The 222,887-nt window shown below is 67.9% G+C and carries 212 protein-coding genes, 3 tRNA genes and 3 pseudogenes (2 of these 218 cut by a window edge); 105 read left to right on the top strand and 113 right to left on the bottom strand.

The window, feature by feature from the left end; genetic code table 11:
* The 4 genes from AC0IZS_RS12225 to hisN all read right to left on the bottom strand — a co-directional run.
* Positions 1-816, bottom strand: partial view of an ABC transporter ATP-binding protein gene (locus AC0IZS_RS12225; protein ID WP_471635858.1) — the 5' portion only. The gene continues 207 nt to the left of window position 1, outside the view; 816 of the gene's 1,023 nt are visible here — the first part of the coding sequence; it begins with the start codon at positions 814-816; the stop codon falls past the left edge of the window.
* An 8-nt stretch (positions 817-824) separates the two neighbouring features.
* A complete protein-coding gene (locus tag AC0IZS_RS12220; RefSeq protein ID WP_471635857.1) occupies positions 825-1,865 on the bottom strand; it encodes an ABC transporter substrate-binding protein in 1,041 nt (346 codons plus the stop codon).
* A 58-nt stretch (positions 1,866-1,923) separates the two neighbouring features.
* A complete protein-coding gene (locus AC0IZS_RS12215) occupies positions 1,924-2,850 on the bottom strand; it encodes a TauD/TfdA dioxygenase family protein (protein WP_471635856.1) in 927 nt (308 codons plus the stop codon).
* Between the two features lie 130 nt (positions 2,851-2,980).
* The gene (gene hisN, locus AC0IZS_RS12210; RefSeq protein WP_471635855.1) at positions 2,981-3,784 is read right to left on the bottom strand and encodes a histidinol-phosphatase; all 804 of its coding nucleotides are present in this window, start codon (positions 3,782-3,784) and stop codon (positions 2,981-2,983) included.
* A gap of 216 nt (positions 3,785-4,000) precedes the next feature.
* On the opposite strand from hisN, the gene AC0IZS_RS12205 reads away from it, so the two are divergent.
* The 11 genes and pseudogenes from AC0IZS_RS12205 (at position 4,001) to AC0IZS_RS12155 (ending at position 16,121) form a co-directional block, all read left to right on the top strand.
* Entirely contained in the window at positions 4,001-5,026 is a 1,026-nt protein-coding gene (locus tag AC0IZS_RS12205; protein WP_471635854.1) for an ABC transporter substrate-binding protein, read from the top strand.
* A 51-nt stretch (positions 5,027-5,077) separates the two neighbouring features.
* Positions 5,078-6,076 carry an ABC transporter ATP-binding protein gene (locus AC0IZS_RS12200; protein WP_471635853.1) on the top strand — a complete coding sequence of 333 codons (999 nt, stop codon included), beginning with the start codon at positions 5,078-5,080 and terminating at the stop codon, positions 6,074-6,076.
* Between the two features lie 20 nt (positions 6,077-6,096).
* On the top strand, positions 6,097-7,722 hold the full coding sequence (locus AC0IZS_RS12195; RefSeq protein ID WP_471635852.1) for an ABC transporter permease subunit: 1,626 nt from the start codon (positions 6,097-6,099) through the stop codon (positions 7,720-7,722).
* A 28-nt stretch (positions 7,723-7,750) separates the two neighbouring features.
* Entirely contained in the window at positions 7,751-8,527 is a 777-nt protein-coding gene (locus AC0IZS_RS12190) for a DeoR/GlpR family DNA-binding transcription regulator (protein ID WP_471635851.1), read from the top strand.
* Between the two features lie 23 nt (positions 8,528-8,550).
* Positions 8,551-9,951 (top strand): ethanolamine ammonia-lyase subunit EutB, encoded by a 1,401-nt coding sequence (locus tag AC0IZS_RS12185; RefSeq protein WP_471635850.1) that lies wholly within the window; start codon positions 8,551-8,553, stop codon positions 9,949-9,951.
* Positions 9,948-10,757 carry an ethanolamine ammonia-lyase subunit EutC gene (gene eutC, locus AC0IZS_RS12180; protein ID WP_471635849.1) on the top strand — a complete coding sequence of 270 codons (810 nt, stop codon included), beginning with the start codon at positions 9,948-9,950 and terminating at the stop codon, positions 10,755-10,757. Before AC0IZS_RS12185 ends, eutC begins: the two co-directional genes overlap by 4 nt.
* Positions 10,758-10,920: 163 nt before the next feature.
* Positions 10,921-11,880 carry a TauD/TfdA dioxygenase family protein gene (locus AC0IZS_RS12175; RefSeq protein WP_471635848.1) on the top strand — a complete coding sequence of 320 codons (960 nt, stop codon included), beginning with the start codon at positions 10,921-10,923 and terminating at the stop codon, positions 11,878-11,880.
* A gap of 18 nt (positions 11,881-11,898) precedes the next feature.
* Entirely contained in the window at positions 11,899-13,230 is a 1,332-nt protein-coding gene (locus AC0IZS_RS12170) for an ABC transporter substrate-binding protein (protein WP_471635847.1), read from the top strand.
* A gap of 10 nt (positions 13,231-13,240) precedes the next feature.
* Positions 13,241-14,156: pseudogene (locus AC0IZS_RS12165) on the top strand (carbohydrate ABC transporter permease).
* On the top strand, positions 14,143-15,042 hold the full coding sequence (locus AC0IZS_RS12160; protein WP_471635846.1) for a carbohydrate ABC transporter permease: 900 nt from the start codon (positions 14,143-14,145) through the stop codon (positions 15,040-15,042). The pseudogene AC0IZS_RS12165 and the gene AC0IZS_RS12160 overlap by 14 nt, the downstream one beginning before the upstream one ends.
* A gap of 5 nt (positions 15,043-15,047) precedes the next feature.
* A complete protein-coding gene (locus tag AC0IZS_RS12155) occupies positions 15,048-16,121 on the top strand; it encodes an ABC transporter ATP-binding protein (protein ID WP_471635845.1) in 1,074 nt (357 codons plus the stop codon).
* Between the two features lie 9 nt (positions 16,122-16,130).
* On the opposite strand, the gene AC0IZS_RS12150 is transcribed toward AC0IZS_RS12155, so the two are convergent.
* Positions 16,131-17,246: a class I SAM-dependent methyltransferase gene (locus AC0IZS_RS12150; protein ID WP_471635844.1), complete on the bottom strand. Its 1,116-nt coding sequence runs from the start codon at positions 17,244-17,246 to the stop codon at positions 16,131-16,133.
* 8 nt (positions 17,247-17,254) lie between these two features.
* On the opposite strand from AC0IZS_RS12150, the gene AC0IZS_RS12145 reads away from it, so the two are divergent.
* Both AC0IZS_RS12145 and AC0IZS_RS12140 read left to right on the top strand, forming a co-directional pair.
* Positions 17,255-18,043: an SDR family oxidoreductase gene (locus AC0IZS_RS12145; RefSeq protein ID WP_471635843.1), complete on the top strand. Its 789-nt coding sequence runs from the start codon at positions 17,255-17,257 to the stop codon at positions 18,041-18,043.
* A gap of 28 nt (positions 18,044-18,071) precedes the next feature.
* On the top strand, positions 18,072-18,449 hold the full coding sequence (locus AC0IZS_RS12140) for a dihydroneopterin aldolase (protein ID WP_471635842.1): 378 nt from the start codon (positions 18,072-18,074) through the stop codon (positions 18,447-18,449).
* 284 nt (positions 18,450-18,733) lie between these two features.
* Here AC0IZS_RS12140 and AC0IZS_RS12135 read toward each other — a convergent pair whose 3' ends face one another.
* The 18 genes from AC0IZS_RS12135 to AC0IZS_RS12050 form a co-directional block, all read right to left on the bottom strand.
* Entirely contained in the window at positions 18,734-19,684 is a 951-nt protein-coding gene (locus tag AC0IZS_RS12135; RefSeq protein WP_471635841.1) for an NAD-dependent epimerase/dehydratase family protein, read from the bottom strand.
* Positions 19,681-20,667, bottom strand: a complete 987-nt coding sequence (locus tag AC0IZS_RS12130) for a fumarylacetoacetate hydrolase family protein (RefSeq protein ID WP_471635840.1) — start codon at positions 20,665-20,667, stop codon at positions 19,681-19,683. Before AC0IZS_RS12130 ends, AC0IZS_RS12135 begins: the two co-directional genes overlap by 4 nt.
* Positions 20,668-20,686: 19 nt before the next feature.
* Positions 20,687-21,463, bottom strand: coding sequence for an SDR family NAD(P)-dependent oxidoreductase (locus AC0IZS_RS12125; protein ID WP_471635839.1), 777 nt, complete (start codon positions 21,461-21,463; stop codon positions 20,687-20,689).
* Between the two features lie 12 nt (positions 21,464-21,475).
* A complete protein-coding gene (locus AC0IZS_RS12120) occupies positions 21,476-22,462 on the bottom strand; it encodes a Bug family tripartite tricarboxylate transporter substrate binding protein (RefSeq protein WP_471635838.1) in 987 nt (328 codons plus the stop codon).
* 264 nt (positions 22,463-22,726) lie between these two features.
* Positions 22,727-23,671 (bottom strand): helix-turn-helix domain-containing protein, encoded by a 945-nt coding sequence (locus AC0IZS_RS12115; protein WP_471635837.1) that lies wholly within the window; start codon positions 23,669-23,671, stop codon positions 22,727-22,729.
* Between the two features lie 35 nt (positions 23,672-23,706).
* Complete coding sequence (locus AC0IZS_RS12110; protein ID WP_471635836.1) at positions 23,707-24,687, bottom strand: tripartite tricarboxylate transporter substrate binding protein; 981 nt, start codon at positions 24,685-24,687, stop codon at positions 23,707-23,709.
* A 49-nt stretch (positions 24,688-24,736) separates the two neighbouring features.
* Positions 24,737-25,315: a cupin domain-containing protein gene (locus tag AC0IZS_RS12105; protein WP_471635835.1), complete on the bottom strand. Its 579-nt coding sequence runs from the start codon at positions 25,313-25,315 to the stop codon at positions 24,737-24,739.
* A complete protein-coding gene (locus AC0IZS_RS12100; RefSeq protein WP_471635834.1) occupies positions 25,312-26,121 on the bottom strand; it encodes a cyclase family protein in 810 nt (269 codons plus the stop codon). Before AC0IZS_RS12100 ends, AC0IZS_RS12105 begins: the two co-directional genes overlap by 4 nt.
* Before the next feature lie 19 nt (positions 26,122-26,140).
* Entirely contained in the window at positions 26,141-27,157 is a 1,017-nt protein-coding gene (locus AC0IZS_RS12095) for a tripartite tricarboxylate transporter substrate binding protein (RefSeq protein ID WP_471635833.1), read from the bottom strand.
* The gene (locus AC0IZS_RS12090) at positions 27,154-28,314 is read right to left on the bottom strand and encodes an MFS transporter (protein WP_471635832.1); all 1,161 of its coding nucleotides are present in this window, start codon (positions 28,312-28,314) and stop codon (positions 27,154-27,156) included. The genes AC0IZS_RS12095 and AC0IZS_RS12090 overlap by 4 nt, the downstream gene beginning before the upstream one ends.
* 13 nt (positions 28,315-28,327) lie before the next feature.
* Entirely contained in the window at positions 28,328-29,458 is a 1,131-nt protein-coding gene (locus AC0IZS_RS12085) for an FAD-dependent oxidoreductase (protein ID WP_471635831.1), read from the bottom strand.
* Positions 29,455-29,805, bottom strand: a complete 351-nt coding sequence (locus tag AC0IZS_RS12080; RefSeq protein WP_471635830.1) for a Rieske (2Fe-2S) protein — start codon at positions 29,803-29,805, stop codon at positions 29,455-29,457. The genes AC0IZS_RS12085 and AC0IZS_RS12080 overlap by 4 nt, the downstream gene beginning before the upstream one ends.
* A 2-nt stretch (positions 29,806-29,807) precedes the next feature.
* Positions 29,808-30,755, bottom strand: a complete 948-nt coding sequence (locus AC0IZS_RS12075) for a VOC family protein (RefSeq protein WP_471635829.1) — start codon at positions 30,753-30,755, stop codon at positions 29,808-29,810.
* A 30-nt stretch (positions 30,756-30,785) separates the two neighbouring features.
* Positions 30,786-31,943 (bottom strand): alpha/beta hydrolase family protein, encoded by a 1,158-nt coding sequence (locus AC0IZS_RS12070; RefSeq protein ID WP_471635828.1) that lies wholly within the window; start codon positions 31,941-31,943, stop codon positions 30,786-30,788.
* 6 nt (positions 31,944-31,949) lie between these two features.
* The gene (locus tag AC0IZS_RS12065; RefSeq protein ID WP_471635827.1) at positions 31,950-34,340 is read right to left on the bottom strand and encodes an efflux RND transporter permease subunit; all 2,391 of its coding nucleotides are present in this window, start codon (positions 34,338-34,340) and stop codon (positions 31,950-31,952) included.
* Positions 34,337-35,422, bottom strand: coding sequence for a WD40/YVTN/BNR-like repeat-containing protein (locus AC0IZS_RS12060; RefSeq protein ID WP_471635826.1), 1,086 nt, complete (start codon positions 35,420-35,422; stop codon positions 34,337-34,339). The genes AC0IZS_RS12065 and AC0IZS_RS12060 overlap by 4 nt, the downstream gene beginning before the upstream one ends.
* A gap of 14 nt (positions 35,423-35,436) precedes the next feature.
* On the bottom strand, positions 35,437-36,786 hold the full coding sequence (locus AC0IZS_RS12055; RefSeq protein WP_471635825.1) for a DUF1329 domain-containing protein: 1,350 nt from the start codon (positions 36,784-36,786) through the stop codon (positions 35,437-35,439).
* A gap of 15 nt (positions 36,787-36,801) precedes the next feature.
* On the bottom strand, positions 36,802-38,466 hold the full coding sequence (locus tag AC0IZS_RS12050) for a DUF1302 domain-containing protein (protein ID WP_471635824.1): 1,665 nt from the start codon (positions 38,464-38,466) through the stop codon (positions 36,802-36,804).
* Between the two features lie 152 nt (positions 38,467-38,618).
* Between AC0IZS_RS12050 and AC0IZS_RS12045 the strand changes: the two genes are divergently transcribed.
* On the top strand, positions 38,619-39,527 hold the full coding sequence (locus AC0IZS_RS12045; RefSeq protein ID WP_471635823.1) for a LysR family transcriptional regulator: 909 nt from the start codon (positions 38,619-38,621) through the stop codon (positions 39,525-39,527).
* Positions 39,528-39,593: 66 nt separating this feature from the next.
* Here the strand turns inward: AC0IZS_RS12045 and AC0IZS_RS12040 are convergent, their stop codons facing one another.
* The 7 genes from AC0IZS_RS12040 to AC0IZS_RS12010 form a co-directional block, all read right to left on the bottom strand.
* Complete coding sequence (locus AC0IZS_RS12040; RefSeq protein WP_471635822.1) at positions 39,594-40,109, bottom strand: DUF1697 domain-containing protein; 516 nt, start codon at positions 40,107-40,109, stop codon at positions 39,594-39,596.
* A gap of 248 nt (positions 40,110-40,357) precedes the next feature.
* On the bottom strand, positions 40,358-40,966 hold the full coding sequence (locus AC0IZS_RS12035) for an HNH endonuclease (RefSeq protein ID WP_471635821.1): 609 nt from the start codon (positions 40,964-40,966) through the stop codon (positions 40,358-40,360).
* Between the two features lie 166 nt (positions 40,967-41,132).
* Positions 41,133-41,321, bottom strand: coding sequence for a short-chain dehydrogenase (locus tag AC0IZS_RS12030; protein WP_322593954.1), 189 nt, complete (start codon positions 41,319-41,321; stop codon positions 41,133-41,135).
* A gap of 63 nt (positions 41,322-41,384) precedes the next feature.
* A tRNA-Gln gene (locus AC0IZS_RS12025) sits at positions 41,385-41,455 on the bottom strand.
* 30 nt (positions 41,456-41,485) lie between these two features.
* A tRNA-Glu gene (locus AC0IZS_RS12020) sits at positions 41,486-41,560 on the bottom strand.
* Between the two features lie 27 nt (positions 41,561-41,587).
* A tRNA-Trp gene (locus AC0IZS_RS12015) sits at positions 41,588-41,663 on the bottom strand.
* Positions 41,664-42,112: 449 nt separating this feature from the next.
* Positions 42,113-42,355: a hypothetical protein gene (locus AC0IZS_RS12010; protein ID WP_471635820.1), complete on the bottom strand. Its 243-nt coding sequence runs from the start codon at positions 42,353-42,355 to the stop codon at positions 42,113-42,115.
* 141 nt (positions 42,356-42,496) lie between these two features.
* Between AC0IZS_RS12010 and AC0IZS_RS12005 the strand changes: the two genes are divergently transcribed.
* The 6 genes from AC0IZS_RS12005 to AC0IZS_RS11980 all read left to right on the top strand — a co-directional run bounded on the left by AC0IZS_RS12005 (position 42,497) and on the right by AC0IZS_RS11980 (position 48,391).
* Complete coding sequence (locus tag AC0IZS_RS12005; protein ID WP_471635819.1) at positions 42,497-42,919, top strand: hypothetical protein; 423 nt, start codon at positions 42,497-42,499, stop codon at positions 42,917-42,919.
* A 167-nt stretch (positions 42,920-43,086) separates the two neighbouring features.
* Positions 43,087-44,073: a tRNA 2-thiocytidine(32) synthetase TtcA gene (gene ttcA / locus AC0IZS_RS12000; protein WP_471635818.1), complete on the top strand. Its 987-nt coding sequence runs from the start codon at positions 43,087-43,089 to the stop codon at positions 44,071-44,073.
* 56 nt (positions 44,074-44,129) lie between these two features.
* A complete protein-coding gene (locus AC0IZS_RS11995; RefSeq protein WP_471635817.1) occupies positions 44,130-44,735 on the top strand; it encodes a DUF4136 domain-containing protein in 606 nt (201 codons plus the stop codon).
* 10 nt (positions 44,736-44,745) lie between these two features.
* A complete protein-coding gene (locus AC0IZS_RS11990) occupies positions 44,746-45,384 on the top strand; it encodes a histidine phosphatase family protein (protein WP_471635816.1) in 639 nt (212 codons plus the stop codon).
* Entirely contained in the window at positions 45,368-46,540 is a 1,173-nt protein-coding gene (locus AC0IZS_RS11985) for a DSD1 family PLP-dependent enzyme (protein WP_471635815.1), read from the top strand. Before AC0IZS_RS11990 ends, AC0IZS_RS11985 begins: the two co-directional genes overlap by 17 nt.
* 36 nt (positions 46,541-46,576) lie before the next feature.
* Complete coding sequence (locus AC0IZS_RS11980) at positions 46,577-48,391, top strand: lysoplasmalogenase family protein (protein WP_471635814.1); 1,815 nt, start codon at positions 46,577-46,579, stop codon at positions 48,389-48,391.
* Here AC0IZS_RS11980 and AC0IZS_RS11975 read toward each other — a convergent pair.
* Both AC0IZS_RS11975 and ruvB read right to left on the bottom strand, forming a co-directional pair.
* Positions 48,324-49,232 carry a hypothetical protein gene (locus tag AC0IZS_RS11975; protein ID WP_471635813.1) on the bottom strand — a complete coding sequence of 303 codons (909 nt, stop codon included), beginning with the start codon at positions 49,230-49,232 and terminating at the stop codon, positions 48,324-48,326. The two genes, AC0IZS_RS11980 and AC0IZS_RS11975, sit on opposite strands and share 68 nt — an antisense overlap.
* A gap of 19 nt (positions 49,233-49,251) precedes the next feature.
* Positions 49,252-50,313, bottom strand: a complete 1,062-nt coding sequence (gene ruvB, locus AC0IZS_RS11970) for a Holliday junction branch migration DNA helicase RuvB (RefSeq protein ID WP_471635812.1) — start codon at positions 50,311-50,313, stop codon at positions 49,252-49,254.
* 116 nt (positions 50,314-50,429) lie between these two features.
* Between ruvB and AC0IZS_RS11965 the strand changes: the two genes are divergently transcribed.
* The gene (locus AC0IZS_RS11965; protein ID WP_471635811.1) at positions 50,430-51,569 is read left to right on the top strand and encodes a carbonic anhydrase family protein; all 1,140 of its coding nucleotides are present in this window, start codon (positions 50,430-50,432) and stop codon (positions 51,567-51,569) included.
* 13 nt (positions 51,570-51,582) lie between these two features.
* Here AC0IZS_RS11965 and ruvA read toward each other — a convergent pair whose 3' ends face one another.
* Positions 51,583-52,158, bottom strand: a complete 576-nt coding sequence (gene ruvA, locus AC0IZS_RS11960) for a Holliday junction branch migration protein RuvA (protein WP_057266434.1) — start codon at positions 52,156-52,158, stop codon at positions 51,583-51,585.
* An 82-nt stretch (positions 52,159-52,240) separates the two neighbouring features.
* On the opposite strand from ruvA, the gene AC0IZS_RS11955 reads away from it, so the two are divergent.
* Positions 52,241-53,197 (top strand): PhoH family protein, encoded by a 957-nt coding sequence (locus tag AC0IZS_RS11955; protein WP_471635810.1) that lies wholly within the window; start codon positions 52,241-52,243, stop codon positions 53,195-53,197.
* 31 nt (positions 53,198-53,228) lie between these two features.
* The gene (ybeY, locus tag AC0IZS_RS11950) at positions 53,229-53,726 is read left to right on the top strand and encodes an rRNA maturation RNase YbeY (protein WP_471635809.1); all 498 of its coding nucleotides are present in this window, start codon (positions 53,229-53,231) and stop codon (positions 53,724-53,726) included.
* On the opposite strand, the gene AC0IZS_RS11945 is transcribed toward ybeY, so the two are convergent.
* On the bottom strand, positions 53,723-54,319 hold the full coding sequence (locus tag AC0IZS_RS11945; RefSeq protein WP_471635808.1) for a histidine phosphatase family protein: 597 nt from the start codon (positions 54,317-54,319) through the stop codon (positions 53,723-53,725). The two genes, ybeY and AC0IZS_RS11945, sit on opposite strands and share 4 nt — an antisense overlap.
* Positions 54,320-54,594: 275 nt before the next feature.
* Between AC0IZS_RS11945 and AC0IZS_RS11940 the strand changes: the two genes are divergently transcribed.
* From AC0IZS_RS11940 to AC0IZS_RS11915, 6 genes are all read left to right on the top strand, one after another.
* Positions 54,595-55,335, top strand: coding sequence for a sulfite exporter TauE/SafE family protein (locus AC0IZS_RS11940; RefSeq protein ID WP_471635807.1), 741 nt, complete (start codon positions 54,595-54,597; stop codon positions 55,333-55,335).
* Between the two features lie 89 nt (positions 55,336-55,424).
* Positions 55,425-56,300 (top strand): AEC family transporter, encoded by an 876-nt coding sequence (locus AC0IZS_RS11935; protein WP_471635806.1) that lies wholly within the window; start codon positions 55,425-55,427, stop codon positions 56,298-56,300.
* A gap of 150 nt (positions 56,301-56,450) precedes the next feature.
* Complete coding sequence (locus AC0IZS_RS11930; RefSeq protein WP_471635805.1) at positions 56,451-58,820, top strand: ATP-binding protein; 2,370 nt, start codon at positions 56,451-56,453, stop codon at positions 58,818-58,820.
* A complete protein-coding gene (locus AC0IZS_RS11925) occupies positions 58,817-59,533 on the top strand; it encodes a methyl-accepting chemotaxis protein (RefSeq protein WP_471635804.1) in 717 nt (238 codons plus the stop codon). The genes AC0IZS_RS11930 and AC0IZS_RS11925 overlap by 4 nt, the downstream gene beginning before the upstream one ends.
* A 10-nt stretch (positions 59,534-59,543) precedes the next feature.
* Positions 59,544-60,110 carry a hypothetical protein gene (locus AC0IZS_RS11920; RefSeq protein ID WP_471635803.1) on the top strand — a complete coding sequence of 189 codons (567 nt, stop codon included), beginning with the start codon at positions 59,544-59,546 and terminating at the stop codon, positions 60,108-60,110.
* A gap of 22 nt (positions 60,111-60,132) precedes the next feature.
* Entirely contained in the window at positions 60,133-60,501 is a 369-nt protein-coding gene (locus AC0IZS_RS11915) for a response regulator (RefSeq protein ID WP_471635802.1), read from the top strand.
* 6 nt (positions 60,502-60,507) lie between these two features.
* Here the strand turns inward: AC0IZS_RS11915 and dtd are convergent, their stop codons facing one another.
* Together dtd and AC0IZS_RS11905 are read right to left on the bottom strand one after the other, a co-directional pair.
* Positions 60,508-60,966, bottom strand: coding sequence for a D-aminoacyl-tRNA deacylase (dtd, locus tag AC0IZS_RS11910; protein WP_471635801.1), 459 nt, complete (start codon positions 60,964-60,966; stop codon positions 60,508-60,510).
* Positions 60,963-61,907 (bottom strand): cation diffusion facilitator family transporter, encoded by a 945-nt coding sequence (locus AC0IZS_RS11905; RefSeq protein WP_471635800.1) that lies wholly within the window; start codon positions 61,905-61,907, stop codon positions 60,963-60,965. The genes dtd and AC0IZS_RS11905 overlap by 4 nt, the downstream gene beginning before the upstream one ends.
* 46 nt (positions 61,908-61,953) lie before the next feature.
* Here AC0IZS_RS11905 and AC0IZS_RS11900 point away from each other — a divergent pair, with 46 nt between their 5' ends.
* The 4 genes from AC0IZS_RS11900 (at position 61,954) to AC0IZS_RS11885 (ending at position 65,501) form a co-directional block, all read left to right on the top strand.
* Positions 61,954-63,498: a sensor histidine kinase gene (locus AC0IZS_RS11900; protein WP_471635799.1), complete on the top strand. Its 1,545-nt coding sequence runs from the start codon at positions 61,954-61,956 to the stop codon at positions 63,496-63,498.
* On the top strand, positions 63,495-64,118 hold the full coding sequence (locus AC0IZS_RS11895) for a response regulator transcription factor (RefSeq protein WP_471635798.1): 624 nt from the start codon (positions 63,495-63,497) through the stop codon (positions 64,116-64,118). Before AC0IZS_RS11900 ends, AC0IZS_RS11895 begins: the two co-directional genes overlap by 4 nt.
* 142 nt (positions 64,119-64,260) lie before the next feature.
* Positions 64,261-64,752 carry a GlcG/HbpS family heme-binding protein gene (locus AC0IZS_RS11890; RefSeq protein ID WP_471635797.1) on the top strand — a complete coding sequence of 164 codons (492 nt, stop codon included), beginning with the start codon at positions 64,261-64,263 and terminating at the stop codon, positions 64,750-64,752.
* Positions 64,753-64,781: 29 nt separating this feature from the next.
* Positions 64,782-65,501: an ankyrin repeat domain-containing protein gene (locus AC0IZS_RS11885; RefSeq protein ID WP_471635796.1), complete on the top strand. Its 720-nt coding sequence runs from the start codon at positions 64,782-64,784 to the stop codon at positions 65,499-65,501.
* On the opposite strand, the gene dbpA is transcribed toward AC0IZS_RS11885, so the two are convergent.
* A complete protein-coding gene (gene dbpA, locus AC0IZS_RS11880) occupies positions 65,491-66,894 on the bottom strand; it encodes an ATP-dependent RNA helicase DbpA (protein ID WP_471635795.1) in 1,404 nt (467 codons plus the stop codon). The genes AC0IZS_RS11885 and dbpA overlap by 11 nt on opposite strands.
* A gap of 126 nt (positions 66,895-67,020) precedes the next feature.
* Here dbpA and AC0IZS_RS11875 point away from each other — a divergent pair, with 126 nt between their 5' ends.
* From AC0IZS_RS11875 to AC0IZS_RS11860, 4 genes are all read left to right on the top strand, one after another.
* A complete protein-coding gene (locus AC0IZS_RS11875; RefSeq protein WP_471635794.1) occupies positions 67,021-69,105 on the top strand; it encodes a putative bifunctional diguanylate cyclase/phosphodiesterase in 2,085 nt (694 codons plus the stop codon).
* 111 nt (positions 69,106-69,216) lie between these two features.
* The gene (locus tag AC0IZS_RS11870; protein WP_471635793.1) at positions 69,217-70,698 is read left to right on the top strand and encodes an AMP nucleosidase; all 1,482 of its coding nucleotides are present in this window, start codon (positions 69,217-69,219) and stop codon (positions 70,696-70,698) included.
* A gap of 34 nt (positions 70,699-70,732) precedes the next feature.
* A complete protein-coding gene (locus tag AC0IZS_RS11865; protein WP_471635792.1) occupies positions 70,733-71,866 on the top strand; it encodes a GGDEF domain-containing protein in 1,134 nt (377 codons plus the stop codon).
* Positions 71,867-72,065: 199 nt separating this feature from the next.
* Positions 72,066-73,007: an ATP-binding cassette domain-containing protein gene (locus AC0IZS_RS11860; protein WP_471635791.1), complete on the top strand. Its 942-nt coding sequence runs from the start codon at positions 72,066-72,068 to the stop codon at positions 73,005-73,007.
* 6 nt (positions 73,008-73,013) lie between these two features.
* Here the strand turns inward: AC0IZS_RS11860 and purT are convergent, their stop codons facing one another.
* The gene (gene purT / locus AC0IZS_RS11855) at positions 73,014-74,216 is read right to left on the bottom strand and encodes a formate-dependent phosphoribosylglycinamide formyltransferase (protein ID WP_471635790.1); all 1,203 of its coding nucleotides are present in this window, start codon (positions 74,214-74,216) and stop codon (positions 73,014-73,016) included.
* Between the two features lie 116 nt (positions 74,217-74,332).
* Here purT and AC0IZS_RS11850 point away from each other — a divergent pair, with 116 nt between their 5' ends.
* The 8 genes from AC0IZS_RS11850 to AC0IZS_RS11815 all read left to right on the top strand — a co-directional run bounded on the left by AC0IZS_RS11850 (position 74,333) and on the right by AC0IZS_RS11815 (position 82,397).
* Complete coding sequence (locus tag AC0IZS_RS11850) at positions 74,333-75,931, top strand: sigma-54 interaction domain-containing protein (RefSeq protein ID WP_471635789.1); 1,599 nt, start codon at positions 74,333-74,335, stop codon at positions 75,929-75,931.
* Between the two features lie 235 nt (positions 75,932-76,166).
* Positions 76,167-77,066, top strand: a complete 900-nt coding sequence (locus tag AC0IZS_RS11845) for a sulfurtransferase (protein WP_471635788.1) — start codon at positions 76,167-76,169, stop codon at positions 77,064-77,066.
* Between the two features lie 76 nt (positions 77,067-77,142).
* Positions 77,143-77,712 (top strand): OsmC family protein, encoded by a 570-nt coding sequence (locus AC0IZS_RS11840; RefSeq protein WP_057199931.1) that lies wholly within the window; start codon positions 77,143-77,145, stop codon positions 77,710-77,712.
* 56 nt (positions 77,713-77,768) lie between these two features.
* Entirely contained in the window at positions 77,769-78,923 is a 1,155-nt protein-coding gene (locus tag AC0IZS_RS11835; RefSeq protein WP_471635787.1) for an acyl-CoA dehydrogenase family protein, read from the top strand.
* The gene (locus tag AC0IZS_RS11830) at positions 78,920-80,200 is read left to right on the top strand and encodes an FAD-dependent oxidoreductase (RefSeq protein ID WP_471635786.1); all 1,281 of its coding nucleotides are present in this window, start codon (positions 78,920-78,922) and stop codon (positions 80,198-80,200) included. The genes AC0IZS_RS11835 and AC0IZS_RS11830 overlap by 4 nt, the downstream gene beginning before the upstream one ends.
* A gap of 140 nt (positions 80,201-80,340) precedes the next feature.
* On the top strand, positions 80,341-80,919 hold the full coding sequence (locus tag AC0IZS_RS11825) for a DUF3455 domain-containing protein (protein WP_471635785.1): 579 nt from the start codon (positions 80,341-80,343) through the stop codon (positions 80,917-80,919).
* Between the two features lie 159 nt (positions 80,920-81,078).
* Complete coding sequence (locus AC0IZS_RS11820; protein ID WP_471635784.1) at positions 81,079-81,645, top strand: sigma-70 family RNA polymerase sigma factor; 567 nt, start codon at positions 81,079-81,081, stop codon at positions 81,643-81,645.
* Positions 81,642-82,397 carry an anti-sigma factor gene (locus tag AC0IZS_RS11815; protein WP_471635783.1) on the top strand — a complete coding sequence of 252 codons (756 nt, stop codon included), beginning with the start codon at positions 81,642-81,644 and terminating at the stop codon, positions 82,395-82,397. The genes AC0IZS_RS11820 and AC0IZS_RS11815 overlap by 4 nt, the downstream gene beginning before the upstream one ends.
* A gap of 33 nt (positions 82,398-82,430) precedes the next feature.
* On the opposite strand, the gene cynS is transcribed toward AC0IZS_RS11815, so the two are convergent.
* The 6 genes from cynS to AC0IZS_RS11785 form a co-directional block, all read right to left on the bottom strand.
* Entirely contained in the window at positions 82,431-82,874 is a 444-nt protein-coding gene (gene cynS / locus AC0IZS_RS11810) for a cyanase (protein ID WP_057199926.1), read from the bottom strand.
* 104 nt (positions 82,875-82,978) lie between these two features.
* Entirely contained in the window at positions 82,979-83,845 is an 867-nt protein-coding gene (locus AC0IZS_RS11805; RefSeq protein ID WP_471635782.1) for an ABC transporter ATP-binding protein, read from the bottom strand.
* The gene (gene ntrB / locus AC0IZS_RS11800; protein WP_471635781.1) at positions 83,835-84,704 is read right to left on the bottom strand and encodes a nitrate ABC transporter permease; all 870 of its coding nucleotides are present in this window, start codon (positions 84,702-84,704) and stop codon (positions 83,835-83,837) included. The genes AC0IZS_RS11805 and ntrB overlap by 11 nt, the downstream gene beginning before the upstream one ends.
* Positions 84,705-84,874: 170 nt before the next feature.
* Entirely contained in the window at positions 84,875-86,278 is a 1,404-nt protein-coding gene (locus AC0IZS_RS11795) for a CmpA/NrtA family ABC transporter substrate-binding protein (protein ID WP_471635780.1), read from the bottom strand.
* Between the two features lie 146 nt (positions 86,279-86,424).
* Positions 86,425-87,111, bottom strand: coding sequence for a response regulator (locus AC0IZS_RS11790; protein ID WP_471635779.1), 687 nt, complete (start codon positions 87,109-87,111; stop codon positions 86,425-86,427).
* The gene (locus AC0IZS_RS11785; protein ID WP_471635778.1) at positions 87,108-88,322 is read right to left on the bottom strand and encodes a sensor histidine kinase; all 1,215 of its coding nucleotides are present in this window, start codon (positions 88,320-88,322) and stop codon (positions 87,108-87,110) included. The genes AC0IZS_RS11790 and AC0IZS_RS11785 overlap by 4 nt, the downstream gene beginning before the upstream one ends.
* 54 nt (positions 88,323-88,376) lie before the next feature.
* Between AC0IZS_RS11785 and AC0IZS_RS11780 the strand changes: the two genes are divergently transcribed.
* The gene (locus AC0IZS_RS11780; RefSeq protein WP_471635777.1) at positions 88,377-89,222 is read left to right on the top strand and encodes an ABC transporter permease; all 846 of its coding nucleotides are present in this window, start codon (positions 88,377-88,379) and stop codon (positions 89,220-89,222) included.
* Between the two features lie 18 nt (positions 89,223-89,240).
* Here the strand turns inward: AC0IZS_RS11780 and AC0IZS_RS11775 are convergent, their stop codons facing one another.
* From AC0IZS_RS11775 to AC0IZS_RS11765, 3 genes are all read right to left on the bottom strand, one after another.
* Entirely contained in the window at positions 89,241-89,573 is a 333-nt protein-coding gene (locus AC0IZS_RS11775) for an STAS domain-containing protein (protein WP_322593999.1), read from the bottom strand.
* A 94-nt stretch (positions 89,574-89,667) separates the two neighbouring features.
* Positions 89,668-90,735: an ABC transporter substrate-binding protein gene (locus AC0IZS_RS11770; protein ID WP_471635776.1), complete on the bottom strand. Its 1,068-nt coding sequence runs from the start codon at positions 90,733-90,735 to the stop codon at positions 89,668-89,670.
* Between the two features lie 20 nt (positions 90,736-90,755).
* Positions 90,756-93,374, bottom strand: coding sequence for an MFS transporter (locus AC0IZS_RS11765; RefSeq protein WP_471635775.1), 2,619 nt, complete (start codon positions 93,372-93,374; stop codon positions 90,756-90,758).
* A 104-nt stretch (positions 93,375-93,478) separates the two neighbouring features.
* Here AC0IZS_RS11765 and AC0IZS_RS11760 point away from each other — a divergent pair, with 104 nt between their 5' ends.
* Positions 93,479-94,249 (top strand): GNAT family N-acetyltransferase, encoded by a 771-nt coding sequence (locus AC0IZS_RS11760; protein WP_471639510.1) that lies wholly within the window; start codon positions 93,479-93,481, stop codon positions 94,247-94,249.
* Here the strand turns inward: AC0IZS_RS11760 and AC0IZS_RS11755 are convergent.
* Genes AC0IZS_RS11755 through AC0IZS_RS11745 form a run of 3 tightly spaced genes read right to left on the bottom strand, consistent with a single transcriptional unit; the run spans position 94,228 to position 99,061 of the window.
* Positions 94,228-96,312 (bottom strand): PP2C family protein-serine/threonine phosphatase, encoded by a 2,085-nt coding sequence (locus AC0IZS_RS11755; protein ID WP_471635774.1) that lies wholly within the window; start codon positions 96,310-96,312, stop codon positions 94,228-94,230. The genes AC0IZS_RS11760 and AC0IZS_RS11755 overlap by 22 nt on opposite strands.
* Positions 96,291-98,270 carry a hypothetical protein gene (locus AC0IZS_RS11750; RefSeq protein WP_471635773.1) on the bottom strand — a complete coding sequence of 660 codons (1,980 nt, stop codon included), beginning with the start codon at positions 98,268-98,270 and terminating at the stop codon, positions 96,291-96,293. Before AC0IZS_RS11750 ends, AC0IZS_RS11755 begins: the two co-directional genes overlap by 22 nt.
* Positions 98,267-99,061, bottom strand: a complete 795-nt coding sequence (locus tag AC0IZS_RS11745; RefSeq protein WP_471635772.1) for a hypothetical protein — start codon at positions 99,059-99,061, stop codon at positions 98,267-98,269. The genes AC0IZS_RS11750 and AC0IZS_RS11745 overlap by 4 nt, the downstream gene beginning before the upstream one ends.
* Positions 99,062-99,156: 95 nt before the next feature.
* Between AC0IZS_RS11745 and AC0IZS_RS11740 the strand changes: the two genes are divergently transcribed.
* On the top strand, positions 99,157-99,603 hold the full coding sequence (locus AC0IZS_RS11740) for an ATP-binding protein (protein WP_471635771.1): 447 nt from the start codon (positions 99,157-99,159) through the stop codon (positions 99,601-99,603).
* Between the two features lie 221 nt (positions 99,604-99,824).
* Complete coding sequence (locus AC0IZS_RS11735) at positions 99,825-100,580, top strand: diguanylate cyclase domain-containing protein (protein WP_471635770.1); 756 nt, start codon at positions 99,825-99,827, stop codon at positions 100,578-100,580.
* Between the two features lie 88 nt (positions 100,581-100,668).
* Here the strand turns inward: AC0IZS_RS11735 and AC0IZS_RS11730 are convergent, their stop codons facing one another.
* Both AC0IZS_RS11730 and AC0IZS_RS11725 read right to left on the bottom strand, forming a co-directional pair.
* Positions 100,669-101,424 (bottom strand): hemerythrin domain-containing protein, encoded by a 756-nt coding sequence (locus tag AC0IZS_RS11730; RefSeq protein ID WP_471635769.1) that lies wholly within the window; start codon positions 101,422-101,424, stop codon positions 100,669-100,671.
* A 178-nt stretch (positions 101,425-101,602) separates the two neighbouring features.
* Positions 101,603-103,192 carry a GMC family oxidoreductase gene (locus tag AC0IZS_RS11725; RefSeq protein ID WP_471639509.1) on the bottom strand — a complete coding sequence of 530 codons (1,590 nt, stop codon included), beginning with the start codon at positions 103,190-103,192 and terminating at the stop codon, positions 101,603-101,605.
* Between the two features lie 128 nt (positions 103,193-103,320).
* On the opposite strand from AC0IZS_RS11725, the gene AC0IZS_RS11720 reads away from it, so the two are divergent.
* From AC0IZS_RS11720 to AC0IZS_RS11685, 8 genes are all read left to right on the top strand, one after another.
* Positions 103,321-104,169: a 3-hydroxybutyryl-CoA dehydrogenase gene (locus tag AC0IZS_RS11720; protein WP_471635768.1), complete on the top strand. Its 849-nt coding sequence runs from the start codon at positions 103,321-103,323 to the stop codon at positions 104,167-104,169.
* 83 nt (positions 104,170-104,252) lie between these two features.
* Entirely contained in the window at positions 104,253-105,071 is an 819-nt protein-coding gene (locus tag AC0IZS_RS11715; RefSeq protein ID WP_471635767.1) for a crotonase/enoyl-CoA hydratase family protein, read from the top strand.
* 183 nt (positions 105,072-105,254) lie between these two features.
* Positions 105,255-105,722: a MarR family winged helix-turn-helix transcriptional regulator gene (locus AC0IZS_RS11710; protein ID WP_471635766.1), complete on the top strand. Its 468-nt coding sequence runs from the start codon at positions 105,255-105,257 to the stop codon at positions 105,720-105,722.
* A 66-nt stretch (positions 105,723-105,788) separates the two neighbouring features.
* Positions 105,789-106,205, top strand: coding sequence for an organic hydroperoxide resistance protein (locus tag AC0IZS_RS11705; RefSeq protein WP_471635765.1), 417 nt, complete (start codon positions 105,789-105,791; stop codon positions 106,203-106,205).
* Between the two features lie 3 nt (positions 106,206-106,208).
* A complete protein-coding gene (locus AC0IZS_RS11700; protein WP_471635764.1) occupies positions 106,209-106,589 on the top strand; it encodes a DUF1304 domain-containing protein in 381 nt (126 codons plus the stop codon).
* Between the two features lie 141 nt (positions 106,590-106,730).
* On the top strand, positions 106,731-107,816 hold the full coding sequence (locus AC0IZS_RS11695; RefSeq protein ID WP_471635763.1) for a DUF2855 family protein: 1,086 nt from the start codon (positions 106,731-106,733) through the stop codon (positions 107,814-107,816).
* 34 nt (positions 107,817-107,850) lie between these two features.
* On the top strand, positions 107,851-108,882 hold the full coding sequence (locus AC0IZS_RS11690; RefSeq protein WP_471635762.1) for a serine/threonine protein kinase: 1,032 nt from the start codon (positions 107,851-107,853) through the stop codon (positions 108,880-108,882).
* A 160-nt stretch (positions 108,883-109,042) separates the two neighbouring features.
* Complete coding sequence (locus AC0IZS_RS11685) at positions 109,043-109,348, top strand: hypothetical protein (RefSeq protein ID WP_322594016.1); 306 nt, start codon at positions 109,043-109,045, stop codon at positions 109,346-109,348.
* A gap of 67 nt (positions 109,349-109,415) precedes the next feature.
* Here AC0IZS_RS11685 and htpG read toward each other — a convergent pair whose 3' ends face one another.
* Entirely contained in the window at positions 109,416-111,392 is a 1,977-nt protein-coding gene (gene htpG / locus AC0IZS_RS11680) for a molecular chaperone HtpG (RefSeq protein ID WP_471635761.1), read from the bottom strand.
* 276 nt (positions 111,393-111,668) lie between these two features.
* Here htpG and aqpZ point away from each other — a divergent pair, with 276 nt between their 5' ends.
* Positions 111,669-112,364: an aquaporin Z gene (gene aqpZ, locus AC0IZS_RS11675; RefSeq protein WP_471635760.1), complete on the top strand. Its 696-nt coding sequence runs from the start codon at positions 111,669-111,671 to the stop codon at positions 112,362-112,364.
* A gap of 164 nt (positions 112,365-112,528) precedes the next feature.
* On the opposite strand, the gene AC0IZS_RS11670 is transcribed toward aqpZ, so the two are convergent.
* From AC0IZS_RS11670 to AC0IZS_RS11645, 6 genes are all read right to left on the bottom strand, one after another.
* A complete protein-coding gene (locus tag AC0IZS_RS11670; protein WP_471635759.1) occupies positions 112,529-113,464 on the bottom strand; it encodes an exopolyphosphatase in 936 nt (311 codons plus the stop codon).
* Positions 113,465-113,568: 104 nt separating this feature from the next.
* Positions 113,569-114,828: a lipase family alpha/beta hydrolase gene (locus AC0IZS_RS11665; protein ID WP_471635758.1), complete on the bottom strand. Its 1,260-nt coding sequence runs from the start codon at positions 114,826-114,828 to the stop codon at positions 113,569-113,571.
* 54 nt (positions 114,829-114,882) lie between these two features.
* On the bottom strand, positions 114,883-115,665 hold the full coding sequence (locus AC0IZS_RS11660) for a pseudouridine synthase (RefSeq protein ID WP_471639508.1): 783 nt from the start codon (positions 115,663-115,665) through the stop codon (positions 114,883-114,885).
* Between the two features lie 400 nt (positions 115,666-116,065).
* Positions 116,066-118,417, bottom strand: coding sequence for a putative bifunctional diguanylate cyclase/phosphodiesterase (locus AC0IZS_RS11655; protein WP_471635757.1), 2,352 nt, complete (start codon positions 118,415-118,417; stop codon positions 116,066-116,068).
* The gene (locus AC0IZS_RS11650; RefSeq protein WP_471635756.1) at positions 118,414-119,052 is read right to left on the bottom strand and encodes a methylamine utilization protein; all 639 of its coding nucleotides are present in this window, start codon (positions 119,050-119,052) and stop codon (positions 118,414-118,416) included. The genes AC0IZS_RS11655 and AC0IZS_RS11650 overlap by 4 nt, the downstream gene beginning before the upstream one ends.
* Entirely contained in the window at positions 119,049-119,948 is a 900-nt protein-coding gene (locus AC0IZS_RS11645) for a DUF4394 domain-containing protein (protein WP_471635755.1), read from the bottom strand. Before AC0IZS_RS11645 ends, AC0IZS_RS11650 begins: the two co-directional genes overlap by 4 nt.
* A gap of 390 nt (positions 119,949-120,338) precedes the next feature.
* On the opposite strand from AC0IZS_RS11645, the gene AC0IZS_RS11640 reads away from it, so the two are divergent.
* Entirely contained in the window at positions 120,339-122,027 is a 1,689-nt protein-coding gene (locus AC0IZS_RS11640; protein WP_471635754.1) for a methyl-accepting chemotaxis protein, read from the top strand.
* Here the strand turns inward: AC0IZS_RS11640 and AC0IZS_RS11635 are convergent.
* Positions 122,024-122,752, bottom strand: a complete 729-nt coding sequence (locus AC0IZS_RS11635) for a Crp/Fnr family transcriptional regulator (RefSeq protein WP_471635753.1) — start codon at positions 122,750-122,752, stop codon at positions 122,024-122,026. The two genes, AC0IZS_RS11640 and AC0IZS_RS11635, sit on opposite strands and share 4 nt — an antisense overlap.
* A 154-nt stretch (positions 122,753-122,906) precedes the next feature.
* Between AC0IZS_RS11635 and AC0IZS_RS11630 the strand changes: the two genes are divergently transcribed.
* A complete protein-coding gene (locus tag AC0IZS_RS11630; protein ID WP_471635752.1) occupies positions 122,907-124,073 on the top strand; it encodes an ABC transporter substrate-binding protein in 1,167 nt (388 codons plus the stop codon).
* A 12-nt stretch (positions 124,074-124,085) separates the two neighbouring features.
* Here AC0IZS_RS11630 and AC0IZS_RS11625 read toward each other — a convergent pair whose 3' ends face one another.
* Both AC0IZS_RS11625 and AC0IZS_RS11620 read right to left on the bottom strand, forming a co-directional pair.
* The gene (locus AC0IZS_RS11625) at positions 124,086-124,880 is read right to left on the bottom strand and encodes a general secretion pathway protein GspB (RefSeq protein ID WP_471635751.1); all 795 of its coding nucleotides are present in this window, start codon (positions 124,878-124,880) and stop codon (positions 124,086-124,088) included.
* A 5-nt stretch (positions 124,881-124,885) separates the two neighbouring features.
* Positions 124,886-126,649, bottom strand: coding sequence for an ExeA family protein (locus AC0IZS_RS11620; RefSeq protein WP_471635750.1), 1,764 nt, complete (start codon positions 126,647-126,649; stop codon positions 124,886-124,888).
* Between the two features lie 234 nt (positions 126,650-126,883).
* On the opposite strand from AC0IZS_RS11620, the gene AC0IZS_RS11615 reads away from it, so the two are divergent.
* The 9 genes from AC0IZS_RS11615 (at position 126,884) to AC0IZS_RS11575 (ending at position 138,459) form a co-directional block, all read left to right on the top strand.
* On the top strand, positions 126,884-128,830 hold the full coding sequence (locus AC0IZS_RS11615) for an AMP-dependent synthetase/ligase (RefSeq protein ID WP_471635749.1): 1,947 nt from the start codon (positions 126,884-126,886) through the stop codon (positions 128,828-128,830).
* Between the two features lie 121 nt (positions 128,831-128,951).
* Positions 128,952-129,737 carry an ABC transporter ATP-binding protein gene (locus AC0IZS_RS11610; protein WP_471639507.1) on the top strand — a complete coding sequence of 262 codons (786 nt, stop codon included), beginning with the start codon at positions 128,952-128,954 and terminating at the stop codon, positions 129,735-129,737.
* A gap of 21 nt (positions 129,738-129,758) precedes the next feature.
* On the top strand, positions 129,759-130,688 hold the full coding sequence (locus tag AC0IZS_RS11605) for a branched-chain amino acid ABC transporter permease (protein WP_471635748.1): 930 nt from the start codon (positions 129,759-129,761) through the stop codon (positions 130,686-130,688).
* A 151-nt stretch (positions 130,689-130,839) separates the two neighbouring features.
* Entirely contained in the window at positions 130,840-131,916 is a 1,077-nt protein-coding gene (locus AC0IZS_RS11600; RefSeq protein WP_471635747.1) for a branched-chain amino acid ABC transporter permease, read from the top strand.
* Positions 131,917-132,057: 141 nt separating this feature from the next.
* Positions 132,058-133,386 carry an ABC transporter substrate-binding protein gene (locus AC0IZS_RS11595; RefSeq protein ID WP_471635746.1) on the top strand — a complete coding sequence of 443 codons (1,329 nt, stop codon included), beginning with the start codon at positions 132,058-132,060 and terminating at the stop codon, positions 133,384-133,386.
* 139 nt (positions 133,387-133,525) lie between these two features.
* A complete protein-coding gene (locus AC0IZS_RS11590; RefSeq protein ID WP_057199886.1) occupies positions 133,526-134,338 on the top strand; it encodes an ABC transporter ATP-binding protein in 813 nt (270 codons plus the stop codon).
* 222 nt (positions 134,339-134,560) lie between these two features.
* Positions 134,561-135,808: a phenylacetate--CoA ligase family protein gene (locus AC0IZS_RS11585; protein WP_471635745.1), complete on the top strand. Its 1,248-nt coding sequence runs from the start codon at positions 134,561-134,563 to the stop codon at positions 135,806-135,808.
* A gap of 349 nt (positions 135,809-136,157) precedes the next feature.
* Positions 136,158-137,144 carry a tripartite tricarboxylate transporter substrate-binding protein gene (locus AC0IZS_RS11580; RefSeq protein WP_471635744.1) on the top strand — a complete coding sequence of 329 codons (987 nt, stop codon included), beginning with the start codon at positions 136,158-136,160 and terminating at the stop codon, positions 137,142-137,144.
* 298 nt (positions 137,145-137,442) lie between these two features.
* Positions 137,443-138,459, top strand: a complete 1,017-nt coding sequence (locus AC0IZS_RS11575; protein WP_471639506.1) for a Bug family tripartite tricarboxylate transporter substrate binding protein — start codon at positions 137,443-137,445, stop codon at positions 138,457-138,459.
* Positions 138,460-138,586: 127 nt separating this feature from the next.
* Here AC0IZS_RS11575 and AC0IZS_RS11570 read toward each other — a convergent pair whose 3' ends face one another.
* Both AC0IZS_RS11570 and AC0IZS_RS11565 read right to left on the bottom strand, forming a co-directional pair.
* Complete coding sequence (locus tag AC0IZS_RS11570) at positions 138,587-138,913, bottom strand: DUF1840 domain-containing protein (RefSeq protein WP_471635743.1); 327 nt, start codon at positions 138,911-138,913, stop codon at positions 138,587-138,589.
* 62 nt (positions 138,914-138,975) lie between these two features.
* Positions 138,976-140,244, bottom strand: coding sequence for a class I SAM-dependent methyltransferase (locus tag AC0IZS_RS11565; protein ID WP_471635742.1), 1,269 nt, complete (start codon positions 140,242-140,244; stop codon positions 138,976-138,978).
* A 124-nt stretch (positions 140,245-140,368) separates the two neighbouring features.
* Between AC0IZS_RS11565 and AC0IZS_RS11560 the strand changes: the two genes are divergently transcribed.
* From AC0IZS_RS11560 to AC0IZS_RS11535, 6 genes are read left to right on the top strand one after another with little or no spacing between them, the layout of a single operon-like run.
* Complete coding sequence (locus AC0IZS_RS11560; RefSeq protein WP_471635741.1) at positions 140,369-142,720, top strand: bifunctional salicylyl-CoA 5-hydroxylase/oxidoreductase; 2,352 nt, start codon at positions 140,369-140,371, stop codon at positions 142,718-142,720.
* Between the two features lie 4 nt (positions 142,721-142,724).
* The gene (locus tag AC0IZS_RS11555) at positions 142,725-143,216 is read left to right on the top strand and encodes a MarR family winged helix-turn-helix transcriptional regulator (protein ID WP_471635740.1); all 492 of its coding nucleotides are present in this window, start codon (positions 142,725-142,727) and stop codon (positions 143,214-143,216) included.
* Complete coding sequence (locus AC0IZS_RS11550) at positions 143,213-144,067, top strand: enoyl-CoA hydratase family protein (protein WP_471635739.1); 855 nt, start codon at positions 143,213-143,215, stop codon at positions 144,065-144,067. Before AC0IZS_RS11555 ends, AC0IZS_RS11550 begins: the two co-directional genes overlap by 4 nt.
* Positions 144,068-144,070: 3 nt before the next feature.
* On the top strand, positions 144,071-145,270 hold the full coding sequence (locus AC0IZS_RS11545) for an acyl-CoA dehydrogenase family protein (RefSeq protein WP_471635738.1): 1,200 nt from the start codon (positions 144,071-144,073) through the stop codon (positions 145,268-145,270).
* A gap of 28 nt (positions 145,271-145,298) precedes the next feature.
* Entirely contained in the window at positions 145,299-146,963 is a 1,665-nt protein-coding gene (locus tag AC0IZS_RS11540; RefSeq protein ID WP_471635737.1) for an AMP-binding protein, read from the top strand.
* Positions 146,960-147,358: a RidA family protein gene (locus AC0IZS_RS11535; RefSeq protein ID WP_471635736.1), complete on the top strand. Its 399-nt coding sequence runs from the start codon at positions 146,960-146,962 to the stop codon at positions 147,356-147,358. Before AC0IZS_RS11540 ends, AC0IZS_RS11535 begins: the two co-directional genes overlap by 4 nt.
* 78 nt (positions 147,359-147,436) lie before the next feature.
* Here AC0IZS_RS11535 and AC0IZS_RS11530 read toward each other — a convergent pair whose 3' ends face one another.
* The gene (locus tag AC0IZS_RS11530; protein WP_471635735.1) at positions 147,437-148,393 is read right to left on the bottom strand and encodes an EamA family transporter; all 957 of its coding nucleotides are present in this window, start codon (positions 148,391-148,393) and stop codon (positions 147,437-147,439) included.
* A gap of 70 nt (positions 148,394-148,463) precedes the next feature.
* On the opposite strand from AC0IZS_RS11530, the gene AC0IZS_RS11525 reads away from it, so the two are divergent.
* A complete protein-coding gene (locus AC0IZS_RS11525) occupies positions 148,464-148,952 on the top strand; it encodes an Lrp/AsnC family transcriptional regulator (protein ID WP_322594045.1) in 489 nt (162 codons plus the stop codon).
* Positions 148,953-149,096: 144 nt separating this feature from the next.
* Here AC0IZS_RS11525 and AC0IZS_RS11520 read toward each other — a convergent pair whose 3' ends face one another.
* Genes AC0IZS_RS11520 through AC0IZS_RS11495 form a run of 6 tightly spaced genes read right to left on the bottom strand, consistent with a single transcriptional unit; the run spans position 149,097 to position 155,628 of the window.
* On the bottom strand, positions 149,097-149,924 hold the full coding sequence (locus AC0IZS_RS11520) for an aspartate dehydrogenase (protein WP_471635734.1): 828 nt from the start codon (positions 149,922-149,924) through the stop codon (positions 149,097-149,099).
* The gene (locus AC0IZS_RS11515; protein ID WP_471635733.1) at positions 149,921-150,523 is read right to left on the bottom strand and encodes a 3-hydroxyanthranilate 3,4-dioxygenase; all 603 of its coding nucleotides are present in this window, start codon (positions 150,521-150,523) and stop codon (positions 149,921-149,923) included. The genes AC0IZS_RS11520 and AC0IZS_RS11515 overlap by 4 nt, the downstream gene beginning before the upstream one ends.
* Before the next feature lie 8 nt (positions 150,524-150,531).
* The gene (locus AC0IZS_RS11510; RefSeq protein ID WP_471635732.1) at positions 150,532-151,959 is read right to left on the bottom strand and encodes an FAD binding domain-containing protein; all 1,428 of its coding nucleotides are present in this window, start codon (positions 151,957-151,959) and stop codon (positions 150,532-150,534) included.
* Positions 151,956-152,447 carry a (2Fe-2S)-binding protein gene (locus tag AC0IZS_RS11505; RefSeq protein ID WP_471635731.1) on the bottom strand — a complete coding sequence of 164 codons (492 nt, stop codon included), beginning with the start codon at positions 152,445-152,447 and terminating at the stop codon, positions 151,956-151,958. The genes AC0IZS_RS11510 and AC0IZS_RS11505 overlap by 4 nt, the downstream gene beginning before the upstream one ends.
* Positions 152,448-152,472: 25 nt before the next feature.
* Entirely contained in the window at positions 152,473-153,453 is a 981-nt protein-coding gene (locus tag AC0IZS_RS11500; RefSeq protein WP_471635730.1) for a dihydrodipicolinate synthase family protein, read from the bottom strand.
* Positions 153,454-153,483: 30 nt separating this feature from the next.
* The gene (locus AC0IZS_RS11495) at positions 153,484-155,628 is read right to left on the bottom strand and encodes a xanthine dehydrogenase family protein molybdopterin-binding subunit (RefSeq protein ID WP_471635729.1); all 2,145 of its coding nucleotides are present in this window, start codon (positions 155,626-155,628) and stop codon (positions 153,484-153,486) included.
* 82 nt (positions 155,629-155,710) lie between these two features.
* Between AC0IZS_RS11495 and AC0IZS_RS11490 the strand changes: the two genes are divergently transcribed.
* The 4 genes from AC0IZS_RS11490 (at position 155,711) to AC0IZS_RS11475 (ending at position 159,345) form a co-directional block, all read left to right on the top strand.
* Positions 155,711-156,631, top strand: a complete 921-nt coding sequence (locus AC0IZS_RS11490; RefSeq protein WP_057199870.1) for a LysR family transcriptional regulator — start codon at positions 155,711-155,713, stop codon at positions 156,629-156,631.
* 111 nt (positions 156,632-156,742) lie between these two features.
* On the top strand, positions 156,743-157,771 hold the full coding sequence (locus tag AC0IZS_RS11485; protein WP_471635728.1) for a Bug family tripartite tricarboxylate transporter substrate binding protein: 1,029 nt from the start codon (positions 156,743-156,745) through the stop codon (positions 157,769-157,771).
* A 40-nt stretch (positions 157,772-157,811) separates the two neighbouring features.
* Entirely contained in the window at positions 157,812-158,678 is an 867-nt protein-coding gene (locus AC0IZS_RS11480) for a VOC family protein (RefSeq protein ID WP_471635727.1), read from the top strand.
* A gap of 133 nt (positions 158,679-158,811) precedes the next feature.
* Positions 158,812-159,345, top strand: a complete 534-nt coding sequence (locus AC0IZS_RS11475) for a hypothetical protein (protein WP_471635726.1) — start codon at positions 158,812-158,814, stop codon at positions 159,343-159,345.
* Positions 159,346-159,348: 3 nt separating this feature from the next.
* On the opposite strand, the gene AC0IZS_RS11470 is transcribed toward AC0IZS_RS11475, so the two are convergent.
* From AC0IZS_RS11470 to phnG, 12 genes are all read right to left on the bottom strand, one after another.
* Positions 159,349-159,909, bottom strand: a complete 561-nt coding sequence (locus tag AC0IZS_RS11470) for an HD domain-containing protein (RefSeq protein ID WP_471635725.1) — start codon at positions 159,907-159,909, stop codon at positions 159,349-159,351.
* 4 nt (positions 159,910-159,913) lie between these two features.
* Complete coding sequence (gene phnE, locus AC0IZS_RS11465; protein ID WP_471635724.1) at positions 159,914-160,720, bottom strand: phosphonate ABC transporter, permease protein PhnE; 807 nt, start codon at positions 160,718-160,720, stop codon at positions 159,914-159,916.
* A gap of 37 nt (positions 160,721-160,757) precedes the next feature.
* A complete protein-coding gene (gene phnD / locus AC0IZS_RS11460) occupies positions 160,758-161,705 on the bottom strand; it encodes a phosphonate ABC transporter substrate-binding protein (RefSeq protein WP_436219607.1) in 948 nt (315 codons plus the stop codon).
* 57 nt (positions 161,706-161,762) lie between these two features.
* Positions 161,763-162,626, bottom strand: a complete 864-nt coding sequence (gene phnC, locus AC0IZS_RS11455; RefSeq protein WP_471635723.1) for a phosphonate ABC transporter ATP-binding protein — start codon at positions 162,624-162,626, stop codon at positions 161,763-161,765.
* Between the two features lie 126 nt (positions 162,627-162,752).
* The gene (locus AC0IZS_RS11450) at positions 162,753-163,910 is read right to left on the bottom strand and encodes an alpha-D-ribose 1-methylphosphonate 5-triphosphate diphosphatase (protein ID WP_471635722.1); all 1,158 of its coding nucleotides are present in this window, start codon (positions 163,908-163,910) and stop codon (positions 162,753-162,755) included.
* Complete coding sequence (gene phnL / locus AC0IZS_RS11445) at positions 163,907-164,638, bottom strand: phosphonate C-P lyase system protein PhnL (RefSeq protein WP_428002690.1); 732 nt, start codon at positions 164,636-164,638, stop codon at positions 163,907-163,909. Before phnL ends, AC0IZS_RS11450 begins: the two co-directional genes overlap by 4 nt.
* Positions 164,635-165,426, bottom strand: coding sequence for a phosphonate C-P lyase system protein PhnK (gene phnK, locus AC0IZS_RS11440; RefSeq protein WP_471635721.1), 792 nt, complete (start codon positions 165,424-165,426; stop codon positions 164,635-164,637). The genes phnL and phnK overlap by 4 nt, the downstream gene beginning before the upstream one ends.
* A 1-nt stretch (position 165,427) precedes the next feature.
* Positions 165,428-165,886, bottom strand: coding sequence for a GNAT family N-acetyltransferase (locus AC0IZS_RS11435; RefSeq protein WP_471635720.1), 459 nt, complete (start codon positions 165,884-165,886; stop codon positions 165,428-165,430).
* Positions 165,883-166,800, bottom strand: coding sequence for an alpha-D-ribose 1-methylphosphonate 5-phosphate C-P-lyase PhnJ (locus AC0IZS_RS11430; protein ID WP_471635719.1), 918 nt, complete (start codon positions 166,798-166,800; stop codon positions 165,883-165,885). The genes AC0IZS_RS11435 and AC0IZS_RS11430 overlap by 4 nt, the downstream gene beginning before the upstream one ends.
* Positions 166,797-167,912, bottom strand: coding sequence for a carbon-phosphorus lyase complex subunit (locus AC0IZS_RS11425; protein ID WP_471635718.1), 1,116 nt, complete (start codon positions 167,910-167,912; stop codon positions 166,797-166,799). Before AC0IZS_RS11425 ends, AC0IZS_RS11430 begins: the two co-directional genes overlap by 4 nt.
* Before the next feature lie 5 nt (positions 167,913-167,917).
* Positions 167,918-168,556, bottom strand: coding sequence for a phosphonate C-P lyase system protein PhnH (phnH, locus tag AC0IZS_RS11420; RefSeq protein ID WP_471635717.1), 639 nt, complete (start codon positions 168,554-168,556; stop codon positions 167,918-167,920).
* Positions 168,553-169,074: a phosphonate C-P lyase system protein PhnG gene (gene phnG, locus AC0IZS_RS11415; RefSeq protein WP_471635716.1), complete on the bottom strand. Its 522-nt coding sequence runs from the start codon at positions 169,072-169,074 to the stop codon at positions 168,553-168,555. Before phnG ends, phnH begins: the two co-directional genes overlap by 4 nt.
* 75 nt (positions 169,075-169,149) lie before the next feature.
* On the opposite strand from phnG, the gene phnF reads away from it, so the two are divergent.
* Genes phnF through phnN form a run of 3 tightly spaced genes read left to right on the top strand, consistent with a single transcriptional unit; the run spans position 169,150 to position 171,231 of the window.
* Positions 169,150-169,920: a phosphonate metabolism transcriptional regulator PhnF gene (gene phnF, locus AC0IZS_RS11410; protein WP_471635715.1), complete on the top strand. Its 771-nt coding sequence runs from the start codon at positions 169,150-169,152 to the stop codon at positions 169,918-169,920.
* Positions 169,907-170,644 carry a DUF1045 domain-containing protein gene (locus tag AC0IZS_RS11405; protein ID WP_471635714.1) on the top strand — a complete coding sequence of 246 codons (738 nt, stop codon included), beginning with the start codon at positions 169,907-169,909 and terminating at the stop codon, positions 170,642-170,644. The genes phnF and AC0IZS_RS11405 overlap by 14 nt, the downstream gene beginning before the upstream one ends.
* Positions 170,641-171,231, top strand: a complete 591-nt coding sequence (phnN, locus tag AC0IZS_RS11400; RefSeq protein WP_471635713.1) for a phosphonate metabolism protein/1,5-bisphosphokinase (PRPP-forming) PhnN — start codon at positions 170,641-170,643, stop codon at positions 171,229-171,231. The genes AC0IZS_RS11405 and phnN overlap by 4 nt, the downstream gene beginning before the upstream one ends.
* Here phnN and AC0IZS_RS11395 read toward each other — a convergent pair.
* Positions 171,212-171,871, bottom strand: coding sequence for a DNA-3-methyladenine glycosylase I (locus AC0IZS_RS11395; RefSeq protein ID WP_471635712.1), 660 nt, complete (start codon positions 171,869-171,871; stop codon positions 171,212-171,214). The genes phnN and AC0IZS_RS11395 overlap by 20 nt on opposite strands.
* Positions 171,872-171,933: 62 nt before the next feature.
* Between AC0IZS_RS11395 and AC0IZS_RS11390 the strand changes: the two genes are divergently transcribed.
* Genes AC0IZS_RS11390 through AC0IZS_RS11380 form a run of 3 tightly spaced genes read left to right on the top strand, consistent with a single transcriptional unit; the run spans position 171,934 to position 174,137 of the window.
* Positions 171,934-173,064, top strand: coding sequence for an aminopeptidase (locus AC0IZS_RS11390; protein WP_471635711.1), 1,131 nt, complete (start codon positions 171,934-171,936; stop codon positions 173,062-173,064).
* The gene (locus tag AC0IZS_RS11385) at positions 173,057-173,452 is read left to right on the top strand and encodes a polyhydroxyalkanoic acid system family protein (RefSeq protein ID WP_471635710.1); all 396 of its coding nucleotides are present in this window, start codon (positions 173,057-173,059) and stop codon (positions 173,450-173,452) included. Before AC0IZS_RS11390 ends, AC0IZS_RS11385 begins: the two co-directional genes overlap by 8 nt.
* A gap of 7 nt (positions 173,453-173,459) precedes the next feature.
* Complete coding sequence (locus tag AC0IZS_RS11380; protein ID WP_471635709.1) at positions 173,460-174,137, top strand: nitroreductase; 678 nt, start codon at positions 173,460-173,462, stop codon at positions 174,135-174,137.
* A 111-nt stretch (positions 174,138-174,248) separates the two neighbouring features.
* On the opposite strand, the gene AC0IZS_RS11375 is transcribed toward AC0IZS_RS11380, so the two are convergent.
* Complete coding sequence (locus AC0IZS_RS11375) at positions 174,249-175,355, bottom strand: ornithine cyclodeaminase (RefSeq protein ID WP_471635708.1); 1,107 nt, start codon at positions 175,353-175,355, stop codon at positions 174,249-174,251.
* Between the two features lie 129 nt (positions 175,356-175,484).
* Here AC0IZS_RS11375 and AC0IZS_RS11370 point away from each other — a divergent pair, with 129 nt between their 5' ends.
* A complete protein-coding gene (locus AC0IZS_RS11370; protein WP_471635707.1) occupies positions 175,485-175,904 on the top strand; it encodes an Lrp/AsnC family transcriptional regulator in 420 nt (139 codons plus the stop codon).
* A gap of 17 nt (positions 175,905-175,921) precedes the next feature.
* On the opposite strand, the gene AC0IZS_RS11365 is transcribed toward AC0IZS_RS11370, so the two are convergent.
* Both AC0IZS_RS11365 and AC0IZS_RS11360 read right to left on the bottom strand, forming a co-directional pair.
* Complete coding sequence (locus tag AC0IZS_RS11365; RefSeq protein WP_057199848.1) at positions 175,922-176,653, bottom strand: IclR family transcriptional regulator; 732 nt, start codon at positions 176,651-176,653, stop codon at positions 175,922-175,924.
* 147 nt (positions 176,654-176,800) lie between these two features.
* A complete protein-coding gene (locus AC0IZS_RS11360) occupies positions 176,801-177,055 on the bottom strand; it encodes an acyl-CoA-binding protein (protein ID WP_471635706.1) in 255 nt (84 codons plus the stop codon).
* A 301-nt stretch (positions 177,056-177,356) separates the two neighbouring features.
* On the opposite strand from AC0IZS_RS11360, the gene AC0IZS_RS11355 reads away from it, so the two are divergent.
* Positions 177,357-178,850: a wax ester/triacylglycerol synthase family O-acyltransferase gene (locus AC0IZS_RS11355; protein ID WP_436220268.1), complete on the top strand. Its 1,494-nt coding sequence runs from the start codon at positions 177,357-177,359 to the stop codon at positions 178,848-178,850.
* A gap of 4 nt (positions 178,851-178,854) precedes the next feature.
* The gene (locus tag AC0IZS_RS11350) at positions 178,855-179,418 is read left to right on the top strand and encodes a DUF922 domain-containing Zn-dependent protease (protein WP_471635705.1); all 564 of its coding nucleotides are present in this window, start codon (positions 178,855-178,857) and stop codon (positions 179,416-179,418) included.
* Position 179,419: 1 nt separating this feature from the next.
* Here AC0IZS_RS11350 and AC0IZS_RS11345 read toward each other — a convergent pair whose 3' ends face one another.
* Positions 179,420-179,998, bottom strand: a complete 579-nt coding sequence (locus AC0IZS_RS11345; RefSeq protein WP_471635704.1) for a TetR/AcrR family transcriptional regulator — start codon at positions 179,996-179,998, stop codon at positions 179,420-179,422.
* A gap of 97 nt (positions 179,999-180,095) precedes the next feature.
* Between AC0IZS_RS11345 and AC0IZS_RS11340 the strand changes: the two genes are divergently transcribed.
* The gene (locus AC0IZS_RS11340; protein WP_471635703.1) at positions 180,096-180,563 is read left to right on the top strand and encodes a nuclear transport factor 2 family protein; all 468 of its coding nucleotides are present in this window, start codon (positions 180,096-180,098) and stop codon (positions 180,561-180,563) included.
* A gap of 1 nt (position 180,564) precedes the next feature.
* Here the strand turns inward: AC0IZS_RS11340 and AC0IZS_RS11335 are convergent, their stop codons facing one another.
* Both AC0IZS_RS11335 and AC0IZS_RS11330 read right to left on the bottom strand, forming a co-directional pair.
* Entirely contained in the window at positions 180,565-181,662 is a 1,098-nt protein-coding gene (locus tag AC0IZS_RS11335) for a M14 family metallopeptidase (RefSeq protein ID WP_471635702.1), read from the bottom strand.
* 100 nt (positions 181,663-181,762) lie between these two features.
* Entirely contained in the window at positions 181,763-182,971 is a 1,209-nt protein-coding gene (locus tag AC0IZS_RS11330) for a M20 aminoacylase family protein (RefSeq protein ID WP_471635701.1), read from the bottom strand.
* 79 nt (positions 182,972-183,050) lie between these two features.
* On the opposite strand from AC0IZS_RS11330, the gene argE reads away from it, so the two are divergent.
* Positions 183,051-184,208 (top strand): acetylornithine deacetylase, encoded by a 1,158-nt coding sequence (gene argE / locus AC0IZS_RS11325; RefSeq protein ID WP_471635700.1) that lies wholly within the window; start codon positions 183,051-183,053, stop codon positions 184,206-184,208.
* 13 nt (positions 184,209-184,221) lie between these two features.
* Here the strand turns inward: argE and AC0IZS_RS11320 are convergent, their stop codons facing one another.
* Positions 184,222-185,370, bottom strand: coding sequence for an ABC transporter substrate-binding protein (locus AC0IZS_RS11320; RefSeq protein WP_471635699.1), 1,149 nt, complete (start codon positions 185,368-185,370; stop codon positions 184,222-184,224).
* A 122-nt stretch (positions 185,371-185,492) separates the two neighbouring features.
* Here AC0IZS_RS11320 and AC0IZS_RS11315 point away from each other — a divergent pair, with 122 nt between their 5' ends.
* Entirely contained in the window at positions 185,493-187,580 is a 2,088-nt protein-coding gene (locus tag AC0IZS_RS11315) for a molybdopterin-containing oxidoreductase family protein (protein ID WP_471635698.1), read from the top strand.
* Positions 187,581-187,584: 4 nt separating this feature from the next.
* On the opposite strand, the gene AC0IZS_RS11310 is transcribed toward AC0IZS_RS11315, so the two are convergent.
* From AC0IZS_RS11310 to AC0IZS_RS11290, 5 genes are all read right to left on the bottom strand, one after another.
* On the bottom strand, positions 187,585-189,222 hold the full coding sequence (locus AC0IZS_RS11310; protein WP_471635697.1) for an MFS transporter: 1,638 nt from the start codon (positions 189,220-189,222) through the stop codon (positions 187,585-187,587).
* Positions 189,212-189,718 (bottom strand): DoxX family protein, encoded by a 507-nt coding sequence (locus tag AC0IZS_RS11305; RefSeq protein ID WP_471635696.1) that lies wholly within the window; start codon positions 189,716-189,718, stop codon positions 189,212-189,214. Before AC0IZS_RS11305 ends, AC0IZS_RS11310 begins: the two co-directional genes overlap by 11 nt.
* The gene (locus AC0IZS_RS11300; protein ID WP_471635695.1) at positions 189,621-191,510 is read right to left on the bottom strand and encodes an amidohydrolase; all 1,890 of its coding nucleotides are present in this window, start codon (positions 191,508-191,510) and stop codon (positions 189,621-189,623) included. Before AC0IZS_RS11300 ends, AC0IZS_RS11305 begins: the two co-directional genes overlap by 98 nt.
* A gap of 96 nt (positions 191,511-191,606) precedes the next feature.
* Positions 191,607-192,260, bottom strand: coding sequence for a hydrolase (locus tag AC0IZS_RS11295; protein ID WP_471635694.1), 654 nt, complete (start codon positions 192,258-192,260; stop codon positions 191,607-191,609).
* A 49-nt stretch (positions 192,261-192,309) separates the two neighbouring features.
* Complete coding sequence (locus AC0IZS_RS11290) at positions 192,310-193,035, bottom strand: pirin family protein (protein WP_471635693.1); 726 nt, start codon at positions 193,033-193,035, stop codon at positions 192,310-192,312.
* Positions 193,036-193,220: 185 nt separating this feature from the next.
* Between AC0IZS_RS11290 and AC0IZS_RS11285 the strand changes: the two genes are divergently transcribed.
* Complete coding sequence (locus AC0IZS_RS11285) at positions 193,221-194,123, top strand: LysR family transcriptional regulator (protein ID WP_471635692.1); 903 nt, start codon at positions 193,221-193,223, stop codon at positions 194,121-194,123.
* A 30-nt stretch (positions 194,124-194,153) separates the two neighbouring features.
* Here AC0IZS_RS11285 and AC0IZS_RS11280 read toward each other — a convergent pair whose 3' ends face one another.
* The 4 genes from AC0IZS_RS11280 to AC0IZS_RS11265 form a co-directional block, all read right to left on the bottom strand.
* Positions 194,154-194,837 (bottom strand): type 1 glutamine amidotransferase domain-containing protein, encoded by a 684-nt coding sequence (locus tag AC0IZS_RS11280; protein WP_471635691.1) that lies wholly within the window; start codon positions 194,835-194,837, stop codon positions 194,154-194,156.
* A gap of 42 nt (positions 194,838-194,879) precedes the next feature.
* Positions 194,880-196,043: an iron-containing alcohol dehydrogenase gene (locus AC0IZS_RS11275; protein WP_471635690.1), complete on the bottom strand. Its 1,164-nt coding sequence runs from the start codon at positions 196,041-196,043 to the stop codon at positions 194,880-194,882.
* 108 nt (positions 196,044-196,151) lie between these two features.
* Entirely contained in the window at positions 196,152-196,880 is a 729-nt protein-coding gene (locus tag AC0IZS_RS11270; protein ID WP_471635689.1) for a TetR/AcrR family transcriptional regulator, read from the bottom strand.
* An 84-nt stretch (positions 196,881-196,964) separates the two neighbouring features.
* A complete protein-coding gene (locus AC0IZS_RS11265) occupies positions 196,965-197,891 on the bottom strand; it encodes a LysR substrate-binding domain-containing protein (protein ID WP_471635688.1) in 927 nt (308 codons plus the stop codon).
* A gap of 102 nt (positions 197,892-197,993) precedes the next feature.
* On the opposite strand from AC0IZS_RS11265, the gene AC0IZS_RS11260 reads away from it, so the two are divergent.
* Positions 197,994-199,004, top strand: a complete 1,011-nt coding sequence (locus AC0IZS_RS11260) for a zinc-dependent alcohol dehydrogenase family protein (RefSeq protein WP_471635687.1) — start codon at positions 197,994-197,996, stop codon at positions 199,002-199,004.
* Positions 199,005-199,025: 21 nt separating this feature from the next.
* Here the strand turns inward: AC0IZS_RS11260 and AC0IZS_RS11255 are convergent, their stop codons facing one another.
* The 7 genes from AC0IZS_RS11255 to AC0IZS_RS11225 all read right to left on the bottom strand — a co-directional run bounded on the left by AC0IZS_RS11255 (position 199,026) and on the right by AC0IZS_RS11225 (position 204,332).
* The gene (locus AC0IZS_RS11255) at positions 199,026-199,547 is read right to left on the bottom strand and encodes a GNAT family N-acetyltransferase (protein ID WP_416208641.1); all 522 of its coding nucleotides are present in this window, start codon (positions 199,545-199,547) and stop codon (positions 199,026-199,028) included.
* The gene (locus AC0IZS_RS11250) at positions 199,544-200,170 is read right to left on the bottom strand and encodes a LysE family translocator (protein ID WP_322594093.1); all 627 of its coding nucleotides are present in this window, start codon (positions 200,168-200,170) and stop codon (positions 199,544-199,546) included. Before AC0IZS_RS11250 ends, AC0IZS_RS11255 begins: the two co-directional genes overlap by 4 nt.
* 98 nt (positions 200,171-200,268) lie before the next feature.
* Positions 200,269-200,724 (bottom strand): SRPBCC family protein, encoded by a 456-nt coding sequence (locus AC0IZS_RS11245; protein ID WP_471635686.1) that lies wholly within the window; start codon positions 200,722-200,724, stop codon positions 200,269-200,271.
* 95 nt (positions 200,725-200,819) lie between these two features.
* Positions 200,820-201,158 (bottom strand): DUF6176 family protein, encoded by a 339-nt coding sequence (locus AC0IZS_RS11240; RefSeq protein ID WP_057266531.1) that lies wholly within the window; start codon positions 201,156-201,158, stop codon positions 200,820-200,822.
* 103 nt (positions 201,159-201,261) lie between these two features.
* Complete coding sequence (locus AC0IZS_RS11235; RefSeq protein WP_471639505.1) at positions 201,262-202,239, bottom strand: Bug family tripartite tricarboxylate transporter substrate binding protein; 978 nt, start codon at positions 202,237-202,239, stop codon at positions 201,262-201,264.
* A gap of 54 nt (positions 202,240-202,293) precedes the next feature.
* Positions 202,294-203,325: a TraB/GumN family protein gene (locus AC0IZS_RS11230; RefSeq protein ID WP_471635685.1), complete on the bottom strand. Its 1,032-nt coding sequence runs from the start codon at positions 203,323-203,325 to the stop codon at positions 202,294-202,296.
* Positions 203,325-204,332, bottom strand: coding sequence for a fumarylacetoacetate hydrolase family protein (locus AC0IZS_RS11225; RefSeq protein ID WP_471635684.1), 1,008 nt, complete (start codon positions 204,330-204,332; stop codon positions 203,325-203,327). Before AC0IZS_RS11225 ends, AC0IZS_RS11230 begins: the two co-directional genes overlap by 1 nt.
* A gap of 118 nt (positions 204,333-204,450) precedes the next feature.
* Between AC0IZS_RS11225 and AC0IZS_RS11220 the strand changes: the two genes are divergently transcribed.
* From AC0IZS_RS11220 to AC0IZS_RS11210, 3 genes and pseudogenes are all read left to right on the top strand, one after another.
* Positions 204,451-205,233, top strand: a complete 783-nt coding sequence (locus AC0IZS_RS11220) for an IclR family transcriptional regulator (RefSeq protein ID WP_471635683.1) — start codon at positions 204,451-204,453, stop codon at positions 205,231-205,233.
* Positions 205,234-205,252: 19 nt separating this feature from the next.
* A pseudogene (locus AC0IZS_RS11215) lies at positions 205,253-206,400 on the top strand (DUF3108 domain-containing protein).
* A 224-nt stretch (positions 206,401-206,624) separates the two neighbouring features.
* Entirely contained in the window at positions 206,625-206,921 is a 297-nt protein-coding gene (locus AC0IZS_RS11210; RefSeq protein WP_007848772.1) for a BTH_I0359 family protein, read from the top strand.
* A gap of 27 nt (positions 206,922-206,948) precedes the next feature.
* On the opposite strand, the gene AC0IZS_RS11205 is transcribed toward AC0IZS_RS11210, so the two are convergent.
* Positions 206,949-208,016 (bottom strand): AbrB family transcriptional regulator, encoded by a 1,068-nt coding sequence (locus AC0IZS_RS11205; RefSeq protein WP_471635682.1) that lies wholly within the window; start codon positions 208,014-208,016, stop codon positions 206,949-206,951.
* Positions 208,017-208,128: 112 nt separating this feature from the next.
* Positions 208,129-209,634: a MocR-like pyridoxine biosynthesis transcription factor PdxR gene (pdxR, locus tag AC0IZS_RS11200; RefSeq protein ID WP_471635681.1), complete on the bottom strand. Its 1,506-nt coding sequence runs from the start codon at positions 209,632-209,634 to the stop codon at positions 208,129-208,131.
* A 108-nt stretch (positions 209,635-209,742) separates the two neighbouring features.
* On the opposite strand from pdxR, the pseudogene AC0IZS_RS11195 reads away from it, so the two are divergent.
* Positions 209,743-210,450 (top strand): annotated as a pseudogene (locus AC0IZS_RS11195) (GNAT family N-acetyltransferase); the annotation flags it as partial.
* Here the strand turns inward: AC0IZS_RS11195 and AC0IZS_RS11190 are convergent.
* The 3 genes from AC0IZS_RS11190 to AC0IZS_RS11180 are packed head-to-tail and all read right to left on the bottom strand — an operon-like array spanning position 210,431 to position 215,302.
* Complete coding sequence (locus tag AC0IZS_RS11190; protein WP_471639504.1) at positions 210,431-210,946, bottom strand: hemerythrin domain-containing protein; 516 nt, start codon at positions 210,944-210,946, stop codon at positions 210,431-210,433. The pseudogene AC0IZS_RS11195 and the gene AC0IZS_RS11190 sit on opposite strands and share 20 nt — an antisense overlap.
* Before the next feature lie 56 nt (positions 210,947-211,002).
* Positions 211,003-211,686, bottom strand: coding sequence for a nitroreductase family protein (locus AC0IZS_RS11185; protein WP_057199822.1), 684 nt, complete (start codon positions 211,684-211,686; stop codon positions 211,003-211,005).
* A 43-nt stretch (positions 211,687-211,729) separates the two neighbouring features.
* Positions 211,730-215,302, bottom strand: coding sequence for an LAGLIDADG family homing endonuclease (locus AC0IZS_RS11180; RefSeq protein ID WP_471635680.1), 3,573 nt, complete (start codon positions 215,300-215,302; stop codon positions 211,730-211,732).
* Positions 215,303-215,479: 177 nt separating this feature from the next.
* Here AC0IZS_RS11180 and AC0IZS_RS11175 point away from each other — a divergent pair, with 177 nt between their 5' ends.
* Complete coding sequence (locus AC0IZS_RS11175) at positions 215,480-216,331, top strand: ChaN family lipoprotein (protein WP_471635679.1); 852 nt, start codon at positions 215,480-215,482, stop codon at positions 216,329-216,331.
* 24 nt (positions 216,332-216,355) lie between these two features.
* Here the strand turns inward: AC0IZS_RS11175 and AC0IZS_RS11170 are convergent, their stop codons facing one another.
* A complete protein-coding gene (locus AC0IZS_RS11170; protein WP_471635678.1) occupies positions 216,356-218,341 on the bottom strand; it encodes a putative bifunctional diguanylate cyclase/phosphodiesterase in 1,986 nt (661 codons plus the stop codon).
* Positions 218,342-218,392: 51 nt separating this feature from the next.
* Between AC0IZS_RS11170 and purU the strand changes: the two genes are divergently transcribed.
* The 6 genes from purU to AC0IZS_RS11140 form a co-directional block, all read left to right on the top strand.
* Positions 218,393-219,244: a formyltetrahydrofolate deformylase gene (purU, locus tag AC0IZS_RS11165; RefSeq protein ID WP_471635677.1), complete on the top strand. Its 852-nt coding sequence runs from the start codon at positions 218,393-218,395 to the stop codon at positions 219,242-219,244.
* A 19-nt stretch (positions 219,245-219,263) separates the two neighbouring features.
* Entirely contained in the window at positions 219,264-220,169 is a 906-nt protein-coding gene (locus tag AC0IZS_RS11160) for a LysR substrate-binding domain-containing protein (RefSeq protein WP_471635676.1), read from the top strand.
* A gap of 2 nt (positions 220,170-220,171) precedes the next feature.
* Positions 220,172-220,693 (top strand): GNAT family N-acetyltransferase, encoded by a 522-nt coding sequence (locus tag AC0IZS_RS11155; RefSeq protein WP_471635675.1) that lies wholly within the window; start codon positions 220,172-220,174, stop codon positions 220,691-220,693.
* A 76-nt stretch (positions 220,694-220,769) separates the two neighbouring features.
* On the top strand, positions 220,770-222,293 hold the full coding sequence (locus tag AC0IZS_RS11150; RefSeq protein ID WP_471635674.1) for an FAD-linked oxidase C-terminal domain-containing protein: 1,524 nt from the start codon (positions 220,770-220,772) through the stop codon (positions 222,291-222,293).
* Positions 222,294-222,339: 46 nt separating this feature from the next.
* The gene (locus tag AC0IZS_RS11145; protein WP_471635673.1) at positions 222,340-222,714 is read left to right on the top strand and encodes a CidA/LrgA family protein; all 375 of its coding nucleotides are present in this window, start codon (positions 222,340-222,342) and stop codon (positions 222,712-222,714) included.
* Positions 222,711-222,887 carry the start of an LrgB family protein gene (locus AC0IZS_RS11140; RefSeq protein ID WP_471635672.1) on the top strand. 537 nt of this gene lie beyond the right edge of the window, so the window shows 177 of its 714 coding nt (coding positions 1-177); the start codon lies at positions 222,711-222,713; its stop codon lies beyond the right edge, outside the window. Before AC0IZS_RS11145 ends, AC0IZS_RS11140 begins: the two co-directional genes overlap by 4 nt.

Here is a 222,887-nt window from a genome sequence, read left to right as displayed (position 1 = left end):
CTGGTGGCTGTTGAGCTCGGCGCGCAGCCGCCCCGGATGCGGCGAGAGGATGGCGATGCGGTTGCCCACCACCAGCGCCTCTTCGATGGAATGGGTGACGAAGATCAGCGTGAAGCGAAACTCGTCCCACAGCGAAAGCAACTCCTCCTGCATGCGCCGGCGCGTGAGGGCGTCGAGCGCGGCAAAAGGCTCGTCCATCAGCAGCACCTGGGGCTGCATGGCCAGCGCGCGCGCAATGGCCACGCGCTGCTTCATGCCACCCGACAGCTGGTGCGGATGCACGTCGGCAAACTTTGTCAGCCCCACATTGTCGATGTAGAGCGCCGCGCGCTCGGCGGCTTCCCTGCGGCCCACGCTGCGTGAGGCCAGGAGCGGGAACATCACGTTGTCACGCACCGTCTTCCAGGGCGGCAACTGGTCGAACTCCTGGAACACCACCACCCGGTCGGGCCCGGGCCGCGTGACGGCGCGGCCGTTCAGCAGGATCTGCCCTTCGCTCGGTGCGATGAAACCGGCAATCGACTTGAGCAAGGTGGACTTGCCGCAGCCCGAGGCACCGAGCAGCACGAAGCGGTCGCCCGCATGCACGTCGAAGCCCACGCGGTGCGTGGCGCGCACCACGCGCTCGCGCGTGCGGTAGTCGATGCTCACGCCCTGCACCTGCAGCAGGGCGGCAGCATGATTGGCTGGCACCGCAGAAGTGTCACCACCAGCGGCTGGAGCACCCAGGGCCCGCGCCTCGTCGTCCTGCAGCGCCGCACGCTCGCTCTGCAGCGGCGGCGAGAAGGGGCCCATGCGGATGGTGTGCTCGCCCATGCCGAAGCTCAGTTGCCCGACGCCGTGAGGGCGTCTTCAAAGAAATAGTCCTTGAGCGCGGTCGGCTGGTTCTTGATGGCGCCCACGCGGTGCAGGAACTGGCCCATGCCCAACGTGTTCTCCGGGCGCACCTTGAACTGCACCTCGGGGTTCTGGATGATCTTGAGCAGCAGCGCGCGGTCGGTGTTGCCACCAGTCACCTTGAGGTAGATGTCGGCCGCTTTCTCGGGGTTGGCGGCGACGAACTTCGCGGCTTCGTCGAGTGCATCGACGAAGGCCTTGTAGGTCTTGGGGCTCTCGCTGCGGTATTTCTCGGTGGCATAGAGCACGGTGGCCGATGCCGGGCCGCCCAGCACGTCATACGAGTTGAGCACGATCTTCGCCTTGGGGTTGCCGGCCAGTTCCTGCTCCTGGAAGGGCGGGTTGCCGAAGTGGCCCGTGATCTCGGTGCCGCCCTTGATGATGGCCGCCGCCGCATCGGGGTGCGGCAGGGCCACCTGGTTCTTGTCCAGGCGGTTGAACTCCTTGTCGCCCCAGAGCTTGGCCGAGGCCATCTGCAGCACGCGCGACTGCACCGACACACCGACGGCCGGCAGCGCGATGCGGTCCTTGTCGGTGAAGTCCGCAATGGTCTTCACGGCCGGGTTGTTGCTCACCAGGTAGTACGGGAAGTTGCCCAGCGAGGCCACGCCCTTGACATTCTGGCGGCCCTTGGTACGGTCCCACAGCGTGAACAGCGGGCCCACGCCGGCACCGGCGATGTCGATGTTGCCTGACAGCAGCGCATCGTTGACGGCCGAGCCACCCGAGAGCTGCAAGAACTCGACCTTGATGTCCACACCCGCGGCCTTGCCGTGCTTTTCGATGAGCTTGTTCTCCTGCGCCACGTTGAGCAGCAGGTAGACGATGCCGAACTGCTGCGCAATGCGCAGCTGGCCCTCGGCCGCGTGGACGCTGGTGGTCAAGCCCAACCCTCCAGCCAGCAGCCCGGCAGTGGCCAGGGCGGCGATGGTTTTGCGCACGATGCGGCGGCGGGTGGTCTGGAACATGGTCAAGGAGTCCTGTGCGGTCAAGAAAAAGGAAGGGGGCAAAACTGAGAGGGGCCGATCAGAACGGGCGATCACCCTCGATCGTTGTCCGATACAGCTTGCGGCGCTCGGTATCTGGCGTCCCCGCAGCCAGGTGCGTGACGGAGCGGTTGTCCCAGAACACCAGGTCGTGCGGCTGCCACGGGTGGCGGTAGGTGAATTCGGGGCGCACACTGGCGGCGAACAGCTCGGCCAGCAGGGCCTGGCTCTCGTCTTCGGGCAGGCCGACGATGCGCGTGGTGAAATGCTCGCTCACGAACAGCGCCTTGCGGCCGGTTTCGGGATGCGTGCGCACCACGGGGTGGATGGAAGGCGCCACCTCGTCGATCTGCGCCTGGGTGAGCTTCGGGCGCCAGGGGCTGCGGGCGCGCAGTTCCTCGTACTTGGCCAGGTAGCTGTGCTCCGCCTGCAGCGGCGCGACACGTGCCTTGAGCGCCTCGGGCAGGGCATCGTAGGCGGCATGCTGGTCGGCGAACAAGGTGTCGCCGCCCTCGCCTGGCAGTTCCTGCGCGTGCAGCAGCGAGCCCAGGCTGGGTTTGTTCTTGTACGACAGGTCCGAATGCCAGTAGTGGCCCGCATCGCCCAGGCCGATGGGCTGGCCAGCGGCGTCCTTGATGTTGGAGACGATCAGGATTTCGGGATGGTCCGCAAGCTGGAAATTCTTGAGCACGTGGATCTGCAGCGGCCCGAACAGGCGGCTGAAATCGATGTGCTGGCGCGGCGTGATGCACTGGTCGCGGAACACCAGCACATGGTGGTCCAGGTGCGCGCGGTGGATGCGAGCGAAGTCCTCGCGGCCCAGCGGGCGCGACAGGTCCAGACCCAGCACCTCGGCGCCCAGCGGGCCAGCGGAGCCGGCCACGGTGCGGATCGCCAGACCTTGCGGCGGCGCATCGCCGGTGACGGCGGACGGGGGATGGGAAGCGGGTGACAGAACGGCCGACATGGGAACCTCGTGGGGAATCTGGGCATATGTGCCCCTGATGCCTTCACTCTAGGTCGCGCCGCTTATTCTGGGAACGAATGTTTTCTCAGTTATTAACAACCAAAACAGCTAAACAACTTGTCAGGCGGGCTCATACCCCTGACAGATGCTCCAGGGCCAGCGCATGGAGCGCCTGCGTCGCTGCGGCCACCACCCTGCCATCCGACTCCACGGTGAGCGCACGTCCCTGCCAGTCGGTGATGCAGCCACCCGCCCCCTCGACCAGGCACACCAGCGCGAGGTAGTCGTAGGGCTGCAGGCCGGCCTCGACCACCAAGTCCACATGCCCGGCCGCGAGTTGGGCGTACGCATAGCAGTCGCCCCCGAACCGCCGCAGCGCGCATGCACGGCTCAGCACATCGAAGCGGCGCCATTCGTCGGCCGCGAAGGCATCGGGCGAGGTGGTGTAGATGCGCGCCAGCGCCAGTGCCTGGCAGCTGCTTGCGCGCACCGTGTGGCCGTTGCATTGCGTGCCCTCACCGGCCACGCCCAGCCAGCGCTCGCCCAGCGCCGGCATGTCCATCAGGCCCAGCAGCGGCCGGCCCTGATGCAACAAGGCCACCAGCGTGCCCCACAGCGGGGAGCCGGTGATGAAGCTCTTGGTGCCGTCGATAGGGTCGATCACCCACAGATGGGGCGCCTCCAGCCGCTCGCGGCCATGCTCCTCGCCCAGGATGCCGTGGTCCGGGCACTGCGCGTTCAGCACGGCACGCATGGCGGCCTCGGTTTCGCGGTCGGCCACGGTCACAGGGCTTTCATCCGACTTGGTGAGCACATCCAGCGGCGTGCGGAAGTAGCGCATCGACGGGGCGCGCGCCGCATCTGCCATCGCCAGCGCGATGGGCACGAACGAGACTCCGCCGAGGACGGCAGGGGAAGGGGTGGTGCTGTTCATGGGAGTCGGCCGGTCAGGGCAATGGAGGTTGGACGGAGCCCATCGACGGACCTCCGCACGCAGCGCAAAGGATCCATCGGTTGGCATATTTAGTGCTTGTGTATTTTCGTGCAAAAACAATAATTAGCACAAGTGCAATAAAACGCACAAACATGGTGAGAGTCCTGCGGCTCTGCCGCCCCAACTTCTTGCAACGCACCGTTCTGGAGAAAATTCATGCTGACCCACTCCCCCGCTCTTTCGGCCTTGCGGTTTCTTGCGCTGTGCGGCGTGCTCGCTGGCGGCCTGCCCGCAGTGCATGCAGGCACCGTCACGGCCTACACGGCCCTTGAAGAGGACGAAATCAAGGAATACGTCGCTGCCGCCAGGAAGGACATGCCCGACGTGGACGTGAAGGTGCTGCGCCTGTCCACAGGCGACCTGGGTGCGCGCATCCTGGCCGAGGCCAGCAACCCGCAGCACGACGTGATCTGGGGCTGGGCACTGACCAACACATTGGACCCACGCATCACTGCGCTGCTGGAGCCCTACACCGCCAAAGGCAGTGACAAGCTCGCCGCCAAGGACAAGGCGGCCGACGGCAAGTGGTTCACCACCACCGGCTACATGGCCGCCTTTTGCGTGAACACCGAAGTGCTCAAGGCCAAGAACCTGCCCATGCCCCAGTCGTGGAAGGACCTGACCAACCCGGTCTACAAGGGCGAGGTGGTCATGCCCAACCCGGTGTCGTCGGGCACGGGCTACCTGCAGATCGCGGCGCTGCTGCAGTCCAAGGGCACGGATGAAGGCTGGAAGTTCCTCAAGGCGCTGGACGGCAACGTGGCCCAGTACATCAAGTCGGGCTCGCGCCCCTGCAAGGCCGCGCGGGCGGGCGAGTTCGCCATCGGCACCTCGCTGGCGTTCGCGGCCATGCAGTCGGTGGAAGAAGGCTTTCCGCTGAAGATGGTCATCCCGACCGACGGGGCGGGCTACGAGCTCGAGGCCTCGGGCCTCATGGCGGCCTCGAAGAACAAGGCCGACGCCAAGCGCTTTCTCGACTGGACGCTGTCGCCCAGTGCCGCAGCGCTGTACACCAAGTACAAGGAAATCGTGACCATCCCCGGCGCGCCCCAATCCAAGGCGGCCAAGGCAGCCGGCCTGCCGGCGGACCTGTCCAAGACCCTGTACCCGATGGATTTCGCCAAGTCTGCCAAGGACCGCGACACGATTCTCTCGACCTGGCAAAAGACCATCGGCCGCTGAACGCGCACCGTTTCGACGACCACCCCAGAACCAGAAGGCACGCGCACCACCATGTCCCTGCAGATCAACGACCTGCACAAGAGTTTCGAGGGCCAGGTGGCGCTCGAACGCATCACGCTCACTGTGGGCAGCGCCGAGTTCGTCTGCCTGCTGGGCCCCAGCGGCTGCGGCAAGACCACGCTGCTGCGCATCGTCGCCGGGCTGCTGCCGGCGGACGGTGGCGCCATCACGCTGGGTGGTCGCAACCTGGCCACGCTGCCAGCGCGCGAGCGCGGCTTTGGCATCGTGTTCCAGTCGTACTCCCTGTTCCCGCACATGACCGTGGCACAGAACGTGGGCTACGGCCTGGCCATCCGCAACACGCCTGCAGCAGCCACCCAGGCGCGGGTGGCCGAACTCCTGGACATGGTGGGCCTGGCCGACTTCGTCGGGCGCTACCCGGCGCAGCTGTCGGGTGGCCAGCAGCAGCGCGTGGCGATTGCGCGCGCGCTGGCGGTGAACCCCTTGCTGCTGCTGCTCGACGAGCCCCTGTCGGCGCTGGACGCACGCGTGCGCGCCGACCTGCGCCATGAGTTGCGCGAAGTGCAGCGGCGCCTGGGTATCCCGACCATCATGGTCACCCACGACCAGGAGGAAGCCATGGCCATGGCCGACCGCGTGGTCTGCATGCACCAGGGCCGCATCGAGCAGGCCGGTACGCCGCGCGAGCTGTACCTGCGCCCGCGCACCCGCTTCGTGGCCAATTTCATGGGGCACAGCAACCTGCTCACCCCAGCGCAGGCGCAGACACTGCAGCCAGCACTACCTGGCTCGGCACCCGATGGCATGGCCCTGCTGTGCGTGCGGCCCGAGCGCCTGCGCATCGAGGCGCGTGCCGACGCACCCGGGCGCGTGCTCGGCACCACCTTCCTGGGCAGCATCCAGCGCATACAGGTGCGCTGGCACGAACTCGACCTGCTGGTGGAAACCAGCAGCGCCCAGCCGCTTCAACCCGGCGATGCCGTGGCCCTGGGCCTGAACGCCGACGACTGTGCCTGGGTGCAGGCATGAGCAGCGCCGCCCTGCCCCCCATGAGTGCAGGCGAACGCTGGCTGCTGCGCGCCTGCCTGTGGCTGCCGCTGGCGGCGCTGGTGCTGTTCTTCGGCATTCCCATGCTGTCCATCGCCTGGCGCAGCGCCATGCAGGACAGCGGCGGCATCGGCTGGGGCAACTACGCCGCGCTGCTGGACACGCCGGGCGTGTGGCGCGCCCTGTCCAACAGCCTGCTGCTGGGTGCGGTGACCACGGCCGTCACCTTGCTGCTGGCCTTCGTGGTGGCCTACGGGATGGAGCGCACCTGCATGCCGGGGCGCAATTTCGTGGGCATGGCACTGGCCTTGCCCATGCTGGCCCCTTCGCTGGTGCTGGGCCTGGGGCTGATCTTCCTGCTCGGGCGCAACGGCATCGTGGGCAAGATGCTCGGTGTGCGGCCCGATATCTACGGCTTCTGGGGCCTGCTGATTGCCGACGTGCTGTACGCTCTGCCCCAGGCGGTGCTGATCGTGCGCACGGCCCTGCGCCAGGGCGACGCGCGCCAGTACGATGCCGCCGAGGTGCTGGGTGCCACGCCGTGGCGCCAGTTCCGCGACATCACGCTGCCGCAGGCGCGCTACGGCCTGCTGAGCGCAGCCTTCGTGGTCTTCACCATCACCATCACCGATTTCGGCAACGCCGTGGTGATCGGTGGCAACTTCCCCGTGCTGGCCACCGAGATCTACAACCAGGTCAGCGGGCAGATGAAGTTCGGCATGGGGGCGGTGGTGGGCCTGCTGCTGCTGGCGCCTGCGGCGCTGTCGATCTTCATCGAGCGCTTTGCGGCCCGGCGCGCCGGCGCCGGGGCCGAGTCGGCCCTGCCGGCCACACCCACACGCCGGGCAGGCCGCGACACCGCGTTCTTCTTTGCCAACCTGGTTATTGCCGGTTCCATCGTGGCCGTGGTGGCCACGGTGGTACTGGCCAGCTTCATCCGCCTGTGGCCCTACCGGCTGGACCTTTCGCTCAAGCACTACGACATCACCATTGCGGGCGGCTATGCGCCGCTGTGGACCTCGCTCTGGGTATCGGCCCTGGCCGCCATCATCGGCACCGCCCTGCTGTTCCTGCTGTGCTTTGGCATACGCCGCCTGCCGGGGCCTGCAGCACGCGCCGCCACGCTGCTCTCGGCCCTGCCGGTGGGCGTGCCAGGGCTGGTGCTGGGCCTGGCCTACGTATTCACCTTCAACGCGGGCGGCATGCCCTGGGGCCTCTTGTACGGCACGGCCATTCTGCTCGCGCTGTGCAATTACTATCACTACCACACGCAGGGCTTCGTGACCATGATGACCGGCATGCGCAACGTGCCCGCCACGCTGGAAGACGCCACCACCGTGCTGGGCGGCGGCACCTGGCGCGTGCTGCGCGATGTGGTGCTGCCGGCCCTCATGCCCACGCTGCTGGCGGTGCTGGTGTTCCTGTTCATGCGCTCCATGGTGACCCTGTCGGCCGTGATCTTCCTGATCACCCCGTCGCTGCCCATGGGGGCGGTCACGGTGATGCGGCTGGACGAGGCCGGCTTCACCTCGCAGGCAGCGGCGTTCTCGACCTGCATCATGGCAGTGGTGGGATCGCTGGCACTGGCACTGCACCTGCTGGCGCGCAAGCGCCGGCCCACCGCATGACGAACACACCCGACAGGACCTGAAGGACATGCTGCAGGAAGAACGATTCATACGCATCCGCACGCTGCTGTCGACGCTGTCGCGCGTGAGCACCGAGCGCATCGCGCAGGAGCTCGATGTATCGCGCGAGACCGTGCGCCGCGACATCGTCGAGCTGGAGGCCCAGGGCGTGCTGCGCCGCGTGCACGGCGGTGTCGTGGCCCCCGGCCCCGAGCCCGAGCCGCCGCTGTCGGTGCGCCAGGCCGTGCATGAGCGCGAGAAGCGCGCCATCGCCCGCGCCGCGCTGCAGCAGCTGCAGCCTGGGCAGACGCTGTTCCTGGATGCCGGCAGCACCACCACCATCCTGGCCGAGGAGCTGTCGGCCCTGTCCGGGATGACGGTGGTGACGAATGGGCTCAATGTGGCACTGCGGCTGGCCGGGGCCGATGCAGGACGGACGGCGCGCAACGAGGTGATCCTGCTGGGTGGGCGTACCGATCCCGGGGTGCAGGCCACCCATGGCGACACCACGGTGGCAGAGATCCACCGCTACCGCGCCGATGTGGCGCTGCTCTCGCCCGTGGGCATCCACGGCCAGCACGGCGCCACCAGCTTCGAGCACCGCGAGGCCGCAGTGGCGCGCGCCATGGCGGGGCAGGCGCAGCGCCTCATTGTGCTGGCCGACCACAGCAAGATCGGCCAGGCCAGCCGCGTGGTGTACGCCGGCCTGGCCGACATCGACACCATCATCACGGATGCGGGTGCGCGCGCCCTGCCCGCCCTGTCGGCCTTGCAGGCGGCGGGCAGCCACGTCATCATTGCCTGACCCCCAACCGCCCTTACTCGACCATGCACGCGCCGGCCCCCTACCACCACACCGTGAGCGGCACCCGCTGGCTGTTTGGCGACCTGCGCGAACTGATGGCCAAAGCCACGCCAGCGCGGTCCGGGGACGCATTGGCCGGCATCGCGGCCGGCTCGGCAGTGGAGCGCATGGCCGCGCGCATGTGCCTGGCCGACGTGCCGCTGGCGCGCTTCCTGAGCGAAGCACTGGTGCCCTATGAGAGCGACGAGGTCACCCGCCTCATCATCGACACGCACGACGCGGCGGCCTTTGCCCCCGTGGCCCACCTGACCGTGGGCGGGCTGCGCGACTGGCTGCTGGCGGCCGACAGCACGGCGCTTTCGGCCCTGGCACCGGGCCTTACCCCCGAAATGGCGGCCGCCGTGAGCAAGCTCATGCGCAACCAGGACCTGGTGGCCGTGGCGCGCAACTGCCGGGTGGTCACGCGCTTTCGCAACACCATCGGCCTGCCGGGCCACCTGGCCGTGCGCCTGCAGCCCAACCACCCGACCGACGACCTGCGCGGCATCGCGGCGTCGATGGTCGACGGCCTGCTCTACGGTGCGGGCGACGCGGTGATCGGCATCAACCCGGCCACGGACAGCATCGCCGCCCTCACCGGCCTGGTGCACATGCTGGACGAGGTCATCACCAAGTTGCAGATACCCACGCAATCGTGTGTGCTGACCCACGTGACCAACACCGTGCAGATGATCGAGCAGGGCGCGCCGGTGGACCTGGTGTTCCAGTCCATCGCCGGCACCGAGAAGGCCAACGCCGGCTTTGGCGTCCACCTGGCGCTGCTGCGAGAGGCGCGCGAGGCGGCCCTGTCCCTCAAGCGCGGCACGCTGGGCGACAACGTGATGTATTTCGAGACCGGCCAGGGCAGTGCCCTGTCGGCCAACGCCCACCACGGCGTGGACCAGCAGACCTGCGAGGCGCGGGCCTACGGCGTGGCACGCGCGTTCTCGCCCCTGCTCACCAACACGGTGGTAGGCTTCATCGGGCCGGAGTACCTGTACGACGGCAAGCAGATCATCCGCGCCGGGCTGGAAGACCATTTCTGCGGCAAGCTGCTGGGCGTGCCGCTGGGGTGCGACGTCTGCTACACCAACCATGCCGAGGCCGACTCGGACGACATGGACACGCTGATGACGCTGCTGGGCGTAGCGGGCCTGACCTTCATCATGGGCGTTCCCGGGGCCGACGACATCATGCTCAACTACCAGAGCACCTCGTTCCACGACGCGCTGTACCTGCGCGAGGTGCTGGGCCTCCAACGCGCGCCCGAGTTCGAGGCCTGGCTGCAGCGCATGCAGCTGGCCGACGGCGCGGGGCGGCTGCTGCCCGCCGCACAACAGCAGACCGCCATCGCGCAGCTGCGGCAGATCGGTATGCGGGCATGAGCGATTCAACGCCCTTCACCAGCCCGCCGCCCGACCCCTGGGGCGACCTGCGCGTCCATACTGCCGCGCGGCTGGCCTTGGGCCGCGCGGGCACGGCCATCCCCACGCGCGAACTGCTCGACTTCGGCCTGGCCCATGCCCAGGCGCGCGATGCCGTGCACCTGCCGCTCGACGCCGACGCGCTGGCGGTGCAGCTCACCGGGCTGGGCTGCACCACGCTGCGCGTGGCCAGCGCCGCGCCCGACCGCGCCACCTACCTGCTGCGCCCCGACCTGGGCCGGCGCCTGGGCGATGCCGATGCGCAGCGGCTGCGCGCTCAGGCAGACGGCGATGGGGCCAGTTGCGACCTGCTGCTGGTGGTGGCCGACGGCCTGTCGGCCCTGGCCACCGAGCGCAATGCCGTGCCGCTGGTGCAGGCCATCGTGGGCACGGCACCGCCGGGCTGGCGCATGGGCCCGGTGGTGATCGCCACCCAGGCGCGCGTGGCGCTGGGCGACGAGGTGGGAGCGCTGCTGGGGGCGCGCATGGTGGCGGTGCTGATCGGCGAACGCCCGGGCCTGAGCTCGCCCGACAGCCTGGGCATCTACCTCACCTGGCACCCGCAAACAGGCCGCAGCGATGCCGAGCGCAACTGCATCTCCAACGTGCGGCCCGAGGGCCTGGCACCGGCCGCTGCGGCGGCGCGCCTGTGGTGGCTGTGCGCCGAGGCGCGGCGCCTGGGGCTCACGGGCATCGGCCTCAAGGACCGCAGCGATGCGCTTACCTTGCAGGCCGGACCGACGGCGGGCACGCTGGCCACGGACTGAAGGCCCCCGCAGCGCAGGCATTGCGCTGAGCCTGCCGCTCCCTACTTTTTCTGCTTTCGATATTGCCGAATGTTCGGGTAGCTTGGATATCGGTTTTCATTGCTTCGCAGACACGGCCTGCATCCGCAGAATCCAGCGCTCCCCCCACAGCTGGAGCCTGCCCGTGAGCGAAACACCGTCCCAATCCAACATCGATACCTCCATTGGCGACCTGCGCATCCGCCGCGTGGCGGGCAGCCTGGGCGGTGAAGTCCTTGGCCTGAAGCTGTCGGGCGAGCTGGACGATGCGACCGTTGCCCATCTCACGGCCGCGCTGGTGCGCCACAAGGTGCTGTTCTTTCGCGGCCAGACGCACCTCACCGATGCCAGCCACCAGGCCTTCGGCGCCCGGCTGGGCAAGACCGTGGCCCACCCCACGGTGCCCTCGCCCACGGGCACCCGCATCTTCGAGCTCGACGCCTCCAAGGGTGGCGGGCGTGCCGACTCGTGGCACACCGACGTGACCTTTCTCGATGCCTTCCCCAAGTACGGCATCCTGCGCGGCGTGAAGATCCCGGCCTATGGTGGTGACACGGTATGGGCCAACACGGCCGCCGCCTATGCCCGCCTGCCCGACGACCTCAAGCGCCTGGCCGACGGCCTGTGGGCCGTGCACAGCAACGACTACGACTACGGCGCCGAGCGCGTGGTGGTCGAGGAGGAGCGCCTGAACCACCACCGCAAGGTCTTCGTGTCGGCGGTGTACGAGGCCGAGCACCCCGTGGTGCATGTGCATCCGGTGTCGGGCGAGCGCGCGCTGCTGCTGGGGCACTTCGTCAAGAAGATCGCAGGTTTTTCGAGCACCGAATCGGCGCGCATTTTCGAAATTTTGCAGAACCGCGTGGTCCGCCTGGAGAACACCGTGCGCTGGCAATGGCAGCAGGACGACGTGGCGATCTGGGACAACCGCGCCACGCAGCATTTCGCCATCAACGACTACGGCAACCAGGCACGCCTGGTGCGGCGGGTCACCGTGCACGGCGAGCCGGCCGTGGGCGTGGACGGCCGCAGGAGCCGCACCCGCACTCGTCCCGAAGCCACCAACGACGCGCAGATCGACAGCGTCATCACCACCACGGCCTGACGCCACGGAGCCATTGCCATGACCCAACGACGCCAACTGCTCCAGGCCGCATCGGCCCTGGGCGCCACCGCCCTGCTGCCCGGCTTCGCCCATGCCCAGAGCGGCGCCAGGAAGTTCCAGGGCCTGACCCTGAACGTCTCGACCTTCAGCGCCGCCTATCCCAAGCTGCTGCAGCAGTACCTGCCCGAGTTCGAGGCGCTCACGGGGGCCAAGGTGAACTTCGACGCGCCCTCGTTCCCGGTCTACAACCAGCGTGCCGACCTGGAGCTGTCCACCAAGGGCTCGGCCTACGACGTGGTCAACGTGACCTTCATCTACTCGAGCCGCTGGATCAACTCGGGCTGGCTCACGCCGCTCGACGACTTCATCAAGAACCCCAACCTCACGCTCGCCGACTGGGATGTGAACGACTTCCTGCCCGGTGCCCGTGCGCCCGAGACCGGCAAGGACGGCAAGCTCTACGGCATTCCATGGACGGCGGAGGCGCTGCTGTCTGCCTCGTCGCGCTTCGACCTCGTGCAACAGGCCGGCCTGGCCTACCCCGACACCACGGACGACCTGGTGAAGGTGCTGCGCGCCGTGAACAAGAAGGAGCGCGTGGCCGGCTTCGTCTCCGACAGCCACTACGGCTGGACCTTCGTGCCCTACCTGCACGCCTTTGGTGGCGACGTGTTCCGCAAGGCTCCCGACGACCTGTACCCCACGCTCGACACGCCCGAAGCGATTGCCGCAGCCGAGTACTACGCCAGCCTGCTGCGCGAGTTCGGGCCCGACGGTGCCATCACCTACACGCCCGACCAGGTGACCCAGGCGCTCAAGCTCGGCCGCGTGAACTTCACCGACGCCGGCCAGTTGCACCTGGCGCAACTGGGCGATGCAGCCACCAGCAAGACCATCAAGACGCTGAAGTTCGGCCAGGTGCCCAAGGGGCCTGCCGGCCGCTTCCCGGGCACGGCCGTGCATGGCCTGGGCATTCCGACGGGTTCGAAGAACAAGGAGGCCGCCTGGGCCTTCATCCAGTGGGCGCTGTCCAAGCAGACCACGCGCAAGGCGGTGGCGGCAGGCTACGGCTCACCGGCCCGCCGCTCGGACATCGACTCCAAGGAGTTTCGCGCCAAGCAGATCATCAACGGCAACGACCTGGCCCAGCTGGCACTGGACTCGATCGAGCTGGCCTCCAAGACCGGGCACATGAAGTACCGCACGGTGTCTGTCTACCCACAGGTGGACCAGCAGCTCAACAAGGCGATCGCGCTGATCGCCTCGGGCCAGACCAGCGCCAGACAGGCGCTGCAGCAGGCCCAGGCGCAGTCGATCACCGAGCTCAAGCGCGCAGGGCAGAACCTGTGACGGGCCAGCCGTGAGCACCCTGACCGCGCAAGCCGGCCTGGGCTGGGAGGCCGCGCGCCGGCGCGCCTTCCTTCTGGGGCCTGCTGCCCTCGCTGGCGGTGCTGCTGGTCATCACGCTGGTGCCCGCACTGGCGCTGCTGGTGGCCAGCTTCACGCCGCTGAGCCTGACGGATGCGGCAGCCACCTTCCACTTCAACGACCCGCTGGTCAACTACCGCCACCTGCTGGAGGACGAGCGCTTTTTGCGCTCCATCGCCACGCAGCTCAAGCTGTCGGTCTCCAGCGTGGCGCTGCAGCTGGCGGTGGGCCTGGGCCTGGCGCTGCTGCTGAACGGGCGCTCGAAGCTGCTGGGCGCCACGCGCACGGTGTTCCTGATCCCCATGGTGCTGCCGCCCATCGTGGTGGCGCTGATCTGGAAGATCATGTACACGCCCGACGTGAGCCCGCTGCACCGCGCACTCGACGCCGTGGGCCTGCCGGTGCGCTCGCTCATCGCCAACCCCGACACCGCCCTGTGGGCCATCTCCATCGCCGACACCTGGCAGTGGTTTCCATTCACCATGCTGATGGTGCTGGCCACCTTGCAGATGGTGCCCGATGACCCGCTGGAAGCCGCCAGCCTGGACGGCGCCAACCGCTGGCAGCTGTTCCGCTACATCGTCTTCCCCTACATCCGGCCGGTGCTGGTGGTATGCGGGCTGTTCCGGCTGATCGACAGCTTCAAGGCCTTTCCACTGATCTACGTGCTGACCGACGGAGGCCCCGGCACGGTGACCGAAGTGACCAACTACTACGGCTTCATCCAGGCCTTCAATTTCTCCTACTGGGGCTATGCCAGCGCCATCGCGATGGTGATGCTCGCAGGCGTGTTCGCGCTCAGCTGGCTGGTGGGCCGACTCGGATGGAACGACCATGACAAGCGCTGACGCCACCCTGCCCCTGCCGCTTCCGGCATCGCTCACGGCCCCCGCCGCTGCGCTGCCCGCTCCCACCACACAGCGCGCCGGCTGGCTGCGCCGCCATGCCCGGAGCCTGGTGGCCATCGCCTTGCTGCTGGTGGTGATGTTTCCCTTCCTGTGGCTGGTGCAGTTGGCCTTCAAGCCAAGTGCGGAGATCTTCGAGGACAGCCTGCTCTTCGTGCCCACGCTGGAAGGCTTTTGCAGCCTGCTGCAGGGCAACTTTCTCAAGTCGTTCTGGAACAGCCTGGCGGTGTCTACCCTGTCCACCGCGCTGTCGCTGCTGATCGGCGTGCCGGCGGCCTACGCGCTCACGCGCTGGCAGTTCAAGGGGCGGCGCCATGTGGCGCTGTGGATCCTGGTGACGCGCATGGCGCCGCCCATCGCCTTCACCATCCCCTTCTTCCTGGCCTACCGCTGGCTGGGCCTGCAGGACACGATTGCCGGCCTGGCCATCGTCTACCTCACGTTCAACCTGGCCATCGTGATCTGGCTCATGCAGACCTTCTTCGAGGCCGTGCCCACGGCCCTCGAAGAGGCGGCCTACATCGACGGCTGCGGCGTGTGGCAGGCCTTCTGGCGCATCACGTTGCCGCTGGCGTCGCCCGGGCTGGCGGCCACGGCCGTGCTGTGCTTCATCTTCTCGTGGAACGATTTCTTCTACGCCCTCATCCTCACGCGCACCAACGCCATCACCGCGCCCGTGGCCATCGTCAACTTCCTGCAGTACGAGGGCTGGGAGTGGACCAAGATCGCCGCCAGCGGCACGCTGGTGATGTTTCCGGTGGTGATCTTCACGGTGCTGGTGCGCACCTACCTCGTGCGCGGCCTCACGGCTGGCGGCGTGAAAGACTGACTGACATGGCCGCACTATCCCTCCACCAGATCGTCAAGCACTACGGCAGCACGCCGGTGATCCACGGCGTGGACATTGCCATCCAGGACGGCGAATTCGTCGCCCTGGTCGGCCCCTCGGGCTGCGGCAAGTCCACGCTGCTGCGCGCCATCGCGGGGCTCGAAGCCATCAGCGGCGGCGAGATCCGCCTGGGCGGACGCCTGGTCAACGACGTGGCGCCCAAGGACCGCAACATCGCCATGGTGTTCCAGAACTACGCGCTCTACCCGCACATGACGGTGGCGCAGAACCTGGGCTTCTCGCTCAAGCTGCAGGGCGAGGACAAGGCCCGGATCCAGCGGCGGGTGGATGAAGTGGCCGCCATCCTGGGCCTCGAAAAACTGCTGGGCCGCACACCACGCCAGCTCTCGGGCGGGCAGCGCCAGCGCGTGGCCATGGGCCGCGCCATCGTGCGCCAGCCCGATGCCTTTTTGTTCGACGAGCCGCTGTCCAACCTCGATGCCAAGCTGCGCGTGCAGGTGCGCACCGAGATCAAGGCCCTGCACCAGCGCCTGGGCACCACCACCGTGTACGTGACGCACGACCAGGTGGAGGCCATGACGCTGGCCGACCGCATCGTGGTGCTCAAGGACGGGGTGGTGGAGCAGGTAGGCGCGCCTTTGGAACTCTACGACCGGCCGGCCAATGCCTTCGTGGCGGGCTTCATCGGCTCGCCGGCGATGAACTTCATTCCCGGCCGGCTGCACCTGGACGGCGCGGCGCGCGTGGTGACCGACGATGGCCTGCACCTGCCGCTGGCCCAGGCCCCCCAGGGGCGCCACGGCGACAGCGTGCTCTACGGTGCGCGCCCCGAGCATTTCGCGCTGGAAGCCAGTGGCGACGGGCTTGCCGCCCAGGTCAGGGTGGTGGAGCCCACGGGTTCGGAAACCCAGGTCGCCGTGCGGCTCGCGGGTGGACACGACATCCTGGCGGCCTTTCGCGACCGCATCGATGTGCGACCGGGCGATGCGCTGTGGCTGCGGCCCGTGGCGGCACAGGCGCACCTGTTCGATGCCACAAGTGGTGCGCGCCTGAACTGAGCCGCCTTCTCAGAGACGGTGCGAACGGTCCCCTTGGGAAAAGCCCACGGGCTCCCAGGCCTCGCCAGCACCCAGGGCGATGACCTTGAACAGCTCGCCCATCTCGTGCTCCATGATGAGCTTGGCGGCGGTGGCGCGTTCCAGCGGCGGCAGCTCCACCATGCGCTGCGCCAGCCCGCAATTGATGAGGAAGTGCGCCTGCGTGGTGTAGCCAAGCACCTGCAGGCCGGCCTCCTGCGCGGCCAGTGCCATGGCAGTGAAGTTGACGTGGGCGGTGATGTCCTTGCGTCCCACCTCCACCAGCGGGTCGCTGTCGGACAGATGGCCCTGGTGGCACATCACGGTGCCCATGTGGCGTTGGGGGTGGTAGTACTCACTCTCGCCAAATCCGTAGTCCAGCAAAAAGGCCGCGCCGCGCTGCAGGCGGTCGGCCAGCATGCGGATGAAGCCCTCGCCCTGGGGGTGGATCTCGGTCAGGTAGTCCTGCGGGCCCTCCACCTCCACCGGTGGGCGCAGGTGGGTGGCCTGGTCGGCCCAGGTGAAAGCGCCTTCGTGCAGCGCCACGCCGCGCTCATGCCACACGCCCCCGTGTTGGCCTCCGTGGCGGGCCAGCAGCTTGACGGGCATGGCGTCGAGCACCTCGTTGCCCACCACCACGCCTTCGAAGCGCTCGGGCAGCGCATCGACCCACTGCACCTTGTGCGCGTGCGCTGCCAGCAGCGTCTGCTGGCGCGCGCGCAGGCTGCCCGACAGATCGACGATGGTGTAGCGCTGCACGCGGTTGCCCAGGGCATCGAGCAGCTGCAGCGCCAGCGCGCCCGAGCCGGCGCCGAACTCCCAGACATCGCTGGTGCCGGTGTGCTCGAAGGCCTCGCCCACCTGCACCGCCAGGGTCTGGCCGAACAGCGGCGTGAGCTCGGGCGCGGTCACGAAATCGCTGCCCGTTTCGGGCAGCAGGCCGAACTTGGCGGAGTCGTTGGCGTAATAGCCCAGGCCGGGCGTGTACAGGGCCAGGGCCATGAACTGGTCGAAGCCGATCCAGCCGCCAGCGGCGGCAATGGCATCGGCAATGTGCGCCGTGAGGGCGGTCGTTAAACTGTCGGGTGTTTTCTTCACGGCCCGCATTGTCCTCCATGCCCTCTTCTCCCCGTCCCCGTACCGTGCTCGTCACCGGCGCCGCCAGGCGCCTGGGCCGCAGCATTGCGCTGGCGCTGGCGGCCGGCGGCTGGCAGGTGGCCGTGCACTACCGCAGTTCGGAGCAGGATGCCATCGACACGGCAGCAGAGTGCGCACGCCTGTGCTCGGGCCAGAGCGCGCATTTCGACGGCGACTTCGATGACGAGGCCGCCGTGCGCGCCTTGGTGCCGCGCGTGGTGGAGCGCTTCGGCGCGCTCGATGCCGTGGTCAACAACGCCTCGCTGTTCGAGCACGACAACGCCGCCACGCTGGGCTTTGCCAGCCTGGAGAAGCACCTGCGCAGCAATGCCGGCGCCCCGGTGCTGCTGGCCCAGGCCCTGCACGAGCACCTGCAGGCCCGCACGGCAGCCGGCGAGGCCGATGCGCAGGGCGCGGTGGTCAATCTGCTCGACCAGAAGCTGTGGAACCAGAACCCCGACTTCATGAGCTACACGCTGTCCAAGGCGGCACTGGAAGCTGCCGGCACCATGCTGGCGCTGGCGCTGGCGCCGCGCGTGCGCGTGGTGGGCGTGGCCCCGGGCCTCACGCTCACGAGCCACATGCTCAGCGACGAGAAATTCGCCCAGCTGCACGCCCTGAGCCCGCTCGGCCGCTCTTCCACCCCCGAAGACGTGGCCGCCACCGTGCGCTTTGCGCTGGAGAACCGCTCCATCACCGGCACCACGCTGATGGTGGACGGCGGCCAGCACCTGATGAAATTCGAGCGCGACTTCTCGTTGATGTGAGCCCCCACCCGCTTACGCAGGAAACCCCATGACGACCACCCTTGCCACAGGCACCCAGATCCTCAAGCTCAGCGGTTTGCGCTTCGACGCCAACCTGGGCATCCTCTCGCACGAGAAGACCGCCCCCCAACCCATCCAGGTGGACGCCGAACTGAGCCTGGGCGCCCAGCCGCTGTCGCCGCGCGACGACGACATCCTGCATGTGCTGGACTACCGCAAGGTGCGCCAGATCATCATCGACGAGTGCCGCGCCGAGCATGTGAACCTGCTCGAAAGCCTGATTGGCAAGCTCGCCAACCGGCTCATGCAGCTGCCCGGCGTGCTGGGCGTGCGCGTGAAGATCGCCAAGCTGGAGATCTTCGACGACTGCGAAGTGGCAATCCGAATCGAGACCGGGCAGTGGTGAGGACCGTTGTCGAAAACAATGGAAGGTGAAGGTCGGCAATTGAAGCTGGAATCAGTCTCCATATAAATCAACGAGTTACAGTGCCTGCACAAACTATGTGAAATGGAATGCAAGGCACTGCCCAATTCCCCAAACTCCCCAGACGGCGGGTCGAGATCCGGACTTGGCAGCAGCGCCAGAAGCTGCGCCCCGGCCAGTTCGGCTGAGATTGTCAGGTTGATCGAGACTCCGAGAACTGGAAACTCATTCCTGCAGCGCAATACTGCAAGAATCGTCTGGTGCCGCTAACTGGAACTCATGGCACGTTGCACCAGACGTGACAGGTCTCCGTCGTGGCGGAGGCCGACTGCGTCGGCCAATGGCGTACGCAGTGGAGGCGAAGATCCAAAGAGGCGCTCAATCAGTGGATTGGGCTCGTACTGCACAAGATGCGCCACAGGGCGGTCCAACGCCTTTTCCAGGCCAGCCACAACCTGCTCAATGCTCAGACGAAGCACTGGCATCTGATAGCAACGTTGGGCACTCCACGTTGACGAATCCATCGCGGCGACATGCAGCAAGTTATCGACGCATGCCCCCACCGACATCCACCAGCAGGTTGCGACTGGTGAGACGGGAAGCTTGATGGGCTCGCCATTCGCGAGGCGCCAGAAGATCTGGCTCATGAAGGACGACATCAGCCCCTCGCCATCACCAGGTCGCGCCACGACGCCTGGCAGCCTGAGAGAGCAGCCATCCACCCACCCACGGCGGCTTGCGTCAGCAAGCAGGATCTCGCACGCCAGCTTGTGCGCACCATAGGTCAATGCCGGCGCCGGCGGTGCGTCCTCATCCATCGACTCAGGCAGCTGCTCGCCATATACCGCCACCGAGCTCGCGTAGACAAAACGCGGCGGCCGCGCCAGTGTTCTGCAGTTGTCGAGCAAAGCAAGCGTGGCGTCCAGGTTGACCTGGCGTCCGAGCTCAGGGTCTCGCTCGGCGGCGCCACCAGGTACGCTTGATAGGTGGAACATGACCTCCGGTGCTTCTCGAAGCGCTTCCAACCGCACAGCCTGTTCATGAACACTGCCGACAACACGCCGAACACGCGAGTCCGCTGCTGCCGTGCCTGGGAACGCAATATCGACCGCAGTGAGGCGAGAGACTGGTTGTCCCCCAAGCCCTTCATCCAACAGCCGGCGTATCAACACCTGCGCAATGAAGCCTTCGCTTCCAGTCACCAGAACGTGGCTCACCGGGAGAACTCCACGACCCGCTGATCGATCTCTCCGAATGGCCCTGCCGTGCCGTCTTCGAATCTGGCCACCATCTGCACCCGGTCGCCAAACTGCATGAAGCCGGTTTTCGCCTGCCCATGGTCAATCATCTCAATCACGCGCCGCTCTGCAATGCAGGCCGATCCCGCGCTTCTGTCGACGTTCGAAACGGTCCCCGACCCCACAATGGTTCCAGCGGACAGCCGTCGCGTGCGCGCGGCATGGGCGATGAGTTGACCAAAGCTGAAGTTCATCTCTCCACCGTGAGGCGCTCCAAAGCGCTCACCGTTCCATGCGACATGGAGACGCAACTGCACACGTCCATCGCGCCAGGCATCGCCCAGCTCATCCGGCGTGACGGCGATAGGGGCGAAGCTGCAGGAAGGCTTCGCTTGAAGAAACCCGAAGCCAGTGCGCATCTCGCGGGGACCGAGCGCGCGCAGGCTCCAATCGTTGATCTGCACGAGGAGCCGGATCGCTTGCTGGGCCTGCTCCGCAGTGGCTCCCATGCTGACGGGACCCACGATGACGCCGAACTCTCCCTCAAAGTCGACGCCATCCGCTTCGCTTGGGAGGGGCACATCCTGATGAGGTCCGAGGAAGTCGTCACTCGCTCCCTGGTACATGAGGGGAACAGTGTCTGAATCTGGAATGGGGGCGGTATTGAACGCACGCTCCATCAAGCGTCCATGGTTCAAGAACGCCGAGGCATCACACCACTGGGGAGACCGGGGCAGTGGGGCAGCGCACAGCGTGGGGTCGAAAGCAAACGCACTGGCGAGGTCTCCTGAATTGAGCTGCTCGTAAATGGCCTGCAGACGTGGTGAGCAACGGTCCCAGTTGCGCACTGCCTCGTGCAGATTCGCAGCCACCGCAGACGCGTCGGCAGCGTGCTGCAGGTCGCGCGAGACGACGATCAAACGCCCGTCTTCAGTGTCTGATTTGAAAGTTGCTAGTTTCATGATTGGTCGCCTTGGCTGTTCAATTTCCGTCGCTGATGGTTGTTCCACCGTCTACGACGAGGTTGTGTCCGGTGATGAAGCCGCCAGCCGCGCTGGCCAACATGACGGCCACGCCAGCGATCTCGTGCGGCTCCCCCACTCGGCGCAATGGGGTCAGCGACAGCCTGCGCTCTATAACCGCAGGGTTGTCGATGAATGAGGCCGACAGAGGCGTGCGAATCAAGCCTGGAGAGATGGAGTTCACGCGAACGCCGAGGGGGCCCCACTCCACGGCCAGATTGCGCGCCAGCTGTGCCAGCGCTGCCTTGGAGACTCCATACAGACCGATCTCTTTGTTCCCCCTCAAGCCTGCGATGCTCGACATCAAAATCACGCTGCTGCCGGGATGCAGGGCCATCTTGGGGACCAAAGCGGTCGTCAACTCCACGGATGCGCGAAGATTGAGATCGATGACGCGTTGCCAGTCTGCTGCGCAAGCCTGTCCGATCGGCCCTGCAGGGCCCTGCATCCCTGCGTTGCAGACCAGGACATCGACACGCCCATACAGGGCCAGTGCAGAGGTTGCGAGTGAAACGGCAGACTCGAACCTCGACAGATCGGCAGGTAAGTCGTGCGCTGTGCCGCCTGCGCGCCGAATGCGATCGGCCGTCTTGGCGCACAGCACCGGGTCCACATCGGACACAAGGACGGTTGCGCCATGCCCGCTCATCGCCTGAACGATGGCCAGGCCAAGACCACCGGTCGCGCCAGTGACCAGTACGACCTTCCCTTTGAGGTCGAACAGCGTCGAGTTCATTCGATCCGCCGCTTACTCAAGCACCACGCCCGCGCTTCGAATCACCGTTCCCCAGCGCTCAGTCTCCGTCTGGATGAAGCGCGCAAAATCAGCCGAACTTTGGGGAGCCGGGACCACCCCCAGATCGCCAAAGCGGCGCTTGATCTCGTCCGACTGCACCGCCTGCGCGACTGCGGCGTGCAGCGGCACCATGATCTCCGTCGGAGTACCCGCTCGAACCACGACGCCGGTCCAACCTGGGATGTTGAGCGCGGGATAACCAAGTTCCGACAGCGTCTGCACCTGGGGCAGCTTTTCCAAGCGCTTCTCGCTGCCAACCACTGCGAGGGCCCTGAGCTTGCCCTCCAGGACGTAGGGCATGCTGTTCGCCGTCACATCGAGCATCATGTCGATGTGGCCACCCATCAGGTCCTGCACGGCGGGCGCCGCCCCCTTGTAGGCCACGTGCTGGAACTTGCCCTTCGTCTCGCGCTTGAGCATCTCGACCCAAATGTGCGGCTGGCTCCCGATGCCGAAAGACCCGTACATCAGGCTCTTGTCGTCCTTGGCTGCCTTTGCAGCCTTGATAAGGTCGTCCAGCGTCTTGTAGGGGCTGTTGGCAGGCACGACCAGGATGAGCGAAGACGTGAGCAGGCGCGTCAGCGGCGCGAAGTCCTTGAGGGTATCGTAGCTGAGCTTCGGGTAGAGCGCCGCATTCATCGCAAACGGTCCGATGTCTCCGTAGAACAGAGTATGGCCATCTGCGGGTTGTTGCTTGACATAGGCCGCGGCAATCTGGGCACCAGCACCCGGGCGGTTGTCCACAATGACAGGCTGCTTCAGCGTCCCTGACACATGCTGAGTCAGCACCCGGGAAACCGCGTCGCCAAATCCGCCAGCAGGATAGGGAACGACCCAGGTGATCGCTTTGCGGGGAAATGTGGATGCAGGCTGCGCGAGCGCGTTGGTTGCAAATGGCAGTGCTACGGAAGACCGCAGAAGAGCACGTCGAGAAATCATGAATGTCCCCAAATGAAGTTCTTGTGCCGCCAGTCCGTCGCCCGTACATCGATGTCGGCCGAAAGTGGTGGCGCGCGAACCGGAGTATGGGAACTCCACCCTCTGAAACTGCCAAAATCTTGCGGGTTTTGTCTTAAACCTGCGGCTGCTTAGAGCGGATAACAAAACTCAGCGAAGCGGTGCTGGCTAGGCGCTGCGTCGCAGGCAGTACGAGTAGTACGACAAGACGCAGCAACGACGCCAGAAGAGTTTTGTTAGCCGCTCTTAATGGTCTCGGCGAAACTGCCCTGGGGTCGCGCCCCAGCGGCGCTTGAACGCCTGGGCAAAATGCGAGGCCGTAGAAAATCCGACCGCGGCGGCAATCTCCGCAACAGACTCCAGCGACTCGCTGAGCAACGTCTTCGCCCGATCCAGGCGGCGATTCAGCACGAACTGGTGAGGCGTCTCGCCGCTCGTCGCCTTGAAGCAGCGTGAGAAGTGAAAGACGCTCAGGCCAGTCGCTGCCGCCATGGCCTCCAACGGGACGGCTTCGTCCAATTGCGACTCCACAAGATCTGTGACCCGCTTCAGTTGCCGGGCCGAAAGGAGAGGGATCCGCCCTGTCTTCGGATCCGGCTCCCTGTAGTGCTCCAGGAGATGCACCGCGACGCTGGTAGCGATTCCTTCCGCAAACCGGGGCTGCATGGAACTGTTGTCGTCGAGCGAAAGCATCAGCATCTGTACCATCTGGCTCAGGAGCGAGTCCTTGGCCCCAAAGCAGCTGCGCAGTGTTGCGGGACGCCCTTCGCCCTCCTGTACGCGCTCAAGCCACAGAGGGGAGAGATCGAGATGGATATTGTCGCGGTCCAGCTCGGTGCGCCAGAAGCTTGGAGTGCGTTCGGGAAGCAGGACGATGTCGCCAGTGTTCCAGCGGCTGACATGTGTGGTGGACCCGTGGCGCTGCATGAGTCCGGTTGACGGACCGCGGCGCACGATGATGCAGTGCTTTCCCGCGGCAGGGATATACAGGTCGTCGTTGCCGGCGAGCTGGTGCCAAAGCGACATTCCATGCCAGGGGCGGCCCTTGCTGGAGCTACGAATCTGCTCCGATGGCACCGCATCCAGCGGCTCCTCCGTGTACGTGTGCTCCGCAACTCGCCACCGGCGCTCATCCAGTTCGACCACACCTGCCTGCGGGTGCATGCCACGATGCTTCATGTCGAACGTCATGGCTGCATTTTACGGTTCGCATCCACACACGAAACTCAGGGCTGATCGAGCTTCAAGCCTGCCGACTTGATGACCTGCGCGTAGCGCCCAATCTCAGAGGAAAGAAAACTGCCGAACTCCTGCGGACTCTGGGTCGGTGCCTCGGAACTTCCCAGCAGGGTGAGCTTCTCCATCATGTCCGGCTGCGCGAGCGCTGACACACAAGCCGCGTTCAGTTCCGCGACAGCGCTACTGGAAAGCGAAGACGGAGCGAGCAGGCCGAACCAGGCAGTGATTTGGAACCCACCCATCCCACGGGCTTCGGCAACGGTTGGCAATGTGGAGGGAAGTGCTGCTGAACGGCGGTCACCCGTCTGGGCCAAAAGTCGCACCCGTCCATCCTTCACCATGGGTGCCAGGGCCAATGCGCTGTTGAACATCATCTTGACCTGGCCGCCCGCCAGGTCGTTGAGGGCTGGCGCCGCCCCCTTGTAGGGCACGTGGAGAAGCTGGACTCCCGCCTTTTGCGAAAGCATCTCGCCAGCCAGGTGCAACACGTTGCCGATTCCGGCGGATGCATAGCTCAGAGTCCCGGGCTCACGTTTGGCAAGCTCGATCAGCTCGCCAAGATTTTTGACCGGCAGAGCCGAATGCACGGCCAGAACCAGCGGACCCGGGCTTGCGACCATGGCGACTGGCGCAAAGTCTCGCAAGCTGTCGTAAGGCAGCTTCGGGTAGAGACTTGCGTTGATGGCATGCGCGGCACTGGTCATCAGCAGCGTATGGCCATCGGTGCTGCGAACAACCGCTTCGGTAGCGATGATCCCGTTTGCACCAGGTTTTGCGTCAATGATGACCGGCTTGCCCAAGCTTGCGGTCAACTTGTCAGCCAGGAGGCGGGCGACCACGTCCGAGCTGCCCCCTGATGCGAAGGGCAACACGATGCGGACCGGCTTGGTTGGCCAAGCTGCGGAGGCCCATGCGGGGGATGCCAATGCCGCAAGCACCATGGAACGACGTATTGGGTTCGGCTTCATTTCTTGGTCTCCTGATGTACATCTGAGCGCTTGGCCCTGGCAGCTGTGCTCAACCTGCCTTCAAGGTCTTTTCAATGTCGCCGTCATACTCGCCAGCGATGAGCACAAAGAGCATCCGGCAGGTACGGCCCGAGCGGTTCGCCCAGGCGTGGTTGGTTCCTCTCTGAACGACCACGCTCCCCGCCCGCAGCTGCACCTCTCCTTCATCGAGAACGAGCGTGAGTTCGCCCTCCATCACCACTCCATAGTCCACAGATTCGGTACGGTGCATCAAGGGATGGGGCGAGTTGTGCTTCACCGTGCAAGCCTCGACGTCGCCGATCTGTTCAAACGCTTGCTGCATCCGCTCAGCGCCGCGCGTGAGGAATTCCTCGGTGTCAGGTGGGATGTCGACAAACCGGATGCGCGTGCCGCGCACCGGTGGGGGCAGGATCAGTGGCCCTGTGGTGGGATCGACGCCGTTGGAAATGCGTGCCGGCGTCTCGGAAGTGCTCCAGACCTCGTGGAAAACCGTGCCGGGAACGGCGTCGATTTCGACTACCTTGGATAGCGGACCACTGCTGCTGACGATGGCCTGGCCTTGCGAATTGTGGCCGGTGACCACGCGGTGAATTGCCGGCAGGGTCATGCCGACTCTCCATCGAAGATGGCGACGGCGCGTGTCCAGCCGGCGGACGCACCGCGGATCTTGTGCGGAAAGCAGCTGATCGTGAAGCCGGTGGCGGGAATCGATTCCAGGTTGTGCAGCTTTTCCAGGTGGCAGTAGCCAATGTCTCGGCCCGCCTTGTGCCCTTCCCAGATCAGCGCCTTGTTCCCTGTCTCGGCAATCTTGGCGGCCGTGTAAGAGAACGGGGCATCCCAGCTCCAGGCATCCGTGCCGGTCAAACGCACGCCGCGCTCCAGCAAATACATGGTTGCTTCGTAGCCCATCCCGCAGCCCGCGCCCAGGTAGTCCGGGTGCCCGTAGCGGCTTCCTGCGCGGGTGTTGACGACGACGATGTCCAGCGGCTGCAGCTCGTATTGAATCCGTTCGAGCTCAGCCTCCACGTCCGCAGCGGTGGCGACATAGCCATCCGGAAAGTGCCGAAAGTCCAGCTTCACGCCAGGCTGGAAGCACCACTCCAAAGGTACCTGGTCGATGGTGATCGAAGGTCTCGCCCCACCACCCAGCTTGGCGTCCTGAGTAGAGTGGAAGTGCCATGGCGCGTCCAGATGCGTGCCGTTGTGTGTCGTGAGCGTCACCCACTCGGCTGCCGCAGCCTCGCCATCGGGATAGTCCTCGGGAGTAGTTCCCGGGATCATCGCCATGAACTCCGGCAGCGTTTCTGCGTGCTTTTGATAGGTAATCTTGGGAGCGAGCGGTGGAGGATCGGACAGGACGTCGTTCTCCAGATAGATAGAGATGTCTACGAATCGGTGCTGAGGCTTTTTCATGGTTGGGCTGGGGGATTTTTCATTCGGGAACGACGCCTACAGCGCGAGCCAGCGCCTGGTGCTTCTGAACTTCTGCGTCGTAAAACTTGTCGAGTGCGGCCAGCGACAGCGGTGCTTGCGGGTCGGTTCCCTGGCTTCGCAGAAAGGCTTGCACTTCCTGATCGCGCATGGCGGCCTCGAAGGCCTGGTGTACACGCTGGAGTGCCGCGTCAGGCGTGGTGCGGGAGACCAGCAGCGCGCCCCAAGCCGTGTGGACAAACGACTGCAACGCTGGATCGAGCGTTTTCAACGGAGGGACTTTCGGCAGCAGCGCCGGCGACTGCTCCGCTGTGCTGCCGAAAGCACGCAGCTTGCCTGTGGTGATGAGATCGAGCGCCAATCCACCGAGCGGGAGGAACGAAAGGTCAATCTGCCCCCCGGCCAAATCCTGGACGGCAGGCGGAACACCGCGGTAGGGAATGTGGACGAGTTGCACGCCGCACATGCGAGCCCACTGCGCGCCCATCAGGTGAATCATGGACCCGGGTCCGATATGGCCGAAGGTCAGTGGCTTCCCGGTCTTGTCCGCCGAGCGTGCCAGCGCCAGGAGTTCTGAGTGCGTCTGTGCGGCTATGCCAGGTCGGCCAGCCAATACGTAGCTCGTGCGCCCCAGCAGGCCAACGGGTTTCATCTGCTCCGGCTTGTAGCGGACGCTGGCAAGTGTGGCCGGGGTCAGGATTGGCTCGGTCTGGGACACCATCACCGCGGTGAGGCCATCGGCGGGGGCATTCAGCATTTTCTGGACGCCGATCGATCCACCTGCGCCAGGCAAGTTCTCCACGATCACCGGCTGGCCCAGTGATTTCTGGAACTGCACCTGGAGCTTCCTGGCGAACACGTCGCTCGGGTTGCCGGCGGGCTGTGGAACGATGATCGTCACGTGGCGCCCATCCTGGGCGATGGCGAAGGGGGCCAGGCCCGTGCCCGCCAGCGAGACCAGCAGCGAGCGCCGGTTCATCGCCAGCCGTGGGGTGGGGTGTTCTTGTTGTTCGCTCATACCGTTGCTCCAATGAAACTCTTGGTTCCCGACGCTTTGGGGATCTTCGTGAAGGCGTAGATGGCCAGGGCATCGACGATCAGAGCAGCGATTCCGAGGCTTTCATAGCCAAACTGCTTGACCAGTGTTCCCCCGACGATGGGCCCCAGGGCCGCGCCGATCATGAGCATCGCCGGTGTTGCCGACAGCGCTCTGCCGCTGGGATCGAGTTGGGCGAGCGCACCGAAGGCGAATGTGTGCGTGAAGATCATCACCGCCGCAAAAACCGAAGCGGCTGCGGCATACGGCACGAAGCTCGTGCCGTTCACGATCACCAGCACCAGGAGTGCTTGCACAAGGGGACCGGCCAACAGGACGCTCCGGACAGACCAGCGTTTCTCCAGCCAGGCAGCAAGCGCCGCAGGAAGCAGGTTCACGAAGCCAAGGCCTATGAGCACCGCGGTGACGGCCTGCACCGTGAAGCCCCGGTCTGAGCCGACCCGCTCCAGGAAGCTGAACATCATCGACTGCACCAGACCCATGCAGGCGACACCTGCGGCGCCCCACCAGACGGCGCGCGGCAGCCGCGAGGTGGACGCCTTCTCCTGGGCGGCGAGCGTGCCCTTGTCTCTTTCAGGAAAGCCCCACAGCGCAAAGGCGGCACCAGCCGCCATCACCACAGCGAAGATCTGGAAGAGCGTTGCGCCACCGCGGGTCGCTACGAGGTGGGTCGTCGCCGCCATGAAGACGATCCCGAAGACTCCCAGTGCAATGCCGACCACAGCGAACAGCCGGTGCGGATTCGCACTGCTGGCGATCGTCCCGTGGGTCACGCTCAAGGCCGCACCAGCGGCCACACCAGCGACGATGTGCAGAACAGCGAGCAAGCCAAAGCCTGTGGTCGTCGACGCCACGGCGAACCCCAGGGCCGCCAACCCAAACCCGATCGATGCAACCCATCGCCCGACAAGCAGGTGGAAGATCGGGGCAAGGAAGAGGCTGGCGCCGACCGCGCCGGCAAGAAAGAGGGTTGCCAGCAGGCCGGCTTGCTGCGGATCAAATCGGTAAAAGGACATGAGTGTCCCCACCCAGATGGGCAGCGCGACCAGATCCACCATGCCGGCGCAGTGGCCCACCATCAGTGCGGCACGGCCTCGAAGAGAAACGGTTGTGACCATGGTGCGGACCTCCTCAAATCGGCTGGGCCAGCGCCATCAAGGACTCGCGCATGATGCGCGCGTGCTCATCCTTGTCCCCACCGGCAATCTCGATCTCACCCAATCGGGCCGAGTTTTCGACCACCATCCGGCAGCGCTCCCAGCGGCGGTTCTCGAAGGAAGACAGCGCGGCGTCGGCGTCCGTCGCGCGGCCCAGCTCTTCGGCCAGGACCAGCGCGTCTTCAATCCCGATGCAGGCGCCCGAGGCCAGATGCGGCGTGGTCGCATGCACCGTGTCACCGATCAGGACCACACGCCCCTTGAACCACGGCCGAGGCAGGAGAAGCCCTTCGAGCGGACGGTACACGATGTGGGAATCCGGACCGATCTGGGACTTGATGCGCTGCAGCACCGGCGCCTGAAAGTCATCGAGCAATCCCCGCAGATGCGCGGCAAACGTGGATGGTTCGACATGTTCATTCGCCGGCCTCGGCTCGGTGACGAAGAGGTACATCTCAGACTTCGACACGGGGTTCACTCCCGGTTTGATCCTTGGGCCCATCCACATGGTGGCTGTCTCGACCTCGGCCGGACGGGGCAATACCGCACGCCAGACAGCTTGGCCGCTGTACCTGGGCTTTGCAGAGTTCGGGAAGACCGCCTCGCGCACTGCGGAGTACAGGCCGTCCGCACCGATCACCAGGTCATAGCGTCGGCTCTGCCCATCCGTGAACTGGACTTCGGCCCCCTCGGCATCCTGGTGAATGTGGGTGAACGTGCAACCAAGCCGAATATCTGCGCCACAGGCGCGCGTGGCGTCGGCCAGGATCTTCGCCAGCACCGGACGCATGATGGCGCCGCCACCGGGAACATCGGGCCCCGCGATGCGCGGCGTGGGCAGATTCCCGATCTTGTCCCCCATGGGGCTGCAAAACTGGACTCCATCGGCGGCACTGCCTTGGGCAAGGAAGGCATCCAGTATCCCCAGCTGGCGGAATGCACGCAGCGTTGCACCCCCCAGGCTGATGCCCGCGCCGTAGCTGCGCCAACCGGGATCGATCTCGACCAGATCGACGGCGACGCCTTGCTTGCGAAGCTCGATGGCTGCCGCCATCCCGGAAAACCCGCCGCCAATGATCAGGACGCGGCGAAACAGTGAACTCATGAACTTGTCTCCTTGTAGTTGTGCAATCGAGCGTGGATCTCTCCATCGCGCTCGATATGGATCTCGATAGGTGTCAGCGCGTCACCCAGGCAGGGCCCCAGCGTGCATATGCCCGTCGAGATATCGAACTGCGCGCCATGGGCGGCGCAGACGATGCGATCTCCTGAGGCATTGAGGTATTCGTCCTTTCGCCAGGCCATCGGCGTCTGGTGGTGCGGGCAAGAATTGGCGTAGGCAAGTGGCTTTCCACCGCGCATCACGATGAATACGCTGTCCTGACCGTCACCGTATGGATCAAACCCACGCGACCCATTCGGGGGAAGGTCTCGGAGATGGCACAGCCTCACGATCAGCCCTTCGGCGCGCCAGCCCCCGGAGGAGGCCCCGAAGGCGCCCACTTCTCGCGGTGCTGGAACAGGAACAACTGCGATGCGTCGGCGCTCATGGGACCCTCCCGGGCCACCCAGGCCTCGTCGTGCAGATCCATGTCCGCGTCGTACTCGACGTGGCAGCCCAGCGGCGAATTGAAGTACCAGAACCAGTTGCTGCCGAAACGGTGGCGCCCGGGCCCCCAAAAGCTCTGGTAGCCCTTCTCGACGAAGCGGGTGCCGGCCAGCATGACCTCGGTAGGCCCGCCCATGTGGAACGTGAAGTGCTCGCACCCCTTCATGAAGGGCGGCGTCTGGATCATGAACAGCGTGTGGTGATCGCTGGTGCCTGCGGGCCGCAGAAAGGGTCCGACGCCGGTGAACCGGTCCGTGCACACGAATCCCAGCCGTGCGTAGAACGCCTCGGCCTTGACCGCATCGGGAACGAAGTAGACAACGTGAGAAAGGGATCTCGGCTTGGCCGCCATGTCCGCCGAAAGGCCCGGCACGTTCGCGCCACGCTGCGGCGCCGCACCGGGTGCGTTCACCGACTCGGCAGGCAAGGAGATCGGCTTGCGCACGGTCACCTGGAACGCGAGTGCGAACCCCATGTCGTCAACAGCGCGCACCACTCCGTCCGCGCGCCTGACTTGCCGGTCCTTCGCGAGCTCCGCCTCAATGGCATCCAGGCTCTGCTGGTCGGCTACGCCGTACACCGTTTCGCGCAGCATGCTGGCCGTACCCATGGCGGCGGGCAGCGATGGGTCATCTTTGGCGAGTACCACCACGGCAGTACCGTCGAGCGCCTCGAAGCGGCCCTGCTGCCCAGGCGAATCGCTGCGGGTCAGGCCATAGTCCGCCAGGTACTGCTCGCAGGCAGCGACGTCGTCCACTCCAAATACGAGTGCGTCGGGTCCGATGATGTTCATCTGTGTGTTTCCTGGATTTGTTGTTCGGGTTCAGGCGGTATGACCGCCCAGGGCTTGCGCCACCCAGTCGGCGATGTAGTGGCCTGCGTTGATGCTGTTGTCGAAGCTGCTGTGCTGCACGCCGCCCTCGCGCTCGGTGAAGACCTTGAGCTCACGCCTCGGGCTATTGACCAGCTGTTCGTAGGTGCGGTGCGCCCACTGCAGGGGAATCTGGGAGTCCTTTTCTCCATGCGTGACAAGGAACGGCACACGGATGCGGTCCAGCACACCGTCCAGATGCACCTGCTCGGCGATGCGCATGAAGTCATCCATGTCCTTGGCACCCCAGACCCAGCGCACGTGCTCCCAGTAGTGCGGCACGGGAAAGCTGCCTTCCTTGGCAAGGCGCTTCTTTTGCACATCGCGCCAGTCATGGTTGGCGCCCCACACCACGCCGCAGGCGAAGCGTGGTTCGAACGCCACCGCGCGCGGGCAGTAGTAGCCACCGAGCGACACGCCTTCAAGACCAATCCGCCTGGAGTCCACGTCAGGCTGCTGTTCAAGCCAGTCGACGATGCGGCTGGCCCAGTGCTCGCTGTCGAAGCGAGCGGTCAGGCCGTGAAGACGCAGTGCTTCTCCCGTGCCAGGCTGATCGACAATCAGCGAACTCACCCCACGGCGCGCCAACCAGCTCGGCAGCCCCACGCGGTATTTCATCTCCTTGGTGGAGTCGAGGCCATTGACCTGCACCAGGATCGGGGCCGGCCCGCTCACGCCATCGGCCCGCACATAGAGCGCGGACAGGTGCTTGCTCTCATAAGGGATCTCGACACGCACGCAGTTCTCGCGGCCCAGCTGCAGTCCTTTTGCAAACACCTCCAGGAAGCGGCCGTAGAGCGCCGTCCTGCCAGGTGCCCCATGGGCCTGCAAGCGCTCGGCGGTCAGGTAGTAGGTGGCTGCGCGGCTGTACTTCTCCCCTGCGGAAAGCGCACGGCCCGCGGCCTCATCCTCGGCCGCGAGTTCGCACAGCTTGTCGGCCATTCGCGCCCAGGTCTCACGGAACGCTGCTGTGCCTGCAGCGTCGGGAGCTTTGGCAGCCTCCTGCAGCGGAGCACACATCGCTTCGATCTCACCGATGCGTGCCCCCATCTCGATGGCCAGATTGACGGACAGGTTCCAGACGTAGTTGGTTGGAAAATACTTGAACATGGGGACCTATGCCGCTGCTGCGGCGGTAGCTGTGGAAGAACGGGAGGCTGTGGCGCGCTGCGCCGATGGCCTGAGGAGAAAATGCGCGAGAGCAGGGATCAGGACCAGCGCGCCGAGCATGTTGAGAAGGAACATGAACGCCAGCAGCAGACCCATGTCGGCCTGGAACTGGATGGGGCTGAAGACCCAGGTGAACACACCAGCGGCCAGGGTCACGCCCGTCAGCATGACAACCTTGCCGGTGAAGAGCAGGGCATGCTGGTAGGCGGCGGAGAGCGACTCCCCCATGCGCAGACGAGCCAGCGTGATGGAGAGGATGTACAGGGCGTAGTCGATGCCGATGCCCACGCCCAACGCGATCACGGGCAGGGTTGCCACCTTCACGCCGATACCCAGGATCACCATGAGCGCCTCTGCCAGAACCGAGGTCAACAGCAAGGGCAAGATGGCCACGACCACGGCGCGCCAGGACCTGAAGGTGATGAACGAGAGCACGATGACGGCGGCATAGACCAACCCCAGCATCTGCCACCAGGCCTTGGCGACCACGACGTTGGTGGCCGCTTCGATACCCGCCGAGCCGGCTGCCAGGAGGAACTTCGCATCCTTCGTATCGTTGGCCTGGGCAAACGACTCCACATGGGACACAACCCGTGACAAGGTCTCTGCCTTGTGGTCACGCAGGAACACATACAACGTCAGCAGGCTGCAGGTGTCGTTGTAGAGTCCACGCGGTGCACCGGCGGTTACGGTGTTGATCATGTCCTGGTTGGGCAGGAACTCATACCACTTTGGACTTCCCTCGTTCAACCCGGAGAGCACCCGGCGATTGAGCAATGCGAGGGTGTTCGTGCTCTCGACACCGTCAAGCTGCCTCAACTGCCACTCCAACGCATCGACGCGATTGAGGGTCTCGTAGTTGGCGCACTGGCCGGGAGGGGTGGTGACCATGACCGCCATCACGTCACTGGTTGCGCCATAGCTTTTCGCCATGAAGGCCACGTCCTGGTTGTAGCGGCTGTCCGAGCGCAACTCGGGCGCGCCCGCGCCGAGGTCGCCGATCTTCAGCTGGGTGCTCAGGGCAAAACCGCCCGCCCCAAGGGCAATGGCCGCAACCAATGCAGCTGTGGCTGCGCCGCGCCGTGTGAAGCGGTCCAGGGCGGACCACAGGGGATGCCTGGACGCGCCCTGCGCAATCGCTCGCTCATCCCGCAGGCTGCGCTCTGCCGCCTGGGCGCTCACCCCGGTGTAGGAGAGCATGATTGGCAGCAGGATCAGGTTGGTGAAGATCAGGGCGGCAACGCCAATGGACGCTGCAATGGCCAGCTCCCGTATCACCGTGATGTCGATGACGAGCAGCACCGCAAATCCCACGGCATCTGCCAGCAAAGCGGTGAGGCCGGCAAGGAACAGGCGCCGAAAGGTGAAGCGGGCCGCCACCAGCTGGTCCATGCCCCGCCCCACGTCCTGCATGATCCCGTTCATCTTCTGCGCGCCATGGCTCATGCCGATGGCGAACACCAGGAAGGGAACCAGGATGGAGTAGGGGTCGAGCGAATAGCCCAGCACCGGCAACAGTCCCAGCTGCCACACGACGGCGACCAGCGAGGCGGCAACCACCAGCCCCGTCGAGCGAAGGCAGCGTGTGTACCAGTACACCATTGCAGTGCAGATCGCCACCGCCAGCGCGAAGAACACCAGCACTGCCCGCACGCCTTCGATCAGGTCCCCCACCAGCTTGGCAAAGCCCGTGACGTGCAACTCCACGCCCTTGGCCTCGTACCTCGTCCGCAGGGCTTCAAGCCGCTGGGCCAAAGCGCCGTAATTCAGCGGCAGGCCGGCGCTGTCCTTGGTGAGCAACGGTACGAAAATGACCGTGGATCGGGCATCTGCGGCAACCAGTTGCCCGACCTCGCCGGAGCGGGCCACATTGAGTTGCAGCCGCTGAAGGCTCTGGGCACCTCCGTCATAGCCATCTGGGATCACGGGCCCCCCTTCCAGCCCGTCTTCGGTCACGCCGACCCAGCGGGTGTTCGGCGTCCAGAGGCTCTTCATCTGGTTGCGCGCCACGCCCGGCAGCAGAAACACTTCATCGCTCAACTGGCGCAGCGTGTCCAGGTAGGCCGCGTCGTAGATGGAGCCCCGGGGGTTGGCAACGGCAATGCGCACGGCATTCCCCAGGCCCGTCAGCTCAGCCTGGTGGGCGAGGTAGTTCTGGATGTAGGGGTGCGACGTCGGGATGGTCTTCTCGAAACTGGCGTTGAGCGCCAGGCGCGACACTTGCCAACCAAGAATGGCGGTGATCAGCGCGCACAGCACAACGACCACGGCGCGGTGGTTGAACAGCAGGCGTTCAAGAGATGAACCGCTGCGGGGATCGAATTCGGAGGTGTTCATGGATGCTGAGAGGCCTTGTCGGACGCGGCTTGCACCGTCGCGCCTCGCAGGGTCAAGGTAAGCAGGCGCCCATCGGGCAAGGGAAGCAAGGCGGTGACGGGACCGGCAGGCGGTCCGGGCCGCAGGCGCAGCGAATCACCGACGGCCTGCAGCGTCTGCCCGGATTGGGAGGCGAGCAGCAGAGAGCCGTCCAAGGCAAGCGCAGAGGCGGTGATCGATGCGCCGGTGGGCGCGTTGCCCCGCCCGTGCATCGCTTGCCAGCTGCTGCCTGCGTCGGCACTGCGCCAGACATTGCCGCGCAGCCCGCCCAGCCAGACGGCTCCGTCCTTGGGAAGTTCGGCCGTGAAGAAGGTGCCCGCATAGGGCGTCTCGATCCGGCGAAAGCTCGCACCACCATCACCGGAGAGCAGCACCAGGCCCTGCTCTCCGGCAATGACGACGGTAGTGCCTCTGGCACGCACTGCGTACAGGTGCATTGCCTGTGGGTTGTCGAGGAGACCGCTGAACGGCACCCATGTCGCTCCTCCATCGCTGGTAGCAAAGGCGAGGTTGTATGCGCCGACAGCCAAGCCGCGGCGATCATCGAAGAAGTGCAGGTCGAGAAACGGCTTGTCGGCTCCGTCAGCGACCAAGCGCTGAGCGTCCTTGATGGCCCTCTCGTTTCCGCGGGCCGTTGCCTGAGCGAGTACCAGCTTTGCGGCCTTCATGCCATCGAGCTGTCGCACCCAGGTATTGCCACCATCCCTGGTCGCAAGAATGGTGCCTCCGTGGCCGACTGCCCACCCTGTCTTCTCGTTGACGAATCGGACGGAGGTCAGCGTGACACTCACAGGTGACTTCGACTGCTTCCAGTTGGAACCACCATCTTCCGAGCAGAGGATGATTCCCCGCTCGCCCACCGCGACAACGCGCTGCCCCGCCAGCGCAGCGCCCAGAAGCACCGCGCGGTGCGGGTGGGCACTGGCCAGCGCGGGCCGATCGATGGCGGGCCCGACGGCCTGGGCCGATGCACCTGCCGCAACGGCTGCGCATGTCGATGTCGCCATCCCTGCCAGGATGGCCACTTGAACAAGATGGCGCATGGTTTCCCTGTCGCTCAGCGGACGCCTTCGCCAGCCATGGCGTCGGGGGTGAAGAAGGTGTCAGGGCGGCGCGGCACCACCTTGTAGTGCTGCGGGCGCTCGTTGACCACACCGCTGGCGTACCAGGTGCCGGCGACCAGGTCGTTGAATCCCCACTGCTGAGGGGGCGTGGTGGCCGGCAGGTCAGGCATCACCATGGGATGGGACCACAGGGTGCGCCACAGCTGGTCCTTCGCGTCCCAGCGGTCGCCGAGCACGGCAACCCAGGTGTCTTCATCCACGTAGTAGCGCGAGCGCGGCGCCTGGTGGCGTTGGCCCGGCTTGAGCTTGGCCTCGATGACCCACACCCGATGCAGCTCCCAGCGCACGTGGTCAGGGTTGAGGTGGCTCGCCAAAAGCAGATCGCTGTCCTTCTCAGGCACGTGCATCCCGTTGGCGTTGTAGGGGATGTACATCTCCTTCTTGCCGACGATGGTCCAGTCGAAGCGGTCGCTGCGACCGGACACCACATCGACTTCATCGAAATTGGCGATGCCGTTGGAAGCCGGTGTGGGGGTGTCACAGCACGCATTCGGCAGCTTGCGGACGCGGCGCTGGCCCGTGAGATAGACCCATGTGCCGGTCTTGTCCGGGTCCAGGTTCTGGCGACCCGTGATGGCCTCGCCAGCACGCACCGGCGGGCCGGAGTTGATCAGGCGGATCATCCAGTACTCGCCATTCGCCTTGTCGGCCGCGCCGTCCTTGCTGTAGTACGGCATCTGAAAGTCGCCCACGCCCTCGACTGCCATCACACGTTGGCCCGTGGCTGTGCCCATGTACCCGCGGAAGTTGGTCTGCCAGGCTTCCCCGCGCCAATGCAACTCATGGTTGGCGAGAATTTCCTTCGCAGTTTTGGGGATCGGGAACGGGATGCCGCCATGGGCGCCGCGCACGATCTCGCCTTCCAGGCGTGCCGTGGTGGCATTCTTCGCGGTGTTTTCGTAGACCCACTGCGGAGCCGCTGCGGTGCGCTGGGTCTTGTACACGTCGACGCGGAAGCTCTGCGGGTACTTCTTGAGCAGCGCTTGCGTGCCGTCGGTCAGTTTGTCGGCGTGCTGCGCCATGTTGGCGGCTGTGACGCTGAACAGCGGCTTTTCTCCCGCAAAGGGATTGTCACGGCGTCCGCCATTCTTGAAATTGGCCTGCGCGGTGGTGTACCCGCCGGTCCAGGCCGGAATGGTGCCGTCCTTGTTGCCCGCACGTTCGCCGCCCAAGGGGGTGAGTTCGGTCTTGAGCCGGGCGGCTTCCTCAGGGGTCACCGCAGCCATTGCGGTGAGGGTCGACAGGCACAGCAGGCTGCCGACAAATTGCATGGTCTTCTTCATACGATGGATTCCAGATCAGAAAGTGGTGCGCACCGAGAACGTCAGTGAGTTCCGGTCCTTCAGGGCTTGCTTGAACTGCGCGTTGTTCGCGGCATCCAGCGTCGGTGCTGCCTTGCCGAGGTAATGCACATAGTTCATTGCGAAGTTCCACGTACCGAGGTACACGCCGGACAAGCCGAAATTCACGTCCCCGCCCTTGTCCACACCGAAGCCCGGCCCCACTGCGGATGAGGCGCCAAAGGTGTAGCCCAGACCGACCGAGGGTGTGAGGTCAAGACCTGGGGCCACCTGCCGATAGCTGGGTGCGTAGACCATGCGCATGCCCACCGCAGACTTGTCCGCATTGGGATTGAGCATCTGCGCGTTGCGCGTGACCTTGGTGCGCTCGTTCCAGGCGATCTCACCCACGAACGACGCTTCACGCGAAATGAAGGACGGCCCGAGCGAGGCAATCCACGAGACCTGGGCGTGCGCACTCTCGCCCACTGCATAGCCGGGGTTGCTGCTGTTGTTCAGCCCCGCGTTCACGCCCACATTGGCCAGTGTCGACTGGCCCGAGCTGGCCAGGGGTGTGTTGTGGCGGACGGAGACTTCGCCCGCAAAGCTCCACTCGTCCAAAGTCTTTGCGAAACTGGCACCGTATGCGCGCACACCCTCGTGGTACATCCAGCGATAGATGCTGGCAGACAGCGCTGGCGGGAACCCCGTGAGCACGTTGTTGATGTTGCTGGGCGTGGTGGCGTGGTAGCGAATGGCGTAGAAGCCGAAGTCCGTGTCCAGCGCGGCAGAGCGCCAACGCACCTGCAGGCCGCCTTGCCCTGAGTCCTTGGCGTCGAGATCGGCCTGGCGGATGAAGGTGCCCGTGGGTCCCGCATTGATGCGCTCTGCACCGGGCCCCAGGGAGTCACTGGTGGACAGGTAGGCGCCCACAGGCATCAGGCGGGTCTTCTGCCACTCGTAGTTGGCATAGGCGCCGACCGCCAGATCGGACGACAGCTGCACTTGGCCAGAGATCTTCCCGGTGGGCCTGGCGACTTCCTTGAACTGCGAGTTGGGAACCGAGAGCAGTTTGATCAGGTCCAGAGGTGCCTGCCCCCCGGCGATGCCGTTGGCACCGAAGAAAAGGCTCTCGCCCCACAGCAGCGTGTGGCGGCCCAGGCGCACGGTTGCCGGGGTGCTGCCGAGCTCGAAGCGTCCATAGACGAATGCGTCCAGCACCTCGGCCTTGCGGCCCATGAGCTTGCGCGTCTCGGATGGGAAGGCATCTCGTGGGCTGTGGTTGGACGTGAAGCCCAGGTTGTCGGTGCGCCCGTTGTAGACCTCGTCATACCATGCCGCAGCGCTCACACGCGCACCGTAACTGGGGCCGGTGAGATCCAGTTCGCTGAGCAGGTCCAGTCGATTGGATACGACACCGCGCTTGAAATTGTTGTCACCGTCATCCTGGTTCGCCGTCACCGGGAGGGTATTGGCCAGGGAAGGGAGCGGCGATTTCATGCGACCGGCCAGGCTGTACTTGACGGTGTTGTCCCAGCGCAGCTTCCAGTCGGAGTTTCCGGTGTCAATCTCTATGGCCGATGCAGACTGCGCGCCAGCAAGCGCGACAAGCGCTGCTGCAATCCTGGTGTATCGGGGGCGTATGGACGTGGGTCGACCCGCCGGGTCAGCGCTGTTTCGCATGGCTTTGTCTCCGTTGATGTTCTGTTTTTCTGTCGCCAAGCTCGACGGCAAGTACGACAGGGATGAACTCTAGAGATTTGGCTTGTATTCCTGAAATGGATTCTTTAGATTCCAGGAATCCACGAGACCAATATCAATAGAAACCCTGAGACATGCGATTCAACAAACTGGACCTCAACCTGCTCGTTGCGCTTGATGCGTTGCTGGCCGAACGCAACATCAGCAGAGCGGGCGAGCGGGTGAACCTGAGCCAGCCTGCAATGAGCAACGCGCTTGCCAGACTGCGTGAATACTTTGGGGACGAACTGCTGGCCGCACAGGGGCGGCAGATGGTGCTCACCCCCCGCGCCGTCAGTCTCATCGATCCCGTGCGGGAGGTGCTGATGCGCATTGACAGCACGATCACCAACCCACCGGTCTTCGATCCAGCCAAGGCGACACGAACCTTCGTGTTGCTCCTCTCCGACTTCACCACAGCGGTTTTTATCCCTGCAATGTTGGAAGCGCTTTACAAGGAAGCCAGGGGAATCGGGATTGAGCTGCGGATGTTGAACGATCGACCTATCGAACAGCTCGAGCAGGGAGATGCCGACCTGCTCATCATCCCTGCCCAATATGTTTCTCCCGACCATCCCTCTGAGTCACTGTTCGAGGAGCAGTATCTCTGCGTGACCTGGTCGGGGAATAGCCGCATCCGGGAGGAGCTCACCTTCAACGACTACCTGGAATGCGGCCACGTGGTGGCGAACTATGCGACTGGACAGCAGCGCGCTGCGTTCGATAGCTGGTTTCTTGATCGCTTCGGCATCAAGCGCCATGTGGAGGTTTCAGCGCCGACCATGGCCGCCCTTCCACGCATGGTCGTTGGGACAGACAGAATCGCGACGGTCCACAAAAGGCTTGCGCTCCAGGCCGAGCAAATTCTTCCCATCCGGCTCTGGCAACCTCCTCTTGAGGTGCCCACGCTGGTTCAGAAGCTTCAGTGGCACCGACATCGGGATGCAGATCCTGCGCTATCGTGGGTGCGCCAACTGGCGCTTCGTGTCGGCAAGACAATCTGAAGGCTTCGGCCATGTCCACCTGATTGCGGCAGATTTTTTTCTTCAACGAATTTCTAACTCACGACACTAGGAAGCGGCGCACTTTCGCACGGTTTCAAGCGTTCTTGTCGTTATGGCTTTGCCGAATTCTTTCTCCAGCAGCGCCATGAACGCAGAGCCTTTCTCGTTTTCCACATAGGCCGAGAACACTTCTGTGCGGTCAAGCCCGAGGATGGAGCCTTGCGCGTGCTCTGTCGGAAGCACGATCTCGCCTTCGTAGGGCTTGCGAAGAAAGGTGACTACCGGTTTCGCATCAGGGGGAAGTACGAAATCCGCAAAGGGTTCTCGCCCGACAAGGCGTTGAAGGAATGAAGACGGGCGGACAATGGTTTGAAAAGTCCTTCCAAGATGGTCTTCCATTGCCGCTTCTGCGGCACTCTCCAGGATGGGAACGATGTCGGGCTTCGCCGAAAACGCCACGTTTCCGCTGGACAGGAGAGTCTTCACATCGCGAAAGCCTACAGCCTCGAAACAACGCTTGAGCTCTGGCATTTTGCAATTCATGGGGCTGACGCCCCTCAGGAAAGCGACATAACGTTCCACGATCACTCCAAGTGTGCGCTGACAAAAGTCTACTGCCGCGTGAGAGAGGCGTGTTCGGGACGGGTCACTCCGCAAGACAAGCCCGATAGATGCCCCAGCTGCTGCAGAACCTCACAGATATCGGTGCCCAACACACTGTCCTGTTGCCAGGCTTGATGGGTATCACACCCGAAGGCCGGGGATGAAAAAAAGGGCCGTGGTCACTGACCACGGCCCTTTCACCTCCGGCGGGACAAGCCCAGGCTATCTCAATGAAGCCTGGAGCCCTTGGGCAGCCTCTTGGCCAGCCACTCATGCACGTCCGCACGCACGTTGCGCCCGTCCAGCAGAAAGGACTCATAGCGGCTGGGCACGTAGGGCAGGTAAAGCAGGCGCATGCCGGCCTCCTCGGGCAGGCTGTCGGCCTTGTAGCCGTTGCACCCGGCGCAGGCCGCCACGAGATTGGTCCACGAAGTGGCACCGCCACGCGACTGCGGCACGATGTGCTCGCACTGCAGCAGCTCTTCGCCGAAGGCGCCGCCGCAGTAGGCGCAGGTATGGCGGTCACGGCGCAGCAGGCGGCGCTTGGTGAGCCCGGGCACCACGTCAAAGAGGTTGATCCGGGACACGCCGCGCAGGGCGATGATGGGCGCGATCTGCAGCACCGACTGCCGGCCCGTCGCCGCGTTGTGCCCACCACGCAATGTGGCCAGGGCTTCGAGGCCGGCATCCCAGGCGACGGCGCCGCTGGCGTAGTGCACGGCGGCTTGTTCCAGCGGCATCCAGGATTGGGGCGTGCCTTGCAGGTCCAGCTGCAGCACGCGGGGCGCGGGTGCCCGGGGCTTTCGGTAAAGGGTTTCGGGTTCGGTGCGGGGCATGGGGCGTCCTTTCTTGCTTGGCAATGGAGGGCGCAGCCGCCCAGCCAAGCGCACGCCCCGTTTCAACAACAGTCAGTCAATGGCAAAAGCGGGCATCCATCGGCAATCGATGGACGCCCTGGTGGATGCGGTGAGGCAGGCAGCGGGCGCACGAGCGCGCATGCCGCTACCACTCGCCGACCTCGCGCACGCGCTGGTCGAGGTCGAGGTGCTCGAGGCGGCGGGCGGCCGCCGCCGCACTGGCGCCACGCTGAGCGCGCGCACGCACGAGGGCCAGGCGTGCTACCCAGCCTGCGATGAGGCCGGGACGGCGCCGCTGCCGGGCGCCAAACGTGATCTGGATAGGGGTGGCCATGGTGGTCTCCTGGAAAGCGGTGTGGTGAATAGAAATGAGGGGGGTTGGTGGAGGGAAGAAGGGCAGACCGGGGAGGGATCGAACCTCCGAATGGCGGAATCAAAATCCGCTGCCTTACCACTTGGCGACCGGTCAACAAAAGGGAAAAGGGGGAAAAGGGAGGGAGCCGCAGACAGGAGTCGAACCTGCAATCCCTGGCACGAAGACCAGGCGCCCCAATCCGACAGGGCTGCTACGGCATGCCTGGCCATGGCCAGGAAAAAGATTGGCACGCGCGGAAGGAGTCGAACCCTCAACCGTCGGATTTGGAGGCCGGTGCTCTGCCAGTTGAGCTACACGCGTAGAAAGCGAAAAACGAAATATCGGGCACTCCTGCCGGAGCGCATCTCCATTTCGGTTGTGTCTTCACGCGACCGCGGTTTCGATGAAACCGCGCATGCACGTCGCTGCACTGGGTGATCAATCCCAGCACATCCCGCCGGGCCGCGCATGCGGCCGAATCTGGCGGTGAGAGCAAAGGCACACCCGAAATGGAGAGAGGCTTGGGAGTGCGTCGCACGCCGGCCTCTCTGCTTTCGATGGGCAGGCCAGCCATGACTCCGATGGAGCAGACCGCCTGCAGCAAACTGTTAAGGAACGGGATCCCCGGTGGGTCGATGCCCTTGGGGGCAGCGCTGGCGCTGCGAAAAGATGAAACGGTGGAAAGGAAAAGGAGCAGCAATGAAAAAGGCCCGGAACCACCTGGTTGCCGGGCCTCTTCTGGAGAGATCGGGAGGGAGAACGCTGTGGGGCTAATGCCCTGCGTTGCAACCTCCGCCCGGTGGTGGAGCGGTATCCTCGAAACCATTGCCCAGCCACTGCGGCTGGTTGCCATTGCCCTGCAAATACGCACTGGACTCCATGCGCTGCTGCGATGCCAGTCGTTTGGCCAGGGACGGCATGGACGTCGAATGCGCATGGAACGACGACGACCCGCGCACGGCCACGGCGCCCTGGCAGGGGCGGCGGAGGATGGCGGTGCGGGCGGCGTTCACGGTGGGCTTTCGGCGAAAAGGTGGTGGGTGATTGGCAGGTAAAGAGGACAGGGTGTCCTGATGGAGGTGAACTGTAAATAGTCTTTACTTGCCGGTCAACACCCTGCACAATCTTTTTTCTGCGTTTGTTGTTTTTTCTTTGTGACCCCGCCTCCCCTCACCGTCATCCGCCGCACCAATGTGCTGGCGCTGCACCGCCTGTTCCTCGAAAAAGAGATCGCTGCCGGCAAGCCGGCCAAGGGGCTGGACCAGGCCTTTGCCGCATCGCTCGAGATTTCCCCGAGCATGTGGAGCCAGATCAAGAGCTCCCGCCCCATCGGCGACACATTGGCGCGCCAGATCGAGCGCCATGCGCGCGTGGACAATGGCTGGCTCGACGCCGAGCACGCCACACAGCACCCCGACCCGGGGGAGGAGCGCTTCCTGGCGCTGGCACGCGAGGCCTGGCGCCGGGCCAACGCCAAGGGCAAGCGCGACCTGCGGCTGTGGCTTGCAGAGCGGGCCGCCCCCTTGCAACAAGGCGTTGCATCCCCTGGCGGCGAGGCCGCGGAAGCAGGAAAATAGCGCTTCAACCCGGACCTCGCCCGCACTGGAGAGCCCGCTCCAGCCCATGGGCGGGCAGTTTCACCGACAATTGGGGGCTATTTCCGTCTTTTTGCCCCCAGCGCGAGCGCACCCGATCCGGGCGCCCGACGGGCACCGCTTTCACCAGACCCCAGAGTCCCCCTTCCATGAGCGCAGTGATGAACCAACCCCAACGGGCCGGCTGGACCGCCGAGCCCCCCGAACTGGCAGACACCGGCGCCGATGCGGCCGCGGCTGCATCGGGCCCTGCGCGCCTGAAGATCGAACGCGAGGCCCACAAGCTCGAAAAGCGCCTGTGCCGCGAGGTCGGCAAGGCCATCGTCGACTTCAACATGATCGAAGAGGGCGACAAGGTCATGGTCTGCATGTCCGGCGGCAAGGACAGCTATGCCCTGCTGGACATCCTTCAAAAGCTCAAGGCGCGTGCCCCCATCCATTTCGACCTGGTGGCCGTGAACCTGGACCAGAAGCAGCCCGGCTTTCCCGAGCATGTGCTGCCCGAGTACCTGGCGAGCACGGGCGTGCCCTTCCACATCGAGAACGAAGACACCTACAGCATCGTCAAGCGCCTGATCCCCGAGGGCAAGACCACCTGCAGCCTGTGCAGCCGCCTGCGCCGGGGCATCCTGTACCGCGTGGCCGACGAGCTGGGCTGCACCAAGATCGCGCTGGGCCACCACCGCGACGACATTTTGCAGACCCTGCTGCTCAACATGTTCTTCGGCGGCAAGATGAAGAGCATGCCGCCGAAGCTGGTCAGCGACGATGGCCGCCACGTGGTGATCCGCCCCCTGGCCTACGTGACCGAGAAGGACACCACGCGCTGGGCCGCGCAGCGCAATTTCCCCATCATCCCGTGCAACCTGTGCGGCAGCCAGGAGAACCTGCAGCGCAAGCAGGTGGGCGAGATGCTGCGCGAGTGGGAGAAGAAATTCCCTGGTCGCGTGGAGAACATGTTCAACGCGCTGCAGAACGTGGTGCCCTCGCACCTGCTGGACGGCAGCCAGTACGACTTCAAGAACGCGCGCGCCACCGGCGTGGCCAGCGAAGACGGCGACAAGGCCTTCGACAAGGAAGAGTTTTCGGCGCCAGCCACCTCGTTACCAGGTGTACAGGTGGTGCAGCTGTCGTGAACCTCGGCGGCAGGAGCACACTCCAAGGTGGATTGACCCCATCCCCGGAGACAACCATGACCCGTCGCTGGATTTCAGCCTTGCTGCTTTGCGCCGCAGCGGCCACCCTGGCCGGCTGCAGCACCACCCGCGTGGTGGAAGGCCAGGTGCAGAGCTTTTCCACGCTGGCGGCCGTGCCCAGCCCGGCCACCTACCGCATCGACCGCCTGCCCTCGCAGCAGACCCCGGCATTCGACACCATCGCCGCGCTGGCCGAGCAGTCGCTTGCCCGCGCCGGCCTGCAGCGCGACGACGCCGCGCCCCAACTGCTGGTGCAGATCGGCGTGCAGGCGGGCACCGTGCCGCGCTATGACCCTTACTACGGCGCCCACGGCTTCTACGGCCCCTATCCCTGGGGCGGCTGGTATGGCCGCCGCGGCTGGGGCATGGGCGGCCTTTGGCGCATGGGCGAGCCCACCCCGCTGCACCGCCGCGCGGTCAGCGTGGTGATGCGCGACGCTGCCACGCAGGCCTCCGTCTACGAAACCTCGGCCGTGCATGAAGACGTGTGGGTGGCTGACCCCGCCGTGTTCGGCATCCTGTTCGATGCAGCGCTCACCGGCTTCCCCAAGCCGCCCGCCGGCCCGCGCCAAGTGCGCATTCCCTTCGCGCCCCCACCCTGATCCCACCTGAATGCAAGCCACCCGCATCATTGCCGTACGCCATGGCGAAACCGCCTGGAACGTCGACACCCGCATCCAGGGCCACCTGGACATTCCCCTGAACGAAACCGGCCAGTGGCAGGCGCAGCAACTGGCGCAAGCGCTGGCCGGCGAGCCCATCGACGCCATCTACGCCAGCGACCTGCAACGCGCCTATGCCACGGCCCAGGCCGTGGCCGATGCCACGGGCGCACCCATCACGCCCGAGACCGGCCTGCGCGAGCGCAGCTTTGGCCACTTCCAGGGCCGCACCTTCGCCGAGATCGAGGCCGAGATGCCCGAGGACGCGCGGCGCTGGCGCAAGCGGGACCCCGAGTACGTGCCCGAAGGCGGCGAATCGCTGGTCATGCTGCGCGAGCGCATTGAGCGCACGGTGTTCGCCCTGGCCGAAAAGCACCCCGGCGAGCAGGTGCTGATGGTGGCCCACGGCGGCGTGCTCGACGTGCTGTACCGCATGGCCACGCGCCAGGAAATCCAGGCGCCGCGAACCTGGCAGCTGTCCAACGCGGCCATCAACCGCCTGCTGTGGACACCCGACGGCCTCACGCTGGTCGGCTGGGCCGATACCCAACACCTGGACAATGCGGCCCGCGATGAAACCCTTACCTGAAGCCCTGCGCGCCAGCATCGGCGCGCGGGTGGACCTGATCGACACGCCCGCGCTGGTGGTGGACCTGGATGCCATGGAACGCAACATCCAGCGCATGGCCGAATTCGCCCGCAAGCACCGGGTGCGCTGGCGCCCCCATGCCAAGCTGCACAAGAGCGCCGAGCTGGCCCTGCTGATGCAGCAGGCCGGCGCCCAGGGCGTGTGCGTGCAGAAGGTGGCCGAGGCCGAGGCCCTGGCCGCCGGCGGCGTGACCGACATCTATATCAGCAACCAGGTCGTGGCCGGCCCCAAGCTGCTGCGCGTGGCGCGGCTGGCGGCCCAGTTGGCCGCGCGCGGCGGGCGACTGGCGCTGGCGGTGGACCACCCCGAAGGCATAGAACGCCTGGCCGAGGCCATGGCGCTGGCCGGCAGCGATGCCGGCATCGACGTGTTCGTGGAGATCGACGTGGGCCAGGGCCGCTGCGGCGTGCCCCCGGGCGAGGACGCGGTGCCGCTGGCCCAGGCCATCGCGCGCCACACCCAGCGCCTGCGCTTTGCCGGGCTGCAGGCCTACCACGGCCGCGCCCAGCACCTGACGGGCACGGCCGAGCGGCGCGAGACCATTGCCGGCGTGGTGCGAGCAGCGGCCTACACCCGCCACTGCATCGAAGCCGCAGGCATTCCGGTGCCCCTGATCACGGGTTCAGGCACGGGCACCCTGGTGCACGAAGCGGCCAGCGGCGTCTACGGCGAGCTGCAGGCTGGCTCCTTTCTGTTCATGGATGCCGACTACGCGCGCAACGAGCGCGAGCCGGCGCAACCCACGTTCGAGCACTCCCTGTTCATCAAGACGCAGGTGATCTCCGTGCGCGACACCCATGCGGTGTGCGATGCCGGCCACAAGAGCCATGCCATCGACTCAGGCCTGCCCCTGGTGGCCATGCTGCCGCCCGAGCGCGCGCTGCGCTACGGCAACGGCGGCGACGAGCACGGCCTGCTCTACACCGAGAGCCCCAAGGCCCGGCTGCCGGCCCTGGGCCGCATGCTGTGGCTCATTCCCGGCCACTGCGACCCCACGGTGAACCTGCACGACCACCTGATCGGCGTGCGCGGCGGGCTGGCCCTGGGCACGGTGGAGCGCATCATCAGGGTTGATGCCAGAGGCGCGCTGACCTGATTGGGGCAAGAATCGGCGAAACACTGCATTCGCCCCATGAGCCCCAGCCAGATCATCGTTCTTGCCACACCCGTCTTCTTTTTGCTGATCGCCATCGAACTGGCGGTGGGCTACAAGCGCCAGCGCGTCACCTACCGCATGGCCGATGCCATCAGCAGCATCAGCCTCGGGATGCTGAGCCAGACCAGCGCGGTGTTCACACGCCTCTTGCGAGTGGGCATCTACACCGCCGTGTTCGAGCACGTGGCGCTTTGGCGCAACGACGCCTTCTGGCTCAGCGTGCCGGGCTGGCTGCTGGCCCTGGTGTTCTACGACTTCTGCTACTACTGGCTGCACCGCATGGGCCACGAGTCGGCCGTGCTCTGGGCCGCGCATGCGGTACACCACCAGAGCCAGGACTACAACCTGTCGACCGCGCTGCGCCAGACCAGCTCGGGCGCACTGCTGGGCTGGGTGTTCTACGTGCCCATGGCGCTGGCCGGCGTGCCGCCGCTGGTGTTCGCCATCGTGGCGCTGGTGGACCTGCTCTACCAGTTCTGGGTACACACCGAGCAGGTCGGGCGCCTGGGCTGGTTCGACCGCTGGTTCTGCAGCCCCAGCAACCACCGCGTGCACCACGCGGTGAATGACGTCTACCTGGACAAGAACTACGGCGGCATCCTGATCCTCTGGGACCGGATGTTCGGCACCTTCAAGGACGAGGACGACCAGGAGAAATGCGTCTACGGCACGCGTGGCCTGCTCAACAGCTGGGACCCGCTGTGGGCCAATGCCCAGGTGTATGCGGGCCTGGCGCACGACAGCTGGCATGCGCGCAGCTGGGCCGACAAGCTGCGGGTCTGGATCAAGCCGCCGGGCTGGCGACCGGCCGACGTAGCCGAGCGCTTCCCCAAGCCCCCCTTCGACATCGCACGGATGCCGCTGTACCACCCGCCCATGTCGCGCACGCTGCAGTGGTTTGCGGGCGCGCAGTTCGCACTCATGCTGGCGGGCGTGGCGGCCTTTCTCTGGCAGGCCGACACGGCGCCGCTGGGGCACAACGCCATCTGGTTCACCACCCTGCTGGCCGCGCAGTGGGCCCTGGGTGCGGCGGTGCAAGGGCGCATCGGCATGGGCATGGCGCTGCTGGTCGAATCGGCAGCCCTTGCCACAGCGACCAGCGTGCTCGGTCTGCAGGAATGGCATTGGCTCTTCAAGCCGCTGACCATGGTGATCGCCATCGCCGTGGTCGCGGGGCATCTGCGCGCAGCTGCCCCGGGTGGTGGACTCGACAGGACCGAGGGCCGCTGGCTCATCGCCGCGCTGGCCGGATCGCTCGCGGGCGATGTGTTCCTGATGTTCGGCGGCTTCTTCATCCCCGGGCTGGTGAGCTTTCTGCTCGCCCACCTCTGCTACATCGTGCTGTTCCGCCAAGGTGTGCCCTGGTTTGCCCGGCGCGGTGCGCTGGTGGCCACGCTGGCCATCGGCGTGGGCATGTATGCCTTCCTGTGGCTGGGCGGGCTGCCGGCCGCTTTGCGCGGGCCGGTGGCGGCCTATGTGCTGGTGATCGCCCTCATGGCCGCCCAGGCCATCGGCCGTGCCGCCGTGCTGGGCGGGCGCGGCGCCTGGCTGGTGGCCATCGGCGCCGGGTTCTTCATGCTCAGCGATGCCACGCTGGCCACCAACCGCTTCGTGCAGCCCCTGCCGCTGGCGCAGTTGTGGGTGTTGGCGACCTACTACATCGCGCAGGTGCTGATCGTGGCGGGCATGCTGGACGGTGCCCGCAGCCAGCGCCGGGCACCCGTCACTGAGGAGGGGCCTGCGGCGAGCGCTGCCGTGCCGCCGACGGGATATGCAACGCCCCGGCCATGAGCACCGCGCCCAGGGCCAGCAGGAACCAGGCACTCAGCAATCCCAGGAAGGTATCGGCATTGCGCTGGCCCGGGTGGGACTGCAGGTTCAGCGCCGCCACCTCCTCGACCACCCCGGCGAGCCCCCGGCTTGCCACATAGTGGTAGGCCGCGCCGCCCAGCGCCCACAGGCCGATGAAAATCAGCGCCAGGGCCATGCAGGCCAGCCCTGCGCGCGGCCGCCGGCCCACGCAGAGGCACCATGCCGACAAGCCGCCCACCACCGCCGCCCCGCACAGCCACCACAGCTGCAGGTCATCGCGCGCCAGGGGCAGCACCCATTCCCATGCCCAGGGCAGCGGGGCCAACAGCCACTCGGATTGCGGCGCCAACCCGGGCCAGGCGCCCAGGGCGCCCCACATGCCCGGCGCGCTCAGCAGCCACAGCAGCAAGGTGATACCCGCCAACACGGCCGTAGCCGCGTAGGCCCGCAACCGCCAGCGTTGGCAACGCTCGGACGCCATGGCGGGCCAGTGGCGCCCCGCCAGGCAGGTGGCCCACGCCGCGGCCAGGCACCACACGCTGGCCGCGCCACACACGGCCACCCCGCCGGGCAGGTCCTCGAAGCCCTCGAACATGAACACGGTGAGCTGGCCATAGACCACCCCGCCCAATCCGTAGAGTAGCAGGGTGCCAACGACCAGGGCCAGGCCGCAGGAACCCATGAACCTGCGCCCGGGCGCGAGGGCCTCCCATTGGGCCCGCAGGGCCGGCGTCCAGTTCACCCCAGGGCCCCGGCGCACGGGCGCCGCCTTGGCGGCGCTCTCGCGCGGGTTCTTGCGGCGGCGGTTGGAGCGGGCCATGCGACAGCTCCCTTGTGCTTCAGGCTTCGAACAGGTCCTGCCCGCCGGTCTTGGGCGGGGTCACGCCCAGGTGCCGGTAGGCGGCCAGCGTGGCCACCCGGCCACGGGTGGTGCGCTGCAAAAAGCCCTGCTGGATCAGGTAGGGCTCGATCACGTCCTCGATGGTGCCCGCCTCCTCGCCGATGCTGGCGGCGATGTTGTCCAGACCCACGGGGCCGCCATCGAAGCGGTGGATCACGGCCTCCAGCAGCTTGCGGTCCATCACGTCGAAGCCCTGCGGGTCCACGTCGAGCATGGCCAGGGCGCGGTTGGCGATATCAAGGTTGATGCGGCCATCGCCCTTGACATCGGCATAGTCGCGCACCCGGCGCAGCAGGCGGTTGGCAATGCGCGGCGTGCCGCGCGAGCGGCGCGCGATCTCGAAGCCGCCGGCCTCGTCCATGGGCGCATTGAGCAGCCCCGCACTGCGCTGCACGATGCGCGCGAGCTCCTGCGCGGTGTAGAACTCCAGCCGCGCGACGATGCCAAAGCGGTCGCGCAGCGGGTTGGTGAGCATGCCGGCACGCGTGGTCGCCCCCACCAGGGTGAAGGGCTGCAGGTCGAGCTTGATGCTGCGCGCCGCCGGCCCCTCGCCGATCATGATGTCGATCTGGTAGTCCTCGAGCGCCGGGTACAGGATTTCCTCGACCACGGGCGAGAGGCGGTGGATCTCGTCGATGAAAAGGACGTCGTTCTTTTCCAGGTTGGTCAGCAGCGCGGCCAGGTCCTTGGGCTTTTCGAGCACGGGGCCGCTGGTCTGGCGCAGGTTCACCCCGAGCTCGGCCGCGATGATGTGGCTCAGCGTGGTCTTGCCCAGTCCGGGCGGGCCGAACAGCAGCACGTGGTCCAGCGCCTCGCCGCGCTTGCGCGCCGCGCCGATGAATATCTCCAACTGCTCACGTGCCTTGGCCTGGCCCACGTACTCCTGCAGCAGCTTGGGGCGCAGGGCGCGCTCGATGGCCTCCTCCTGCGGCGAGGCGGGCGCGGCGGACACCACGCGCTTGGGCGGTATGGGGGCGAAGTCGTCGGTCTGGATGGTCACGGTGGTTCTGTCCGGGGTCGAATACCCGCGCGGGCGGGCCGACTGGAACTATATAGCCCGGGCGCCCCCCCAGGGGGTAAAGTAAGTGGGTACTGTGCCGATACATGAAGCACACCATGAAAGAGATGATGCCTGCGCCCACCCGCCTGCCACGGCCGCTGCAATTGCTGGCCGCGCTGGCCGCCAGTGGCGCAGCCGCCCTGACTGCGACTGCCCAGACCACGGCCCCGCCCGCCCGGGCCGCCAGCGGCGCCATCCGCATCGAGAACCCGCAGGACAAGGCCACCCTGGCCACCCGGATCGACGAAGCCATCCAGCGCGCCAAGGACAAGAACGCCGCGCCGGCCAAACCCGGTGCGCGCAAGAACGCCGGCCCCATCCCCAGCGTGGAAGTGCGCGTGCCGCCCGACCGCCCGCGCAAGCCGGCCCCGGCCGAAGCACGCCCACCTGCACCACCCCGGTCGACCGTGCCGGACGCCGGTGCCAGCCGCCGCTACATCCAGTCGCGGGCCGCCGAACTGGCCGCCGCCGCACCGCCGGCACCCGCACTACCGCCAGCCGACCCGCGCACGGTGCGCTGGGACCACGCCAGCGGCGACAAGGGACCCGAGGCCTGGGGCGGCCTGCATCCGGATTTTTCGGCCTGCAGCCAGGGCACACGCCAGTCGCCCATCCACATCACCCCGCAGGACGTGGCGCTCGGCCCGGCCGACCCCTTGCCGTTCGGCAACCAGTTCTTCGGCGGCACGGTGTGGAACACGGGGCATGGCCTGGCGCTGGAGGTGGAAGGCACCAGCATCCTGCCCCTGCGCGGAGCGCCCTGGCGGCTCATGCGTCTGCAGTTCCGCCACCCGGCAGAGGAGCGCGTGCATCTGCAGAACTACCCCATGGCCACCGAGCTGGTGTACCAGGGCCCGAGCGGCCAGATGGCCGTGGTGAGCGTGCCCATGCAGTTGGGCAGCCCCAATGCCTTCATCACCCGCATCTGGACGCACATGCCGCTGGATGCCCAGGACCGAGTGCGCCTGCCGCAGCCGGTGCTTTCGGTGGGCGATCTGCTGCCGCAGGACCGGCGCTACTACCAGTACGCGGGCTCGCTGACCACACCTCCCTGCACCGAGGGCGTGCTGCGCATCGTGATGAAGACCCCGGTGAGCGTGGGGCTGGAACAGCTGCGCCTGCTGGCGCGCGTGTCGCCGCCCAATGCGCGGCCGGTACAGCCGACCAATGGGCGCCTGGTGCGCGAGGCCCGGTAGGGGCCCGTCGAACCTACCTGGCCAGCGACTTGAGCGCCAGCTTGATGCCGTCGCTCACGCCCACGTCGGCCGGCAGGGCCTTGAGGGCAGCGGCCGCTTCCTTGTCGTTGTAGCCCAGGGCCAGCAGGGCCTGCAGGATGTCGGCCTGCGCATCGCTGGTGGCGTGGCTGCGCGCGCCCCCCATGTCGGCGCCCAGCTTGCCCTTGAGTTCCAGCAGCAGGCGCTCGGCGGTCTTCTTGCCGATGCCGGGCACCTTGACCAGGCGCCCCGCCTCCTGCAGCGTGATGGCCTGGGCCAGGTCGCCCACGCCCATGCCGCTCAGGATGGACAGCGCCGTGCGCGGGCCCACGCCCGAGATCTTGATCAGCTCGCGAAAGGCCTGGCGCTCCTCGGCCGTGCCAAAGCCGTAGAGCAGCTGCGCATCCTCGCGCACGATGAACTGCGTGAGCAGGCTCACGCGCTCCCCCACGGAGGGCAGGTTGTAGAAGGTGCTCATGGGCACATTCACCTCGTAGCCCACCCCGTGGCAGTCCAAAAGCACCTCGGGGGGATTCTTCTCCAGCAGGGTGCCGGTCAATTTGCCTATCATTGATGTCCTTTGCCGTCGCTGGCGTGACAAGCAGCGCCGTCGCTCTTGCGTTCTTTTCCATTGCCTGACGGGAATTATCAGCGTGATCCTGCGCCACACCTTCACTCCCCACAACAACACCCGGCTCACGCACCTGTGCGGCCCGGCCGATGCGCACCTGCGCACCATCGAGGTGGCGCTGCAGGTGAGCATTGCGCACCGGCACGAACAGTTCAAGGTGGACGGCCCCAAGGCCAAGGCCACCCAGGCCATGGAGCTGCTGCAAGCGCTGTACGAGATGGCCGAGCGCCCGATCCCCGAGGACCACATCCAGCTCATGCTGGCGGGCGACAGCGAGCTGCTGGAGGCCCCGGACGACGCCATCGTGCTCAACACGCGCCGCCCCGACCTGCGCGGGCGCACGCCCACGCAGAACCTGTACCTGCAGAACATCGCCACGCACGACATCACCTTCGGCATCGGCCCGGCCGGCACCGGCAAGACCTACCTGGCCGTGGCCTGCGCGGTGGATGCCCTGGAGCGCAGCAACGTGCAGCGCATCGTGCTGACCCGCCCGGCGGTGGAGGCCGGCGAGCGCCTGGGCTTTCTGCCCGGCGACCTGGCGCAAAAGGTCGACCCCTACCTGCGCCCGCTGTACGACGCGCTCTACGAGCTGATGGGCAACGACAAGGTGCAAAAGGCCTTCGAGCGCAACGCCATCGAGATCGCGCCGCTGGCCTTCATGCGCGGGCGCACGCTGAACAACGCCTTCGTGATCCTGGACGAAGCCCAGAACACCACGCCTGAGCAGATGAAGATGTTCCTCACCCGCATCGGCTTCGGCGCACGCGCCGTGGTCACGGGCGACGTGAGCCAGATCGACCTGCCCAAGGGCGCGATGAGCGGCCTGGTCGATGCCGAGCGCGTGCTCAAGCGCGTCAAGGGCATCGCCGTCACCCACTTCACCAGCGCCGACGTGGTGCGCCACCCGCTGGTGGCGCGCATCGTGGACGCCTACGATGCCCCCCGCCGCGCCGCGGCTGCACGCACCCGCACGTGACCAGGCAGACACCAGAAGAAAAGCCCGCCCCATGCCTTTGAACCAACTTTCCCTGTCGCTGCAGTTTGGCCGCTTCGACGGCGCCGCCGCGCACCGCGCCGTGTTGCCGCGCCACAAGGTCACGCGCTGGATACGCCACGCCCTGGCCACCGACGCCGAGATCACCGTGCGCATCGTGGACGCTGAAGAAGGCCGCCAGCTCAACAACGACTACCGCCACAAGGACTACGCGACCAACGTGCTGACCTTCGACTACACGCAGGAGCCCCTCGTCACGGCCGACCTGGTGCTGTGTGCCCCGGTGATCGAACGCGAGGCGAAGGAGCAGAACAAGAGCCTGCAAGAGCACTACGCCCACATGCTGGTGCATGGCGCGCTGCACGCCCAGGGCTGGGACCACGAGACGAGCACGGCCGATGCCGACGAGATGGAGGCCTACGAGACAGCCATCCTGCAGGAGTTGGGCTTTGCCGACCCCTACGATGCCAAGCCCGTGCCAGCCACGCCCGCCAAGTCACGCAAACGTTAGGGAGCGGGCGCGACCCCATCGATGGGCAGCCACCACGACAGCGCCTGGGGCTGCGGTCCCCACTGCACAGTGAAGTAATTGCCACCGCCATTGGCGGGCTGGTCCCAGCGCCGCGAGATGGGCTGACCGGTGAGATGGCAGTACAGCAGGGTGCCCACCGCGCCGTGCGAAACGATGCCCAGCGCCCCGGCAGAGGTGTCAGCCTCGGCAATGGACGCCACGGCCGCCACGATGCGCGCCTGGGCATGCGCCGCGCGCTCCCACCCGCGCACCGATTGCCCCGGCCGGGCAAAGAAGGCGTCGGCCACGGCTTCGAACTCGGCCAGCGGCAGGTAGCCGGTGGAAGACCGGTCGTTCTCGCCGAGCGCAGCCACCTGCGTGGGCGCCAGGCCCCGGTGCGCCGCCAGTATCTGCGCACCATCGATGGCCTTTTGCTCGGCGCTGCAGTACACCGCCGAGATGCCTGGCACCCAGGGCTGTGCCAGGGCCGCAGCCATGCGCGCCCGCCCGCGCTCGGACAAGGGCCAGCCCGTGATCGGAACATGGGGGCTGATCACCACGTCGGGATGGCTGATGAAATGGATCGTGCGCATGGGCTCCCTGCGGGAATGGGTTGGACAGCGCGAGAACGACGGCCCGGCCATCGCTGTTTTTAACGCAAAACACCTTTTACCCGGCGCAGGCACTGCCCCGCGCCTGGGCAGTGCCATACCCAGGCCTGGCGCGCCCTGGCGGCCTGCTGTGCCCAGCCGGCAGGGCCCGCAACCGGCCGCAACGCAGGGCTCGGCGTCCGAAAAAGCAGGCGGCCCGCACCTAAGATGCGCGGCGCGCCGGCCCCAGACCGGCTTCTCCACCATGTGAAAGCCCCATGTTCGAAACCGCCCTGCTGCTCACCGCCGCCTTCGTGGCCGGCGCCCTCAATGCCGTTGCCGGGGGCGGCAGCTTCCTGACCCTGCCGGCCCTGGTGTTCACGGGCGTGCCCCCCGTGGTGGCCAATGCCACGGGCACCGTGGCATTGCTGCCGGGCTACCTGGCCGGGGCCTGGGGCTTTCGCGAAGACACGGCCCCACCGCCGGGCCTGTCGATGCGGCTGCTGGTGGCGCTGTCCCTGGCCGGCGGCGCGGCCGGCGCAGCCCTGCTGCTGGTGACGCCCGAGGCCACCTTCCGCCGTGTGGTGCCCTGGCTGCTGCTGGCCGCCACCGCGCTGTTCGCCTTCGGCCCCTGGCTGCGGCAGCGCCTGGCAGGTGGTGTGCCCTCCACCCCCAAGGCCGTCGCGGGCGTGCTGGCAGTGGCGGCTTACGGCGGTTACTTCAACGGCGGCCTGGGTATTCTTCTATTGGCGCTGTTCGGGCTGCTTGGGCAAACGAACCTGCATGCCATGAACGGGCTCAAGAACTGGGTCTCGGCCCTGCTCACGGCGATGGCCGTGGCCATCTATGCGGCCGGCGGCGTGGTCCTGTGGCCGCAGGCCCTGGTGATGATGCTGGCCGCCACGGCCGGGGGCTACGGCGGCGCGCGCGTGGCACGGCGCATTCCCGCGCAGTGGCTGCGCGGCGGCATCGTGGCCACGGGGCTGGTGATGGCAGCCTTGTTCTTCTGGCGGCAATGAACGGCGGCGCCTGAGGCCGAGGCACCCATCCCATCCGATGGGCGAGGCGGCTGGTGCCTTAAGCTCGGAGGGCTGCTTTCCACGTCCCCATGCTGCTGCGCATCCTCTCCATCCTGTTCCCCCTGTTCGCCATTGCAGCCCTGGGCTATGCCGTAGGGCGGCGCATGAAGCCCGACCTTTCGACCGCCAACCAGCTCAACCTGGCGGTGTTCGTGCCAGCCCTGGTGTTCGGTGCCATGGCGGGCAAGGACTTTCGGGCGCAAGACCACCTGGCATTGCTGCTGGCCACGCTGCTGCTGATCACGGGCACCGGGGTGGTGGGCTGGCTGGTGGCCCGTGCGCTGCGCATGGACCCCAAGACGCTGGTGCCGCCCATGATGTTCAACAACTGCGGCAACCTGGGCCTGCCGCTGGCGGTGCTGGCTTTCGGGCAGGAAGCGCTGGCCCCGGCCATCGCCATGTTCGTGGTGTCGAACGCGCTGCAGTTCTCCTTCGGCATCTGGCTGCTGGACCACCAGGCGCGGCTGCGCAGCGTGTGGACCTCGCCCTCCATCCTGGCCGCCATCGCGGGGCTGGCGGTGGGCATGGCAGGCGTGGACCTGTGGCCGCCGTTGCTCACGGCCATCCGCATGGTGGGCGATGTGTCGATTCCGCTGATGCTGTTCGCCCTGGGTGCGCGCCTGGCGGATTCGCACATCCAGTCCGTCGGCTTCGGTCTCTTCGGCGCGGTATTGCGCCCCGTGGCCGGCATGGCCATCGCCTGGGCCGTGGCCTGGGGCATGGGCCTGGCGCCGCGCGAGCAGGGCTTGCTGCTGGTGTTCGGCGCCCTGCCCCCGGCGGTGATCAATTTCATCCTGGCCGAGCGCTACGGGCAGGAGCCCGAGAAGGTGGCCTCGATGGTGCTGATCGGTAACCTCGGGGCGCTGGTGTTCCTGCCCATCGCGCTGGCGCTGACGCTGCAATAGCCGTAGCCAACCGCGCCACGAAAAACGAAGACCGCGCAGGCATGCACCGCCTTGCCCCTCGAAGGCCCGGGGGCACTGTCATGAAGGCGCCATGGACGTCGCCGACAGTTGAATCAAATTGTTACATTGGTTCAGCAGCCAGTCCCTCCCATGACCGTTCGCCTGCGCATCACCCTGCTCATCGCCCTCACCTTCCTGGCGCTGTGCGCCATCGGCGGCTTTGCGCTCTACCAGTCGTCCCGTGGTGCCCAGCAGGTCAAGGCCGTGACGGAGGGGGTCGTTCCCAGCACCATCCAGTCGGTGGAGATGATGGGACAGCTCAAGGACGTACACATCGCCACCATGGCCATGGTGGCGGCGCCCGACGGGGAGAGCGCCAAGACCACCTACGAGGCACTGAGCTCGCGCAAAAGCGAACTCAAGGCAGCCCTGGCTTCGCAGATGCGCCAGGCCGACAGCGATGCACAGCGCGGCCTGATCAAGGAGGCCGAGATGAGCCTGGAGAACTACTTCCAGGCCATCGACGACACGGCCCGATTCAAGCTGGCGGGCCAGCAGGAGGCCGCCGAGGCCACCATGGCCGCCACCGTGGACCAGTACCTGCGCGAGCAGGGCCAGATGATCGAGGCCGTGCAGGTGGAAAAGCGCCGCGGCAAGGACCAGGCCATTGCCTCGCTGAACGCCAACCTGACCCAGACCACGACGACCCTGAGCGCAATCACGCTCATCGCCGTGCTGGCCATGGGCGGCATCGGCCTGCTGCTGTACCGCCAGATCGTGCGCCCCATCGGCGAGATGGAGCGCAAGATGACCGAGATCGCCACCAGCCAGGACTTCTCGCACCGCGTGCCCGTGGCCCGCATGGACGAGATCGGGCGTTCGCTCACGGCCTTCAACCTGATGGTGGAAAAGATCCAGGAAAGCACCGAACTGGTGCGCCGCAAGACGGCCGACATCCAGGTCATGCTGCACACCATCCCGCAGGGCATCCTGACGCTGCAGGCCGGTGGGGTGGTCCACCCCGAGTACTCGGACCACCTGGCCAGCATCGTCGAGACCCGCGAGATTGCCGGGCGCAGCGTGGGCGACGTGCTGCTGAACCACACCGACCTGGGAGCCGACGCGCTGGCGCAGGCCACCACCGCCATCGACGCCTGCATCGGCGAAGACGCGATGAACTTCGAGTTCAATGCCCACCTGCTGCCCGGTGAGGTGAGCGCGAGGTTCGCGGACGGCAAGGCCAAGGTGCTGGACCTCACCTGGTCGCCCATCGCCTCGGCCGACGGCAGCATCGAGCGGCTGATGCTGTGCGTGCGCGACGTGACCGAACTGCGCGAGCTGGCACGCGCCGCCCAGGCGCAGAAGCAGGAGCTGGCGATGATCGGCGAAGTGCTTGCCGTGCAGCAGGAGAAATTCCACGACTTCGTGGACAGCGCGTCCTCCTTCGTGCTGCACAACCAGCGCCTGCTCGATGGTGCGGCCACCGATGCGGCGGCCCGCTCATCTGCCGTGGCGGAGCTGTTTCGCAACATGCACACCATCAAGGGCAATGCCCGGACCTACGGCCTGCTGCCACTGGCCGACGTGGCGCACGCGGCCGAGCAGCGCTACGACGCCCTGCGCCAGGACCTGTCCGGCTGGGACGGCGCAGCGCTGGATGCCGAACTGCAGGCGGTGCGTGCATCGCTGGAAAATTACGCGCACATCAACGACACCAAGCTGGGCCGCAAGGGCCCGGGGCGCCGCGGCAGCGTGGAAAAATACCTGATGGTGCCGCGCGAGCGCATCGACGAACTGCTGCACGCGGCGGGCAGTGCCCTGCACGGCAGCAGCGACCCGCATGCCATGCGCGCCCTGCTGGAACAGGTGCAGCATGCCCTGCAACTGCTGGGCACCCACACACTGCACGACGTGCTGGAAACGGTGGTGGCCTCATTGCCCGACCTGGCGCAGGAACTGGGCAAGCAGGCGCCCAAGGTCGTCATCGCCGATGGCGGCATCGTTCTGCGCACCCAGGTGACCGACGTGTTGCGCAACACCTTCATGCACCTGCTGCGCAATGCGCTCGACCACGGCATCGAAGCCCCGCCGGAACGCGCCATGCAAGGCAAGGCGGAGCAAGGCCGGATCGAGATCGCCCTGCGCCAGGCGGACGGTCATATCACGCTGCGGCTGTCCGATGACGGACGCGGCCTGAACCTGGACCGCATCCGCGCCAAAGCCATTGCCTCGGGCCTGGTGCAGGAAGACAGCACCCTCACTCCGGCCGAGACGGCGCAGCTGATCTTTGCGCCCGGCTTTTCCACGGCCAGCGAGGTGACCGCCATCTCGGGGCGCGGTGTGGGCATGGACGCGGTGAAGGCCTTCATCGAATCCGTGGGTGGCAGCATCGCGCTGGAGCTCCAGCTGGCCGATGGGCACGCAGGCCACGCACCGTTTCACACCGTGATCCACCTGCCCGCCCAGTACGGCGTGGCACGCCGCGCCCCGGCAGAACACGCCGAGAAGGAAGCGCAATGATGGAAGTGCTGCTTCTGCTCTGCGGCTGTGCGCTGGGCGCCATGGCCGGCTGGTGGCTGTGCGGCCGCACGCTGCGCAAGGCAGCCTTGCAGACCGAGGAGGACGTCGGCAAGGATGCGCAATGGGAGGTGGAAAGCGAGAACGCCCGGCTGCAGGCCCAGGTCGATCAGTTGCACGGCTCGCTGCAGCAGGCACAGGCGCGCATGCAGGACGCCATCGGGCAGTGGGAGCAGGAACAGCGCCTGATCGAGCACAGTGCCAGCCAGCAGGCGCAGGCCGTGGTGCAGGGTGCCATGGGCCACAGCCAGACGCTGGCCAAGGCACTGGCCGAGTTGCAGGGCATCAGCAAGACTTTCGAGCGCTGGCATGCCGACATGAGCAAGCTCGTGGCCCACAACAAGGACATGCACGAGAAGAACGACGAGTTCGCGCGTATCGTGCGCCAGATGGTGATCGTGGCGCTCAACGCGTCCATCGAGGCGGCCCGTGCGGGCGGAGCCGGGCGCGGCTTCGCCGTGGTGGCCAACGAGATGCGCACGCTGTCGGTGAACGCCGAGGCCCTGTCCAAGCACTACCGGGACAACCTCTACAAGAACGACCTGATCGCCACCACGACCTTCCAGGACATGCAGGCCGGCGGCAAGATGATCATCAATGCGTCCATGGGGCTCGCGCTGACCAACCGCAAGATCCAGGCCGCTCTGTCTGCCTGAGCCAGCCGCCATGACGTTGAGCCAACGCGCCAGGGACAGCCTGGACAGCATGATGGTCGCAGGCCTGCGCCAGAGCATGGGGCCGCCACAGTCGGAGATACAGGTCCGCACGGTGCCTGACGTGGCGCAGGAATCGCTGACCCACATGGCGGTGCTCTCGATCGCCTCCTACTCGTTTCGCATCATCGCGGCGCTGCACTTTGCGCACGATGCGCGCACGCGTGCATGGATCGCGGGCATGGTCGGGCAAGGCGAACAGGAGCTGGGCCCGCAGCCATTCATCGACGCCATCTGTGAGATCGGCAACATGTGCTGCGGCGCGATGAACCGCGAACTGGGCGCCTTCTACGACTGCCTGGGCCTCTCGACCCCGCAGATCCTGGACATCCGCAGCCTGCCGCACATGGCGCAGATCGGCACCGACCACCTGCAGCATTTCCGCATCGACCTGCCAAACGGCTTGTTGGGTGGCCTGCCGCTGCACGCGACCCTGTGTGCCCGCGCCTACACCCCCATGGACTTCCATTGGAAGGCCCCCGAGATCGAAGAGGTCGCGGGCGAACTGGAATTTTTCTGACCATTTCTGAAGGACTAGCACCATGGCCAACATCCTCGTCGTCGACGACTCCAGCACCGTGCGCAACGAAGTCGGCGGCTTCCTGGGCAAGAACGGCTTCGACATCGCCTTCGCGGTGGACGGCCGCGACGGCCTGACCCAACTGCAGCAGGACCCGCGCATCAAGCTCGTGGTCTGCGACGTGAACATGCCCCACATGGACGGCCTGACCATGGCCGAGAAGGTGCGCAGCGAACTCAGGAACACCGGGGTCAACATCGTGATGCTGACCACCGAGAACTCGCCCGCAATGAAGGAGCGCGGCAAGGCCGCCGGCATCCGCGGCTGGATCGTCAAGCCCTTCAACGGCCCGGCGGTGCTCGGCTCGTTCCAGAAGCTCGTCGGGGCCTGACCCTGCCTATGCGGCGGGCGCCGCAGGCGCGATGCGCAGCGGGATGGTGATCGGCCCGTCGTTGACGAGGTGTACCTGCATTTCGGTCGCGAAGCGGCCGGTGGCAACCACCGGGTGCAGGGCGCGCGCCTGCTGCACCACGTAGTCGAACAGGCGGCGGCCTTCGTCGGGGGCGGCCGCCTGGGTGAAGCTCGGGCGGTTGCCGCCGGTGGTGTCGGCGGCCAGCGTGAACTGGCTCACCAGCAGCAGGCCGCCCGACACGTCCTGAACGCTGCGGTTCATCTTGCCGGCATCGTCACCGAAGATGCGCAGCTTGAGCAGCTTGGCCAGCAATTTGTCGGCCTCGGCTTCGGTATCTGCGCGCTCGGCACACACCAGCACCAGCAGGCCGTGGCCGATGGCGCCCACGGTCTGGCCCTCCACGTCCACGCGTGCCTCGCGCACACGTTGAATCACACTGATCACGTCGTCACTTCCTTGGGTTCGGGTTCATGGAAAAGGGCTTCCACCTCGATGGGCAGCAGTTCGATGGTGGCACGCAGGCCGGGAACGGCCGACACCAGCGCCTGTTCCACCTGGCCGCGCAGCTGGGCCGCCTGGCCCAGCGTCCAGCTGCCGGGCACATGCAGGTGCAGGCCGACGAACTGGCGCTGGCCCGCGCGCCGCGTGGAGACATGGTCGAACCGCAGGGCGCCGGGCGCCTGGGCCGCCAAGAATTGCCGCAGCGTGGCATCGATGGCGGCCTGGACCTCCGGCTCCACGGCCTCGTCCATCAGACCCTGCGAAGACCGCCAGACCAGCGACACGCCCTCGCGCAGGATATTGAGCGCCACCGCGATGGCCGCCATAGCATCGAGCCAGAGCCAGCCCGTGAGCGCTGCGCCCGCGATGCCCACGAGCACGCCGGCCGAGGTCCAGACGTCCGTGAAGAGGTGCCGCGCATCGGCCTCCAGCGCGATCGACTGGTGTACGCGCGAGGAGCGCAGCATGAGCCAGGCCAACACCCCATTGAGCACCGAACTCGCCACCGAGAGCGCCAGGCCCCAGCCTACCTGCTCGATGGGTTGCGGCGCGAACAAGCGGTGCCCGGCCGCCCAGAGAATGCCCAGCGACACGCCGACGATGAGGATGCCCTCGAAGCCCGAGGAGAAATACTCGGCCTTGTGGTGGCCATAGGGGTGGTTGTCGTCCGCCGGCAGTTGGGCGATGGTGACCATGGCCAGCGCGAACACCGCACTGGCCAGATTGACGAAGGATTCCATCGCGTCCGACAACAGGCCGACCGAGCCGGTCACGTACCAGGCTGCCGTCTTGAGCACGATGGTGACCAGCGCCACGGCCACCGACGCCCACAGCAGGTTGCGTGGCGTGAACCAGGGATGCAGGGAAGGAGCGGGTGGGGACATGGCTGGCTGGATTACACCAGACCGTGCGCGTGCCAGAATCCGCCCCATGACCAAGGCATGGCGTCATCGCCTCGCAGGATTGCTGTTGTGGGCCCTCGTGGCGGCCGCCGGTGCCGGCTGGCTGGCGCATGCGCGCGTGGAACAGCTGCGCGCGGCCTTCGATACGGACGCGCGCATCGTGCACCGGCTGCTGAGCCAGCGCGTGGTGCAACACGACGCGGTGATGGCCACGCTGGCGCTGCTGCAGCCCCCGGTGCCGGGTGCGGTGGCCGACACGGCGGCCGCATCGACCCTGCCGCGCCTGCCGTCCGTCTACCCCCAGATCCTGGCGGTACTGCAGCGCCCGGCCGCTGGTGCCTGGCCTGCCGCGCAAAAAGCCGCGCTCGATGCCGCCGAGGCAACCTCGCGCCGGTCCGGGCGGGCCGAGATGGCCCTGGCGGACCTGGCTGCCGGCCGCTACCACCTGGTGCTGGCGGGCACCCCGGCCAGCTATGCGCTGCAAATCGATCTGGCAGCCACCGTGCCGCTGGAGGAATGGCCCATGAACCCGGTGACCAGCCCGGTGCGCGTGGCGCTGGAACGCGCCGGCCAGTCCTTCGTGGTGCAGCCCGGTCGCCGCCTGGACCGCACGGGCTGGCACTTCGGCGTACACAAGCTGCTGGCATCGCCGAGCCAGCCCCTGGACGTGGTGGCCGAGCGCACCGTGACGCCGGCCGAGCTGCCCTGGTGGGCCATGCTGGGCTGGTGCCTGCTCACGGCAGCCCTGTGGGCCGGCGCGCTGGCCTGGTGGCGCCAGCGCGTGGCGCGCCAGCGGGCCGAGGAGCTGCTGCGCCTGGGCCAGGTGGCCCGGCTCAATACCCTGGGCGAGTTGGCTGCCGGCATGGCGCACGAGCTCAACCAGCCCCTCACGGCCCTGCTGGCCAGCACCCAGGCGGCCAAGCGCCTGCTGGGCGAATCACCGCCCGACCTGGACACCGCCTTTGACGCCATGGGCCGCGCCGTGGAACAGGCACGCCGCGCATCGGCCGTCGTGGGCCGCTTGCGCCGCCTGGTGGAGCGCCCCGATCTGGCCGGACAGGCCCAGCCGCTCGCATTGCCCGCCGCCGTGCAGGACGTTTTGCACCTGGTGGAGCCAGAGCTGCGGCAGCGCAGCGTGGTCCTCGACCTGCAGGCCGAGCACGAACTGCCCACCGTACTGGCCGAGCCTGTGGCGCTGCAGCAGATCGTGCACAACCTGGTGATGAATGCCCTGCAGGCCATGGAGCAGGTGCCTGCCGCAGAGCGGCGGCTGGAGCTGCACCTGGCCCGGCAGGACACCGGCCAGGTGGCGCTGACAGTGCGCGACCATGGCCCGGGCATACCGACCGAGGCACGCGAGCGCCTGTTCGAGCCCTTCTACACCACGCGCGAAGGCGGTCTGGGCCTGGGGCTCACGCTGTGCGAAAGCCTGGCCCAGGCCATGGGTGCGCAGCTGTGGCTGGCACCCGCCGCAGGCCGGGGCGCGGCCTTCGTGCTGGTGCTGCCGGTGACGGCGCAGGCGCCCGCCGCAGCCCACCCGGCCGCCCCACTCCATACCCCCGTGCTTCCATGACCGACCACGCCACGCCCCTGTCCCCGCTGATCCACCTGGTGGACGACGATGCCGCCGTGCGCGAGGGCCTGTCCCTGCTGATCAGCACCGTGGGCCTGCGCGTGCAGGCCTGGGCCGACCCGCTGGCCTTCGCTGCGGGCTTCGACCGCGCCAGCATCGGCGCCATCGTGCTTGACGTGCGCATGCCGGGCACCAGCGGCCTGGCGCTGCTGGAGCAGTTGCTGGCGCAGGGCGTGGACCAGCCGGTGATCATGCTCACCGGCCACGGCACGGTGGACATGTGCCGCCGCGCCTTCAAGGCCGGCGCCGCCGAGTTCCTGGAAAAACCGGTGGACGACGAGGTGCTGCTCGAGGCGCTGCAGAACGCAGTGCGCCAACACGTGCGCTCGCGCGAGCGCCACCAGGCCGACCAGCAGGCGCGCGAGCGCCATGCCCAGCTCTCGGCGCGCGAGCGCGAAGTGCTGGGCCTGATCGTCGAGGGCTTGACCAACAAGGAGATCGGCCGCGCGCTCGAACTCTCGCCGCGCACGGTGGAGACCCACCGCGCCAACCTGTTCGCCAAGCTCGGCGCAGAGTCGCTGGCGCAGTTGATCCGGCGCTACGCGGCCCTTGTGGAATAGCCACCCGGACAACGGGACTGCGTAGTTCTACGGAGGCCCGCGCGTAGCCGCACGAATGGTGCCGGCGGCCTGCATTTTTTACAGTTCTCCCACGGCCCGACGACCTGCCAGGCCGGCCTTCCACACCACCGGAGAACACACCATGCAACGCCACTTCAAGACCGCCGCCATCGCCCTCGCCTTCATCGCCACCGCTGCCAGCGCCGAAGGCGTGCGCACCGAAAAGAACATCTCGCTGGACCTGGCCACGCAGATCGCCGCCCAGACCGTGGCCACCTGCACCGCCAACGGCTATGCCGTGACCGCCACCGTGGTGGACCGTGCCGGCACCGTGCGCGCCGTGTACCGCGCCGACAACGCCGGCCCGCACACCCTGGAAGCCAGCCGCCTGAAGGCCTACACCTCGGCCTCGGCCAAGAACACCACCCTGGCCATGATGGAAGGTGCGCAGAAGAACCCCGCAGCCGCCAACCTGGTCAATATCCCCGGCTATCTGCTGCTGGGCGGCGGCGTGCCGGTAAAGGTGGGCAACGAAGTGATCGGCGCCGTGGGCGTGGGCGGTGCTCCCGGCGGCCACCTGGACGAGCAGTGCGCCGTGGCCGGCATCGCCAAGGTGCAGGACCAGCTCAAGTAAGCCTCAGGCAACCGACGGAGAAAAAAGCCATGGCCCACCGCACCGCCCCTTCATTCGCGAGCACGGCGCGTGCGCTGTGCGCCATCGCCGCAACCCTGGCCTGCGCTGCGCTGCAGCCGGCCCAGGCCCAGGTGCCGCCCAGCCCGGCGGACATCGCCGCTTACCAGGGGGTGCATGCTGCGGCGGCCCAGGGTGACAGCGCCGCCCTGCAGCGCCTGCTGGCAGGAGCCGGTGCCGCCCAGGCCAATGCCCGCGACGCCCATGGCCGCACGCCCCTGCACGTGGCCACCTTTGCCCGCCAGCGCGAGGCCATCCGCGTGCTGGCCAAGGCCGGCGCCGGGCTGGACCTGCTGGAAAACGACCGCTACGACGCGGTGACGATCGCCGCAGTGGCGGACGACGAGGACACCCTGGCCCTGCTGCTCTCGCTGGGCGCCAGCGCCAAACAGGTGACCAGCCGCTACGACGGCACGGCCCTGATCGCCGCCGCCCACCTGGGCCACGACGGCGTGGTGCGCCAGCTGATCGCCGCCGGCGCCCCGCTGGACCATGTGAACAACCTGCACTGGACGGCTCTGATCGAATCCATCGTGCTGGGCAATGGCGGGGCACGCCACCAGGCCACGCTCAAGGCCCTCGTCAAGGCGGGCGCCAGCCAGTCGCTGACCGACCGGCAGGGCAACACGCCGCTGCAACTGGCACGCCAGCGCGGCTACGATGCCATGGCGCAGATGCTGGTCAGTCGGTAACCAGGCGGGCCTTCACGGACTTGCCTTTGACCTTGCCGCTGTTGAGGCGGTCGACCACCTGGCGGCCCACGGTGCGGTCCACCGCCACATAGGTGGAGAACTCGTTGACGTTGATCTTGCCGATCTGCTCGCGCGTGAAGCCCATCTCGCCGGTGAGCGCACCCAGCACGTCGCCGGCACGGATCTTTTCCTTGCGGCCCCCGATGATCTGGATGGTGGCCATGGGCGGCACCAGCGGCCCGTCGCCGGTGGGCGTGAGTTCGGCCAATGGGTAAAAACGCGATTCGCGGCCCTGCAGCTGCTCGATCTTGCCCACGCTGCCCATCTCGTCCATGCTGGACAGGTTGAGCGCCAGGCCCTCGGCGTCGCCCCGGCCGGTGCGGCCGATGCGGTGGATGTGCACTTCGGGGTCGGGTGTCACGTCCACGTTGACCACGGCCGCCAGGTTGGCGATGTCGAGGCCGCGCGCGGCCACGTCGGTGGCCACCAGCACCGAGCAGCTGCGGTTGGCGAACTGCACCAGCACCTGGTCGCGCTCGCGCTGCTCCAGCTCACCATACAGCGCCAGGGCGCTGAAGCCCTGGGCCTGCAGCACGGCCACGAGGTCGCGGCACTGCTGCTTGGTGTTGCAGAAGGCCAGCGACGATTCGGGCCGGAAGTGGTCGAGGATCTGCGATACGGCGTGCAGGCGCTCGGAGTTCTTCACCTCGTACCAGCGCTGCTCGATCTTGCCCTCGGCATGCTGGGCCTGCACGGTGATCTGCTCGGGCGACTTCATGAACTGCTGGCTCAGCTTGGCGATGCCCTCGGGGTAGGTGGCCGAGAACAGCAGGGTCTGGCGCTCCTTGGGGCACTGGCGCGCCACGGTGGCGATGTCGTCGAAGAAACCCATGTCCAGCATCCGGTCGGCCTCGTCGAGCACCAGGGTGTTGAGCGCCTCCAGCGACAGGTGCTGGCGCTCCAGGTGGTCCATCACGCGGCCGGGCGTGCCGACCACGATGTGGGCACCGTGTTCCAGGCTCACGGTCTGGCCGCGCAGCGGCACGCCGCCGCACAGGGTCACGACCTTGATGTTCTCCTCGGCCCGCGCCAGGCGGCGGATCTCGGTGGTCACCTGGTCGGCCAGCTCGCGCGTGGGACACAGCACCAGCGCCTGCACAGCAAAGCGGCGCGGGTTGAGGTTGGCCAGCAGGGCCAGGGCAAAGGCGGCCGTCTTGCCGCTGCCGGTGCTGGCCTGGGCGATCAGGTCCTTGCCCAGCAGGGCGGGTGGCAGGCTGGCGGCCTGGATGGGGGTCATCTGCGTGTAGCCCAACTGCTGCAGATTGGCCAGCGTGGCGGGGCCGAGGGCCAGCGCACTGAAATCGGTGGCGGCTTGGTTTTCTTTGGAGGTCATGGGGGGATTATCCGGGGCAGGCCGGAAAAGCCCTATTTGCCCTGCCATGTGCATAGGGAGAACTACCTTACGCCAGCGTCAGGTGAATCGGCTATAACGGAATACAGTGCAGGAACCGGGTGGTACATGCCAGAAACGATCAACGCATCCAGCACCGCCGAGCAGGGCCGCTCCAGCGACCTGCTGCTGCGCCTGATCGCGGACTCCGTGCCCGCGCTGATGGCCTATTTCGACCTGCCCGGCCTGCATTGCCTGTTTGCCAACCAGGGCTATGCGGCCTACAACGGCCATTCCACCGAATCCATCCTCGGCCTCACGGTGCAGCAGGCCATCGGCGACAAGGCCTGGCAGGCCATACAGCCCCACGTGGAGCGCTCCACCCGGGGCGAACACGTCAAGTACGCGCGCGAGCAGACCCTGCCCAATGGCGAAGTGCGCATGATCGAAGTGAATCTCATCCCGCACTTCGAAGGCGCGCAGAAGGACCGGCAACTGGGCTCCTTCGTGCTGATCACCGACATCACCGAGCGCTGGCGCGCCGAGCGCTCGGTGCGCGAGAGCGAAGAGCGCATGCGCAAGTTCACCGAAGCCACGGACGAGGCCATCGTATTCCACCGCGACGGCCTGATCTCCGACGGCAACGAGGCCTTGTACCGGCTCACCGGCTATGCGCTGCACGAGGTGGTGGGCCTGTCCATCTTCAACTTCATCAGCCCCGAATGGCGCGCCGTGGCGCTCGACTACACGCGCAGCGGCCGCGAAGACCCCTACGAAGTCACCATCCGCCACAAGGACGGCCATGCCATCCCGGTGGAGGTGGTGGGCAAGACCATGCCGTTCCACCATGCGGACTACCGCATCGTGGTGGTGCGCGACATCACGGCGCGCAAGCAGGCACAGGAGCGCGAGGCCTTCAACGCCCTGCACGACTCGCTCACGCAGTTGCCCAACCGCCGCCACCTGATGGACCAATTGGCCCAGGCGCTGGCCCGGCGACGCCAGGGCCAGGTGGCGGTGCTGTTCGTGAACCTCGACCATTTCAAGACCGTGAACGACTCGCTCGGCCACCACGCCGGCGACCAGTTGCTGCGCGAGGTGGCCGACCGGCTGCGCCACAGCGTCGGTGACGCCGACGTGGTGGCCCGCCTGGGCAGCGACGAGTTCGTGCTGGTGCTCACCAGCATCGAGACGCCTGAGGATGCAGCCCGGGTAGCCGACGCCGTGCTGCAGGCCATGCGCACCGTCTTCACGGTGGGCCACCTGCCGCTGACCATGTCGCCGTCCATCGGCATCAGCCTGTTTCCGGACGACGGGGCCACCGGCGATGCGCTGCTGCGCTGCGCCGACGCGGCCATGCAGCAGGCCAAGGACAGTGGCCGCGGCAACCGCCAGTTCTACCAACCCGGCATGGACCTGCGCGCCATGGAAGTGCTGCAGCAGGAGCGCCTGCTGCGCGAGGCCATTGCGGACAACGCCTTCGTGCTGCACTACCAGCCCCAGATCTGCCTCGCGGATGGCACGCTCCGGGGATTCGAGGCCCTGGTGCGCTGGCGCCACCCGGTGCGTGGCCTGGTGGGTCCCATCGATTTCATCGCCTTCGCCGAGTCGCGCGGGCTCATCACCCCGATTGGCCGCTGGGTGCTGCACGAGGCCTGCCGCCAGCTCAAGGCCTGGCAGGAAGAGGGCCTGGCCCTGGTGCCGGTGGCCGTCAACCTGTCGGCCCTGGAGTTCCGCCAGCGCGATGTGGCCGGCGAGATCGCCGCCGCCCTCACGGCCACGGGCCTGGCACCGCAGTACCTGGAGATCGAGCTGACCGAATCGGTGCTGATGCACCAGAACGGCCAGGTGCTCGATACGCTCAATGCTCTCAAGAAGCTGGGCGTGGGCATCTCCATCGATGATTTCGGCACAGGTTACTCGTCGCTGGCCTACCTCAAGCGCTACCCCATCGACAAGCTCAAGATCGACCGTTCCTTCGTCATGGACACACCGGGCAGCGCCGATGACGTGGCCATCGTCACGGCCATCGTGCAGATGGGCCGCAGCCTGCAGCTCAAGACCGTGGCCGAAGGGGTCGAGACCGCCGAGCAGATGGCCCTGCTGCGCAGTCTGGACTGCGACCTGGTCCAGGGACACCTGATCTCCGTGCCGCTGGACGCCCCGGCCATTCGCCAGTGGCTGCTGGACCAAGGCGCGCAAACTGCGGCCTGAACGCCACACCAGCCCCGGGAGAGGACACGATACGGCGGTTTCCCGTGAATTTCTGGTGCCGGGCAGGTAGCTGTCATCCCCACCACCCCGCCGCATGTGGACAATAGGGCCATGCCCCTGATCCCCGACTTCATCGCCCCCACCCGCCACACCGACCCTGCCGAGGCCCTGGCCCAGGTGCAGCGTATCTACCAGCAGCAGATCGGCCACCTGCGCGAGGCCATGCACCAGTTCGTGTCCGGCGAAACGCCGGGGGGGCATGTGCGCGCCTTCTACCCCTTCGTGCGCATCCACACCGCGACGGTGGCGCGGGCGGACACCAAGCTGGCCTATGGCTTCGTGGAGGGACCCGGCCGCTACGAGACGACGCTGACCCGCCCGGACCTGTTTGGCGACTACTATGCCGAGCAGTTCCGCCTGCTGCGCAAGAGCCACAACGTGGAACTGGAAGTGGGCACCAGCGCCCAGCCCATCCCGATCCACTTCTCGTTCGCCGAGCACGACCATATCGAAGGCACGCTGACGCAGGAACGCCGCATGCTGATGCGCGACGTGTTCGACCTGCCCGACCTGGCCGCCATGGACGACGGCATCGCCAACGGCACCTGGGCCCCGCGCCAGGGCGAAGCACAGCCGCTGTCGCTGTTCACCGCGCCGCGCGTGGACTACTCGCTGCATCGCCTGCGCCACTACACCGGCACGGCACCCGAGTGGTTCCAGAACTTCGTGCTGTTCACCAACTACCAGTTCTACATCGACGAGTTCGTGCGCCTGGGCCATGCCGAGATGGCCAAGCCCGACAGCGAGTACGTGGCTTTCATCGAGCCGGGCAACGTGATCACGCGCCGCACCGGCCTGCCGGCGGCCGAGGCCGACGCCCTGGGCGTGGCGCCGCCGCGCCTGCCGCAGATGCCCGCCTACCACCTGGTGCGCCAGGACCGCAGCGGCATCACCATGGTCAACATCGGTGTGGGCCCGGCCAATGCCAAGACCATCACCGACCACATCGCCGTGCTGCGCCCGCACGCCTGGATGATGCTGGGCCACTGCGCCGGCCTGCGCAACAGCCAGCAACTGGGCGACTATGTGCTGGCGCATGCCTACGTGCGCGAGGACCACGTGCTCGACGAGGAACTGCCGCTGTGGGTGCCCATCCCGGCGCTGGCCGAGATCCAGGTGGCGCTGGAGCAGGCCGTGGCCGACGTGACCCAGATCGCCGAAGCCGACCTCAAGCGCATCATGCGCACCGGCACCGTGGCCAGCACCGACAACCGCAACTGGGAGCTCTTGCCCGACAACATGCCCCAGCGCCGCTTCAGCCAGAGCCGTGCCGTGGCGCTGGACATGGAAAGCGCCACCATCGCGGCCAACGGTTTCCGCTTTCGCGTGCCCTACGGCACCCTGCTGTGCGTGAGCGACAAACCGCTGCATGGCGAGATCAAGCTGCCCGGCATGGCCAACCACTTCTACCGCGAGCGGGTGGACCAGCACCTGCGCATCGGCATGCGCGCCATCGAGATTCTGCGCGAGGGCGGCATCCACCGCCTGCACAGCCGCAAGCTGCGCAGCTTTGCCGAGGTCGCATTCCAGTAAAACCATCCCCTGCCGCAGGGCGGCGCCCCCAGCCATGCCACTGGACTTTCTGACACTGATGGCGGTGATGGCCGCCAACCTGTTCATGATCTCGGCCGCCCTGCCGCTGATCATGGGCCCCGGCGTGAGCCCCGCGGCCCGCTATGTGCAGGCCAGCATGCTGCTGCAGGCCACGGCCTGGGCGGCCATCATCGCGGCCGGGTCCTGGTGGGACCAGGCCCTGTCCACCCTGTCGGTGGCCTGCAATGCGCTGGCGCAGTGGATGCTGTACCGCGCCCTGGGCGAATGGCTGGGCGAGCGGCCCTTGAAGTCCCTGCTGCTGGTGCTGGTGGTGATCACCCCGCTGGGCTATACGCTCGCCTTTGGCGACTATGCCTGGCGCGTGGGCTGGGCCAACCTGCTGATGGCCGCCATCCTGCTCATCGTGGCACGCGCCACGCTCTACCCTGCACGCTATGCCGACCCGCGCTGGCGGCGCCTGCTGATGGCCTGCCTTGTCACCTCGGCGGCGTTCACCCTGGCGCGCGGCATGCTGGGCGCCTTCACCGACCAGTACCCGAGCTTTCGCACACCCCACCCCGTCAACCTGGCCGCCGCCGTGGCCACCAACGTGAGCCTGGTGCTGGGCACCGTGGCCCTGCTGGTGGCCTGGCGTGCCGAGGCCGAGCAGAAGCTGCGCGCCCTGGCGATGACCGACGGGCTCACCGGCGTGCTCAACCGGCGCGGATTCACCAAGCAGGCGGACAACATGCTCTCGCACGCCTGGCGCCACCACCTGCCACTCACGGCACTGGTGCTGGACCTGGACTACTTCAAGCAGATCAACGACACCCATGGCCACGAGACGGGTGACCGCGCCCTGAAACTCTTTGCCCGCCTGCTCGAGGAAACCTGCCGCACCGGCGACCTGGTCGGGCGGCTCGGGGGCGAGGAATTCGGCGTGCTGCTGCTGCACAACAGCGCGCCTGCAGGCATTGCCTTCGACCGCCGCCTGCGCACGCGCCTGCAGGACGCCAGCGCCGCCGAGTTGGGCTTTGCGCTCGACTACAGCGCCGGCATGGCCGTGCTGCTTCCTGCGGAAACGCGCCTGCCGGACCTGATGGCCCGGGCCGATGCCGCGCTCTACCTGGCCAAGGCCCAGGGCCGCGGCCGCATGGTCGAAGCCTGAGAGGCTGAGAGTCTTTCGTCCATGCCCGCCTTGCACGCCAAAACACCCCGGATCGTCGTTGCAAATGCTCGCCATAGCCCGAGCTATGGCTGTGCTTTGCGCCTAGATCCAGGGCGTTCTGGCGCGCCCCTCGGACACGGCCAAAAAACTCCCAGCCTCTGAGCGCACCCCGTATTCCGGTATCGCACACAATCGGTGCATGACGGATCTATTCGAAGTGCGCGATCTGCGCAAAAGCTATGGCGAGACCACCGTGGTCAACGATGTCTCGTTCGCCATCGCCCCCGGTGAATGCCTGGGTGTGATCGGCCCCAACGGCGCGGGCAAGACCACCACCATCCGCATGTGCCTGGGGCTGGCCAACCCCGACAGCGGCAGCGTGCGCTTTTACCCCAGCGCTGGTGCCGCGCCCCTGCACATGCCGCACGACGCCCTGGCCATCAAGGCGCAGATCGGCGTGGTGACGCAGTTCGACACGCTGGACCCGGACTTCACCTGCTACGAAAACCTGCGTGTGTTCGGCCGCTACTTCGGCATCAAGGGCCCGGCCATGGACGAGCGCGTGCCCAAACTGCTCGAATTCGCGGCCCTCACGCACAAGGCGAACGCCAAACCCGGTGAGTTGTCGGGCGGCATGAAGCGGCGCCTGAGCCTGGCGCGCGCCCTGGTCAACGACCCGCGCCTGCTGCTGCTGGACGAGCCCACCACGGGCCTCGACCCCCAGGCCCGCCACCTGATGTGGGAGCGCCTGCAGTTGCTGCTGCAGCAGGGCAAGTCCATTTTGCTGACCACCCACTTCATGGACGAGGCCGAGCGCCTGTGTTCGCGCCTGCTGGTGCTCGACCATGGCAAGAAGATCGCCGAGGGCCGCCCGCGCGAACTCATCGCCCAGCACCTGGAGCCCGACGTGGTGGAAGTCTTCGGCGTGGGCGCCGTGGCGCTGGCCGAAGATGCCGCGCTGCGCACCCTGGCGGCGCGCGTGGAAGTCAGCGGCGAAACGGTGTTCTTCTATACCCAGAACGCCCAGCCGCTGCTGCACGCGCTGGGCGCGCACACGCACCTGCGCACCCTGCACCGGCCTGCGAACCTGGAGGACCTGTTCCTCAAGCTCACGGGCCGGCAGATCCGCGAAGATGGTTGAAGACGGTCAGACCTTACGTGGTTTGACTTTGCTGGCGGCAAGCTTGGCGTTGTCGCGCGCGGTGTGCACGTCTGCCGCACGCGCCAGGGCCACACCCATGCGGCGCTTGGTGAAGCTCTCAGGCTTGCCGAAGAGGCGCAGGTCGGTGTCCGGCACGCGCAGGGCATCCTCCACGCCGTCGAAGACGATGCCCACGGCGTCCACCCCGCCGTAGATCACTGCGCTCGCGCCCGGGTTGCGCAGGCTCGTGTCCACGGGCAGGCCCAGGATGGCGCGGGCGTGCAGCTCGAACTCGCTCTGGTGCTGGGTACACAGGGTGACCAGGCCGGTGTCGTGCGGGCGCGGGCTCACTTCGCTGAACCAGACATCCTCGCCCTTGACGAACAGCTCCACGCCGAACAGGCCCTGGCCGCCCAGGTTGTCGGTCACGGCCTTGGCGATCTGGCGCGATTTTTCGAGCGCTGCCGGGTGCATGGGGTGGGGCTGCCAGCTTTCCACATAGTCGCCGCTGACCTGCACGTGGCCGATGGGGTCGCAGAAGTGGGTCTCGATCTGGCCATCGGCACCCACGGCGCGCACGGTGAGCTGGGTGATCTCGTAGTCGAAGTCGATGAAGCCCTCGACGATGACGCGGCCGTGGCTCACGCGACCGCCGGCCATGGCGTAGTCCCAGGCCTTTTTCACATCGTCGGGGCCGTCAATCTTGCTCTGGCCCTTGCCCGAGCTGCTCATCACCGGCTTGACGATGCAGGGGTAGCCGATACCGGCGTCGATGGCGGCCTGCAGCTCTTCGAGCGAATTGCAGAATTGGTAGGGGCTGGTGGGCAGGGCCAGGGTTTCGGCGGCCAGCACGCGGATGCCTTCGCGGTCCATGGTCAGGCGCGCGGCGCGGGCGGTGGGGATCACGCGCACGGTACCGGCGGCTTCCAGCTCTTCGAGCATGGGGGTGGCGATGGCCTCGATCTCGGGCACCACCAGGTGCGGGCGCTCGGCCTCGATCAGCGCCTTGAGCTGGGCCGGGTCGCTCATGGTGATGGTGCGGCGGTGGTGGGCTACCTGCTGGCCGGGGGCGTTCTCGTAGCGGTCGACGGCGATGGTCTCCACGCCCAGGCGCTGCAGCGCGATCAGCACCTCCTTGCCGAGTTCGCCCGAGCCCAGCAGCATGACTTTGGTGGCATGGGGGGACAGGGGGGTTCCGAAGGTGGTCATGGCGGTGCTTTCGACAGAAGGTAGAGGGGTTTTGCCGCCCGCAAGGCGGCCCGTGGGTGCCGACTTTAATGCACCCGAGGCCGCCCGCGTGGCGCAGAACTTGCAACACCCGGGGCATGACCGCCCCGCCCGCCTCTGGCCACCCGCGCACCCAGCCCGACTGGCATGCGCAGGAGCTGCTGCTGATGCGCGAGGTGATGCGCCTGATCGGCCGCAGTCTGGCACCCGGACTGGTGCTGCGCGAGATGCTGCACCTGATGAGCGAGCTGTTGGGCCTGAACCGCGGGCGCATCGTGCTGGTGGATGCAGCCGAGGCCGGTGCGGTGCGCACCGCGTCCATCCAGCACGCCTATGGCCTGACCCAGGCCGAGGTGCAGCGCGGTCGCTACGCCTGGGGCGAGGGCATCACCGGGCGGGTGCTGGCCACGGGGCAGCCGGCCATCGTGCAGGACATCGATGCCGAGCCGCTGTTCCTGGCGCGCGCGGTGCAGCGCAGCCACCTGCCGCCCGAGACGGTGGCCTTCATCGCCCTGCCCATCGAACTCAACCACGCGCCCATCGGGGTGTTGGCCTGCCACCGCATCCGCAGCCGCCAGCGCCACCTGAACGACGACCTGGCCGTGCTGCGCGTGCTGGCCACGCTGGTCGGCCAGTTGCTGCAGCTCGAAGCCCTGGTGGCCGAGCAGACGCGCCAGCTGGAAGCACGCAACGCCGTGCTGGCCAATGCGCTCAACACCAAGAGCGCGCGCTATGGGCTGATCGGCAACTCGCCGCCGCTGCTGCAGGCGCTGGGCGAGCTCGAACGCGTCTCGCAGACCCAGGCCACGGTGCTGCTACTGGGCGAGTCGGGCACGGGCAAGGAGCTGTTCGCGCGCGCCGTGCACCTGGCCAGCGGCCGGCGCGACCGGCCCTTCATCAAGGTCAACTGCTCGGCCATACCCGATGCGCTGTTCGAGTCGGAGCTGTTCGGTTACGAACGCGGCGCCTTCACGGGCGCCAGCACCGCGCGCGCGGGCTGGTTCGAGCAGGCCGACAGCGGCACCATTTTCCTCGACGAGATCGGCGAGCTGCCGCTGGCCATGCAATCGAAGCTGCTGCGCACCTTGCAGGAAGGCACGCTGGTGCGCCTGGGCGGGCAGCGCGAGGTGAAGGTCAACGTGCGCCTGGTGGCTGCCACCAACCGCGACCTGGCGCGCGAGGTGGAGGCCGGGCGCTTCCGCCAGGACCTGTACTACCGGCTCAACGTGATCCCGATCCGCCTGCCCTCGCTGGCCGAGCGGCGCGAGGACATCCGCGCGCTGGCGCTGCACTTCGTGAGCCGCGCCAACCAAGCCCACCAGCGCAACGTGAACCTGGCGCCCGATGCCCTGGCGCGCCTGGAAGCCCACCCCTGGCCCGGCAACATCCGCGAACTGGGCAACCTGATCGAGCGCCTGGTGCTGCTGGCCAACGACACGCTGGTGACCGATGCGGAGCTGGACCGCTTCCTTCCTGGCGCCATGGCCACCCAGGCGGCCCCCGTGGCAGCCCCCCCGGCGCAGGCGCCGGGTGAGGCGCCCTTGGTGCGCGACTACGCCCCTGCGCATTCCCACAGCGCCCACACCCTGCAGGCAGCGCTGGCCGAGCACCACGGCAACCAGTCGCGGGCGGCGCAAAGCCTGGGCCTCACTCTGCGCCAGTTCAGCTACCGCCTGCGCAAGGCGGGCCTGCGCTGAGCCTGGTGGCAGGCCCGCCACTGTGTCGACAATTTGTCGACACAGTGTTCAGGGCAGTCGCCAACAGCCCTTGCATTCGAGGCCATGAAGCCCATTTTTGCTATTCATTGAGTAGCATCCGGAATAGCATGGAAAGCGCTTTCATGGGATTTCACTCTGAATCGGCCACTCTGGCACACCTGTTGCGGTAAGGGAGGCAGGCCATCCTGCCCACCACCGCATCGAAAGGTTTTCCATGAGCACCGATTCCGACGCCGTCCTGATCTCGCCCACCCGGTTGCTGGCCCTGCAGGCCGCAGAGCCTGTCGTCCTGATCGACACCCGCGACGCCGACACCTATGCCCTGGGCCACATCCCGGGCGCGGTGAACCTGCGCGAGACCTTCACCTTCCTGGCCACCTCCAGCCCCGAAGGCCTACAGGAACTCAAGGACACCTTTGCCGCGCACCTGGGGGCCATCGGCCTGTCGGGCGCCGAGACGGCGGTGTTCTACGAAGACGCACTGAACAGCGGCTACGGCCAGTCCTGCCGCGGCTACTACCTGCTGACCTGGCTGGGCTACCCCCAGGTCAAGGTATTGAACGGCGGCTACTCGGCCTGGAAGGCGGCCGAGCTGCCGGTTTCCACCGAAGCTGTGGTGCCCACGCCCGCGATCTTCCCGACCAGCCTGGCCACCGCCGATGTGATGCTGACCAAGGACGACGTGGCCGAGGCCCTGGGCACCGACACCGTGCTGCTGGACGTGCGCGACGTGGACGAGTGGATCGGCGAAAGCTCCAGCCCCTACGGCAAGGATTTCGCACCCCGCAAGGGCCGCCTGCCAGGCGCCAAGTGGGTGGAGTGGTACCGCTTCATGAAGCCCTCAGCCCAGGGCCCGGTCTTCAAGTCGCCGGACGAGGTGCGAGCCGAATGCGCCACGGCCGGCATCGCCCCGAGCGACACGGTGTACCTGTACTGCTTCAAGGGCGCACGTGCGTCCAACACCTTCCTGGCGCTCAAGCAGGCCGGCTTTGCCGACGTGCGCATGTACTTCGGCTCGTGGAACGAGTGGTCGCGTGACGACAAGCTGCCCATCGAGAGCGGCTTGCCGCTGCTGCGCACGGCCAGGAAGCCCGCGCTGGCCCTGGCGGCCTGACCACCGGCCGGGGCACGCTGCCCCGCCCTCCCTTTCCGGTTCTTTTGTTTCTCTATCACTGCCTCCAAGGAAAACCATGTCCACCGACCTGCTGGAACCCACCGCCCCCGTCACCACCGTCCACACCGCGCTGCGTCCCATCGACCGCGATGGCCTGATGGCTTTTGCCGAGAAGGGCCGCAACAACCCCGCCAGCCGCGGCACCAACAAGGTCCACACGGTGATGGAGGGGCAGTACCGCTCACTGAGCACCGTGGGCCAGCACACGCCGGTGGTGGTCGACGAGCCGCTGCACCTGTTCGGCCAGGACACGGCGCCCGCCCCGGGCGAGATCGTGCTCTCGGGCCTGGGCGGCTGCCTGGCCGTGGGCATCACCGCCGTGGCCACCTGGAAGCAGGTCCAACTCAGCAAGATCGAGATCTTCATGGAGGGCGACATCGGCAACCCCGCCGCCTGGGGCGCCGGTGGCGCGCTGCAGAAGCTGCCACCCGAGATGGGCTTCCAGGCCATCCGCGTGAAGGTGCTGATCGAGGGCGACGCACCGCGCGAAGTGCTCGACGAGATCGTGCAGCACGCCAATTTCTACTCGCCCGTGGCCAACAGCATGCGCAACCCGATCCCGTTCGAGATCAGCCTGGCCGACTGAGCTGCCCGCCCGTTCCCGTCTTTGCCCTGCCGCGCACACCCAAGGACCCTGCCCCCATGAACCCCGCCGACCTCCCTCCCCAACTCCACCTGGAAGGCGCCCTGCAGGGCGACGCACTGATCGCCGCCGTTCGCGCCATCGCCCAGGGCCCGCTGGCCGCGCAGGCCGAGGCCATCGACCGTGTGGGCTACTACCCGCGCGCCGAGCTGCAGCAACTGGGCGCCGTGGGCGCGATGGCGGTGCATCTGGACAGCACGGCTGGCCCGGCGGACTATGGCCTGGCCATCCGCGCCATGGCCGAGGTCTCGCGCGTGTGCGGCGCCACCGGCTTCATGCTGTGGTGCCAGGCGGTGTGCGGGCTGTACCTGCAGCAATCGGGCAACCCCGCGCTGATGGGCGAGGTGCTGCAGCGCCATGCCAGCGGGGTCGGCCTGGGCGGCACCGCCCTGTCCAACCCCATGAAGAGCTACGCCCAGATCGAATCCCTGCTGCTCAAGGCCACGCCCGTGGAGGGCGGTTACCTCGTGAACGGCACCCTGCCCTGGGTGAGCAACCTGGGGCCCGACCACTACTGCGGCGCCGTGGCGGCCATCGCCCAGCCCGAAGGCAGCGCGCCACGCGAGCTGATGTTCTTGCTGCGCTGCGGTGCGCCAGGCGTGGAGATGCGCGAGTGCCCGAGCTTCTCGGGCATGGAGGGCACGGGCACCTATGCGCTGCGCCTCAAGGACCATTTCGTCGGTGCGGACCACACCCTGGCCGACCCGACACGGCCGACCATCGCGCGCATCCGCGCCGCCTTCGTCATGCTGCAGTGCGGCATGGCGGTGGGCATCACCCAGGGGGCCATCGACTCGATGTGGGCGGTGGAGGCACAGCTCGGCCATGTCAACCAGTTCCTCGAAGACCGGCCCGATACCCTGCAGGCCGAACTCGACGCGCTGACCGCGCGCGTGATGCGGCTGGCCGAGACGCCCTTCGACACCCGCACCGACTTCTTCATCGACGTGCTGGACGCCCGCGCCCACGGCGCCGAGCTGTGCCTGCGCGCTGCCCAGTCGGCCCTGATGCACCAGGGCGCGCGCGGCTACCTCATGAGCTCGGAGGTGCAGCGCCGCGTGCGCGAATCGCACTTCGTGGCCATCGTCACCCCGGCCATCAAGCACCTGCGCAAGGAAATCGCGCGCCTGTCCACCGAGGAGATGCCGGCATGAGCGCTGCCGCCACCACCCACTCCGCGCTGGCCGACGACCCCTGGCTCCAGTACATCTGCCACGCCTGCGGCTACCTCTACGACGAGGCACAAGGCGACCCCGACGGTGGCCTGCCGCCCGGTACGCGCTATGCCGATATCCCTGACGACTGGGCCTGTCCGCTGTGCGGCGTGACCAAGGGCGATTTCGAGCCCTACCTGGCGCCCAGCATGGAGGCATTGAAAGCCCAGGCACGCAGCGGCACGGCAGTTGTACCCACCCCCGAACGCAACGCCCGGCCTGGCGTTGTCATCGTGGGCGCCGGCCGTGCGGGCTGGCTGGTGGCCGAAGCCCTGCGCGCGCTGGACGCGCAGCGCCCCATCACAATGGTGACCGACTGCAGCGGCGACCTGTACGACAAGCCGCAGCTGTCCATCGCCATGGCCAAGCACCTGCCCACCGAACGCCTGGTGCGCGAGAGCGGCGCGGCCGCAGCGACGCGCCTGGGCGTACGCCTGCTGGCACACACGCATGCCGTGCGCATCGACACATCTGCCAACGGTGGCACGCTGCGCACCACGCGCGGCCCGCTGCGCTACCAGCACCTGGTACTGGCCCATGGCGCGCGCGCTGCCCTGCCCCCGGGGCTGCCGGCCGCGCTGTGCTGGCGCATCAACCACCTGCAGGCCTACCAGCGCCTGCGCGCGGCCCTGGGCCACACGCCACGCCGGGTGCTCATCGTGGGCGCCGGCCTCATCGGCTGCGAGCTGGCCAATGACCTGGCGCTGGGCGGCCACAGCATCACGCTGCTCGACACCGAGCCCCTGCCGCTGGCGCGCTGTGCCGGCGAAGCCCGCGCCAGCGAGCTGCTGGCGGCATGGGGCAAGTTGCCCATCGCGTTCGTCGGCGGCGTTGGCGTGGCCTCGCTCGACGCGCTGGCCGTTCCCAACCCCGAGGGCTCCCTGCAGCTGACCACCACCGACGGCCGGCAGTTCACGGCCGACCAGGTGATCGTGGCCGCCGGCCTGCAGACCCCGCCGCGCCTGGCGCAGAGTGCCGGCCTGGCTTGGGACGGCGGCATCGCCGTGACGCCGCAGCAGCTGCAGACCAGCGTGCAGGGCATCCACGCGCTGGGCGACTGCATCACCATCGGCGGGCAGGCCAGCCGCTTCATCGAGCCGATCGCGCGGCAGGCACGCACCATCGCTGCGGCAATTGCGGGGGCGGGCGATGTGCCGTATGAGCCCCGGCCAGCCTCCATCCGGGTCAAGACCAGCTCCTGGCCCATGAGCCTCTGATCGGCGAAACCCGGGCACGCAAAAATATTTCAACTATTTTGCTGCCGGCCTGCATCCAAAAGGCGTCTTCGTGGGTAGTACCTGCAGCAGCCCATTTTTTTGCTGCTGTCCATTCAACCCATTTGAAGAAGAGGAACGCCATGACGACCACCCAGCCAACGATCTCCCGCCTCATCCCCCTGGCCGGCACCATCGCCGCCGCAGCCCTGCTGACGGCCTGCGGCTCGATGATGGGCTCCAGCAGCGGGCCCATGTTCTCGCAGGACAGCCTGCCCGACACCGTGAAGGTGCCTGGCGGCAACAAGGTCGCCATGGAAACCGTGGGCGTGGGCGAGATCACCTACGAATGCCGCGACAAGGCCAACGCGCCTGGCCAGACCGAATGGTTCTTCGTGGGCCCCAAGGCCGTGCTCAATGACCGTGGCGGCAAGCAAGTGGGCACCTACTACGGTCCGCCCGCCACCTGGGAATCGAAGGACGGATCCAAGCTGACCGCCACACAGGTGGCAGTGGCCCCGGCCGGTGCCGGCAACATCCCCTACCAACTGGTCAAGGCCAACCCGGCCATGGGTTCGGGTGCCATGACGGGCGTGACCTACATCCAGCGCGTGGCCTTGAAGGGTGGCGCAGCCCCCGCTGCCGCCTGCAGCGCCGCCAACAAGGGCGAGCGCCAGATCGTGAAGTACCAGGCCGACTACATCTTCTGGAAGGCAGCGTAAGACACCGCCTGCCATTGCAGGCGTGTACGCATTCCCTTGCGGTACAGGGGATTGCGCGTGGATTCAGGAGCTTCTCGGCTACGATGCATTCACGCTCTGGGCCCGCGCGCTGCGCGGTGCCCAGCCACCGAACCGACCGTGCCAAGCCCCTCGCAACCTGTGCCTGACACCCCTGGCGATTTTGACTACGAAGCGGCCCTGGCCGGCTGCGCCGCCGGCGACCGCCAGGCCATGCGCCAGCTGTACGAGCACGAGGGCCCACGCATGCTGGGCGTGGCCCTGCGCATCGTGCGCCAGCGGGCACTGGCCGAGGACATCGTGCACGACGCCTGCGTGAACATCTGGAGCCGGGCCACGGGCTATGACGCAGCGCGCGGCAGTGCGCGCGGCTGGATCTACAGCGTGGTGCGCCACCTGGCGCTGAACGCCGTGCGCAACGCGCGCCGCCATGTCGACATCGACGAAGAAACCACCCACACCCTGGAGGCCGACATGTCCGTGCAGGCCTTCCATGACGCCGCCAGCAGCTTCGAGCTGAACACCAGCCTGGGCCGCCTGCAGCACTGCCTGGAGGCTCTGGAGCCGGCACAGCGCAACTGCGTGCTGCACGCCTATGTGGAAGGCTGCTCGCACGGCGAGATTGCCGAACGCCTGGGCGCGCCACTGGGCACCGTGAAGGCCTGGATACGGCGCAGCCTGACCTCGCTGCGGGATTGCATGGCATGAGCACGCCCTACCCCGAAGACCCGAACGACGACCTGCAGGTGCTGGCCGGCGAGTACGTGCTGGGCACCCTGCCCGCGGCCGAGCGCCTGGCCGTCTCGCAGCGCCTGGCCACCGAGCCTGCGCTGCAGCAGGCGGTGAACGACTGGGAGGAGCGGCTGCTGCCCCTGACCCAGCTGGCCGAGCCCGTGCCCCTGCCCCCCCACCTGGCTTCGCGCATCGAGGCATCCCTGCAAGGCATGCGCCAGCAGACCAGGGCGCAGGCTGCGCCCGTGGCAACAATGCCCCCGCGCAGCCGCTCCGGCGGCTGGTGGAACCACCTGGGTCTGTGGCGCGCCCTCGCCGGATCGGGCTTTGCCATGGCCGCCGTGCTGGCAGCGGTACTCGTCACCCGCACCGCGCCCGTGGCAGCGCCGCCGAAGTTCATGGTGGTGCTGGTGGCACCGCAGGACAAGGCGCCCGGCTGGGTGGTGCAGGCCAGCTCGCCACAGCAGATCAGCCTGATCCCGCTGGGCGTGGCCGAAGTGCCTGCCGACAAGGCGCTCGAGTTCTGGACCAAGGCCGACGACTGGAACGGCCCCGTCTCCCTGGGCCTGGTCAAACCCGGCCAGCCGCTGCAGGTACAACTCGACAAGCTGCCGCCACTGCAGCCCAACCAGCTCTTCGAGCTGACGCTGGAGCCGCCCACGGGCTCGCCCATCGGCAAGCCCACGGGCCCCATCCAGTTCATCGGTCGGGCGGTCAAGGTACTCTGACCTGGCCCCGTGCGCTGGCGCCCCGGGCCCGTCTCAATACTGCTTGTAAGGCAGGAACTTGCCCGAGAGGACCACATTCACCCGGTCGCCCTTGGGATCAGCCTCGCGCGTGATGTCCATGCTGAAGTCGATGGCGCTCATGATGCCGTCGCCGAACTCCTCGTGGATCAGCTCCTTGATGGTCGTGCCGTAGACGCTCACGATCTCGTACCAGCGGTAGATCAGCGGGTCGGTGGGCACGGGCGTGGGCAGCGAGCCCTTGTACGGCACGACCTGCAGCCACTTCTGCTCTTCGGCCGTGAGGCCGAAGATCTTGCCCAGCACCTTGGCCTGTTCGGGCGATGCGGTCATCTGGCCCAGGCACAGGGCGGTGGTCCATTCCTTGGACTGGCCGACCTTCTTGGCAATGGCGTCCCATTGCAGGCCTTTCGAGACTTTGGTGCTGATGATCTTTTCGGTGACGTCGTTGCGGTTCATGTTGGCTCCTTTGGGTTTGGACGTTGGAACAGGGGGCAAAATTCAGGGTGCAGATCTCCCCGGCCGCCCATGCAGGCGACCCGGCGGGGCGGTCTCTGGCGGGGTCAGTGGGCCTTGGCCCGGGTCACGAGAAAGTCCACGATGTGGTTGCGCAGCGCGTAGTAGCCGTCCAGGTGGTGCAGGCTGCTGCGCGTGCGTTCGCGCGGCAGGGGGTTCACCACCACCTCGGCGATGCCGCCCGGGTGGTAGCCCGCGGGCGACTCGTTGCCGTTGCTCATGAGCAGGATGCGGTCGGCCAGCAGGATGGCCTCGTCCACGTCGTGCGTGATCATGAACACCGTCTGCTGCGTCTGGCGCACGATGGCCATCAGCTCGTCCTGGATGGTGCCGCGCGTGAGCGCATCGAGCGCGCCGAAGGGCTCGTCGAGCAGCAGCATCTTGGGCTGGATGGAGAAGGCGCGCGCAATGCCCACGCGCTGCTTCATGCCGCCCGACAGCTGCGAGGGCTTCTTGTCGATGGCCGGCGACAGGCCCACCAGGGCGACGAACTTCTCCACATGCGCATCGACTTGGGGCCTCTTCCAGTCGGGCCAGCGCGACTTGACGGCGAAGGCGATGTTCTGGCGCACGGTGAGCCAGGGCATGAGTGCATGGCTCTGGAACACCACGCCCCGGTCCAGGCTGGGGCCGGCCACTTCGCGCCCGTCCATGATGACGGTGCCCGAGGTGGCGGTATCCAGGCCCGCCAGCACGTTCAGGATGGTGGTCTTGCCACAGCCCGAGTGGCCGATGATGCAGACGAACTCGCCCTTGTCGAGCGTGAACGACACGTCGGCGAACACCGGCTTGGCCGGCACGTAGGCCTTGCTCAGCCGGTCGATCTGGAGGAAGCCTTGGGTCACGGAAGAGGCCTTTCGTTGCGGTGCGTCAGGGGCGGATGCAGCGGGGCGCTGGGCGACGTCACTCCACATAGGTCACCACCTTCTGCAGTTGGCCGAAGGCCAGGTCGAGCAGCATGCCGACCACGCCGATCACCAGGATGGCGAAGATCACGTTGGTCAGCGACAGGTTGTTCCACTCGTTCCAGACGAAGTAGCCGATGCCCGTGCCGCCCACCAGCATCTCGGCGGCCACGATCACCAGCCAGGCGATGCCCATGCTGATGCGCATGCCCGTGAGGATGGTGGGCGCCGCTGCCGGCAGGATCACCAGGAAGGCCTTGCGCAGGGGGTTGACCTGCAGCGTGGCCGAGACGTTGAGCCACTCGCGCTTGACCGAGGCGACGCCGAAGGCCGTGTTCACCAGCATCGGCCAGACCGAGCAGATGAAGATCACGAAGATGCCCGAGATCGACGAATCCTTGATGGTGTAGAGCGCCAGCGGCATCCACGCCAGCGGGCTGATGGGCTTGAGCACCTGGATGAACGGGTCGAACGCGCGGCGCAGCAGCGGCGACATGCCGATGATGAAGCCCAGCGGTATCGCCACCAGGCAGGCCAGGCCGAAGCCCAGCGCCACGCGGCCCAGCGAGTGCGCGAGCTGGATGGCGATGCCCTTGTCGTTGGGCCCGTTGTCGTAAAACGGGTTGGACACATGGCCCCACACCGTGGTGCCCATCTCGCCGAGCGAGGGGAAGCCGCTGCTCTTGGTGCCGGCGCCCGGGTCCTTGCCCATCATCTTGGCGTACTCGATCTGTTCCGCCGTCATGCCCGCCGTGCTGTTGGCGGGGCCCGACGACGCCGTGGCCGCGTACCAGATGCCCAGAATGGCCAGGAAGATCAGCACGGACAACAGGCCCGCGCGCAGGTTGAGGTTCTTGGAACTTGCCATGTCAAATCTCCGTGCGCTGCACAAATCCACCAGCCCGCGAAACGGGCAGGGCCGAAGCCAGTGCCCCCGCGCAAGGGCCGCCCCGCCGCGCTGGGGGCGTCCCCCTCCCGCACTGCGCAGCAATGCGAGAGAGGGGTGAAGGCGCGAAGCGACTCAGGGGGTGCTTCATTTCATGTCACCTTGCGGATCGGGAAACTTTTCGCGTACTCGGCAGCCTTGGCGGCATCGAACTCGCGGCCCATGATCTTGAACTTGGGGTAGGCGCCATCGGGCACCTTCTGGTCCAGCGCCTTCATCTGCTTCTTGGCGTCGGTGATCAGGAAGACCTTCTCGGCGATCTGCTTGTAATCCACGTCGCCCTTGACGTAGCCCCAGCGCTGCATCTGCGTGAGCATCCACACGGCCATGCTCTGCCAGGGCATGGGGTCGAAGTCGGCGCGGTCGGGCACGTTCTGGATCTTGCCCAGGCCGTCGGCGAACTTGCCGGTGAGCACCTGGGTGAGCACCGCCTCGGGCTGGTTCAGGTAGGCCTGCGGCGCGATCACCTTGGCGATGAGCTCGCGGTTGGCCGGGTCGCGCGCCATGGCGGCAGAGGTGAGCACCGCGCGGTACAGCGCGGCGAAGGTGTTGGGGTTCTTCTGGATGAACTCGGTGCTGGTGCCGAAGGCGCAGCAGGGGTGGCCGTTCCACAGGTCCTTGGTGAGCAGGTGGATGAAGCCCACTTCCTCGAACACGGCGCGCTGGTTGAACGGATCGGGCCCCAGAAAGCCGTCGATGTTGCCCGCGCGCAGGTTGGCCACCATTTCGGCCGGAGGCACCACGCGCAACTGCACGTCGGTGTCGGGGTTCAGGCCGGCCTCGGCAAGGTAGTAGCGCAGCAGGAAGTTGTGCATGCTGTACTCGAACGGGATCGCGAACTTGAAGCCCTTCCAGTTCTTCGGGTCGCGGTTGTCCTTGTGCTTGAGGCTCATCGTGATGGCCTGGCCGTTCACGTTCTGGATGGTGGCCACGTTCATCGGCGTGGCGTTGGAGCCGAGGCCCATGGAGATCGCCAGCGGCATGGGCGACAGGAAGTGCGTGGCGTCGTACTCCTTGTTGATCATCTTGTCGCGGATCAGCGCCCAGCCTGCCGTCTTGGTGACTTCGACATTCAGGCCCTGCTTGCTGTAGAAGCCCAGCGGGTGGGCCATGATCAGCGGCGTGGCGCAGGTGATCGGGATGAAGCCGATCTTCAGGTTGGTCTTCTCCAGCGCGCCTTTTTCCTGTGCCATGGCCTGCATGCTGGCCACGGGCAGCACGCTGGCAATGGCCGCCATGGCCGTGCCCTTGCCCACCGCCTTGATGAAGCGCCGGCGCACCGCGTCCTGCGGGAACAGCGCCTTGACCAGGGTGGCTTCGATGAACTCGTTGCTGTAGGCCTCGAATTCGCTGGTCAGGCTGCGCTGGCGCAGGGTGGCGGCGGCAGCGTCGGCAGACACTTCGGCATGGTGGTCTGCGGCCGAATGGTCGCGGCCGCAGCTGCACTTGAGCATCAACGGGCGGTCGGCATCGAAAGGCGAGAAGAATTCGGACATGGCACACCTCGGAGAAGTTGGTGCCAGGCTCTACGCAAGGCACGGGCCAGTTGCCGCCCGTACCGGCCCGCCGTCGTGAATTCGTGGGTGCCGTGTCTACAGCGTGTAGGGGCAGCCCTACAAATCGGCCCGGCAGGGCCCGAAAATCACTCCGCAGGCGTGCCGCGCGCCAGCAGCGCGAGTTCCACGTCGTTGCGCGCGCCGGTTTTTTCGAGGATGCGGGCGCGGTAGGTGCTCACCGTATTGGGCGCGAGCTTGAGCTGTGCACCAATTTCGCCCACGCTCTGCCCCGCCGTGAGCAGGCGGAACACCTGGTGCTCCCGGTACGATAGCGCGTCCACCCCGGCTGGCATGCCCTGCTGGGCCGCCCGCACCACCCCGGTGCGCTCTACCGCGCCTGCCAGCGCCTGGGCCGTGGCCTCCGTGAGGTAGCGGCCACCGGCCGCCACCTTGCGCACGGCGGCCACCATGTCGTCGGGGTCGGCGCTCTTGTGCAGGTAGCCGGCCGCGCCCATCTGGATGCAGCGCACCGCGTACTGCCGCTCGGGGTAGGTGCTGAGCATCAGCACCGCCAGGGCCGGCCAGGCCTTGCGCAGGGCCTGCAGCACCTCCAGTCCGTCCATGCCCGGCATGGCGATGTCGAGCAGCACCAGGTCGATGCCGGCCGTGCCGCCGAGGGCTGCCACCTGGTCCAGTACCTCCTGGCCGTGCGTGGCCTCGGCCGCCACCACGATGTCGGGCAGGCCGTTGGCCGGGTCGCCCAGCACCTGCTTCAAGCCCTCGCGCACGATGCGGTGGTCGTCGCCAATGAGCACGCGCACCGGGGCGCTCATGGAGCCATCTCCAGCGGAATGCTCAGCTGCAGGCACGAGCCTTCGCCCGGCTCGCTGGTGATGTGCAACTGCCCGCCCAGCTGCCGCGCACGCTCGCGCATGCCCATGACGCCATAGGCCGTGGGCGCTTCGAGCGCCTGGCGCGTGGCGCCCACTCCGTTGTCCTGCACACGCAACTGCAATTGGTCGTCCTCAATGTCGATGCGGATGGCAATGGCGCTGGCCTGGGCATGCCGCCCGACGTTGCTCAGCATCTCCTGGAAGATGCGGAACACCGCGATGGCAGCCGGCTCGGGCAGGTGCAGCGCCTGGGACACCTCCATCTGCCAGCGCAGCTGCAATTCTGCCGACTGCACAAATTCCTGCGCCTGCCACTCCAGCGCCGCCCACAGGCCCTGGTGGTCCAGGATGCTCGGGCGCAGGTCGGTGATGATGCGACCCACGTTGTCCACCGCATTCTCGATCAGGCGGCTCATGTTCTGGCACTTGCAGCGCATCTGCTGGCGCATGTCGCCTGCGGCCTCGGGGGTGCGCTCGCCCTGCTCGCCCAGGCGCTTGTGCAGCCAGTTGACGTCCATCTTGAGGGCCACGAGCAGGCTGCCCAGCTCGTCATGCACCTCGCGCGCGATGCGCGTGCGCTCGTCCTCGCGCACCTGCTCGGAATAGGCCGAGAGTTCGCGCAATTGCCCCAGAGCCTGCGACAGCTCCTGTGTGCGCGCGGCCACCCGGCGCTCCAGCTCGTCGTTGGCGCGGGCCAGTTCGTCGTGGGCGCGCTGCAGCTCGCCGGCGGCACGCTTGCGCTCGGTGATGTCGACGAAGGTGATCACCGCGCCATGCACCCGGCCGTCCTCCATGATGGGGTGGCTCGAATACTCCACCGCGAAGGCCGAGCCATCGTGGCGCCAGAACACCTCGCTGTCCACCCGGCACGGCAGTCCGCTGCGAAAAGCGTTGAAGATCGGGCAGTCGCTGTCCGCGTAGGGGCTGCCGTCAGGGTGCGAGTGGTGGGTGAGCGCGTGCATGTTGCGCCCCATCACGTCGCCCGCAGCCAGGCCGAGCATGCGCGCGCCGGCCTGGTTGATGAACACGCAGTCGCCCGCCAGGTCGATGCCGAACACGCCCTCGCCCGTGGATTCGAGCAGCAGGCCCAGCCGCTCGCGCCACAGCGCATGGGCGGTGGGAGGCAGGTGCAGGACGTTGTTGGCGCTCATGCCCCGGGGCACAAGCAATGGGCATGCCCGGCCGATGCACAGCACAATAGGGGCATGCAAGCCGCCACCCCATCGACCCCGCTTCCACCACCCACGCCATCCGTGTGGATGCCTCCCTCGCTGTCCGCGCGCTGGTGGCCTGTGTTCCTGCGCAACCTGCTGGTCTGGCGCAAGCTGGCCATCCCCAGCCTGGTGGGCAACATCGCCGAGCCACTGATGTGGCTGGTGGCCTTCGGCTACGGCATGGGGGCCCTGGTGGGGCAGGTGAACGTGGCCGCGGAGGGTGGCATGACGAAGGTGCCCTATATCCTGTTCCTGGCCAGCGGCTCCATCTGCATGAGCGCCATGAATGCCGCGAGTTTCGAAGCGCTGTACTCCGCCTTCTCGCGCATGCATGTGCAAAAGACCTGGGACGGCATCATGAACGCGCCCGTGCGGCTCGACGACGTGGTGCTGGCCGAGATGCTCTGGGCGGCGTTCAAGGCGCTGTTCACCGTGACCGCCATCCTTGGGGTGATGCTGGCGCTGGGCATCAGCCACAGCCCCAAGCTGCTGGTGGCCTGGCCGGTGCTGCTGGGCGTGGGCATCATGTTCTCGAGCATTGCGCTGATCTTCAACGCGCTGGCCAAAGGCTACGACTTCTTCACCTATTATTTCACGCTGGTGCTCACGCCGATGATGTTCCTGTCAGGCGTGTTCTTCCCGCGCGAGCAGTTGCCCCCCATCGTGCGTGACATCTCGGACTGGCTGCCGCTGACCAATGCCGTGGAGCTGGTGCGCCCGCTGTTCATGGACCAGTGGCCCGCCCATCCCTGGCGCCATGGCCTGGTGCTGGTGGTGACCACGGTGGTGGCCTTCTGGGTGGCACTGGCGCTCACGCGCCAGCGCTTTCGCAGCTAGCTGGCAAGCACGAGCCTGTCAGACCTTGGCCAGGCCTTCGTCCAGCGTCTGGGTCACGGCGAACAGGGTCAGGAAGCCGCTCATGTCGAACACCTCGCGCACCATGTCGCTCAGGCCGACCAACACCAGCTTGCCCTTGCTGGCACGCAGCTTCTTGCCGGCGAGCAGCACCACGCGCAGGCCGGCGGAACTGATGTAGTCCAGCGCTGAGAGATCGAACACCACGCGCTGCGTGCCGGCTTCGAGCTGCTCGGTGACCACGCGCTCGAGTTCGGGCGAGCTGCTGCTGTCGAGGCGGCCGCGCGGGCGCAGGATCAAGATGTCGTCGCGGCGCTCCTGTTCGAGGTTCATGGGCGCAATCCTTTGAATCGTGGCTGGGAAAAGAAGTCCTGGAACTCAGGCTCGGCCCATTGTAGGGGCCGCACCGCGGCGCACGGCCGGCGCATCAGTTCGCGGCGGCCTGCTTGGGCACGTTGATCACCTCGGCCACATTCAGCAGCAGCATGGGCGGATACAGGTCCAGCGCCTGCACCGTGCGCATGTTGACCAGCAGCGAGAAGCGCTGCAGCGTCGAGGCCGCAATCGACTGGGGCGGCTTTTTCTCGACCAGGATCTGGCGCGCCATGGAGCCGGCGTAACGGCCGATGTTGGAGCCATTGGAAAACAGCCCGAACAGGCAGCCCGACTGGCGCACGATGCTCTCGGTCGCGCAGAAGGTCGGCAGCTTGTTCTGCAACGCGGCGGTGGTGACGGCATCGCGGTGCGTGAAGGCCAGGAAAGTGATGGGACCGACATAGAGGAAGTCGGCCTTGCGCTCGGCCAGGGTCTGGATCTGCGGGGCGATCTGCGCGGCGTCCGGGCCGCCCTGGGGCAGCAGCGGCAGGCTGGCCTCGATCACCTCGAAGTTCTGCGTGCGCGCCAGTTCCTTGAGCCGGTCGCGGATCAGGCCAGAGTTGGGCTCGGCCGGATTGTGCAGGTAGCCCAGGCGCGTGAACGGGCGGTAGGCACGGATGGCGTTGAGCTGCACCGGCAGCGGCGCCACGTGGCTCACACCCGTGACGTTGCGGCCGTGGTCGTCGAGCGTGCGCAGCAGGCCCGCGCCCACCGGGTCGGTCACTTCGGTGAAGACGATGGGCAGGTCGCGAATCGCATCGTCCTTGCCCGCCTGGTCATGCCGGCCCGCCAGGGCAAGGGTGGTGGGCGTGCCCCAGGCGTAGACCAGGTCGGGGCGCGCCGCACGCACCTTGGCGCGCAGCTCGGGAATGTCTTCGCTGCGGCCCGAGAAGCGGATGTTCACGTACTGCACGGGCACATCCTGGCGTTGCAGGTAGCCGGTGAAACCCGCCTCGATGTTCTGGTCGTCGCGCGGCAGCACCATGGCGACGGTGAAGCGCTTGGTCGCGGCTGCCACGCCAGCGGCCGCCGCGTTTGTGGCGCTCTGTGCAACAGCGGCAGAGGTGCCCAGCAGGGCACAGGTGGCCCCGGCGGCGATGAGGATGCGGCGCAGGTTCATCGAAGTTCTCCAGGAGGTCATCAGGCAGCCGTGGCGGCCTGGATACGGGGGTTGCGCAGGCCGGCGGCCAGGCTCAAGGTCGTCACCGACAGCAGCAGGCCCACGGCCACCACTGCTCCGGCATAACCGAAGGCGGTCACGGCGACCGCAGTGACAAAGGGCGCGACGATGCTGCCGCCGCGCTCGATCAGCCGGAACGCAGCCAGCGCCTGCTCGGGCGTGGCGGTCGCGCGGCTCGCATCCACGCCCTCGAAGGCCTCGGTCGTCAGCGCGATCTGCGGTGAGGACTGCAGCGCCTGGCCCAGGCCCAACAGCGCGCAGCAGGCGGCCATGCCCCAGACACCGCCCAATGCCGGCAGCGACAGGCAGGCCAGCACGCTGAACACGCCGCCCGCCACGATGAAGGGCTTGCGCTGCCCGAGCAGGTCCGACCAGTGCGCCACCAGCGAGGCGGAGAGCGCAAAGCACAGGAAATACAGCAGCAGCACCCGACCCGCAACCGCAGGCGGCTGCTGCAGCTCGTTCATGTACAGGGGCACCACCACGGAGAGAATCGTCACGGCTACCAGGCGGCCCGGCAGGGCCGCGCCCAGGATCACCCAGATGGCGCGCGGTTCACGCAGCACCGCCATGTAGCCGCGCCAGCCGCCGGAGGTGGCCAGGCCGCGCTGGGCTGCGGCGCTGCCTTCGGGCACGGGCAGCGACAGGCGCAAGGCGGCCAGCAGGGCGCCGACCATGCACAGCGCGCAGGCCAGGAAACCGATGCCGTCGCCGGCGCGCGCGGCGATCATGCCGCCGAAGGGTGGGCCGACGATGCCCGCCGCCACGATGGCCGCAGCCACTTCGGCAAGGCCCCGCGCGCGCTGTTGCGGCGGCGTGATGCGCACGATGGCTGTCTGCACCAGGATCAACGCCAGGCCGTAGGCCGCGCCACCCAGGGCGCGCAGGCCGATCAGGGTCCAGGCATCGGTCGCCCAGGCGGTGCCCGCCAGGGCCAGCGTGCCGGCCAGGGCCGCCAGCATCAGGCTCCAGCGCAGGTCGAAGCGCCGGGCCAGCGCCGGCCCGGCCGGCTGGGCCAGGGCCAGCGTGGCCATGAAGGCGGCGACGGGCAATCCGGCCACCATGGTGGGCGACAGCGCGGCATCGATGGGCCGCACCTCGCTGGCGAACACGGTAAAGAAGGGGCGCAGCAGCTCTTCGGACAGGGCCACCAGGAACACCGTCAGGCGCAGCAAGGTGAGCTGGGCACCGACCTGGGGCGCTTCGGCTGTGGCGCCGTCGCTGCGCGCTGCGCGAATCAGCTGTGCCCGGCATTCGTCCGCGTCGCGGTCGTGTGCCTGGGCGCTTTCCTGGTCGATGGCGTGCTTTTTTTGCCAGCGGCGCTGCAGCCCTTGCCACAACCGGGCCTGCACATACGCGGCCAGCGGGAACAGCAGCGAGCGGCGCCACAGGCCGCGCGCGAGTTCGCGCACCAGCACGGCGGCGATCACCAGGGCCAGCACCAGGTCGATCAGCATGCCCGCGAGCTGCCGGTCCACGAAGTCGACCGGGTAGCCAACGACCACCGCGCCGTCGCCGGCCTTGAGCGTGCGGCGCGGAAAATCGGACGCGCTGTCGCGGGCCTGCGAGGGCACGTCGCTGCCCCAGGTGGAATTTTGCGCCGGGCCGCCGGGTGGCTGCAGCGCCAGGTAGCTCAGCTCGGGCGCTTCGACCAACTGCTGCCGAAAGAGTTCGTCCACCCCGTTCATCGCGGTCCAGGGCACCCCGAGCGACAGCGCGCGGGCGACCTGGGCCGACAGCGCACGGCCCACGGCGTCGGCGTTCTCCTGGATCTGCGCCGTGACCGCCGGGCGCGCTGCCTCGCGCGCGATCCACAGCATCGCGGCGGGTGCCACCAGCACGCTGAAGACCACGGCCAGCCAGAGTTTCCGGGCGGAGTTGGGTGTGGCCTGTGCCCCGTTGCCATGGCCGATGCCGCGCATCGAGGTCATGACGCGCGTGCTCCAGCGCAGCAGCAGCCACCAGGTGATCACCAGGGCCAGCAGCATCAGCGGCAGGGCGCGCAGCACCATGTCGAGCGCGACGCCCCGGGCCTGGGCGCGCACCTCGGCCGGGTCGAGCGCGCCCCACAGGGTCGCGGCCGGCGCGCCGGTGGAATCGAAAATGGCCGCGCCTATCCACGCGTAACGGCCGGTATTGCGCACCACGGGGGCATGGCCCGGCCCGGCGTCGATGACGGCCTGTCTCCAGCGGGGCGCAATGGTGGAATGCAACGCGGCATCGCCCGAGCGCAGCACGGCCTCGCCGCGGTCGGTGTCGATGAAGACCCCGCGCAGCGGGCTGCCCGCTGCACCCAGGCGCGTGATCCGTTCGGGCAACACGGTCTGGTCGGCCACCGAGACACCGAAGCGCAGCCCGGACTCGGCCTCGTCGGCCACCTGGCGCAGCAGGCGCACGGTACGGTCCTGTTCGAGCTGGGTCAGCAGTTGCTCGGTCCGCCAGGCGATCAATACCAGGGACAGGCCAAACAGCACCAGCGCGAAGATCGACGCGAACATCAGCGATTCGCGCCGCAAGCGCCGCTGCAGTGCCGTTACATCGATTTCCGGGCCGGGCGTTGTGTTGATCGTGTCGGTCATGGAAGTGCCTCCTCGGTAAACCGGTTTTGTCGGATCTCTTGCAGCTGTTCTATAGTCGGGGAGTCGTTACGAACCCTTTCAACCCTTTCGACCCGTTGCGCGCAGTGTGCGCCATACCGTCCATCGTGCTCAGTCTTTTGCCCACCATCCCGCCCGTCCTGCTGCCCGAAGCAGCGCTGGGCCATGTGCCCCACGCGCACATCCGCCTGCTGGAGGCGCGGGACTTCGACGCATGGCTGGCTTTGCGCGAGACGGTGCTGGGCACGCTGCCCGATCCGGACTTCTACGTGCGCGAGGATGACGAGGAGGGCTTCTTCCAGGCCCACATGTACCCGGGCGGCGAAGCCATCGGCGTGTTCATGGACGACGCCCTGGTCGCCTACGCCATGATCGAACTGCCGGGCGAACAAGAGCCCCACAACCTGGGCCACGTGATCGGCCTGGACCCCGCGCAGCAGGGCATGGTGGCGCACCTGTCGAGCTGCATGGTACTGCCGCAGTGGCGCGGCCGCCAGCTGCAGCGCACCCTGCTGTCGGCGCGCCTGGGCCTGGCACAGGCCCACGGACGTCCCTTGTGCATGGCCATGGTATCCCTGCTCAACCACCGCAGCCGCCACAACATGCTGCGCCAGGGCTTGCGTGTCGTCTGGACCGGTCTGATCGATGGCCTGCAGCGCCACGTGGCCATGATCGACCTGGAGCAGGGCATGGACTTTGCGGCCGAGGGTGAGTTGTTGCTGCCCAGCCTGGACTACGAGGCACTGCGCGCCGCGGCGCTGGCCGGCTACGCCTGCGTGGGCGAGGTGCGCGCAGCCGACGGTGCGGTGTCGTTGCGCTATGCGCGCCATCTGGCTCACAACCGCCGCCCCCGGTAGGTCAGTGCCACCACGGTGATGTCGTCGGCCTGGGCGGCGCCGTTCTCGAAGCCGCGCACTGCGCGCACGATCTGGTCGGGAATCCGCGCCGTGACCACGCCCCGGGGGTCGCCGCCGATGGCGGCCATGGCGGCCAGCAGGGCGTCGTCCCCAAAGAGGGCATTCTCTGCATTCGTGGCCTCGGTCACGCCGTCGGTATAGAGCACCACGGTTTCCCCGGGTGCCAGCATGACCTCGCCCTCGATGTATTCCTGCCCTTCCATCACGGCCAGCGCCATGTTCCTGCCGCGCGGGAACAGCGCGGCGCCGTCGCCGGTCAGGCGCACCGGCGGGTTGTGGCCCGCATTCACGTACACCAGCCGCCCGGTGGGCAGGTGCAGCACGCTGTAGAACACGGTGACGAACATCATCTGGTCGTTCTCGGCGCACAGCTGGTCGTTGAGGGCCTTGATGGTGGCGCCGGGCTCGCGCAGGAACAGCGCGTTGCTCTTGAGCAGGGTGCGCGAGATCGCCATGAAGAACGCCGCCGGCACACCCTTGCCCGACACGTCGGCCACGACCACGGCCAGGTGCTCGTCGTCGATCGGGAAATAGTCGTAGAAGTCGCCCCCGATTTCCTTGGCGGCGATCATGGTGGCCGCGATGTCGACCTCGTCCACGTCGGGCGCCGAGCGCGGCAGGATGGACAGCTGCATCTGGCGCGCAATCTCCAGCTCCTGCTGCAGGCTGGCCAGGGTGGCCTGGGTCTGCACCGCCGCCTGCAGCTCGCGCAACAGCTTGAGCAGGCGGTTCTGCTGGTTGGTCACCAGGCCGGACATGCGGCCCAGAATACCGGCGAGCTCGGCCAGGTGGTTGGTCGGCGTGGTGCCGGCATCGGCCGCCGTGGGGCTGGCCTGCGCCTCGGAGCTCGAACCGAGCGCCACCAGGATCTCCTCACGCGAGGCCGGGTCCAGGCTGTCGGCCAGGGTGCGCAACTGGCCGCGGATCAGGCGTTCCTGCTGCTGCCGGGTCCGGATGCGTTCCTGGCGCAGGGTCTCAAGGTTGAGCAGTTCCGAGCGGATGGCCACCACGCCGCGTGCAATCTCTCCGGACTCGTCCTCGGCGTCTTCCTCGCCCTGGTCCAGCGAGGCGTCGGTGGCACCGCGCGCCAGCGCGTTGAGCACGCCGACCGAACGCGACAGCGGCTCCATCGCATGCCGCAGGTAGACCACGAGGCCTGCCGCCAGCAGGGCGGCGAACGCCAGTGCCGCAGCCAGCGTGGTGCGCGAGAACATCCGGTCGGCGTAGTGCGCGGCGCTCACGTCCTGCATCCAGACCAGGGCACCGACGATGCGCGCATCGGGGTTGCGCACGGGCTGGCTGACGATGCGCAGGGCGCGCGCCTGATCGTCCTGGCCTGCCAACTGCACGGTGACCGCCTGGTTGGAGCGCACGGGGATCGGGGTGTCGGTGGCAGCCAGCACGCCTGCGCGGGTACCCACGGATTCGGCGCCGCGCATGTTGGCCAGGAAGATGTCACCGCCCAGGTAGGTGGCCAGCTCGGACAGCTTGGGAGCGACGTCCTGGCCCACGGCCAGCGCGCCGCCGTCAAAGCCGCGCACCACCACCCACTGGTACTGGCGTACCGCCACCTGGCTGAGCCCGCGCACGGCGCCGCTCTGGCCACTGGCCGTAGCCACCCAGCGGACCTCGGCCATCGGCTGCGGATCGATGCCCGGCTCGGTCGTGGCCACCAAGGTGCCCTGGCGGTCGAAGACATCGATGCGCACACCCGGGGCACGCCGCGTCGCGGCCGCCAGCACAGCGTCGAGGCGGGCCGAGGCCCCCTGCGCCGCCAGGTCGCGCAGGGCAGCGTCCTGCAGCAGTTGTTGGGCCAGCACGTCCTGGCGGTCCAGGTTTTCGTTCTGCAGCTTGTCCCAGGCGATGCGCTGGTTCTGCAGCAGCACTTCGTCGTAGCGCTGCGACCAGCGCAAGTCGCTGAGCCAACCCATCGCGGCGAAGGCCGCGACCAGCAGGGCCATGGCGGCCAGCAGGATGGCGATCAGCCGGTGCCTAAGGTGCATGCTGGCCTCCGGCGCGATCCGCATTCGCGGCGGCGCGCAGGCCGTGCCCGCCGCAAGCCAGCAGCAGCAACACGGCCGCGAGCAATGGCCAGCCACCGTGCAGGTGGACGCCCAGGGCGCCGCTGGCACACACCGCGCCCGCACCCATCGCGGCCCATTGGGCCGTTGACAGCGTGGGAAGCCGGCACTCGTCCCCGGCCGTGCGCGCCAGGCAGCCCAGCGCGCCACCGGCCAGCAGGGCGGCTAGCGCCAGCACCGCATCCTGGAGGGCGCGGCCCACGGACAGCCCATCCGAGGCGATGGCCAAGGCCAGCAAGGTGACTGCGGTGGCCATGGCTGCCAACGCACCCGAGGACGGCATGCGCCTGCGCAGGAACAGCCCGGCAGCCATGCCCAGCCCCAGCATGGGTGCCCAGAAGGGCAGGCTGCCCCAGCGCATGCGCGGCCAGCGCCAGGCCCAGCAGCAGGCCGGCAGCGCCGGACCGGCCCAGCGCCCGAAGGCGGTCGGCGATGGGCCGGGCCGTCTCGATCAGGGGGTGGCCATGCGCACCCGTGCGGCTGCGCCACGGGCTGCGCGGTCCGTTCCAGCGCACCACAAAAAATCCAGCACATGCGGCCGGCAGCAGCAGCGCATAGGCGCCCTGCAGCAGGCCCAGGGCGTCCAGCGCCAGGCTGCCCAGCGCCGGGCCCAGCCAGACGGCGGTGATGGTCCAGGCGCTCCAGGTCGCGGCGCGCCAGCGTGGTCGGGCATAGGCGTATTCGGGCCGGGTGCGTGGCACCTGTTCGACGGCCTGGCAGGCGGCCAGCACGGCACCCACCACCAGGCCGTGCCACGCACCTGCCACCATGGCCAGGGGCCAGGGCCGGCTCGCCGGCAGGCCACCGGCGCAGGCCATGGCCGTGGCCAGCAGCGCGATGCAGGCGGGCAGCACCACGGTGGGCGCAGGCCAGCGCCGCCAGCGCGTCACGCACCAGGCCGCCGTGCCCGCCACGAAAAAGGCGGCCAGGCTGGCGGCAGGGGCCGGTGCCACCCCCTGCCATTGCCAGGGGGTTTCGCCTTGCAGGTGCAGGCTGCGCAGCCACAGGGTCTGCAGCGCCAGCGCGCTCAGGGCCACGAGCAGGGCGATCCAGAACGCCTGCGCCTCTGCGGCAACCACCCGCACCTGGGCGATACCGTGCTCGGCGAAGCGGTCGTCGGCCTCGGCCTTGGCCAGCAACTGGTCCAGGCGTTCGCGCCGCAGGTGCTGGGGTTCCGTCTGGCGCAGCGAGGCAATCAGGCGGCGCACGCGTACCAGTCCTTCGTGTACTCCGCGCACCGCGTGGCCGAGCTGCTGCACCCGCAGGTCGAACCCGCGCCGCTGCGGCAGTACCACGGCCTGGTCGTAGCGCCCCTGGGCAATGGCGCGGCGCGCACGCCAGGCGGCATGGTTGCGCAGCTCGATGCCCTGGGCCTGCGAAAAGCGCGCGGCCAGATAGGCCAGCAGGGCCAGCAGCCCAATGGCCGGCAGCAGCATGGCGGCCGTGGCGCGGGCGAAGGTGGCGGCGCCGCTGTCGCGCAAGGCCAGGCGCAGGATGGCGACGGGAGCGCCGCGGACCTGCACGGGCACCTCGGCCGTGGCACCGGTTTCGCCGGCGTCGCGCGTGGTCTGCCAGAGCACCTTGCCGTCGGGCAGCAGCAGCGCCAGGGCCTGGATGTCGGACTGCGACGCCATGCGCTGCTGGAACAGCGCCTCGACACCCACCAGGCTGCGCAACGGGATGCCGGATTCGACGGCGTGGGTGATGCGCAGGCTCAGCGACTGTGCCATCAGCTGCGAACGCGTGCGGTCGCTTGCGGCCCGCATGTCGCGCAGTTGGTCATAGGTGGAGATGGCCAGGATGCTGGCCGCCAGCAGCAACAGCAGCACGGCCGCGATGCCCAGGCGGGTGGCGGGTGCGAAAGGGCGGCGCGCGCTCATTCGGTGCGCTCGCTTTCGTCCAGGCGCACCAGGCATTCGTCCATGCGCTGGCGGACCTGGGCGCTGCGTGCCAGGGCCCGCGTCTGGGTGCGCTGGCACTCGGCGCGCAGCCTGGCGGACTGCGGCTGCAAGGCCCAGAGCGTGGCCAGCCAGCCCAGCAGGCCGGCGGTGGCCAGCACCAGCACCGCCATGGCGCCCAGCGTGAGTGTGTGCCCATCGGCCTGCCACACAGCCAGCCGAAAGCGCACGGGCTGGGTCGCATACGTGGCACTGATATGGCCTACGACCTCGCCGAAGGCGTTGTGCAGGGGCAGGCCCATGATGGCCTCTCCCGGGAGCGCTGCGCTCCAGACGCGGTCCTGGCGGGCACCGGCCTCGGCCGCGCGTGCCGCACGGGGCTGCAGCGCTTCGCCGATGGCGCCCCGGTCGGTGCTGAAGAGGGCGATGCCCGCGCGGTCCACCACGTCGATGGCGTACAGCTGGGTGTCACTGGCCAGGGCCCGCTCCAGCCGGGGCTGGATACCGCGGTGATCGGGCAGGTCAAAGCCCAGCGCCAGGTCGCCTTCGATGGCGTCCTGCAGTTCCACCAGCGTCAGCGACAGGCGCGAGCGCTGGATCTGCGCCTCTTCCTGCGCGCGCACGTCCAGCAGCAGGCTGGCGATCAATGCGATGCCGGCCAGCACGATGAGCAGCCACAGCCCGCCAAGCTCCCACAGCGCGGCGAGTGTGGGCCTGGTCGCCACGGCGGTGCCGGCAGCCTGGGGCGATGAGGGCGACGAAAGCGTTTGCATGGTCCGGCTCATGCCACAATGCTTTGGCGACCCACCGGACTGCGGCGCCGACAGCGCCCGCAGATGCAGCCCCAGGTTTCAGCGCGCAGACATCTATGAATCCACCGCTCGAATGGCAGCAGACCCTGAACGGCACCGTAGCCGAGCTTCCCGCTTTCTTCGAGCGGCTCGAGGCCTGGGCGGACGACAACGGGGTGCCGATGCCCCTGGCTTCGTCCTTCGGACTGATGCTCGACGAATTGCTGACCAACGTGGCCACGCATGGCTATGCGGGGCACGGCGGCCTGGTGGAGGTGCAGGTGCGCTTTGAAACGCCAGCCCGGCTGCAGGCCGTGTTGCGCGACCATGGGCGGGCATTCGATCCCACCCTCTTGGCGGCACCCGACGTGGAAGCCTCGCTCGATGATCGGGACATAGGTGGCCTGGGCGTGCATTTCGTGCAGAGGTTGGCAGATCGTTTCGAGTATCGGCGCGACGGTGAAGTCAACGAAGTCACGGTATCGCGCTGCCTGCCAGCCGCTCGGGCGGCGCAGTCGCGCTAGGCCTGTTGGTACTGTTTGGGGCTCGCGAAGGCCCTTACAGCAGGTTCCAAGATTGTTAACAAGTGTACAAGCGTATCATTGTGTCCGTTGCGCGGCTGTCGTTTGTGCGCCTCGCCTTGCGCTTTTTGTCTCGTCCGGAGACGCCGTTGTTGCCGTGATTTCCACGCTGGCAGGCGCCCTGGGGCAGCCACCAATGCCAGCCGCAACGAGGAGAACAACCTGTGACCCCTGCCGAGACCGACGACCCTTTCCTGCAACGCCTGTGCGACATCATGCAGCGCATCGCCCAGCAGGGTGACCTGCGCGCGATCGGCCCGCTCATGGACATGACGGGCGAGCGCCCCGAGGAGAGCGTGCAGGCCCGCCTGGCCGAGGCCTTCGCCCACATGGTGGTCAAGCTGGAGGCACGCGAGTTCGAGCTCGAATGCCGTATCTCCGACCTGGACCAGACCCGCCGCGAGCTGGAAGCCGCCAACCTGGACCCGCTGACCGGCCTGCCCAACCGCATGATCGCGCGCGACCGGCTGCGCCAGGCGCTGACCGACGCCAGTACGCGCCAGGGGCTGCTCACGGTGCTGTTCCTTGACCTGGACAAGTTCAAGCATGTCAACGACACCATGGGCCATGCTGCGGGCGACGAGCTGCTGTGCCTGGTGACGCAGCGCCTGCGCGGCTGCCTGCGCGAGGGCGACACCCTGGCACGCCTGGGCGGCGACGAGTTCCTGTGCGTCCTGCCCAGCGCCAGCGCCGACGATGCACAGGGCGTGGCCAACCGCATGGTGGCGGCGCTGACAGACCGCTTCCAGCTCGCCGTCGGCGGTGCGGACATCGGCACCAGCATCGGCCTGTCGCATTTCCCCGAGCATGGGCGTGGTGTGGACGAGCTGATCGCCCATGCCGACGCCGGCCTGTACGAGGCCAAGCGCAACGGCCGCAACCGCTGGTGCTATGCACCGGCCGAAGCCGCGGCGGCCTGACCATCGCCCTCCCCTGGCGCCGCAGCCCGGTGCCCGCGGTGACTGCAGTGACGCACTTCCGGGTCGCGCCGGGGCTTTCGAAGCGTGCTCAGTACGGCGGTGCGGTCTCGGCCGTCAGGCCCAGGCTGCGCATGAGCTTGATCCACTCGTAGGGCGTGAGGTGCGGCTTCACGCTGTCGAGCACGGCCTTGAAAACCGGCGCCGGGGCATGGGCGCGCATATCAGCCAGCATCGCGGTGCGCTCAGGCGGCGACATGAAGGGCACCAGCCAACGCAGGATGGCCATCATTTCCGTTTGCGGGATGGAGGCCACCAGCGCGTTGTGGATGCCGATGAGTTCTTCGTCGCTGTAATGGGCCCACAGCACGCTGTTGTGCCCGGTTTCCTCGGCGTGCATGTGCTCGTAGTTGTGGGCGATGAACAGCGCCAGTTGTCGGTACAGCGCATGCGCCGCCGCAGGACGCGCAGCCGTTGGACAGCCCAGCAGCTGCGTGACACCGGCGGCCAGCGCCGTGATGGCCTTTTCGTGCTCGCCATGTTCGCATTCCAGCACCCGCGCAGCGCCGGGCGCACGCGCCTCGATGGCGGTGTGCATGAAGTCGTTCTCATGCTGCAGGTGCGAACGGCACAGGTCCAGCAACTCCATCACGCGCTCGCAATGGGTGGCGAACTCCAGGTCGTCGGTGACGTCCATGCGGCCCAGGGCCAGCAGGGTGTCGGACATCAGGGCGCGCAGCGCCTTGTGGATGCCGGCATACATGTCGACGCGCGGCGCGCCGTTGGAGGCCGAAGGATCGGAATGGACCGAGATCAGGGCCGAAATTTCGCGGGGATCGATGTTCATCGCTGGGTTCTTCTTTCATGCTGCCCTTGCGGGCCGTTGCAACACCGTCTCTTGCGGTGTTCGGCCGGGTGCACCATGCACCCGCAGCCGATGAAAGAAGTCTAGGAAAGCGCGGCGTTTTCGCCTGTGAAGAATTTCCGCTTTCAGCGCCCCGGCGCCACCCGCCGCGTGACATTCCTCACGCTGCGGCGCGCAGCATGTCCACCGCCTTCTCGGCGATCATCACTGTGGGCGCATTGGTATTGCCGCTCACTATGCGCGGCATGATGGACGCATCCACCACGCGCAGACCCTGCAGGCCATGCACGCGCAGCTGCGCATCCACCACGTCGAGCGGGCCGGGGCCCATGCGGCAGGTGCCCACGGGGTGGTAGATGGTGTCGGCGTACTGGCGGATGAACTGCTCGATCTGCGCGGGGGTCTGCGCTGCCGCCGATGCGGGCAGCTCGCGCGCGCCGAAGCGCGCGAGCGCCGGCTGCGCCAGGATCTCGCGCAGGCGTTGAAAGCCCCGCACCATGCGCTGCATGTCGTCGGCATCTTCGAGAAAGCGCGGATCCACCAGCGGCAGTGCCATCGGGTCCTTGGTGGCCAGCGCCACCGAGCCCCGGCTGCGCGGTTGCAGCAGGCACACGTGGGCTGAATAGCCATGGCCCAGCACCGTCTTGCGACCATGGTCCACGAGCTTGCCGATCACGAAGTGCAGCTGCAGGTCGGGCGCGGCCTCCGCCGGGTCGCTCTTGATGAAGCCCCCGGCCTCGGCGAAGTTGGTGGTCAGCATGCCGGTGCGGCTGCGGCGCCACTCCAGCACGCCGAGCAACTGGCTCCACATGCCCGCGGGTGAAATGCCGAACAGGTCCTTGAGCTCTGGCGCATTGAAAACCTGCACCACGTCAGGGTGGTCGTGCAGGTGCTGGCCCACGCCCGGCAGGTCATGCAGCACCGGGATGCCATGCCGCTGCAGGTGCGCCCCCGGCCCCACACCCGAGAGCATGAGCAACTGCGGCGAGAGCAGCGCACCGGCGCTGAGCAGCACCTCGCGGCTGGCACGCACCTCGTGCAACGCCCCGCCCTGGCGGTACTCCACACCCACGGCGCGCTTGCCGTCGAACAGGATGCGCGTGGCGTGCGCGCCGGTAATCACCTGCAGGTTGCTGCGCGAGAGGTGGGGCGTGAGGTAGCCCTTGGCCGCGCTGTGGCGCTCGCCATTCTTGTGCGTCACCTGGTACATGCCCACGCCTTCCTGCGTGGCGCCGTTGAAGTCGTTGGTGTGCGGGTGGCCGGCCTGCACGCCGGCCTCGTTGAAGAACTGGCTGAACCGGTGGGGCGAGCGCAGGTCGGCCACGTTCAAGGGTCCGCCCTCCCCATGCCAGGCATCGGCACCGCGCTCGTTGTGCTCGGCCTTGAGAAAGTAGGGTTTGACGTCCTCCCAGCCCCAGCCGGGGTTGCCCTGTGCGGCCCAGTGATCGTAGTCGGCATGCTGGCCACGGATATAGACCATGGCGTTGATGGAGCTCGATCCGCCCAGCACCTTGCCGCGCGGCTGGTAGCCCTGGCGGCCGTTGAGCGCGGCCTGCGGCGTGGTGCTCTGGCCCCAGCCATTGAGTTCGAACTTGGCCATCACGGCCAGGCCCGCCGGGCAGTGGATGAGCACGCTCTTGTCGGCAGGCCCCGCTTCGAGCAGGCACACGCGCACGGCGGGGTCTTCGGTGAGCCGGCCGGCCAGCACGGAGCCGGCCGAGCCGCCCCCGATCACGATGTAGTCGAACAACATGTTTTTGTCTCCAGGCCATGCGCAGAGCCTTTGCCGCGCACGGACCCAATGGACCATAACCGAACGGGCGTGCGATTCGGCTTACCATGCTGCCCGTCTGTTTCACTTTGAAGAGAGCTCTCTATATGACGATTCAAACGGTTGGCATCATCGGCGCGGGCACCATGGGCAACGGCATTGCACAGGCCTGCGCGGTCTCGGGCATCGATGTGGTGATGGTGGACATCTCCGATGCTGCAGTGCAAAAGGGCCTGGCCACCGTGGCCGGCAGCCTGGACCGCCTGATCAAGAAGGACAAGATCACGGCAGCCGACAAGGATGCGGCGCTGGCGCGCATCAAGGTCTCCACCAGCTACGACGACCTCAAGGCGGCGCAGCTGGTAATCGAGGCCGCCACCGAGAACTATGAGCTCAAGCTCAAGATCTTGAAGCAGGTGGATGCGCTGGTCGCGCCGGAGGTGCTGATCGCGTCGAACACCTCGTCGATCTCCATCACCAAACTGGCTGCCGCCACCTCGCGTGCCGACCGCTTCATCGGCATGCATTTCTTCAACCCCGTGCCCATGATGGCGCTGGTGGAGATCATCCGTGGCCTGCAGACCAGCGACGCCACGCACGACGCCGTGAAGGCATTGGCGGAGGCCCTGGGCAAGAGCCCCATCACCGTGAAGAACGCGCCCGGCTTCGTGGTCAACCGCATCCTGGTGCCCATGATCAACGAGGCCTTCTTCGTGCTGGCCGAAGGCCTGGCCACGCCCGAGGACATCGATGCCGGCATGAAGCTCGGCTGCAACCAGCCCATCGGCCCGCTGGCGCTGGCCGACATGATCGGCCTGGACGTGTGCCTGGCCGTGATGGACGTCTACCTCGCCGAGTTCGGCGACAGCAAGTACCGCCCCTGCCCGCTGCTCAAGGAAATGGTGGCGGCCGGGCGCCTGGGCCGCAAGACCGGTCGAGGCGTATACACCTACTGACGCGGCCGTGCGCGCTGTCCCCCCGGGGACGGCGCGTCCATCGCGTTGGGTTTTCAATCATGGGCAAGGAGACATCCGCGCGCATGACCAGCATCACCCCCTCCACGCCCCCAGCCGAAGGCTGCATCGACACCCAGGTGCTCGGCCACGTGCTGCTGATCGGCATCAACCGGCCGGCCAAGCGCAATGGCTGGACGCCGCCCATGTTCCGCCAGTTGGCCGAGGCCTATACCCGGCTCGACGATGACCCGGACCTGCGCGTGGGTGTGCTGCATGCCTTTGGCGACCACTTCACCGCGGGGCTGGACCTGCCGGCGGTGAGCGCCTACATGCAGCGCGGCGAGAAGGCCATTCCCCAGGGCATGGTGGAACCGCACGACTACGGCCTGCCCGGCTACCGGCGCCGCACCAAGCCCATGGTGGTGGCGGTCAAGGGCATCTGCTTTACCGTGGGCATCGAGCTCATGCTGGGCGCCGACATCGTGGTTGCGGCGGACGACTGCCGCTTTGCGCAGATGGAAGTGCAGCGCGGCATCATGGCCACCGGCGGCGCCACGCTGCGCATGGCCGAGCGCGCCGGCACCGGCAACGCGCTGTTGCACCTCTTGACCGCCGACGAGTTCGGCAGCGCTGAGGCGCTGCGCCTGAACTTCGTACAGAAGGTGGTTCCAGCAGCTCAGCTGCTCGACGAGGCACTGGCCATTGCCCGGCGCATCGAGGCCCAGGCCCCGATGGCCGTGGTGGCCACCCGGCTCAACGTGCTCAAGGCCATCGAGCAGGGCCAGGCGGCCGCGGTGGCCGACTTCATCCCCGTGCAGCAGCAACTGGCCAACAGCGAGGATGCGGCGGAGGGCGTGCGCGCCTTCGTCGAGAAGCGCCCTGCCCGCTTCACGGGGCGCTGAAAACCGACCCGGCAATTTCCCTGTCACGCAGGGCTGCCACGATTGCCTTGCGCACGCAGGTGCGCCGTGCGTGAATAGCAGCTTCGGTTGAAACGGGCTGCACCCTGCGACAAGACCGACCCGGCAACAAAAGATTACACAATTCAATTGTGCACAATTCAATTCCACGGCACAATTCACCCCATGGCACGCAGCAACCCCTCCACCCACACCCCCAGCCCAGCCCTGCTGCGCCTGGACAACCAGGTGTGCTTCGCGCTGTATTCCGCCTCGCTGGCGATGACCAAGCTGTACAAGCCCCTGCTCGAAACCGTGGGCCTGACCTACCCCCAGTACCTGGTGATGCTGGTGCTGTGGGAGCAGGATGGCGTGACCGTCTCCGAACTGGGCGAGCGCCTGTTCCTCGACTCGGGCACGCTCACCCCCCTGCTCAAGCGCCTGGAGGCCTCGGGCCTGATCGCCCGCATCCGCGATGCCCAGGACGAGCGCCGCGTGCGCATCAGCCTCACGGCCCCGGGCCGGGCGCTGCGCGACAAGGCCGAGGCCATTCCGCCCTGCGTGCTCGAAAGCAGCCAGTGCACCCTGCCCGAGCTGACCGCCCTGACCGGGCAGCTCAAGACCTTCCGCGACCGGATCCAACCGCCGCGCTGAACCTTTTTTCGTTCCCACCCCGTCCGTATTCAGGACATTCATTCACCCACTGCAAAGGAAGACACCATGACGCAACTCGAAAAAGTCCTCTACACCGCCAAGGCCCACGTGACCGGTGGCCGTGACGGCGCCGCCAAGACCGACGACGGCCGGCTGGATGTCAAGCTGTCCTCGCCTGGCACGTCCGGCACCGGCACCAACCCCGAGCAGCTGTTCGCCTCGGGCTATGCCGCCTGCTTCATCGGCGCCATGAAGGCCGTCGGCGGCAAGATCGGCATCCCCGTGCCCCAGGACGTGTCCATCGACGCCGAAGTCGACCTGGGCCCGATCCCGAACGCCTACGGCATCGCTGCCCGCCTGAAGATCAGCCTGCCTGGCCTGGACCCCGCCACAGCCCAGAAGCTGGTGGACGCAGCCCACCAGGTCTGCCCCTACTCCAACGCCACGCGCGGCAACATCGACGTGACCATCACGCTGGCGTAAGCCATGGGCCGGTTGCTGCTTCCCCGGATCGCGGTGGCCCTGGTGGCCATCGAGCATGTGTACATCCTGGTGCTGGAGATGTTCTTCTGGAACAAGCCCCTGGGCCTGAAGACCTTCAACCTGACCCAGGAGCTGGCCGACGCTACCGTCACGCTGGCTGCCAACCAGGGCCTGTACAACGGGTTTCTAGCGGCAGGCCTGTTCTTTGGCCTCGTCACCAACAACCGGGTGTTCAAGATCTTCTTCCTGGCCTGCGTGATCGTGGCCGGGGTCTACGGCGGCGCCACCGCCGTGCCCAAGATCTTCTACACCCAGGCCCTGCCTGCGCTGATCGCCCTGGCGCTGGTGCTGACACTGGACAAACCCAAGGCCCGCAACGCCTGAGGCCCAGCACCAGGGCAACAGCCCCGAGTCAAGGCCCGCCGGCCCTGCCGGCGGGCCTTTTCCATGGTGCGGTGCAGCGGTGTGTCGCGCATGCGCCGAGGCCTGCTTGAACGCACCGGCGGATTCGATTAGCGTGCGGCCATGAGCACCACCACCCTCCTCGTACGCCAGGACGCCCTGGCCCACACCACCCTGCGCACCACCCAGGATGTTCCGCTGGCCGACGGCCAGGTGCGCGTGCGCGTCGAGCGCTTTGCGCTCACGGCCAACAACATCACCTATGCCGCGCTGGGCGGCATGCTCGACTACTGGCAGTTCTTTCCCTCCGACGAAACGGGCTGGGGCATTGTCCCCGTGTGGGGCTTCGGCACAGTACTGCAGTCCCTGCACGCAGGCGTGGCCGTGGGTGAGCGCCTCTATGGCTATTGGCCCATGTCCACCCATGCGGTGCTCGCACCGGCGCGGCTGACCCCGGCAGGCTTCTACGATGGCGCGCCCCACCGGGCCAAGCTCCATGCGGTGTACAACCAGTACGTGCGCACCAGCACCGACCCGTTCTACACGCCCGGCACCGAGGACATCCAGGCGCTGCTGCGCCCCCTGTTCATCACCTCGTGGCTGATCGACGATTTCATGGCCGACCAGCAGTTCTTCGGCGCCAGGCGCCTGCTGCTGTCCAGTGCCTCAAGCAAGACGGCCTATGGCACGGCCTTCCAGCTCGCGCAGCGGGAGGGTCTGGAGGTGATCGGCCTGACCTCGCCCGGCAACCTGGCCTTCTGCGAAAGCCTGGGCTGCTATGACCGGGTGGTGGCCTACGACGCGCTGGAGCAGATCGACGCGGCGACGCCCTGCATCTACATCGACTTTGCGGGCAGCATGGCCGTGCGCGAGGCCGTCCACCAGCGCTTTGCCGCACTGGCCTACAGCTGCGCCGTGGGCGCCAGCCATGTGAACGACCTGGGCGGTGCCGGCCAGTTGCCAGGTCCGCGCCCCACCATGTTCTTTGCCCCTGCGCAGATCAAGAAGCGCCGCGACGATTGGGGCGCGCAGGTGCTCAACGAGCGCCTGGTGGCCGCCTGGCAGGCCTTCTCCACGGCCGTGCAGGCGCCACCCACGCCCTGGCTGCAGGTGCAGCAGCACCAGGGGCCTGATGCCGTGCAAGCGCTTTTCACCGCCGTGCTGGCCGGTGGCGGCGACCCGCGCATGGGGCACATGGCCAGCCTTTGAGCGCAGGTGTTGGCGCCACGGGGGACAATGGGGCATGAACCGACTGCCCCCGACCGACACCGCCGCCGCCCCCAGCGCCTCCGATCTGCACCCCTACGCGCGCCTGACGCCGGACCAGGTGCTCGATGCACTGGCCAGCGTGGGCCTGTACGGAGATGGCCGGCTCATGGCCCTGTCGTCGTATGAGAACCGTGTCTACCAGGTTTCGCTCGAAGACGGCCAGCGCGTGGTGGCCAAGTTCTACCGCCCCGGCCGCTGGAGCGAGGCACAGATCCTCGAAGAGCACGCATTCGCCGCCGAACTCATGGCGGCGGAAGTACCGGCAGTGGGCCCGATGGAACTGAACGGCAGCACGCTGCATGCCCACGATGGCTTTGCCTTTTCCGTGAGCCCCTGGCGCGGCGGGCGTGGTCCCGAGCTCGACGATTTCGACGTGCTCGAATGGATCGGCCGCTTTCTCGCGCGCATCCACACCGTGGGCGCCGCCCAGCCCTTCGCGCACCGGCCGGCGCTGGACCTGCAGGGCTTTGGCACGGCATCGCGCGACTGGCTGCTGGGCCACGACATGATTCCGCTGGACATGCAATCGGCCTGGCGCGAGCAGTGCGACAAGGCGCTCGCGCTGGTCGCCGCCAGCGGCCTCAAGGATGCCAGGGCCATCCGCCTGCACGGCGACTGCCACCCCGGCAACATTCTCTGGACGCCGACCGATCTGCCCGGTGGTGGTCCGCACTTCGTGGACCTGGACGACGCACGCATGGGCCCGGCGGTGCAGGACCTGTGGATGCTGTTGTCCGGCGACCGGCGCCAGCGCACGCAGCAGCTCAGCGCCCTGATAGACGGCTACGAGCAGTTCCGCAGCTTCGACCGGCGCGAGCTGGCCCTGGTCGAGCCCCTGCGCACGCTGCGCCTGATCCACTACAGCGCCTGGCTGGCGCGGCGCTGGGAGGACCCGATCTTTCCGGCCACCTTCCCCTGGTTCGGCAGCAGTGACTACTGGCGCGGCCAGGTGGACATGCTGATCGAGCAGTGCGAGGCCATGGGCGAGGAGCCCCTGAGCGCCTGAAGAAGATTCCCACCGCCCGCCCTGGCGGGTGCAGATCCCGGCCCGCAAGCCGGCTCTGCCGCCTGTCCTGCGGAAGTCGAACGGCGCATCGGCGCTTGGGGTGCGGACAGGCCTCGTATATGCTTGAAGCCATCTTTGCTCTCGCACACTGGCCAGCACCATGAAAGACCTGTTCCGGAACCTTCTCTCGATCCGCCAGCAACGCAAGCCGGCCCCCGTGGGCAGCGTGCCCGCGGTGGGCGTCGCCATCATCCGCGGCGACGTCAAGATGACCGTCACCGAGCCCATCTCGCGCGACCTGTGGAGCTGGATGGTGCTGTCGGGCTGGCGCAATGTACCGGTCAAGAACGACCGCCGCCAGTACACCGAGCTGCCCGACGGCTTGCTCAAGCAGTTGATCGATGCAGCACCGACCGAGCGCGACGCCGTCCATGCGCGCATCATGGCCAAAGCGAAGGAGGAGTGACGACGCCGCTCGGAGGCGGTGCGTCAGACACTGGTGCAGCCGCCAGAGCGGCCGCACGCAGGGAGCATCAGGCCAGCAAGGCGTTCACGCGCTTGACGTAGGCCGCCGGGTCTGCAGGCAGGCCGCCCTCGGCCAGCAAGGCCTGGTCGAACAGGATGTGCGCCAGGTCATGGAAATGCACGCTGCCTTCGAGCTTCTTGACCAGGGCATGCTCAACATTCACCTCCAGCACGGGCTTGGACTCGGGTGCCTGCTGGCCGGCCTGCTTGAGCATGCGCGCCAGCTGGGTGCTCATGCCGTCGTCCTGGACCACCAGGCAGGCCGGTGAGTCGACCAGGCGCGTGGTCACGCGCACGTCCTCGGCCTTGTCCTTCAAGGCCTCCTTGAGCTTGGCCAGCAGGGGCTTGAAGGCCTCGGCAGCCTCTTCGGCGGCCTTCTTCTCGGCCTCGTCCTGCAGCGAACCCAGGTCCACGGCGCCCTTGGCCACACTTTGCAGCGGGGTGCCGTCGAATTCGTTCAGATAGTTCAGCGCCCACTCGTCCACGCGGTCGGTCATCAGCAGCACCTCGATGCCCTTCTTCTTGAAGACTTCGAGCTGCGGGCTGTTCTTGGCCGCGGCCAGGGTGTCGGCGGTGATGTAGTAGATCGCCTCCTGGCCTTCCTTCATGCGCGCCTTGTAGTCGACAAAGCTGACGCTCGCCGCGTCGCTGGTGGTGCTGGCAAAGCGCAGCAGCTTGGCCAGGCGCTCGCGGTTGCCGAAATCCTCGCCCAGGCCTTCCTTGAGGACCGAGCCGAATTCGGCGTAGAACGCGCTGTACTTGCCTTCCTTGGCCTGGTCATCGGCATCGACCACATCGGTCACGCCATCGGCACCGGTAGTCGCATCATGCCGGTTGTGCTTGGCCAGGTCTTCGAGCATGGACAGCACGCGCTTGGTCGAGCCTTCGCGGATGGCACGCACATCGCGGCTTTCCTGCAGCAGCTCACGGCTCACGTTGAGCGGCAGGTCGGCCGAGTCGATCACGCCCTTGACGAAGCGCAGGTAGGTAGGCATCAGCGCCTCGGCGTCGTCCATGATGAACACGCGCTTGACGTAGAGCTTCACGCCGGCCTTCTTGTCGCGGTTCCACAGGTCGAACGGCGCCTTGGCCGGGATGTACAGCAGCTGCGTGTACTCGGTGTTGCCTTCCACGCGGTTGTGCGCCCAGGTCAGCGGGGCCTCGTGGTCGTGGCTGATGGCCTTGTAGAACTCCTGGTACTGCTCTTCGCTGATGTCCTTCTTGGGGCGGGTCCACAGGGCACTGGCCTTGTTGATGGTTTCCCACTCGCCGGTCTTGGCCATGCCGCCGGGCTGGCGGCCACCGTTCTCGTCCGACGGGTTGATCAGCTCGCCGTCCTTCCACTCTTCCTTTTCCATCAGGATGGGCAGGCTGATGTGGTCGGAGTACTTGGCGATGACGGACTTGAGCTTCCAGGCGTTGAGGTACTCCTCGGCGTCCTCGCGCAGGTGCAGGATGATGCTGGTGCCGCGCGCAGCCCGCGCGATGGCCTCGACCTCGAAGTCGCCCGTGCCGCCGCTGGTCCAGCGCACGCCTTCTTCGGCAGGCACACCGGCGCGGCGCGACTCGACCGTGATCTTGTCGGCCACGATGAAACCGGAGTAGAAGCCCACGCCAAACTGGCCGATGAGCTGCGCATCAGCCTTCTGGTCGCCCGAGAGCTTGCCCATGAAGTCCTTGGTCCCGCTCTTGGCGATGGTGCCCAGGTGGTCGATGGCCTCCTGCGCCGTCATGCCGATGCCGTTGTCGGTGATGGTTAGCGTCTTGGCAGCCTGGTCGAAGGACACCCGCACTTCGAGGTTGGGCGCGTCTTCGTACAGGGCATTGTTGTTCAGGGCCTCGAAGCGCAGCTTGTCGCAGGCGTCCGAAGCGTTGGAGATGAGCTCGCGCAGGAAGATTTCCTGGTTGGAATACAGCGAGTGGGTGACCAGGTGCAGAAGCTGGGCCACTTCGGCCTGGAACGACAGGGTTTGTTTGTTGCTCATGGTGTCTTGGAGTTGCTTTCGTACAGTCTCTAGGAAGCGCCGTCGGCACGCCAGAGGCCAGCGTGCAAAGGACGTTCGCGGGTGCTCAGCTCGGGGCAGATCCGCCGATTTCAAGGTCGGCGCTGCGCGAATGCCCGCCGGCCAGCGCCGCCGCTGGCGAGCTTAGCGCGCATTGTTGACAATTGGCGAGGCGTTGGCGCTGGTAATGCCCATTTTGCCGCCATAAGATGCGCATCGTGCTGGGCGGGTGCCGCCAGCCGTGCCTTTGGAATCCCCATGCCCACCTCCCTGCAAAAATGGTCTGCCGAGTTCCTCGGCACTTTCTGGCTCACGTTTGGCGGCTGCGGCAGTGCCGTGCTGGCCGCCGCGTTCCCCCAACTGGGCATCGGCTTTCTGGGCGTCTCCCTGGCGTTCGGCCTCACGGTGCTGACCGGGGCCTACGCGCTCGGGCCCATCTCGGGCGGGCATTTCAACCCGGCGGTGTCGGTCGGCCTGGCCATCGGAGGCCGGTTCAAGGCGGCCGAACTGCCAGGCTACATCGCCGCGCAGGTGCTGGGCGCCATCGTGGCGGCAGGCGCGCTCTATCTGATCGCGACCGGCAAGCCGGGGGCCGACATCGGCGGATTTGCCACCAACGGCTATGGCGAACACTCCCCCGGCGGCTACGGCCTGATGGCCGCCGTGGTGACCGAAGTGGTGCTGACGGCCGTGTTCCTCATCGTGATCCTGGGCGCCACCTCGCGCCGGGCGGCCGAGGGCGTGGGCGGGCTGGCCATCGGCCTGTGCCTGACGCTGATCCACCTGATCTCGATCCCGGTGACCAACACCTCGGTGAATCCGGCGCGCAGCACCGGCCCGGCCTTGTTCGGTCCGGAGCATGCCATGTCCGAGTTGTGGGTCTTCTGGGCCGCCCCCATCGCCGGCGCGCTGCTGGGCGCAGCCCTGTACCGGGTCCTGTTCGGGGAAGATTGAGAGGCTGAGAATCTTTCGTCCATGCCCGCCTTGCACGCCAAAACACCCTGGCTCGTCGTTGCAAATGCTCGCCATAGCCCGAGCTATGGCTGTGCTTTGCGCCTAGGTCCAGGGCGTTGTGGCGCGCCTTTCGGTCACGGCCAAAAAACTCCCAGCCTCTGAACTCAGCTGTCGAGCGTGATGCGCTGTATCAGCGCCTGCAGGATGTTGTCGGCCTTGTCATTGGCCACCTGGCATGTGCCTGCGGCCGCATGGCCGCCACCGCCGAACTCCAGCATGAGGTTGCCCACGTGGGTCTGGCTGCTGCGGTCCAGGATGGATTTTCCGGTGGCCAGCACCGTGTTCTGCTTCTGCAGCCCCCACATCATGTGGATGGAGATGTTCGCCGTGGGGAACAGCGCGTAGATCATGAAGCGGTTGGTCGCCCAGATGGTCTCCTCGTCGCGCAGGTCCAGCACCACCAGGTTGCTGATCTTGATGGCGCAGCGCAGCAGTTGGTCCTTGGCCTTGGGCGCATGCTCGCGGTAGAGCGCCACGCGCTCCTGCACATCGGGCAGCGCCAGGATCTCTTCGATGGTGTGGTCGCGGCAGTATTGGATGAGGTCCATCATCAGCGCGTAGTTGCTGATGCGGAACTCGCGGAAACGGCCCAGGCCGGTGCGCGAATCCATGAGGTAGTTGAGCAGCACCCAGCCCTCGGGGTTCAGGATGTCCTCACGCGAATACTGGGCCGAGTCGGCCTGGTCCACCGCCGCCATCATCTCATCGGTGACACGCGGGAAGGCTGCCTTGCCGCCATAGTGGTTGTACACCACACGCGCCGCCGAGGGCGCATGCGCCTCGATGATGTGGTTGCTGTCGCGTCGCCCCGAGTTGCGCACGGTTTCCGATTCGTGGTGGTCGAACACCAGGTGTGCGCCAGGTACGTAGGGCAGGTTGGTGGTGATGTCCCGCTCGGTGATGGGTATCTTGCCGTCCTGCATGTCCTTGGGGTGTACGAAGGTGATGTCGTCGATCAGGTCCAGTTCGTTGAGCAGCACGGCACACACCAGGCCGTCAAAGTCGCTGCGGGTCACGAGGCGGTATTTTTTGTCGCTCACTGTGTTTCTCCTTGTTACATGCGGCGCGAATGGCACGATGGTAGCAATGCCCACGCCCCCATTGGCGTAGCGGTTCAAATAAAGGCGACAGCCGGCACCCCGGTTCAGCCCGCCGGTGCCAGCCAGCGCACCAATTGTCGGGCCACCCGGTCATCCCCCAGCAACTGCAGGTGCCCGGCACGGTGGACCACGCACTGCTGCGACCGCGCAAACGCCAGCCGTCTGGCAGGGTCATCATGCCAGCCCAGGGCGCTGTGCAGCGGCACCAGGCCATCACCGACCAGCCGTTCGGCCAACGGGCTGCGCTGGGCTGCCAGGGTGGCCGCCACGGTACAGCACAGCACGCCTGCGGGCAACGGCACGTGGGTGCGCATGTCCGGGCTTTTGCGAAAACGATCGCGCCCCTGCCAATCGGCGTCCAGCACATGGCCATGGCGCAGGTCGGTGATGCCGGCACTGCGCAGCCCGGTCAGCCGGGCAAAGGGGCGCGAGTACGGGGTGCTGCCCAGCAACCGGTCCACCCAATGGCCCGCACGCTCCAGCGGCGCACCGTGGTGTGGCGTGCCCAGGCACACCAGGTGCTGCAGCAAGCCACGCCAGGACAGCCCCGCCTGCTCGGCCTGCTGGCAGGCGCTGCGTGCTACCAGGCCCCCCATGCTGTGGCCCACGATGCTCAGCCGCGTGACCGCCACCGGCCAGGCGGCCACCAGGGCCTGCAGCTGTTGGGCAAGCTGCGCACCATTGGTGGATGTGTGCAGCCCCGTGTTGTAGCGCAGGTACACGGGCGTGCAGCCCAGCGCCTGCGCCAGGTGGGCGCCATGGTCATGGCCCTCGTGCTCCCACTGCAGGTCGTTCATGCACAGGCCATGCACCAGCACCAGGAGGTGGCCCGATGCCCTGCCCGAGGCCCCCAGGGCCACCGGGTCCAGTGGCCGGCCCTGCTGGTAAAAGCCCATGCAGGTGGCCAGCGGGTTGCCATCCTCCGCCAGGCGGTCACCCATCACGCCATTGAGCGCGGCCAGCACGGCCTGGCGTTCGCGCGGCACCTCCTGCGCCTCGCCGGGCACGCCCATGAATGGCTCCAGCCGCAGCAAGGCCGCCTGCAGCCCAGCATCCACCAGGCTGGTGATGCCCCGCACGCCGCCATAGACCATGCCGGTCAGGCCGCGCGTGCGGCCCGGCGTAGGGCCGCCCGGCAGGCCCATGGTGCCCAGCACCGATTGGTGCACCCCTTCGGCCACGCGGCTGATGCTGGCGGTGGCCTGGGTGGCCAGGCGGGCCACCCCCCGCAGGTCGGAAGGACGCAGCTGGCGCAGCGCCCTGGCAGGCCCGGTGCTGCGGGACGGCGGTGGCTTGGATGGCATGCGGCAGGCTCCTCGAAACGATGGGTGAGAATGGCGCACGCTCGCGTGCCAGCGTCAGAACTGCTCGTGCGGCAGGAGGTAGCGCCATTGCCCCACCGGCAGGTTGCCCAGCGTCACCCGGCCGATGCGGATGCGCTTGAGCCCCACCACCTTGAGGCCCACCTGCTCGCACATGCGGCGGATCTGGCGCTTCTTGCCTTCGATGAGGACGAAGCGCAGTTGCTCGGGGTTCTGCCATTCCACACGGGCCTGCTTCAAGGGCTGGCCATCGAGTTCCAGGCCATGGCACAGGCGTGCCAGTTGCGCGGGCGGAAACGCCGCCTGCACATCGAGTGCCACCTCGCCGTACTGCACGCGCACCAGGTACTCCTTGTCCACGCTGGAGTCCTCGCCGATCAGTTGGCGCGCCACGCGCCCATCCTGCGTGAGCACCAGCAGGCCCACGGAGTCGATGTCCAGCCGGCCGGCCGGCGCCAGGCCGCGCAGCTGCGGCGGCGAAAAGCGCATGCGGCCCGGGTCGTCACGCCAGTGGGTGCGGGGGTTGATCAGCGCCACGGCAGGCGTGTGACCATCCTCGGCCTGCCCGCTCACGTAGCCCATGGGTTTGTGCAGCAGGATGGTGACCTGCTGCTCCTGCTGGCCCTGGGCCCGCTTGTCCACTTCGATGCGATCGGCCGGCAGCACCTGCAGGCCCATGGGCGCCACCTCGCCGTTGACCTTGACCCAGCCGTGGGCGATCCAGTCGTCGGCCTCGCGGCGCGAGCACAGGCCGAGTTCGGCCATGCGTTTGTTCAGGCGCGAGGTGCCTGCTGCGGCCGCCGTGGTCTTGACCGGCACGGCCGGGCGGGCCGGCGCGGCGGCAGGGGATGGCCGGACACCACTGGCGCTGGCCGGCCCGCGCGGAGCCGGCGGCGGCGACGCGGACTCGGCGCGCCACACATTGCCGCGCGCCGACGGTGCCGCAGCGGCCGGGCGCGCCGATGGGCGTGCGTCGGGCCGTGCATTGCCGCGGGACGCAACGGGCGCCGGGCCGCGCGGCGTGGCCGATGCGGGTGAAGAAGAAACAGGGGGCGCGGCAGGCCGGCGCAGCACGGCGCGCCGGGGCGACTGGTCACCGGGCTCGTCGGCCGGGGCGGCAGGGGGACGGGAGGAAGGCATTGCCCGTATTTTCACCCCTGCGCAGCCATTTGGGCAGATGACCGCACAAAGCAGGCACCGAATGGCGGCCCGATGGCCCTCACGGGAGGGTGGCAGCGATCTGGCGCGACTGCCAGGCCAGGAAGTCCTCGGCACCCAGTGGGCGGCTGATGTGGTAGCCCTGCGCCTCGTCGCAGGACAGGGCGCGCAGCCGGTCGAGGATGGCCAGGGTCTCCACCCCTTCGGCCACCACCGTGAGGCCCAGGTTGTGGGCCAGGTCGATGGTGGAGCGCACGATCATCGCATCGTCCTCGCCGGCCTCCATGCCCATCACGAAGGACTTGTCGATCTTGAGCTCGTCCACCGGCAGGCGCTTGAGGTAGGCCAGCGATGAGTACCCGGTGCCAAAATCGTCGATGGAGAGCTTGAAGCCTTGTTCGGACAGGCGGTTGAGCATGGCCTCGGCACGCTGGGGATCGTCCATGATGGCGCTCTCGGTGATCTCCAGGCAGAAGGCACTCGCCTGTACCCCGTGGCGCACCAGGATGGCAGCCAGGCGCGTGTTGAGCTCCGGGTCCAGCAGGTCGCGCGTGGACAGGTTGACCGAGATGCGCAGCGGCATGTCCGCCGTGCGCGGATCGGCCAGCAGGCGCGCCACCTCCTCGAACATCCACAGCGTGAGCTGGCGCACGAAGCCCGTCTGCTCGGCAAACGGGATGAAGTCCATGGGCGGCACCAGTCCACGCTGGGGGTGCTGCCAGCGCACCAGCGCCTCGGCAGCCAGCCCCCCCTGCCCGTGCAGCGGCACCTTGGGCTGCAGGTACAGGCGCAACTCGTCGTGCTCCACGGCACGGCGCAGCTCGGTCAGCAGCGACAGGGTCTGGGTGCTGGCCGAGTCGAACGAGGCATCGTAGCGCAGCGCACCGCTGAGCTTGCGCTTGGCGGCGTACATGGCGATCTCGGAGCGGCTGAGCAGGGTATCGGCATCGTCCGCATCGGCCGGCCAGCAGGCGAAGCCCATGCCGGCGCTCAGGTCCACGGTCTGGTCCTCGAAGGCCAGGGGCTCCTCGAACGACTGGTTGATGCGCTGGGCCAGCGCATGCGCCCCCTGGGCATCCGTGCGCAGCAACAGCAACGCGAACTCGTTGCCGCCCAGACGGGCCACCATGTCGCTGTCACCCGGCATCTGCTTTTGCAGGCGTTCGGCCACGGCCTGCAGCAGGCGGTCGCCGAAGGCATAGCCGAGCACGTCGTTGACATGCTTGAAGCGGTCCAGGTCGAGCGTGAGCACGGTCAAGGGCTGCAGGGCGCCTTCCTCCTGCGCGGCAATGGCATGCACCACGGCTTCGCGAAACCGCTCCCGGTTGGGCAGGCCCGTGAGCCGGTCCCAGTAGGCCAGGCGGCGGATCTCGGCCTGCTGGCTGCCAATATCGAGGCGCATGCGGTCGAAGGAGCGGGCCAGGTTGCCGATTTCGTCCTTGCGCCCGGTGTGCCCCAAAGGCACTCCGTACTCGCCGCGCGACAGGCGCTGCGTGGCCGCCAGCAGGGAGCGCAGGGGCGTGGTCAGGCGCGTGGCCACCAGCCCGGTACCGGCTGCAAACAGCAGCACGCCGGCGATGGTGATGATGGCCAGCAGCACCTGCAGCTGCTGGTAGGGCGCCACCACCTCGTCCACCGAGCGCAGCAGCAGTGTCCTCACCTCCTTGCCCGCGTTGCCCAGGGGGGCCTCACGCACCAGCAGCGTCCCTTCGGCGGTCTTGAGCTCTGCCAGCGGCAGGCCCTGGCGATGCAGGCCGGCCAGCGCCGGTGCCAACAGCGTGGTCACGGGCACCGACATGCTGCCATCCGCAGCCTTGACCACCACGGCCACCTGCACCGACAGCAGCCGCCGCATTTCCTCGGCCAGTGGCTGGCCGATGGGAAACCCCATCAGCACCCAGCCGATGACCACCGGCGCCCGCATGGGCACCATCACGAACTGGTAAGGCACGCCCGCCATCATGGCCACCTGGCTGCCCTGCGGCTGTGCCGCGAGCGGTGGTACGACCTGGCGCAGCGTGGCGGGAAAATCCAGCATGTCGTCCGACAGACTGGCCGCGCGCAGCTCCAGGTTGGTGCCCAGCAGCGCCGTCACGGCCGCACCGATGCGGTTGCCATGGTTCTCCAGCACGGACTGGATGGTCTCCTCATCATCGGAATTGATGGCCGAGCGAAAGCCATAGTCGGCCGCCAGCAGGGCCGAGCCCTGGCGCAGCTTGTCCGCATTCTGGTCCAGCAGGCGCCGCCAGACGTTCTCGTCGGTGTCCAGGGCGCGCGCGATCTGGCTGCGCGCATTGCGCTCGATGGAGGCCCGCACCACCGCAAAGCCGGCCGCCTGCACGATGAGCAGCAGCAACAACGAGATGCCCACCAGCCTCAGGAGGAGACTGCGCCGCAGCAGGGACAGGTTCAAGGCTGCAGCCCCGCCATGCGCACCGATGCACTGGCCATGCCGGTGGCCGGCACACTCAGCGCCTGCTCCAGGGCCGGGGCGCCCACCGGCAAGCGGTTGTGCCAGGCCCTGAGCTTGTAGCTGCCCGGGGGCACGTTGTCGAGCTGGACCTTGCCGATGGCGGACGAACTGGCGTAGTAGGGCGTGTCCACCACCAAAATCCAGCCAGTCATCTGGTCGTGGATATTGCAGCCCAGCACCACCACACCGGCCTGGTCAAAAAGCACGGGCTTGCTGGGCGTCCCGGTGTAGAGCTTGAGTTCGAACTTCTTCGCAGGAGAAAAGGAATAGACATGGTGGCGCACCGTGTCGCGATTGGGGAACAGCACCTCCGTGCCCACCGGCACCACCATCATCACGGGTGCGAACTGGCGCTTTTCTTGCGCCATCTCCACACCGGGCTGGGGCTTGACGAGGCGCTTGGCCTCGGCCGATTCGAGGAACACCACGGCATTGGCCAGCGGCTTGCCCGCCGCGTCACTCAGCTCCACCTGCACCGAGGCGGCCTGCGCCACGCCCGCCACGGCTGCCACACAGCCCACCAGCACACGTCCGTGCGCCAGCAGCCATTGGGCCAGGACGGGCCGTGGGCTCATGGTTCTATCGCCATGCCCGCCAGTGCGGCCCCATTGCCGATCACGCCCAGCGAGACGGCGCGGCCGGACGCCAGGTCCACCTTGTACAGGCGCGAGCGCGGGTCGCCGGACGTGCGCGTGGCCAGCAAGGCCACGTTGCCCACGTCGGAAATGTCGAAGGAGGCATCGGACAGCGGCCCCAGGCCGAGGGCACCCACGGTGCGCAACTGGCCGGTGTTGGGCGAAACCACGGGGGTGGTGCCCTCGCGCGAGCCCTGCATCACGAGCGCGCCGCGGGCGCGGTCGATGGCGTAATTGGTGGTGATCTTGCTGTCCTGCGGGTTGTAGGTATAGCCTGCGGCCACCACGTCCGGCACACGGCCTGCGTTCACGTCACCGGCCACGTAGTGCAGCACCGGATCGGGCTGCACACCCGGTTGGGCAGGATCGCCATCGACCAGGGCGCCCGTATCCGGGTGCAGCCGCAGGTTGAGCCCGGAAGACGACACCACGCGAATCCGGTCCGCCGCCGGGTTGAAGTCGAAGCCAAACGATGCCCCCGTGAACTGCAGCGCGGCCGGCGCGGAGCCCACCGCCGTCAAGGCCCCGCTGGAAATGTCGAGCGTGTACAGGCGCCCCGCCTGCGACAAGGCATACAACACGCCCTTGGCCACCCGGAAATCCACGCCGATCAGCCGCTCGCCAGAGGCCAGGCCCGTCACGCGCCGGCGCTCGAGAACAGTGTCGGGCCGGCGCGCATCGAACACGATGAGTTCGTGGTCTGCGGTCACCGCCACGAGGCGCTCACGGCGCTCGGACGCGTCGGGCATCGGGCCGCCGGTACAGGCGGCCAGGCCCAGCAGCACCAGAGTGCCCAGGACACCGCGCAAACGAAGGGAGGGGTGGGAGCGGCGCATGGAACATCCTTTGCAGAAACTGTAACGGGTTTATACCCGATAGACCCCTGGAATGGCGTATTACAGTCACCAATCAGTGCCTTTGCAATACATCAAAAAAGATAGCAGCCACCCCATGGGATATATGTAACAGCCAAGACTTTCATGCCGCCGGGCATGCCTGGACATGCAGGTTTTCCCGCCCCCGCTGTCTCTACCTGAAAGAGCCTCTATTTGTAACAGCCTCATGCCCGAGGTGCATGGGGCCATCCCGAAGCCTCATAACATTTTGTGACATTTATCCCTACACTGTGTGCGCCCCCGGCGCCACCAGCGTTGCAGCCCATCCGCCTGCCTGGGCACCGTTATTGCTTCGTGTCACCCTATCGAATTCAACAGCCAAGGACCTCCATGCCGGCCGCCTCGCCCCTCAAATCTCTGTCGATCTCCAGCCGCCTGGGCCTGGGTTTTGGCTGCCTGCTGGTGCTGCTGATCGCGGTCGCTGCCGTGGGCCAGCTTTCAGTAGGCAAGCTGCACGAGCACCTGCTGCAGGTCACCGGTACCGGCGCCACCAAGACCCGGCTGGTCAACGAAATGCTGGACAGCGTGAGCGCCATCGGCATCCAGAGCCGCTCGGCAGCCATGCTCAACGAAATCGACCCCAAGCAGGCCCGCGACCAGATCAAGAACGCCGAGAAATCCGTGCAGGCCTATGCACGCCAGGAGGCCAGCCTGTCGGAACTGCTCAAGGCCGACGGCACCACCGAGGCGGAGCGCAAGCTGCTGGGCGAGGTCCAGGAATTCGGCCGCAAGAGCCGCCCCGAGCTCGATGCCGCGATGAAGGCCGCCGACGATGGCGACACCGTCAGCGCCACGCTGAACCTCATGACCAAGGTCGCCCCGCTGGAAGCCGCCTGGCGCGGCAAGCTGGCCGAGTTGATCGAGCTGCAAAATACCTTGAACAGCCAAGCCACGGCCTCGGCCGAGGTCACGCAGAGCCGGGCGCGCTGGACGGGTGGGGCCCTGGTGCTGCTGGCCATCGGCCTGGGGGCGCTCATCGCCTGGCGCATCACGACCAGCATCACCGCCCCCATCGGCCGTGCGGTGGTGGTGGCCGAGCGCATTGCCCGCGGCGACCTCACCTCGCAGGTCGAGGTGCGCATCCACGACGAGACCGGTCGCCTGCTTGAAGCCATCGCCGCCATGCAGGACCGCTTGCGCAGCCTGGTGGGTGACATCGGCGGAACGGCAGAATCCATCCTCGTGGCCAGCTCCGAAGTCGCCTCGGGCAACCTCGACCTGAGCCACCGCACCGAGCAGACTTCGCACAACCTGCAGGGCGCCGCGAATGCCCTGGCCGACCTGACGGGCACCGTCTCGCAAAGCGCCGACGCCGCACGCCAGGCCAACCAGCTCGCCTCCTCGGCGTCGGCCGCAGCCACGCGCGGCGGCGAGGTGGTTTCGCAGGTGGTGCGCACCATGGACACCATCAGCGGCAGTTCGCGCAAGATCGCCGACATCACCAGCGTGATCGACGGCATCGCCTTCCAGACCAACATCCTGGCCCTCAACGCCGCAGTGGAGGCCGCGCGTGCCGGCGAACAGGGCCGCGGTTTTGCCGTGGTGGCCAGCGAGGTGCGCAGCCTCGCCGGTCGCGCCGCCCAGGCCGCCAAGGAAATCAAGACGCTGATCGGCGCCAGCGTCGAGCATGTGCAGGAGGGCAGCACCCTGGTGAACCATGCGGGCAAGACCATCGAGGAGTTGGTGATGTCCGTGCGCCGCGTGTCCGACATCATGGGCGAGATCACCGCCGCCACGCAGGAGCAGAGCCAGCGCATCGGCGAGGTCAGCCAGTCCGTGGGCGCACTCGAAGAGATGACGCAGCAGAACGCCGCGCTGGTGGAGGAAGGCGCTGCCGCTGCCGACAGCCTCAAGGAACAGGCCAGCCGCCTGACGCAGATGGTGCACACCTTCCGCCTGAGCCGCGACGGCACCGACGACCGCGAATGGCAGGGCACACCCGACGCCCCTGCCCCCGCGCCAACCCCCACGACCCTGGGCCACCGCACGGCCGGAATGCCTGCGCTGCCGCGCGGCTAGCGCGGTTCCGCCAGCCGCTGGAAAATGCTGGACTGCAGCGCCGCCAGGTCCAGCACGCGCAGGCCACCGTACTCCACGCGGATGGCCCCTTCCACCTCCAGCGCCGCCAGCGCCTCGTTCACGCGCTGGCGCGACAGCCCCACCAGGTAGGCCAGCTCCTGCTGGGTGATGCGCAGCACCTCGCCCACCCCGGGGTAGAGCACGGGGTTGAACAGGGAGGCCAGGCTGCGCGCCACGCGCACATCGGGGTTGTTCAGCCGGTCGATCTCGCGCGCGGCGATGAACTGGCCCAGGCGCTCGTTGAGCTGGTTCATCACGAAGCGGTTGAAGCCGATCGAATGGTCCAGCAGCCAGTGGAAGGTGTCGATCGGCAGGCCTGCCACGATGCTCTTGCGCAGCGCCTGGATGTTGTAGCGGTAGGGTTCGCGCTTCATGGCCGTGCCCTCGCCGAACCAGCCACCGGGCGGCACGCCGGTGTAGGTCATGGTCTGGCCCTGCGCGTTGTCGCTGCTCATCTTGAGCAGCCCCTCCACCACGCCGAACCAATAGGTCACGGGCCGGCCCACACGGCACACGAAATCGCCGGGCGCCGCGTCGCCCACCAGCAGCGCCGCCTCGGCACGTTCGCGCTCGGCCGGCTGCAGTGGCCTCAGCCACGGGATGTTGGCCAGCTCAGCCTCTGTGGGCAGGCGCCGGCGCTGGTGCAGTGACAGATCCTGGTTCATGGAGCGCGATGGGGGAGGCAAGGCTGGCGGAGTGCGTGCGGGAATACCACGATCCGAATTGTCGTCGCAACGATAGATTTTCGCCAATCGGCTGCGGATGATGGCCGTCTGCGGGGCACTGGGCCCCATCCCAAGAGCACGGAGACATCACCCCATGACAACAGGCGGCATCCACACCCCAAGGCCAGCGTTTCGCCGGCGCTCCCTGCTGGCCGGCGCCATCGCCCTGCCGCTGTCGCACTGGAGCAGCAACACCACGGCGCAGGAGGGGCCGATCCGCATCGGCCAATCCACCGCCCTCACCGGGCCCCTGGGCGACCTGGGTTCGGCCATGCACCAGGGCGCCAAGGCGGCCTTTGCGGGCATCAATGCCAAGGGCGGAGTCCATGGCCGCAGCATCGAGCTGACCACGCTGGACGATGCCTACGAAGTGCCCAAGGCCCTGGCCAACGTGGACAAGTTCCTGGCCGACCCGGGCAACTTCGCCCTCTTCAACTGCATGGGCACGCCGATGATCGACGCCATGCTGCCCAAGGTGGTGCAGAGCGGTGTCCCCTTCTTCGCCCCCTTCACCGGCGCCCAGCTGAGCCGCACGAAGAACGCGCGCAGCGTGTTCAACATCCGCGCCAGCTACGCCGACGAGGCCGAGAAGCTGGTGCAGCACCTGTCCACCATCGGCATCCAGCGCATCGGCATCGTCTACCAGAACAACTCCTTCGGCAAAGAGGTGTTCACCGCCGCCGAGCAGTCCATGGGCAAGCTCAAGCTGCCTGCCGCCGTCACGGTGACGGTGGAGAACAACGCCTCGGACGCAGGCGCTGCCGCCGCGAAACTGGCGGGCGCCGACCTCGAAGCCATCGTCATCGGCCTGGCCGGCAAACCCACCCTGGAGTTCGTGAAGGCCTTTCGCGCGCTCAAGCGTGGCGTGACGCTGTATGCGCTGTCGGTCATGGGCACGCCCGCCACGGTGAAGGCGCTCGGCGCCGACGCCACCGGCATGGCCATCTCGCAGGTGGTGCCCCTGCCGTCCAACGTGGTGATGCCGGTGGTGCGCGACTTCCAGGCCGCCTGGAAGGCCTCGGGCGCCACGGCCGAGCCCTCGCACCTGGCGCTGGAGGGCTACCTGAACGCCCGGGTGTTCGCCGAGGCCCTTCAGCGCGCCGGCCGCAACCCGACGCGCGCGGCCTTCATCGACGCCACCTGGAACCTCAAGAAGTGGGACCTGGGCGGGTTCGAGATCAACGCCAGCACGCCGGACCGCAATGCCTCGCGCTTCGTCGAACTCACCCTGATCGGCCGGGACGGGCGCTTCCTGCGCTGATGCAAGGCCAGGCTACTGCGGCGCCACCGCGTAGCGGTAGCCGCGGAACGACCAGACGGTGCGCCCCTGCTCGATGCGTTCGAGCTTGAGCCCCGGTGCCGCCTGGTCGCCCTCCTGCAACACCTGGCCATTGACGATGGCCATGCGGTGCGCAGGATTGCTGGAATAGGTCGCGCCCGTGACCTGCAGCACCGGCAATTGCTCGCGCACCGAAGTTGGCAGCTCGTTCTGGGCGAACACGGGGCTATTGGGAAGCGCTGCGGGAGGTACTGCCGCAGCGGGTGCGGCGGCCGGGGCGGGGGCCGCCGCTTCACGCCGAACAGGCTCGGTTTCGCGAGCGGGCTTTTCGCGCACTGGCTCGGCCACGCGCTTGGGCGTCACCGGCCGCGGCTCCGCCGTGGCCGCAACCAGCGGCTGGTTGATCGCTGGCGCTGGCGTCGGGGCAACTGCGGCGGCTGCGGGAACCGGAACCGCTGCAGCAGGTGCTGGCACCGTGGGCGGCGCAGCCACGACCGGGGGCAGCGCGGGGGCTGGGGCAGGCATGGGCACAGGCGTAGCCGCTGGGGCAGCGACGACACCTCCTGCACCAGCGGGAGGACCGTCACGGCGCTGCATGGTCCACCAGGTTCCGCCCGCGGCCAGCGCAGCGACGGCCACCACGGCCATGCCGATGGCCAGCAGATTGCCGGAACCGGGGCGCTCTGCGGGCATTCCGGTCGTGGGCATGGCCTGCGTATGGATGCCCGGCACGGCGCCCCGGCCCCGCTCGGCTTCAGCGCGCCGCAGCGCATCAAGGATGTAGGACATGGGGATCAGGCTCCGGTGCGCAGGCGCGGTTCTTTCACGCCGGCGGCGCGGTTGAGCAGCATGAGGGTCAGGGGACCAGCCCGGCCATCGGGCGTCACACCCTGGGCCAGCTGGAAGCGGTGGATGCGCGACTGGCGCAGCGCAGGTGTCACAGGCCGGCTGCTGGGCCCGGAGCCCCCAGCCGCCTTGGAGGCCAGGCGCGCATCGAGCCAGGCCGCCCCCGCCGGGCTGTCGGTGATCTCGCCCTTGTCAGGCATGCCGGGCGGGGCCCGCCACAGCGTGGCCATGTCGCCGCGCCATACCTGCGCCAGGTCGGCCAGCGGCACGTGCAGCGTGCGGCCACCGCTCTCCAGCGTGGCCATGTCGTCGTCCAGGCTGCGCAACACCGCCGTGACGGCGTTGTCCCCCTCATCCGAGGGGAACAGCGTGAGCAGTACCGGGCGATCGATCTGGCGGATCAGGTTCAGCCCCGCACGGCGGTTGCGGTAGCAGCGCAGCCCATCGCGGGGCAGCGTGGTGCAGGCATCGGCGCCTTCCGGCAACGCGGCCCCCCAGGCCGACGCCAGCGCCTGCCAGCCCGAGGCATCGTTGGGGGCCTGCGCCAACAGGAACTGCTGCAGCCCGGAAACCGGGGCAGGCGCAGCCGCTGGGACGGCGGTAGCGGCAGCAGAAGCAGCAGAGGCGGGCACTGCAGCCACCACAGCGGACCCCGGCGCCGAGGCTGCAGCCTGTGGCGGCTTCACGGCCGCAGCGGAGGCCGGGCGCTGCGGCGCCGCAGCCACCGGACGCCCCGCCTGCGCAGGGCCTGTCGACAGCTGTGCCGGGCGCACCCCCAGCGTCCATGCAGCGGCGGCCACGATCGCCGCCCCCGCCACCCCGCCCACGCCGGCCACCGCCCAGCGGGACATGCCCGCCAGGCCGCGGCGATCTGGTGCAGCCCCGGCCACCGGTACACCGAACACCTCGCGCGCGGCCCGCTCGACGATGGCCGTGCTGACCTCACGCGCGCCAGCCGCATAGGCACCCAGCAGCGCCCGGTCGCACAGCAGATTGATGCGCCGCGGTATGCCGCGCGACAGCGCATGCACGCGCCTGAGGGCCCGCCGGCTGAACGGCACCGGGCCGTGCAGCCCGGCCACGGCCAGGCGGTGCGCGATGTACTGCTGCGTCTCCTGCGGGCTCAGCGCATCGAGGTGGAAGCGGGCGATCACGCGCTGCGCGAGCTGCTCCAGCGAGGGGCGCGCCACCATGCTGCGCAGCTCGGGCTGGCCGATGAGGATGATCTGCAGCAGCTTGCGCTCGGCGGTCTCCAGGTTGGTCAACAGGCGCAACTGCTCGAGCACGTCGGCTTCGAGGTTCTGCGCCTCGTCGATGATGAGCACGTTGTTGCGGCCACTGGCATGGGCTGCCAGCAGCGAGGCGTTGAGCGGGTCGATGCAGTCCTTGACCGTCTCCAGGCCCGGCACCGCCGGCTTGTGCGGCACGCCGAACTCGTCGCAGATCGAGCGCAGCAACTCTCCCACCGTGAGCTTGGGGTTGAAGATATAGGCCACGTTGCAGTGCTCGGGAATCTGCTCCAGGAAGCAGCGGCACACCGTGGTCTTGCCCGCGCCCACTTCGCCCGTCAGCAGCACGAAGCCGCCTCCGGCATCCAATCCGTACAGCAGGTGGGCCAGGGCCTCCCGGTGCCGCTCGCTCATGAACAGGTAGCGCGGGTCGGGTGCGATAGAGAACGGCGGGTGCTGGAGACCGAAAAACGGGGCGTACATGCCCGTGAGGATACCGCCCCACCGCGACGTACTCCCCGATACCCGCCCGCAGCCCCTGCCAAACGGCCATTCGCAGTGCGTCAGGGTTTCACCCGAGGGGTAGTTTCCCGTAAATTGTCGTCGGCAAGACAAGACGACGTCAAAGTCGGTCCTAGCATTCATCCCGTACGCAGCCACAAGGCCGCACTCCCGGCTGTCACCGGGCGGACACCCTCTCATTTTTTAGGAACCGGAATGAAGACCACGTTCCCGCAACTGCTGCTCCAGCATGCCGCCGAGCGCCCCACGGCTGCGGCCCTGCGCGAAAAAGAATACGGCATCTGGCAGGCCCACAGCTGGGCCGATCTGGCCCGGCTGGTGGAGCATGTGGCGGCCGGCCTGCACCAGGCGGGGCTGCAACGCCATGAGCACATGGTGGTGATCGGCGCCAACCGCCCGCGTCTGTACGCGACCATGCTGGCCGCGCAGTCGCTGGGCGCCATTCCGGTGCCGCTGTACCAGGACGCCGTGGGTGCCGAATGCATCTTCCCGCTGAACAACGCCGAGGTGCGCTTTTGCCTGGTGGAAGACCAGGAGCAGGTGGACAAGCTGCTTGAGATCCGCGAGCAATGCCCCCTGATCGCGCGCATCTTCTTTGACGACCCGCGCGGCCTGCGCAACTACCAGGAAGAGGGACTGTCGTCCCTGGATGCGCTGATCGAGGCGGGCAAGGCCTTCACCGCCCAGCACCCCCAGTGGTTCCGCGACGAGGTGGCCAAGGTGCAGCCTGGTGATGTGGCCGCCATGTTCTTCACGTCGGGCACCACCGGCAACCCCAAGGGCGTCGTGCATACGCACAGCACCCTGCTCGACCGCGCCTCGGCCGGTGCCGAGTTCGACAAGCTCACTGGCAGCGAAGAGGTGCTGGCCTACCTGCCCCCGGCCTGGATCGGCCAGAACATCTTCAGCTACGCGCAGTGGCTGGCCTGCGGCTACGTGGTCAACTGCCCCGAGTCGGCCAGCACCGTGACCATCGATTTGAAGGAAGTGGGCCCCACCTACTACTTTGCCCCGCCACGCATTTTCGAAGGCCTGCTCACCAGCGTGATGATCCGCATGGAGGACGCCGGCACCATCAAGCGCAAGATGTTCCAGGCCTGCATGGCCGTGGCCCAGCGCGTGGGCCCGGCGCTCATGGATGGCCAGCCCGTGGGCATGCTCGACCGCATCCAGTACGCCCTGGGCAACCTGCTGGTCTATGGCCCGCTGCGCAACAACCTCGGCTTCTCGCGCGTGCGGGTGGCCTACACGGCGGGCGAGGCCATCGGCCCCGACCTGTTCACCTTCTACCGCTCCATCGGCATCAACCTGAAGCAGCTCTACGGCTCCACCGAGACCGCCGTGTTCGTCTGCCTGCAGCCCGACAACCAGGCGCGCGCCGACACCGTGGGCGTGCCCATCCGCGGCGTGGAGATCAAGGTGGCCGACAACGGCGAAATCCTCGTCAAGTCCGCCGGTCTGCTCAAGGAGTATTACAAGAACCCCACGGCCACGGCCGAGGTGCTCACGGCCGACGGCTGGTACCACACCAGCGACGCGGGCTTTCTCGACGCGCATGGCCACCTCAAGATCATCGACCGCGTCAAGGACGTGGGCCGCATCAAGGGCGGCGCCAACGACGGCGCGATGTTTGCGCCCAAGTACGTGGAGAACAAACTCAAGTTCTTCCCGCACATCAAGGAAGTCGTCGCCCTGGGCGACGGCCGCGAGAAGGTGTGCGTGATGGTCAACATCGACTTCGACGCCGTGGGCAACTGGGCCGAGCGCCGCAACCTGCCCTACGCCGGCTACACCGACCTGGCGCAAAAGCCCGAGGTGTACGAGCTGATCCGCGAGTGCGTGGAAAAGGTCAATGCCGATCTGGCCACGGACGCCCTGCTGGCCGGCAGCCAGGTCAGCCGCTTCCTGGTGCTGCACAAGGAGCTCGATGCCGACGACGGCGAGCTCACGCGCACCAACAAGGTCCGCCGTGGCTTCATCGCCGACAAGTACGGCGTGCTGGTCGAGGCACTGTACGCCGGGCGCACCGAGCAGTTCATCGAAACCCAGGTCAAGTTCGAGGACGGCCGCACGGGCAGCGTGAGCGCCACGCTCAAGCTGTCGGACACCAAAACGTATCCCAGCGTGCGGAGAGCCGCATGATGGGATCGTTTCAGAGAAGGCTCACTTGCGAAGCAAGTTATGCCGTAACTAAGACCTTCGCCTCCGTCAAGGCCGCCGCATGAAACCCGCTCTCTACCCGCCCGAGCAGCAACACCCCACCATGAACCAAAAGAAGATCGGCGACATCGTCCTCGACGTCAAGAACATCAGCCTGCGGTTTGGCGGCGTGAAGGCGCTCACCGACATCTCGTTCAACGTCAAGGAGCACGAAATCCGCGCCATCATCGGGCCCAACGGCGCGGGCAAGAGCTCCATGCTCAACTGCATCAACGGCGTGTACACGCCGCAGGACGGCTCCATCACGTTCCGTGGCAAAACGTTTTCGCACATGAACTCGCGCCAGGTGGCCGAGATGGGCGTGGCCCGTACCTTCCAGAACCTGGCGCTGTTCAAGGGCATGAGCGTGATCGACAACATCATGACCGGGCGCAACCTGAAGATCAAAAGCAACCTGCTCTTGCAGGCGCTGCGCATCGGACCGGCCGAGCGCGAGGAGATCCGCCACCGCGAGTTCGTCGAGCACATCATCGACTTCCTGGAAATCCAGGCCTACCGAAAGACCCCTGTGGGCCAGTTGCCCTATGGCCTGCAAAAGCGCGTGGACCTGGGCCGGGCACTGGCCATGGAGCCGCAGGTGCTGCTGCTCGACGAGCCCATGGCGGGCATGAACGTCGAGGAAAAGCAGGACATGTGCCGCTTCATCCTCGACGTGAACGACGAGTTCGGCACCACCATCGTGCTCATCGAACACGACATGGGCGTGGTGATGGACATCTCCGACCGCGTGGTGGTGCTTGACTACGGCAAGAAGATCGGCGACGGAACCCCCGACGAAGTGCGCAACAACCAGGACGTGATCAGCGCCTACCTGGGCACCTCGCATTGAGCGATCAGGAGAACAACAACCATGGCATTCTTTCTTGAAACACTGATCGGCGGCCTCATGGCCGGCATGCTGTATTCGCTGGTGGCGTTGGGCTTCGTGCTGATATACAAGGCATCGGGGGTCTTCAACTTCGCGCAGGGCGCGATGGTGCTGTTCGCGGCCCTGGCCATGGCTCGCTTTGCCGAGTGGATCCCCAAGTGGACGGGCATCACGAGCCCCGTGGTCGCCACGGTGGCGGCTTTCATCATCGCGGGCGCCATCATGTTCGTGGTGGCCTGGCTGATCGAGAAGCTGGTGCTGCGCCACCTTGTGAACCAGGAGGGCGCCACCTTGCTCATGGCCACGCTGGGCATCACCTACTTCCTCGAAGGCCTGGGCCAGACGATGTTTGGCAGCGATATCTACAAGATCGACATCGGCATGCCCAAGGAACCGATCTTCATGCTCGACTCCCTGTTCCAGGGTGGCATCCTGATCAACAAGGAAGACGTGATCGCTGCCGGCATTGCCGCCGCGCTGGTGGTGCTGCTCAGCGTCTTCTTCCAGAAGACCTCCACCGGCCGCGCCCTGCGCGCCGTGGCCGACGACCACCAGGCCGCCCAGTCCATCGGCATTCCGCTTAACCGCATCTGGGTGATCGTCTGGTGCGTGGCCGGCGTCGTGGCCCTGGTGGCCGGGATGATCTGGGGCTCCAAGCTCGGCGTGCAGTTCTCGCTGACCACCGTGGCCCTGCGTGCCCTGCCCGTGGTGATCCTGGGCGGCCTCACCTCGGTGCCCGGCGCCATCATCGGCGGGCTGATCATCGGCGTGGGCGAAAAGCTCTCCGAGGTCTACCTGGGCCCCTATGTGGGCGGGGGCATCGAGATCTGGTTTGCGTATGTGCTGGCGCTGGTTTTCCTTCTCTTCAGGCCACAGGGCTTGTTCGGGGAAAAAATCATTGATCGCGTATGAAATACGAGAGCAATGATTTTTCGAAGGAGGCACAACGCGCAACGCGCGTTGTCAGCGGAGCCGAAGGCGCCGCGTGGCACCGCAGGTGCGCCCCCGGGCAAAAGATCATCGATCGCGTTTAACCCATAACAAGAACCAGCAGGAGACTCCCATGTTTTACCGCGAAAACGGCCAATTCAAGACCAGCTACCGCTCGGACCAGCAGATCTTCCCGATCGCGCAGGACCGCATCGCCATCGGCCTCATCCTGGCCGTGGCCTTCATCGCCGTGCCCATGCTGGCCAGCGACTACATCTTCCGCGCCATCCTGATCCCCTTCGTCATCATGGCGCTGGCGGCCCTGGGGGTGAACATCCTTGTGGGCTACTGCGGGCAGATCTCGCTGGGCTCGGGCGCCTTCATGGCTGTGGGGGCCTACGGCGCCTACAACTTCTTCGTGCGCATTCCGGGCATGCCGCTGATCCCGGCGCTGATCCTTGGCGGCCTGTGCGCCACCTTCTTCGGCATCCTGTTCGGGCTGCCTAGCCTGCGCGTCAAGGGCCTTTACCTGGCCGTGGCGACGCTGGCCGCGCAGTTCTTCAGCGACTGGATGTTCCTGCGCATCAAGTGGTTCACCAACAACTCCGACTCTGGCTCCGTCTCGGTGAACAGCCTGCAGGTCTTCGGCCTGCCCATCGAGAGCGCCACCAGCAAGTACATCTTCTGCCTGGCGGTTTTGGTGGTGGTGGCCCTCCTGGCCAAGAACCTGGTGCGCGGCGCCATCGGCCGTGAGTGGATGGCCATCCGCGACATGGACGTGGCGGCCGCCGTGATCGGCATCCGCCCCATGTACGCCAAGCTCAGCGCCTTCGCCGTGAGCTCCTTCATCATCGGCATGGCCGGCTCGCTCTGGGCCTTCGTGCACCTGGGCGCCTGGGAGCCGGCGGCCTTCTCGGTGGAGATTTCGTTTCGCCTGCTGTTCATGGTGATCATCGGCGGCCTGGGATCCATCATGGGCGGCTTCTTCGGCGCGGCCTTCATCGTGGTCCTGCCCATCGTGCTCAACCAGTTCCTGCCGGCCTTCATGGGCATCTTCGGCATCACCATCTCCACGGCCGGCGTGTCGCATGCCGAGCTGATGATCTTCGGCGCGCTCATCGTCTGGTTCCTGATCGTCGAGCCCCACGGCCTGGCCAAGCTGTGGTCCACGGGCAAGCAGAAGCTGCGCCTGTGGCCCTTCCCGCACTGAGCGCACACCCCGCCATGCAGCCCCAAGGAAAGTCCCTACTCGCAATTCCCGATGTGGCGCGCCCGCTGGCCGCGTCCACTCGGTAGCTCACCCCGACTGTTTTCCCCCGTGCTTCAACACATTCATTCAAAGGAGACATCCATGAAGCTTTCGAAACTCGTGATCGCCGCTGCGGTGGTTGCTGCAGGTGCTTCGTCCATCGCGACGAGCGCCTTCGCGCAAGCCAAGGAGCAGTTCTTCCCGCTGCTGTCCTACCGCACCGGACCCTACGCGCCCAACGGCGTGCCATGGGCCAACGGCAAGCAGGACTACATCAAGATGATCAACGCCCGTGACGGCGGCATCAACGGTGTGAAGCTGACCTTTGAAGAATGCGAAACCGGCTACGCCACCGACCGTGGCGTGGAATGCTATGAGCGCCTGAAGGGCAAGCCCGGCGTGGCGCTGTTCGACCCGCAGGCCACGGGCATCACCTTTGCGCTGACCGAGAAGGCGCCTGTCGACAAGATCCCGCTGATGACGCTGGGCTACGGCCTGTCGGTGGCGCAGGACGGCCAGGCTTTCAAGTGGAACTTCCCCTTCATGGGCAGCTACTGGACCGGTGCCGACATCCTGATCCAGCACATCGGCAAGAGCGCGGGCGGACTGGACAAGCTCAAGGGCAAGAAGATCGCCCTGGTCTACCACGACAGTCCGTTCGGCAAGGAACCCATCCCGCTGCTGCAGGAGCGCGCCAAGATGCATGGCTTCGAGCTGCAGATGCTGCCCGTGACTGCGCCCGGCGTGGAGCAGAAAGCCACCTGGCTGCAGGTGCGCCAGAGCCGCCCCGACTACGTGCTGCTGTGGGGCTGGGGCGTGATGAACTCCACTGCCTTGAAGGAAGCCCAGGCCACGGGCTTCCCGCGCGACAAGCTCTACGGTGTGTGGTGGGCCGGTGCCGAGCCTGACGTGCGCGACGTGGGCGAAGGCGCCAAGGGCTATCACGCACTGGCGCTGAACGGCTACGGCACGCAGAGCAAGGTCATCCAGGACATCCTCAAGCACGTGCACGACAAGAGCCAGGGCACGGGCCCCAAGGACGAAGTGGGCTCGGTGCTGTACACGCGCGGCGTGATCATCCAGATGCTGGCCGTGGAATCGGTGCGCCGCGCGCAGGAGCGTTTCGGCAAGGGCAAGGTCATGACCGGCGAGCAGGTGCGCTGGGGCATGGAAAACCTCGCACTGGACCAGAAGAAGCTCGACGCCATGGGCTTTGGTGGCGTGATGCGCCCCCTGTCCACCAGTTGCGCCGACCACATGGGCTCCACCTGGGCCCGCGTGCACTCGTGGGACGGCAGCAAGTGGAACTTCTCGTCCGACTGGTACCAGGCCGATGACCAGATCATCAAGCCCATGGTCAAGGCTGGTGCAGACAAGTACCTTGCCGATAAAAAGATGACCCGCCGCGACGCCGCCGACTGTCAGTCCTGATGTGAATGGCACGCAGGGCCACAGCGCCCTGCCGCCATCACCACGGTGCGGCTCCATACAGAGCCGCCAGCCGACAGGCTTGCAGCGCACGCAATGCGTGCGCCACCAGGCCTGCCGATTGGTCAACCGGTAACGACACATGGAACAAGCTACAAACATCGTTCTCAACGTCAATGGCATCGAAGTCATCTACAACCACGTGATCCTGGTGCTCAAGGGTGTCTCGCTGCAGGTGCGCGAGGGCAGCATCGTCGCCATCCTGGGGGGCAACGGGGCGGGCAAGACGACCACCCTGCGCGCCGTCTCCAACCTGCTGCAGGGCGAGCGCGGCGCGGTCACCAAGGGGAGCATCGAGCTGCGCGGCGAGCGCATCGAGAACCTCTCGCCCGCCGACCTCGTCAAGCGCGGCGTGGTGCAGGTGATGGAGGGCCGCCACTGCTTCGCCCACCTGACCATCGAGGAGAACCTGATGACGGGCTCCTACACCCGCACCAGCAAGGCCGAGATCGCAGCCAACCTGGAGAAGGTCTACAACTACTTCCCGCGCCTCAAGACCCGGCGCACCTCCCAGGCGGCCTACACCTCGGGTGGCGAGCAGCAGATGTGCGCCATCGGCCGCGCGCTGATGGCCAACCCCAGCATGGTGCTGCTCGACGAGCCCTCCATGGGCCTGGCGCCGCAGATCGTCGAAGAGGTGTTCAACATCGTCAAGGATCTGAACACCAAGGAAAAGGTCACCTTCCTGCTGGCCGAGCAGAACACCAACATGGCGCTCAAGTACGCCGACTACGGCTACATCATGGAAAGCGGCCGCGTGGTGATGGACGGCGCGGCCAGCGACCTGGCCAGCAACGAAGACGTCAAGGAGTTCTACCTGGGCGTGGGCGGCGGTGAGCGCAAGAGCTTCAAGGACGTCAAGAGCTACAAGCGCCGCAAGCGCTGGCTGGCCTGAAGAACATGGCCCCCACGCTCCCTCACTCTGTGTGGTCGCTGCCCCCCGAGGGGGCGCAGCCCCGCTTGGGGCGGCCCGGCGCTGCGGCTGTAAGCCCCACGCTCCCTCACTTCGTGTGGTCGCTGCCTCCCGAGGGGGCCCCGACCGCCTTGGGGCGGCCCGGCGGCGGTCGGAGCGCCCGCTGCACACGCACTGCCTGAAACCCCATTCACAGGAACCGCCATGAATTCGTTCTACGACGCATTGGAAACCCGCGACCCCAAGGCGCGCGAAGCCGCCTTGCTCGCCGCCTTGCCCGGTCAGGTGGCCCACGCCCAGACAGCATCGCCCGCCTTTGCCGGCATCCTGGCAGGCGTTGATGCCGCGGCGATCACCAGCCGCGCAGCCCTCGCGCAGTTGCCCGTGACACGCAAGCACGAGCTGCTCGAGCGCCAGCAGGCCGGCCGTGCCAGCAACGTCTTCGGCGGCTTCAGCGCCCTCGGCTTCGGTGCCGCCATGCCGCGCGTATTTGCCAGCCCCGGCACCATCTACGAACCCGAAGGCACGCGCCGCGACTACTGGCGCATGGCGCGCGCCATGTACGGCGCGGGCTTTCGCCCGGGCGAATTGATCCACAACAGCTTCAGCTACCACTTCGTGCCCGCCGGCTCGATGATGGAGACGGGTGCCCACGCCCTGGGCTGCACCGTGTTTGCCGGCGGCACCGGCCAGACCGAGCAGCAGGTCCAGGCCATGGCCGAGCTCAAGCCTGCAGGCTACATCGGCACGCCCAGTTTCCTCAAGCTCATCGTCGAGCGGGCGGCCGAGATGGGTGTGGCCCTGCCCACGGTGACCAAGGCCCTGGTCTCTGGCGAGGCCTTTCCGCCCTCGTTGCGCGACTGGTTCACCGAGCGCGGCATTGCCGGCTACCAGTGCTATGCCACGGCCGACCTGGGGCTGATCGCCTACGAGACCAGCGCGCGCGAGGGCCTGGTGCTCGACGAAGGCGTGATCGTGGAGATCGTGCGCCCGGGCACCGGCGACCCCGTGCCCGAGGGCGAGGTCGGCGAGCTGGTGGTGACCACCCTGAACCCCGACTACCCGCTGGTGCGCTTTGGCACCGGCGACCTCTCGGCCGTGCTGCCCGGCACCTGCCCCACGGGCCGCACCAACGGCCGCATCAAGGGCTGGATGGGCCGGGCCGACCAGACCACCAAGGTGCGCGGGATGTTCGTACACCCTGGCCAGGTGGCCACCATTGCACGGCGCTTTCCACAGGTGCTGCGCGCACGCCTGGTGGTCAGCGGCGAGATGGCCAACGACCAGATGCTGCTGCAGGTGGAGACCGCCGAGACTGCCGAAGGCCTGGCACGCCAGCTGGGTGATGCCATCCGCGAAGTGACCAAGCTGCGCGGCGAGGTGCAGATGGTGCCGCCGGGCACCCTGCCCAACGATGGCCGCGTGATCGAGGACGCGCGCAGCTATCGGTGAACACGTGGATTCGCGCGAATCCATTGGCCTCACGAGGGATTAATGGAGCAGCGCCATATTCCCTATATATAGGCATATTCTGCGCATATGGAGCCGGCCTGTTACCCCCATTTAGCCGAACACCTCCAAAATCCTTGGCCAAGGTCAAACCAAGGGAAAACTCTGCCCCGCTTCAACGCCAGTGTTTACCCTTAATTCGCTACGTTATCAGTAGCATTAAACCCTTCCACACTGCGCCATTGAAGCCTATTTTGCTTAAAGTCACTACCCCCCGCATGGTACGTAATTCCCGCAATACTGGCGAAAGGGTCGCTGGATATCATGGCCCGTCTTTTACAGAGGAGCACTCATGAAAAAACTGATCCAACTCGCCCTTGTCGCCGCAGCGGCGGCAGCCGCATTCGGCGCCACCGCACAGGAATATCCATCCAAGGACAAGACGGTCACCATCGTGGTGCCTTTCGCTGCCGGCGGCCCGACCGACCGCGTGGCGCGTGACCTGGCCGAAGCCCTGCGCAAGCCGCTGGGCGCCAACGTGGTGGTGGACAACACCGCCGGTGCCGGCAGCTCCATCGGTGCCGCCCGCGTCGCCCGCGCCGCGCCCGACGGCTACACCCTGCTGCTCAACCACATCGGCATGTCCACCATGCCTGCGCTGTACCGCAAGCTGGCCTTCAGTGTGCCCAACGACTTCGAGTACCTGGGCATGGTCAACGACGTGCCCATGACGCTGATCGCGCGCCCCACCATGGCCGCCAACAACTACAAGGAGCTGTCGGCCTGGCTCGCCCAGAACAAGGGCAAGATCAACCTGGGCAACGCCGGGCTGGGTTCTGCTTCGCACCTGTGCGGCCTGATGTTCCAGAGCGCCGTGCAGATCGACATGACCCCCGTTCCCTACAAGGGCACGGCGCCTGCCATCACCGACCTGATCGGCGGCCAGATCGACCTGCTGTGCGACCAGACCACCAACACCTCGGGCCAGATCGAGGCCAAGAAGGTCAAGGCCTACGCCGTGACGACCCAGAAGCGCCTGACCACGCCTTTGCTCAAGGACCTGCCCACGCTGGCCGAGTCGGGCCTGAAGAACTTCGAAGTCACCATCTGGCATGGCCTGTACGGCCCCAAGGGCACGCCTCCTGACATCGCCAAGAAGATCAACGATGCGCTCAAGGTGGCCCTGAAGGACCCCGACTTCATCAAGAAGCAGGAAGGCCTGGGCGCCGTGGTCGTGACCGACAAGCGCATCGAACCCGCCGAACACAAGAAGTTCGTGGTGTCCGAAATCGACAAGTGGACTGCGGTGATCAAGGCTGCGGGCACCTACGCCGACTGATCACGCCCTGCCGACGCAAGCGCGTACACACACCACTGCAAAGCCACCACGCCCCCTGGCCTGGTGGCTTTTTTGCGCTTGCGCGATCGGTTCGCCAACTGCCCGGTGTCGCATGGGAGCACCGGCCTTCGGGTAATCCATCTGCCCCCGATGCGGGCACGCGCGTAGAACCGGGGCATATCACCCGAAACGACAGACAAGGACGCACTCCATGGCCCAGCAAGCCCCTCGCCCCCTGCCACGCAACACCGCCATTGCCACCAAGGTCCAGGCCCGCAACCGCCGCAAGGCCATCGCCATGGCCTTTACGCTGAGCGCGCTTGGCGCCCTGGCCGTGGCGACCGCCAGCGCCCTGCTGCTGCCCCGCTCTGCAAACGCCCAGGCCACCCCCGGCGGCTGGCCCAACAAGCCCGTGCGCATCGTGGTGCCCTTTGCGCCCGGCGGCACCACCGACATCCTGGCGCGCGCGCTGACACCCGACCTCAGCCGCGTGTTCGGCCAGCAGTTCGTGGTCGACAACCGGGCCGGCGCCGGCGGCAACGTGGGCGCCGAGATCGTGGCCAAGGCCCCGGCCGACGGCTACACCCTGCTCATGGGCACCGTGGGCACCCATGGCATCAACCGCGCGCTGTACGCCAAGCTGCCCTACGACCCGATCAAGGATTTCGCGCCCATCACCCTGGTCGCCGCCGTGCCCAACGTCATGGTGATGAATGTCGACAAGGCCAAGTCCCTGGGCATCACCAACGTACAGGACTTCATCCGCGTCGCCAAGGCCAGCCCCGGCAAGTTCAACATGGCGTCGAGCGGCAATGGCACCTCCATCCACCTGGCAGGCGAGTTGTTCAAGAGCATGACCGGCACCTTCATGCTGCACCTGCCCTACCGGGGCTCCGGCCCGGCGCTGCTGGACCTGGTGGGCGGCAATGCCGACGTGATGTTCGACAACCTGCCCTCCTCCATGGCCCAGATCAAGGCCGGCAAGCTCACCGCGCTGGCCGTGACGAGCAGCCAGCGCTCCGGCGCCCTGCCCGAAGTGCCCACGGTGGAACAGGCCGGCGGCCCCACGCTCAAAGGCTACGAGGCCAGCTCCTGGTTCGGCCTGCTGGCCCCTGCCGGCACCCCGCCCGAAATCGTGAACCGCATCCAGCAGGAGGTCGCCAAGGCCCTGGCCTCACCCGCGATGAAGGAGCGCCTGATGGCCCAGGGAGCGATCCCCGGCGGCAACACGCCGGCCGATTTTTCCAAGCACATCGACGCCGAGCACAAGAAGTGGGCGCAGGTGGTGAAGGCGTCGGGGGCCAAGGTCGATTGACGCGGCAAGGCGCTGACACATCGAGGAGCAACTGCCGGCAGGCCTGACAGCAACAGACTTTCGAAATGCACAAGGCCCGCGCAAGCGGGCCTTCTTGTCTGTCATGGCACCCGACTGCCGTGGCGGTTCATACCCCCCAGACCACGTCCGCCTGCTGGGCCGCACTCTTGCGCAGCATCTCGATGAACGGTGCTGCGCGCTGGCGCAGTTTCACCGTTTCGGCCCGGTTGCCTTGATCGTCTTCATCCTCGGCCTCCTTGCCCTCCTGTACCGGAGGCTGGGCCTCGCTGGCAGCGACGGCCGCCTCCAGCGCGGAGATGGCGCCGGGGATCTGCGCTGCAGTCACGATGCCGTTGTTTCCCGGGGTCTTGCCGATGATCTCCAGGATCTGGCGGCCCTGGGGTTCGAGCATGATCAGGTCGGCGGCGGCTTTGGACTTGAATTTGTAGAGCATGGTGTGCGGTGGTCTCTCGGGTTGGCTGTGGTGGTCGCAGTTGCCTGGTTGCTGTATGTGGTCTAGTTCTTGTAGATGTAGTCCCGCGTGAACGGGTAGTCCGATTGTGCGCCGGGCATGGTGCCCGTTGCCATATCCCCATCGGGCCGTATGGCCAGCATCTGGTGCAGGGCCATCCAGCCGCGCTCGAATCCCAGGGCGCTTCCGGCCAGGTACAGGCGGTAGGCACGCAGGACTTTATCGCCCCGCCCGACGCCACCCTGTGCGGCCAGTACCTCGCGCGCCGCAGGCAGTTGCGCTTCCAGCCTGTCGGACCATGCCCACAGGGTGCGCGCGTAGTGCGGGCGCAGGTTCTCGGTGTCCACCATTTCCAGGCCCGCGCGGGCCATGTCCGCCAGCACCACGCTCACGTGCAGCAGTTCGCCACCGGGGAAGATGTACTCCTCGATGAAATCGCCCATGCCGGCGCCCAGCTGGGTGGCGTCTACCGCGCCAGCGGTGATGCCATGGTTGAGCAGCAGGCCGCCTGGGCGCAGCAGACGGTGGGCGGTGGCGAAATAGTGGCCCATCTGCGCGCGGCCCACATGCTCGAACATGCCGATGGAGGCGATCTTGTCGAAGGTTTCACCGGGCCGCAGTTCGCGGTAGTCGCGCAGTTCCACCCGCACGCGTCCCTGCAGGCCACGCGCCTCGATCAGGCGCTGCACATGCGCATGCTGGTGGCGCGAGAGGGTGATGCCCGTGGCGTCCACCCCATAGTGCTCGGCCGCCCACAAGAGCAGCCCGCCCCAGCCGGCACCGATGTCCAGGAAGCGCTCGCCGGGCGCCAGGCGCAGCTTGCGGCAGATGTGGTCGAGCTTGGCTTCCTGGGCAGCGCCCAGGTCCATGCCCGAGTCACGGTAGTAGGCGCAGGAGTACACGCGCCGCGCGTCCAGCCACAGGGCATAGAAATCGTCGGACAGGTCGTAGTGGAACTGCACATGCCGGGCGTCATGCCCCAGGGTGTGCGCGGCCATGGAGCGGGCGCGCGCCAGGGCGCGGTGCCACCAGCGGTGGTGCTGCTCGCGCGCGGGGTCGCGGGTGAGCAGGCCGGCGGCGGCGGCCATCAGATCACGCATGCCCCCTTCGAGCGCCACGCGGCCCTCGACGATGGCGGCCCCCACGTTACCGATCTCGCCCGTGGCCAAGGCGACGAGGGCCATGCGGTCGCGAAACCGCAGGGTGACGGCGGGCTTGCTGGCGCCCAGCTGCTGGCCCGCTGGCAGTTGGACCGCCATGGGCACGGGCAGCGCAGCCAGCCGCCTCTCCAGAGCGTGCAGCAGGTGCTTCATGTCGATTATTTTTGGCCTTGTGCTGCAGTGCGTCAACACCCTGCCATGAGCGCACAGACCGCCGGGTGCTTTTTCGGGGATGGCCCCATTGACAGCAATTTGTTTAAGCCTAAACTATTTTCCCATGAACATCCTTTGCATTGGCGGCGGCCCCGCAGGCTTGTATTTCGCCCTGCTCATGAAGCAGCAGAACCCGGCACACCGTGTGACGGTGTTGGAGCGCAACCGCCCGTTCGACACCTTCGGCTGGGGCGTGGTGCTTTCGGACCAGACGCTGGCCAACCTGCAGGCGGCGGATGCCGCCACGGCGCGCCAGATCGGCGATGCGTTCAACCACTGGGACGACATCGAGGTGTTCTTCAAGGGGAAGAGCGTGCGCTCGGGCGGACACGGCTTCTGCGGCATCGGGCGCAAGCGGTTGCTCAACATCCTGCAGGAGCGCTGCATCGCGGTGGGCGTGGACCTGGTGTTCGAAGCCGACGTGCAGGACGACCAGGAAACGGCGGCCAAATACGGCGCCGACCTGGTGATTGCCAGCGACGGCCTCAACAGCCGCATCCGCACCCGCTACGCCGCCACCTACCAGCCCGATATCGACCTGCGCCAGTGCCGTTTCGTGTGGCTGGGCACGCACAAGAAGTTCGATGCTTTTACGTTTGCTTTCGAGCAGACGGAGCACGGCTGGTTCCAGGCCCATGCCTACCAGTTCGACGCCGACACCTCCACCTTCATCGTGGAAACGCCCGAAGCCGTGTGGAAGGCCCATGGCCTGGACCAGATGGAGCAACCCGAGGCGATTGCCTTCTGCGAGCGCCTGTTCGGCAAGTACCTGGATGGCAATGCGCTGATCAGCAACGCCACGCACCTGCGCGGTTCGGCCAACTGGATCCGCTTTCCGCGCGTGATCTGCAACACCTGGGTGCACCGCGAAACCATCGGCGGCAAGCAGGTGCCCATCGTGCTGATGGGCGATGCGGCGCACACGGCGCATTTCTCGATCGGCAGCGGCACCAAGCTGGCGCTCGAAGACGCCATCGACCTGGCCAACGAGTTCGCCACCGGTCTGCCCATCAATGAGGTGTTGCAGCACTACGAAGCGCGCCGCAGTGTGGAGGTGCTCAAGATCCAGAACGCGGCGCGCAACTCCACCGAATGGTTCGAGAACGTGACGCGCTACACCGGCATGGAGGTGGAGCAGTTCGCCTACTCGCTGCTCACGCGCAGCCAGCGCATCAGCCACGAGAACCTGCGCCTGCGCGATGCGCAGTGGCTGGAAGGGTACGAGGGCTGGCTGGCGGGCGGCAAGACCGCCGTGCCGCCCATGCTGACACCGTTCAAATTGCGTGATCTCACGCTCAAGAACCGCATCGTCGTCTCGCCCATGGCCACCTACAGCGCGGTCGATGGCGTGCCGCAGGACTTCTTGCTGGTGCACCTGGGCGCGCGCGCCCTGGGCGGCGCGGCGATGGTGATGGTGGAGATGACCAGCCCCACGCCCGAAGGCCGCATCACCCCCGGCTGCACGGGGTTGTGGAACGATGACCAGCAGGCCGCCTTCGCGCGCATCGTGCAGTTCGTGCATGGCAGCAGCAGCGCCAAAATCGGCATGCAGCTGGGCCACAGCGGCCCCAAGGGATCCACCCGTGTGGGCTGGGAAGGCACCGACGAGCCCCTCGAACAAGGCAACTGGCCTCTGCTGGCCGCCAGCCCCCTGCCCTATGGCGACCTGAACCAGACCCCCACGGCCATGACCCGTGAAGAGATGGATGCGATGACCGCGGCCTTCACCGACAGCGCGCGCCGCGCCGCCGCCTGCGGTTTCGACTGGCTGGAGCTGCACTGCGCCCACGGCTACCTGCTGGCCAGCTTCATCAGCCCCATCACCAACCAGCGCACCGACGACTACGGCGGCAGCCTGGCCAACCGCTGCCGCTACCCGCTGGAGGTGTTCAGCGCGCTGCGCGCCGTGTGGCCCGAGGACAAGCCGATGAGCGTGCGCATCTCCGCCCACGATTGGGCCCCCGGCGGCACCACGCCCGACGATGCGGTGGAGATCGCCCGCCTGTTCAAGGCCGCGGGCTGCGACCTGATCGACGTGTCGTCCGGCCAGACCACGCGCAGCGCCAAGCCCGTCTATGGCCGCATGTATCAGACGCCGTTTGCCGACCGCATCCGCAACGAGGTGGGCATTGCCACCATGGCCGTGGGCGCGATCACCGAGGCCGACCACGCCAACAGCATCATTGCGGCCGGCCGCGCCGACCTGTGTGCTATTGCCCGCCCCCACCTGGCCGACCCGGCCTGGACCCTGCACGCCGCCGCCCAGCTGAGCCCCGTGGCCGCCGCCCATACCGACTGGCCCGTGCAGTACCAGAGCGGCCGCGACCAGATGCTGCGCGAGATCGGCAAGCAAAAGCAGATACAGGCCGCGCTGGAGGCAACGCGCAAGGCCGCCGCCAGCGAAGAAGAGGGCTGATCGCATGGACCTCGAAGCCAGACTGCACGGCACTACGCCGAGCGAACACCCCGAGGCCCTGCGCCTGTGGCTGCGCATGTTGACCTGCACGCAGCTGATCGAAAAGCAGGTGCGCGCCGGCCTGCGCGCCCAGTTCGACACCACGCTGCCCCGGTTCGATCTGATGGCGCAACTCGAACGCGCGCCCGACGGCCTGAAGATGAAGGACCTGTCGCGCCGCATGATGGTCACGAGCGGCAACGTCACCGGCATCACCGACCAGCTCGTGGCCGAGGGCCTGGTCGAGCGCGTGGACGTGGAAGGCGACCGCCGCGCCTACTGCGTGCGCCTGACGCCCCAGGGCCGCCAGCAGTTCAACGACATGGCCCACCAGCACGAGCAGTGGATCGTCGAGGCCTTTGCCGCTTTAGGCGAGCGCGACATCGCCACCTTGCACCGGCTGCTGGGCAAGGTCAAGGAACACACGCAACAACACCCTGTGGAGACTCCAGAATGAAGCACAACATCAGCGCGGGCAACCCCATGCGCGCGCAGTTTGAAGCCAAAGCGCCCTACACCGCCCGGCATTTCGCCTGGAGCTACGCCGACGGCGTGGGTACCGTCACGCTGAACCGCCCCGAGCGCAAGAACCCGCTGACCTTCCAGAGCTATGCGGAGCTGCGCGACTTTTTCTATGCGCTGCGCTTTGCCACCGACGTGAAATGCGTGGTGGTCACCGGTGCGGGCGGCAACTTCTGCTCGGGTGGCGACGTGCACGAGATCATCGGCCCGCTGACCGAGATGACCATGCCCGAACTGCTGGAGTTCACGCGCATGACGGGCGACCTGGTCAAGGCCATGCGCGCCTGCCCGCAACCTATCCTGGGCGCCATCGACGGCATTTGCGCCGGTGCGGGCGCCATGATGGCCCTGGCCTGCGACATGCGCTACGGCACGGCGGCAGCCAAGACGGCCTTCCTCTTCACCCGCGTGGGCCTGGCCGGCGCCGACATGGGTGCCTGCGCGCTGCTGCCGCGGCTGATCGGCCAGGGCCGCGCCTCGGAGCTGCTGTTCACCGGCCGCGCGATGACGGCGCAGGAGGGCCTGGCCTGGGGCTTCTTCAACGACCTGTACGACGCGGCCGACCTGCTGCGAGAGGTGCAGGAGACCGCTCGCTCGCTGGCCAGCGGCCCCACCTTTGCCCATGGCATGACCAAGACCATGCTGGGCCAGGAATGGGCGATGACCATCGACCAGGCCATCGAGGCCGAGGCCCAGGCCCAGGCCATCTGCATGCAGACACAGGACTTCCGCCGCGCCTACGAGGCCTTTGCGGCCAAGCAGAAACCCGTGTTCGAAGGGGACTGAACCATGCATGTAGCCACCCCACCGGCGCCCTGCCCGCCATCGACGGCCCACCTGGCCCTGCCCTTCTTCGACGACGCGCACCGCGAGCTGGCGCGCGGCCTCGTGCCCTGGACTGCTGCCCAGGACGTGGATGAAACCGACGACCGCGCCGCCTGCCGCGACTGGGTGCAGCGCCTGGGCGCGGGCGGCTGGCTGCGCTACTGCGTGCCCGCCGCACACGGAGGCGCCTTGCCCGCGCTGGACTCGCGCGCACTGGTGCTGCTGCGCGAAACCCTGGCCTACCACTCGCCCTTGGCCGACTTCGCGTTTGCCATGCAGGGCCTGGGCAGCGGCGCCATCACGCTGGCCGGCAGCCCCGCGCAGCAGGAGCACTACCTGCAGGGCGCGGCCAGCGGCCAGCTGATCGCAGCGTTTGCGCTGAGCGAGCCCGAAGCCGGGTCGGACGTGGGAGCCATGCGCACCACGGCGTTGCCCGCCGCGGGCGGCGCCTATGCCCTCAACGGCAGCAAGACCTGGATCAGCAACGGCGGCATTGCCGATTTCTACTGTCTGTTTGCCAAGACCGATCCGGCCGGTGGCACGCGCGGCATCAGCGCCTTCATCGTGGACGCCACGGCGAAGGGGCTCGACACGTCCAAGCACATCAACGTGATGGCCCCGCACCCGCTGGCCACGCTGGTCTTCAGCGATTGCCAGGTGCCGGCCACGGCGCTGCTGGGCGAGCTGCACGGCGGCTTCAAGCTGGCCATGCGCACGCTCGATATCTTCCGCGCATCGGTCGCCGCAGCCGCGCTGGGCATGGCCCGCCGCGCGCTGGCCGAGGCCGTGCACCACGCACGCCAGCGCCAGATGTTCGGCCAGACGCTGGCGGACTTCCAGCTCACGCAGGCGCGCATCGGCGAGATGGCCGCGCTGGTGGACAGTGCCGCGCTGCTGACCTACCGCGCCGCCTGGCTGCGCGACGAGGGCGAGAAGCACGGGGGCGCACGCGTGACCGCCGAGGCGGCCATGGCGAAGATGACCGCCACCGAGAACGCCCAGCGCGTGATCGACATGGCGCTGCAGCTGCATGGCGGACGCGGTGTGGAGGTGGGCAGCAAGGTGGAAAGCCTGTACCGCGACATCCGCTCGCTGCGCATCTACGAAGGCGCGACCGAGGTGCAGCAGCTCATCATCGGCAAGGCCGCCCTGCAGGCATCCTGACCCGCAGCCACAAGGAAGGATCACCCCCATGGCCCACTCCAGCGCCCAGCCCGACCAGTTCGTGCACGACCGCCTGCCCGCACGCGAGGCCCTGCCCACGTTCAACTACGACACACCCGAGCTGCAGATCGCCGACCAGGCCAACCTGGTGCAGGCCCTGTTCGACCAGGCCGAACGCGCCGGCCATGGCGACCGCCCCCTGCTGCGCGGCCCGCACCGCAGCTACACCTACCGAGAGGCACGCACCGAGGCCGCGCGCATTGCCGAGCTTCTGACACAGGAACATGGACTGGTGCCCGGCAACCGTGTGCTGCTGCGCGGCGGCAACACGGTGGAGATGGCGCTGGCCTGGCTGGGCGTGGTGCATGCCGGGCTGGTGGCAGTGGCCACCATGCCGCTGCTGCGCGCGGTGGAGCTGGGCAGCATCATCGAGCGGGCCCAGCCCACGCTGGCGCTGTGCGATGGCCGCCTGCTGGCCGAGCTGCAGGCCGCGCAGGCGGAGCACCCGGTGCTCGCCACCACCATTGCCTTCCATACCGCGCCCGAGGCGGGCGACCTGCTGGTGCGCGCGCAGGCCATGCCGGGCACCATGGCGGCATGCCCCACGTCGGCCGACGACGTGGCGCTGATGGCCTTCACCTCGGGCACCACGGGCGCGCCCAAGGCGGCCGTGCACACGCACCGCGACGTGCTGGCCGCCTGCGAGGCCTGGCCGCGCCATGTGCTGCGCGCCCGGCCCGACGACATCGTGGCCGGCTCGCCACCGCTGGCCTTCACCTTTGGCCTGGGCGGTCTGCTGGTGTTCCCCATGTGGGCCGGCGCCAGCATCTACTTCCCCGACCAGCCCTACACGCCCGAGACCATGGTGCGCCTGATGCGCGAGGCCGGCGTGACCATCTGCTACACCGCACCCACTTTCTACCGCCAGATGGCGCCGTTCGCGCGCCAATTGGGCCTGCCCACGCTGCGCACCAGCGTGAGCGCGGGGGAGGCCCTGCCCGACGCCACGCGCCAGCTGTGGAAGGAGGCCACGGGCATCGACATGACGGACGGCATCGGCGCCACGGAGATGTTCCACATCTTCATCTCGGCCGCGGGCGGCGAAAGCCGTGCCGGCGCCATCGGCAAGGTGGTGCCGGGCTACCAGGCCAAGGTGGTGGACGGCCAGGGCAAGGAACTGCCGCGCGGCACGGTGGGCAAGCTCGCCGTGGTCGGCCCCACGGGCTGCCGCTACCTCGACGACCCGCGCCAGGCCAAGTACGTGAAGAATGGCTGGAACTACCCGGGCGACGCCTTCGTGCAGGACGCGGACGGCTACTTCTTCTACCAGGCGCGCGACGACGACATGATCATCACCGCAGGCTACAACGTCGGCGGCCCCGAGGTGGAAGACGCCCTGCTGCGCCACCCGGCCGTGGCCGAATGCGCCGTGATCGGCGTGCCCGACGAGGAGCGCGGCATGGTGGTCAAGGCCTTCTGCGTGCTCAAGCCCGGCCACACGGGCGACGCCGCCATGGCCAAGGCCTTGCAGGACCATGTGAAAGCCACCATCGCCCCCTTCAAATACCCGCGCCTGGTGGAATTCGCCACCACCCTGCCGCGCACCGAGACGGGCAAACTCCAGCGCTTTCGGCTGCGCCAGCGCGAAGCCGCTGCTGCCGCCGCAAACCCTTCATCGAATACGACACCATGAACACCCACTTGCAACCCCCTGGCTGGGTCACCCCCAAGGGCTACGCCAACGGCGTGGCCGCACGCGGCACCATGATCTTCACGGGCGGCCAGATCGGCTGGAACGCCCAGCAGCAGTTCGAGAGCGACGACTTCATCGCCCAGACGCGCCAGACGCTGCTCAACGTGCGCGCCGTGCTCGAAGCCGGCGGCGCCGGCCCCGAGCACCTGGTGCGCCTGACCTGGTACGTGGTGGACCGCCAGGAGTACAACGCCCGCCTCAAGGAGCTGGGCACGGTGTACCGCGAGGTGCTGGGCAAGAACTTCCCGGCCATGGCCTGCGTGCAGGTGGCGGGCCTGATGGAAGAGCGCGCCAAGATCGAGATCGAGGCCACCGCCGTCATCCCGGACGCGTGACTGGAAGTCTGGAATGGGGTGGAGCCTGAAGGCACCCGCCGGGCCGGCCCGCTGCCCCGCAGGAGCGCCATGCCGTCGTCAACCCGCCTGGCCGGCCCCGCTTGCCGGTACAGCCCCACCACGGCGCGCCCAGCGCGCCGCGATCGCCTTGCCGTAGAGAATGAACACCAGCGCCGCGCCGATCAGCGGCAGCGCGGCATACACCCAGCCCGTAAGCAACTCGCCGCCCAGCGCCACGCCCACCAGCAGGGCCACGGCGGGGTTCACGAACGAGTAGCTGCCGGCCAGCGCGGCCGAGGTGTTCTGCAGCAGCCACAGGTAGGCGTTGAGCGCCACCAGCGTGCCGAAGAACAGCAGGTACACCCAGGCCGCCCAGGACCTGGCACTGACCTGGCCGAGCGCACTGACCGGCTCGAAGCACAGCGCCACCACCAGGCCCATGGCCCCGCCCGTGAACCACTGCGCGGCCGAGGCCATGGCTGGCGCGGGCAAGGACAGCCGGCGCGATGCGTAGGAGCCGATGCTCCAGCACAGCGGCGCGCCAAAGGCCAGCAACGCACCCAGCCAGGTGGCCGAGAAATCGCCCTCCATCGCCAGCAGCAGCGCCCCCACCACGCCCAGGCCCAGGCCGATCCAGCTGGTCGCGGGCACACGCTCGCCACCCCAGCGCGACCACAGCGCAAGCCACATGGGCATGGTGGTGACCACCGTGGCCATCAGGCCCGAACCAATGCCCATCTTCTGCGCAAAGCCCATGAGGTTCATCGCCAGGAACACCATGCACCCACCGACCACGGCCGAGTTGCGCCACTGCACCGCCGTGGGCAGGGCATGGCCCTGCCACAGCGCCACCGCCAGCATGATGGCGCCCGCGCACAGGAAACGGATGGCATTCATCAGCAGCGGCGGCATGGTCTGCACGGCGATGCCGATGGCGAAATAGGTCGTGCCCCAGACCACGTAGACCAGCAGCAGGGCGATGGCGATAGCCCACACGCGGTGCTTGCCTGCTTGCGCATTGAAAAATGTCGGCATATTCTTCACCTGACCGGAAAATTTATGGAAATCACCTTGATTTCGGAATTTTTACCAAATTCATGCGCTTATGCAAGCAAATATTCAGACAGATGAGATAGACGCCAGAATTATTTCTGCCTTGGGCACCGATGGCCGACGTTCTTACGCCGACGTCGGGGCCGAAGTGGGCCTCTCGACGGCTGCCGTGCATGAGCGGGTGAAGAAGATGCTGGACAAGGGTGTGATCCGCCGCTTCTCGATCAGCGTGGACCATGAACGCGTGGGGCTGAACTTCACGGCCTTCGTCGCCATCCGCAACGATGGCGGCATCCACTGCCGCGACGTGGCGCCGCGCCTGCGCGCCATGCCCCAGGTAGAAGAGCTGCACAGTGTGGCCGGCGAATACGACTTCCTGGCCAAGATCCGCACCACGCATGCGCGCGCGTTGGAGGACGTGATCTACGAGATCAAGGCGATTGCCGGCGTGGCCCGCACCACCAGCACCGTGGTGCTGAACACCGAGTTCGAGGACCGGCCGCTGGACTTGAACTGGATGAATGAAAAGAGCACCCCCTGAGTCGCTTCGCGCCTTCCCCCTCTCTCATATTGCTTCGCAATCTGGGAGGGGGACGCCCCCGGTGCGGCGGGGCGGCCCTTGCACGGGGGCACTCGCCTCGGGCACGTCCGTTTTATCCGCCGCTCGCTATGAATAGCCAAGAGGTCAGATGGCGATGCCCGGCAGGGCATTGCGCACAGCGCGCACCAGGCTGTAGACCGTGAGCGCCGAGGTCTTGGGGTTGGCCGCCAACGGCAGGTTCTCCATCTGCAGCTCGAACCGGCCGAAGGCACCGCGCGCGATGACCGTGTGCAGGTTGCGGGCGACGCCTGGATCGGCCACCAGCTCCACCTGGGTGCGGTCCAGCCCCAGTCCGGCCAGCGACGCCGTGGCGGCGACGTTGGCGTTCTTGGGGAACTGCCGGGCCGCCTCGCGCGCGCTGCCGCGAAAGATGACCTGCGGTGCCACCAGGCGGGCCAGGTCGAAGGCTTGCTCGGCCGGCGTACCCGCCCAGCTCAGCGGTGGCTTGCGCCCCACATAGACCACTTCGTCGAGCCCGCCGAAGCGCGCTGCTGCCAATGCGTCGATGGCGCCGATGGCACCGGACACCAGCTGCAGCCGGGTGCCGCCTTCGCGCGCCGCCGCCTCCAGCCTTGCCAGCAGGTCCGCATCGTGCAGGGCGCCGACCGAGGCCATGGCGCAGGGGACACCCGCCTGCAGCGCGGGCACCACATGGGCCAGCACCGCGGTATGGCCCGCGCATTCGACCACCAGATCGGGGCGCTGCCCCGGCCTGAGATCCAGCGTGCTGGCCACGCGCACCTGCGGCGCAAGCGCCACGCAGGCCACCTGGGCGGCCGCGAGGGACGCCGGGGACACGATGACCTGCGCCAGGTGCACACGGCCATCGCCCGCCAGTTCCTGCGCCAGGGCCTGGCCGATGGCCCCAAAGCCGACCACGGCCAGCCGCAGCGGTGTGCGGTGCCCTGTCATGCGGCGGTGCCGGGGAAATGTTCCCCACAGCGCGCATGCCAGCTGCGCCAGTCGCGGCCCGGGTGCACCTCGCCGCAGTGCGCGCAGGTGCGTTCGGCCGGTGCCGAATCGTAGAACGCGGTGTAGGTGCGCGGCAGGTCCTCGACGATGCTCGTGAGCTGCAGCTCGCTGCGCACTACCAGGCCGCCGCAGGCGGCGCAGTACCACTCGAAGGCGTCGATGGAGCCCACGGGCCGGTTGCGCTCCACCACCGTGCACAGGCTGCCTGGCTCCGGGCGCTGTGGCGAATGCCGCACGTGCGCAGGCAACAGGAAGATGTCGCCCTCGCGCAGGTACACGCGCTCGAACTTGCCGCGGTCGGCGATCAGCAGCGAGGCGTTGCCCTTGAACTGGTGGAAATATTCCTCGTAGGGGTCGTCGTGGAAATCGGTGCGTTCGTTGGGCCCACCCACCACGGTGCAGACCAGGTCGGCGTTCTTCCATATCTGCTGGTTGCCCACGGGCGGCTGCAGGCGCGCGCTGTGGTCATCGAGCCACTGCTGGAAGTTCAGGGGCTTGCTGTAGTGGTCGTAGGCCAGATCGGCCGGTTGGTAGGGCATGGGGACACTCACTTTCGAGACAGGGAAAACCACCGCGCCAGCAGGCGCTGCAGCCTGTGCCACGGGGAAGGGGGAGGCAGGCGATCGGCGGGCACGCCCAGCACCCGGCCAAAACGCTCGAAGAACTCCTCGCTGAGCTTGCGCGAGCTGGCCTCGACCAGCCGGTTGCCGAATTGGGCCAGGCGCCCGCTGAGCTGCACCTGCACCCACCAGTGCAGCACCGTGCCGCCATCGGCCGTGGGCTCAAAGCGCACGCGTGCCGTGCCCTGGCCGCTGCCCAGGGCGCCCGCCTGGCCGACGAAGACCATGGTCAGCGACCGGTGCGGCTGCAGGTCGCGCAGTGTGACCTCGCTTTGGAAGCGCACCGACAACGGGCCCAGGCCGACCTTGACCGTGGCCTCATACTCGGTGGGGCTGCGCTGCACCAGGGCTTCGCAGCCGGGAATGCTGGCCTGCAGGTTCTGCGCGTCGAGGATGGCCTGCCAGACCTGGGCTGGCGGTGCCGCCAGCAACTGGTGGCCACCGAAGCCGTCCTTGGGCGCCACTTCGGTGCCCGGCGTTGCAGGCACTTGCGGGACCGCCGGTGGCGCCAGTGGCGCGTGGCGCGGCAGTGCCTCGCCCGTGAGGGCCGCCACGCAGCACCGTGCGAGCACGCCCGCCAGGTGGCAGCGGTAGCCGGCCGAGGCATGCAGGTCGCCCAGCGCCTGCAAGTCGTCCGGGGTGATGACCGACAAGGCCGCCAGGGCGAACCGGCCGCAGAGCGCCTGCTCGGCCCCGGGCCAGCGCACGATGCCCATGCCCAGCCCGGTCACGGCCACGCGCACCTGGCCCGACCCGCTATGCGCCACGGCCACGCCGACCAGCGCGAAGCGCGAGGCCGGCTGCTCGAACTTGCGGTAGTGCAGGCCCTGCAGCCGGGGAAAGCGCACGCCAACGATCAGCTCACCCGGCTCCAGTGCCGTGCTGTACAGACCCTGGAAGTAGCCATCCGCCGCGATCTCGCGTTGCGAGGTGACGATGGTGGCGCCCGAAGCCAGCACGCCCGCCGGCCAGCAGGCCGCAGGGTCGTTGTGCGCGAGCGAGCCGCCGATGGTGCCCATGTTGCGCACCTGCGCATCGGCAATGCCGCCGGCCAGGGCCGCCAGGCCGGGCGCGAAGCCGCGCACGGTGGCGCTGGCCGCGACGCTGGCATGCGTGGCCATGGCGCCGATCCACAGCGCAGGCGCGCCGTCCGGCCCGGTTTCCACACGGATGTCGCGCAGGCCCGGCACGTCCTGCAGATCGACCAGCAGCGCCGGCGTGGCCATGCCCAGCTTCATCGCAGCCAGCAGCGACTGGCCGCCCGCCAGCCAGGCCTGGCTGCCTTCCGGCGAGGGGGTCATCAGCGCCAGCGCCTCGGCCAGCGAGGCGGGACGCTCAAAGTCCAGTGCGTTCATGCCGGCTCCGCTCCGCGCATCGCGGTCAGGCCTTCGCAAACCGCCTTCACGATGCCCTCGTAGCCCGTGCAGCGGCACAGGTTGCCACCCAGGGCGTGGCGCACCCAGTGCGGGTCGATGGATTCGCCAGCGGCCTCGGGCTCGTCGGCCATGGCCACCGCACGCATCAGAAAGCCCGGCGTGCAGAAACCGCACTGCAGTGCATGGTGCCGGCTGAAGGCCTGCTGCATGGGGTGCAGCCGGTCCGGCGACTCTGCCAGTCCTTCGACGGTGCGCACGGCCCGGCCCTGCACCTGCAGGGCCAGCACATTGCACGATTTCACGGCCCGGCCGTCCACCTGCACCGTGCAGGCGCCGCACTGGGCCGTATCGCAGCCCTGGTGCGTGCCGCGCAGACCCAGCGGTCCGCGCAGGCAGTCCACCAGCAGCGTGTTCGGCGCCACCTGCACGCTGCAGGCACTGCCATTGACCTGCAACTGGATCGGCATGCACTGGCTCATACAGCGGCGCGCATCACGCCAGGCGCAGGCCGCAACCCGCAAAGGCTTCGCGCGTGGCGGCCAGTTCGGCCTCGGTCATGTTCAGCAGCGGCCGGCGCACCGGGCCGCCATGCTGGCCCAGCAGCTCCTGCCAGGCCTTGCCGTGGGCCTGGGGCTTGCCGGCAGGCTTGCTCGCGCGGAACGCGGCGCGCACCGGCTCCAGGCTGTCGCGCACCTTGCGCGCTTCGGCATGCTGGCCGGCGAACGCCAGGCGGGTGTACTCGTTCATGCGCTGGTCGACCTTGGTCTGCAGCAGGAAGGGCGGCGTGGAACACAGGTAGAGCTTCCAGTTGAGCTCGATGATGTTCTCCAGCCAGTCTTCCTCGGAGGGGTTGCTCACCTGGATCTTGTGGCCGGCCAGTTCGGTCAGGCGCTTGTAGCGCGCACGGTCGGCGCTGTACTTGATGGCCACGATGTTGGGCAGGTCGGCGATGCGGTTGCACAGCTCCGGGCTCATGGTGTAGCCGCAATCGGGGTGGTTCCACATGGCGATGCCGATATCGAGCTGCTCCGACAGGTAGCGGTAGTATTCGTAGATGGTCTCTTCCGTGTCGGCGCCGAAGTGCAGCACCGGGCTGTGGATGATCACGTAGTCGGCACCGGCCTGGGCCGAGTGGCGCGCCAGGTCGAGCACCACGTCGAGGTTGGTGTCCGAGCACGAGGTGATGATGCCGCAGCGGCCGATGCCACCGCGGTTGCCTGCGGCCTGAGCGGCCTCGACCGACAGGGTGATCAGGCGCTTGCGCTCCTGCACCGACATGGCGAAGAACTCGGCCTGCTTGCCGGCGATGAACAGGCCGCCGAGCTTCAGGTCGCGGATCCAGTGGTCCATGTTCTGGCGCAGCGCCTTCTCGTCGATGCGCAGTGCCTCGTCGAAGGGGGTGAGGTTGGCCGCCCAGACCCCGACGAAATGTTCGCGGGCGTATTCCTTGGCTTCAGACTTTTGGTAATCCATGGTGTTTTCCTTTCAAGACATGGGTTTGGATCAGGCAGCCTGGCCGCTCATCGCGCGCCAGAACTGTTCGGAGGTGAGGGGAAACTGCAGCGCGCATTCGCCCAGCGGCGACAGCGCATCGCGCGCCGCGTTCATCAGCGCGGCCGGCACGCCGATGCAGCCGGCCTCGCCCACGCCCTTGGCGCCCAGCAGGTTGTGCGGGCTGGGCGTTGCAAAGCTCTCGATGTCGATGGCGGACGGCATGTCGTCGGCGCGCGGTGCGGCGTAGTCCGTCAGCGAGCCGGTCACGAGCTGTCCCGCACCGTCGTAGACCAGGCGCTCCAGCATGGCCTGGCCCAGGCCCTGGGCCAGGCCGCCGATCAACTGGCCCTTGGCCAGTTCGGGGTGGACGATGTGGCCGGCGTCGTCGGCCCAGGTGATCTGCTCGATGGTGGGGTGGCCGGTGTCGCGGTCCACCGCCATGCGGGCGATCACACAGCCATAGCTCCAGGCTTCACCGGCGGTGAAGCGGCCTTCAGAGGACAGGGGCAGCGCCTCGCCGGCCGCGCGCCGCGCCACCAGGTCGCGGCAGGCCTGCACGATGGCGCTGCCCGCTATCGCCGTGCTGCGGCTGGCCAGCGCGCCCACACCGGGCGGGCACAGGGCCGTGTCGCCATAGACCACGGTAATGTCCTGCTCAGCCAGGCCGAGCGCCTGGGCCGCTATGCGTGCGTAGGTGGTCCCATGGCCCTGGCCCTGGGCTGGCGACCCCGTGGCGACGGTCACGCGGCCATCCTCGTGCCAGTCCACGCGCGCCGATTCCCAGCCCACGCCGCAGGGCTCGACGTAGAGCGCCAGGCCAATGCCCAGCACCTCGCCATCGGCGCGGCGCTGGCGCTGCAATTCACGCTGCGCGTCGTAGCCGAAGCGCTCGCAGGCCAGCTCCAGCGCACGCCGGTAGTCGCCGCTGTCGAAGACCTCGCCGGTCGGTGTGGTGTAGGGCATGTCGGCGGCTTCTACCAGGTTGCGCCGGCGCAGTTCCACCGGGTCGATGCCCGCGGCGCGCGCGGCCTGCTCGACCAGGGTTTCCATCAGCAGTGCAGCCTCGGGCCGGCCCGCACCGCGGTAGATCGTGACCGGGGCCGTATGGGCCAGGCCGGCACGCCCCTGCACGTCGATCCGCGCCACGCGGTAGGGCCCGGGCAGGATGCGCGCCGTGTTGCGCAGCGGCACGACGGCCGAAAACGGCAGCCAGGCGCCGAGCGTGAAATGCAGCTCGGCCTGCAGCGCGGCAAAGCGCCCCTGGGCCGTGACAGACAGGCGGCCCGACATGCGCGCCCCCCGGCCGTGCATGCCCGAGGTGAATTCGTCCGAGCGCGAGGAGATCCAGCGCACCGAGGCCCCCAGGCGGCACGCGGCCAGCGGGATGGCCAGGTCCTCGGGGCAGAGCGAGGACTTGGCGCCGAAGGCACCGCCCACGTCGCCGGTGATGACACGCACGCGCGCTTCGTCCCAGCCCAGCGCGGCGGCGATGTCGGCCTGCGCCCGGGTCGGCGACTGCGTGCCCAGGTGGACCGTGAGGCGGGGCTGTGCCGCATCGGCACCGGATTGCCCATGCCAGTGCGCGAGCATGCCGCGTGGCTCCATCGACAGGGCCAGCACGCGCGGCACCTCCAGCGCGGCGCTGGCTTCGCTGGCGACAACCTGGGTGGACGCATCCGCTGCTTCGAAGTGGTGCTCCACCGCAGTCACGGGACTGGCGCCATCGAAGTCCGGCACGGGCACCAGCGGCTCGATGTCAAGCTGAATGCACGACGCGGCCCGCTGCGCCTGGGCCAGCGAACGGGCGAGCACCAGGGCCACGGGTTGGCCGACATAGACCACCTCGCTGCGCGCCAGCGGCTCGATGCGCGGCACGCTGGCCACGGGCAGCAGCGGGTTGGGTGGGGGCATGTAGACCACGCGGCCTGCCGCCGACGGGGCCAGCAGGGTTGCAGCAGTGAGCACTGCCACGACACCATCGGACTTCTCGGCTGCGTCGGTCGCAACGGACCGCAGCCGGCCGTGCGCCAGCGGCGAGCGCACGAACACCGCATGCAGCACCTCGTCGGCCACCACGTCGCCGGTGTACTGCCCGCGGCCCATGAGCAGGGCAGGGTCTTCGCGGCGAAGGGGGGTAAAGGCCGTTTTCAGCATGGAGCGGATTAGACCGACACCCCCTTCACCGGGCAATCGCATAATTTTGAAAGACTTTGAAGTTTGCCGACACAATCGCGCCATGGACCTTCTGGACAACCCCTCCAACCTCAGCCTGCGCCAGCTGCGCGCGTTCTGGCTCGTCGCGCACGAAGGCACCATGACCCGGGCGGCGGCGCGCATGCACCTGACGATCTCGGCGCTGTCGATGCTGGTGCGCACGCTGGAGGAAGAGCTCGGTGTGCGCCTGTTCGAGCGCACCACGCGCCGCATCGAGCTGACCGAAGCCGGCCGCCAGTTCCTGCCCACGGTGCGCGACGTGTTCTTCGCCCTCGACTCGGGCCTGCAGACGCTGCAGGAGAGCAAGCGGCGCAAGAGCGAGCGCCTGTCGGTCGTGACCTCGCCGCTGCTGGCGGCCAGCCTGGTGCCCGAGGTCATCGCGCGCTTTCGCGAGCAGTTCCCCAACGTCACGGTGACGCTGGTGGACGCACCCGTGGACCAGGTCGTGGCCCATGTGCGCGAGGGCAAGTCGGACTTCGGTATCTGCACCGCCGACCTGGCCTCGACGGACCTGGTCTCGCAGGTGCTCTACAAGGACACACTGGTGCTGGCCTGCAGCCCCGACCACCCGCTGGCCGAGCGCCGCGAAGCCAGCTGGGGCGACCTCACGGACCAGAGCCTGATCCTGCTCACCTCCAACACGGGCCTGCGCCGGCTGGCCGACCAGACCCTGGGTCAGCTCACGCTGCGCCTCAAGCCCGCGTTCGAAGTGGCCAACATCCAGACCGCCGTCGGTCTGGTCGCGGCGGGCCTCGGGGTCTCGGTGCTGCCGGCCTACAGCCTGTCGCGCGTCGATGGGCAGCGCGTGGTCTCCGTGCCGCTGACCGACCCCGTGGTGACGCGGGAAATCGTTGCGCTGTGTACCCGCGCACGGCCATTTTCAATGGCCGCTGAAGCATTCTTGAAGCTGTTCACAAAATACGCAGACCAGAGCACGATTTAAGCGGTTTTTCGATCGGTTTTGCTGGTGTTGCCTCTGTTCAGCAGGGCAACGCACCAGTACAAAAGTAAGGCGCCCTCACATGTCCCGGCGCACACACAAGGAAACCGATCCATGAAACCCCTTTGCGGCGCCAGCCCAACCCAGGCCCCCTCATCCCCCTTGTCCCGCCGCCAGGTCCTGGTGCTGGGCGCCGGCAGCACCGCCGCCTGGCTGCACGCCACGCCATCGATGGCGAACACCTGGCCTTCCAAGCCCATCAAGATCACCACCGCAGCCTCCACCGGCAGCGGGCCCGATGTCTCGCTGCGCCTGGTGGCCGAGCAGCTCGCGCGCCGCTGGGGCCAGCCGGTCATCGTCGACAACAAGCCGGGCGGCAACGGCGTGGTGGCCTTCAACGCCACGCGCAGCGCCGCATCGGATGGCCATGAGCTGATCCATCTGGACAGCAGCATGCTGACCTCCAACGTCCACCTGTACAGCCGCCTGCCCTACGACCCGCAGCGCGACTTCGCCCCCATTCGTCCGACGCTGCAGACCGACTTCTTCGTCGCCGTGGCCAAGGACAGCCCCTTCAAATCGGTCGACGACATCGTGCAGGCGGCCCTGGCCGCGCCGGACCGGGTGACCTACGGCTCCTGGGGCCTGGGCAGCCCGGGCCACCTGGGCGCACTGCGCCTGCTGGCCGCCACCAACACGCGCATGACGCATGTGCCCTACAAGGAGATCCCGCAGCTGTTTGCCGCCGTGGCCACCAGCGAGGTGCAGTGGGCGCTGGGCAGCATCGCCAGCGCCGGGCCCATGGAGAAGTCGGGCCGCATCCGCTTCGTGGGCGTGGCGGCGCCGCAGCCCTCGCCGTTCGCGCCCGGGGTGCCCGGCATGGCGGGGTCGGTGCAGGCCAAGGCCTTCGTGGCGAATGCCTGGTTCGGCCTGTTCGCGCCGCGCAACACGCCCAAGCCCCTGCGCGAGAAGATCGCGGCGGACATCACCGAGATCCTGGCCACGCCGGACCTCACCGACCGCTACCGCACGCTGGGCTACAACCGCTTCGACCAGAAGCCCGACGAGTTCGGCGAGTACATTGGCCGGGAGACCCAGCTGTGGGGCCGCGTGATCGCCGATGCCAAATTGAAGCTGGACTAGCAAGCGCGCCCGGCAAAAAAATGACGGAGACAAAAAGAAGATGATTGCACTCAAGGACATCAGCTACGTGCGCCTGGGCACGCGCGACCTCGATGGCGCGTGCCGCTACGCCAACGACATCCTGGGCCTGCGCGAAGGGCAGCGCTACGGTCCGCCGCGGCATGGCAAGGCGGTGGGCTTTCGCAGCGACGCGCGCGAGCAGACGCTGGTGTACTTCGACGGCGACCCGGCGGACCACACCACCGGCTTCGAACTCGCGTCCATGGCCGATCTGCTGGCTGCCGCGGCCGAGCTCGAACGCCTGGGCCACGCGGTGCGCGAGGGCCGTCCCGACGAGTGCGAGCAGCGCCGCGTGCAGGCCTTCATCGGCTTCAACGACCCGAGCGGCAACGCCATCGAACTGGCGGTCGCGCCCTTCCACATCGGCGTGCGTTTCTTTCCGACGCGCGACACGGGCAACACCGGCTTCTCGCACGTGGGCCTGCGCAGCACCGACCCGGCGCGCGACGAGCGCTTCTGGACCACGGTGCTCAACGCCAAGGTCAGCGACCGCATCGGCGCCGCCCCCTTGCTGCGCATCGACGAGGTACACCACAAGATCGCGCTGTTTCCCTCGGGCTATGCGGGCGTGCAGCACATCAACCACCAGGTGGCGTCGATCGACGACCTGATGCGCGCCTGGTACCTGCTGCAGTCGCGCGGCGTGCGTGTGGTGTTCGGCCCGGGCAAGCACCCGACCTCGGGCGCGATGTTCCTCTACTTCGAGGGGCCGGATGGCATGGTCTACGAATTTTCGAGCGGCGTGCGCATGGTCACCGACCCGGATGCAGCGCCGCGCCAGTTCCCGTTCCACCCCACGTCGTTCTGCATGTGGGGATCGGTGCCCGACATTCCGGAGTTCCGCTGAAAGGCCGGATCGGTGGCGCCGGGTGCGCCCTGGTCACCTGCCGGTAGCCCGTCCCGATACTGCGGAGCTTGTTGGCAGGCTCCGGGCAGCAAGGCCTTTATGGTCGCGGCATTCACTACCAGGACGCGACGGCATGCCCATTCCCTGCAACACCACCACCGTTCTTTTCTCCGCCTTCGCCGCACTCGCGCTCGTCCTGCCACCAGCCCATGCCGCAGGGGACGAACGAACCCATGGTGCCAGTCCGCTCAGCGCGGGTGGATTGCAGGCAAAGCTGTTCCTGACAGCCGACGAGAAGGAGCTGGTGCGCATTTGGGAGACTTCGCCCACCCCACCCCGGCTGCCGGTGACGGAGCGCGTACGCCTGGGCACCAGCGCAAGTACGGCCATCGTCTTCAAGGGCTGCGAGACCGATGCGACCGGCCGCTGCGACGTAGGGGTGGATTTCGCGGTCACGGGCCCCGACGGCAAGGCGCAAAACGCTGGCTCGGCCAGCCTGTGGACCCGCGCCCCACTGGGGCAGAAATTCATGCTGGGCGAAGCCAGCGCGACCCTGAAGTTCAGTGGCGAAGAAGACCTGGGCGCCTACACCGTGCGCGCGCGACTGGTGGACCGCGTGGCCGGGCGCCAGCTGGAGCTGTCGGCCCCCTTGAGCGTGGAGCGGTAGGCTTCAGCCCGCAGCGCCACCCACCGCCTCCATCAGTGCCAGGTAGTGCGGCAGCGGCGGCGTGGCGCGGCCGGGCACCTTGGCCAGGTCGTCGTAGCGGCGCAGCCGGATGGCCTCCTGCGCAAAGGCCTGTTCTGCAAACCGCGCGCACTCGACCAGGCCGTAGGCACCACCCTGCAGCTCCAGGCTGTGCTGCGATGCGGGCGAGAGCGCGGCCCAGTAGCCGGCGTCCACCGCGCACAGGTAGCGCTTGGCATCGACGTGCATGCGGATCGGTTCAAGCACTGCCTCGGGCAGCACACCGCGCAGGAACGGCAGGGCCACGTACTGGTGCAGGTCGTCATGGCGCGGCGCGCGGGCTTCATGCACCGCCGCAGCGGGTGCGAGCAGGTGGCCCAGGTCGTGCAGCAGGGCCGCGACCACGGTAGCGGGGGTTTCCCCCGCCTCCTCGGCCAGGTGCGCGCACTGCAGCGCATGGTCGAGCTGGCTCACGGCCTCGCGGCCATACTGCTTTTTCCCGCGCTCGGTGAGCAGCAGGGCGATGTCGTGCTGGGTCAGGGCCATGGGACTAGATCATCGTTTTCCGGATGCGGGCCGACACCAGGTCGATCAGGCTCACGGTGACCACGATGATCAGCATCACCGCGCAGGTCTCGGCGTACTGAAAGCCGCGGATGATCTCCCACAGCACCACGCCGATGCCACCCGCCCCCACCATGCCCACCACCGAGGCCGAGCGCACGTTGGCCTCGAAGCGGTAGAGGGTGTAGGAGATCCACAGCGGGATCACCTGGGGGATCACGCCGTAGATGATCTCGTGCAGGGCGCTCGCCCCCGTGGAGCGGATGCCTTCCACGGGCTGCGGGTCGATGGCCTCCACGGCCTCGGAAAACAGCTTGGCCAGCGTGCCCGTAGTGTGGATCCACAGCGCCAGCACGCCGGCGAACGGGCCCAGGCCCACGGCCACCACGAAGAGCATGGCGAACACCATCTCGTTGATGGCACGGCAGGCGTCGAGCACGCGGCGCACCGGCTGGTTCACCCACCAGGGCGCGATGTTGGACGAGGCCAGCAGCGCCAACGGCACGGCGGTGACCACCGCGAGCGCCGTGCCCCACAGCGCGATCTGCAGGGTGACCAGCATCTCCTGCACATAGAGCTGCCACTGCGAGAAATTGGGCGGAAAGAACTCGGCCGCGTACTGGGCCATGTTGCCCGAATCCTTGATGAGATCGAGCGGGCGCATGTCGGCGCCCTTCCAGGATGCGGCCAGCACCACCAGCAAGATGCCCCAGGACAAGTACCAGGCGAGGCTGCGCTTGGGCGCAGTGGTGCTCGCCAGGGTTGCGAGCGAGGGGGTCAGTGCAGAGGACATGGTGGGGGCTGGCCGGATGCGTTGCTTGCTTGTTTGCTTACTTCAGGGAGGCCAGTTGCTGGTCGATCTCGGCCAGGCGGGTCTTCTTGTCGCCATCGGCCAGGGTGGCGTCGGCCTCGATCTTGTTGCGCTTGCCGAACAGGTCGAGCTGGCGGATGGGCATGAGCTGCGCATTGGTCGACGGCTTGAAACCCGAGAGCTTGGAGATCTTCATGACGATCTCTTTCTCGCGCGCATCGGTCTTGGCGTAGTTGTAGAAGAAGTCCTTGATCTTGGCCTTGGTGGCTTCGGGCAGGTCCTTGCGCATCACCAGCGGATCGAGCGCGATCAGCGGCGAGGTCCAGACGATCTTGATGTCCTTGAACTTCTCGGGCTGGCGTTCCTTGATCTTCTCGAGGTTTTCGCTGTTGTTGGTGGCCACGTCGACCTGCTTGTTGGCCACGGCCAGGGCATTGGTCTCGTGGTTGGCGCTGCGCGCAATCTTGAAATGGGTCTTGGCGTCGATCTTGTTCTGTGCAAAGGCGTAGTAGCCGGGCACCAGGAAACCCGAGGTGGAGTTGGGATCGCCGTTGCCAAAGCTCAGCGACTTGCCGTTCTTGAGCACGTCGTCCAGCGTGGCCAGGGGGCTGTCCTTGTGCACGATCAGGTGCGAGTAGTAGCCCTGGGTGCCATCGGCGTTGACCATCTGCGCAAACACTTCGCCGTTGGCGCGGTCCACCGCCTCCATGGCCGACTTGTTGCCCAGCCACGCGACCTGCATCTTGTTGAAGCGCATGGCTTCGATGAGGCCGGCGTAGTCGGAGGCGAAGAAGGCATTGATCTTCAGGCCCGTCTGCTTGGCCATATCGTCCAGCAAGGGCTGCCAGTCGGCCTTGAGGTTTTGCGAGGCTTCGGTCGAGATCATACCGAAGTTGATGTCCTGGGCGAGGGCGCCCGTGGTCATGCCCAGGCCGAGGGCCAGGGCTGCGCACAGTTTCTTGATCATGGATGGCTCCAGAGAGGTGACAACGGTAGGGAAAAGGGAAGCAAAAGACAGGGAACTTCAGGCGGCCTGGGCCAGCGGCTGGGCAGCCCAGCCGGAAGCCGGCCGCTGCGCCGGTGCAGGCACCACGGCCAGCGGCAGACTGGCGCCCAGGATCTCATCGGCCTGCACGCCATAGAGCTCGCGCAGCAGCGCCGGTGTGAGGGCGGCCGAGGGGCCGTCGTACACCACCCGGCCCTGGTGCAGGGCGACCACGCGGGGGCAGTACTTGATGGCCACGTCCACCTGGTGCAGCGAGACGACGACGGTGCTGCCGTCCTCGCGGTTGATGCGCGCCAGGATGTCCATGACCTTGCGCGAGGATTCGGGGTCGAGCGAAGCGATGGGCTCGTCGGCCAGCACCACCTTGGCGCCCTGCACCAGGGTGCGCGCAATGGCGGCGCGCTGCTGCTGCCCGCCCGAGAGGGTGGAGGCACGCTGCGCATGGCAGTCGGCAATGCCCACGCGGGCCAGGGCCTCCAGCGCCAGGGCGCGCTCGTGCGGGCGGAACACGCGCAGCCAGCCGCGCCATTTCGGCGTGCGGTGCAGCATGCCCACCAGCACGTTCATCATCACAGGCAGGCGGTCCACCAGGTTGAACTGCTGGAACACGAAGCCCACCTGCGAGCGCACCTTGCGGATGTCGCGGTGGATGCGCCCGCCCTGCTGCACGCAGCGGCCGTCGACCTCGATCAGCGAGTGGCTGTCGCCATCGGCCACCACCAGGCCGGCCACATGGCGCAGCAGCGTGGACTTGCCCGAGCCCGAGGCGCCGATGAGCGCCACCATCTCGCCGGAATGCACCGTGAGGTCGATGTCGCGCAGCGCGTGCTTGCCGTTGGCGAAATGCTTGTTCAGTTGTTCGATACGCAGGGCGATGGGCATGGCGGATTCCAAGTCGTCTATACAAATGCAGTGTGGAAGGCGGCTGTGACAGTGCTTTGACAGTTGCGGGAAATTTGCATGTCAAAGGGAGCTTTCACGGCGATTGCAGGCAAAAGAAGACCGTGCTCACAGCACGCGCTGCCCTTCGCGCCAGACACCGCGCACCACGGCCTGCTGTGAGCCATCGGGCAGCTCGGCCATGTGCACCTGGACCAGGTCGGCGCGCAGGCCAGGCGACAGCTCGCCCCGGTCCTGCATGCCCGACGCGCGTGCCGGGTTGCGCGTGACGGTGGCCACGGCCTCGGGCAGCGTGAGGATGCCGTCGTGCACCAGCCGCATCACGGCGCTCAGCAGGCTGCCGGGCACATAGTCGGAGGAGAGGATGTCCAGCAGGCCCTGGCGCGCCAGGTCGGCCGCCGCCACGTTGCCCGAGTGCGAGCCGCCGCGCACCACGTTGGGCCCGCCCATCACGGTGAGCAGGCCGCGCTCGCGCGCGGCCTTTGCCGCCGCCAGCGTGGTCGGGAACTCGGACATGCCCGCGCCTTCGGCATGGGCCTGCTCGACGTGCGCCACCGTGGTGTCGTCGTGGCTGGCCAGGGCGATGCCGTGGGTGCGGCAGTAGTCCACGAAGTAGGCACGGTGCGGCTCGGCGTACTGGGCCTGCAGGGTGGCGGCATGCTGCACCTGGCGCTCGAACTTCTCGCTGCTCCAGCCCTTCTTGCCGGTGTAGTAGGTGCGCGCCTGCTCGATGTTCTCCCACTGGCGCTGGCCGGGGGTGTGGTCCATCAGCGAGATCAGCGACAGCCGCGGGTGGCCGTGGAAGGGGCCGAACAGGTCGATGGTGTTGGGCGCGGGCAGCTCGCAGCGCACATGCAGGTGGTGGTCGGCGCGCAGCAGGTTGCGCTCGGTGCAGGTGTCGATGGTGTCGAGCACGCGGTTCCAGGCGCTGCCGCGCAGGCTGTCCACGTCGGCCTCGCCCACGCCCAGCGCGTCGAGCACGGTGGTGATGCCGGCGGCGGCGATCTCGGCGTCGTGTGCCAGCAGCGCCGGCATCTCGGCCCACTGCACCTTGGGCCGCGGCATCAGGTGGCGCTCGAAGTTGTCGGTGTGCACCTCCACCAGACCGGGCAGCAGGTAGTCGCCCCCGAGGTCGATGCCCTGCAGCGCGGCGGTGCCGCCCGAGGCCAGGGAGTCGATGCGCCCGCCCTGCACCGAGAGCGAGCCCTGCACCACCTCGCCGAGCAGCACCATGCGGGCGTTGTGAAAGACCACGCCAGCGCTCATGCTGCCACCCCGCGGAAGTCACCCACGTTCACGCGGCGCGTGGCGACGGCGGCACCCACGTGCGCGTCGTGGAAGATGCCGACCAGCGCGGCGCCGCGCTCCACTGCCTCCCGGACCAGGGCGATCACCGTGTCGGTGTTGGCCGCGTCGAGCGACGCCGTGGGCTCGTCGAGCAGCAGCAGGGGCTTGGGCTTGATCATGTTGCGCGCGATGTTGATGCGCTGCTGCTCGCCGCCCGAGAAGGTAGCGGGCGGCAGGTGCCACAGGCGCTCGGGAATGTTCAGGCGGGTAAGCCACTGGCGCGCGGTCTCGCGCGCGGCTTCCAGTGCGTGGGCGTCGTCGCCCGCGTCTTCGGCCAGGGGTTCGGCCACCACGTCGAGCGCGCTCACGCGGGGGATCACGCGCAGGAACTGGCTCACGTAGCCCACGGTGTCGCGGCGCAGTTGCACCAGTGCGCGCGGGCTGGCCTGGGTCACGTCCACCGCCGGGCCGCTGGCGGGCTGCACGGTGATGCTGCCCGCGTTGGCGCGGTAGTTGGCGTATATCATTTTCAGCAGCGTGCTTTTGCCCATGCCCGAGGGGCCGTCGAGCACCACGCATTCGCCCGCGCCGACGGTCAGGTCCACGTTGCCGAGCACGGGCAGCTCGATGCCGTTCTGGTGGTGCAGGGTGAAGCGCTTGGCCACGCCCTTGAGCTCCAGGATGGGTGGGTGGGTGTTCATCATCATGGTTGCAGTACCGAGGAAACGAGGAGCTGGGTATAGGGGTGCTGGGGGTCGTCGAGCACCTGGTCGGTCAGGCCCGACTCGACCACGCGACCGCGCTGCATCACCACCATGCGGTGCGCCAGCAGGCGGGCCACGGCCAGGTCGTGCGTGACCACGATGGCGGCCAGCTGCATCTGCCGCGTGAGCTGGCGCAGCAGGTCCAGGAGACGCGCCTGCACCGAGACGTCCAGGCCCGAGGTGGGTTCGTCCATGAACACCAGGCGCGGCTGGGTGACCAGGTTGCGCGCGATCTGCAGGCGCTGGCGCATGCCGCCGGAGAAGGCGCGCGGCGCGTCGTCGATGCGGCTGGCATCGATCTCCACGCGCCGCAGCCATTCGGTGGCGGTGGCGCGCAGGCGGCCGTAGTGGCGCTCGCCCAGGCCCATGAGGCGCTCGCCCACATTGGCACCGGCGGACACGTCCATGCGCAGGCCGTCGGCCGCGTTCTGGTGCACGAAGCCCCAGTCGGTGCGGGCCAAGAGGCGCTGCTGCGCCTCGCTCATGCCGAGCACGTCCTGCAGGCTGCCATCGCGGCCCTGGAACTGCACACTGCCCGCATCGGGCCGGCTGCGTGCGGCCACGGCGTTGAGCAGGGTGGACTTGCCCGAGCCGGACTCGCCGACCACGGCCAGCACTTCGCCGGGCCACAGGTCAAACGAGGCGTCCTGCAGCGCCACGCGCTGGCCGTAGCGCTTGCTGATGCCGCGCACGCTGAGCAGGGGGGTGGGGGATGAAAGGGTGGCGTCCATGTCAAGGCTCGATCGAGAAACTGAGGCCGTGCTGCGCAAAGCCCAGGGATTCATAGAAGGCATGCGCATCGGCGCGCTTGCGGTGGGACGACAGGGCCAGCTTGTAGCAACCGGCCTCGCGCGCCTGCTGCACGGCGTGGGCCATCATCTGGCGGCCGATGCCCTGGCCCCTGCGGTCGGCGGCGACCACCACGTCCTCGACCACGGCCGAGGGCGCGCCCCGGTGGGCCAGGTTGTGCATGACCAGCAGCGCGTAGGTGCCGACCACGTCGGCATCGGGTTCGGCGCCCTCGCAGGCCACCCAGAGGCGGTAGCTCGGGTAGGCGCGAAACTGGGCCAGCAGGGTCCTGGCCTCGGCCAGGCTGAGCACCTGCTCGGGGCTGTCCTCGATGCCCTGGTACAGGGCCAGCACTTCGTCCAGGTCGGCCTCGGTGGCCTCGCGCAGGGTCACGGTGCTCATCCGGGCGCCCCTTCGGACACCGTTGCCGCCGCGGCAGCCTGGCGCTCCTGGCAGTAGTCCGAGTCGGAACAGACATGCATGCGCGTGCCCTGGTCGTCGGTGATGACCTCGTCGAGGAAACTGTCGGTGGCGCCGCACAGGGCGCAGGCGCAGTCCCAGCGCTGCACCTCGAAGGGGTGGTCCTCGAAGCCCAGGCTCTCCACTGGCGTGTAGGGCGGCACGGCGTAGATGCGCTTCTCGCGGCCTGCGCCGAAGAGCTGCAGCGCCGGGTTCATGTGCATCTTGGGGTTGTCGAACTTGGGGATGGGCGACGGCGCCATCACGTAGCGGCCGTTGACCAGCACTGGGTAGTCGTACGTGGTGGCGATGTGGCCGTAGCGCGCGATGTCCTCGTAGAGCTTGACGTGCATCAGCCCGTACTCGGCCAGGCCGTGCAGGGTGCGCGTCTCGGTCTCGCGTGGCTCCAGGCGCTGCATGGGCTCGGGCACCGGCACCTGGTAGACGAGCACCTGGCCTTCGGCCAGCGGGGTCTCGGGGATGCGGTGGCGCGTCTGGATCAGCGTCGCCTCGGTGGTGCGCGTGGTGGTGGCCACGCCCGTGGTGCGCTCGAAGAAGCGGCGGATGTTGACCGCATTCACGGTGTCGTCCGAGCCCTGGTCGATGACCTTGAGGCAATCGTCCGGCCCGATGATGGCGGCCGTGACCTGGATGCCGCCCGTGCCCCAGCCATAGGGCAGCGGCATCTCGCGCGAGCCGAAGGGCACCTGGTAGCCGGGGATGGCCACGGCCTTGAGGATGGCCCGGCGGATCATGCGCTTGGTGCGCTCGTCCAGGTAGGCGAAGTTGAAATGGCCGTCGGTGGGCGCGGCATCGGCGGGCAGGCCCATCAGCGCGGGCTCGTGGGGCGCGTTCATGCGTCGTCTCCCAGGGTGGTTTCTTCGGAGGGGTTGGCCGCTGCAGCGGCGCGCATGCGGCGCACCAGCTCCAGCTCGGACTGGAAGTCCACGTAGTGCGGCAGCTTCAGGTGCTGCACGAAGCCCGAGGCCTCCAGGCTGTCGCTGTGCGAGAGCACGAACTCCTGCATCTGCGCGGGCGACTCCACCGGCTCGCCCAGCTCGTCGGCGCGCAGGGCGCGGTCCACCAGGCTCATGGCCATGGCCTTGCGCTCGCTGTGGCCGAAGGCCAGGCCATAGCCGCGCGTGAACTGCGGCGGCTGGTGCTTGCTTCCCGCGAACTGGTTGACCATCTCGCATTCGGTGATTTCCATGTCGCCGATGGAGATGGCAAAGCCCAGCTCTTCAGGGACGATCTCCACCGCCACCGTGCCCAGACGCAACTCGCCCACGAAGGGGTGCGAGTGCGCGTAGCCGCGCTGCGTGGAGTACGCCATGGCCAGCAGAAAGCCCTCGTCGCCGCGCGCCAGGTTCTGCAGCCGCGTAGCGCGGTTGGCCGGAAAGCGCAGCGGCTCGCGCGTGAGGTCGGCGGGGGCCGGGTCGCCTTCGGGGATGGGGCGGGTCTCGATCAGCCCCTCCTGGTTGAGCAGGTCGACCACGCGCGGGGTGGTGGCAGGCGCATCGGTCAGCGGCGCAGGGGTTGGCGCTGCGACCGATGCGTCGCTCTGGGCCAGCAGCGTGAAGTCGAGCAGGCGCTGGGTGTAGTCGTAGGTAGGGCCCAGCACCTGCCCGCCGGGCAGGTCCTTGAAGGTGGCGGAGATGCGCCGGGTGAGCACCATGCGCGCGGTGTCCAGCGGCCGGGTGGTGCCCAGGCGCGGCAGCGTGGCGCGGTAGGCGCGCAGCAAAAAGATGGCTTCGACCAAATCGCCAGAAGCCTGCTTGATGGCCAGCGCCGCGAGCTCGGGGTCGTACACCGAGCCTTCGGTCATCACCCGGTCCACGGCGAGCTTGAGCTGCGCGCGGATCTGCGCCACCGAGAGCTCCGGTTCGGCGGTATCGCCCCGGCGCTGCTCGGCCAGCAGGCGGTAGCTGTTGAGGATGGCGGTTTCCCCGCCCTTGACGGCAACGTACATGCGCTTCAGGCCTCCACGGTGGATGGTTCGATACAGGTCGTGCGTGGCAGGCCGGCGATGTGGCTGGCCGTGGCCAGCACCACGTCCACCCCGCGCGGGAAGGCGCCGTGGTTGTCGGCCCACTGCGCGCAGAAGTCCTCTGGCAGGCCGGCGACGTGCAGGTGCTGCGCACTGCGGATGCCGGGGCCCGCAAGGCGCCAGGCGCCTGCGCCTTCCACGGCCGGGGCCAGCACCGCCACGTCGACCACGCAGGTGGCGGACTGGTCGGGGTACTCGTCGCTGCCGCGCTGCAGGCGGGCCAAGGCAGGCACCGCATCGCCTGCGGCCACCCAGGCGAAGCGCGCCTGTTCGGGGGCATCGACCAGCACGCAGCCGGTGTGAAAGCGCAGCCACACGCCGGCCTGGCTGGCCGCCAGCCGGGGCGAAAGCCACAGCGTGCATTCGCTGTCGAGCAGGGCCAGCAGCACGGCAGCCGACGCGGCGTGGCCCGTGGCGGGCACTTCGGCATCGTGCGCGATGGCGACCGGTGCGCCCGGCTGCGACAGTGCCTGCAGCACGGCGCGGAACACGCACTGGCTGCCCAGGGCCTCGCTGGAGAAGCCCGCACCCAGGGCGGACAGGGAGGTGGTGGGGGTGGTGCTCATTCCTGGTCCTCGTCGCTGTCGTCGTTGCTGCCGCTTTCGCGGGCCACCGTGAAAAAGTCCACCCGCGTGCTGGCCGTGCGGGCCTGGCGCTCGGACTGCACCTGGGCCAGGTGGCGGCGGATGGGGTCGAGCAGGCTGGCGTCGAGCGCCACCTGGCGCGCAGGGTCCTGCAGCAGCGCATCGGCCAGGGCGGCCAGTTGCACCTGGCGGTGCGAGCGGCCGAGCACGTAGGCCACGCCCACGGTGGGCTCGGCGCCATCGGCTCCATCCACGTCCACGCGCAGTGCGCAGCGGGTGACCGTGACCTCGCCCAGGTTGAAGCGCTCGCCGGTGCCGCCGGCGCGGCCCTGCACCATCATCAGCCCGGTTTCGGGGGCACGCAGCCAGCGGGCGGGCAGTGCGGTGTGCTCGTGCAGCGCGGGCTCCAGGATGTCGATGGGCGCACGGGCCAGCAGCGCCATCCAGTGCGCCCGCGAGAGCGGGCGGCCCGGGCCCGGGTTGTCAAAGGCTTGAAACATGGAGGTGGTACTCTTTAAGTTGTATAGACAAATTGAACAACTGGCGCCAGCTTAGACAGCGCGCATGTAGGTTTCATGACAGCCACCACCAGCACACAAGTTCTTGCCAACCCCGCCCCTACCGCACGCCCGGCACGCGACAGCTTCTGGACCCGCATCGCGGCCGAGCTGGCCGAGGCCATCGGCAGCGGCATCTATCCCCCGGGCCAGCGCCTGCCCTCGGAGCACGCACTGGCCGAGCAGTTCGGCGTGAACCGCCACACCATCCGCCGCTCGCTGGCCAGCCTGTGCAGCCAGGGGCTGGTGCGCATCACCCAGGGCAGCGGCACCTATGTGGAGGACTTCGCGGTGGACCTGGCACTGGGCAAGCGCGTGCGCCACCAGCAGGGCCTGGCCCAGGCCGGCCTGCGCGGCAGCCTGGTGGTACTGCAGGAGCAGACGGTGCGCGCCACGGCCACGCTGGCCACGGCCCTGCAGGTGCCCGCCCGCAGCCCGCTGCTGCAGCTGCGCGTGATCGGCCAGGCCGAGGGCCAGCCGCTGCACGTGAGCGAGCGCTACTTTCCCCTGCCCCGCTTCGAGGGCCTGGCCGCCGTGGTGCGCGAGACCGGCTCCATCACCGCCGGCTTCACCGCGCACGGCGTGGCCGACTACACACGGCGCGAGAGCCGCATCACGGCCGAGCTGCCCGATGCTGCCGTGGCCGCCGAGCTGCGCCAGCCCGCCACGCGCCCGGTGCTGCTGGTCGAGAGCCTGAACGTCGACCTGGCCGGCACGCCCATTGAATGGGCACGCGCCTGGTTTGCGGGCGACCGCGTCAAACTCACCATCACCCATGACGACGAGTAACCCCCCCTCCCCCACCGCCGCCCACCACCGCTATGCGGTGTACTTCGCGCCCAACCCCGGCACCCTGGCCTGGCTGGCGGGCAGCCACTGGCTGGGCCGCTGCGCCGCCCTGCTGCAGCCCATGCAGCCACTGGACATCCACGGCGTGGCCTGCGAAGAACTGGAGCGGCTGACCGCCGCGCCGCGCCGCTACGGCTGGCACGCCACGCTCAAGGCCCCGTTTGCGCTGGCGCCGGGCGTGGACTGGCTCACGCTGCACCATGCCGTGCAGACGCTGGCCCAGAGGCTGCGGCCGTTCAGCATGCCGCCCATGCAGGTCGAGCGCATCGGCGATTTCCTCGCACTGGTGCCCGTGGCCGCGCACCCGGCCAACGCCGAGATCCAGGCCGCAGCCGCTGCCTGTGTGACGCAACTGCAGCCGCTGGCGGCAGCGCTGTCAGAAGGGGACCTGGCGCGCCGCCGCGCCGCCGGGCTCACACCCAGGCAGGATGCACTGCTGCAGCAGTGGGGCTACCCCTTCGTGCTGGAGGAGTTCCGCTTCCACATGTCGCTGACCGGCTCGCTCGCGGCTGCGGATGACGAGACCGTGGAGCTGGTGCAGGACGCCGCCGACCAGTTCTTTGCCGACCTGCCGCCGCTGCGCTTTGGCAGCCTGGCCCTGTTCGCCGAACCCACGCCGGGCGCCGACTTCGTGCTGCTGGACCACCTGGAGCTGGGCGCATGAGCACCGCAGCGAAATTGCTGTATTTCATGGGCCCCTCGGGCGCCGGCAAGGACAGCCTGCTCGACTGGCTGCGCCAGCACCTGCACGCCGGCCTGCCCGTGCACTGGGCGCAGCGCACCATCAGCCGCCCGGCCAGCCCCGGTGGAGAGGCACATGAAAGCACTACGCCTGCCGACCATGCCGCGCTGCGCGCCGCCGACGCGTTTGCACTGCACTGGGAGGCCAACGGCCTGGCCTATGGCGTCCGCCATGGCGAGATGGCGCCACTGGCCCAGGGCCGCTGGCTAATGGTGAACGGCTCGCGCGCCTACCTGCCCGAAGCCCTGGCGCGCTACCCGGCCCTGGTGGCCGTGCACATCACGGCCAGCCCCGAGGTGCTGCGCCAGCGCATCCTGTCGCGCGGCCGGGAAAGTTCTGACGAAGTGGAGCAACGCGTACAACGCGCGCTGCGCTTCCTGGCGCCACCGGGCACGGCCGGCATCGAGGTGCGCAACGACACCAGCCTGGACGCAGCGGGCCGGCAGTTGCTGCAGGCCCTGGAAAGGCTGCCCGGCTGGCCAGGCCTGGTCAACGCCCCGGCGGGGTGAAATCCGCCCGCGCCTTGAGCGCCTTCTCGCGCGCATGGCAGCCTTCGAGGTGGTCGTTGACCAGCCCCATGGCCTGCATGAAGGCATACACGGTGGTCGGGCCCACGAAGCTCCAGCCGCGCTTCTTGAGGTCCTTGGACATGGCGACCGATCCGGGCGAGGTGATGAAGGTACGCGCCACCTCTCGCGTGATGCGCTCGGGCCGCTCGCCCGCCGGCGGCTCGTAGCGCCACGCGTAGTGGGCGAGCGAGCCGAACTCCTGGCGCAGCTCCAGCACGCGCTTGGCATTGTTGATGGTCGAGACGATCTTGCCCCGGTGGCGCACGATGGCTGCGTCCTGCACCAGGCGCTCCACATCGGCGTCGGTGAACTCTGCGACCTGCACTGCATCGAACTGCGCGAACGCGGCGCGAAATCCCTCGCGCTTGTTCAGGATGGTGAGCCAGCTCAGGCCCGACTGGAAGCCTTCCAGGCACAGCTTCTCGAACAGGCGCCGGTCGTCCGCCACCGGAAAGCCCCACTCGCTGTCATGGTAGTGGCGGTACAGCGGCGTGGCCTGGCACCAGGTGCAGCGCGGGCAGCCTGCGTCGTCGGCGAACAGTCCGTCGGGAATCTCGGGGGTGGCGGTGGCTTCGGTCATGGACGGGATTCTAGGAATTCCATCCGCCATGCTGCTGACAGGCCCTAAACTGAACACCGGATATGCCACAGCCATTCGCTTCACGTTCCGTCCCGCTCCGCCTTGGCGCCGCACTGTCTGCCTTCATTGCCAGCCTGGCCCTGGCCGGCTGCGCCAGCAATGGCAATGCCCTGGGCTACTACTGGCAATCGGTGCGCGGCCATGTGCAGATGATGCGCTCGGCCGAGCCGCTGGAGGACTGGATAGCGCGCACCGACATCCCCCTGCCGCTGCGCGAGCGCCTGCAATTGGCCCAGCGCGCCCGCGCCTTCGCGGTGACCGAACTGGGCCTGCCCGACAACCCGAGCTACCGCCGCTATGCGGACTTGAAGCGCCCCGCCGCTGTGTGGAATGTGGTGGCCGCGCCGCCCTACTCGCTCACCCTGCACACCTGGTGCTTCCCGGTGACAGGCTGCATCGGCTACCGGGGCTACTTCGACGAGGCCGATGCAAAGGCCGAAGCCGCACGCCTGACGCAGGAGGGCCTGGAGGTCGAGGTCTATGGCGTACCGGCCTATTCCACCCTGGGCTACATGAACTGGGCCGGCGGCGACCCGCTGCTGAGCACCTTCATCGGCTGGCCAGAAGGCGAGTTCGTGCGCCTGCTGTTCCACGAGCTGGCCCACCAGGTGGTCTACGCCAAGGGCGACACCCTGTTCAACGAATCGTTTGCCACCGCCGTGGAGCGGCTGGGCAGCGCACGCTGGCTGGCCCAACAGGCCACGCCCCAGGCCAGCACCGCCTTCGTGGCCAGCGAGGCGCGCCGGCGCGAGTTCCGCGCGCTGACCCAGGCCACGCGCGAACGCCTCGCAAAGATCTACGCCCAGGACAGTGTGCCGGACAAGGAGGTGCAGAAGGCCGCAGCCATGCAGTCCTTTCGCGCCGACTATGCGGCCCTGCGCGAGCGCTGGCAGGCCACGCCGGCCCAGACCGCGGGCTACGACCGCTGGGTGACCAGCGCCAACAATGCCAGCTTTGCTGCCCAGGCGGCCTACAACGAGTTCGTCCCTGCCTTCGAGGCGATCTTCGAGCGCGAGGGGCGCGACTGGCACCGGTTCTATGATGCGGTGCGTGTACTGAGTGAACAACCCCAGGCACAGCGCCACGAAGCGCTGCGCCAATTGCTACCCAACCAGGAGACCCCCGGTGCCTGACATCCATATCCACCGCGAACACCAACTGGGCTTCAAGCAGGCCCGCACAGTCGCTTTTTCCTGGGCCGAGAAGGCCGAGGAGAAGTTCGACATGGAATGCACCTACGAAGAGGGCGAAACCGAGGACACGCTGCACTTCAGCCGCTCCGGCGTGAAGGGCACGCTGCTGGTGGATGCCAACCAGTTCGAGATGAAGGCGCAACTGGGCTTTCTGTTCGGCGCGTTCAAGGACCGCATCGAAGCAGAGATCGGCGAGCAGCTCGATGCCCTGCTGAACGCCCCCCCGCCCGCCGCCAAAAAGGCCGCACCGAAAAAGAAGGCCGCCGACGACGCGAAACCCGCCAAGGCGGCCGCAGCCAAGGCACCGGCCAAAGCCAAAAAGGCCTGAGCCCTCCATGGCCGCGCCCGCGTTCGACATTTTCAGCGAACTGCTGCACACGCGCTACAGCTGCCGCGCCTTTCTGCCTGAGCCGCTGCCCCGCGCCACCACTGAGAGCATCCTGGCCACGGCGCAGCGCACGGCATCGTGGTGCAACGCCCAGCCCTGGCAGGTGCACATCGCCAGCGGCGAAACCCTGGAGCGCCTGCGCAGCGCCTTCCAGGAACGCATTGCCAGTACACCGCCGGCACCCGACCTGCCCTGGCCGCGTGAGTACCGCGGCGTGTACCAGGAGCGCCGGCGCGAATGCGGCTACGGCCTGTACGAGGCGCTGGGCATCTCCAAGGGCGACCGGGCCGCATCGGCGCGCCAGGCGGCCGAAAATTTCAGCATGTTCGGTGCGCCGCACGTGGCCATTGTGAGCAGCGACGAGGCGTTGGGTGTGTATGGCGCGGTGGACTGCGGCGCCTACGTCGCCAACTTCCTGCTGGCTGCGCACAGCCTGGGCGTGGCTTCGGTGCCGCAGGCGGCGCTGGCCTCGTACCCCGGTGTGCTGCGCGAGGTGCTGGGCATCGGCGAGGACCGCACCATCGTCTGCGGCATCTCGTTCGGCCTGGCCGACCCGGCGCACCCCGCCAACCAATTCCGCACCACGCGGGCCGACCCGGCCAGCAGCGTGGTCTGGTGCGATTGAGCGACGGCCTCGGGACAGGCCAAAGCCTCGCCTGTTGCAAGCCCCCACCGAGCCGCCCGCGGGCCACCGGATCCGCTCCGGCGCCACGGGGCTGATCCGGCGTTCACCACTTCAGGCAACGGCCTGGAGCCGGTGTACCGCGCTCTGCGCGGCAGCCTCACCCGCTCCGGCCTGGCGCAAGGTGCCAAACAGGTCCTTGGGGTTGGCCAGGTCGGGAATCAGCTGGATGCGCTCGCCCACACCCAACTCGAGCGCCGCATCGCGCATGAAGCGCAGGGCCGAGAAGTCCTCCAGCGCAAAACCCACCGAATCGAAAATCGTCACCTCGGCATCGCTCGCGCGGCCGGCCTCGCGGCCGGCCAGCACCTGCCACAGTTCGGTCACGGCAAAGTCGGCCGGCATCTGCTGGATCTCGCCCTCAATGCGGGTCTGGGGCGGGTACTCGACGAACACCCGGCCGCGCGTGAGCACCTCGGCCTGCAGCTCGGTCTTGCCGGGGCAGTCGCCGCCCACGGCGTTGATGTGCATGCCGGGCTCGACCATGTCGGCAGTGATGATGGTGGCGCGGGTCTTGTCGGCCGTCACCGTGGTCACGATATCGGCGCCGCGCAACGCCTCGGCCGTGCTGCCGCACACGGTGACCACCAGGCCCGATGGCTGCAGGTTGGCCTGCAGCTTGGTGCTGGCGGCAGGGTCGGTGTCATACAGCCGCACTTCGGTGATGCCCACCAGGTGCTGGAAGGCCAGGGCCTGGAACTCGCTCTGCGCGCCGTTTCCGATCAGCGCCATCACCCGGCTGTCGGGCCGCGCCAGCACCTTGGCCGCCACGGCCGACATGGCGGCCGTGCGCAAGGCCGTGGTCAGGGTCAGTTCGCTGAGCAGTTGCGGCGTGCCCGTGGCCACATCGGCCAGCACGCCAAAGGCCATCACCGTGGACAGGCCCAGGCGCGTGTTCTTCGGGTGGCCGTTGACGTACTTGAAGGTGTACGTCACATCGTCGGCAATTGGCATGAGCTCGATCGCGCCGTCGGGCGAGTAGCTGGCCACCCGGGCCGACTTGTCGAAGCTCTCCCAGCGCAGGAAGTCCTCGGTGATGTTGGCGGCAATGCCGGACAGGCAGGCCGCGAGGCCCTTGCGCCGGATCAGCTCCACCGCTTCGGGGGCGCTCAGGTAGAGGGTGGATACGCTGGCGTGTTGGGGGGTGGCGTCGTGTCGCATGGTGGTGTCTCCGGTTCAGTGGCATCCAGTGTCCAGCGGGCACGAGGCAATGTGAATCGGCAAAAATGTACCGAAATGCGCGGTTGATTGTCAAAATGGCAGCCATTGCTCACTTTCTGCATCACCACCATGGATGAACTCGACCGCTCCCTGATTGCCCTGCTGCGTGGCAATGCGCGCATGAACGTCGCCGACCTGGCGCACAAGCTCGGCGTCTCCCGCGGCACGGTGACCAACCGCATCCGCAAGCTCGAAGACAGGCAGGTGATCGTGGGCTACACCGTCAAGCTGCGGCCTGAGGCCGAGCCCGACCGCATCCGTGCCTGGATGGGCGTGCTGGTGGAAGGCAACCAGTCGCGCCAGGTCGTGGCCAGCCTGCTGGGTGAGCCCGGGGTGGCCACTCTGCACGACACCAATGGCCGCTGGGACCTGCTGGCCGAGCTGGAGGCAGGCAGCATGGCCGAGCTGGCGCAGGTGCTCGAACGCATCCGCCTGGTCTCAGGCATCCGCGGCACCGAGACCAATATCCACCTCACGACCTACCGCTAGCGGTTGGCAGGCAGTGCTCAGCCGATCTGGCCGCCCAGGCTGCGTGCGGCTTCGAGCACGCTTTTCACGTAGCGCTCGTCGTAGCGGTGGGCCGGCATGGTCAGCGTGACGGCAGCAGCCACCGTGCCATCGGCGGCAAACACGGGCGCCGAGATGCCGGCCACCTCGCTGAGCCGGTCGCCCACGCTGGCCAGGTAGCCGTCGGCACGGATGCGCGCGTAGAGCGCGCGGTCATGCCGGCCGAGCGAGTTGGACAGCGCGGCGTCGAAGGCCACCAGCACCCGCCCGCCCGTGCCCCGGTCCAGCGGCAGCAGGTCGCCTGCGCGGATGTGGTCGCGGATCGGGTGCGGCGAATCCACGCGGAACTGGCACAGCCGCGCATCGCCCTGGCGTACATGGTAGGCCGCGCTCTCGCCCGTGGCGGCCACCAGCTCGCGCAGCACGGGCAGCACCACCCGGTCGAGCGAGAACGAGGCGGCATACAGCGCATGCAGCCGCCCCACCTCGGGCCCGATGGCATAGCGGCCATCGTCCAGGCGCTGCACCCAGCGCGCATGTTCAAGCGAGGCCAGCAGGCGCAGCGCCGTGCTCTTGTACAGCCGGGTGCGCGTGGCCAGCTCGGTCAGGGCCAGCGGCCCGTCGCCCTGGCGGAAGGCAGCCATCAAGCTCAGGGCGCGGTCCACGGCAGCCGCGCCGCCCGGGGCGGCATCGGCATCGGCGACGGATTCGGAAACGGCTTTGCGGGGCATGGAGACCAGGGTGCGCGAAGGAGTCGCCCAAGAGAAGGAGGTTCTGTCTATTGAAACATTGATGCCCCCACCCGTCCAGCCCGTGCCGCAACGCCCATGAAAAAGCGGCCCGCAGGCCGCTCGGTCAGTCGCGGGGCATGGCCCGGATCAGCTGAGCTCGGTGATCAGGTCGATGTACTGCTGCTTGGCGGCATCGGCCTCGGTGCCCTTGAGCGCGTTCCAGGCATCCCACTTGGCGCGGCCCACCATGTCCGAGAAGTTGGGCTTCTTTTCGGTGTTGTCGCCCACGGTGGCCTGCTTGTACAGCGCGTAGATCTTGAGCAGCGTGGCGTTGTTGGGGCGCTCGCTCAGGTTCTCGGAATTGGCTTTGGCGGCTTCGAAGGCGGCGTTCAGGTCGGCCATGGGGTTGCTCCTTGGGGTTCGAAAAATGGGGGAGGGAAAGAACGGTGTCGGCAATGGTTTGCGGCGTTGTATCTTACGGTCTGCACAAGGCCCTGCGCTGTGCAATCCATAGAGGCAAGCCCCCAAAACAACCACAACAGGTGTACATCCGATGGTGACCCGCATTGCTGCTCCAACCACCGCCCGCCCGGAGGGCCTCGCCAATTCGCTGAACGCGGCATCCACGGTCGCCCGCAAGGCGCGGGCCACCACCGCAGCAGCCGCCCAGGCCTTGCCACCCGCTGCGCGCAAGGCTGCGGGCATGGTGCAAAAGAACGTGCGCCGCGCCGCCACCGGCATGCTCGGCCTGTCGGGCGAGCGCATGAGCAAGGTCGACACGGCCTGGCTGCGCATGGACTCGGGCAGCAACCTGATGATGATCAACGGCGTGTGGACGCTGGCCCCCGGCATCGCCTGGGAGGCGCTGTGCGAGCGCGTGCAGCAGCGCCTGCTGCAGTACCCGCGCTTTCGCCAGCGCGTGGTGGAGGACGCGGCCGGCGCCACCTGGGTCGAAGACCGCCAGTTCGATATTGCCGCCCACGTGCTGCGCGAGACCCTGCCCCAGGAACCGGGCCAGAGCATGCAGCGCGCCCTGCAGGACCGTGTGGGCGAGTTGGCCATGCAGCCGCTGGACCCGCGTCGCCCGCTGTGGCAGATGCACCTGGTCGAGAACTTCACGGGCGACGACGGCCAGCAGGGCAGCGCGCTGATCGTGCGCATCCACCACTGCATCGCCGACGGCATCGCCCTGATCTCGGTCACCATGTCCATCGTGGACGGCGGCTCCGAGCCCCCCAAGCGCAGCCGCAAGGAGCGCGAGGCCGCCGCGACGGCCGAGGACTGGATCGCCGACGCGCTGATCAAGCCCCTGGCCGGACTCACCGTGAAGGCGCTGGACCTCGCGGGCGATGGCGCGGCGCGCTCGTTCAAGGTGCTGGGCGACCCCGAGAAGGCCATGCAGCACGGCCTGGCCGGCACCATGGACATGGCGCGCGTGGCCTACCAGCTGGTGAGCGACGCGGCCGCCCTGGCGCTGATGCCCGACGATTCGCCCACCCGCCTGAAGGGCCAGCCCGGCCGGGCCAAGCGCGTGGCGTGGTGCCCGCCGATCCCGCTCGAAGAGGTCAAGGCCATCGGCAAGGCGCTCAACTGCTCGATCAACGATGTCTTGATGTCCTGCGTGGCGGGTGCCATCGGGGGCTATCTGCGCAGCCAGGGCGACGACCCTGCGGGCCAGGAGATCCGCGCCATGATCCCCGTGAACCTGCGCCCCATGGAGGAGGCCTGGAAGCTGGGCAACCGCTTCGGCCTGGTGCCGCTGGTGCTGCCCATCGGCGTCGCCAACCCGGTGGAGCGCGTCTACGAGGTGCGCCGGCGCATGAATGCCCTGAAGGGCAGCACCCAGCCCATCCTCGCGTTCGCGATGCTGGCCGTAGCGGGACTGATGATCAAGCCCGCGCAGGACGCGTTGCTCAACCTCTTTGGCCGCAAGACCACGGCGGTCATGACCAATGTGCCCGGCCCCAAGGAGCAGCTCACGCTGTGTGGCGCGCGCGTCACGCAGTGCATGTTCTGGGTGCCGCAGTCGGGGGACATCGGCCTGGGGGTCTCCATCCTGAGCTACGGCGGCGGCGTGCAGTTCGGCGTGATCACCGACACCACGCTGTGCCCCGAGCCCCAGCTCATCATCGATGCGTTCGCACCCGAGTTCGACCAGCTCTCGTTGCTCACGCTGATGCTGCCCTGGGGAGATTGACACCTTGCGCGGGCTCGCCGTTCTGGCGCTGGCCGTGCCACTGCTCCAAGCTACCGCCGGCGCCGCCGTGGTGCAGGAGCATGTGCAGCGGCCCTACCCTGTGCAATTGCAGCCCGGCCAGACATTGCGCCAGGCACTCCAGGCGGCCACGCCCATCGTGGTGGATGGCCGCCGCTTCCATGGCTACACGCGCTGGAATGTGCGCTGGAACTACCGCTGGTGGCGCGAGGCCTCGGGTCGCTGCGCGATCACGGAGGTCACCACACGCCTTTCCACCGAAGTGCAGTTGCCGGAACTGCACAACGCCTCGCCGCAGCAGCAGGCCACCTTTGACCGCTACCTGCGCGCCTTGGCGCAGCATGAGCAGGGGCATGCGCAGTTCGGGCGGGATGCGGCCCAGGCCATCGACCAGGGCATTGCCCGGCTGCCTGCGGCGGCCGATTGCGCCACGCTGGAACGCAACGCCGACGCGCTGGGCCGCCGCCTGCTGCAGGAGCACGTGGAACGCGAGAAGCAGTACGACCGGGACACCGGCCACGGCGCCTCGCAGGGCGCACGGCTGGAGTAGGTCAGCGCCGGGGCTGCAATGCGGGCAAGAGGCGCGACACGCTGGCCAGCACCGCGGGCACCGGCTCACCCAGTTGTGCCCGCACGACGGCACCCTCCACCACCAGGGCCAGTGCCTGGGCATCCTGCGCCTGCGTGGCCGATGGCGGCAACAGCGTGGCCAGCATGTCTGTCATGTCCTGCTTGTGGCGACGGGCGATGGCATTCACTTCGGGCACCGTGTCGCCCAGTTCGCTCACGCTGTTGATGAAAGCACAGCCGCGGAAGTCTTCACGGGTGAACCACTCGCCCAGCGCGGGCGCCAGAGCGGCCCATCCGCTGTGTGCCTTGCCATGGCGCGCCAGCGCATCGGCGAACCAGGCCATCCACAGGGCGTGGCGCATCTCCAGGTAGGCGCAGACGAGATCGTTCTTGCTCGGAAAGTGCCGGTAGAAGGTCACCTTGGTCACGCCCGATTCGGCGATCACCTTGTCGATGCCGGTGGCACGGATGCCCTCGCGGTAGAACAACCGGTGCGCCGTGTGCAGCAGGCGGTCCCGGGCAGGCAGGTCTTTGACGTCAGTGGTCGGGGCAAGCAGCATGGCCTATTGTAGACAACTCTGTCTACATGCGTATATGATGAGCATGTAGACAGACCTGTCCACATGCCGTCCACCCTTTCCAATCGAGGTACTGCCCATGGAATCCCGCCCGCCCCTGCCCCCCTTCACCCTGGAGACCGCGATCCAGAAAGTCCGCCTGGCCGAAGACGGCTGGAACTCGCGCGACCCGGCGCGCGTAGCGCTGGCCTACACCGAGGACACACGCTGGCGCAACCGCGCCGAGTTCCCGGTCGGGCGCGCGGCAGCGCAGCAGTTCCTCGAGCGCAAGTGGGCGCGCGAGCTCGACTACCGGCTCATCAAGGAAATCTGGGCGTTCAGCTCGCACCGCATCGGGGTGCGCTTCGCCTACGAATGGCACGATGACGCGGGCAACTGGTATCGCAGCCACGGCAACGAGAACTGGGAGTTCAACGACGCCGGGCTGATGGCCGTGCGCCACGCCAGCATCAACGACCAGCCGATCCAGGCGGCGGACCGTCTGTTCTTCTGGCCCCAGGGCCGGCGCCCGGACGACCATCCGGGGCTGACCGAGCTGGGCCTGTAAGTCAGTTGCTCAAGCCGTCCACGGCTTGGAACATCGATTGGCGCGCCTGGCTCACGATCTGGCCCTTCCAGGCGTCGGTGTCCGTGTAGAACGCTTCCATCATCTGCGCCTTGATCTGCTTTGCCTGCTCGGCCGGCGCCCGGGGATGCAGGTTGAGCCACTGCTCGGCGCGGATCGCGTTCATCACGTCGAGCACCGGCACGGTGCCATATTCCATCGCGATGCCGGTGCTCTCGGCGTGCGGGCATTCGTCGTAGATCGCGTTCCACATCAGCCCGGTGAGGAAGGCCGAGGTCGAGGAGCCGTCGTAGATCGAGGTCACCGGCGTGGCGCCGCCGCCATCCCACCAGGCACGGGCACGCGCCACCGAGGCAGCGTCGTCCTTGCCCGCGTAGATGCGCTCGCCGTGGCCGTTCGGGCCCAGTCCCGTGTGCAGGTCGATCCAGGCGATCTGCGAGGCGCTGGCGCCATGCTTGCGCAGCACCTGGCGCAGGGTGCGATTGCTCCAGGTGGGCTCGGTGCCGCCAAAGAACAGGCCTTGTGGAAATTCGTGCTGACCGCGCGAGATCGCGGCCTGCCAGGCGCCCTCGCTATTCGTGTCGATGAACTGCTGCACGGCGGCCAGGTTGTCGGCACCGGGTGGCCATTGTTCAGGCAGCAGCAGCGGCTGCACCTCGCGGTAGGCCTCGTTCACGGGCAGGGGCTTGGAAAAGTCCTGGAAGTTGCGGTTCAGGTCCACGTTCTCGTGCGTGAAGCGGCGCACGTGCGAAAAACCGTAGGGGTTGAGCGCATGGATGTAGAGCGTGGCCACGCCCGCGGCATGCGCCTTGTCGCGCCACTCCTGGTCGTGCAGCGCAAACACCTGCACGCCGCTGCCGCAGTAGCCTTCCACGCCGTGGCAGGCGCTGCTCACGATGAGCAGCTTGGTCGCATCGGCCGGGCCGTCGCACACCACGTCCATGGCCAGGTCTTCACCATCGCGCCCCTGGAGCGGATGGGCATGCGACTCGATGGGCAGGCCGGCCGCAGCCGCGCCCTCCAGAAACTTCTTGCGTGCCTGGGCGTAGCTGGGCGAAAAGGCGTCGACGATGCCGATCATGGGGCGGTTGCTTTCGTGGAGGGGTCGGGAACAAAAAGAAAACCCGGGGCACGCGAAGGCGCCCAGGGCTTCAGGAAAGAGACGACAACGGGTCCCGGTGTCAGGCCGCCGTGGGCTGCGCCAGCCAGTCCTCGGCCAACTTGACCCAGTAGGTCGCGCCCAGCGGGATCAGGTCGTCGTTGAAGTCGTAGCTCGGGTTGTGCAGCGTGCAGGGGCCGCCGCCATGGCCCATCTCGCGGTGCGCACCGTCGCCGTTGGCGATGAAGCAGTAAGCGCCGGGCTTGGCCTGCAGCATGAAGGCGAAGTCCTCGGCGCCCATGGTGGGCTCCTGCACCAGCACGTTGGCCTCGCCCACGATGCCGGCCATGACCTTGCGCGCGAACTCGGCCTCGGCCGGCGAGTTCACGGTGGGCGGGTAGTTGCGGTGGAAGTGGAACTCGCAGGTGGCGTCGTGCGCGGCGCAGGTGTGCTCGGCCACCTGCTTCATGCGCTTTTCGATCATGTCCAGCACTTCGATGGAGAAGGTGCGCACCGTGCCCTGCAGCTCGCAGCTGTCGGGCACCACGTTGGTGGCTTCGCCCGCGTGCACCATGGTCACCGAGATCACGCCCGCATCCACCGGCTTCTTGTTGCGGCTGATGATGGTCTGGAAGGCCTGCACCATCTGGCAGGCGATCGGCACCGGGTCGATGCCGTTGTGCGGCAACGCCGCATGGCTGCCCTTGCCGCGGATGGTGATCTTGAACTCGTTGCTCGACGCCATCACCGGGCCGGGGCTCACGGCGAACTGGCCCACGGGCATGCCGGGCCAGTTGTGCATGCCGTACACCGCCTGCATGGGGAACTGTTCGAACAGGCCGTCGGTGATCATCTCGCGCGCACCGCCACCGCCCTCTTCGGCCGGCTGGAAGATCAGGTACACGGTGCCGTCGAAGTTGCGGTGCTTGGCGAAGTGCTGCGCCGCCGCCAGCAGCATGGCGGTGTGGCCGTCGTGCCCGCAGGCGTGCATCTTGCCGGTGTGCTTGCTGGCATGGGCAAAGGTGTTGAACTCCTGCATGGGCAGCGCGTCCATGTCGGCGCGCAGGCCAATGGCCCGGCCGCTGGCCCCCCCGTCGCGCCCCTTGACGATGCCCACCACACCCGTGGTGCCCAGGCCCCGGTGGATGGGAATGCCCCATTCGGTGAGCTTGTTGGCCACCACATCGGCCGTGCGCACCTCTTCGAAGCACAGCTCGGGGTGGGCGTGAATGTCCCGGCGCACCGCTGCAATACTGGCCGCCTGGGTGACGATGGAGTCAATAACGTTCATGATATGTGTCCTTACGATTTCACAGTCTAGCCCGAGAGCAACCTATGTGCCAACCCGGGTTAATCACCAGTCCAAGCCCATGATTTCTTCCCCCGCCCTCGAATTTGCGCAGACCCTGGTGCGCATGAACACCGTGAGCCACAACTCCAACCTGGAGTTGATCCACTTCATCCGCGACCACCTGGGCCAACTGGGCGTGAAAAGCCGCCTGACCTACAACGCCGACAAGACCAAGGCCAACCTGTTCGCCACGCTGGGCGAGGGCAAGCCCGCCGGGGTGATCCTCTCGGGCCACACCGACACCGTGCCCTGGGACGGCCAGGATTGGACGATGGACCCGCTGAGCGCCCTCGTCAAGGACGGCAATCTGTACGGCCGGGGTAGCGCCGACATGAAGGCCTTCATCGGCATCGCGGTCTCGCATGCCGAACAGTTCCTGGCCAGCGACGCCCCGTTTGCCCTGCACTTTGCCTTCAGCTACGACGAGGAGGTGGGCTGCTTCGGCGTCAAGGAGCTGATCGCCGACCTGCGCGATGCCAGCATCCGCCCGCTGGCCTGCATCGTGGGCGAGCCCACGAGCATGGTGCCGGCCATCGCGCACAAGGGCGTGTACCGCTACAAATGCTGCGTGCGCGGCAAGGAGGCGCACTCGTCGCTCACCCCGCATTCGGTCAACGCCATCGAGATGGCAGCGCGCGTGGTGGGCCGGGTGCGCGACATGGCCGAGGGCTTCGAGCGCAGCGAGCCGCGCTTCGAGGGCTTCGACGTGCCGTTCTCCACCGCCAGCGTGGGCCAGTTCCATGGCGGCATTGCCGACAACGTGGTGCCGCGCGACGCCGAGTTCCGCTACGAGTTCCGCGACCTGCCCACCGCCAACGCCGCCCAGATGCAGTCCGAGGTGCTGGCCTATGCGCGCTCGCTCGAACCCGCCATGCAGAAGGTGGCCCCGCAGACCGGCTTTTCCTTCGAGACCATCTGCGAGATCCCAAGCTTTCTGGGCAACAAGGACGACGCCGTGACCCGCCTGGCGCAGGAGCTGAGCGGCGAGAAGGGCACCACCCTGGTGGCCTTCGGCACCGAAGCCGGGCTGTTCAAGAACGCCGGCATCCCCACCGTGGTGTGCGGCCCCGGCAGCATCCAGCAGGCACACCAGCCCGATGAGTACGTGAGCCTTGCGCAACTGGGCCGCTGCGAGGCCTTCATGCAGGGGCTGGCACGCACCAAGGCCTTCGGCTGAAACAGGGAGGCCGTCAGGTCCTCACGCGCCCATCACCGGTCAGCATCGACATTTCCACGAAATGCGATGCCGCATGGTCCGTGGCGCTGTACGACACCTGAAAGCCGGAGATGGCCTGCGAGCCCAGGCCTTCGAGCCCGGCTATCAGGCCGTCGCGGGTGATCTTGCCGCTGCCATTGGCCTGGCGCAGGCCCTCGGCAAAGACGCGTGCAGCGACATAACCCTCCATGCTGGAGTAATTGGCCTGCACCTTGTCGCCACCCTTCTTGATGGCTTCGAGGAACTCGCGCGTGATCTGGCGCGAGGGCTGGTAGGGCGAAGGCATGACCTGCGAGACCACCACCCCGGCACCGTCCTTGCCCAGCTCATCGGCCAGGGCCTGCGTGCCCACGAAGGACACGTTGTAGAACGTGCCGCCAAAACCCGCCTTGCGCGCGGCGCGCACGAAGGCGGCGCTGCCCGCGTAGGCAGCAATCTGCACCACCGCGTCGGGCTTGGCAGCCACCAGCTTCTCGACGGCGGCCTTCACGTCCACCGAATTGCGCTCCACCGTGGCCGTGGCCGCGGGCGCCAGCTTCTGCTCGGTCAGCGCGCGCACCACGCCATCGAGACCGGCCTTGCCGTAGGCGTCGTTCTGGTAGAAGACCGCGATCTTCTTGATCCCCAGGTTGGTGAGCTGGCGCACGATGAGCGCGGTTTCGTCGTAGTACGAGGCGCGCACATGGAACACCAGCCGGTTGAACGGTTGGCGCAACGCCTCGGCCCCCGTGAAGGGGCCGAAGAACGGCACCTTCTCCTTGGTGAACAGCGGCAGCGCCGCCAGGCTGGTGGGGGTGCCGATGTAACCGAACAGCGCAAACACGTCGTCCGCCATGAGTTTTCGGGTGTTCTCGGCGCAGCGGTCGGGCTCGTAGCCGTCGTCGAGGGTGCGGATCTCGATCTGCCGCTTGCCCACGCCGCCCTGGGCGTTGAGCTGGTCGAAGAACAGCTTGGCTCCCTGGTGGAACTGGATGCCCAACTGCGCCGCCGGCCCGGTGAACGGGGCCGACTGGCCCAGCACGATGCGCCCTTCGCCCTGCGCCCGGGCGCTCTGAAAGCCGGCGAGCGCCACGGCGCCCAAGCCTGCGGAAAATTGCCTGCGCCCCAATACAGCGTGGTTCATGGTGAAATCCCGGTTTGAAGAAAATCCAAGGGCTCTGCGCCTTTGATGCTCCCCGGAAGGGCCGCGCCACAAGCGCACTTCCCCTCCAGCCCTGCATGCCAGTTTAACGACCAGCCTTACAAATGCCCACGATTTCCGAAGCCGCCCCCACTGCGCCAGCGCCCATCGGGGTCCGCGGTGCCTGCCCCCACGACTGCCCCGACACCTGCGCGCTGATCACCACCGTGGTCGATGGCGTGGCCACGCGGGTGCAGGGCAACCCTGAACATGCGCACACCGATGGCGTGCTGTGCGCCAAGGTCTCGCGCTACACCGAGCGCAGCTACCACCCGGAGCGGGTGCTCACCCCGCTCAAGCGCAGCGGCCCCAAAGGCAGCGGGCAGTTCACCCCCGTCAGCTGGGACGAAGCCCTGGGCGACATTGCGCAGCGCCTGACGGCGATCGCCGCGCACGACCCCGAAGCCATCCTGCCCTACAGCTACGCCGGCACCATGGGCATGGTGCATGGCGAGAGCATGGACCGGCGCTTCTTCCACCAGCTCGGTGCCTCGCTGCTGGACCGCACCATCTGCGCCTCGGCCGGTGCCGAGGCGCTGGTGCAGACCCTGGGCGGCAAGGTCGGCATGAAGGTGGAGTTCTTCGCCGAGGCGCAGCTGATCCTGATCTGGGGCAGCAACTCCATCGGCAGCAACCTGCACTTCTGGCGCTACGCCCAGCAGGCCAAGCGCAATGGCGCGAAACTGGTCTGCATCGACCCGCGCAAGACCGAGACGGCCGACAAGTGCCACGAGCACATCGCCCTGCGCCCCGGCACCGATGCCGCGCTGGCCCTGGCACTGATGCACGAGCTGATCGTCCACGACTGGCTGGACCACGACTACATCGCCCGCCACACCCTGGGCTGGGAGGGCCTGCGCGAGCGCGCCCTGCAATGGCCGCCCGAGCGCGCGGCCGAGGTCTGCGGCGTGCCCGTGGAGCAGATCCGCCAGCTGGCGAAGGACTACGGCACCACCCAACCCGCCGCCATCCGCCTGAACTACGGCATGCAGCGCGTGCGCGGCGGCGGCAACGCCGTGCGCGCCGTCACCTGCCTGCCCGCGCTCACGGGGGCCTGGCGCCACCGCGCGGGCGGCATGCTGCTGTCGAGCTCCGGTCAGTACCCGGTGCAGCGCGCCGTGCTGCAGCGCCCCGACCTGCTGGCGGGGCGCCAGCCGCGCACCATCAACATGTCCACCATCGGCGACGACCTGCTGCGCGCGGCCTCGCCCGCCTTCGGCCCCCAGGTGCAAGCGGTGGTCGTGTATAACAGCAACCCCGTGGCCGTGGCGCCCGAGTCGGGCAAGGTGGTGCAGGGCTTTGCGCGCGAAGACCTGTTCACCGTGGTGCTGGAGCACTTTCGCACCGATACAGCCGACTACGCCGACTACATCCTGCCGGCCACCACGCAGCTCGAGCACTGGGACGTGCACCTGTCGTACGGCCACACCGATGTGGTGCTCAACCGCCCGGCCATCGCGCCGCTGGGCCAGGCGCGCTCCAACGCGCAGATCTTCCGCGACCTGGCCGCCCGCATGGGCTACACCGACCCTTGCTTTGTCGACGACGACGCAACCCTGTGCCGCCAGGCCTTCGGCGATGCGGTGGACTTCGCGCTGCTCGAATCGCAGGGCTTTGCCACGCTGGCCATGCCCGATGCGCCGTTTGCCGAAGGGCAGTTCCCCTCGCCCTCGGGCAGGTGCGAGTTCTACAGTGCCCGCCTGGCCGCCCAGGGCCTGGACGGCCTGCCCGACCACCTGCCCAACTACGAGCTGCAGGGCAGCTCGGCCCAGTACCCGCTGGCCATGATCTCGCCGCCCGCGCGCAACTTCCTGAACTCCAGCTTCGTCAATGTGAAAACCTTGCGCGACATCGAAGGCCAGCCGCTGCTGGAGATCCACCCCGACGACGCCGAGGCGCGCGGCATTGCCAACCACAGCATCGTGCGTGTTTTCAATGCCCGGGGCAGCTACCGCTGCCACGCCAGCGTGTCGCGCCGCGCCCGGCCCGGCGTGGTCAACGGCATGGGCATCTGGTGGCGCAAGCTGGGGCTGGACGGCACCAACGTCAACGAGGTCACCAGCCAGGCCCTTACCGACCTGGGCCGCGCCCCCACCTTCTACGACTGCCTGGTGGAGGTGGAGGCCGTGGACGCGACGGACGCCGTGGCCTGAACCTTCACCCTGGCGCCAGCGCCAGGAAGTGGTGCACCGCGGGCTTGTCCGGCCCCTGGTGAAAGCGCAGCGCCTGGGCCTGCAGGTCGGCATCGGCCTGGGAGACCCGATCGTGCTGGCGCAGGTGCTCGGCCCAGGATTCGACCAGGAACCATTCGACTACACGCTCCGCCTCGCCCGTGTGCTCGGCCACGCCCCAGGCATAGGCCCCGTCGCGGCGGCGCTCCGTGGCCACCAGTTGCATGGCCTGCAGGAAGGCCGGCCGGTCCTCCTTGCGGATGCGGTATTCGACCTGCACCATGACCGGGCCGCGGTCGTGCGCGACGGGCTCGGCCAGCAGGGGCTCGGGCCAGTGGCGCGAGGGCTGCAGGTCGGCCTCGCCCGTGGGCAGCTTCACGCGGTGGAACACGAAGGCCACCAGCACCAGCCCGGCCGCACCGATTAGCAAGGTGGTGGCCAGCCCCGCCTGCCCCGCCACCAGGCCCCAGCCCAGGCTGCCGGCCGCCATGGCGCCGTTGAACACCATGAGGTAGATGGCCAGGCCGCGCCCGCGCACCCAGTTGGGCAGCACGGCCTGGGCCACACCGTTGAGTGTGGTCAGCGCGATGATCCAGCCCAGGCCCAGCACCATCATCAGCGCCACGGCGGCCCATTGCGGCGGTGCCAGGGTCAGCGCCCCCATCACGGCAGCGGTGAGCAGCGAGGCCGTGAGCACCAGGCCATCGGTGTCGAGCCGGCGGCGCAGGCGCGGCAGCAGCACGGCGCCCAGAATGGCGCCCGCCCCCACGGCACCCAGCAGCACGCCATAGAAACCGGCCGAGCCGCCCAACATGCGCCGGGCCACCAGCGGCAGCAGCGCCCACACGGAGCTCGCGAACAGAAAGAACACCGCCGCGCGCAGCAGCACCACGTGCAGCTCGCGGCTGGCGCGGGCATAGCGCACGCCGGCCCGGAAGGCGCCGAAGAACTGCTCGTTGCGCCCCGTGTCCACGGCGGGCGGCCGGCGCCACCACAGCAGTGCCGCCACCACGAACACATAGCTCAGCACATCAAGCCCGTAGGCCGCGGCCGCACCGAAGCTGGCCAGCAGCAGGCCGCCCACCGCCGGGCCCACGGCGCGTGCGATGTTGATGCCCAGCGAGTTGAGCGCCACGGCGTTGCGCAGTTCGCTGCGCGGCACCAGCTCGGGCACGATGGACTGCCAGGTGGGGCCCATCAGGGCTGCGCCCACGCCGCCCAGGAAGGTCAGCGCGATCAGGTATTCCACCGTGAGGGTGTGGGTCTGGGCCAGCAGCAGCAGGGCGCCGCTCACGCCGGCCAGCAGGATCTGCACGCCGATCAGGAAGCGCCGGCGGTCCAGGATGTCCGACAGCACGCCCGCGGGCAGCGCCAGCAGGAAGATCGGCAGCGTGGCCGCCGTCTGCACCAGGGCCACGGCCGTGGGGCTGGTGGACAGCTCGGTCACCATCCAGGCGCTGGCCACGTCGCGCATGAAGCTGCCGATATTGCCCAGCACCGTGGCCGCCCAGAGCACCGCGAAGACCGGCAGGCGCAAGGGTGCGAAGCTGCCGGACGGCGCAGCGGACACTGCCGCCGCTGCAGTGGTTTCAGCGTGACGGCGGTCGTCGTGTTCATGTGCCATGGAGGCCTCCCAGGTCGTGCCAGGCCACGAGCACCAAACCGCCCGCGAGACCCCAGTGTTCAAAGAATGCGTTGGCTGTGCGCTGGCGCTCGGCCGGTGCCGCCTGCCAGAAACGGTCGGCCAGGAATGCTGCCAGCACCGTGAAGCCTGCGAGCGCCAGCGCCCCGACCCAGCGATACCAGCCCGAGACCACCAGGGCCGAGGCCCCGAGTTGCAATGCGATGGTGGCGGCCGCCAGCGGCGCGGCCGGCGCCAGGCCGAAGTGCCGCATCTCGGCCACGGCGCCTGCGAAATCGCGCGCCTTGGCGAGGCCGCCCTGCAGGTAGGCGGCGCACAGGCACAGCAGGGCCAGCGACTGCACCCAGGGTGCGGTCGCAGCGGAGTGAAGGCCTCCAGCATCACACCGCCCAGCAGGCGCAGCCCAGGGCGCCCCAGAAGCCCTTGAGGTCGGCAATCGGCAGCTGGCTGCTCCAGGCCGTGGCGTGCTGGTGGCCATGCACATTGCAGTCGTTGGCGCAGGCACAGGCGGCCGCCGCGCGGCGCACCACGGCCTGCAGCGGCGCACCGTCCTGGTCGCCCCAGCCGCCATAGCCGCCGAAGGTGCGCACGGGCGACCAGTCGGGCATGGCCGGTGGCGGCGCGGCACCATCGTGTGCGGCGAAGTCGCCCACGCCGTAGACCACCTTGCCGCCCACCACGGTGAGCAGGGCCGTGGTGTCGGCAATGTCGGATTCGGGGCAGGCGAAGAAGTCGCGGTCGGGCACCACCAGGTCGGCGAGCTGGCCCGCCTCGATGCGGCCCTTCTTGCCTTCCTCGTTGCTGAACCAGGTCACGTTCTCGGTCCACATGCGCAGCGCGGCCTCGCGGTCCAGGCAGTTGCGCTGCGGGGTCAGCTGCAGGCCGCCCACCGTCTTGCCCGTGACCAGCCAGGACAGCGACACCCAGGGGTTGTACGAGGCCACGCGTGTGGCGTCGGTGCCGGCAGAGACCTTGACGCCTTTTTCGAGCATGCGCTTGACGGGCGGCGTGGCCTCGGCCGCGCCGGCGCCGTAGCGTTCGACGAAGTACTCGCCCTGGTAGGCCATGCGGTGCTGCACGGCCACGCCGCCGCCCAGCGCGGCGATGCGGTCGATGGAGCGCTCCGAAATCGTCTCGGCATGGTCGAAGAACCAGTTCAGGCCTGCGAGCGGCGTGTCGCGGTTCACCTTCTCGAACACGTCGAGCGCGCGGGTGATGGTCTCGTCGTAGGTGGCGTGCATGCGCCAGGGCCAGCGGTTCTGCGCGAGGATGCGCACCACGTCTTCGAGGTCGTCCTCCATCTCCGGCACCATGTCGGGCCGGGGCTGGCGGAAGTCCTCGAAGTCGGCGGCCGAGAACACCAGCATCTCGCCCGCGCCGTTGTGGCGAAAGTAGTCCGTGCCCTGCTTGTACTGCGAGGTGGCGGTCCAGTGGAGGAAGTCCTCTTTCTCCTGCTTGGGCTTTTGCGTGAACAGGTTGTAGGCCAGGCGGATGGTGAGCTGGTCGGCATCGGCCAGTTCCTCTATCACCGCGTAGTCGTCAGGATAGGCCTGGAAGCCCCCGCCCGCATCGATGGCGCCCGTGACACCCAGGCGGTTGAGCTCGCGCATGAAGTGGCGCGTGGAGTTGACCTGGTACTCGTGCGGCAGCTTGGGGCCCTTGGCCAGGGTGGCGTACAGGATGGCGGCATTGGGCTTGGCCAGCAGCAGGCCCGTGGGATTGCCCGCACTGTCGCGCACGATCTCGCCCCCCGGGGGCGCAGGCGTCTCGCGCGTGTAGCCCACGGCACGCAGCGCGGCGGCGTTGAGCAGGGCGCGGTCGTACAGATGCAGGATGAACACCGGCGTATCGGGCGCCACGGCATTGAGCTCGGCAATCGTGGGCAGGCGCTTCTCGGCGAACTGGTGCTCGGTGAAGCCGCCCACCACGCGCACCCACTGCGGTGCCGGCGTCACCGCCACCTGGCGGCGCAGCATGGCCATGGCGTCGGCCAGGCTGCGCACGCCGTCCCAGCGCAGCTCCATGTTGAAGTTCAGGCCGCCACGGATGATGTGCAGGTGGTTGTCGATGAGCCCGGGCAGGACCGAACGGCCCTGCAGGTCGATGACGCGCGTGCCGGGGCCGGCCAGCGGCAGGATCTCGCGGTCCGTGCCGACCTGGGCGAAGCGGCCGCCCGCGATGGCCACGGCGCTGGCCGTGGGCTGGGCCCGGTTGAGCGTGGTGAAGCGGCCGTGGTGCAGGATCAGGTCGGGCGTGCTGGTCTGGGCCATGGGAGGGTTCCTTCAGAGACGGGAGAGAACAGGCGCCGCAGTATGGTGCACCTGCCGAGTCATGGGCATGAAAAAGCGGGGCCGAAGCCCCTGCCGTCAGCCTTCGTGGGCGTTGAACATGGCTTTGGCGTAGGTGATGCCGATGCCATAGCCGCCGCCGAACTTCTTCGCAATGCCCGTCGTCATGTCATAGGTCTCGGTGCGCGCCCAGTCGCGTTGCAGCTCCAGCAGGTACTGCAGCGCGGTGATGGGCCGTGCGCCGGCCTGCACCATGCGCTCCATGGCGCGGTTGTGGGCCTCGGTGGAGATGTCGCCGCTGGCGTCGGCGATCACGTAGACCTCGAAGCCCTGGTCCAGGGCCGACAGGGCCGGCCCGACGATGCAGACGCTGGTCCACAGGCCGGCCAGCACGATGCGTGGCTTGCCGATGGCGTTGATGCGATCGATCACGGCGGCATCTTCCCAGGTGTTCATGGAAGTGCGGTCCAGCAGCGCCTGGCCGGGGAACAGGGCCGTGACTTCCTCGAACATCGGGCCCGAGAAGCTCTTCTCGGCCACGGTGGTGAGGATGGTCGGCACCTTGAAGCCGGCCGCCGCGCTGGCCACCAGGCCGGCATTGGAGCGCAGCGTGATCGCATCGATGGAATGCGTGGCAAAGGCCATCTGCGACTGGAAGTCGATCATCACCAGGGTGTGGTCGTTCGGGGTCAGCAGCGTGGAACCGGCGGTGGGCTTGGCGATGGGCGTCATGGGAATCTCCTGGAAAGTGAAAGAATGGGTTCTGGACAAGAAATCGGACTCAGCGGGGCATCACGGGCAGCTCATTGGGGCGCAGGTCGAACACCAGCACCTCGGCCTGCTCGCCATCGGCAAAGCGCAGCTCCTTCGGTTCACGGATGCGGGCCCCATCGCCTTCGGACAGGCGCTCGCCGTTGACCGTGAGGCTGCCGCGGGCCACGTGCACATACACATGGCGGTCGGCACCCACATCCAGCGTGGCGGACTCGGCACCATCGAACAGGCCGGCATAGACCCGGGCGTCCTGGTTCACGGCCAGGGTGCCGTCCGTGCCTTCGGGCGAGATGATCTGGCGCAGCCGGCCACGCTTGTCGGCTTCGCTGAAATGCACCTGCTGGTAGCGGGGGACGGCGCCACGCACGCCGGGCACGAGCCAGATCTGCAGGAAATGCACGGCCTCGTCACCCGAATGGTTGAACTCGCTGTGCTCCACGCCGGTGCCGGCGCTCATCATCTGCACGTCGCCAGGGCGGATGACCGAGCCCGTGCCCATGGAGTCCTTGTGCTCCAGCGCGCCTTCGAGCACGTAGGAGAAAATTTCCATGTCGCGGTGGCCGTGGGTGCCGAAGCCTTTTGCGGGTGACACGCGGTCGTCGTTGATCACCAGCAGGTCCGAGAAGCCTTGCTGCTGGAGGTCGCGGTAGTGGCCGAACGAAAAGGTATGGCGCGAATGCAGCCAGCCGTGGTTGGCGTTGCCACGTTGGTGGGCTTTGCGGATGTCGAGCATGGGGATGTCCTTTCTTCAGATTCGATGGGATTCACACTGAGTTCCTGGGCCTGCCATCTGGCAGTTGGCAGAGTGCTGCAGTGCTCGGGTGAAGAAAGTATCTCGCCGCAGAGGGGGTCTTAGGTTGAAACATGCAGCGCCCTATGATCGATAATTTCGATGATGAAAACTTCACCCGTTTTGCCATGCTGAAACTGACCCTCGAAGCCATTGAGTTGGTGGATGCCATTGCCCGGCACGGCTCCTTCGCGGGCGCGTCGGACCAGCTGCACAAGGTGCCTTCGACCATCTCGTACGCGGTCGGCAAGCTGGAGGAACAGCTGGGCTTTGCCCTGTTCACGCGCAACGGACCGCGCGTGGCGCTGACCCCTGCGGGGCAGGAGATGCTCAAGGAGGGGCGCTGGCTGCTGGTGGCCGCCGGCCACCTGGAATCGCGCATGCGCCAGATCGCCACGGGCTTCGAGTCCGAACTGCGCTTGGTACACGACTCGCTGATCCCCACCAGCGCCTTCAACGACGACATCTGCGCCTTTGAGGACCTGAACTGCGGTACGCGCCTGCGCATCGGCTGCGAGGCGCTCACCGGCACCTGGGAGGCGCTGCGCGAGGGCCGCGCCGACATCGTCGTGGCCGCAGGCGAGGGCCCGGCCGGCGGCGGCTACAAGGCCGTGGCCGTGGGCAGCCTGGAGTTCGCCTTCTGCGTGACGGCCACGCACCCGCTGGCGCAGCTCAAGCGCCCGCTGGCACGCAACGACCTGTTGGAGCACACCGCCGTGGTGGTGGGCGACGGAGCGCGCTCGCTGTCGGACCGCACGGTGGGCCTGCTCGCCGGGCAGCGGCGCATCACCGTACCCTCGATGCAGGCCAAGATCGCCTGCCAGGCAGCGGGCCTGGGCCACGGTTTCGTGCCGCGCGTGTGCGTGCGCCACGAACTGGAGACCGGCATTCTGGTGGAGTTGGTGGTGCAGGAGCCCCGCGCCGACGAAACCTTCTGGCTGGCCTGGAAGCCCGAGCACATGGGCGAGGCGCTCAAGTGGTGGCGCCAGCGACTGGCCCGGCCGCTGCTGCCCGGGATCCTACCGCACTGATCCAGCCGGGGCCGAGGCCCCGGCCAGGTTTCAGCCCAGTTGCTGCAGCACGGCGTGCGCGCCCTGTTCCGACGAGGCCGGGTTCTGGCCGGTGATTAGGTTGCCATCGGTCAGCACATAGGGCGCCCAGTCGGCCCCCTTGGAGTACTGGCCGCCGTTGGCCTTGAGCATGTCTTCCACGAGGAAGGGGACTACCTTGGTCAGTTGCACGGCCTCTTCCTCGGTGTTGGTGAATCCGGTGACCTTGCGGCCAGCGACCAAGTGCTGGCCGTCTGGTGCCTTGGCGTGGCGCAGCACGCCGGGGGCATGGCACACCAGGGCCAGGGGTTTGCCGGCCGCAAAGGTCTTCTCGATGAGCGCAATCGACAGCGCATCCTCGGCCAGGTCCCACAGCGGGCCGTGGCCGCCGGGGTAGAACACGGCGTCGAAGTCCTCGGCGCGCACGCTGGCCAGCACCACGGTGTTCGCCAGCACGTTCTGTGCGTCGGCATCGGCCTTGAAGCGGCGCGTGGCATCGGTCTGCGCGCCCGGGTCATCGCTCTTGGGGTCCAGCGGCGGCTGGCCGCCCTTGGGCGATGCCAGCGTGATCTGTGCGCCCGCGTCCTTGAACACGTAGTACGGCGCGGCAAACTCTTCGAGCCAGAAGCCCGTCTTCTTGCCGGTGTCGCCCAACTGGTCGTGCGAGGTCAGGACCATCAGGATCTTTTTCGTCATGGTGTGGCTTTCAAAGTTGGTGAAGGAAATGGAAAGCAGTGATCAAAGTGCCGCTTCGAGCACGCGGCGGCTCACGGCCGGTGTCACGTCGCGGTGCTCGCCCAGCGTGACCATGCCGTGCGCTTCGAGCAGCGCCACCAGCTTGTCCACGCTGTCCGCGCCCACACCGTAGGCCGACAGGCGCGTTGGGATGCCCATGCGCTCGAAGAAATCGCGCGTGGCGGCAATCGTGGCGTCGATGCGCTCGTCATCGGTGCCGCTGCGGATGCCCCAAACGCGCTCCCCGTACTGCAGCAGCTTGGTGGCCTTGGTCGCGCGCTGCGCATCGAGCAGAGAAGGCAGCACCACCGCCAGCGTGCGCGCGTGGTCGATGCCGTGCAGGGCGGTCAGCTCATGGCCGATCATGTGCGTGGCCCAGTCCTGCGGCACGCCGGCACCGATCAGGCCGTTGAGTGCCAGCGTGGCGGTCCACATCAGGTTGGCGCGGTCGGCATACACCGGCTCGGGCGCGGCCAGGATGCGCGGGCCCACCTCGATCAGCGTCTGCAGGATGCCTTCGGCAAAACGGTCCTGCACGGCGCCGTCCACGGGGTAGGTCAGGTACTGCTCCACCGTGTGCACGAAGGCATCGACCACGCCGTTGGCCAGCTGCTGCGGCGGCAGGGTGTAGGTCTTGGTCGGGTCGAGCACCGAGAAAACGGGGTAGGTGTGCTGGCTGCCGAAGGCCAGCTTGGCACCCTTGGCGCGGTGCGTGATGACGCCGCCGTTGTTCATCTCCGAGCCCGTGGCGGGCAGCGTGAGCACCGAACCGAAGGGCAGCGCGCCGGTGACGTTGCGGCCATGCTGCTCCAGAATGGCCCAGGGATCGCCGCCCTCGAACTGCACGGCGGCGGCGATGAACTTCACCGCATCGATCACCGAGCCGCCGCCCACGGCGAGCAGGAAATCGAAGCCGCCTTCGCGGATCTGCGCCACGGCCTTCATCGAGGTCTCGTAGCTCGGGTTGGGCTCGATGCCGCTGAAAGTGGCATGCTGGCGCGCGCCGAGCGCTTTGCGCACCTCGGCCAGCGTGCCGGTCTTCTCGGCGCTGGCGCCGCCCACCAGGATCAGCACCTTGGCATGGGGCGGCACCAGCTTGTCCAGGTCGGCGATGCGGTCCTTGCCGAAGGCGATGTGGGTGGGGTTGTGGAAGTCGAAGTTGAGCATGGGGGTTCCGTGGGGTTGTGGTGGTGAAGGGTGGGAAGGAGTTGGGTCAAAGTAGACCGGTCGGCTAGTTATTCAAATGGGCATGGTACGGTACTGATACGACTGCTTTCAGGCGGACAGGCGCGGCGCCTTGCCTTTGCCCGCGCGAGGCGCCGCCCGGCCTCCCTGCGCATGTGCAACTTTCGGCCTGACTGGTGCCAGCGGAGCGCACGGCCCGGCATCCGCGCCGCCCAGCAAGGCATCCGTGGCGCGCAGCGCATGCTCGAACGATGAGCCATCGCGCCGCAGCTTGGCCAGCAGGCTGGCACCGAGCCACATTTCGTAGAGCGTGAGCGCCATGGCCTCGGGGTCCGCGGCCTGCGGCACCGAACCGTCCTGCACGGCCTCGCGCAGGCAGCGCGCGAGCCGGGCCACGATCTGCGTGGTGCCATCGCGCAGGGCGATGCGCATGGTGTCCGACATGTCGGCCACCTCGGCGCTGAGCTTGACGACCAGGCACTTGCTGCCTTCGCCCGCACCTGCATCGCAGGCCGGACCGTCCACCCCGCACTGCGATACGTTCCAGTAGGCCCAGTAGCGCATCAGCCGCACGCGGGCGGGCTGGCCATCGGGTGCCAGCATCTGCTCGAGGTGGGCCAGGTAGCGCTCCATGTAGCTGGCCAGCAGGGCCTCGCCAAAGCGCTCCTTGGAGCTGAAGTAATGGTAGAACGAGCCCTTGGGCACGCCGGCCGCGGCCAGGATCTCGGCCAGCCCCACGCCCACGAAGCCCTTGGTGGCAATGAGGCGCTCGCCACAGCGAAGGATGTGGGTCTTGGCGGAGGGTTGGTCGGTCGGCACAAGGGCTATTGTGCGCCGATTAGACCGGTCGTCTAGTCCCCTGGCGCACTGACCCTGCCGGCAGCAGTGTCTTCGCCTTGCGGGCTAGCGCGCATCGAGCAACTGCGGCAAACGCTCGGCCAGCATGTCGATGACCACCCGCGTCTTCAGGGGCAGTGCCCGTGCCTGCGGCCACACCGCGCTGAGCACGTAGCCAAAGGGCTGGGGCTCCTCCAGCACCTTCTGCAGCCGGCCCTCGGCCACCGCATCGGCCACCAGCCAGGCGGGCAGGCGTGCCATGCCCACGCCCTGGGTGGCCGCCATGGCCGCGACCTCCAGACTGTTGCAACTGAAGTGAAAGCGCGAAGGCGCGATGAAGTCGACCACGCGCCCTGCGGCGTCGTTGAATTGCCATGGGTGCGGCCCGGTCTCGCGCGCATAGCCGACAAAGCTGTGCGCCGCCGGCTCGGCGATCAGCGCCTGCATGTCCGCCGGCCGGCCATGCGCGGCAAGGTAGGCCGGCGAGGCATACACGCCCATCCACTGGTGGCCCAGCCGCCGGGCCGCGAGCACGGCGCTGTCGCCCAGCGGGCCGCTGCGCACCGCCAGGTCAATACCCTCCTCGATGAGGTCGATGCGGCGGTCGCTGAAGGCCAGCTCGAACGCCACCTGCGGGTGGCGCTGGCCCAGTTCCATGAGCAGCGGCGCCAGGCGCACCCGGCCGATCAGCTCGGGCGCCGTGATGCGCACGCGGCCACTGGGCACGTGGCGCCCGGCCTCCACTGCGGCATCGGCTGCGTCGAGCTCGTCCAGCGCGCGGCGGCAGCGCTCGTAGTAGGCCTGGCCGTCCTCGGTGAGGCTCTGGCTGCGTGTGGTGCGGTGGAACAACCGCGTGCCCAGGCGCTCCTCCAGCCGCGCCACGGCCTTGCCCACAGCCGATCGCGTGAGCTGCAGGCGCTGCGCGGCCAGCGCGAAATTGCCGGCCTCGACGGCTGCGACAAAAGCTTCGATACCCACTAGGCGCTCGCTCATTGGTTCTTTTTGGTTGCCATTCTTCGGAATGAATGGCTTCACTGCGGAATAGAGATAGCCAATAGCATGACCCATCTCTTCACGAACCGCAAGGATCCCGACATGGCAGACGCCGTTCTTTCCCACCGCTGGCAGATCACCGATTTCGGCCGCCAGCACCTGCAACACGCCGAGGTGCCGATCCCTCAGCCCGGCCCCGGCCAGATCCTGGTGCGCGTGGAAGCCGCCTCGCTCAACTACCGCGACCTGATGATCACCGACAACGCCTACGGCTGGACGCCGCCGCTGCCCTTCGTGCCGGGCTCCGACCTCGCCGGCACGGTGCTGGCCGTGGGCGACGGGGTCACGCGCTGGCGCGGTGGAGAGCGGGTGATCAGCACCTTCATGGCCGGCTGGATCGATGGTGCCATGCCACCCGACGCATTCGCGCTGGGCGGCCCGGGCCCCGGAACGCTGGCTTCGCATGTGCTGCTCGACGCCCAGTGGGCGGTGGCCGCGCCCCAGACGCTCAGCGCCGCGCAGGCCAGCACCCTGCCCTGCGCGGCACTCACGGCCTGGTTCGCGCTGGCCGAGCAGGGATCGTTGCGCGCCGGCCAGACGGTGCTGATCCACGGCACCGGTGGCGTCGCACTGTTCGGCCTGCAGTTCGCCCGCATGCACGGTGCGCAGGCCATCGTCGTCTCGGGCGCCGGTGACAAGCGCGACAAGGCCCCGGCAATGGGCGCCAGCCATGTGCTGGCACGCGACGCGGACTGGCCTGCCGCCGTGCGCGAACTCACGGGCGGACGCGGGGCCGACCACGTGCTGGAGACCGTGGGCGGCGCCAATCTGGGCCGCTCGCTGCAGGCGCTGGCGCAGGGCGGCCGGCTGTCGGTGATCGGCGTGCTGGCAGGCGGCGAGATCAGCGGATCGGCCTATGACGCAATCCGCAGCCGGGCCACCATCCAGGGCCTGAGCGTGGGCCACCGGCGCGCGCTGGAGGACATGGTGCGCGCCATCGACGTGAACGCGCTGCAGCCCGTGATCGCGGCCGAGTATGGCGCCGACCAGGTGCCGGAGGCCTTTGCGCACCTGGAGCGCGGGGCCTTTGGCAAGGTGGTCGTGCGGTTCTGAGGCTGCGCGGCAGGTGCCCGCCTACCGCGTGCAATGCATGAGGAGCGCCAGCCCATCCGGGGTGACGACCTCCCCCACCGGCCAAAAGCCCGCATGGGTATAGCAGCGGATGGCGCGCGCATTGTCCGGGCGTGGGTCGGTCTGCACCAGGGTCACCGTCGGGTCGGCCAGCAGTTGCTGGACGAAGGCCCGTACCATCGCGCGGCCGATGCCCTGGTTCACCTGGTCGGCATGCGCGAGGAACTGGTCGATGCCGCGCACGCCGGGGTCGGTGACGTCCTCCCACCAGCCATCGCCCGAGCCCATGGCGACATAGGACTGGATGAAGCCGATGGGGGCTCCGTCGAGCGAAGCAATATAGGCCAGAGTGGCGCCAGGGGCGCCCTGCTCCGCTACCAGGTCCGCGTGCAACTCGTCGATGCTATCGGGCGGCTCCCACCACTGCGCGACATGGGGCTGCAGCAGCCAGCCATGCAAGAGGGGCAGGTCCTGCGCGCGCAGCAGGTCAAAGCGAAAGCCGGTCACTGCACTCCCCGCGCTCAGGCCGGGCGGCGCGCCATCAGTGCCCACAGGCCCGCAGCCCCTAGCAGAGAGCCCCCGGCGAGGTTGAAGCGGCGCTGCGCACGCGGCGAGGCCAGCAGCCGGCTGGCCGAACCGGCGAACACGGCGTAGGCCGTGGCATTGAGCGCCGCCAGCGTGACGAAGGTGGCCGCCAGAATCCACAGCTGCTGGGCGATGGGTGCACCGGGGCGGATGAACTGCGGCAAGAACGCCACGAAGAACACGATGCCCTTGGGGTTGAGCGCCGTGACCAGGTAGGTATTGGCGAACAGTTTCCAGCGCGAGCCCGGGGCCTTGGGCGCCGTGATCTCCGCCACACCCACGCCGGCACGCAGCATCTTGAAGGCCAGGTACAGCAGGTACAGGCCGCCGGCCCACTTGATGACCGTGAACCAGAAGGCCGAGGTGGCCAGCAGCGTGCCCAGGCCCAGCAGCGACACGGCGAGCGCCGTCGAGTCACCGAGCGCCACGGCCGCGACCAGCGGCACATTGGCGCGGCGCCCGTGGGCCATGGAATAGCTGATCACCGTGAGGATGGTGGGACCGGGAATGATGAGCATCACCGCACAGGCGGCGACAAAGGCGAACCAGACTTCGAGGGACATGGGGTTGGCTCCTTGGGACGCATGCCCCATCACGGGCCACGCAAAGCGCCAGTATGTCAAAAAGCCTGCCGCCAGCCTGGACGGCAGCAAGCGGCCGCTCAGTACCCAGCCGGGATATCGGGCTCGACCAGCTGGAGCAGCAAGGTCAGCGACTCCTGCCAGCCCAGGTAGCACGACTCGGCAGGGATCACGGCGGGGATGCCTTCCTGCACCACGCTCATCTCGGTGCCGCAGGACACGGGTGTCAGGGTGACCGTGGTGGTCATCTCGCCGGGCAGATTGGCGTCGTCGAAGCGTGCGTTGTAGCGCAGGCGCTCGCCGGGCACCAGTTCCAGGTAGGTGCCGCCGAACGAATGGCTGCCGCCCGCCCCGTGGTTGGTGAACGACATGCGGTACTCACCACCCACGCGGGCGTCGAGGGCATGCACCTCGGCCGTGAAGCCGTGCGGCGGCAGCCACTTGACCAGGGCCTGCGGCGTGAGAAAGGCGCGGTAGATGCGGTCGGGCGTGGAGCGGATCACGCGGTGGAGACGAACGGTGCCGGTGGTGGTCATGGTTGGTGCCTGTGAAGCAGAGGACGGCCCTCTAGAACCTACGACGTTCGACCATGGCGGATATCGACACCGTCCAAATCAGGAAAAACCCCAAATCATGGCTTGCGTGCAAGGTCCAGCAGCAAATCCAGTCGCCGCACCTGTGCCCAGGTGTCCCGCTTGAAGGCGCGGTGGTAGGCATCGATGGCCGCCACGGAGCGCGCGGCCACCTCCTGCGCCAACTGCTGCGAGCGGGAACGCATGTAGTAGATGAGGAAATCACCCTCGGCGCCCGAATCGAGAAAAACCGATTCCACGGTCACGCCCTCCGCTGCCAGAGTCTGCAGCGCGTCCTCCCGGTGGACGCGCAGGTACTCCGCCCACTCCTGTACCCGGGGCACGGACCCGGGTTGGAGCTGGATGCGGACACAGACGACGTCTTCGGTCGGGGGCATGGGTGCAGGACGGCCGGTGCCATGAAAAAAGGGTCACTATCGCCCGAGCATCTGGCAATGGCAACCCTTTTGCAGAAGGGCGGATAGCCCCGGTGGATATCGCTCAATCCAGCTTCACGCCCGCCGCCTTGATGATCTCGCCCCAGCGTTTGGATTCAGCGCGGGCCATGGCGCGGAACTGCTCGGGCGTGCCGGGCAGCGGCTCCATGCCGAAATCGGTCATGCGCTTGAGCACGGCGGGGTTGGCCAGGGCCTTGTTCAGGTCGCCGTTCAGGCGCGCGGTGATGGCGGCAGGCAGGGCCGCGGGGCCGAGGATGCCCTGGAAGGCGTAGACCTCGGTGTTGGGCACGCCGGCTTCCGTCAGAGTGGGCACATCGGGCAGGGCGGCCACGCGCTTGGCCGAGCCGATGGCCAGGGCGCGCACCTTGCCCGAGGTGATCACAGGCAGGCCGGCGGCCAGGTCCAGGAACATGCACGGCACCTGGCCACCCATCACGTCCTGCATCGCGGGCGCCGCGCCGCGGTAGGGGATGTGCGTCATGAAAGTCTTGGTGCGGTTCTTGAACATCTCCATCGCCAGGTGGTGCGGCGAGCCGTTGCCGGGCGATGCGTAGTTGAGCTTGCCGGGGTTGGCGCGCACGTAGGCCAGGAATTCCTTGACGGTCTTGGCCTCGAACGAAGGGTGCACCACCAGCGCCAGCGGAAAGCGGCTGATGCCGCCCACGTAGGTGAAGTCCTTCTCGGGGTTGAAGGGCAGCTTGGTGAACAGGTGCTCGTTGAAGGCCAGTACGGCGTTGTCGGCCGACATGAAGGTGTTGCCGTCGGGCTTGGCCGTGGCCACCAGCTGCGCGCCGATGTTGGTGGCCGCGCCGGGGCGGTTGTCCACCACGATCTGCTGGCCCAGGGTCTGGCGCATGGCCTCGGCCACGGTGCGCGCCAGCACGTCGGTGCCGCCGCCAGCCGGGTAGGGCACGACCCAGCGCAGCGGCTGGTCGGGCCATGCGGCCTGGGCCTGGGCCCAGGGGGCTGCGGCAGACGCGCCGGCAGCGGCCAGTGCGGAAAGAACGGTACGGCGTTGCAGGGTCATGGTTTTGTCTCCGTTGCAGGAAGAAAGAAAAGGAAACTGGGAACGGGACTATCGCGGCGCATTCGGTGGCTTGCCCTGCCGTGAGCCCGGTGCGGCTTGGGGCACGCGCGTCACGCGAAACCCCTTGGCGGTCATCAGGGCTGGCAGGCCCTCGGGGCCCACCATGTGCAGCACCCCAACGGCCGCGAACACCGCGTGGCCGGCCGCATGCTGCGCAGCGATGCCGGCGGCCAGGGCGGGGTTGCGGCCCTCCACGATGCGTGCGTAGTCGGCGCGGTCTTCGGCGGTCTTGAGGCAGTCGCACCAGTCGCCGTAATTGCGCAAGGTTTCGAGCTGGCCGTCGGCCCAGGCACGTGTGAGGGTGGCAATGATCTTGCGGGCCTGCCCGCCTTCGAGCTGCCGCAGGCCCTCGTCCATGGTGCGCGCCACCTTGGCCGGGTCGTCCGACACCAGCAGCGCGATCTGCGCCTCGGCCGACTCCAGCGAGACGACCTTCTTGTCCATGGCGCGCGCCAGACCCGCGAGGAACAGGTCGATGCCATAGGCCGGGTCGATCCCGGCGGTGCGCGCAGCCAGGCCGACCAGCGACATGAGCTGAATCTCGGGCCGCAGGCGCGCCAGCGCAGCATCGGCGCACAGTGCTTCGCTCTGCACGCGCAGGCGCTTTGCCAAGGGCTCGGGCAGGGGTGGCGTATTGGGGCCAGGCATCACGGCGGCGGCCAGCCCACCGGCGACCGCCGGGTCCATCAGGTCCACCTCCAGCGCGATGCGGTCAGCACGCCGCAAGGCCTCGCGCACCGCAGGTCCGGGCAGCACCCAGCCGCGCTCGGCGGCATGGATGGTGCCGTAGAGCCAACTGGTGCGGCCGTCCTTCTCAATGCGCCAGAGCAGGCCGCGGTCGCGGTCGTCGCGCCGGGCCGCCTCGGCATCGGCGGGGCCGATGGGAGTGGCTGCGGGTGGGCAGACGGGGGCTGTGTCTGCCTGGCCCTGTGCGTGCGCAGCCAGCGCCGGGACAGCGAGCAGCACGCAGGCCAAGCCTGCGCGCAGCTGTTGCCCCAGGCCGCGCAGGCGCCAGAGCATCAGCTCGGCTCCACGATGGCCTGGTCGATGGCGCCGAAGATGCTCGCGCCGTCCTTGCCCTTGACCTCGATGCGGATGGTGTCGCCGAACTTCATGAACTCGGTGCTGGGCTTGCCGTCCTGGATGGTCTCGATGCAGCGCTTTTCGGCGATGCAGCTGTAGCCCTTGGGCCACTCGGTGCGGCCGTTCTGCTCCACGCCCTTGTTACTCACGGTGCCGCTGCCGATGATGGAGCCGGCGCGCACGTTGCGCGTCTTGGCGACGTGGGCGATGAGCTGGCCGAAGTGGAAGGTCATCTCGGGGCCGGCATCGCACATGCCGACCTTGCGGCCGTTCCAGGTGGACTGCACCACCAGGTCCAGCCGGCCCTGGTTCCAGGCGCCGCCCAGCTCGTCGAGCGTCACCGCCACGGGGCTGAAGGCGGTGGCCGGCTTGCTCTGGAAGAAACCGAAGCCCTTGGCGAGCTCGGCCGGGATCAGGTTGCGCAGGCTCACGTCGTTGGCAACCATCACGAGGCGGATGCCGTCCAGCGCCTGCTCGGGCGTGGCGCCCATCTTCACGTCGCCGGTGATGACGGCGATCTCGGCCTCGAAGTCAATGCCCATGGCCTCGCTGGGCACCACCACGTCATCGCAGGGGCCGATGAAGTCGTCGCTGCCTCCCTGGTACATCAGCGGGTCGGTGTAGAAGCTCTCGGGCACCTCGGCGTTGCGCGCCTTGCGCACCAGCTCCACATGGTTGAGGTAGGCCGAGCCGTCGGCCCACTGGTAGGCGCGTGGCAGCGGGGCCATGCACTGGGCCGGGTCGAACGGGAAGGCATGGCGCGCGCGGCCGGCGTTGAGCTGGTCGTACAGGTCCTGCAGCTGGGGCGAGAGGAAGCCCCAGTCGTCGAGCACCTGCTGCAGCTTGCTGGCAATGCCGGTCGCATAATGGGCTGTGCCCAGGTCGCGCGAGACGACGACCAGTTGGCCGTCGCGCGAACCGTCTTTGTAGGTAGCTAATTTCATGGGTGAAGGCCTCTTGTCTCTGCAAAAGCGGTGGTGCCGACGGTACAGTACACGCCGGACCTGAATTACGCTTGGGTAAATTGATTTAACTAAACAAAACCAGAGAATTTTAGTGCACATGGACAAAGAACGTGCAGGTATCCAGTCCGTGGAGGTCGGTTTTGCGCTGCTGGAGGGCCTCACGCGCGCCCGCGGGCCGCTCATGCTCAAGGACCTGGCCGCCTCGGCCGGCATGAGCGCCGCCAAGGCCCACCGCTACCTCGTGAGCTTCCAGCGCCTGGGCCTGGTCACCCAGGACAGCCGCACCGCACGCTACGACCTGGGGCCTGCGGCCCTCAAGCTGGGGCTGGCGTCCCTGGCCCGGCTCGATGCCGTGCGCCTGGCGCGCGAGCGCATGCCCGCACTCATGGAAGACATCGGCCACACGCTGGCGCTGGCGGTGTGGGGCAACCATGGCCCCACCATCGTGCACTGGGAGGAATCGTCCCAGGCCGTCACCGCCAACCTGCGGCTGGGCGACGTGATGCCTCTGCTGGCCTCGGCCACCGGCCGCTGCTTCGCCGCCCACCTGCCACCGGAAGTGGCCGCGCCCCTGCTCAAGGAAGAACTCGCCCGCGCCAGCAAGATGCGCCGCACCGACCTGCCCACCACCATGGCCGAGGTGCAGACCATGCTGGCCGAGGTGCGCGAGCGCGGCGCGGCGCGCGTGGTGGACACCCTGCTGCCCGGCATCGTGGGCTTCTGCGCCCCGGTGTTCGATGCCGACGGCCACCTGGAACTGGGCATCACCACCCTGGGCTCGGTCGCCACCTTCGACCCCGAATGGGGCGGCGCCATCGACACCCCGCTGCGTGCCGCCGCGGCCCAGCTTTCGCACGACCTGGGCGCGGGCTGCGCATGACACCAGGGCAGCCCCGCTGATGCCCCGGCGCGCGCTGATCGCCCTCACCGCGCTGGTGCTGGCGCTGCACTGGCTGCTGCTGCAGGGCGTGCCGCTGGTGTGGGACAGCCCGGCCGCGCCCACGGGCCAGGTGTTCAGCACGCGCACCATTGCGGCGGCGCCCGCGCCCGTGGCCGCACCTGCACCTGCACCGACACTCACGCCTTCGGCCACCCCGCCACCCGCCGCGCCGGCACCCGTGCCACGCAAGAGACCGCCGCGCCCCGCACCGGTCGCCGAAGCCCCCCCGCCGAGCCGCCAGTGGCAGCACCAGAGCCTGTGGCGCCCCCCGAGCCAGCGATGGAGACGGCGGCCGCGGCGCCCCCTCCTCCTGCCACGCCCGAGCCCGCAGCCTCTGCCGCCGTGGCAGCATCCGCACCAGTCGCACTCGCGTCCACCCCGGCAGAGGTGAACCCCACGGCCGCCGGCATCGACATCGCACCGCCCGGCAGCGGCACGGGCCAGAACGCCAGCACCGCCGCGCCGCCGGTGCAGATTCCGGCCCCCGTGCGACTGACCTATGAGGTCAAGGGCCAGGCCAAGAAATTCGACTACACGGCCCGGGCCGAACTGCTGTGGCAGCACGACGGCAGCCGCTACGAGGCGCGCCAGGAGGTCAGCGCCTTCCTCGTCGGTTCACGCACCCAGCGCAGCACCGGGCTGGTCACCGCACAGGGCCTGCAGCCCGAGCGCTTTGGGGACCGCTCGCGCAGCGAGCAGGCCGCGCATTTCGACTATGCCCAGGGCCGCGTGACCTTCAGTGCCAACACGCCGCAGGCTGCCATTGGCCCCGGTGCGCAGGACCGGCTGAGCATGTTCATCCAGCTGGCGTCCATGCTGGCGGCCGACCCGGCCCGCTACACACCAGGCATGCAGATCACGCTGACCGTCGTGAGCGCTCGCAACGCCGACCGCTGGACCTTCAGCATCGAAGCCCCCGAAACCCTGAACCTACCGGTGGGCGCCACCCCCACCCTCAAGCTGCTGCGCCTGCCGCGGCGCGACTACGACCAGAAGGCCGAGCTGTGGCTGGCGCCCGGCCTGGGCTACCTGCCCGTGCGCATCAAGCTGACCCAGTCCAACGGCGACTTCGCCGACCTGTTGCTGCGCGGTAGCGAAAAACCCTGACTCTGTGTGGGCCAGGGCGCCGCGGCGCACCGCCTGACCGGCGCAGGCGTTGTAGGAGCGTGTCCCGACAAGTGTTGCGTTCTTCCCAACCTGGGCGAAATACCATTGCGGAACCACCGCTTCGCACAATTCGTGAAATACTGTTACCACGCAGGGCCAGCCCACAAGCCTTGAACTCTGCCGACCCGCTGTCATCTGACATTCATATCGACAAAGGGAACACGATGCACATGCTCTACGACTCCGAATCCTTTGTGGTGGTCCACATGCTGCCCGACGCCCGGGAGTCCGTTGGCCAGGCGCTCAACGACACGGCACCGCCCAAGCCCCAGCTGGCGCGCCATGGCTTCGAGATCGTGGACAAGCGCTCCGGCAAGGAGGTCTACCTGGACGGATCGTGGGCCGAGATGTTCCAGCAGCAGATCCTGGCTTGGCAGCGCGACACCCCCACGCAGGAAGAAGTCGAAGACGCCCTGGACCGCTATGCGGGCCTGGCGCAGAACCCCGTCGTCGTGCATTGACCTGCTGGCGCTCGCGAGCGCCAGCAATCACTCCACCGGATAGATCCGCCGGAACAACGGCTCCACCAGGATCAGCACGGCAATCAGCCGGCACACCTGGAAGGCCGTAACCACCGGCACGCCCAGCTGCAGCACCTTGGCCGTGATAGCCATTTCGGTGATGCCGCCTGGGGAGGTGCCCAGCAGCAGCGTCACCCAGGGCAGGCCCGTGCCCCAGGCCAGCACGGCGGCGAACGCGGCGCAAATCCCCATGAGCCCCAGCGTGCCCACCGCCACGCTGGCCAGCCAGTGCGGTGCGGCGCGCAAAAAATCCGCCCGAAAGCGCACCCCCAGGCTGACCCCGATCACCAGTTGCGCGGCATTCACCAGCCACTGCGGCACGGCCGAGAAGCCGATGCCCGCCATGGCGAAGCCCATGGACACCACCAGTGCGCCCATGAACCAAGGGTTGGCACGGCCCAGCCGGTCCATGGCCAAGGCCCCCGCGCCGGTGAGCAGTGCCATGAGGGCGAGGCCGGGCCAGTCCACCACGCGCGTGGCGGGCGGCAGGATGTCGATGCCGTGCAACCCGCTCCACTGCAGGGCGAAGGGAATGGTCACGGTGACGATCAGCAGGCGCAGGCTGTGGCTGGCGGCCACGAGGTCGGTGCGCGCGTTCTCGCGCTCGGCCAGCAGGGTCATCTCCGACGCGGCGCCGATGGCGCCCGAGAAATAGCTGGTCGCGCGCATCATGCTGGCCGGCACGCCGTGCATGCGCGGTGCATGCACCCGGTACAGCCAGGCGCCGAACAGCCAGCCCAGCACCAGCGCCCAGACGATGCCCAGCGCAATGGCCCACCACAGGCCAGCCACCAGGCCCATGACCTGGGGCGTGAAATACAGGCCCAGCGCCGCGCCAATGGTCCACTGCCCCCCATTGCGCAACGGCCCCCAGCTCTCGGTGGGCGCACCGGCGATGGACAGCAGCGAGGTGGCCAACAACGGGCCGATCATCCAGGGCAGCGGGGTCTTGAGGGCCACGCAGGCGGCGGCCGCAGCCCAGGCCACTGCAAGGGTCAGCACCACACGGCTGGTGAATTGAAAATAAGTACGCATACGAAAGGCGGGGACCCGCGAGTATCGCTTGCGCACGCCAGCGCCTTTGAAAGCCCCGCACTGCCCGTAGGGCATGGCAGGCATCGCCAGCCACGCGGGCGCAGCGAGCGCCTCAACAATCCCCGTGGGCTGCGTGCGCCAACAGCGACAGCCGCTGCACCAGCGGTGCGAACAGCTCCACCGGCGTGTGGCCATAGCCCAGCACCAGGCCGTTGTCCTCGGGCCTGGGCTGCAGGGCAAAGGCCGACAGCGGCGCGGGCGCCATGCCGTGCCCGCGCGCTGCGGTGGCAATGGCCTGGTCCGGGTAAGCGGGCGGCAGGCGCACCAGCAGGTGCATGCCGCAGTGCCCACCCTCGATGCCATGCGGCACCACAAGGTGTTGCGCCAGCGCGGCACGCAGCAGCTGCTGGCGCTCGCGGTACAGGCGGCGCATGCGGCCCAGGTGGCGGCTGAACTGGCCGCTGTCGATGAAGTCCGCCAGCGCCAGTTGGGCATGGCGCTGGCCGCCGCGCAGCATCTCGGCCAAGGGCGAGCGCACAGCGACCAGCACCGCCTCGGGCAACACGACGAAGCCGATGCGCAGCGCGGGGAACATGGTCTTGCTGAAGGTGCCGACATAAAGCACTGGCGCCCCATCGGCCAGCCCCTGCATGGCGGCGATGGGCTCGCCCGCGTGGCGGAACTCGCTGTCGTAGTCGTCTTCGATGATCCAGGCGCCATGGCGGCGCGCCTGCTCCATCAGCGCCAGGCGCCGCGCCACCGACAGCACCGACCCGCCCGGGTACTGGTGCGAGGGCGAGGTGTAGACCAGGCGCGGCGTGCGCGTGCGCCAGTCGGCTTCGTCGGCCACCAGGCCCTGGGCATCCACCCGCAGCGGCAGGGTGCACAGGTCGCCACCATGCAGGGCCGATTGGGCGCCCCGGTAGCCGGGGTCTTCCACCCAGGCCGTGTCGCCGGGGTTGGTGAGCAGGCGCACGCACAGCACCAGGGCCTCCTGCGCGCCTTCGGTGATCACCACCTGCTCGGATGTGCAGCGCACGCCTCGCGCCAGCGCCAGGTGGCGCGCGATGGCGGTGCGCAGCGCCATTTCGCCCAGCGGATCGCCATAGCCCAGGGCGGCAGGGCCACCGTCGCGCACCGCGCGGTCGAGTGCGCGACGCCAGGCAGCAGATGGGAACTGCGAGAGGGCGGGCATGCCCGGGCTGAGCCAGTGGGCCGGCCCCGGGCGGGGGGCCCTGGGCTGGATGAGCGCCAGGCGCGCCGCCGTGGCGGGAAGCTGTACTGCCGGCTGCGGGCCGGACGCGACCACCGATGGCGACGACAGCGCTGCCACCCGTGTGCCCTGCCGGTCGGACTGCACATAGCCCTCGGCCAGCAGGTGCTCATACGCCGCCGTCACGGTATTGCGCGAGATGGCCAGGCCCTCGGCCAGGGCGCGCGACCCGGGCAGCGGGCTGCCAGCGGCCAACCGCCCGTCCAGGATGGCCTGCCGCAGCCGCTGGAACAGCTGGCGCCGCAAGGGCGCGGCCCCCGGGCCGTGGTCCAGCGCCTGCTCCAGCAGGGTTGGGGGAACCGAGGGTTCGGCCGGCAGCGCGGCATCCATGAAGGCATCGGACATGCGTGGCACCTGAAATTTTTCCTGAACTGGCACTTTTCACAATACCACGCCCAGTTTACCGTGCAGCCTGCCCTTCCCTCTTTTATCAACCCAAAGGACAACTCCCGCATGGCTTCCACCCTGACCGCCTACCAGCAGCCCGTCGGCTCCCCCCTGCCCGGCTGGAGCGCACGCCCGCGCCCCGCACGCGATGCCATCGAAGGCCGGCACTGCCGCCTCGAACCTCTGGATGCAGCCCGCCACGCCGCCCAACTGCATGCCGCCTACGTGAAGGCCTCGGACGGCCGGGACTGGACTTACATGAGCGTCGGCCCGTTTGCCGACGAGGCCAGCTACCGCGCCCACTGCGAGCAGGCGGCGGCCAGCACCGACCCGCTGCACTACGCCGTGATCGACCAGCGCACCGACAAGGCCGTGGGCACGCTGGCGCTGATGCGCATCGACCCGGCCAACGGCGTGGTCGAGGTCGGGCATGTGATGTTCTCGCCGCTGCTCAAGCGCACGCCGATCTCCACCGAGGCGCAGTACCTGCTGATGAAGTACGTGTTCGCCGACCTGGGCTACCGCCGCTATGAATGGAAGTGCGACAGCCTGAACGGCCCCTCGCGCCAGGCGGCTGCGCGCCTGGGCTTCACGTTCGAGGGCATCTTCCGCCAGGCCATCGTCTACAAGGGCCGCAACCGCGACACGGCCTGGTTCTCCATCATCGACAGCGAGTGGCCTGTGATCAAGACTGGCTTCGAGCGCTGGCTGGCAGCCGCCAATTTCGATACCCAGGGCGCGCAGCGCGCCTCGCTCACGGAATTGCGCGCGGCCGGGCCGGTGGCCGCGACGGTATGACCTGCCGCCTGGATGCCATCTCGCGCCCCATGGGGGCCAGGGCTTCGGGTGGCAACAGCTGCTGCACGGCCGGGTAGGCCGCGCCTTCCTCGTCCTCGATGTGGCGCGCATAGCGCAGGGCAAAGCGCTCCAGAGCGGCCTCGTCCTCCGCGCTGAAGGCACTGGCCTGGCCGTCCGCCAGGGCCTGCAGGGGCTGCCGCGCCGCAGCCCACTCGGCCACCATGTCCTGGTGGTCCTGCAGCAGGCGCTGCACCAGCGCGACCATCGCGGCGTCCCCCTCGGCCAGCAGCGGCGGGAACACATGCAGCTCCTCGTCCTGGTGGTGCAGGGGCGCCGCGATGTCGAAGTAGCGCAGCACGTCGTGCGCGGCCTGCCGGGCGGACTCGTCGCTGCCCTGCAGCGCTACATGCGCGCGCAACCGGCCCAGCAGTGCCAGCGTGCGCTGCACCCGCTCGTGGCAGGTCCCGAGCATGGCAAAGGGCTCCTCGAAGCCCACGGCCGGGGTGTTGAAACCAGGAAGCAGCACCGTCAGACCAGCTTCTCAGCCGACTCAAAAGGCAGCACCACCCCATCGGCTCCCAAGGTGCTCACATAGCTGGTGGTCGCCGGCCGCACACGGGCCGCTGTCTTGCGCGCCTGCACGCTGCCTATGCTCAGAAAGCACAGGGCCAGTTCGTCCGGGCCCAGTCCGAAGAGCGCACGCAACCCGGCCGACTTGAGGGCCCGGCCACTGGTCAGCGCCGAGCCATAGCCCTGCGCCGTGGCCATGAGCAGCATGTTCTGCAGCGCACAGCCGGTGGACACCAGGCGCTCGGCCAGGTCGATGCGCGGGTCGCCCCGGCCGGCATCCACCACCGCCAGCAGCAGCACCGGCGCGCGGTAGGCCTTCTCGCGCGCCAGCGCCAGTTGCTCCGGCGTGGCGGCCTCGTCGCGCTCGGCCAGCGCCTGGGCAAACACCTCCGCCAGGGCCGCGCGCGCGGCCTCGGGCACCAGCACAAAACGCCAGGGCAGCAACTGCCCGTGGTCGGGCGCATGGGCCGCCGCGTCCAGGATCGCCGAGAGCTCGGCAGCGCTGGGGCCGGGGGCCACCAGCCGCTTGGGCAGCACGGTGCGGCGGGTGCGCATGAGCGCCCAGGCACTGGCCGCCGTGGCCTCCACCGCAGGCGGCACGCCATGGGGCACGGGCCGCAGCGGCCAGGGGATCACCGCCATGCTGGGCTTTCCGGGCCGGCAACGGGCAGGCAGAGGCCGCGCATCAGCCGCAGGCCCCCGTGTGACCGCACTGCGTGCAGTAGTCGCAGCCATCCTTGCGGATCACGGCATGCGCACCGCATTCCACGCACTTCTTGCCGGCCATGGCCTGGGGCACCGCCACGGGGGGCGCTGCCGGTTCGTCCAGCGGCAACTGCTGCTGCACCGGGTCGGCCACGCGGCGTGCGAGGATGTTCTGGATGGCATAGGCCATGGCTGCCACTTCGGAGTCATGCCACATGGGCACCTGGGTGCCGTCCTCCTTGCGGTGCGTGCCCAGGCGCACGGGGCCCCGGTCCCAGGCCACCTTGCGCATGTCGCTGAGCGCACGCTCCAGGAAGCCGCCGCGCGCCGCCAGCGAGAGCATGCGCATGCTGGACGTGATCCACTGCTGCGACTCGCCACTTTGCCCCACGGGCATGAAGAACTCGATGGCCCGGTCCACCGTGGTGTTGCCCACGCCCGTGGGCACGGGCAGAAAGGAGACCAGCAGGTACAGGGTCTTGCGGCCCTCCTGCGTCCAGTACTCGACCTTCTCGGCCACGGCCGAGAGGCCGCCCTTGGGCCGGCTCTCGATCACGGTGCGCATCGGGTCCACCGGCGGCGCGGCCGGCGCCGGGGCCGCCGTTGCCGGTGCGCTGTGGGTTTCGAGCACCGAGCCCAGGATGGCGTTGGGCCGGTAGGTCGCGAGGCCCTTGAGGCGCGCGCGCCAGGCGTGCAGGTACAGGTCCTTGAAGCCCTCGTAAGGGTAGTCGGCCGGGATGTTCACGGTCTTGGAGATCGCCGTGTCCACAAACGGCTGCACCGCCTCCATCATCGCGATGTGGCCCTCGGCCGGCATGGCCAGGGCCGAGACGAAGTACTCGGGCAACTGCAGCACGTTGCCGCCGAGCTCGCGGTACAGGCGCCAGGCATGGTCCTCCACCGCGTATTCGCTGGTGCTGCCATCGGCCTCGCGCTTCTTGCGCTTGTAGGTCCAGGAGAACGGCGGCTCGATGCCGTTGGAGGCGTTGTCGGCAAAGGCCAGGCTCACCGTGCCCGTGGGCGCGATGGACAGCAGGTGGCTGTTGCGGATGCCGTGCGTGCGGATGGCCTCCTTGATGGGTTCAGGCAGGCGGCTGGCAAACGTGCCTTCAGAGAGGTAAGGCCCGGCCTCGAACTTGGGGAAGGCGCCCTTCTCGCGCGCCAGGTCCACCGAGGCCAGGTAGGCCGCATCGCGCATGGCCTGTGCGATGCGCACCGCCATGTCGCGCCCTTCAGGCAGGTCGTAGCGCAGGCACAGCATGGCCAGCGTATTGCCCATGCCCGTGAAGCCCACGCCGATGCGCCGCTTGGCCATGGCCTCGTCGCGCTGCTGCGGCAGGGGCCAGAAGGTCACGTCGAGCACGTTGTCGAGTGCCCGCACCTGCAGCGCCACCGAGGCAGAAAAGGCCTCGAAGTCGAACTGCGCAACCCCGCCGAAGCCGAAGGGGTGGCGCACGAAGCGCGTGAGGATGATGGGCCCCAGGTCACAGCAGCCGTACGACGGCAGCGGCTGCTCGCCGCAGTTGTGCGCCACGATGCCGTTGGCATCGAAGGCATGCACGTCGGCCACCGTCACGTCGTAGACGTCCTCCACGCCATCGTCCACCAGCGCCTGCACGGTGGCCGTGAAGCGCTCGCGGTGCAGTGCGCGGCGATAGCCGGCCAGGGCCCTGGCGAGGCGTTCGGCCTTGTCCGTGTCCGCAAAGCCGATACCTTCGGCGAACACCGCGATGTTGTCGCCGCTGACCACCAGTTCGTGCTGGGCCCGCGTGCCGTACAGGCGCTGGCCGCCGTGGCCATCGGGCAGGGCACGCTCGGCCGCAGGGCGCCGGTCGCGGTAGAGGGAGGAGGCGATGCCCAGGCGCAACAGCATGCGCTGCACGGTCTGCAGCAAGGGCTCGTCGCTTTGCGAAAGGCGCACGCTGACGCCCTTGTCCTGCGTACCCTGCACCGAGCCATCGGCATCGAACAGGCCGCGCAGCAGGCCGCGCGCGAAGTCCGACGATTGGCGCTCCATGGCCGGGGTGATGGTCTTGTGCCCGGGTGCCATACCCAGCCCGAGGGCCAGATTGCGCAAGGCGCCGCTGGCCATGCGCGCCTCGCCGCGCCCGGCCACCGGGCGCTGAAAGCCGCCGAAATCGGCGCGGTGCGCCAGCGTGGCGGCCGCGGCCTCGGCGGCCTGCACGATGCCCGCAGCACCCGTGGCGGCATACGCCACGGTGCCCTGTCCCACGGCCTTGAGTTCGGGCGCCCAGACCGAAATCACCGCCTTGTCGGCCTTGAGCGTGCCGTCGCCGACGAGCAGGCCGAGCAGGTAGCCCTCGGCCTCGCTGCCCGCACCGGCCCAGCCTTGCAGGGCCCGGTGGTCGTGCAGCACGATCTCGTCACCCGGCGAGAGCTGGGCGGCCTCGGTCCACTCGACCTCCAGGCAGTAACGCGTCTTGCGCGCCACGCGGCGCACGCGGTGGTCGGCCGTGAGGCGCAACGCATGGCCCTCGCGGGTCTGCAGGCGCAGCACGGGCCGCGTGCCGGTCTGGAAGAAGCCCTGGCTTTCCACGCGGTAGGCGCGCCCGTCCACCACGGCACTGAAAGGCTGGCCCACCAGATCGGCCACCTGGCGCGGTCCGCCGGTGGTGAGCACCCAGGTATCGGCCGTCACGCAGGGATTGGTGGCGGCGATGTCCTCACAGTAGTGCAGGTTGTTGTCCTCGTTGATGTGGTCGAGGAACAGGATGCCGGGCTCTGCGAAGTCGTAGGCCGACTGCATGATGCTGTCCCACAGCGTGCGCGCCGGCACCGTGGCGTAGACCCATTGGCCATCGGCGCGCTGGTGGGCGCCCTGGCCGATCAGCGACTCGATGGGACGGGCCTGGTGCACCAGCTCCCACGGAGCATCGCTCTGCACGGCCTGGATGAAGGCATCGGGCACGCCGACCGAGACGTTGAAGTTGTTCCAGCGCCCAGGCGTGCGCTTGGCGGTGATGAATTCCTGCACGTCGGGGTGGTCGATGCGCAGCACGCCCATCTGCGCGCCGCGCCGTGCGCCCGCGCTCTCCACCGTGGAGCAGGACTGGTCGAACACGTTCATGTAGCTGCACGGCCCCGAGGCCGTGGACGCCGTGCCCACCACCCGCGCGCCCTTGGGGCGGATGCGCGAGAAGTCGTAGCCCACGCCGCCACCGCGGCGCATGGTTTCAGCCGCTTCGCGCAGGGCTTCGTAGATGCCGGGGTAGCCGCCGTCGTCCACGCCCTGGATGCAGTCGCCCACGGGCTGCACGAAGCAGTTGATCAGCGTGGCCTGGATGTCGGTGCCCGCCGCGCTCATGATGCGCCCGGCACCGATGGCGCCGGCCTGCAGGTTACCGAGGAACAGCGCCTCGTACTTGTCGCGCAGTGCGGGCGCCTCGACCGAGGCCAGGGCGCGCGCCACGCGCCGGTACAGGTCGTCGGCGCTGGTCTCGCCGTTCTTGAGGTATTTCTCGCGCAGGACGTCGAGGCTGATGGGTTGCATGGAGGTGGCGCCGGTCAAAGCACCCGATGTTTCGCGTTTCATGGCGGAAGGTCCTTGCGCTCCATCAACAAACAGAGGGTCCCCGCACGTTGCAACCCGGCCGGGGAGGCGAAAAGCAGCACCTTACATCGGCCCGATAGCCACACTGCCGCCGTGGCTTCGATCCTGCGGGTTGCGCCGCATGGCATCCGGGAAATGGCCGCCCGCTAGCATTACGGCATGCATACCCACCCCTTGTCCACCACCTCCGCGGCCCGGCTGGGCTCCTTGCTGCTGACCGCCCTGGCACTTGCCGGCTGCGCGGCCCTGTCGGCCCAGGAGCCCCCTTCATGGCCCGCCAGCCTGGAGCAGGTGCTGCCCGCCGACGTGCTGCTGCTGGGCGAGCAGCACGATGCCGCCGAGCACCAGCGCCTGCAGCGCGAGGCCGTGCAGTGGATGGCCGCACGCGGCGCGCTGGCGGCCGTGGTGATGGAGATGGCCGAGCGGGGCGGCAGCACCGCCGGCCTGCGGACGGACGCCACCGACGCCCAGGCGCAGGCGTCCCTGAACTGGCAGGACAAGGCCTGGCCCTGGGCGAAGTACGGCCCGGTGGTGATGGCGGCCGTGGCCGCAGGCGTGCCGGTGCTGGGCGGCAACCTGCCGCGCAGCCAGATGCGCGCTGCCATGGGCCAGGCGCAGTGGGATGCGCACCTGCCCGCGCCCGCACTGCAGCGCCAGTACACCGAGATCCGCGACGGCCACTGCGGCCTGCTGCCGCAAGCGCAGATCGCGCCCATGGCGCGCATCCAGATCGCACGCGACGCGAGCATGGCGCAGACCGCTACCTCGGCCCTGCAACCCGGCAAGACCGTGCTGCTGGTCGCCGGTGCCGGCCATGTCTGGCGCGGCCTGGGCGTGCCCACGCACCTGGGCCCCCAGGTGGCGACCAAGGTGGTGGTGGCCCGGGCGGGCGGCGAACCGGCGGCCGCGCATGCCGATGCCGACCTGGTGGCCCCTACACCGGCGCTGCCGCCGCACGATGCCTGTGCCGAGCTGCGCGAGAAGTGGGGGAACGCCCCGCCAAAGCCCTGACGCCAGGCGGGCCGCAGGTACGTCCTATGCGGCGCGGTGATCGGGCGCAGGCTGCGCCTGGAGCAGCGCAGCAAACGCCTGCGCGCGCAAGGGCCGGCTGCACAAGTAGCCCTGGTAGGTGTCGCAGCCCCGCGCCTGCAGGAAGGCCAGTTGCGCGGGGGTCTCCACCCCCTCGGCCAGCACCGACAGGCCCATGCTGTGCCCCATGGCGATGATGGCCGCGCTGATGGCCATGTCATCGGTGCTTTGCGGGATGTCGCGGGTAAAGCCCTGGTCGATCTTGAGCACGTCGATGGGAAAGCGCTTGAGCTGTGCGAGCGAGGAGTAGCCGGTGCCGAAGTCGTCCACCGCGATCCGCACGCCCAGGCCGCGCAGGCCCAGCAGCACCTGCAGGGCCTCTTCGGCGCGTTCGGCCAGCGCAGTCTCGGTGATCTCCAGCTCCAGCAGCGCCGCCGGAAAGCCCGAATCGGCCAGCGCGGCGGCCGTGCAGCCGGCCACGTCGGTCAGGTGGAACTGGCGCGGCGAGACGTTGACGGCCAGCGTCAGGTCCGGCAGCCCCTCATCGCGCCACTGCCGGCCCTGGCGGCAGACCTCGCGCAGCACCCATTCGCCGAGCGGGCCGATGACGCCCGAGATCTCGGCCACGGGGATGAAGCGCGCGGGCGAGATGAGGCCTTCGTCGGGGTCGTTCCAGCGCACCAGGGCCTCGGCCCCGACGATGCGGCCGCTGGCGATGTCAACCTGCGGCTGGTAGTACACCTCCATGTGCCCCTGCGCCAGCGCCAGCCGCAGGCGCGACTCCAGCGCCAGGCGCTCCCGCGCGGCCTGGGTCATGGTCTCGTGGAAGAAGCACCAGGCACCGCGCCCGCGCGCCTTGGCGCCATAGACAGCGGCATGCGCGCCCTGCTGCAGGCCCTCCACCGTATCGGCATGGGTCGGGTACATGCAGATACCCACGCTGGCCCCGGCCACCACCTCCAGGCCATCGGGCGAGCGCCAGGGCTCGGCCACGGCCGCAATCAACTGGCGTGCCACAGCCGCCGCGCCCTCGGAGTTGCGCATGTGACGTGCCACCACGGCCAGCTCGTCCCCCGCCATGCGCCCCAGCAGGTCACCCGGGCGGAGGGCCGACTGCACCTTGCGCGCAATGTGCTGCAGCACCTGGTCGCCCGTGGCGTGGCCATAGCTGTCGTTCACGTCCTTGAAGCGGTCCAGGTTGATCAGCAGCACCGCCAAGTGCTCGCCGCTCAGGCGCGCCTCGCCCACGGCCTCGGCCAGCTCGGCGCCAAAGCGCGTGCGGTTGGACAGGCCGGTGAGCGCATCGTTGTGGGCCAGGAACTCCAGGCGCTGCTGCTGCGCCTTCTCCTCGGAGATGTCGGAGAACATGCACACGTAGTGCGTCACGGCGCCCTGCGGGTCGCGCACGGCGCTCAGCGACATGTGCTCGGGAAAGACCTCGCCGTTCTTGCGCCGGTTCCAGATTTCGCCCTGCCAGTGGCCGGCGCCGTGGATGGACGCCCACATGGCGTCGTAGAAGGCCTTGTCATGGCGGCCCGACTTGAACACGCGCGGGTTATGGCCCAGCAGCTCGGTCTCGGCATAGCCCAGCAGCCGGGTGAACGCCGCATTGACCGACAGGATGCGGCCCTGCGCATCGGTCACCACCACGCCCTCGATGGTGTTGTCCACCACCGTGCTGGCCAGGCGCTGGCGCTCCTCGCTGGTGGCCAGGGCCGCACGCACGGCCGCGATGTCGACCCGGTCCTTGAGCACGCGCGCACGGGCGTGCTCGGCCTCGCGTGCGCGGCGCGCCAGCCAGCCGGCCAACACCCCGGTGAGCAGCACGTAGAGCCAGCCCTTCCAGGTCTGGTAACGGGTCAGGTCATCCGGGTCCGTGACCCAGTGGGCCAGCAAAAGGTCTCCCACCAAAACCCACACCACGCCCAGCACCAGGTACAGCGCCGCCACGCGCCAGGGAACCAACGACCGTGGGCCTTCCGACTCTTGCATGAAATCCCTCTTCCAAACCCGTCCGGGCCTTGCTGCGACAATGGCGCAGCTATGACGACCCAAGCCTACATCCTTACCCTGTCCTGCCCCGACCGCCTGGGGCTGGTGCACGCTGTCTCCGGCTTCCTGCTGGAGCACGGCGGCAACATCGAAGAAGCCGCGCAGTACAACGACCACGCCACCGGCCTGTTCTTCATGCGCGTGCAGTTCGCCTGCAGCCAGCACGACCATGCCACGCTCAAGGAGCGGCTGACGGCCTTCGCCGACCCGCACGAGATGCGCTGGAGCCTGCACGCCACGGCCCAGCCCGTCAAGACCGTGCTCATGGTCAGCCGCGAAGGCCACTGCCTCAACGACCTGCTGTTCCGCTGGAAATCCGGCCTGCTGCCCGTGGACATCCGCGCCATCATCAGCAACCACCGCGACTTCTACCAGTTGGCCGCCAGCTACAACGTGCCGTTCCACCACATCCCGGTCACGGCCGCCACCAAGGCGCAGGCCGAGGCCAAGCAGTACGAGATCATCGAGGCCGAAGGGGCCGAGCTGGTGGTGCTGGCGCGCTACATGCAGGTGCTGTCCGACGACCTGTGCAGAAAGCTCTCGGGCCGTGCGATCAACATCCACCACAGCTTTCTGCCCAGCTTCAAGGGCGCCAAGCCCTACTACCAGGCCCATGACCGGGGCGTGAAGCTCATCGGCGCCACGGCCCACTACGTCACCGCCGACCTCGACGAAGGCCCGATTATCGAGCAGGACGTGGCCCGCGCCGACCACACCGACACGGTGGAAGACCTGACCGCACGCGGCCGCGACACCGAAAGCCAGGTGCTGGCCCGCGCCGTGAAGTGGCACAGTGAGCACCGCGTGCTGCTCAACGGGCACAAGACGGTCGTCTTCCGCTGAGCCTGGCGCGAGAGCGACGATGGCCACGGCCTCCCCCTCCTCGTTCCTGAGCAGCGCGGCGCGGCGGATCCCGCCCATCCAGTGCCTGCTGACCTTCGAGGCACTGGCGCGCCTGCGCAGCGTGACGCAATCGGCCGACGAGCTGTGCGTCACGCCCAGCGCCGTGAGCCACCGCGTCAAGCAACTCGAGCAGATCCTGGGCGTGCGGTTGTTCGGCCGGGCCGATTTCTCGCTGACGACCGAGGGCAGCGCCTACCTGGCGCATGTGCGCGAGGGGCTGGGGGCTCTGCAGCGCTTTCCGGGCGCGGCGGCAGCGCCGGGCCGGCGCCGGCTCAAGCTGGCCGTGACGCCGACGTTTGCGCGCACCATCCTGATCCCGCGCCTGCGCCAGTTCACCGAGGCCTACCCCGAGATCGACCTGGCGCTGCAGGTCTCCATCCCGCTCCTGGATGTGGTGGCCGAAGACGCCGACTTGATGGTGCGCTTTGGCGCAGGCCACTATGCCGACGTGGAGCATGTGGAGCTGGCGCGCGACGTGGTCACCCCGCTGGCCTCGCCGGCCTTCGTGCGCGAGCACGGCCCCTTCGAGCGCCCCGAGGACCTGGAGGGTGTGGCGCTGCTGCGCAGTCCGCTGGAGCCTTGGCGCACCTGGTTCGGCGCCACCGGCCTGGACTGGGCTGAGCCAAGCGAGGGCTCGCAGTTCAACGACATCGGCCTGATGTGCGACGCCGCATCCGCCGGGATGGGCGTGGCGCTGGTGCGCCTGAAGCTGGGCGCGCCCTGGCTCGAGAACGGCACGCTGGTGCGCCTGTTCGACACCGACACCACCAGCCCCCACGCCCACTACCTGTGCTGGCGCACCGGCACCATGGACCGCTGGGAATGCGCGGCCTTTGCCGAATGGCTGCGCAAGATCATGGTGTGAGCATGCTTATACGGCCGGCACAACAGGACGATGCCGCCGCCATCGCGCGCATCCATGTCGTGGCCTGGCAGGCGGCCTACGCGGGCATCCTCGACGCGGCCTACCTGGCGGCCCTGTCCACCGCCCAGCGCGCAGCCTACTGGGCCCAGGCCATTGTCCAGGGCCGTCCCAGGCTGCTGCTGGCGCAGGACGGCCAGGGTGCGGTGGCGGGCTGGATCGCCTTCGGCGACTGCCGCGACAAGGATGCGCCGGCCACCCGGGGCGAAATCTGGGCGATCTACGTGGACCCGGCCTGCTGGTCGCAGGGGGCAGGCCAGGCGCTGTGGCGGCAGGCGCGGGAGCAGTTGCAGGAACAGGGCAAGGCCGAAGCCAGCCTGTGGGTGCTGGCCGCCAACCAGCGGGCCATCCGCTTCTATGCAGCGTTGGGCTTCGCACCCGATCCAGGGAGCGACAGGACCATCACGGTGGCCGGAGCGCCGATCGACGAGGTCCGCCAGGTCTGCCCGCTGGCGCGCGGCGGCTGACGCTCTGCACCGGATTTCACACCGGCCCTCCAAAAATCTCACGGCGGCCGGCGCCGCCATGGCCTACAGTGGCGGCATGCAGACCGCTTCCCTCTCCTCCCTCGCAGCCAAGGCACCCACCGGGCCCACGCCAGCCGAGCGCGCAGCGCGCCAGGCCGAGGTGGTGCAGGCACTGTCCCGCACCGTGCCGGCCCATGCCCTTCTGTGGCATGCCGAAGACACCACGCCCTACGAATGCGACGGCCTCACCGCCTACCGCCAGCGCCCGCTGGTGGTCTGCCTGCCCGAGACCTACGAGCAGGTGCAGGCCGTGCTGCAGGCCTGCCACCAGTTGCATGTGCCGGTGGTGGCACGCGGCGCGGGCACGGGGCTGTCGGGCGGGGCCATGCCCGATGCCCTGGGGGTGACGCTCTCGCTGGCCAAGTTCAACCGCATCCTGGACCTGGACCCGGTGAGCCGCACGGCCGTGGTGCAGTGCGGCGTGCGCAACCTGGCCATCAGCGAGGCAGCCGCGCCCTACGGCCTGTACTACGCGCCCGACCCGAGCAGCCAGATCGCCTGCACCATCGGCGGCAACGTGGCCGAGAACTCGGGGGGCGTGCATTGCCTCAAGTACGGCCTGACGGTACACAACGTGCTCAAGGTGCGCGGCTTCACCGTCGAGGGCGAGGCCGTGGAGTTCGGCAGCGACGCGCTCGATGCGCCCGGCTATGACCTGCTGGCCGCCGTGATCGGCAGCGAGGGCATGCTGGCCGTGACCACCGAGGTCACGGTGCGGCTGATCCCCAAGCCGCAGTTGGCGCGCTGCATCATGGCCAGCTTCGACGACGTGCGCAAGGCGGGCGCCGCAGTGGCCGCGGTGATCGCCGCCGGCATCATCCCCGCAGGCCTGGAGATGATGGACAAGCCCATGACCGCCGCGGTCGAGGACTTCGTGCACGCGGGCTACGACCTCAACGCCGAGGCCATCCTGCTGTGCGAGAGCGACGGCACGCCCGAGGAGGTGGAGGAAGAGATCGGCCGCATGACCGATGTGCTGCGCGCTGCAGGCGCCGTGGCCATCTCGGTCAGCTGCGACGAGGCCGAGCGCCTGCGCTTCTGGAGCGGGCGCAAGAACGCCTTCCCGGCCAGCGGGCGCATCAGCCCCGACTACATGTGCATGGACTCCACCATCCCGCGCAAGCGCCTGGCCGACATCCTGCTGGCCATTGCCGAGATGGAAAAGAAATACCAGCTGCGCTGCGCCAACGTGTTCCACGCGGGCGACGGCAACCTGCATCCGCTGATTTTGTTCGATGCCAACGACCCCGACCAATTGCACCGCTGCGAGCTGTTCGGCGCCGACATCCTGGAGACCAGCGTGGCCATGGGCGGCACCGTGACCGGCGAGCACGGCGTGGGGGTTGAAAAACTCAACAGCATGTGCGTGCAGTTCAGCGCCGCCGAGAATGCGCAGATGTTCGGCCTCAAGCATGCGTTCGATCCGGCCGGCCTGCTCAACCCCGGCAAGGTCATCCCCACGCTGCACCGCTGCGCGGAGTATGGAAAGATGCTGGTGCGCGCCGGGCAGATCAAGCACCCGGACTTGCCCCGCTTCTGACGTGCAGCAACAGCCGTCCACCGCGCCACCCCCATCGCCTGGCCCGATGAAGGGACTTCAGGGCCTGGCCTTCCTGCTCCTGATGCAGTCGGCCGGCGAGGCGCTGTCGCACTTTCTGCACCTGCCCGTGCCTGGCCCTGTGGTGGGCATGGTGCTGCTGCTCCTGGCATTGCACTGGGGGCCCGTGCAGCGGGCCGTGGCACCGGCAGCAGGCTTTCTGCTCACCCACCTGTCGCTGCTGTTCGTGCCGGTGGGCGTGGGCGTGATGACGCACCTCGACCTGCTGGGTGCCTACGGGTTGCGCCTGGTCATCGTGATCGTGCTGTCCACCTGGGCCGGCATGGCAGCCACGGTGCTGGTGCTGCGCCTGTTCAAGACCCGGACCAGCGGGCAGGAGGCCGGCGATGGCCAATTTCGTTGAGCTTCTGGGTCTATCTCTCGCAGGCACCGCTGTTCGGCCTTACGGCCACACTCGCGGTGTACGTGCTGGCACAGGCCTTTTCCGCACGCATGGGCCACGCCGCCTGGGCCAACCCGGTGCTGTGGTCGGTGGTGGTGCTGGCCGGTGCGCTGCTGGCCACGGGCACGGCCTAC

This window comes from Acidovorax sp. AC410 (assembly GCF_979253235.1).
This window is presented reverse-complemented; position numbering and strand designations above follow the sequence as displayed.

Coding starts and splice junctions, on each gene's coding strand:
- AC0IZS_RS11450 (WP_471635722.1), bottom strand. CDS start 163,910: ATGAGCGCTGGCGTGGTCTTTCACAACGCCCGCATGGTGCTGCTCGGC.
- AC0IZS_RS11710 (WP_471635766.1), top strand. CDS start 105,255: ATGGCACGCAGCAACCCCTCCACCCACACCCCCAGCCCAGCCCTGCTG.
- phnG (WP_471635716.1), bottom strand. CDS start 169,074: ATGTTTCAAGCCTTTGACAACCCGGGCCCGGGCCGCCCGCTCTCGCGG.
- AC0IZS_RS12105 (WP_471635835.1), bottom strand. CDS start 25,315: ATGACCCTGCCGGCAATTCACCGCGTGGTCACCGGCCACAATTCGCAA.
- AC0IZS_RS11965 (WP_471635811.1), top strand. CDS start 50,430: ATGAAAGAGATGATGCCTGCGCCCACCCGCCTGCCACGGCCGCTGCAA.
- AC0IZS_RS11665 (WP_471635758.1), bottom strand. CDS start 114,828: ATGCCATCCAAGCCACCGCCGTCCCGCAGCACCGGGCCTGCCAGGGCG.
- AC0IZS_RS12140 (WP_471635842.1), top strand. CDS start 18,072: ATGACGACCACCCTTGCCACAGGCACCCAGATCCTCAAGCTCAGCGGT.
- AC0IZS_RS11920 (WP_471635803.1), top strand. CDS start 59,544: ATGACGTTGAGCCAACGCGCCAGGGACAGCCTGGACAGCATGATGGTC.
- AC0IZS_RS11320 (WP_471635699.1), bottom strand. CDS start 185,370: ATGAACCACGCTGTATTGGGGCGCAGGCAATTTTCCGCAGGCTTGGGC.
- AC0IZS_RS11280 (WP_471635691.1), bottom strand. CDS start 194,837: ATGACGAAAAAGATCCTGATGGTCCTGACCTCGCACGACCAGTTGGGC.
- AC0IZS_RS12065 (WP_471635827.1), bottom strand. CDS start 34,340: ATGAACACCTCCGAATTCGATCCCCGCAGCGGTTCATCTCTTGAACGC.
- AC0IZS_RS11580 (WP_471635744.1), top strand. CDS start 136,158: ATGAAAAAACTGATCCAACTCGCCCTTGTCGCCGCAGCGGCGGCAGCC.
- AC0IZS_RS12205 (WP_471635854.1), top strand. CDS start 4,001: ATGCTGACCCACTCCCCCGCTCTTTCGGCCTTGCGGTTTCTTGCGCTG.
- AC0IZS_RS11345 (WP_471635704.1), bottom strand. CDS start 179,998: ATGCTGCTTGCCCCGACCACTGACGTCAAAGACCTGCCTGCCCGGGAC.
- cynS (WP_057199926.1), bottom strand. CDS start 82,874: ATGAACCGCAACGACGTCACCGAAAAGATCATCAGCACCAAAGTCTCG.
- AC0IZS_RS11795 (WP_471635780.1), bottom strand. CDS start 86,278: ATGTCCGAATTCTTCTCGCCTTTCGATGCCGACCGCCCGTTGATGCTC.
- AC0IZS_RS11160 (WP_471635676.1), top strand. CDS start 219,264: ATGGCCACGGCCTCCCCCTCCTCGTTCCTGAGCAGCGCGGCGCGGCGG.
- AC0IZS_RS11835 (WP_471635787.1), top strand. CDS start 77,769: ATGAACCCCGCCGACCTCCCTCCCCAACTCCACCTGGAAGGCGCCCTG.
- AC0IZS_RS11265 (WP_471635688.1), bottom strand. CDS start 197,891: ATGAGCGAGCGCCTAGTGGGTATCGAAGCTTTTGTCGCAGCCGTCGAG.
- AC0IZS_RS11145 (WP_471635673.1), top strand. CDS start 222,340: ATGAAGGGACTTCAGGGCCTGGCCTTCCTGCTCCTGATGCAGTCGGCC.
- AC0IZS_RS11995 (WP_471635817.1), top strand. CDS start 44,130: ATGACCCGTCGCTGGATTTCAGCCTTGCTGCTTTGCGCCGCAGCGGCC.
- AC0IZS_RS12125 (WP_471635839.1), bottom strand. CDS start 21,463: ATGAACTCGACGCTGTTCGACCTCAAAGGGAAGGTCGTACTGGTCACT.
- AC0IZS_RS11650 (WP_471635756.1), bottom strand. CDS start 119,052: ATGAGCCCACGGCCCGTCCTGGCCCAATGGCTGCTGGCGCACGGACGT.
- dbpA (WP_471635795.1), bottom strand. CDS start 66,894: ATGACCTCCAAAGAAAACCAAGCCGCCACCGATTTCAGTGCGCTGGCC.
- AC0IZS_RS11985 (WP_471635815.1), top strand. CDS start 45,368: ATGAAACCCTTACCTGAAGCCCTGCGCGCCAGCATCGGCGCGCGGGTG.
- AC0IZS_RS11610 (WP_471639507.1), top strand. CDS start 128,952: ATGAACCAAAAGAAGATCGGCGACATCGTCCTCGACGTCAAGAACATC.
- AC0IZS_RS11510 (WP_471635732.1), bottom strand. CDS start 151,959: ATGAACGCACTGGACTTTGAGCGTCCCGCCTCGCTGGCCGAGGCGCTG.
- AC0IZS_RS11525 (WP_322594045.1), top strand. CDS start 148,464: ATGCAAGCAAATATTCAGACAGATGAGATAGACGCCAGAATTATTTCT.
- AC0IZS_RS11540 (WP_471635737.1), top strand. CDS start 145,299: ATGGCCCACTCCAGCGCCCAGCCCGACCAGTTCGTGCACGACCGCCTG.
- AC0IZS_RS11770 (WP_471635776.1), bottom strand. CDS start 90,735: ATGAACCTGCGCCGCATCCTCATCGCCGCCGGGGCCACCTGTGCCCTG.
- AC0IZS_RS11780 (WP_471635777.1), top strand. CDS start 88,377: ATGCAAGCCGCCACCCCATCGACCCCGCTTCCACCACCCACGCCATCC.
- AC0IZS_RS11535 (WP_471635736.1), top strand. CDS start 146,960: ATGAACACCCACTTGCAACCCCCTGGCTGGGTCACCCCCAAGGGCTAC.
- AC0IZS_RS11435 (WP_471635720.1), bottom strand. CDS start 165,886: ATGAGCACCGTGACCCTGCGCGAGGCCACCGAGGCCGACCTGGACGAA.
- phnL (WP_428002690.1), bottom strand. CDS start 164,638: ATGATGATGAACACCCACCCACCCATCCTGGAGCTCAAGGGCGTGGCC.
- AC0IZS_RS11645 (WP_471635755.1), bottom strand. CDS start 119,948: ATGCGCCGCTCCCACCCCTCCCTTCGTTTGCGCGGTGTCCTGGGCACT.
- AC0IZS_RS11480 (WP_471635727.1), top strand. CDS start 157,812: ATGATTGCACTCAAGGACATCAGCTACGTGCGCCTGGGCACGCGCGAC.
- AC0IZS_RS11155 (WP_471635675.1), top strand. CDS start 220,172: ATGCTTATACGGCCGGCACAACAGGACGATGCCGCCGCCATCGCGCGC.
- AC0IZS_RS11885 (WP_471635796.1), top strand. CDS start 64,782: ATGGCCCACCGCACCGCCCCTTCATTCGCGAGCACGGCGCGTGCGCTG.
- AC0IZS_RS12170 (WP_471635847.1), top strand. CDS start 11,899: ATGACCCAACGACGCCAACTGCTCCAGGCCGCATCGGCCCTGGGCGCC.
- AC0IZS_RS12220 (WP_471635857.1), bottom strand. CDS start 1,865: ATGTTCCAGACCACCCGCCGCCGCATCGTGCGCAAAACCATCGCCGCC.
- AC0IZS_RS11765 (WP_471635775.1), bottom strand. CDS start 93,374: ATGACCGACACGATCAACACAACGCCCGGCCCGGAAATCGATGTAACG.
- AC0IZS_RS11605 (WP_471635748.1), top strand. CDS start 129,759: ATGGCATTCTTTCTTGAAACACTGATCGGCGGCCTCATGGCCGGCATG.
- AC0IZS_RS11930 (WP_471635805.1), top strand. CDS start 56,451: ATGACCGTTCGCCTGCGCATCACCCTGCTCATCGCCCTCACCTTCCTG.
- AC0IZS_RS11815 (WP_471635783.1), top strand. CDS start 81,642: ATGAGCACGCCCTACCCCGAAGACCCGAACGACGACCTGCAGGTGCTG.
- AC0IZS_RS11745 (WP_471635772.1), bottom strand. CDS start 99,061: ATGCAAACGCTTTCGTCGCCCTCATCGCCCCAGGCTGCCGGCACCGCC.
- AC0IZS_RS11530 (WP_471635735.1), bottom strand. CDS start 148,393: ATGCCGACATTTTTCAATGCGCAAGCAGGCAAGCACCGCGTGTGGGCT.
- AC0IZS_RS11360 (WP_471635706.1), bottom strand. CDS start 177,055: ATGGCCGACCTGAACGCCGCCTTCGAAGCCGCCAAAGCCAATTCCGAG.
- AC0IZS_RS11170 (WP_471635678.1), bottom strand. CDS start 218,341: ATGCAAGAGTCGGAAGGCCCACGGTCGTTGGTTCCCTGGCGCGTGGCG.
- AC0IZS_RS11695 (WP_471635763.1), top strand. CDS start 106,731: ATGAGCACCACCACCCTCCTCGTACGCCAGGACGCCCTGGCCCACACC.
- AC0IZS_RS11310 (WP_471635697.1), bottom strand. CDS start 189,222: ATGGCACATGAACACGACGACCGCCGTCACGCTGAAACCACTGCAGCG.
- AC0IZS_RS11560 (WP_471635741.1), top strand. CDS start 140,369: ATGAACATCCTTTGCATTGGCGGCGGCCCCGCAGGCTTGTATTTCGCC.
- AC0IZS_RS12110 (WP_471635836.1), bottom strand. CDS start 24,687: ATGAAGCCGAACCCAATACGTCGTTCCATGGTGCTTGCGGCATTGGCA.
- AC0IZS_RS11290 (WP_471635693.1), bottom strand. CDS start 193,035: ATGCTCGACATCCGCAAAGCCCACCAACGTGGCAACGCCAACCACGGC.
- AC0IZS_RS11705 (WP_471635765.1), top strand. CDS start 105,789: ATGACGCAACTCGAAAAAGTCCTCTACACCGCCAAGGCCCACGTGACC.
- phnC (WP_471635723.1), bottom strand. CDS start 162,626: ATGCCCATCGCCCTGCGTATCGAACAACTGAACAAGCATTTCGCCAAC.
- aqpZ (WP_471635760.1), top strand. CDS start 111,669: ATGCCCACCTCCCTGCAAAAATGGTCTGCCGAGTTCCTCGGCACTTTC.
- AC0IZS_RS12145 (WP_471635843.1), top strand. CDS start 17,255: ATGCCCTCTTCTCCCCGTCCCCGTACCGTGCTCGTCACCGGCGCCGCC.
- AC0IZS_RS11380 (WP_471635709.1), top strand. CDS start 173,460: ATGGCCGCGCCCGCGTTCGACATTTTCAGCGAACTGCTGCACACGCGC.
- AC0IZS_RS12045 (WP_471635823.1), top strand. CDS start 38,619: ATGCGATTCAACAAACTGGACCTCAACCTGCTCGTTGCGCTTGATGCG.
- AC0IZS_RS11190 (WP_471639504.1), bottom strand. CDS start 210,946: ATGCTCGGGACCTGCCACGAGCGGGTGCAGCGCACGCTGGCACTGCTG.
- AC0IZS_RS12035 (WP_471635821.1), bottom strand. CDS start 40,966: ATGCCCCGCACCGAACCCGAAACCCTTTACCGAAAGCCCCGGGCACCC.
- AC0IZS_RS12030 (WP_322593954.1), bottom strand. CDS start 41,321: ATGGCCACCCCTATCCAGATCACGTTTGGCGCCCGGCAGCGGCGCCGT.
- AC0IZS_RS11565 (WP_471635742.1), bottom strand. CDS start 140,244: ATGAAGCACCTGCTGCACGCTCTGGAGAGGCGGCTGGCTGCGCTGCCC.
- AC0IZS_RS11250 (WP_322594093.1), bottom strand. CDS start 200,170: ATGTCCCTCGAAGTCTGGTTCGCCTTTGTCGCCGCCTGTGCGGTGATG.
- AC0IZS_RS11545 (WP_471635738.1), top strand. CDS start 144,071: ATGCATGTAGCCACCCCACCGGCGCCCTGCCCGCCATCGACGGCCCAC.
- eutC (WP_471635849.1), top strand. CDS start 9,948: ATGAGCGATTCAACGCCCTTCACCAGCCCGCCGCCCGACCCCTGGGGC.
- AC0IZS_RS11285 (WP_471635692.1), top strand. CDS start 193,221: ATGCTGAAACTGACCCTCGAAGCCATTGAGTTGGTGGATGCCATTGCC.
- AC0IZS_RS11785 (WP_471635778.1), bottom strand. CDS start 88,322: ATGAGCGCCAACAACGTCCTGCACCTGCCTCCCACCGCCCATGCGCTG.
- AC0IZS_RS11495 (WP_471635729.1), bottom strand. CDS start 155,628: ATGCTGAAAACGGCCTTTACCCCCCTTCGCCGCGAAGACCCTGCCCTG.
- AC0IZS_RS11150 (WP_471635674.1), top strand. CDS start 220,770: ATGCAGACCGCTTCCCTCTCCTCCCTCGCAGCCAAGGCACCCACCGGG.
- phnN (WP_471635713.1), top strand. CDS start 170,641: ATGAGCACCGCAGCGAAATTGCTGTATTTCATGGGCCCCTCGGGCGCC.
- AC0IZS_RS11370 (WP_471635707.1), top strand. CDS start 175,485: ATGGATGAACTCGACCGCTCCCTGATTGCCCTGCTGCGTGGCAATGCG.
- ntrB (WP_471635781.1), bottom strand. CDS start 84,704: ATGGCAAGTTCCAAGAACCTCAACCTGCGCGCGGGCCTGTTGTCCGTG.
- AC0IZS_RS11915 (WP_471635802.1), top strand. CDS start 60,133: ATGGCCAACATCCTCGTCGTCGACGACTCCAGCACCGTGCGCAACGAA.
- AC0IZS_RS12055 (WP_471635825.1), bottom strand. CDS start 36,786: ATGAAGAAGACCATGCAATTTGTCGGCAGCCTGCTGTGCCTGTCGACC.
- AC0IZS_RS11315 (WP_471635698.1), top strand. CDS start 185,493: ATGCCCACGATTTCCGAAGCCGCCCCCACTGCGCCAGCGCCCATCGGG.
- AC0IZS_RS11305 (WP_471635696.1), bottom strand. CDS start 189,718: ATGGCCACCAGCACGCCACGGCCTGGAGCAGCCAGCTGCCGATTGCCG.
- AC0IZS_RS11945 (WP_471635808.1), bottom strand. CDS start 54,319: ATGCGCACGATCCATTTCATCAGCCATCCCGACGTGGTGATCAGCCCC.
- AC0IZS_RS11865 (WP_471635792.1), top strand. CDS start 70,733: ATGCCACTGGACTTTCTGACACTGATGGCGGTGATGGCCGCCAACCTG.
- AC0IZS_RS12075 (WP_471635829.1), bottom strand. CDS start 30,755: ATGAACATCATCGGACCCGACGCACTCGTATTTGGAGTGGACGACGTC.
- AC0IZS_RS11585 (WP_471635745.1), top strand. CDS start 134,561: ATGAATTCGTTCTACGACGCATTGGAAACCCGCGACCCCAAGGCGCGC.
- AC0IZS_RS12100 (WP_471635834.1), bottom strand. CDS start 26,121: ATGAAAAAGCCTCAGCACCGATTCGTAGACATCTCTATCTATCTGGAG.
- AC0IZS_RS12095 (WP_471635833.1), bottom strand. CDS start 27,157: ATGAGCGAACAACAAGAACACCCCACCCCACGGCTGGCGATGAACCGG.
- phnK (WP_471635721.1), bottom strand. CDS start 165,426: ATGGACGCCACCCTTTCATCCCCCACCCCCCTGCTCAGCGTGCGCGGC.
- AC0IZS_RS11260 (WP_471635687.1), top strand. CDS start 197,994: ATGGCAGACGCCGTTCTTTCCCACCGCTGGCAGATCACCGATTTCGGC.
- AC0IZS_RS11890 (WP_471635797.1), top strand. CDS start 64,261: ATGCAACGCCACTTCAAGACCGCCGCCATCGCCCTCGCCTTCATCGCC.
- AC0IZS_RS11620 (WP_471635750.1), bottom strand. CDS start 126,649: ATGTACGCCCCGTTTTTCGGTCTCCAGCACCCGCCGTTCTCTATCGCA.
- AC0IZS_RS11550 (WP_471635739.1), top strand. CDS start 143,213: ATGAAGCACAACATCAGCGCGGGCAACCCCATGCGCGCGCAGTTTGAA.
- phnF (WP_471635715.1), top strand. CDS start 169,150: ATGACAGCCACCACCAGCACACAAGTTCTTGCCAACCCCGCCCCTACC.
- hisN (WP_471635855.1), bottom strand. CDS start 3,784: ATGAACAGCACCACCCCTTCCCCTGCCGTCCTCGGCGGAGTCTCGTTC.
- AC0IZS_RS11935 (WP_471635806.1), top strand. CDS start 55,425: ATGCTGCTGCGCATCCTCTCCATCCTGTTCCCCCTGTTCGCCATTGCA.
- AC0IZS_RS11830 (WP_471635786.1), top strand. CDS start 78,920: ATGAGCGCTGCCGCCACCACCCACTCCGCGCTGGCCGACGACCCCTGG.
- AC0IZS_RS12215 (WP_471635856.1), bottom strand. CDS start 2,850: ATGTCGGCCGTTCTGTCACCCGCTTCCCATCCCCCGTCCGCCGTCACC.
- AC0IZS_RS11905 (WP_471635800.1), bottom strand. CDS start 61,907: ATGTCCCCACCCGCTCCTTCCCTGCATCCCTGGTTCACGCCACGCAAC.
- purU (WP_471635677.1), top strand. CDS start 218,393: ATGACGACCCAAGCCTACATCCTTACCCTGTCCTGCCCCGACCGCCTG.
- AC0IZS_RS12085 (WP_471635831.1), bottom strand. CDS start 29,458: ATGAGTTCACTGTTTCGCCGCGTCCTGATCATTGGCGGCGGGTTTTCC.
- phnD (WP_436219607.1), bottom strand. CDS start 161,705: ATGATCAAGAAACTGTGCGCAGCCCTGGCCCTCGGCCTGGGCATGACC.
- AC0IZS_RS11390 (WP_471635711.1), top strand. CDS start 171,934: ATGCCACAGCCATTCGCTTCACGTTCCGTCCCGCTCCGCCTTGGCGCC.
- AC0IZS_RS11925 (WP_471635804.1), top strand. CDS start 58,817: ATGATGGAAGTGCTGCTTCTGCTCTGCGGCTGTGCGCTGGGCGCCATG.
- AC0IZS_RS11990 (WP_471635816.1), top strand. CDS start 44,746: ATGCAAGCCACCCGCATCATTGCCGTACGCCATGGCGAAACCGCCTGG.
- AC0IZS_RS11245 (WP_471635686.1), bottom strand. CDS start 200,724: ATGACCACCACCGGCACCGTTCGTCTCCACCGCGTGATCCGCTCCACG.
- AC0IZS_RS11975 (WP_471635813.1), bottom strand. CDS start 49,232: ATGGCCCGCTCCAACCGCCGCCGCAAGAACCCGCGCGAGAGCGCCGCC.
- AC0IZS_RS11275 (WP_471635690.1), bottom strand. CDS start 196,043: ATGCTCAACTTCGACTTCCACAACCCCACCCACATCGCCTTCGGCAAG.
- AC0IZS_RS11845 (WP_471635788.1), top strand. CDS start 76,167: ATGAGCACCGATTCCGACGCCGTCCTGATCTCGCCCACCCGGTTGCTG.
- argE (WP_471635700.1), top strand. CDS start 183,051: ATGATTTCTTCCCCCGCCCTCGAATTTGCGCAGACCCTGGTGCGCATG.
- AC0IZS_RS11185 (WP_057199822.1), bottom strand. CDS start 211,686: ATGGCGGTGATCCCCTGGCCGCTGCGGCCCGTGCCCCATGGCGTGCCG.
- htpG (WP_471635761.1), bottom strand. CDS start 111,392: ATGAGCAACAAACAAACCCTGTCGTTCCAGGCCGAAGTGGCCCAGCTT.
- AC0IZS_RS11175 (WP_471635679.1), top strand. CDS start 215,480: ATGCATACCCACCCCTTGTCCACCACCTCCGCGGCCCGGCTGGGCTCC.
- phnE (WP_471635724.1), bottom strand. CDS start 160,720: ATGTCCTCTGCACTGACCCCCTCGCTCGCAACCCTGGCGAGCACCACT.
- AC0IZS_RS12200 (WP_471635853.1), top strand. CDS start 5,078: ATGTCCCTGCAGATCAACGACCTGCACAAGAGTTTCGAGGGCCAGGTG.
- AC0IZS_RS11825 (WP_471635785.1), top strand. CDS start 80,341: ATGACGACCACCCAGCCAACGATCTCCCGCCTCATCCCCCTGGCCGGC.
- AC0IZS_RS11515 (WP_471635733.1), bottom strand. CDS start 150,523: ATGCCCTACCAACCGGCCGATCTGGCCTACGACCACTACAGCAAGCCC.
- AC0IZS_RS11330 (WP_471635701.1), bottom strand. CDS start 182,971: ATGAACGTTATTGACTCCATCGTCACCCAGGCGGCCAGTATTGCAGCG.
- AC0IZS_RS11430 (WP_471635719.1), bottom strand. CDS start 166,800: ATGAACGCGCCCCACGAGCCCGCGCTGATGGGCCTGCCCGCCGATGCC.
- AC0IZS_RS11895 (WP_471635798.1), top strand. CDS start 63,495: ATGACCGACCACGCCACGCCCCTGTCCCCGCTGATCCACCTGGTGGAC.
- phnH (WP_471635717.1), bottom strand. CDS start 168,556: ATGAGCACCACCCCCACCACCTCCCTGTCCGCCCTGGGTGCGGGCTTC.
- AC0IZS_RS11630 (WP_471635752.1), top strand. CDS start 122,907: ATGACAACAGGCGGCATCCACACCCCAAGGCCAGCGTTTCGCCGGCGC.
- AC0IZS_RS11230 (WP_471635685.1), bottom strand. CDS start 203,325: ATGCTCTGGCGCCTGCGCGGCCTGGGGCAACAGCTGCGCGCAGGCTTG.
- AC0IZS_RS11700 (WP_471635764.1), top strand. CDS start 106,209: ATGGGCCGGTTGCTGCTTCCCCGGATCGCGGTGGCCCTGGTGGCCATC.
- AC0IZS_RS11570 (WP_471635743.1), bottom strand. CDS start 138,913: ATGCTCTACAAATTCAAGTCCAAAGCCGCCGCCGACCTGATCATGCTC.
- pdxR (WP_471635681.1), bottom strand. CDS start 209,634: ATGTCCGATGCCTTCATGGATGCCGCGCTGCCGGCCGAACCCTCGGTT.
- AC0IZS_RS11425 (WP_471635718.1), bottom strand. CDS start 167,912: ATGTACGTTGCCGTCAAGGGCGGGGAAACCGCCATCCTCAACAGCTAC.
- AC0IZS_RS11340 (WP_471635703.1), top strand. CDS start 180,096: ATGGAATCCCGCCCGCCCCTGCCCCCCTTCACCCTGGAGACCGCGATC.
- ruvA (WP_057266434.1), bottom strand. CDS start 52,158: ATGATAGGCAAATTGACCGGCACCCTGCTGGAGAAGAATCCCCCCGAG.
- AC0IZS_RS11775 (WP_322593999.1), bottom strand. CDS start 89,573: ATGAACCTCGAACAGGAGCGCCGCGACGACATCTTGATCCTGCGCCCG.
- AC0IZS_RS12070 (WP_471635828.1), bottom strand. CDS start 31,943: ATGTTCAAGTATTTTCCAACCAACTACGTCTGGAACCTGTCCGTCAAT.
- AC0IZS_RS11295 (WP_471635694.1), bottom strand. CDS start 192,260: ATGACGCCCATCGCCAAGCCCACCGCCGGTTCCACGCTGCTGACCCCG.
- AC0IZS_RS11715 (WP_471635767.1), top strand. CDS start 104,253: ATGACCAGCATCACCCCCTCCACGCCCCCAGCCGAAGGCTGCATCGAC.
- AC0IZS_RS11595 (WP_471635746.1), top strand. CDS start 132,058: ATGAAGCTTTCGAAACTCGTGATCGCCGCTGCGGTGGTTGCTGCAGGT.
- ybeY (WP_471635809.1), top strand. CDS start 53,229: ATGCCTTTGAACCAACTTTCCCTGTCGCTGCAGTTTGGCCGCTTCGAC.
- AC0IZS_RS11790 (WP_471635779.1), bottom strand. CDS start 87,111: ATGAGCGCCCCGGTGCGCGTGCTCATTGGCGACGACCACCGCATCGTG.
- AC0IZS_RS11355 (WP_436220268.1), top strand. CDS start 177,357: ATGGTGCAAAAGAACGTGCGCCGCGCCGCCACCGGCATGCTCGGCCTG.
- AC0IZS_RS12190 (WP_471635851.1), top strand. CDS start 7,751: ATGCTGCAGGAAGAACGATTCATACGCATCCGCACGCTGCTGTCGACG.
- AC0IZS_RS11860 (WP_471635791.1), top strand. CDS start 72,066: ATGACGGATCTATTCGAAGTGCGCGATCTGCGCAAAAGCTATGGCGAG.
- AC0IZS_RS12060 (WP_471635826.1), bottom strand. CDS start 35,422: ATGCGCCATCTTGTTCAAGTGGCCATCCTGGCAGGGATGGCGACATCG.
- AC0IZS_RS11500 (WP_471635730.1), bottom strand. CDS start 153,453: ATGGATTACCAAAAGTCTGAAGCCAAGGAATACGCCCGCGAACATTTC.
- AC0IZS_RS11505 (WP_471635731.1), bottom strand. CDS start 152,447: ATGCCGATCCAGTTGCAGGTCAATGGCAGTGCCTGCAGCGTGCAGGTG.
- AC0IZS_RS11615 (WP_471635749.1), top strand. CDS start 126,884: ATGAAGACCACGTTCCCGCAACTGCTGCTCCAGCATGCCGCCGAGCGC.
- AC0IZS_RS11490 (WP_057199870.1), top strand. CDS start 155,711: ATGGACCTTCTGGACAACCCCTCCAACCTCAGCCTGCGCCAGCTGCGC.
- AC0IZS_RS11600 (WP_471635747.1), top strand. CDS start 130,840: ATGTTTTACCGCGAAAACGGCCAATTCAAGACCAGCTACCGCTCGGAC.
- AC0IZS_RS11685 (WP_322594016.1), top strand. CDS start 109,043: ATGAAAGACCTGTTCCGGAACCTTCTCTCGATCCGCCAGCAACGCAAG.
- AC0IZS_RS11640 (WP_471635754.1), top strand. CDS start 120,339: ATGCCGGCCGCCTCGCCCCTCAAATCTCTGTCGATCTCCAGCCGCCTG.
- AC0IZS_RS11375 (WP_471635708.1), bottom strand. CDS start 175,355: ATGCGACACGACGCCACCCCCCAACACGCCAGCGTATCCACCCTCTAC.
- AC0IZS_RS11850 (WP_471635789.1), top strand. CDS start 74,333: ATGACCGCCCCGCCCGCCTCTGGCCACCCGCGCACCCAGCCCGACTGG.
- AC0IZS_RS11210 (WP_007848772.1), top strand. CDS start 206,625: ATGCACATGCTCTACGACTCCGAATCCTTTGTGGTGGTCCACATGCTG.
- AC0IZS_RS12150 (WP_471635844.1), bottom strand. CDS start 17,246: ATGCGGGCCGTGAAGAAAACACCCGACAGTTTAACGACCGCCCTCACG.
- AC0IZS_RS11940 (WP_471635807.1), top strand. CDS start 54,595: ATGTTCGAAACCGCCCTGCTGCTCACCGCCGCCTTCGTGGCCGGCGCC.
- AC0IZS_RS11395 (WP_471635712.1), bottom strand. CDS start 171,871: ATGACCGAAGCCACCGCCACCCCCGAGATTCCCGACGGACTGTTCGCC.
- AC0IZS_RS12050 (WP_471635824.1), bottom strand. CDS start 38,466: ATGCGAAACAGCGCTGACCCGGCGGGTCGACCCACGTCCATACGCCCC.
- AC0IZS_RS12130 (WP_471635840.1), bottom strand. CDS start 20,667: ATGAAACTAGCAACTTTCAAATCAGACACTGAAGACGGGCGTTTGATC.
- AC0IZS_RS11485 (WP_471635728.1), top strand. CDS start 156,743: ATGAAACCCCTTTGCGGCGCCAGCCCAACCCAGGCCCCCTCATCCCCC.
- AC0IZS_RS11475 (WP_471635726.1), top strand. CDS start 158,812: ATGCCCATTCCCTGCAACACCACCACCGTTCTTTTCTCCGCCTTCGCC.
- AC0IZS_RS11520 (WP_471635734.1), bottom strand. CDS start 149,924: ATGACAGGGCACCGCACACCGCTGCGGCTGGCCGTGGTCGGCTTTGGG.
- AC0IZS_RS11740 (WP_471635771.1), top strand. CDS start 99,157: ATGAATCCACCGCTCGAATGGCAGCAGACCCTGAACGGCACCGTAGCC.
- AC0IZS_RS12185 (WP_471635850.1), top strand. CDS start 8,551: ATGCACGCGCCGGCCCCCTACCACCACACCGTGAGCGGCACCCGCTGG.
- AC0IZS_RS11840 (WP_057199931.1), top strand. CDS start 77,143: ATGTCCACCGACCTGCTGGAACCCACCGCCCCCGTCACCACCGTCCAC.
- AC0IZS_RS11300 (WP_471635695.1), bottom strand. CDS start 191,510: ATGGCCCAGACCAGCACGCCCGACCTGATCCTGCACCACGGCCGCTTC.
- AC0IZS_RS11720 (WP_471635768.1), top strand. CDS start 103,321: ATGACGATTCAAACGGTTGGCATCATCGGCGCGGGCACCATGGGCAAC.
- AC0IZS_RS12115 (WP_471635837.1), bottom strand. CDS start 23,671: ATGACGTTCGACATGAAGCATCGTGGCATGCACCCGCAGGCAGGTGTG.
- AC0IZS_RS11590 (WP_057199886.1), top strand. CDS start 133,526: ATGGAACAAGCTACAAACATCGTTCTCAACGTCAATGGCATCGAAGTC.
- AC0IZS_RS12160 (WP_471635846.1), top strand. CDS start 14,143: ATGACAAGCGCTGACGCCACCCTGCCCCTGCCGCTTCCGGCATCGCTC.
- AC0IZS_RS11900 (WP_471635799.1), top strand. CDS start 61,954: ATGACCAAGGCATGGCGTCATCGCCTCGCAGGATTGCTGTTGTGGGCC.
- AC0IZS_RS11240 (WP_057266531.1), bottom strand. CDS start 201,158: ATGCCCCCGACCGAAGACGTCGTCTGTGTCCGCATCCAGCTCCAACCC.
- purT (WP_471635790.1), bottom strand. CDS start 74,216: ATGACCACCTTCGGAACCCCCCTGTCCCCCCATGCCACCAAAGTCATG.
- AC0IZS_RS11980 (WP_471635814.1), top strand. CDS start 46,577: ATGAGCCCCAGCCAGATCATCGTTCTTGCCACACCCGTCTTCTTTTTG.
- AC0IZS_RS12090 (WP_471635832.1), bottom strand. CDS start 28,314: ATGGTCACAACCGTTTCTCTTCGAGGCCGTGCCGCACTGATGGTGGGC.
- AC0IZS_RS11625 (WP_471635751.1), bottom strand. CDS start 124,880: ATGTCCTACATCCTTGATGCGCTGCGGCGCGCTGAAGCCGAGCGGGGC.
- AC0IZS_RS11225 (WP_471635684.1), bottom strand. CDS start 204,332: ATGAAATTAGCTACCTACAAAGACGGTTCGCGCGACGGCCAACTGGTC.
- AC0IZS_RS11220 (WP_471635683.1), top strand. CDS start 204,451: ATGGACAAAGAACGTGCAGGTATCCAGTCCGTGGAGGTCGGTTTTGCG.
- AC0IZS_RS12155 (WP_471635845.1), top strand. CDS start 15,048: ATGGCCGCACTATCCCTCCACCAGATCGTCAAGCACTACGGCAGCACG.
- AC0IZS_RS11750 (WP_471635773.1), bottom strand. CDS start 98,270: ATGAGCGCGCGCCGCCCTTTCGCACCCGCCACCCGCCTGGGCATCGCG.
- AC0IZS_RS11555 (WP_471635740.1), top strand. CDS start 142,725: ATGGACCTCGAAGCCAGACTGCACGGCACTACGCCGAGCGAACACCCC.
- AC0IZS_RS11575 (WP_471639506.1), top strand. CDS start 137,443: ATGGCCTTTACGCTGAGCGCGCTTGGCGCCCTGGCCGTGGCGACCGCC.
- AC0IZS_RS11470 (WP_471635725.1), bottom strand. CDS start 159,909: ATGGCCCTGACCCAGCACGACATCGCCCTGCTGCTCACCGAGCGCGGG.
- AC0IZS_RS11635 (WP_471635753.1), bottom strand. CDS start 122,752: ATGAACCAGGATCTGTCACTGCACCAGCGCCGGCGCCTGCCCACAGAG.
- AC0IZS_RS11875 (WP_471635794.1), top strand. CDS start 67,021: ATGCCAGAAACGATCAACGCATCCAGCACCGCCGAGCAGGGCCGCTCC.
- ttcA (WP_471635818.1), top strand. CDS start 43,087: ATGAGCGCAGTGATGAACCAACCCCAACGGGCCGGCTGGACCGCCGAG.
- AC0IZS_RS11405 (WP_471635714.1), top strand. CDS start 169,907: ATGACGACGAGTAACCCCCCCTCCCCCACCGCCGCCCACCACCGCTAT.
- AC0IZS_RS11335 (WP_471635702.1), bottom strand. CDS start 181,662: ATGATCGGCATCGTCGACGCCTTTTCGCCCAGCTACGCCCAGGCACGC.
- AC0IZS_RS12195 (WP_471635852.1), top strand. CDS start 6,097: ATGAGTGCAGGCGAACGCTGGCTGCTGCGCGCCTGCCTGTGGCTGCCG.
- AC0IZS_RS11205 (WP_471635682.1), bottom strand. CDS start 208,016: ATGCGTACTTATTTTCAATTCACCAGCCGTGTGGTGCTGACCCTTGCA.
- AC0IZS_RS11180 (WP_471635680.1), bottom strand. CDS start 215,302: ATGAAACGCGAAACATCGGGTGCTTTGACCGGCGCCACCTCCATGCAA.
- AC0IZS_RS11870 (WP_471635793.1), top strand. CDS start 69,217: ATGCCCCTGATCCCCGACTTCATCGCCCCCACCCGCCACACCGACCCT.
- AC0IZS_RS11805 (WP_471635782.1), bottom strand. CDS start 83,845: ATGTGGAGTGACGTCGCCCAGCGCCCCGCTGCATCCGCCCCTGACGCA.
- AC0IZS_RS11365 (WP_057199848.1), bottom strand. CDS start 176,653: ATGCCCCGCAAAGCCGTTTCCGAATCCGTCGCCGATGCCGATGCCGCC.
- AC0IZS_RS11730 (WP_471635769.1), bottom strand. CDS start 101,424: ATGAACATCGATCCCCGCGAAATTTCGGCCCTGATCTCGGTCCATTCC.
- AC0IZS_RS11755 (WP_471635774.1), bottom strand. CDS start 96,312: ATGCACCTTAGGCACCGGCTGATCGCCATCCTGCTGGCCGCCATGGCC.
- AC0IZS_RS12120 (WP_471635838.1), bottom strand. CDS start 22,462: ATGATTTCTCGACGTGCTCTTCTGCGGTCTTCCGTAGCACTGCCATTT.
- AC0IZS_RS11690 (WP_471635762.1), top strand. CDS start 107,851: ATGAACCGACTGCCCCCGACCGACACCGCCGCCGCCCCCAGCGCCTCC.